273 protein-coding genes and 2 pseudogenes (2 of these 275 only partly in view) are annotated in these 230686 nt (G+C 37.5%); 209 read left to right on the forward strand and 66 right to left on the reverse strand.

Annotated features, from left to right (window positions below):
• Positions 1-1313, forward strand: partial view of a multicopper oxidase domain-containing protein gene (locus MKX57_RS08975; RefSeq protein WP_115648613.1) — the 3' portion only. It extends 169 nt beyond the left edge of the window; only the last 1313 of its 1482 coding nucleotides appear in the window; its start codon lies off the left edge, out of view; it ends in the stop codon at positions 1311-1313.
• Positions 1314-1365: 52 nt separating this feature from the next.
• On the opposite strand, the gene nhaC is transcribed toward MKX57_RS08975, so the two are convergent.
• Positions 1366-2748 (reverse strand): Na+/H+ antiporter NhaC, encoded by a 1383-nt coding sequence (gene nhaC / locus MKX57_RS08980; RefSeq protein WP_008175805.1) that lies wholly within the window; start codon positions 2746-2748, stop codon positions 1366-1368.
• Positions 2749-3292: 544 nt separating this feature from the next.
• Between nhaC and MKX57_RS08985 the strand changes: the two genes are divergently transcribed.
• The 7 genes from MKX57_RS08985 to MKX57_RS09015 all read left to right on the forward strand — a co-directional run bounded on the left by MKX57_RS08985 (position 3293) and on the right by MKX57_RS09015 (position 9947).
• Positions 3293-3913, forward strand: a complete 621-nt coding sequence (locus tag MKX57_RS08985; RefSeq protein WP_008175806.1) for a DUF47 family protein — start codon at positions 3293-3295, stop codon at positions 3911-3913.
• Positions 3914-3928: 15 nt separating this feature from the next.
• On the forward strand, positions 3929-4945 hold the full coding sequence (locus MKX57_RS08990) for an inorganic phosphate transporter (protein WP_008175807.1): 1017 nt from the start codon (positions 3929-3931) through the stop codon (positions 4943-4945).
• A 271-nt stretch (positions 4946-5216) separates the two neighbouring features.
• Complete coding sequence (locus MKX57_RS08995) at positions 5217-5915, forward strand: response regulator transcription factor (protein WP_043990012.1); 699 nt, start codon at positions 5217-5219, stop codon at positions 5913-5915.
• Entirely contained in the window at positions 5912-7363 is a 1452-nt protein-coding gene (locus MKX57_RS09000) for a HAMP domain-containing sensor histidine kinase (RefSeq protein WP_090003145.1), read from the forward strand. Before MKX57_RS08995 ends, MKX57_RS09000 begins: the two co-directional genes overlap by 4 nt.
• Positions 7360-8430 carry a hypothetical protein gene (locus MKX57_RS09005; RefSeq protein WP_239354482.1) on the forward strand — a complete coding sequence of 357 codons (1071 nt, stop codon included), beginning with the start codon at positions 7360-7362 and terminating at the stop codon, positions 8428-8430. The genes MKX57_RS09000 and MKX57_RS09005 overlap by 4 nt, the downstream gene beginning before the upstream one ends.
• A gap of 9 nt (positions 8431-8439) precedes the next feature.
• Positions 8440-8661, forward strand: a complete 222-nt coding sequence (locus MKX57_RS09010) for a hypothetical protein (protein ID WP_043990014.1) — start codon at positions 8440-8442, stop codon at positions 8659-8661.
• A gap of 386 nt (positions 8662-9047) precedes the next feature.
• On the forward strand, positions 9048-9947 hold the full coding sequence (locus MKX57_RS09015; protein ID WP_342550919.1) for a chromosome condensation regulator: 900 nt from the start codon (positions 9048-9050) through the stop codon (positions 9945-9947).
• Positions 9948-10003: 56 nt separating this feature from the next.
• On the opposite strand, the gene MKX57_RS09020 is transcribed toward MKX57_RS09015, so the two are convergent.
• Together MKX57_RS09020 and MKX57_RS09025 are read right to left on the reverse strand one after the other, a co-directional pair.
• Positions 10004-10357, reverse strand: a complete 354-nt coding sequence (locus tag MKX57_RS09020) for a DUF4260 domain-containing protein (RefSeq protein ID WP_008175814.1) — start codon at positions 10355-10357, stop codon at positions 10004-10006.
• A complete protein-coding gene (locus tag MKX57_RS09025; protein ID WP_043990015.1) occupies positions 10344-10784 on the reverse strand; it encodes a MerR family transcriptional regulator in 441 nt (146 codons plus the stop codon). Before MKX57_RS09025 ends, MKX57_RS09020 begins: the two co-directional genes overlap by 14 nt.
• A gap of 114 nt (positions 10785-10898) precedes the next feature.
• Here MKX57_RS09025 and MKX57_RS09030 point away from each other — a divergent pair, with 114 nt between their 5' ends.
• The 3 genes from MKX57_RS09030 (at position 10899) to MKX57_RS09040 (ending at position 14270) form a co-directional block, all read left to right on the forward strand.
• Entirely contained in the window at positions 10899-11405 is a 507-nt protein-coding gene (locus MKX57_RS09030; RefSeq protein ID WP_089984866.1) for a sigma-70 family RNA polymerase sigma factor, read from the forward strand.
• On the forward strand, positions 11398-12588 hold the full coding sequence (locus tag MKX57_RS09035) for a hypothetical protein (RefSeq protein ID WP_239354483.1): 1191 nt from the start codon (positions 11398-11400) through the stop codon (positions 12586-12588). The genes MKX57_RS09030 and MKX57_RS09035 overlap by 8 nt, the downstream gene beginning before the upstream one ends.
• Before the next feature lie 233 nt (positions 12589-12821).
• The gene (locus tag MKX57_RS09040; RefSeq protein ID WP_342550920.1) at positions 12822-14270 is read left to right on the forward strand and encodes a GGDEF domain-containing protein; all 1449 of its coding nucleotides are present in this window, start codon (positions 12822-12824) and stop codon (positions 14268-14270) included.
• 47 nt (positions 14271-14317) lie between these two features.
• Here MKX57_RS09040 and MKX57_RS09045 read toward each other — a convergent pair whose 3' ends face one another.
• Positions 14318-14872, reverse strand: a complete 555-nt coding sequence (locus MKX57_RS09045) for a GNAT family N-acetyltransferase (protein WP_089984862.1) — start codon at positions 14870-14872, stop codon at positions 14318-14320.
• A 166-nt stretch (positions 14873-15038) separates the two neighbouring features.
• Between MKX57_RS09045 and MKX57_RS09050 the strand changes: the two genes are divergently transcribed.
• The 9 genes from MKX57_RS09050 to MKX57_RS09090 all read left to right on the forward strand — a co-directional run bounded on the left by MKX57_RS09050 (position 15039) and on the right by MKX57_RS09090 (position 23276).
• Positions 15039-15509: a DUF2975 domain-containing protein gene (locus tag MKX57_RS09050; RefSeq protein ID WP_008175822.1), complete on the forward strand. Its 471-nt coding sequence runs from the start codon at positions 15039-15041 to the stop codon at positions 15507-15509.
• 10 nt (positions 15510-15519) lie between these two features.
• On the forward strand, positions 15520-15732 hold the full coding sequence (locus tag MKX57_RS09055) for a helix-turn-helix transcriptional regulator (protein ID WP_008175824.1): 213 nt from the start codon (positions 15520-15522) through the stop codon (positions 15730-15732).
• Between the two features lie 201 nt (positions 15733-15933).
• Positions 15934-16581: a TetR/AcrR family transcriptional regulator gene (locus MKX57_RS09060; protein ID WP_008175826.1), complete on the forward strand. Its 648-nt coding sequence runs from the start codon at positions 15934-15936 to the stop codon at positions 16579-16581.
• 38 nt (positions 16582-16619) lie between these two features.
• On the forward strand, positions 16620-18938 hold the full coding sequence (locus MKX57_RS09065; protein WP_342532620.1) for an FtsX-like permease family protein: 2319 nt from the start codon (positions 16620-16622) through the stop codon (positions 18936-18938).
• 3 nt (positions 18939-18941) lie between these two features.
• Positions 18942-19700: an ABC transporter ATP-binding protein gene (locus MKX57_RS09070; RefSeq protein ID WP_089984858.1), complete on the forward strand. Its 759-nt coding sequence runs from the start codon at positions 18942-18944 to the stop codon at positions 19698-19700.
• A 124-nt stretch (positions 19701-19824) separates the two neighbouring features.
• Positions 19825-20343, forward strand: a complete 519-nt coding sequence (locus MKX57_RS09075) for a sigma-70 family RNA polymerase sigma factor (protein WP_043990017.1) — start codon at positions 19825-19827, stop codon at positions 20341-20343.
• The gene (locus MKX57_RS09080) at positions 20330-20992 is read left to right on the forward strand and encodes a TIGR04104 family putative zinc finger protein (protein ID WP_008175832.1); all 663 of its coding nucleotides are present in this window, start codon (positions 20330-20332) and stop codon (positions 20990-20992) included. The genes MKX57_RS09075 and MKX57_RS09080 overlap by 14 nt, the downstream gene beginning before the upstream one ends.
• A gap of 148 nt (positions 20993-21140) precedes the next feature.
• Positions 21141-21692 carry a biotin transporter BioY gene (locus MKX57_RS09085; RefSeq protein ID WP_008175833.1) on the forward strand — a complete coding sequence of 184 codons (552 nt, stop codon included), beginning with the start codon at positions 21141-21143 and terminating at the stop codon, positions 21690-21692.
• An 18-nt stretch (positions 21693-21710) separates the two neighbouring features.
• Complete coding sequence (locus MKX57_RS09090) at positions 21711-23276, forward strand: amidohydrolase (RefSeq protein WP_089984856.1); 1566 nt, start codon at positions 21711-21713, stop codon at positions 23274-23276.
• Positions 23277-23303: 27 nt separating this feature from the next.
• Here MKX57_RS09090 and MKX57_RS09095 read toward each other — a convergent pair whose 3' ends face one another.
• Positions 23304-23513 (reverse strand): hypothetical protein, encoded by a 210-nt coding sequence (locus MKX57_RS09095; protein WP_089984854.1) that lies wholly within the window; start codon positions 23511-23513, stop codon positions 23304-23306.
• 221 nt (positions 23514-23734) lie between these two features.
• Here MKX57_RS09095 and MKX57_RS09100 point away from each other — a divergent pair, with 221 nt between their 5' ends.
• The 7 genes from MKX57_RS09100 (at position 23735) to MKX57_RS09130 (ending at position 30124) form a co-directional block, all read left to right on the forward strand.
• Positions 23735-25507: a glycerophosphodiester phosphodiesterase gene (locus tag MKX57_RS09100; protein WP_008175836.1), complete on the forward strand. Its 1773-nt coding sequence runs from the start codon at positions 23735-23737 to the stop codon at positions 25505-25507.
• Between the two features lie 118 nt (positions 25508-25625).
• On the forward strand, positions 25626-26576 hold the full coding sequence (locus MKX57_RS09105; protein WP_342550921.1) for a copper amine oxidase N-terminal domain-containing protein: 951 nt from the start codon (positions 25626-25628) through the stop codon (positions 26574-26576).
• 109 nt (positions 26577-26685) lie between these two features.
• Positions 26686-27219 carry a cysteine hydrolase family protein gene (locus MKX57_RS09110; RefSeq protein ID WP_008175838.1) on the forward strand — a complete coding sequence of 178 codons (534 nt, stop codon included), beginning with the start codon at positions 26686-26688 and terminating at the stop codon, positions 27217-27219.
• Positions 27209-27754 (forward strand): GNAT family N-acetyltransferase, encoded by a 546-nt coding sequence (locus MKX57_RS09115; RefSeq protein WP_089984850.1) that lies wholly within the window; start codon positions 27209-27211, stop codon positions 27752-27754. The genes MKX57_RS09110 and MKX57_RS09115 overlap by 11 nt, the downstream gene beginning before the upstream one ends.
• Before the next feature lie 22 nt (positions 27755-27776).
• Positions 27777-28658, forward strand: a complete 882-nt coding sequence (locus MKX57_RS09120) for a DMT family transporter (protein WP_107921867.1) — start codon at positions 27777-27779, stop codon at positions 28656-28658.
• A 633-nt stretch (positions 28659-29291) separates the two neighbouring features.
• Positions 29292-29501: a hypothetical protein gene (locus tag MKX57_RS09125; protein WP_342550922.1), complete on the forward strand. Its 210-nt coding sequence runs from the start codon at positions 29292-29294 to the stop codon at positions 29499-29501.
• An 86-nt stretch (positions 29502-29587) separates the two neighbouring features.
• Complete coding sequence (locus MKX57_RS09130; protein ID WP_008175843.1) at positions 29588-30124, forward strand: GNAT family protein; 537 nt, start codon at positions 29588-29590, stop codon at positions 30122-30124.
• A 71-nt stretch (positions 30125-30195) separates the two neighbouring features.
• On the opposite strand, the gene fumC is transcribed toward MKX57_RS09130, so the two are convergent.
• Both fumC and MKX57_RS09140 read right to left on the reverse strand, forming a co-directional pair.
• Positions 30196-31587, reverse strand: coding sequence for a class II fumarate hydratase (fumC, locus tag MKX57_RS09135; RefSeq protein ID WP_008175844.1), 1392 nt, complete (start codon positions 31585-31587; stop codon positions 30196-30198).
• A 275-nt stretch (positions 31588-31862) separates the two neighbouring features.
• Positions 31863-32078, reverse strand: coding sequence for a hypothetical protein (locus MKX57_RS09140; protein ID WP_008175845.1), 216 nt, complete (start codon positions 32076-32078; stop codon positions 31863-31865).
• A 524-nt stretch (positions 32079-32602) separates the two neighbouring features.
• Between MKX57_RS09140 and MKX57_RS09145 the strand changes: the two genes are divergently transcribed.
• The 4 genes from MKX57_RS09145 (at position 32603) to MKX57_RS09160 (ending at position 36579) form a co-directional block, all read left to right on the forward strand.
• Positions 32603-33331 carry an AAA family ATPase gene (locus MKX57_RS09145; RefSeq protein WP_107921869.1) on the forward strand — a complete coding sequence of 243 codons (729 nt, stop codon included), beginning with the start codon at positions 32603-32605 and terminating at the stop codon, positions 33329-33331.
• Positions 33328-34551: a GNAT family N-acetyltransferase gene (locus tag MKX57_RS09150; RefSeq protein ID WP_008175849.1), complete on the forward strand. Its 1224-nt coding sequence runs from the start codon at positions 33328-33330 to the stop codon at positions 34549-34551. The genes MKX57_RS09145 and MKX57_RS09150 overlap by 4 nt, the downstream gene beginning before the upstream one ends.
• Positions 34552-34688: 137 nt before the next feature.
• Positions 34689-34856 carry a hypothetical protein gene (locus MKX57_RS09155; RefSeq protein ID WP_176489570.1) on the forward strand — a complete coding sequence of 56 codons (168 nt, stop codon included), beginning with the start codon at positions 34689-34691 and terminating at the stop codon, positions 34854-34856.
• Positions 34857-35367: 511 nt separating this feature from the next.
• Positions 35368-36579, forward strand: a complete 1212-nt coding sequence (locus MKX57_RS09160) for an MFS transporter (protein ID WP_096364218.1) — start codon at positions 35368-35370, stop codon at positions 36577-36579.
• Positions 36580-36653: 74 nt separating this feature from the next.
• Here MKX57_RS09160 and MKX57_RS09165 read toward each other — a convergent pair whose 3' ends face one another.
• Positions 36654-38036 (reverse strand): PLP-dependent aminotransferase family protein, encoded by a 1383-nt coding sequence (locus tag MKX57_RS09165; RefSeq protein ID WP_342550923.1) that lies wholly within the window; start codon positions 38034-38036, stop codon positions 36654-36656.
• A 111-nt stretch (positions 38037-38147) separates the two neighbouring features.
• Here MKX57_RS09165 and MKX57_RS09170 point away from each other — a divergent pair, with 111 nt between their 5' ends.
• The gene (locus tag MKX57_RS09170; RefSeq protein WP_342550924.1) at positions 38148-38588 is read left to right on the forward strand and encodes a GNAT family N-acetyltransferase; all 441 of its coding nucleotides are present in this window, start codon (positions 38148-38150) and stop codon (positions 38586-38588) included.
• Positions 38589-38687: 99 nt separating this feature from the next.
• On the opposite strand, the gene MKX57_RS09175 is transcribed toward MKX57_RS09170, so the two are convergent.
• The gene (locus MKX57_RS09175; RefSeq protein WP_171365392.1) at positions 38688-39371 is read right to left on the reverse strand and encodes a class I SAM-dependent methyltransferase; all 684 of its coding nucleotides are present in this window, start codon (positions 39369-39371) and stop codon (positions 38688-38690) included.
• Between the two features lie 229 nt (positions 39372-39600).
• Here MKX57_RS09175 and MKX57_RS09180 point away from each other — a divergent pair, with 229 nt between their 5' ends.
• The 5 genes from MKX57_RS09180 to MKX57_RS09200 all read left to right on the forward strand — a co-directional run bounded on the left by MKX57_RS09180 (position 39601) and on the right by MKX57_RS09200 (position 41927).
• Entirely contained in the window at positions 39601-40200 is a 600-nt protein-coding gene (locus MKX57_RS09180) for a CPBP family intramembrane glutamic endopeptidase (protein WP_171365391.1), read from the forward strand.
• 71 nt (positions 40201-40271) lie between these two features.
• Positions 40272-40457 carry a hypothetical protein gene (locus tag MKX57_RS09185; protein WP_008175871.1) on the forward strand — a complete coding sequence of 62 codons (186 nt, stop codon included), beginning with the start codon at positions 40272-40274 and terminating at the stop codon, positions 40455-40457.
• Positions 40450-40617, forward strand: a complete 168-nt coding sequence (locus MKX57_RS09190) for a hypothetical protein (RefSeq protein WP_008175876.1) — start codon at positions 40450-40452, stop codon at positions 40615-40617. Before MKX57_RS09185 ends, MKX57_RS09190 begins: the two co-directional genes overlap by 8 nt.
• Before the next feature lie 8 nt (positions 40618-40625).
• Complete coding sequence (locus MKX57_RS09195; protein WP_008175878.1) at positions 40626-41258, forward strand: hypothetical protein; 633 nt, start codon at positions 40626-40628, stop codon at positions 41256-41258.
• A 360-nt stretch (positions 41259-41618) separates the two neighbouring features.
• Positions 41619-41927, forward strand: coding sequence for an RNHCP domain-containing protein (locus tag MKX57_RS09200; protein WP_043990023.1), 309 nt, complete (start codon positions 41619-41621; stop codon positions 41925-41927).
• A gap of 52 nt (positions 41928-41979) precedes the next feature.
• On the opposite strand, the gene MKX57_RS09205 is transcribed toward MKX57_RS09200, so the two are convergent.
• Entirely contained in the window at positions 41980-42477 is a 498-nt protein-coding gene (locus MKX57_RS09205; RefSeq protein ID WP_008175881.1) for a hypothetical protein, read from the reverse strand.
• A 92-nt stretch (positions 42478-42569) separates the two neighbouring features.
• On the opposite strand from MKX57_RS09205, the gene MKX57_RS09210 reads away from it, so the two are divergent.
• Both MKX57_RS09210 and MKX57_RS09215 read left to right on the forward strand, forming a co-directional pair.
• A complete protein-coding gene (locus tag MKX57_RS09210; protein ID WP_008175882.1) occupies positions 42570-43310 on the forward strand; it encodes a sulfite exporter TauE/SafE family protein in 741 nt (246 codons plus the stop codon).
• 12 nt (positions 43311-43322) lie between these two features.
• The gene (locus MKX57_RS09215) at positions 43323-44279 is read left to right on the forward strand and encodes a PD-(D/E)XK nuclease family protein (protein ID WP_342550925.1); all 957 of its coding nucleotides are present in this window, start codon (positions 43323-43325) and stop codon (positions 44277-44279) included.
• Between the two features lie 15 nt (positions 44280-44294).
• On the opposite strand, the gene MKX57_RS09220 is transcribed toward MKX57_RS09215, so the two are convergent.
• From MKX57_RS09220 to MKX57_RS09230, 3 genes are all read right to left on the reverse strand, one after another.
• Entirely contained in the window at positions 44295-45473 is a 1179-nt protein-coding gene (locus MKX57_RS09220) for a site-specific integrase (RefSeq protein ID WP_342550926.1), read from the reverse strand.
• Positions 45474-45593: 120 nt separating this feature from the next.
• Positions 45594-46088 (reverse strand): ImmA/IrrE family metallo-endopeptidase, encoded by a 495-nt coding sequence (locus tag MKX57_RS09225; protein ID WP_342550927.1) that lies wholly within the window; start codon positions 46086-46088, stop codon positions 45594-45596.
• 3 nt (positions 46089-46091) lie between these two features.
• Positions 46092-46430: a helix-turn-helix transcriptional regulator gene (locus tag MKX57_RS09230; protein ID WP_342550928.1), complete on the reverse strand. Its 339-nt coding sequence runs from the start codon at positions 46428-46430 to the stop codon at positions 46092-46094.
• Between the two features lie 343 nt (positions 46431-46773).
• Here MKX57_RS09230 and MKX57_RS09235 point away from each other — a divergent pair, with 343 nt between their 5' ends.
• The 10 genes from MKX57_RS09235 (at position 46774) to ssb (ending at position 50553) form a co-directional block, all read left to right on the forward strand.
• Positions 46774-46959, forward strand: coding sequence for a helix-turn-helix transcriptional regulator (locus tag MKX57_RS09235; RefSeq protein ID WP_342551116.1), 186 nt, complete (start codon positions 46774-46776; stop codon positions 46957-46959).
• A 34-nt stretch (positions 46960-46993) separates the two neighbouring features.
• Positions 46994-47179: a helix-turn-helix domain-containing protein gene (locus tag MKX57_RS09240; RefSeq protein ID WP_342550929.1), complete on the forward strand. Its 186-nt coding sequence runs from the start codon at positions 46994-46996 to the stop codon at positions 47177-47179.
• A gap of 127 nt (positions 47180-47306) precedes the next feature.
• Positions 47307-47789 carry a hypothetical protein gene (locus MKX57_RS09245; protein ID WP_342550930.1) on the forward strand — a complete coding sequence of 161 codons (483 nt, stop codon included), beginning with the start codon at positions 47307-47309 and terminating at the stop codon, positions 47787-47789.
• A gap of 125 nt (positions 47790-47914) precedes the next feature.
• The gene (locus MKX57_RS09250; RefSeq protein ID WP_342550931.1) at positions 47915-48232 is read left to right on the forward strand and encodes a hypothetical protein; all 318 of its coding nucleotides are present in this window, start codon (positions 47915-47917) and stop codon (positions 48230-48232) included.
• Positions 48229-48498 carry an AbrB/MazE/SpoVT family DNA-binding domain-containing protein gene (locus tag MKX57_RS09255; RefSeq protein ID WP_342550932.1) on the forward strand — a complete coding sequence of 90 codons (270 nt, stop codon included), beginning with the start codon at positions 48229-48231 and terminating at the stop codon, positions 48496-48498. Before MKX57_RS09250 ends, MKX57_RS09255 begins: the two co-directional genes overlap by 4 nt.
• An 8-nt stretch (positions 48499-48506) precedes the next feature.
• Positions 48507-48680: a hypothetical protein gene (locus MKX57_RS09260; RefSeq protein ID WP_342550933.1), complete on the forward strand. Its 174-nt coding sequence runs from the start codon at positions 48507-48509 to the stop codon at positions 48678-48680.
• A 2-nt stretch (positions 48681-48682) separates the two neighbouring features.
• On the forward strand, positions 48683-49156 hold the full coding sequence (locus MKX57_RS09265) for a siphovirus Gp157 family protein (protein WP_342550934.1): 474 nt from the start codon (positions 48683-48685) through the stop codon (positions 49154-49156).
• Between the two features lie 12 nt (positions 49157-49168).
• On the forward strand, positions 49169-49501 hold the full coding sequence (locus MKX57_RS09270; protein ID WP_342550935.1) for a hypothetical protein: 333 nt from the start codon (positions 49169-49171) through the stop codon (positions 49499-49501).
• A gap of 12 nt (positions 49502-49513) precedes the next feature.
• Complete coding sequence (locus tag MKX57_RS09275) at positions 49514-50155, forward strand: ERF family protein (protein WP_342550936.1); 642 nt, start codon at positions 49514-49516, stop codon at positions 50153-50155.
• Complete coding sequence (ssb, locus tag MKX57_RS09280) at positions 50152-50553, forward strand: single-stranded DNA-binding protein (protein WP_342550937.1); 402 nt, start codon at positions 50152-50154, stop codon at positions 50551-50553. Before MKX57_RS09275 ends, ssb begins: the two co-directional genes overlap by 4 nt.
• A 117-nt stretch (positions 50554-50670) precedes the next feature.
• On the opposite strand, the gene MKX57_RS09285 is transcribed toward ssb, so the two are convergent.
• The gene (locus tag MKX57_RS09285; protein ID WP_342550938.1) at positions 50671-51447 is read right to left on the reverse strand and encodes a DUF4393 domain-containing protein; all 777 of its coding nucleotides are present in this window, start codon (positions 51445-51447) and stop codon (positions 50671-50673) included.
• Positions 51448-51578: 131 nt separating this feature from the next.
• On the opposite strand from MKX57_RS09285, the gene MKX57_RS09290 reads away from it, so the two are divergent.
• From MKX57_RS09290 to MKX57_RS09305, 4 genes are all read left to right on the forward strand, one after another.
• The gene (locus MKX57_RS09290; protein WP_342550939.1) at positions 51579-53885 is read left to right on the forward strand and encodes a phage/plasmid primase, P4 family; all 2307 of its coding nucleotides are present in this window, start codon (positions 51579-51581) and stop codon (positions 53883-53885) included.
• A gap of 252 nt (positions 53886-54137) precedes the next feature.
• Positions 54138-54566, forward strand: coding sequence for a hypothetical protein (locus MKX57_RS09295; protein ID WP_342550940.1), 429 nt, complete (start codon positions 54138-54140; stop codon positions 54564-54566).
• 116 nt (positions 54567-54682) lie between these two features.
• Positions 54683-54967 (forward strand): hypothetical protein, encoded by a 285-nt coding sequence (locus MKX57_RS09300; RefSeq protein ID WP_342550941.1) that lies wholly within the window; start codon positions 54683-54685, stop codon positions 54965-54967.
• Positions 54964-55503, forward strand: coding sequence for an ERCC4 domain-containing protein (locus MKX57_RS09305; protein ID WP_342550942.1), 540 nt, complete (start codon positions 54964-54966; stop codon positions 55501-55503). Before MKX57_RS09300 ends, MKX57_RS09305 begins: the two co-directional genes overlap by 4 nt.
• 42 nt (positions 55504-55545) lie before the next feature.
• Here the strand turns inward: MKX57_RS09305 and MKX57_RS09310 are convergent, their stop codons facing one another.
• Positions 55546-56262 carry a hypothetical protein gene (locus tag MKX57_RS09310; protein ID WP_342550943.1) on the reverse strand — a complete coding sequence of 239 codons (717 nt, stop codon included), beginning with the start codon at positions 56260-56262 and terminating at the stop codon, positions 55546-55548.
• Between the two features lie 102 nt (positions 56263-56364).
• Here MKX57_RS09310 and MKX57_RS09315 point away from each other — a divergent pair, with 102 nt between their 5' ends.
• From MKX57_RS09315 to MKX57_RS09470, 32 genes are all read left to right on the forward strand, one after another.
• Positions 56365-56781: a transcriptional regulator gene (locus tag MKX57_RS09315; protein ID WP_342550944.1), complete on the forward strand. Its 417-nt coding sequence runs from the start codon at positions 56365-56367 to the stop codon at positions 56779-56781.
• Positions 56782-56826: 45 nt separating this feature from the next.
• Entirely contained in the window at positions 56827-57174 is a 348-nt protein-coding gene (locus tag MKX57_RS09320) for a hypothetical protein (protein ID WP_342550945.1), read from the forward strand.
• A gap of 245 nt (positions 57175-57419) precedes the next feature.
• Positions 57420-57692, forward strand: coding sequence for a hypothetical protein (locus tag MKX57_RS09325; RefSeq protein WP_342550946.1), 273 nt, complete (start codon positions 57420-57422; stop codon positions 57690-57692).
• Positions 57693-57799: 107 nt separating this feature from the next.
• Positions 57800-58096: a 4-fold beta flower protein gene (locus MKX57_RS09330; protein ID WP_291754865.1), complete on the forward strand. Its 297-nt coding sequence runs from the start codon at positions 57800-57802 to the stop codon at positions 58094-58096.
• A gap of 121 nt (positions 58097-58217) precedes the next feature.
• On the forward strand, positions 58218-58418 hold the full coding sequence (locus MKX57_RS09335) for a hypothetical protein (RefSeq protein ID WP_342550947.1): 201 nt from the start codon (positions 58218-58220) through the stop codon (positions 58416-58418).
• 21 nt (positions 58419-58439) lie between these two features.
• A complete protein-coding gene (locus MKX57_RS09340; protein WP_342550948.1) occupies positions 58440-58625 on the forward strand; it encodes a hypothetical protein in 186 nt (61 codons plus the stop codon).
• A 242-nt stretch (positions 58626-58867) separates the two neighbouring features.
• Positions 58868-59431 (forward strand): hypothetical protein, encoded by a 564-nt coding sequence (locus MKX57_RS09345; RefSeq protein WP_342550949.1) that lies wholly within the window; start codon positions 58868-58870, stop codon positions 59429-59431.
• A 308-nt stretch (positions 59432-59739) separates the two neighbouring features.
• The gene (locus MKX57_RS09350) at positions 59740-60120 is read left to right on the forward strand and encodes an HNH endonuclease (RefSeq protein ID WP_342550950.1); all 381 of its coding nucleotides are present in this window, start codon (positions 59740-59742) and stop codon (positions 60118-60120) included.
• 129 nt (positions 60121-60249) lie between these two features.
• Entirely contained in the window at positions 60250-60768 is a 519-nt protein-coding gene (locus tag MKX57_RS09355) for a phage terminase small subunit P27 family (protein WP_342550951.1), read from the forward strand.
• Positions 60765-62468, forward strand: a complete 1704-nt coding sequence (locus MKX57_RS09360; protein WP_096364445.1) for a terminase TerL endonuclease subunit — start codon at positions 60765-60767, stop codon at positions 62466-62468. The genes MKX57_RS09355 and MKX57_RS09360 overlap by 4 nt, the downstream gene beginning before the upstream one ends.
• Before the next feature lie 51 nt (positions 62469-62519).
• A complete protein-coding gene (locus MKX57_RS09365; protein WP_090001346.1) occupies positions 62520-63725 on the forward strand; it encodes a phage portal protein in 1206 nt (401 codons plus the stop codon).
• Positions 63718-64467, forward strand: a complete 750-nt coding sequence (locus tag MKX57_RS09370; RefSeq protein WP_342550952.1) for a head maturation protease, ClpP-related — start codon at positions 63718-63720, stop codon at positions 64465-64467. The genes MKX57_RS09365 and MKX57_RS09370 overlap by 8 nt, the downstream gene beginning before the upstream one ends.
• A gap of 71 nt (positions 64468-64538) precedes the next feature.
• Entirely contained in the window at positions 64539-65726 is a 1188-nt protein-coding gene (locus MKX57_RS09375; protein ID WP_342551117.1) for a phage major capsid protein, read from the forward strand.
• Positions 65727-65768: 42 nt separating this feature from the next.
• Positions 65769-66008 (forward strand): hypothetical protein, encoded by a 240-nt coding sequence (locus MKX57_RS09380; protein WP_342550953.1) that lies wholly within the window; start codon positions 65769-65771, stop codon positions 66006-66008.
• The gene (locus MKX57_RS09385) at positions 66008-66340 is read left to right on the forward strand and encodes a head-tail connector protein (RefSeq protein ID WP_342550954.1); all 333 of its coding nucleotides are present in this window, start codon (positions 66008-66010) and stop codon (positions 66338-66340) included. Before MKX57_RS09380 ends, MKX57_RS09385 begins: the two co-directional genes overlap by 1 nt.
• Complete coding sequence (locus MKX57_RS09390) at positions 66318-66653, forward strand: phage head closure protein (RefSeq protein ID WP_342550955.1); 336 nt, start codon at positions 66318-66320, stop codon at positions 66651-66653. Before MKX57_RS09385 ends, MKX57_RS09390 begins: the two co-directional genes overlap by 23 nt.
• Positions 66654-67073 (forward strand): HK97-gp10 family putative phage morphogenesis protein, encoded by a 420-nt coding sequence (locus MKX57_RS09395; RefSeq protein ID WP_342550956.1) that lies wholly within the window; start codon positions 66654-66656, stop codon positions 67071-67073.
• Positions 67070-67414, forward strand: coding sequence for a hypothetical protein (locus tag MKX57_RS09400; protein WP_342550957.1), 345 nt, complete (start codon positions 67070-67072; stop codon positions 67412-67414). Before MKX57_RS09395 ends, MKX57_RS09400 begins: the two co-directional genes overlap by 4 nt.
• A gap of 19 nt (positions 67415-67433) precedes the next feature.
• A complete protein-coding gene (locus MKX57_RS09405; RefSeq protein WP_342550958.1) occupies positions 67434-68018 on the forward strand; it encodes a major tail protein in 585 nt (194 codons plus the stop codon).
• A 72-nt stretch (positions 68019-68090) separates the two neighbouring features.
• On the forward strand, positions 68091-68399 hold the full coding sequence (locus tag MKX57_RS09410) for a hypothetical protein (RefSeq protein WP_241604946.1): 309 nt from the start codon (positions 68091-68093) through the stop codon (positions 68397-68399).
• 203 nt (positions 68400-68602) lie between these two features.
• Entirely contained in the window at positions 68603-73309 is a 4707-nt protein-coding gene (locus MKX57_RS09415) for a phage tail tape measure protein (RefSeq protein WP_342550959.1), read from the forward strand.
• A gap of 11 nt (positions 73310-73320) precedes the next feature.
• Positions 73321-74211 (forward strand): phage tail family protein, encoded by an 891-nt coding sequence (locus tag MKX57_RS09420; RefSeq protein WP_342550960.1) that lies wholly within the window; start codon positions 73321-73323, stop codon positions 74209-74211.
• Between the two features lie 2 nt (positions 74212-74213).
• Positions 74214-75326 carry a siphovirus ReqiPepy6 Gp37-like family protein gene (locus MKX57_RS09425; protein WP_342550961.1) on the forward strand — a complete coding sequence of 371 codons (1113 nt, stop codon included), beginning with the start codon at positions 74214-74216 and terminating at the stop codon, positions 75324-75326.
• Entirely contained in the window at positions 75326-77110 is a 1785-nt protein-coding gene (locus MKX57_RS09430) for a glycine-rich domain-containing protein (RefSeq protein ID WP_342550962.1), read from the forward strand. The genes MKX57_RS09425 and MKX57_RS09430 overlap by 1 nt, the downstream gene beginning before the upstream one ends.
• Positions 77111-77131: 21 nt before the next feature.
• Positions 77132-77470, forward strand: coding sequence for a hypothetical protein (locus MKX57_RS09435; protein ID WP_342550963.1), 339 nt, complete (start codon positions 77132-77134; stop codon positions 77468-77470).
• Complete coding sequence (locus tag MKX57_RS09440) at positions 77470-77580, forward strand: CD1375 family protein (RefSeq protein WP_008174510.1); 111 nt, start codon at positions 77470-77472, stop codon at positions 77578-77580. The genes MKX57_RS09435 and MKX57_RS09440 overlap by 1 nt, the downstream gene beginning before the upstream one ends.
• A gap of 101 nt (positions 77581-77681) precedes the next feature.
• Positions 77682-78026, forward strand: a complete 345-nt coding sequence (locus MKX57_RS09445; protein WP_342550964.1) for a hypothetical protein — start codon at positions 77682-77684, stop codon at positions 78024-78026.
• A gap of 123 nt (positions 78027-78149) precedes the next feature.
• A complete protein-coding gene (locus MKX57_RS09450) occupies positions 78150-78449 on the forward strand; it encodes a hypothetical protein (protein WP_342550965.1) in 300 nt (99 codons plus the stop codon).
• Positions 78439-78699, forward strand: coding sequence for a phage holin (locus MKX57_RS09455; RefSeq protein WP_089987110.1), 261 nt, complete (start codon positions 78439-78441; stop codon positions 78697-78699). The genes MKX57_RS09450 and MKX57_RS09455 overlap by 11 nt, the downstream gene beginning before the upstream one ends.
• Complete coding sequence (locus tag MKX57_RS09460) at positions 78696-79364, forward strand: M15 family metallopeptidase (RefSeq protein ID WP_342550966.1); 669 nt, start codon at positions 78696-78698, stop codon at positions 79362-79364. The genes MKX57_RS09455 and MKX57_RS09460 overlap by 4 nt, the downstream gene beginning before the upstream one ends.
• A 134-nt stretch (positions 79365-79498) precedes the next feature.
• The gene (locus MKX57_RS09465) at positions 79499-80530 is read left to right on the forward strand and encodes an Ig-like domain-containing protein (RefSeq protein ID WP_342550967.1); all 1032 of its coding nucleotides are present in this window, start codon (positions 79499-79501) and stop codon (positions 80528-80530) included.
• 183 nt (positions 80531-80713) lie between these two features.
• Positions 80714-81058, forward strand: a complete 345-nt coding sequence (locus MKX57_RS09470) for an aconitate hydratase (RefSeq protein WP_342550968.1) — start codon at positions 80714-80716, stop codon at positions 81056-81058.
• Between the two features lie 95 nt (positions 81059-81153).
• Here the strand turns inward: MKX57_RS09470 and MKX57_RS09475 are convergent, their stop codons facing one another.
• From MKX57_RS09475 to MKX57_RS09495, 5 genes are all read right to left on the reverse strand, one after another.
• Positions 81154-81303: a hypothetical protein gene (locus tag MKX57_RS09475; RefSeq protein WP_342550969.1), complete on the reverse strand. Its 150-nt coding sequence runs from the start codon at positions 81301-81303 to the stop codon at positions 81154-81156.
• A 211-nt stretch (positions 81304-81514) separates the two neighbouring features.
• Positions 81515-82351 (reverse strand): polysaccharide deacetylase family protein, encoded by an 837-nt coding sequence (locus MKX57_RS09480; RefSeq protein ID WP_342550970.1) that lies wholly within the window; start codon positions 82349-82351, stop codon positions 81515-81517.
• Between the two features lie 117 nt (positions 82352-82468).
• Entirely contained in the window at positions 82469-83539 is a 1071-nt protein-coding gene (locus MKX57_RS09485; RefSeq protein ID WP_342550971.1) for an Ig-like domain-containing protein, read from the reverse strand.
• A gap of 137 nt (positions 83540-83676) precedes the next feature.
• Entirely contained in the window at positions 83677-84423 is a 747-nt protein-coding gene (locus MKX57_RS09490) for a hypothetical protein (protein WP_342550972.1), read from the reverse strand.
• Positions 84424-84497: 74 nt separating this feature from the next.
• The gene (locus MKX57_RS09495) at positions 84498-84719 is read right to left on the reverse strand and encodes a helix-turn-helix transcriptional regulator (RefSeq protein ID WP_342550973.1); all 222 of its coding nucleotides are present in this window, start codon (positions 84717-84719) and stop codon (positions 84498-84500) included.
• 186 nt (positions 84720-84905) lie between these two features.
• Between MKX57_RS09495 and MKX57_RS09500 the strand changes: the two genes are divergently transcribed.
• The 11 genes from MKX57_RS09500 (at position 84906) to MKX57_RS09550 (ending at position 93557) form a co-directional block, all read left to right on the forward strand.
• The gene (locus MKX57_RS09500; RefSeq protein WP_342550974.1) at positions 84906-85790 is read left to right on the forward strand and encodes a helix-turn-helix domain-containing protein; all 885 of its coding nucleotides are present in this window, start codon (positions 84906-84908) and stop codon (positions 85788-85790) included.
• 14 nt (positions 85791-85804) lie between these two features.
• The gene (locus MKX57_RS09505; RefSeq protein ID WP_342550975.1) at positions 85805-85966 is read left to right on the forward strand and encodes a hypothetical protein; all 162 of its coding nucleotides are present in this window, start codon (positions 85805-85807) and stop codon (positions 85964-85966) included.
• A 183-nt stretch (positions 85967-86149) separates the two neighbouring features.
• Positions 86150-87445 (forward strand): FtsK/SpoIIIE domain-containing protein, encoded by a 1296-nt coding sequence (locus MKX57_RS09510; protein WP_342550976.1) that lies wholly within the window; start codon positions 86150-86152, stop codon positions 87443-87445.
• 4 nt (positions 87446-87449) lie between these two features.
• Entirely contained in the window at positions 87450-87986 is a 537-nt protein-coding gene (locus MKX57_RS09515) for a replication-relaxation family protein (protein ID WP_342550977.1), read from the forward strand.
• The gene (locus tag MKX57_RS09520; RefSeq protein WP_342550978.1) at positions 87987-88526 is read left to right on the forward strand and encodes a hypothetical protein; all 540 of its coding nucleotides are present in this window, start codon (positions 87987-87989) and stop codon (positions 88524-88526) included. It begins immediately after the preceding gene.
• Between the two features lie 106 nt (positions 88527-88632).
• Positions 88633-89352: a hypothetical protein gene (locus tag MKX57_RS09525; RefSeq protein ID WP_342550979.1), complete on the forward strand. Its 720-nt coding sequence runs from the start codon at positions 88633-88635 to the stop codon at positions 89350-89352.
• A gap of 381 nt (positions 89353-89733) precedes the next feature.
• Positions 89734-90387, forward strand: a complete 654-nt coding sequence (locus MKX57_RS09530; RefSeq protein WP_089984831.1) for a hypothetical protein — start codon at positions 89734-89736, stop codon at positions 90385-90387.
• 594 nt (positions 90388-90981) lie between these two features.
• Positions 90982-91113: a hypothetical protein gene (locus tag MKX57_RS09535; protein WP_255250286.1), complete on the forward strand. Its 132-nt coding sequence runs from the start codon at positions 90982-90984 to the stop codon at positions 91111-91113.
• 138 nt (positions 91114-91251) lie between these two features.
• Positions 91252-91407, forward strand: coding sequence for a hypothetical protein (locus MKX57_RS09540; RefSeq protein ID WP_164908678.1), 156 nt, complete (start codon positions 91252-91254; stop codon positions 91405-91407).
• A 215-nt stretch (positions 91408-91622) separates the two neighbouring features.
• On the forward strand, positions 91623-92786 hold the full coding sequence (locus tag MKX57_RS09545; RefSeq protein ID WP_089984829.1) for an MFS transporter: 1164 nt from the start codon (positions 91623-91625) through the stop codon (positions 92784-92786).
• A gap of 111 nt (positions 92787-92897) precedes the next feature.
• On the forward strand, positions 92898-93557 hold the full coding sequence (locus MKX57_RS09550; RefSeq protein WP_043990052.1) for an MBL fold metallo-hydrolase: 660 nt from the start codon (positions 92898-92900) through the stop codon (positions 93555-93557).
• Positions 93558-93593: 36 nt separating this feature from the next.
• On the opposite strand, the gene MKX57_RS09555 is transcribed toward MKX57_RS09550, so the two are convergent.
• Positions 93594-94760, reverse strand: a complete 1167-nt coding sequence (locus MKX57_RS09555; protein ID WP_107921875.1) for a Ger(x)C family spore germination protein — start codon at positions 94758-94760, stop codon at positions 93594-93596.
• A gap of 137 nt (positions 94761-94897) precedes the next feature.
• On the reverse strand, positions 94898-95143 hold the full coding sequence (locus MKX57_RS09560; RefSeq protein ID WP_342550980.1) for a YkuS family protein: 246 nt from the start codon (positions 95141-95143) through the stop codon (positions 94898-94900).
• 320 nt (positions 95144-95463) lie between these two features.
• Here MKX57_RS09560 and MKX57_RS09565 point away from each other — a divergent pair, with 320 nt between their 5' ends.
• Positions 95464-95655: a transmembrane Fragile-X-F protein gene (locus MKX57_RS09565; protein WP_089984824.1), complete on the forward strand. Its 192-nt coding sequence runs from the start codon at positions 95464-95466 to the stop codon at positions 95653-95655.
• A gap of 55 nt (positions 95656-95710) precedes the next feature.
• Here the strand turns inward: MKX57_RS09565 and MKX57_RS09570 are convergent, their stop codons facing one another.
• Positions 95711-96286, reverse strand: coding sequence for a TIGR00730 family Rossman fold protein (locus MKX57_RS09570; RefSeq protein WP_107921876.1), 576 nt, complete (start codon positions 96284-96286; stop codon positions 95711-95713).
• Between the two features lie 80 nt (positions 96287-96366).
• On the opposite strand from MKX57_RS09570, the gene MKX57_RS09575 reads away from it, so the two are divergent.
• Positions 96367-96684, forward strand: a complete 318-nt coding sequence (locus MKX57_RS09575) for a MazG-like family protein (protein ID WP_089984818.1) — start codon at positions 96367-96369, stop codon at positions 96682-96684.
• Between the two features lie 78 nt (positions 96685-96762).
• Positions 96763-97158 (forward strand): GNAT family N-acetyltransferase, encoded by a 396-nt coding sequence (locus tag MKX57_RS09580; protein ID WP_342551118.1) that lies wholly within the window; start codon positions 96763-96765, stop codon positions 97156-97158.
• A 16-nt stretch (positions 97159-97174) separates the two neighbouring features.
• Here MKX57_RS09580 and MKX57_RS09585 read toward each other — a convergent pair whose 3' ends face one another.
• Positions 97175-97627, reverse strand: a complete 453-nt coding sequence (locus tag MKX57_RS09585) for an NUDIX domain-containing protein (RefSeq protein WP_342550981.1) — start codon at positions 97625-97627, stop codon at positions 97175-97177.
• Between the two features lie 96 nt (positions 97628-97723).
• Between MKX57_RS09585 and MKX57_RS09590 the strand changes: the two genes are divergently transcribed.
• Positions 97724-98221, forward strand: coding sequence for a hypothetical protein (locus tag MKX57_RS09590; protein ID WP_008175908.1), 498 nt, complete (start codon positions 97724-97726; stop codon positions 98219-98221).
• Between the two features lie 70 nt (positions 98222-98291).
• Here MKX57_RS09590 and MKX57_RS09595 read toward each other — a convergent pair whose 3' ends face one another.
• Positions 98292-99464: a multidrug effflux MFS transporter gene (locus MKX57_RS09595; RefSeq protein WP_342551119.1), complete on the reverse strand. Its 1173-nt coding sequence runs from the start codon at positions 99462-99464 to the stop codon at positions 98292-98294.
• Between the two features lie 369 nt (positions 99465-99833).
• Between MKX57_RS09595 and MKX57_RS09600 the strand changes: the two genes are divergently transcribed.
• From MKX57_RS09600 to MKX57_RS09635, 8 genes are all read left to right on the forward strand, one after another.
• Positions 99834-100373: a GNAT family protein gene (locus MKX57_RS09600; protein ID WP_171366063.1), complete on the forward strand. Its 540-nt coding sequence runs from the start codon at positions 99834-99836 to the stop codon at positions 100371-100373.
• A gap of 129 nt (positions 100374-100502) precedes the next feature.
• Positions 100503-100733 carry a hypothetical protein gene (locus MKX57_RS09605; protein WP_141395395.1) on the forward strand — a complete coding sequence of 77 codons (231 nt, stop codon included), beginning with the start codon at positions 100503-100505 and terminating at the stop codon, positions 100731-100733.
• 786 nt (positions 100734-101519) lie between these two features.
• Positions 101520-102356 carry a DUF2268 domain-containing putative Zn-dependent protease gene (locus MKX57_RS09610; protein WP_342550982.1) on the forward strand — a complete coding sequence of 279 codons (837 nt, stop codon included), beginning with the start codon at positions 101520-101522 and terminating at the stop codon, positions 102354-102356.
• Between the two features lie 231 nt (positions 102357-102587).
• A complete protein-coding gene (locus MKX57_RS09615; protein ID WP_090003164.1) occupies positions 102588-103121 on the forward strand; it encodes a helicase in 534 nt (177 codons plus the stop codon).
• Between the two features lie 16 nt (positions 103122-103137).
• A complete protein-coding gene (locus tag MKX57_RS09620; protein WP_139150586.1) occupies positions 103138-103635 on the forward strand; it encodes a GNAT family N-acetyltransferase in 498 nt (165 codons plus the stop codon).
• A 301-nt stretch (positions 103636-103936) separates the two neighbouring features.
• A complete protein-coding gene (locus MKX57_RS09625; protein ID WP_008175955.1) occupies positions 103937-104878 on the forward strand; it encodes a rhodanese-related sulfurtransferase in 942 nt (313 codons plus the stop codon).
• A 284-nt stretch (positions 104879-105162) separates the two neighbouring features.
• A complete protein-coding gene (locus MKX57_RS09630; RefSeq protein ID WP_089984799.1) occupies positions 105163-106056 on the forward strand; it encodes an SDR family oxidoreductase in 894 nt (297 codons plus the stop codon).
• Between the two features lie 1157 nt (positions 106057-107213).
• The gene (locus MKX57_RS09635; protein WP_089984797.1) at positions 107214-107633 is read left to right on the forward strand and encodes a YxiJ family protein; all 420 of its coding nucleotides are present in this window, start codon (positions 107214-107216) and stop codon (positions 107631-107633) included.
• Positions 107634-107744: 111 nt separating this feature from the next.
• Here the strand turns inward: MKX57_RS09635 and MKX57_RS09640 are convergent, their stop codons facing one another.
• Positions 107745-108140 carry a hypothetical protein gene (locus MKX57_RS09640; protein WP_008175965.1) on the reverse strand — a complete coding sequence of 132 codons (396 nt, stop codon included), beginning with the start codon at positions 108138-108140 and terminating at the stop codon, positions 107745-107747.
• 190 nt (positions 108141-108330) lie between these two features.
• On the opposite strand from MKX57_RS09640, the gene nagZ reads away from it, so the two are divergent.
• The 6 genes from nagZ (at position 108331) to MKX57_RS09670 (ending at position 114230) form a co-directional block, all read left to right on the forward strand.
• Positions 108331-110031 (forward strand): beta-N-acetylhexosaminidase, encoded by a 1701-nt coding sequence (nagZ, locus tag MKX57_RS09645; protein WP_089984795.1) that lies wholly within the window; start codon positions 108331-108333, stop codon positions 110029-110031.
• Positions 110032-110097: 66 nt separating this feature from the next.
• Positions 110098-111534: a helix-turn-helix domain-containing protein gene (locus tag MKX57_RS09650; protein ID WP_237068771.1), complete on the forward strand. Its 1437-nt coding sequence runs from the start codon at positions 110098-110100 to the stop codon at positions 111532-111534.
• Between the two features lie 201 nt (positions 111535-111735).
• Positions 111736-112443 (forward strand): purine-nucleoside phosphorylase, encoded by a 708-nt coding sequence (deoD, locus tag MKX57_RS09655; protein WP_008175971.1) that lies wholly within the window; start codon positions 111736-111738, stop codon positions 112441-112443.
• On the forward strand, positions 112443-112583 hold the full coding sequence (locus MKX57_RS09660) for a hypothetical protein (RefSeq protein WP_164908691.1): 141 nt from the start codon (positions 112443-112445) through the stop codon (positions 112581-112583). The genes deoD and MKX57_RS09660 overlap by 1 nt, the downstream gene beginning before the upstream one ends.
• Before the next feature lie 66 nt (positions 112584-112649).
• Positions 112650-113831, forward strand: a complete 1182-nt coding sequence (locus tag MKX57_RS09665) for a NupC/NupG family nucleoside CNT transporter (RefSeq protein ID WP_342550983.1) — start codon at positions 112650-112652, stop codon at positions 113829-113831.
• Positions 113832-114044: 213 nt separating this feature from the next.
• Positions 114045-114230: a hypothetical protein gene (locus MKX57_RS09670; RefSeq protein WP_008175977.1), complete on the forward strand. Its 186-nt coding sequence runs from the start codon at positions 114045-114047 to the stop codon at positions 114228-114230.
• 67 nt (positions 114231-114297) lie between these two features.
• On the opposite strand, the gene MKX57_RS09675 is transcribed toward MKX57_RS09670, so the two are convergent.
• On the reverse strand, positions 114298-116475 hold the full coding sequence (locus MKX57_RS09675) for a DNA topoisomerase III (protein ID WP_008175979.1): 2178 nt from the start codon (positions 116473-116475) through the stop codon (positions 114298-114300).
• Positions 116476-116766: 291 nt separating this feature from the next.
• Here MKX57_RS09675 and MKX57_RS09680 point away from each other — a divergent pair, with 291 nt between their 5' ends.
• The 3 genes and pseudogenes from MKX57_RS09680 to MKX57_RS09690 form a co-directional block, all read left to right on the forward strand.
• A complete protein-coding gene (locus MKX57_RS09680; RefSeq protein WP_008175981.1) occupies positions 116767-117246 on the forward strand; it encodes an RNA polymerase sigma factor in 480 nt (159 codons plus the stop codon).
• 107 nt (positions 117247-117353) lie between these two features.
• Complete coding sequence (locus MKX57_RS09685; protein ID WP_342550984.1) at positions 117354-117764, forward strand: hypothetical protein; 411 nt, start codon at positions 117354-117356, stop codon at positions 117762-117764.
• Positions 117765-117786: 22 nt separating this feature from the next.
• Positions 117787-117906 (forward strand): annotated as a pseudogene (locus MKX57_RS09690) (hypothetical protein); the annotation flags it as partial.
• A 64-nt stretch (positions 117907-117970) separates the two neighbouring features.
• Here the strand turns inward: MKX57_RS09690 and MKX57_RS09695 are convergent.
• Positions 117971-118585, reverse strand: coding sequence for a TetR/AcrR family transcriptional regulator (locus MKX57_RS09695; RefSeq protein WP_008175985.1), 615 nt, complete (start codon positions 118583-118585; stop codon positions 117971-117973).
• Between the two features lie 380 nt (positions 118586-118965).
• On the opposite strand from MKX57_RS09695, the gene MKX57_RS09700 reads away from it, so the two are divergent.
• The 13 genes from MKX57_RS09700 (at position 118966) to MKX57_RS09760 (ending at position 128991) form a co-directional block, all read left to right on the forward strand.
• Entirely contained in the window at positions 118966-119718 is a 753-nt protein-coding gene (locus tag MKX57_RS09700; RefSeq protein ID WP_008175990.1) for a glucose 1-dehydrogenase, read from the forward strand.
• 528 nt (positions 119719-120246) lie between these two features.
• The gene (locus MKX57_RS09705) at positions 120247-121605 is read left to right on the forward strand and encodes an aspartate kinase (protein ID WP_089984789.1); all 1359 of its coding nucleotides are present in this window, start codon (positions 120247-120249) and stop codon (positions 121603-121605) included.
• 104 nt (positions 121606-121709) lie between these two features.
• The gene (locus tag MKX57_RS09710) at positions 121710-121892 is read left to right on the forward strand and encodes a hypothetical protein (RefSeq protein WP_025115645.1); all 183 of its coding nucleotides are present in this window, start codon (positions 121710-121712) and stop codon (positions 121890-121892) included.
• 205 nt (positions 121893-122097) lie between these two features.
• Positions 122098-122781 (forward strand): adenosylcobinamide amidohydrolase, encoded by a 684-nt coding sequence (locus MKX57_RS09715; RefSeq protein WP_089984787.1) that lies wholly within the window; start codon positions 122098-122100, stop codon positions 122779-122781.
• The gene (cbiB, locus tag MKX57_RS09720; protein WP_089984785.1) at positions 122778-123734 is read left to right on the forward strand and encodes an adenosylcobinamide-phosphate synthase CbiB; all 957 of its coding nucleotides are present in this window, start codon (positions 122778-122780) and stop codon (positions 123732-123734) included. The genes MKX57_RS09715 and cbiB overlap by 4 nt, the downstream gene beginning before the upstream one ends.
• Positions 123721-124815: a threonine-phosphate decarboxylase gene (locus tag MKX57_RS09725; protein ID WP_107921891.1), complete on the forward strand. Its 1095-nt coding sequence runs from the start codon at positions 123721-123723 to the stop codon at positions 124813-124815. The genes cbiB and MKX57_RS09725 overlap by 14 nt, the downstream gene beginning before the upstream one ends.
• Positions 124812-125420 (forward strand): histidine phosphatase family protein, encoded by a 609-nt coding sequence (locus MKX57_RS09730; RefSeq protein WP_008179843.1) that lies wholly within the window; start codon positions 124812-124814, stop codon positions 125418-125420. Before MKX57_RS09725 ends, MKX57_RS09730 begins: the two co-directional genes overlap by 4 nt.
• A gap of 12 nt (positions 125421-125432) precedes the next feature.
• Positions 125433-126008 (forward strand): bifunctional adenosylcobinamide kinase/adenosylcobinamide-phosphate guanylyltransferase, encoded by a 576-nt coding sequence (locus MKX57_RS09735; protein WP_008179842.1) that lies wholly within the window; start codon positions 125433-125435, stop codon positions 126006-126008.
• Between the two features lie 20 nt (positions 126009-126028).
• A complete protein-coding gene (gene cobS / locus MKX57_RS09740) occupies positions 126029-126805 on the forward strand; it encodes an adenosylcobinamide-GDP ribazoletransferase (RefSeq protein WP_089985163.1) in 777 nt (258 codons plus the stop codon).
• A complete protein-coding gene (locus MKX57_RS09745; RefSeq protein ID WP_107921893.1) occupies positions 126778-127374 on the forward strand; it encodes a histidine phosphatase family protein in 597 nt (198 codons plus the stop codon). The genes cobS and MKX57_RS09745 overlap by 28 nt, the downstream gene beginning before the upstream one ends.
• On the forward strand, positions 127326-127718 hold the full coding sequence (locus tag MKX57_RS09750) for a bifunctional adenosylcobinamide kinase/adenosylcobinamide-phosphate guanylyltransferase (RefSeq protein ID WP_043990657.1): 393 nt from the start codon (positions 127326-127328) through the stop codon (positions 127716-127718). Before MKX57_RS09745 ends, MKX57_RS09750 begins: the two co-directional genes overlap by 49 nt.
• Positions 127719-127750: 32 nt before the next feature.
• The gene (locus tag MKX57_RS09755; RefSeq protein WP_089984778.1) at positions 127751-128242 is read left to right on the forward strand and encodes an ECF transporter S component; all 492 of its coding nucleotides are present in this window, start codon (positions 127751-127753) and stop codon (positions 128240-128242) included.
• Positions 128242-128991 carry a hypothetical protein gene (locus tag MKX57_RS09760; protein WP_237068773.1) on the forward strand — a complete coding sequence of 250 codons (750 nt, stop codon included), beginning with the start codon at positions 128242-128244 and terminating at the stop codon, positions 128989-128991. Before MKX57_RS09755 ends, MKX57_RS09760 begins: the two co-directional genes overlap by 1 nt.
• 122 nt (positions 128992-129113) lie before the next feature.
• Here the strand turns inward: MKX57_RS09760 and MKX57_RS09765 are convergent.
• Positions 129114-129354 (reverse strand): annotated as a pseudogene (locus MKX57_RS09765) (transposase); the annotation flags it as partial.
• A gap of 357 nt (positions 129355-129711) precedes the next feature.
• Here MKX57_RS09765 and MKX57_RS09770 point away from each other — a divergent pair.
• The 6 genes from MKX57_RS09770 to MKX57_RS09795 all read left to right on the forward strand — a co-directional run bounded on the left by MKX57_RS09770 (position 129712) and on the right by MKX57_RS09795 (position 136514).
• Complete coding sequence (locus tag MKX57_RS09770; protein ID WP_342550985.1) at positions 129712-131445, forward strand: ABC transporter ATP-binding protein; 1734 nt, start codon at positions 129712-129714, stop codon at positions 131443-131445.
• Positions 131442-133253: an ABC transporter ATP-binding protein gene (locus tag MKX57_RS09775; protein WP_342550986.1), complete on the forward strand. Its 1812-nt coding sequence runs from the start codon at positions 131442-131444 to the stop codon at positions 133251-133253. Before MKX57_RS09770 ends, MKX57_RS09775 begins: the two co-directional genes overlap by 4 nt.
• A 48-nt stretch (positions 133254-133301) precedes the next feature.
• Positions 133302-133724 carry a DUF1801 domain-containing protein gene (locus tag MKX57_RS09780; protein ID WP_089984774.1) on the forward strand — a complete coding sequence of 141 codons (423 nt, stop codon included), beginning with the start codon at positions 133302-133304 and terminating at the stop codon, positions 133722-133724.
• Between the two features lie 147 nt (positions 133725-133871).
• Positions 133872-134855 (forward strand): alpha/beta hydrolase, encoded by a 984-nt coding sequence (locus MKX57_RS09785; protein WP_342550987.1) that lies wholly within the window; start codon positions 133872-133874, stop codon positions 134853-134855.
• Position 134856: 1 nt separating this feature from the next.
• Positions 134857-135528: a response regulator transcription factor gene (locus MKX57_RS09790; RefSeq protein WP_008179829.1), complete on the forward strand. Its 672-nt coding sequence runs from the start codon at positions 134857-134859 to the stop codon at positions 135526-135528.
• Positions 135525-136514, forward strand: a complete 990-nt coding sequence (locus tag MKX57_RS09795; RefSeq protein ID WP_342550988.1) for a HAMP domain-containing sensor histidine kinase — start codon at positions 135525-135527, stop codon at positions 136512-136514. The genes MKX57_RS09790 and MKX57_RS09795 overlap by 4 nt, the downstream gene beginning before the upstream one ends.
• A 33-nt stretch (positions 136515-136547) precedes the next feature.
• Here MKX57_RS09795 and MKX57_RS09800 read toward each other — a convergent pair whose 3' ends face one another.
• Together MKX57_RS09800 and MKX57_RS09805 are read right to left on the reverse strand one after the other, a co-directional pair.
• On the reverse strand, positions 136548-137417 hold the full coding sequence (locus tag MKX57_RS09800) for a DMT family transporter (RefSeq protein WP_090003178.1): 870 nt from the start codon (positions 137415-137417) through the stop codon (positions 136548-136550).
• Between the two features lie 99 nt (positions 137418-137516).
• Entirely contained in the window at positions 137517-138389 is an 873-nt protein-coding gene (locus MKX57_RS09805; RefSeq protein ID WP_090003189.1) for a LysR family transcriptional regulator, read from the reverse strand.
• A 140-nt stretch (positions 138390-138529) separates the two neighbouring features.
• Between MKX57_RS09805 and MKX57_RS09810 the strand changes: the two genes are divergently transcribed.
• The 13 genes from MKX57_RS09810 (at position 138530) to MKX57_RS09870 (ending at position 150285) form a co-directional block, all read left to right on the forward strand.
• Positions 138530-139735 (forward strand): MFS transporter, encoded by a 1206-nt coding sequence (locus MKX57_RS09810; protein ID WP_089984764.1) that lies wholly within the window; start codon positions 138530-138532, stop codon positions 139733-139735.
• A 29-nt stretch (positions 139736-139764) separates the two neighbouring features.
• The gene (locus MKX57_RS09815; RefSeq protein WP_171366075.1) at positions 139765-140148 is read left to right on the forward strand and encodes an SRPBCC domain-containing protein; all 384 of its coding nucleotides are present in this window, start codon (positions 139765-139767) and stop codon (positions 140146-140148) included.
• Between the two features lie 109 nt (positions 140149-140257).
• Positions 140258-140974: a toast rack family protein gene (locus MKX57_RS09820; RefSeq protein WP_096364254.1), complete on the forward strand. Its 717-nt coding sequence runs from the start codon at positions 140258-140260 to the stop codon at positions 140972-140974.
• A 201-nt stretch (positions 140975-141175) separates the two neighbouring features.
• Complete coding sequence (locus MKX57_RS09825) at positions 141176-141700, forward strand: hypothetical protein (RefSeq protein WP_342550989.1); 525 nt, start codon at positions 141176-141178, stop codon at positions 141698-141700.
• A 108-nt stretch (positions 141701-141808) separates the two neighbouring features.
• On the forward strand, positions 141809-142567 hold the full coding sequence (locus MKX57_RS09830; protein ID WP_342550990.1) for an alpha/beta hydrolase: 759 nt from the start codon (positions 141809-141811) through the stop codon (positions 142565-142567).
• A 177-nt stretch (positions 142568-142744) separates the two neighbouring features.
• Complete coding sequence (locus MKX57_RS09835) at positions 142745-143686, forward strand: VOC family protein (RefSeq protein WP_239355048.1); 942 nt, start codon at positions 142745-142747, stop codon at positions 143684-143686.
• 28 nt (positions 143687-143714) lie between these two features.
• On the forward strand, positions 143715-143921 hold the full coding sequence (locus tag MKX57_RS09840; RefSeq protein WP_237068774.1) for a (4Fe-4S)-binding protein: 207 nt from the start codon (positions 143715-143717) through the stop codon (positions 143919-143921).
• A 15-nt stretch (positions 143922-143936) separates the two neighbouring features.
• A complete protein-coding gene (locus MKX57_RS09845) occupies positions 143937-144206 on the forward strand; it encodes a GNAT family N-acetyltransferase (RefSeq protein ID WP_089984755.1) in 270 nt (89 codons plus the stop codon).
• A gap of 354 nt (positions 144207-144560) precedes the next feature.
• The gene (locus tag MKX57_RS09850; RefSeq protein ID WP_089984752.1) at positions 144561-144998 is read left to right on the forward strand and encodes a hypothetical protein; all 438 of its coding nucleotides are present in this window, start codon (positions 144561-144563) and stop codon (positions 144996-144998) included.
• Positions 144999-145158: 160 nt separating this feature from the next.
• Positions 145159-146841, forward strand: a complete 1683-nt coding sequence (locus MKX57_RS09855) for a methyl-accepting chemotaxis protein (protein WP_342550991.1) — start codon at positions 145159-145161, stop codon at positions 146839-146841.
• 73 nt (positions 146842-146914) lie between these two features.
• On the forward strand, positions 146915-147847 hold the full coding sequence (locus tag MKX57_RS09860) for a hypothetical protein (protein ID WP_342550992.1): 933 nt from the start codon (positions 146915-146917) through the stop codon (positions 147845-147847).
• A 234-nt stretch (positions 147848-148081) separates the two neighbouring features.
• On the forward strand, positions 148082-149641 hold the full coding sequence (locus MKX57_RS09865) for a right-handed parallel beta-helix repeat-containing protein (RefSeq protein ID WP_342550993.1): 1560 nt from the start codon (positions 148082-148084) through the stop codon (positions 149639-149641).
• Between the two features lie 452 nt (positions 149642-150093).
• Entirely contained in the window at positions 150094-150285 is a 192-nt protein-coding gene (locus tag MKX57_RS09870) for a hypothetical protein (protein WP_008179801.1), read from the forward strand.
• Positions 150286-150355: 70 nt separating this feature from the next.
• Here MKX57_RS09870 and aac(6') read toward each other — a convergent pair whose 3' ends face one another.
• Positions 150356-150790, reverse strand: a complete 435-nt coding sequence (gene aac(6'), locus MKX57_RS09875) for an aminoglycoside 6'-N-acetyltransferase (protein WP_008179797.1) — start codon at positions 150788-150790, stop codon at positions 150356-150358.
• Between the two features lie 166 nt (positions 150791-150956).
• Between aac(6') and MKX57_RS09880 the strand changes: the two genes are divergently transcribed.
• The 3 genes from MKX57_RS09880 to MKX57_RS09890 are packed head-to-tail and all read left to right on the forward strand — an operon-like array spanning position 150957 to position 152826.
• The gene (locus tag MKX57_RS09880; RefSeq protein WP_342550994.1) at positions 150957-151553 is read left to right on the forward strand and encodes a class I SAM-dependent methyltransferase; all 597 of its coding nucleotides are present in this window, start codon (positions 150957-150959) and stop codon (positions 151551-151553) included.
• Positions 151554-151577: 24 nt separating this feature from the next.
• Entirely contained in the window at positions 151578-152153 is a 576-nt protein-coding gene (locus MKX57_RS09885) for a DNA-3-methyladenine glycosylase I (protein WP_043990651.1), read from the forward strand.
• Complete coding sequence (locus MKX57_RS09890) at positions 152143-152826, forward strand: DUF1963 domain-containing protein (protein WP_090001699.1); 684 nt, start codon at positions 152143-152145, stop codon at positions 152824-152826. The genes MKX57_RS09885 and MKX57_RS09890 overlap by 11 nt, the downstream gene beginning before the upstream one ends.
• Before the next feature lie 5 nt (positions 152827-152831).
• Here MKX57_RS09890 and MKX57_RS09895 read toward each other — a convergent pair whose 3' ends face one another.
• Entirely contained in the window at positions 152832-153128 is a 297-nt protein-coding gene (locus MKX57_RS09895) for a hypothetical protein (protein ID WP_008179789.1), read from the reverse strand.
• 75 nt (positions 153129-153203) lie between these two features.
• Between MKX57_RS09895 and MKX57_RS09900 the strand changes: the two genes are divergently transcribed.
• Both MKX57_RS09900 and MKX57_RS09905 read left to right on the forward strand, forming a co-directional pair.
• Complete coding sequence (locus MKX57_RS09900; protein ID WP_043990650.1) at positions 153204-153404, forward strand: hypothetical protein; 201 nt, start codon at positions 153204-153206, stop codon at positions 153402-153404.
• A 161-nt stretch (positions 153405-153565) separates the two neighbouring features.
• On the forward strand, positions 153566-153865 hold the full coding sequence (locus MKX57_RS09905) for a hypothetical protein (RefSeq protein ID WP_342550995.1): 300 nt from the start codon (positions 153566-153568) through the stop codon (positions 153863-153865).
• Positions 153866-153954: 89 nt separating this feature from the next.
• Here MKX57_RS09905 and MKX57_RS09910 read toward each other — a convergent pair whose 3' ends face one another.
• Positions 153955-154323: a hypothetical protein gene (locus MKX57_RS09910; RefSeq protein ID WP_089984729.1), complete on the reverse strand. Its 369-nt coding sequence runs from the start codon at positions 154321-154323 to the stop codon at positions 153955-153957.
• A 200-nt stretch (positions 154324-154523) separates the two neighbouring features.
• Between MKX57_RS09910 and MKX57_RS09915 the strand changes: the two genes are divergently transcribed.
• From MKX57_RS09915 to MKX57_RS09940, 6 genes are all read left to right on the forward strand, one after another.
• A complete protein-coding gene (locus tag MKX57_RS09915) occupies positions 154524-154910 on the forward strand; it encodes a hypothetical protein (RefSeq protein WP_089984727.1) in 387 nt (128 codons plus the stop codon).
• Between the two features lie 80 nt (positions 154911-154990).
• Positions 154991-155611 carry an SDR family oxidoreductase gene (locus tag MKX57_RS09920; RefSeq protein ID WP_342550996.1) on the forward strand — a complete coding sequence of 207 codons (621 nt, stop codon included), beginning with the start codon at positions 154991-154993 and terminating at the stop codon, positions 155609-155611.
• Between the two features lie 15 nt (positions 155612-155626).
• Positions 155627-155797, forward strand: coding sequence for a hypothetical protein (locus tag MKX57_RS09925; protein WP_164908692.1), 171 nt, complete (start codon positions 155627-155629; stop codon positions 155795-155797).
• Positions 155798-155953: 156 nt separating this feature from the next.
• A complete protein-coding gene (locus MKX57_RS09930) occupies positions 155954-156109 on the forward strand; it encodes a hypothetical protein (RefSeq protein ID WP_008179775.1) in 156 nt (51 codons plus the stop codon).
• 426 nt (positions 156110-156535) lie between these two features.
• Positions 156536-157369: a GNAT family N-acetyltransferase gene (locus tag MKX57_RS09935; RefSeq protein WP_089984723.1), complete on the forward strand. Its 834-nt coding sequence runs from the start codon at positions 156536-156538 to the stop codon at positions 157367-157369.
• A gap of 273 nt (positions 157370-157642) precedes the next feature.
• Complete coding sequence (locus MKX57_RS09940; RefSeq protein WP_175445522.1) at positions 157643-158179, forward strand: CueP family metal-binding protein; 537 nt, start codon at positions 157643-157645, stop codon at positions 158177-158179.
• Positions 158180-158305: 126 nt separating this feature from the next.
• Here MKX57_RS09940 and MKX57_RS09945 read toward each other — a convergent pair.
• Both MKX57_RS09945 and MKX57_RS09950 read right to left on the reverse strand, forming a co-directional pair.
• A protein-coding gene (locus tag MKX57_RS09945; RefSeq protein ID WP_164908693.1) for an IS3 family transposase occupies positions 158306-159450 on the reverse strand; the annotation gives its coding sequence in 2 pieces (ribosomal slippage) (positions 158306-159171 and positions 159171-159450; 1146 coding nt in all).
• Positions 159451-159728: 278 nt separating this feature from the next.
• On the reverse strand, positions 159729-160064 hold the full coding sequence (locus MKX57_RS09950; protein WP_089984717.1) for a helix-turn-helix transcriptional regulator: 336 nt from the start codon (positions 160062-160064) through the stop codon (positions 159729-159731).
• Positions 160065-160482: 418 nt separating this feature from the next.
• Here MKX57_RS09950 and MKX57_RS09955 point away from each other — a divergent pair, with 418 nt between their 5' ends.
• Positions 160483-161097, forward strand: a complete 615-nt coding sequence (locus MKX57_RS09955; RefSeq protein WP_089984715.1) for a hypothetical protein — start codon at positions 160483-160485, stop codon at positions 161095-161097.
• A gap of 22 nt (positions 161098-161119) precedes the next feature.
• Positions 161120-161632 (forward strand): hypothetical protein, encoded by a 513-nt coding sequence (locus MKX57_RS09960; protein ID WP_139150934.1) that lies wholly within the window; start codon positions 161120-161122, stop codon positions 161630-161632.
• Positions 161633-163633: 2001 nt separating this feature from the next.
• Here MKX57_RS09960 and MKX57_RS09965 read toward each other — a convergent pair.
• A complete protein-coding gene (locus MKX57_RS09965; protein ID WP_036125393.1) occupies positions 163634-163834 on the reverse strand; it encodes a hypothetical protein in 201 nt (66 codons plus the stop codon).
• Between the two features lie 147 nt (positions 163835-163981).
• On the opposite strand from MKX57_RS09965, the gene MKX57_RS09970 reads away from it, so the two are divergent.
• The 4 genes from MKX57_RS09970 to MKX57_RS09985 all read left to right on the forward strand — a co-directional run bounded on the left by MKX57_RS09970 (position 163982) and on the right by MKX57_RS09985 (position 166851).
• Positions 163982-164329 (forward strand): hypothetical protein, encoded by a 348-nt coding sequence (locus MKX57_RS09970; RefSeq protein WP_342550997.1) that lies wholly within the window; start codon positions 163982-163984, stop codon positions 164327-164329.
• Positions 164313-164951, forward strand: a complete 639-nt coding sequence (locus MKX57_RS09975; RefSeq protein WP_089984711.1) for an O-methyltransferase — start codon at positions 164313-164315, stop codon at positions 164949-164951. Before MKX57_RS09970 ends, MKX57_RS09975 begins: the two co-directional genes overlap by 17 nt.
• Positions 164952-165011: 60 nt before the next feature.
• Positions 165012-165569, forward strand: coding sequence for an isochorismatase family protein (locus MKX57_RS09980; RefSeq protein ID WP_090001687.1), 558 nt, complete (start codon positions 165012-165014; stop codon positions 165567-165569).
• 409 nt (positions 165570-165978) lie between these two features.
• The gene (locus MKX57_RS09985; protein ID WP_342550998.1) at positions 165979-166851 is read left to right on the forward strand and encodes an AraC family transcriptional regulator; all 873 of its coding nucleotides are present in this window, start codon (positions 165979-165981) and stop codon (positions 166849-166851) included.
• A gap of 11 nt (positions 166852-166862) precedes the next feature.
• Here MKX57_RS09985 and csaA read toward each other — a convergent pair whose 3' ends face one another.
• The 3 genes from csaA to MKX57_RS10000 form a co-directional block, all read right to left on the reverse strand.
• Entirely contained in the window at positions 166863-167195 is a 333-nt protein-coding gene (gene csaA, locus MKX57_RS09990) for a chaperone CsaA (RefSeq protein WP_008179754.1), read from the reverse strand.
• 99 nt (positions 167196-167294) lie between these two features.
• Entirely contained in the window at positions 167295-167471 is a 177-nt protein-coding gene (locus MKX57_RS09995; protein WP_008179752.1) for a hypothetical protein, read from the reverse strand.
• Positions 167472-167585: 114 nt separating this feature from the next.
• A complete protein-coding gene (locus tag MKX57_RS10000) occupies positions 167586-168302 on the reverse strand; it encodes a hypothetical protein (protein ID WP_089984706.1) in 717 nt (238 codons plus the stop codon).
• 298 nt (positions 168303-168600) lie between these two features.
• Here MKX57_RS10000 and MKX57_RS10005 point away from each other — a divergent pair, with 298 nt between their 5' ends.
• From MKX57_RS10005 to MKX57_RS10025, 5 genes are all read left to right on the forward strand, one after another.
• Positions 168601-168885, forward strand: coding sequence for a DUF5316 domain-containing protein (locus MKX57_RS10005; RefSeq protein WP_239355053.1), 285 nt, complete (start codon positions 168601-168603; stop codon positions 168883-168885).
• Positions 168886-168910: 25 nt separating this feature from the next.
• Positions 168911-169126 (forward strand): hypothetical protein, encoded by a 216-nt coding sequence (locus MKX57_RS10010; RefSeq protein WP_237068775.1) that lies wholly within the window; start codon positions 168911-168913, stop codon positions 169124-169126.
• A 106-nt stretch (positions 169127-169232) separates the two neighbouring features.
• Entirely contained in the window at positions 169233-169541 is a 309-nt protein-coding gene (locus MKX57_RS10015) for a hypothetical protein (RefSeq protein ID WP_008179743.1), read from the forward strand.
• A gap of 108 nt (positions 169542-169649) precedes the next feature.
• Positions 169650-170069, forward strand: a complete 420-nt coding sequence (locus tag MKX57_RS10020) for a hypothetical protein (protein ID WP_008179741.1) — start codon at positions 169650-169652, stop codon at positions 170067-170069.
• A gap of 198 nt (positions 170070-170267) precedes the next feature.
• Positions 170268-171080: a DnaD domain protein gene (locus MKX57_RS10025; RefSeq protein WP_089984704.1), complete on the forward strand. Its 813-nt coding sequence runs from the start codon at positions 170268-170270 to the stop codon at positions 171078-171080.
• A 5-nt stretch (positions 171081-171085) separates the two neighbouring features.
• Here MKX57_RS10025 and MKX57_RS10030 read toward each other — a convergent pair whose 3' ends face one another.
• The gene (locus MKX57_RS10030) at positions 171086-171994 is read right to left on the reverse strand and encodes a phosphotransferase (protein WP_008179737.1); all 909 of its coding nucleotides are present in this window, start codon (positions 171992-171994) and stop codon (positions 171086-171088) included.
• Positions 171995-172382: 388 nt separating this feature from the next.
• Between MKX57_RS10030 and MKX57_RS10035 the strand changes: the two genes are divergently transcribed.
• Both MKX57_RS10035 and MKX57_RS10040 read left to right on the forward strand, forming a co-directional pair.
• Entirely contained in the window at positions 172383-173162 is a 780-nt protein-coding gene (locus MKX57_RS10035) for an N-acetylmuramoyl-L-alanine amidase (RefSeq protein ID WP_008179735.1), read from the forward strand.
• A 109-nt stretch (positions 173163-173271) separates the two neighbouring features.
• The gene (locus MKX57_RS10040; RefSeq protein WP_008179733.1) at positions 173272-173556 is read left to right on the forward strand and encodes a hypothetical protein; all 285 of its coding nucleotides are present in this window, start codon (positions 173272-173274) and stop codon (positions 173554-173556) included.
• Between the two features lie 42 nt (positions 173557-173598).
• Here MKX57_RS10040 and MKX57_RS10045 read toward each other — a convergent pair whose 3' ends face one another.
• The 3 genes from MKX57_RS10045 to MKX57_RS10055 form a co-directional block, all read right to left on the reverse strand.
• Complete coding sequence (locus MKX57_RS10045; protein WP_089984699.1) at positions 173599-174201, reverse strand: copper amine oxidase N-terminal domain-containing protein; 603 nt, start codon at positions 174199-174201, stop codon at positions 173599-173601.
• A gap of 292 nt (positions 174202-174493) precedes the next feature.
• Positions 174494-175201 (reverse strand): DNA alkylation repair protein, encoded by a 708-nt coding sequence (locus MKX57_RS10050; protein WP_008175150.1) that lies wholly within the window; start codon positions 175199-175201, stop codon positions 174494-174496.
• 163 nt (positions 175202-175364) lie between these two features.
• A complete protein-coding gene (locus MKX57_RS10055) occupies positions 175365-175985 on the reverse strand; it encodes a hypothetical protein (RefSeq protein WP_008175149.1) in 621 nt (206 codons plus the stop codon).
• A gap of 225 nt (positions 175986-176210) precedes the next feature.
• Between MKX57_RS10055 and MKX57_RS10060 the strand changes: the two genes are divergently transcribed.
• The 3 genes from MKX57_RS10060 to MKX57_RS10070 all read left to right on the forward strand — a co-directional run bounded on the left by MKX57_RS10060 (position 176211) and on the right by MKX57_RS10070 (position 177544).
• Complete coding sequence (locus MKX57_RS10060) at positions 176211-176540, forward strand: general stress protein (protein ID WP_107921905.1); 330 nt, start codon at positions 176211-176213, stop codon at positions 176538-176540.
• A gap of 191 nt (positions 176541-176731) precedes the next feature.
• Positions 176732-177289: a hypothetical protein gene (locus tag MKX57_RS10065; protein ID WP_008175146.1), complete on the forward strand. Its 558-nt coding sequence runs from the start codon at positions 176732-176734 to the stop codon at positions 177287-177289.
• A gap of 72 nt (positions 177290-177361) precedes the next feature.
• Positions 177362-177544, forward strand: coding sequence for a hypothetical protein (locus MKX57_RS10070; RefSeq protein ID WP_230584799.1), 183 nt, complete (start codon positions 177362-177364; stop codon positions 177542-177544).
• Between the two features lie 536 nt (positions 177545-178080).
• On the opposite strand, the gene MKX57_RS10075 is transcribed toward MKX57_RS10070, so the two are convergent.
• The gene (locus MKX57_RS10075) at positions 178081-178578 is read right to left on the reverse strand and encodes a hypothetical protein (RefSeq protein WP_008175141.1); all 498 of its coding nucleotides are present in this window, start codon (positions 178576-178578) and stop codon (positions 178081-178083) included.
• Between the two features lie 416 nt (positions 178579-178994).
• Between MKX57_RS10075 and MKX57_RS10080 the strand changes: the two genes are divergently transcribed.
• The 3 genes from MKX57_RS10080 to MKX57_RS10090 all read left to right on the forward strand — a co-directional run bounded on the left by MKX57_RS10080 (position 178995) and on the right by MKX57_RS10090 (position 180871).
• Positions 178995-180032, forward strand: a complete 1038-nt coding sequence (locus MKX57_RS10080) for a low specificity L-threonine aldolase (RefSeq protein ID WP_043989882.1) — start codon at positions 178995-178997, stop codon at positions 180030-180032.
• Positions 180033-180126: 94 nt separating this feature from the next.
• A complete protein-coding gene (locus MKX57_RS10085; protein WP_008175139.1) occupies positions 180127-180675 on the forward strand; it encodes a DUF1697 domain-containing protein in 549 nt (182 codons plus the stop codon).
• The gene (locus MKX57_RS10090) at positions 180665-180871 is read left to right on the forward strand and encodes a hypothetical protein (protein WP_171364765.1); all 207 of its coding nucleotides are present in this window, start codon (positions 180665-180667) and stop codon (positions 180869-180871) included. Before MKX57_RS10085 ends, MKX57_RS10090 begins: the two co-directional genes overlap by 11 nt.
• Positions 180872-181178: 307 nt before the next feature.
• Here the strand turns inward: MKX57_RS10090 and MKX57_RS10095 are convergent, their stop codons facing one another.
• Positions 181179-181379: a hypothetical protein gene (locus MKX57_RS10095; RefSeq protein WP_008175136.1), complete on the reverse strand. Its 201-nt coding sequence runs from the start codon at positions 181377-181379 to the stop codon at positions 181179-181181.
• 164 nt (positions 181380-181543) lie between these two features.
• On the opposite strand from MKX57_RS10095, the gene MKX57_RS10100 reads away from it, so the two are divergent.
• The gene (locus tag MKX57_RS10100) at positions 181544-182347 is read left to right on the forward strand and encodes an SDR family NAD(P)-dependent oxidoreductase (RefSeq protein WP_008175135.1); all 804 of its coding nucleotides are present in this window, start codon (positions 181544-181546) and stop codon (positions 182345-182347) included.
• Between the two features lie 66 nt (positions 182348-182413).
• Here MKX57_RS10100 and MKX57_RS10105 read toward each other — a convergent pair whose 3' ends face one another.
• The 3 genes from MKX57_RS10105 to MKX57_RS10115 form a co-directional block, all read right to left on the reverse strand.
• Positions 182414-182917, reverse strand: a complete 504-nt coding sequence (locus MKX57_RS10105; RefSeq protein ID WP_107921908.1) for a DinB family protein — start codon at positions 182915-182917, stop codon at positions 182414-182416.
• Positions 182918-183323: 406 nt separating this feature from the next.
• Positions 183324-184196, reverse strand: coding sequence for a DMT family transporter (locus MKX57_RS10110; RefSeq protein WP_342550999.1), 873 nt, complete (start codon positions 184194-184196; stop codon positions 183324-183326).
• Between the two features lie 540 nt (positions 184197-184736).
• Positions 184737-185696, reverse strand: coding sequence for a bile acid:sodium symporter (locus MKX57_RS10115; protein ID WP_008175130.1), 960 nt, complete (start codon positions 185694-185696; stop codon positions 184737-184739).
• Positions 185697-186033: 337 nt separating this feature from the next.
• On the opposite strand from MKX57_RS10115, the gene MKX57_RS10120 reads away from it, so the two are divergent.
• Positions 186034-186462 carry a HEAT repeat domain-containing protein gene (locus MKX57_RS10120; RefSeq protein WP_008175129.1) on the forward strand — a complete coding sequence of 143 codons (429 nt, stop codon included), beginning with the start codon at positions 186034-186036 and terminating at the stop codon, positions 186460-186462.
• A gap of 81 nt (positions 186463-186543) precedes the next feature.
• Here MKX57_RS10120 and MKX57_RS10125 read toward each other — a convergent pair whose 3' ends face one another.
• The 5 genes from MKX57_RS10125 to MKX57_RS10145 form a co-directional block, all read right to left on the reverse strand.
• Positions 186544-186774, reverse strand: a complete 231-nt coding sequence (locus MKX57_RS10125; protein ID WP_043989880.1) for a hypothetical protein — start codon at positions 186772-186774, stop codon at positions 186544-186546.
• A 233-nt stretch (positions 186775-187007) separates the two neighbouring features.
• A complete protein-coding gene (locus tag MKX57_RS10130) occupies positions 187008-187637 on the reverse strand; it encodes a LysE family translocator (protein WP_008175125.1) in 630 nt (209 codons plus the stop codon).
• Between the two features lie 113 nt (positions 187638-187750).
• Positions 187751-187942, reverse strand: a complete 192-nt coding sequence (locus tag MKX57_RS10135; RefSeq protein WP_008175124.1) for a hypothetical protein — start codon at positions 187940-187942, stop codon at positions 187751-187753.
• Positions 187943-188048: 106 nt separating this feature from the next.
• Positions 188049-188357 (reverse strand): hypothetical protein, encoded by a 309-nt coding sequence (locus tag MKX57_RS10140; RefSeq protein ID WP_089984686.1) that lies wholly within the window; start codon positions 188355-188357, stop codon positions 188049-188051.
• A 296-nt stretch (positions 188358-188653) separates the two neighbouring features.
• Positions 188654-189106 carry a CBO0543 family protein gene (locus MKX57_RS10145; RefSeq protein ID WP_008175121.1) on the reverse strand — a complete coding sequence of 151 codons (453 nt, stop codon included), beginning with the start codon at positions 189104-189106 and terminating at the stop codon, positions 188654-188656.
• Between the two features lie 149 nt (positions 189107-189255).
• Between MKX57_RS10145 and MKX57_RS10150 the strand changes: the two genes are divergently transcribed.
• The 3 genes from MKX57_RS10150 (at position 189256) to MKX57_RS10160 (ending at position 192029) form a co-directional block, all read left to right on the forward strand.
• Positions 189256-189510, forward strand: coding sequence for a hypothetical protein (locus MKX57_RS10150; protein WP_008175120.1), 255 nt, complete (start codon positions 189256-189258; stop codon positions 189508-189510).
• Positions 189511-189812: 302 nt separating this feature from the next.
• Entirely contained in the window at positions 189813-191585 is a 1773-nt protein-coding gene (locus MKX57_RS10155; protein WP_008175118.1) for an oleate hydratase, read from the forward strand.
• 57 nt (positions 191586-191642) lie between these two features.
• Complete coding sequence (locus tag MKX57_RS10160; protein WP_008175117.1) at positions 191643-192029, forward strand: hypothetical protein; 387 nt, start codon at positions 191643-191645, stop codon at positions 192027-192029.
• A gap of 105 nt (positions 192030-192134) precedes the next feature.
• Here the strand turns inward: MKX57_RS10160 and MKX57_RS10165 are convergent, their stop codons facing one another.
• Positions 192135-192596 (reverse strand): GNAT family N-acetyltransferase, encoded by a 462-nt coding sequence (locus MKX57_RS10165; RefSeq protein ID WP_008175116.1) that lies wholly within the window; start codon positions 192594-192596, stop codon positions 192135-192137.
• A 78-nt stretch (positions 192597-192674) separates the two neighbouring features.
• On the opposite strand from MKX57_RS10165, the gene MKX57_RS10170 reads away from it, so the two are divergent.
• Together MKX57_RS10170 and MKX57_RS10175 are read left to right on the forward strand one after the other, a co-directional pair.
• Positions 192675-193073: a pyrimidine dimer DNA glycosylase/endonuclease V gene (locus tag MKX57_RS10170; RefSeq protein ID WP_008175115.1), complete on the forward strand. Its 399-nt coding sequence runs from the start codon at positions 192675-192677 to the stop codon at positions 193071-193073.
• Positions 193074-193089: 16 nt separating this feature from the next.
• On the forward strand, positions 193090-193710 hold the full coding sequence (locus tag MKX57_RS10175) for an HAD family hydrolase (protein WP_107921911.1): 621 nt from the start codon (positions 193090-193092) through the stop codon (positions 193708-193710).
• 37 nt (positions 193711-193747) lie between these two features.
• Here the strand turns inward: MKX57_RS10175 and MKX57_RS10180 are convergent, their stop codons facing one another.
• From MKX57_RS10180 to MKX57_RS10190, 3 genes are all read right to left on the reverse strand, one after another.
• Positions 193748-194218, reverse strand: a complete 471-nt coding sequence (locus tag MKX57_RS10180; RefSeq protein ID WP_090001681.1) for a DinB family protein — start codon at positions 194216-194218, stop codon at positions 193748-193750.
• 200 nt (positions 194219-194418) lie between these two features.
• A complete protein-coding gene (locus tag MKX57_RS10185) occupies positions 194419-194646 on the reverse strand; it encodes a hypothetical protein (RefSeq protein WP_342551000.1) in 228 nt (75 codons plus the stop codon).
• 493 nt (positions 194647-195139) lie between these two features.
• Positions 195140-195304, reverse strand: coding sequence for a YjcZ family sporulation protein (locus tag MKX57_RS10190; RefSeq protein WP_008175107.1), 165 nt, complete (start codon positions 195302-195304; stop codon positions 195140-195142).
• A 387-nt stretch (positions 195305-195691) separates the two neighbouring features.
• Between MKX57_RS10190 and MKX57_RS10195 the strand changes: the two genes are divergently transcribed.
• Positions 195692-198910, forward strand: a complete 3219-nt coding sequence (locus MKX57_RS10195) for a collagenase (RefSeq protein WP_090001677.1) — start codon at positions 195692-195694, stop codon at positions 198908-198910.
• 180 nt (positions 198911-199090) lie between these two features.
• On the opposite strand, the gene MKX57_RS10200 is transcribed toward MKX57_RS10195, so the two are convergent.
• Both MKX57_RS10200 and MKX57_RS10205 read right to left on the reverse strand, forming a co-directional pair.
• On the reverse strand, positions 199091-199885 hold the full coding sequence (locus MKX57_RS10200) for an SDR family oxidoreductase (protein WP_342551001.1): 795 nt from the start codon (positions 199883-199885) through the stop codon (positions 199091-199093).
• 30 nt (positions 199886-199915) lie between these two features.
• A complete protein-coding gene (locus MKX57_RS10205) occupies positions 199916-200899 on the reverse strand; it encodes an AraC family transcriptional regulator ligand-binding domain-containing protein (RefSeq protein ID WP_342551120.1) in 984 nt (327 codons plus the stop codon).
• A 439-nt stretch (positions 200900-201338) separates the two neighbouring features.
• Here MKX57_RS10205 and MKX57_RS10210 point away from each other — a divergent pair, with 439 nt between their 5' ends.
• The 5 genes from MKX57_RS10210 (at position 201339) to MKX57_RS10230 (ending at position 204648) form a co-directional block, all read left to right on the forward strand.
• Positions 201339-202769 (forward strand): hypothetical protein, encoded by a 1431-nt coding sequence (locus tag MKX57_RS10210; protein WP_342532789.1) that lies wholly within the window; start codon positions 201339-201341, stop codon positions 202767-202769.
• Positions 202770-202860: 91 nt separating this feature from the next.
• Positions 202861-203163, forward strand: coding sequence for an RNA polymerase alpha subunit C-terminal domain-containing protein (locus MKX57_RS10215; protein ID WP_043989877.1), 303 nt, complete (start codon positions 202861-202863; stop codon positions 203161-203163).
• A 1-nt stretch (position 203164) separates the two neighbouring features.
• A complete protein-coding gene (locus tag MKX57_RS10220) occupies positions 203165-203725 on the forward strand; it encodes a DUF4256 domain-containing protein (protein ID WP_089984672.1) in 561 nt (186 codons plus the stop codon).
• A gap of 303 nt (positions 203726-204028) precedes the next feature.
• A complete protein-coding gene (locus tag MKX57_RS10225) occupies positions 204029-204229 on the forward strand; it encodes a cold-shock protein (protein WP_008175097.1) in 201 nt (66 codons plus the stop codon).
• 191 nt (positions 204230-204420) lie between these two features.
• Positions 204421-204648 (forward strand): hypothetical protein, encoded by a 228-nt coding sequence (locus tag MKX57_RS10230; RefSeq protein ID WP_043989875.1) that lies wholly within the window; start codon positions 204421-204423, stop codon positions 204646-204648.
• A gap of 200 nt (positions 204649-204848) precedes the next feature.
• On the opposite strand, the gene MKX57_RS10235 is transcribed toward MKX57_RS10230, so the two are convergent.
• On the reverse strand, positions 204849-204971 hold the full coding sequence (locus MKX57_RS10235; protein WP_080709324.1) for a YjcZ family sporulation protein: 123 nt from the start codon (positions 204969-204971) through the stop codon (positions 204849-204851).
• 1221 nt (positions 204972-206192) lie between these two features.
• Between MKX57_RS10235 and MKX57_RS10240 the strand changes: the two genes are divergently transcribed.
• Positions 206193-206375, forward strand: a complete 183-nt coding sequence (locus tag MKX57_RS10240; RefSeq protein WP_043989873.1) for a hypothetical protein — start codon at positions 206193-206195, stop codon at positions 206373-206375.
• A 217-nt stretch (positions 206376-206592) separates the two neighbouring features.
• Here the strand turns inward: MKX57_RS10240 and MKX57_RS10245 are convergent, their stop codons facing one another.
• Positions 206593-207120: a GNAT family protein gene (locus MKX57_RS10245; protein WP_090001672.1), complete on the reverse strand. Its 528-nt coding sequence runs from the start codon at positions 207118-207120 to the stop codon at positions 206593-206595.
• Positions 207121-207378: 258 nt separating this feature from the next.
• On the opposite strand from MKX57_RS10245, the gene MKX57_RS10250 reads away from it, so the two are divergent.
• From MKX57_RS10250 to MKX57_RS10275, 6 genes are all read left to right on the forward strand, one after another.
• The gene (locus MKX57_RS10250) at positions 207379-207810 is read left to right on the forward strand and encodes a BrxA/BrxB family bacilliredoxin (RefSeq protein ID WP_036125483.1); all 432 of its coding nucleotides are present in this window, start codon (positions 207379-207381) and stop codon (positions 207808-207810) included.
• Positions 207798-208586: a class I SAM-dependent methyltransferase gene (locus MKX57_RS10255; RefSeq protein WP_089984670.1), complete on the forward strand. Its 789-nt coding sequence runs from the start codon at positions 207798-207800 to the stop codon at positions 208584-208586. The genes MKX57_RS10250 and MKX57_RS10255 overlap by 13 nt, the downstream gene beginning before the upstream one ends.
• Before the next feature lie 64 nt (positions 208587-208650).
• Entirely contained in the window at positions 208651-209211 is a 561-nt protein-coding gene (locus MKX57_RS10260) for a hypothetical protein (RefSeq protein WP_342551002.1), read from the forward strand.
• Positions 209212-209783: 572 nt separating this feature from the next.
• Complete coding sequence (locus tag MKX57_RS10265; protein WP_089984666.1) at positions 209784-210575, forward strand: nucleotidyl transferase AbiEii/AbiGii toxin family protein; 792 nt, start codon at positions 209784-209786, stop codon at positions 210573-210575.
• A 586-nt stretch (positions 210576-211161) separates the two neighbouring features.
• Positions 211162-214599 (forward strand): immunoglobulin-like domain-containing protein, encoded by a 3438-nt coding sequence (locus MKX57_RS10270; protein ID WP_342551003.1) that lies wholly within the window; start codon positions 211162-211164, stop codon positions 214597-214599.
• 380 nt (positions 214600-214979) lie between these two features.
• A complete protein-coding gene (locus tag MKX57_RS10275) occupies positions 214980-215522 on the forward strand; it encodes a histidine phosphatase family protein (RefSeq protein WP_090001721.1) in 543 nt (180 codons plus the stop codon).
• 152 nt (positions 215523-215674) lie between these two features.
• On the opposite strand, the gene MKX57_RS10280 is transcribed toward MKX57_RS10275, so the two are convergent.
• Positions 215675-216307: a Crp/Fnr family transcriptional regulator gene (locus MKX57_RS10280; RefSeq protein ID WP_090001665.1), complete on the reverse strand. Its 633-nt coding sequence runs from the start codon at positions 216305-216307 to the stop codon at positions 215675-215677.
• A 93-nt stretch (positions 216308-216400) separates the two neighbouring features.
• Here MKX57_RS10280 and MKX57_RS10285 point away from each other — a divergent pair, with 93 nt between their 5' ends.
• The 9 genes from MKX57_RS10285 (at position 216401) to MKX57_RS10325 (ending at position 225541) form a co-directional block, all read left to right on the forward strand.
• Positions 216401-217354: a nucleoside hydrolase gene (locus MKX57_RS10285; protein WP_171364776.1), complete on the forward strand. Its 954-nt coding sequence runs from the start codon at positions 216401-216403 to the stop codon at positions 217352-217354.
• A gap of 17 nt (positions 217355-217371) precedes the next feature.
• Entirely contained in the window at positions 217372-218256 is an 885-nt protein-coding gene (locus MKX57_RS10290) for a ribokinase (RefSeq protein ID WP_342551004.1), read from the forward strand.
• A gap of 288 nt (positions 218257-218544) precedes the next feature.
• Positions 218545-219093, forward strand: coding sequence for an XRE family transcriptional regulator (locus tag MKX57_RS10295; RefSeq protein WP_008175072.1), 549 nt, complete (start codon positions 218545-218547; stop codon positions 219091-219093).
• Positions 219094-219231: 138 nt separating this feature from the next.
• Positions 219232-220488 (forward strand): hydroxymethylglutaryl-CoA reductase, degradative, encoded by a 1257-nt coding sequence (locus MKX57_RS10300; protein ID WP_342551005.1) that lies wholly within the window; start codon positions 219232-219234, stop codon positions 220486-220488.
• Positions 220481-220930 (forward strand): hypothetical protein, encoded by a 450-nt coding sequence (locus tag MKX57_RS10305; protein ID WP_237068776.1) that lies wholly within the window; start codon positions 220481-220483, stop codon positions 220928-220930. Before MKX57_RS10300 ends, MKX57_RS10305 begins: the two co-directional genes overlap by 8 nt.
• Positions 220927-222282 (forward strand): tripartite tricarboxylate transporter permease, encoded by a 1356-nt coding sequence (locus MKX57_RS10310; protein ID WP_008175065.1) that lies wholly within the window; start codon positions 220927-220929, stop codon positions 222280-222282. Before MKX57_RS10305 ends, MKX57_RS10310 begins: the two co-directional genes overlap by 4 nt.
• A gap of 19 nt (positions 222283-222301) precedes the next feature.
• Positions 222302-223198 carry a hydroxymethylglutaryl-CoA lyase gene (locus tag MKX57_RS10315; protein ID WP_089984658.1) on the forward strand — a complete coding sequence of 299 codons (897 nt, stop codon included), beginning with the start codon at positions 222302-222304 and terminating at the stop codon, positions 223196-223198.
• 272 nt (positions 223199-223470) lie between these two features.
• Positions 223471-224049 (forward strand): TetR/AcrR family transcriptional regulator, encoded by a 579-nt coding sequence (locus tag MKX57_RS10320; protein WP_008175062.1) that lies wholly within the window; start codon positions 223471-223473, stop codon positions 224047-224049.
• Positions 224050-224119: 70 nt separating this feature from the next.
• Positions 224120-225541, forward strand: a complete 1422-nt coding sequence (locus MKX57_RS10325; protein WP_090001661.1) for an MDR family MFS transporter — start codon at positions 224120-224122, stop codon at positions 225539-225541.
• A gap of 494 nt (positions 225542-226035) precedes the next feature.
• Here the strand turns inward: MKX57_RS10325 and MKX57_RS10330 are convergent, their stop codons facing one another.
• Positions 226036-226932, reverse strand: coding sequence for a DMT family transporter (locus MKX57_RS10330; protein WP_089984654.1), 897 nt, complete (start codon positions 226930-226932; stop codon positions 226036-226038).
• 105 nt (positions 226933-227037) lie between these two features.
• On the opposite strand from MKX57_RS10330, the gene MKX57_RS10335 reads away from it, so the two are divergent.
• Positions 227038-227913 (forward strand): LysR family transcriptional regulator, encoded by an 876-nt coding sequence (locus MKX57_RS10335; protein WP_139150584.1) that lies wholly within the window; start codon positions 227038-227040, stop codon positions 227911-227913.
• Between the two features lie 1089 nt (positions 227914-229002).
• On the opposite strand, the gene MKX57_RS10340 is transcribed toward MKX57_RS10335, so the two are convergent.
• On the reverse strand, positions 229003-230106 hold the full coding sequence (locus tag MKX57_RS10340) for a hypothetical protein (RefSeq protein WP_089984649.1): 1104 nt from the start codon (positions 230104-230106) through the stop codon (positions 229003-229005).
• Positions 230103-230686 carry the end of a HAMP domain-containing sensor histidine kinase gene (locus MKX57_RS10345; RefSeq protein ID WP_008175053.1) on the reverse strand. It continues 874 nt past the right edge of the window, so only the last 584 of its 1458 coding nucleotides appear in the window; its start codon lies beyond the right edge, outside the window — the gene reads right to left on this strand; its stop codon occupies positions 230103-230105. Before MKX57_RS10345 ends, MKX57_RS10340 begins: the two co-directional genes overlap by 4 nt.

The following is a 230686-nucleotide window of genomic DNA, read 5'->3' on the forward strand; positions in this document are numbered from 1 at the left end:
CTCCCTCTACAGGAGAAAATGAGCTGGCTATACCTCCATTACTAGAACCAGATGGAAAAAATCCAGCTCACTATTCAATTGTGGCACAAGAAGGGACAACAGAGTTTTATCAAGGTGTCCAAACAGAGACCTATGGCTATAATGGTTCCTTTTTAGGGCCAGTGATTCGAATCCAATCGGGACAAACTGTACAATTTACAACTACGAATGAAATGAGTAAAGAGACAACATTCCATTGGCATGGTTTAGAAATACCGGGTGAGGGGGATGGTGGCCCACATGAACAAATAGAGCCTGGTCAATCGAAGAAGCTAACTTTTCCTATCCGCCAGCAAGCAGCTACTTTGTGGTTTCACCCTCATCCAGAAGGACAAACGGCTGAGCAGGTATATAAAGGACTAGCTGGGCTCATTTATGTGGAGGATGAAAATTCACAGCGTTTAGGATTACCTCAACAATATGGCGTAAATGATATTCCGTTAATTTTTCAGGACCGCCAATTTGATGATCAACAACAATTAAATTATCAACAGTTCAAAAATAATGATGGGACAATTGGTGATACATTGCTTATTAATGGTACACTCAATCCGAAGCTCCATGTACGCCGAGAGCCTGTTCGCCTTCGATTGGTGAACGGCTCCAATGCCCGGAATTTCACCTTTATGCTAAGTACGAATGAGGAATTTCAACAAATCGCCACAGATGGAGGATTTCTAAATAGCCCTGTTCCACTAAATAAACTGACCTTAACACCAGGTGAACGTGCTGAAATTATCATCGATTTTTCCAAGCTAAGTACTTCCATTGATTTATCATTGATAAATGAAGAAGGTGTAGTCCTGTTACCGTTTACGATCACAAATGAACGCACTACTCCACAGAAGATGCAGGATGTATTTAATCAATTCTCTACAACTAGTGAAGAACAACAATTACCTGTATCTAAACGTTTAGAGCTATTTGGTATGGGGACGATGGTAACGATTAATGGCAAGCAATTTGATCGTACTAGAATTGATTTTGTACAACAACAGGGAGTGACAGAAATTTGGGAAATTTACAATAAACCCGATATGATGGGCGGCATGACTCATCCGTTTCATTTACACGGTACGCAATTTAAAATTGTATCCATTAATGGTCAGGCGCCACCGCTTAATGAACAGGGCTGGAAAGATACGGTGTCCATTGAACCAGATGAAACAGTTAAATTGGCAGTGAAGTTTCTAGATAAGGGTATCTATATGTTCCATTGTCATTTACTAGAGCATGAAGATAATGGCATGATGGGACAAGTGAAGGTAGAATAGAAACTTTTTGAAACATAGAAAAGGTAGCTGATCAACAATCAGCTACCTTTTATTATTGCTCAAGCTTAGTTAATGTTTTGCCGCTCCAACCAAAAAGTACAGTTAGAATTGGCCCAAGTAAACAGAAGAAGGTGAATGGTAGGTAATCCAGTGTGGAAATTCCAAGGACACTTGTGATGAAAATACCACAAACACTCCAAGGTACAAGTGGATTGACAACCGTTCCAGCATCCTCCATGACACGAGATAAGTTTTTAGGTGCTAGCCCAACCTTCGCAAATTGAGCTTTAAATGCTTCACCTGTTAACAGGATAGATAAATACTGCTCACCGATTAATGTATTAACTCCAATGCCGGTAAGAGCGGCGCCTGTAATAACGGAACCAGCACTTTTAAATAAGCTTTCAACCTTAGCTAAAATACTTTGTATAATACCAAGTGTGAACAAAAGACCACCCATTGTTAAGGCCAGTAAGACAAGAGCAATTGTAGCTAGCATACTATTCATGCCCCCGCGTGTCAGTAAGGCATCTACTTCCTTATTACCAGAGTGAGAGACATAGCCATCAAATAAAACTTTGAAGACGTCTGAAGCTGGTAGGGGATCTAGTGTATAAGATAGACCTACACCGAGAATAGAAACAACGGCTAATGTAATAACGGCAGGAGCTTTATAAAAAGTCATCATAACGAGGACGACAATTGGTAATAATGTATACCAATGAATAAGTCCTGTAGTTAATAATCCTTCTTTAAATTGCTCCACCGTGTCAAAAGATGTTGCTTCGCCTGTTGGCGATAAAATAGCGTATAGTACGAATGAGATCAGGAAAGCAGGGATTGTTGTCCAGCCCATATTTTTAATATGTTCAAATAAATCTACACCGACTGTTCCTGAGGCAAGATTGGTTGTATCGGATAATGGTGACATTTTATCACCAAAAAAAGCACCAGAAACAATTGCACCAGCTGTTATGGTTAATGAAATGTCCATGGCACCTGCGATACCCATAAATGCCACACCGACAGTTGCTACTGTTGTTAACGAACTACCAACAGAAATACCAACGATGCTACAAATTAAAAAAACAATGGCAAAGAAAAAGTTTGGTGAAACAGTTAAAAAACCATAATAGATGAGCGTAGGGATTGTTCCACCCATAATCCAGCTCGAAATTAAAATACCAATAAAGAAAAAGATGAAAACAGCGCCCAATCCAGCACTAGCACCCGCAATCATTCCACCCTCTAAATCGCGAAAGGGGACTTTTTTTAGTAATCCATAGGCTAGTAAAAAAGAAATAACTAAAAAAATCGGAATATGGGGTGTTGCTTTTAAATACCCAATACTAAAAGACATTGTGGCAATAATTAAAAGTATAACGAAGCTTGCCTCCATAAATCGAGGGTTGCTTTTAGCTTCTATTCGAAACATATGAAACCTCCTAATAAATACTTCTTCGCTTCAATGCGGTGAAGCCCAAAAGTATTATAGCACGCTAATATTTTTTGTCAATTGACAGAAAATTGCAGAATTCCTTCAAGTCAATGCTCTTAGGTTGGTGTCCTTACTTTTATGTATAAGCAGGAACAAGGACGAGCATAACAAATAGGAAAGGTGACATGTTTCGACATCTATAGGTAAAAAATAGCAGAGGATATACTTATTTCGAATGTAAATAACGTTTACAATTCCTTAACATTTCATGTGGTAAATAAATAGGGAGAAAAAAGATTATTTCAAGTATTTTTATAAAAATAACAGAAAAAACGGTCATATTTAAAGAAAAAATAGTGATTTTTATTATTTGATTTCCAACGTTTTCAACTTGGAAACCAGCCTAAAAATAAATGTGGCAAATTTTATATTACAGTTTTGTAAAATCAACATAGAAGTGTTTAAAATTTTGTAGAATTGTGTAAATGTTTTGTTATGATGATTCAGAAATTGATAATTTTTATTTTACAGGAGGAACAAGATGTTCAACTCAAACAAGCAAGATCCATTTTTTCAGTCATTATTAAAAATCGCTAAAAATGTGAATGAGGGAATTTATTATGCTCATAATGCCCATATTCAAGATATAGATGCGTTAAAAGAAATTGCCGATACAATGAAAGATTATGAAACAAGCGGTGATAAATTAATTCATGAGCTTATCGTAATGCTTAATAAATCATTTATGACACCAATCGAGCGAGAAGATATTTTAGCTTTAGCCAATAAATTAGACGATGTAATTGATGGAATGGAAGGCTGTATTGCCCACTTCAATATGTACAATTTAACAGAAGTAACGGAGCCAATGCGTCAATTCCTAACATATATTGCGAAGAGCACTGATGAGATGGTACAAGCCATGGAGCTATTAAATAATAAAAAGCTTGTAGAGATGCGTAAACATGCGATTCAAATTAAAGATAATGAACGTGAATGTGATGAAATCTTCCGTTCCTCTATGAAACAGTTATTTATTCAAGAAAAAGATCCAATGCGCCTCATTGTTTTCAAGGATATTTATGAGCAATTCGAGGATATTGCTGATAGCTGCCAAACAGTGGCAAACACAATTGAAACAATAATTATGCGTAACGCATAAGATGGAGTGTAACAAATGGATACAATCTTACTAATTACCATATTAGTCGTTATATTCGCATTAGTGTTCGACTTTATAAACGGCTTCCATGATACAGCGAACGCTATTGCAACGTCTGTATCAACCCGTGCATTAAAACCACGTACAGCGGTTTACATGGCTGCGGTTATGAACTTCGTCGGAGCTATTACATTTGTTGGGGTAGCCAAAGCTTTAACAAAAGATATTGTGGACCCGTTTACCTTAAATGCCTATGATGGCGATATCACAGGTTCTGTTGTTATATTAGCAGCTCTATTATCTGCCATTACATGGAATTTACTTACGTGGTATTTTGGAATTCCATCAAGTTCTTCCCATACATTAATTGGGTCTGTAGCAGGTGCCGCGATTGCAGCAGCTGGATTCAGTATTCTAAACTATGCTGGATTTATAAAAATCTTACAAGCACTGATTTTCTCACCTCTACTAGCGTTCGCCGCTGGTTTCCTAATGATGACCATATTAAAGGTCATCTTTAAAGATATGAATTTATACCGTACAAATAAAGGCTTCCGTACCATGCAAATCGGAACAGCGGCCTTACAATCATTTACACACGGAACGAACGATGCCCAAAAAGCGATGGGTATTATCACACTCGCTTTAATCGCAGGTGGATTACACACAGGCGACGATATTCCTTTCTGGGTACGTTTTGCAGCAGCAACAGCAATGGGTCTAGGTACCTCTGTAGGTGGTTATAAAATCATCAAAACAGTGGGTGGCAAAATCATGAAAATTCGCCCAGTGAATGGAGTTGCAGCTGACTTAGCTTCGGCTTCTATCATCTTTGGCGCGACATTAATTCACTTACCAGTATCCACAACACATGTTATTTCTTCTTCTATCATGGGTGTAGGAACAGCACACCGTGTCAAAGGCGTTAAATGGGGAATGGCCCGTAAAATCGTCACAACATGGGTCATCACTATGCCAATCTCAGCAGTAATGGCAGCATTAATTTACTATTTTTTAAGTTTATTTTTCTAGTTCAATCCGAAGAATGCACAATCACTGTGCATTCTTTTTTTGTTTGGGATGAAGTGGGGCGGAGTGACGGATAGAACGAGCAAAGAGACGGATAGCGAGGGCAAAGAGACGGATAGCGCGGCCAAAGTAACGGATAATTCCTCAGAGAAGAAATGGAAAACCCCAATCATTTGTGCAAAATGGGGATTCGTTCTATGTTAAATATAAAGAAAGTGTAAAGTTCGGAGAAAATCGTTTTTTCCGTAGTAAGGTTAGTGCAGGAGGAGAATGGATGAAGGTCAAGTTATTACTGATTGAGGATGATGCAGCTATTGGTCGCATTGTCAAAGATACAATGGAGCAAGAGGGCTATCTTGTAACATGGGCCACTACGGGTCTTGAAGGGCTGGCAGATTTTCAGGAGCAACCATTTGATTTAGTGTTGGTGGATTGGATGCTACCAGAAATGGATGGTCTCACGGTTTGTCAAAATATACGTTGGGAAAGCGATGTCCCCATCCTTATGATGAGTGCTCGTAAGGAAGAAGCGGATAAGGTGGAGGGCTTACAAGGAGCGGATGATTATATCGCAAAACCGTTTAGTTTAGAGGAATTAAAGGCTCGTGTGGCATCGCATCTTAGACGCTGGAGACGCTATAACAAGCAAGAAGAAGTAGAAGAGCAAACTGCCTATGCAAATGGATTAATCATTGATTGGCAACGAGAAATAGTGAGCATTAACCAGCAAGAAATAGCATTAACTCAAAAGGAATTTGCTCTTGTCAAGCTACTCGCAAAAAATCCGAGCCAAACCTTTACGAAGAAGGAACTGTATCAGTATATTTGGCAGCAAGCAACTTTAGAGGACACTCATACTGTCACAGTACATATAAAGGCACTAAGAGAGAAGCTTAATGATTCGGTGAGACATCCATATTTTATTCAAACTGTGTGGGGCAGGGGTTATCGTTTTATTGGTGAACCGTTATGAAAATTAAATCTTGGTTACTTATCACTTTTTTTATTGTCATGGTGTTGCCTATATCTGGTGCTTATAGTCTATATGTGTGGATAAATGCTTATTATCAAGATAAAAATGTTGCGGAATACTTTGACAAGTGGACAGAGCTAAATCAGGTAAAAGCGATCGTTGACAATCCAGCACTATATCAAAAAAATGCAAATTTAGAAGAGATAGAAGAGCTGACCAATGGGCAATTGGCGATTACACTTTACACCAAGTCAGGTTTTGTCTTATATTCCTCAAACCCTTTACAATCAGGCTATGTATGGAAAGAGCGTATATTTAAAGGTTTATATGATTTACAACAATCATACAACGCCTTTACCTACAAGGAGCCAGTATATCACAATGGGGACTTGTTGGGCATCTATGAAATTCAATTAATAAGAACTGATTGGGTAAAAGGTGTAGAGAAGCGTTCATGGCTTGTCATTATAGGCTCTATCTTGCTATTTTTAGTGATTTATATAGGGGTCATTTTGTTGCTTAATCGGAAACTTAATCGACCATTACGAGAACTGATGCATCAAATGCGAAATTTTGCCAAAGGTGAGCATATAGAATCCAATTTAAGTACAAGAAAAGATGAGATTGGTTCACTCGCCCAAACATTTGTGGCGATGCAACATGAAATTGAAAATACCCGGGTTTCCTTAAAAGTAGAACAACAGCAAAAAGAGATGATGATTGCAAGTATCTCCCACGATTTAAAAACGCCTCTTACCGCTATTCAAGCCTATGCGGAATCCTTACTAAACAATGACTTATCACAACAGCAGCAAGAAGAATATCAGCAGGTCATCATCACGAAGGCCGATCGAATGAAGCATATGCTAGAAGATTTATTGATGTTTACATTACTCCAATCAACGAGCTATGAATTAGAGCTGGTAGACGTTGATGGGGAAGAGTTTTTTGAGATGGCTTTGTCGGACTATGAACCGTTATGTGAGGAACAAGGTTTTACATTAGATGTATTCTGTGATGTAGATGGGCTGTATGCTGTGCATCCTAAACAATTTCAGCGTGTGATTGATAACTTATTGAGCAATGCATGGCGCTATGGTGAGATCGGCACATCTATTGGTTTAGCGGCGGTTAAAGCTGGAAGTTTTCCGGAATGGGGGTTTGATTTCCTGAAGCCAGCCCTAACGAAGCAAGAGGGTATGTATATGATCGTGCAAAATAGCGGGCAGGGCTTGCCACAAAAGGACATTGTAAAGTTATTCGAGCCCATGTATCAAGCGGATCATGCAAGATCAAAGGCTGGAGAACGGGGCACGGGACTTGGCTTAAATATTACGAAACAAATTATTGAAAAACATGGTGGTACAGTAGAGCTGCTTTCTAGTGAGAATATTGGAACAGCTGTTGTCTGCTGGCTCCCACCTAATAAAGGAGTAGACGAACTATGAGTTGGAAAAATTCATGCCGAGCAGCAGGCTTAATCGCTGTCATGACATTTAGTTTAGTAGGCTGTAATACCGAGGCATCGTATTCACCCCAGGAAATTATTGAGCAGACGCTCCAAGAATCGAAGCAACCGCTTACCTACTATGGCGAATATACGTTAGATATGGGAGAGCTAGGTGGCAAAGCTCAGGTAAAAGAATGGGTCAAGGATAAGTATAGACGTATAGAAATGAAAGGTGACAATGATGAACATGTCATCACGGTCAAAACTGACTCTGAGCTGATAAGCTATGATGTCACGGAAAATACAGCTTTTAAAATGGCGTATCCACAAGGCGAACTTGACGGGCTACGATCGCCTAGGGAAGAGGTACAGCTTGTTTTTAATTTGGTGAAAGATACTCATGAGATTAAGATAGCAGGCGAAGAGAAGGTCGCTGGGAGAGACACATATAAAATTGTCGCAAAAACTAAAAAAACCGAATCACTATTTGGGGATATAGAAGCATGGATTGACAAAAAAACATGGCTGATGTTAAAAATGAAGTCAGATAATGCAGGTAATCAAATAATCACTGAATACTCAAAAATAATTGTTGATGAAAAAATAGATGATCAACAATTTATACTTGATCTACCAGAGGATGTAACGATCCAAGAAATTAGCGGTGAAGATACTTCAGAATTAATTTCATTGGACGAAGCAAAGCAACAACTAGAAAAGTTTTTAATGGTTATGCAAGAAAATGGCCTTTCTATAGATAAAATTTCAATGGTTAAAGGATTAGAGGATCGACCAGAATATTCCTTTGACTTTGGATTAGATGGGCAGCCAGCTTTTTTCATCACTATTTTTAAAGCGGATGAGAGTATGAGTGAAATTGGTCCCATCTTAAATGAAAAAGAGATGGATATTCGAGGACAAAAAGGAACGGTTATGGATGATAAAAATTTCCGCTCGATTGCTTGGCAAGAAAACGGCTACCAGTATAGTATCGTTGGCGAAAATCCAGAGTTAACGATTGAGGATCTTGTAAGCTATGCACAACAAATGGAATTTGTTCAATGAGGTGATGCTATGAAAAGGGCACAGGGGTTGAAGAGTCTTGCATTGTTTTTATTTACTACTATTTTTTTATACGGGGTAGGCGATACCTATCAAGTTTCTTGGCTACAATTTCATTTTACGGGCCGATATGATGAAGTCGGTTTTTATTTCAGCTTTACTTCACTTATTCCGATATTGATTGGATTATTGATGGTAGGGCTTTATGAATCACTTTTAAAACGATTAATATAAAAAGTTTAGAAGCAGGATCTCGGTTGAGGATCCTGCTTTTTATAGTACGATTACGTTATCTATTACAATATTTAAGTAAAAAGGTTTTTAAAAGGAAGTTTTATCGTAGATTACATTTATTCATGGTCATGCTCAAGTGATTGCCCTTTTTTATGGTTCTTTACTTCTATTTTATGTTAACGTTTTTATCTAAAAAAGGAAAATGAGGAAAACTAAATGGGCTGCAGTGATAAGTTTAGCACTCGCATGGATTGTTCCAGCTCTTTATAATGTGATTATGTTTTGTGATAAGTGATAATAGAAATATACGCGTACAAATGATGGGTCAATGATTATTCATTTTACATAATAAACAATCGAATTACATATACACTTGGAGGTGAAATATGGATTTTATGGCATCGAACGAAGCAGTGCTAAAGGTGAAAAGGTGGCCGAAAGATACGATTACGGCGGGGTGCCGCCATTCGGTTGGGCTTAGAGAGGATGGGACTGTGGTGGCTACAGGTGATAATCGATATGGTCAATGTCAGGTAAGCGGCTGGCGGGATATTGTAGCGGTTAGGGCTGGTAATGTTCATATGGCGAGGAACACGGGGAACACGCATACAATTGGTCTTCGCGTGAATGGAACGGTGGTAGCGGTCGGCTGGAATAAGCATGATCAGTGTAATGTCAGTGACTGGCGCAATATTGTGGCAGTGGCTGCGGGTTGGTGCCATACCATTGGGCTTACAGCAGATGGGACTGTGGTGGCAGTGGGGAAAAATAAGGAGGGGGAATGCAATATAAGTGGTTGGAGGGATATGGTAGCGGTCGCGGCAGGTGACTGGCATACAATCGGTCTTCGTGCTAATGGAACGGTAGTGGCAGTGGGGAATAATCGATATCGTCAATGCGATGTCAACGACTGGAGTCATATTGTGGAGGTCTCTGCAGGCTATCTACATACAATTGGTCTACAGCGGGATGGCAGGGTGATAGCTGTAGGCTCGAATAAACATGAACAATGTGAAGTTATGGACTGGCAAGGTATTGTGGCAATTGCAGCGGGTAGTTATCATACCATTGGGCTTAAGGCTGACGGGACGGTGATGGCTGCAGGCTCGAATAAGCATGGCCAATGTCAAGTGAGTGGCTGGCGAGATATTGTGGCGATTGCGGCGGGATGCGCTCATACACTTGGCCTTCAATCTGACGGTACTGTGGTTGTAGTCGGTGAAAATGAGTATGGCCAATGTGATGTAAACGGTTGGCAGGACATTCAAGTAAATGAACATGTATAGATCCCTTAAGGAGCGTGGATACCCAAGCTCCTATTTTTAATACTTCATTTTGTTCATTATGCTATCTGCTGTAAATGTGTTTTCGTAAAGGCTTCATCATATTTTAAGCCATAACCGAGTGCTCGATCTAAGAAAATATGTGCCAGCCAAATCAAGGCAACCATCAGTAGTGTTGGGATGGAGAGCGTATAGCCAATTACGAGAAGGATAGCGGGTATGAAGAAGCTATGCCCCGTATTATAGCAAAGGGCACCCATTTTTGAATTGATTATATAACCGGCCATCGTTATATCAGGCAGCAATAAAAATAAAATAAATGATAGCCATGAAAAATCTAAGTGCGCATAGAAAAAGACCGTCAAGATAAAGGCGATGACATATTCTAGAGAGATAATTTTACGTAGTTTCATTGTAACCACGACCTTCCTGTAAATTTTGGTACATATCTTCAATAAGTGAATTAATTTTTTCTTGATTGTTTTTAAATTGTCCATCAGCCATTAATATTTTAGTTAGCTGTAGCGATTGTCGTGCATGCTGATAAAAGTGCATGAGCTGTTCAATATGGGCAATCTTTGCAGAAAATAGTTGTACCGTTTCTTCATTACACTCTGTGGATATAGGTTTTTTTTCGAGTGTCAGTAAATAGTTGATTTCTTGTAAGGTAAAGCCGAGCTGGCGTAGGACGAGAATAAATTTCATGGTCTGTTCACATGTGCCATCATACACACGGTAACCATTGTTTAATTTCTGTGGATGTAAGAGTCCTTCTTTTTCGTAATAACGGACTGTATCGGTGGATAATTGAAACTTCTCGGCAAATTGTTTAATTTTCATATGAGCACCTCCTACAATCATCCTAACATTGGAGTATGCTCCAAGGTCAATACACTTTTAGAAAAAATTTGAAACGGAGATTCATTGGGAATCGTTTATTGTGTAAGAGGGTAGGTGGGTGGCATACTTGAACAAATCATTGATGAACATGGAGAGCATTTATTGCGTCTCGCTTATTTTTACGTAAAGAACCGGCAAACGGCGGAGGATATTGTACAGGAGGTTTTTATTAAATTCTCTCAGTGTAATTATGAGGAACGTGGGCAGCTACGCGCTTTCTTATCCACTTTAACGATTAATCAAAGCAAGGATTATTTAAAAAGCTGGCATTATAAAAAACTACTTGTACAAGAAAAAGTATTTCCTATGAAGTGGAATAAACAGCGTGATGAGCTAGTCGTGGCGGAGGAGCGATCCTCTGTGGGAGCGGCAATATTAAAGCTATCACTTCTGTATCGAGAGCCGATTGTTCTTTATTATTTTGAAGAAATGAAAATACATGACATTGCCCGATTATTAGGGGTTTCAGATAATACGGTGAAAACAAGGCTGAGACGGGCAAGAGAGGCATTAAGGTCCTATCTAAAACAGGACGAATGGGAGGTGCTAAAGGATGAATAAAGTACACAAAGAATTGGTGAAAGTAACGGGGGATATGACGAGTAGCAAAGAACGTGTTAAACAACATGTGCTACATTCTAAGAATTCCAACAAGAAGCCTTATCGATTCACACTTTTATCGGTCGTGCTCACCCTATGTGTGGCAGGTTTTATATTGGTACAGCTGTTAGGGAAGGAAACGACCCAGACGACTATATGGTTTCATGAAACACAGCTAGATCATTTTGAGCGTATAACACAAATGATGTGGCCCAATCAAAACAAGGAATATTATAAAGAAGAGGCTTATCGTTCGTATGAGAAGCTTGTTGCCGCATATTTTTTTGCAGAGTCATTAGGAATTACCTATACGAAGGATGAACTTGAGACGGAGAGGAAAAACTTCGTTGAGCAAATGGAAATGCTACAGCAATCACCTAAAAATAAAGCCTTTTTTCGAGGTGTAGAACCGAGTAAATATGTGGATGTTTATATGGAACCTCTCCTGCCAATGTATACAGCTAGAACGAAGCTCTACGCGATGTATAAGGAAAAATATCCAACTTTTTATGCCTATAAAGGCGTAGCAGATATTGAGGCTATTCGGTATTTCCAAATGAATTTTGCTGAACAGGCGACGGCCTTTCAAAAGGAAAATAACATCGTGAACCCTTCTAGTACATCTGGCACCTCTTTAGTGGGAACCGTTGCAAAGGTTGAGTCAAATGCCTTTTTATTTATCGAGGGTATTATTCCAAAAGATTTCGATCATATGACAGAAGAACAGCTGGAGGAAAAGTATGAGCAAGCTGACTGGTACCCTGTATTAGCCGATTTTCCTGTAGAACAAGGGGACTATATTACCCTTCATTCGACTGAAACGGGTAGCATAGAGGAAAATGGGGTTGTCAGGAAATATGGCTTATTAAACGATGTGGAGGTATTAGAGCCTGATGTCACTGTAGAGCTAAATCTGCAAAATGAACAAGAAGTAGCTGAATTCTTGCAGGATATGCCCTGGCAGATGGCTGACTATATGCGAAGGCCCCCTGATTACTCCCTTCAGGTGGAAGGGGTGCGTATTGAAATATGGAAAGGCTATGGAGGTTCACTTTACCTCCAAAAGATAGGGAGTGGAGAAATCAAATTAAGCTCCGAAAAGGCCAAGAAATTAAAAGAATTATTAGGTATAGAAGAATCTTAACAAGTCTCTGTGAAAGAGGCTTGTTTTTTGTTAGCGAGAAAATTATAGTGAAAGTACTATGTTAAATTTACCATTAAAATATAAAATTAGAAACATAGGATAATATACACAATAATTTGTTTGTCTAGTATTAATTGCTTAATTTTGTAAAAATAAATGAGTCCAAAGAATTGTAATATTTTATTCATGCAGGTAGTATTAAAGAAGTAAGGTTGAAGATAAGGGGGAGCGGTATGAACGTACAAGAATTTGAAGAATTATGGATTACGCTCAATGAATTATATAACGCGGATCGTTTTTTAGAATATATAGAAATAAGTAGTGCCGCAATCGAAAGTGCCATTAAGCTTGGAATGTATGATAAGGCAATCCTTTTATTACGCTATAGCTGTGCCAGTTATTTTCAAACAGGTGATTTACAGCTATCGATTAGTGTACTTGAACAATATCGTGAGCTAACTTTTCAACATGGCAATGATATTGACCTCATTCAGTATTATAATATAGCCGCGATTTATTGGGGGACATTTGGTCACTTAAAGAAATCTGAAGAGCTGATGCTAAAGGGCTTAAAAATTGCTGAATCTATTCAACATGTGGAGAGCTTGGGGAAAATTTATAATAATCTAAGCGATTTGGAAATATCGATGGGCAATTATCGTACAGCCAAGGAATTCGCCTTAAAAAGTCTTTATTACTCGAATGCGTTTGAAGTGCAGCATAAAGAGCCTTATACAGGAATTATGTATCCAAAAACAAACCTAGCCGTATCACATATATGGCTGGATGAGTTTGATGAGGCCAATGTACTATTACAAGAACTACTAGCCACGATTCATAACCCGCCCTATTCAAAAGTACAATTAGAGGTTTTCAATGCCTATGCCATTCTCTGTGAACGACAGGGACGTGTAAGTGAAGCTATTGATTTATATCAAAAGACTAAACATTATGCTTTGCAAAACAATGATCTGTCTTTGCTTCAAATTATCTATAATTCATTAGTGAAGCTTATAGAGGATCAGGGCAATAAAATTGTTTTATGTGCTGTTCAGAAAGAATATATTAATATTTTGTTAGAAATTCAACGTGAAAATTACTCTCATGTATTATTTGAAATGGAGTATAACGATCATAAGAAGCAATTTGAAAAAAATGCTTATTTCGATCCGCTGACGAATATTTACAATCGACGCTATTTTGATGAAAATGCAAAGAGGATGCTCGAAAAAGCAGCTGAAGGTAATCAGCAATTAGCGTTAATGATGGTGGATTTAGACCATTTTAAAGAAATTAATGATATGAATGGTCATCTATTTGGAGACGATGCATTAACGAATACCGCCAAAACATTGCAAGATTATTTTCAACCCTTTGAATCGATTGTCGCACGTTTTGGTGGAGATGAGTTTATAATCCTCAGTCAAGTAAAAGAGGGAGAAACGGTGCAAACATTGGCCGACAATCTTTATCAAACCTTAACGGCTTTGTCACTTACGGTGAATGGTGAAACAGTTCAATTGGAATTTAGTATTGGTGTTAGTACTAATGATTTTGGCAAGATAAAGATAGTGGAAGAGCTTATCCAACATGCGGATGAAGCGCTTTACAAGTCCAAGCGTAATGGACGCAACCAAATTACACACTATAACCATTATTGTGATGTGGGAAATGGTATTTAAAGAGTAAGAGGCATAACTTTATAAGTAGGTGCCTCTTTCATGTACGTTTACAAGCTATGGTAAGGATTAATAATGCCGTAAAATATGATATCCTCAAAAGTACCGTTTTTAAAAACATGATCCTTTAACGTTCCCTCATACTGCATGCCACACTTCTCCATGATTTTGCCAGAGGCAGGATTGGAAAGAAAATACTGCGCATAAACACGATGATACTGTTTTTCCTTACAAGCAAATTCAATGATGGCACAGGCAGCTTCTGTTCCATAGCCATTTCCCCAATACGGCTCACCAATCCAATAAGCCATTTCTCCATTTTGGTGTTGCTGACGATTCGACAGTCCAATGGCCCCATATAATTGCCCACTTTGTTTGTCCGTTATGGCAAATTCATAGAGCTGCTCTTGCTCAAAATTTTGTTGATGATTGGAAATCCATGACAATGCACAGTCTAAGGTATAGGGATAAGGTAAATTTAACGTGCTTTTATATAGAGCAAAATTATTACACAATGCACTTACTTCAGGTGCATCCGCTTCTGTGAATAGTCGGAGCATAAGACGCTCTGTTTCTATTGTTTTTTTTGCAGCTTGGTAATTCATTGAAATACCCCCTTCAACAATGATAAAAACGATTATAGCACAATAAAAAGAAAAATAAACCAAATAATGGATATTATTAATACCATGAAATTAGATAAAAATTTATTGAAAAACGATAAATTATATGGTAAATTGAACAGGATATTAAATAAAAGAGGTGCGTAATATGAAACGGGAAACACTCTTTTTAAAGATTGCTGTTTTTCTAATGGGGTTGCCGGTTTTTGCCTTATGTATATGGGTGGTGCCACGTGTTGCTTTAGATACAGCTCAGCATTCACCGGTCTTAACAATTACTGCATTACTTGGCGTCTATGCAACGGCAATTGCTTATTTTGTTGCTCTATATACGACGATCAAGCTGCTAAGCTATATTGATCAAAACATTGCATTTTCAGAGTTATCAGTGAAAGCTTTAATTAAAATTAAATATTGTGCAATTGTCATTAGTAGTGTTTACGTGGTTGGCATGCCACTGATATACTATGCTGCGGAAGTAGACGATGCCCCAGGTCTTATACTTATTGGAATGGTCATTATTGGTGCTTCTTTTGTAGTTGCAGTTTTTGCTGCTGTTCTTCAAAAGCTTCTAAAAAATGCCATCGATATCAAATCAGAAAATGATTTAACGGTTTGAGGTGAATACTATGGCGATGATTATCAATATTGATGTCATGTTGGCAAAACGGAAAATGAGTGTAACAGAACTTTCAGAGAAGGTTGGCATAACGATGGCGAATCTTTCTATATTGAAAAATGGTAAGGCGAAAGCGATTCGCTTTTCAACGTTAGAGGCGATTTGTGAGGCGTTAGAATGTCAGCCAGGGGATATTTTAGAATATAAAAGGAACGAAGAATAAAGACTGTAGGTAAAAGCCGTCGAGCACGCTCGATGGCTTTTGTCGTTTTTTCTTGGCGGGTCATCCGTATTTAATTGGAACGAGGTAGCTTTTTTTATTGAAAAAAGACTGTAGAAAATATTGCCATATGGAATATAGTTGTGCTACGATAAAGCTAAGATAATTCGACAGTCAGTCGGTCGATTATAAGGGGTTGTTAAGATGAGGGAAATGAAAAAGGCAGAAGAACGCAGAAATGAAATTTTAGATGCAGCAGATGAACTGTTTACGCAGAAGGGATTTGATGGCACTAGCACAAATAATATTCTTGAAAAAGTAGGAATTGCACGCGGTACTCTTTATTATCATTTTAAATCCAAGGAAGATATTATGGATGCCCTCATCGAACGTTATACGGAAACGATGTTAACGAGGGCAAGGGCAGTGGCACGGGATAGTAGCATTGCGGTGAATGAGCGCATATTGAGGGCTGTGATGGCATTAAATATGCAGAATGAAAATGGTCAGGAAATTATGGACCATATTCATAAGCCGCAAAATGCATTAATGCATCGAAAAATACAGCAGGTGGTCATGAATCATGTACCGCCATTATTGACGAGTATCATCCGTGAGGGTATTGAACAAGGGATTTATCATACACCCTACCCATACGAATGCATGGAGATGATTGTCGCATATACAAATACCGTTTTTGATGATGATTTGGTGTTGTTGTCAGATGAAGAGCGGGCTGCTCGTGTCCCAGCATTTATCTTCAATGTGGAGCGAATGCTTGGCGTGGAAAGCGGTAGTTTGTTGTACATGATGAAAATGTTTGGTCATGAAGGGGAAGACGGGACGAAATAATTGTACTTAGGGTCTTAAAACTGACAAAGGGGTGACCTATGTATTTCAAAATTGTACGGAATGATATAGCGAATAGTAAGCTGATTACATGTTTGACAACACTGTTTGTAGCAGGTGCGGCTATGCTTGTTACGCTTTCGGCCGTTCTTATTGTTCATTTATCAACTTCTATTGATACATTATTAAAGCAAGCGGAAACACCACATTTTCTACAGATGCATTCGGGTACTATCGATCAAGCGCATCTCATTGACTTTGCCGAGCGAAATGAGCTGGTGGATGAATTTCAGATCAACGAATTTCTCAATGTAGATGGTACCAAGATCAACATTGCAGGCAACACACTTGCACAAAATGTTCAGGACAATGGGCTGACTACGCAAAGTGAGAAGTTTGATTTTTTACTAGACCTTGATGGCCATGTAATTGAAGCGGATAACGGAGACATTTATGTACCTGTAGGCTATATGAAGGACGGCACAGCCAAGCTAGGTGATACAGTGATGGTCCATAATAAGCCATTTACGGTTGCAGGTTTTTTACGGGATTCGCAAATGAATTCCATGTTAGCATCATCCAAGCGATTCCTCGTGAGTGAAGAGGATTATGCAGCGATTCAGGCAGCCGGCACTATTGAATATTTAATAGAGTTTCGTTTGAAAGATTTGGCTGATTTAAGAAGCTTTGAAGAGGACTATCATCGTGCACATTTAGAAGCGAACGGACCAACGATTACATGGCCGCTCTTCAAAATGCTAAATGCCATATCGGATGGTTTGATGATCGCTGTTATTTTATTAATCAGCGTACTCGTGGTGGTCATTGCATTTATGTGTATCCGTTTTACATTGCTAACTAAAATGGAAGAGGATTATCGTGAAATCGGTGTAATGAAGGCCATTGGTATACGTGTTTCAGATATTCAGAAAATGTATTTTGCAAAATATGGTGTAATAGCGGCAATTGGCTGTGTGCTTGGCTTTATACTTTCCTTTATGGTGAGGGATATTCTTTTAGCCAATATCCGCCTATATATGGGGGATACAGCCAATACATCATTGGTCTGGCTATTCACCATTATCGGTCTGGTGCTAGTATTTGCTTCTATCCTAATTTATGTACAATTAATGTTGAAACAGTTTCGCAAGCTTTCGGCTGTTCAGGCTATCCGATTTGGCGTGATACAAAGTAAAGCAAAACATGGGAAGTGGCTAAATATTAGCTCCAATAAAAGCCTTCCAATCAATCTCTTTTTAGGCGTGAAGGATGTGCTTTCCCGTAAAGGTTTATATGCCACAATGCTCACTGTCTTCATAGTAGCAACTTTTATTATCATTGTGCCTCAAAATTTATACCATACCATTTCCTCCAAAAATTTTATTACGTATATGGGGATTGGCAATAGCGACATCCGCATCGATATTTCACAAGGCAGTCAACATGTTCAGGATGTAACAACTGTGGTCAAAACGCTAGAGCGTGATCAAGATATTACAGATTATACGGTTTTGACGACGAAAAAGTTTACAACCATTACAAATAATGGGGTGGAAGAAAGTCTAAAAATTGAGTTGGGCGACCATACCGTTTTCCCAGTAGAATATGCGCAAGGGAGTGCGCCGAGAGCTCAGGATGAAATAGCACTTTCTGTTCTTAATGCGGAGGAGCTTCAAAAAAAAGTGGGCGATACCATTTTACTTATCATCCAAGGTGAAACGAAAACCCTAACCGTAAGTGGCATCTATTCGGATATTACAAATGGTGGAAAAACAGCGAAGGCAGCATTCTCTGATGATTCCACAGAAAGTATGTGGAATGTCTTCTATGGTTCGCTATCGAAACAATCGGAAGTCGAAAAAAAGGTTGCAGAGTATACAGATAGCTTCCATTTTGCCAAGGTTTCAGGCATTGATGAATATATTTATCAAACATTTGGAACGACCATCAGCTCTATGAAGCAAGTATCGAGTGCGGCACTTATAGTAGCTCTCTTTATGTGTGTGCTGGTGACACTGTTGTTTATGAAAATGCTGATCGCAAAGGATCGATCTCCCATCGCTATCTTGAAATCGATTGGCTTTACAAACGTCGATATTTCCATACAATATGCGGCACGATCAGTTGTTGTCTTAATACTGGCTATTTTTGTGGGGACATTGCTCGCCAACACATTAGGGGAAATTCTGACGACCACGGTCATTGCATCCTTTGGTGCAGCTTCATTTAATTTTATAATTAATCCACTAGCTGCCTATGTTTTTTGCCCATTAGCCCTCCTATGCGTCGTACTTCTAGCAACGCTTATTGGGACTGTTAAGGCGGGACAATTAAAAATAATGGATTATATAAAGGAGTAGAACATGAAAAAACTTGTGACTGGTGAACAAATAGTCAAGTCATTTCAGGTCGGAACAGAACGACATGAGGTTTTAAAGGCTGTATCCATCGATTTATATGAAGGCGAGTTCGTTTCTATTATGGGTCCCTCAGGTTGCGGCAAATCAACCTTACTGTATGCTCTTAGTGGTATGGATAGCATTGATCATGGTCGGGTTTCTTTTGATGGAGTTGATGTAGCAACACTCCATGACAAGGAGCTAGCCGAGCTCCGCCGAACGCGAATGGGCTTTGTGTTTCAACAGCCAACCTTTCTTAAAAGCTTAAATATCCTTGATAATATAGTATTACCCGCAGTACGTGATCAGCGAAAAAATGTGGATGCATTAACGGAAAAAGCACAAAGCATCATGAAAAAAGTAGGGATTGCAGACTTAGCAAAGCGTGATATTACGCAGGTTTCAGGTGGCCAGCTTCAGCGGGCAGGCATTTGCCGTGCTTTAATTAGTAGTCCATCGATGATTTTTGGTGATGAACCAACAGGCGCATTGAATTCAACGTCTGCTCAGGAAATTATGGATATTCTAGCCTCTATCAATCAAGAAGGTACAACGGTTATGCTTGTGACACATGATCCGAAAATAGCTGCACGAACGGAGCGTATTCTCTTTATGAGTGATGGTTCTATCATCAGTGAATTGCGTTTACCACCATTCATCGGTAAAGATTTGAATGATCGAATGGCAAAAGTTGCAACGACGATGCGAGAAATTGGTATTTAATAGATGAATTCAAAAAATCCGCAACGACTTGGCAGTAGCCGTTGCGGATTTTTTATTTTTTTTAGAAAAAATGAATCGCTTTTGCAATAGCGTCCGTCAGTAGTATAGAAAGTAGGTGAGAGCAATGATGGATATTGAACAAGTGATCGAGGAGCATGGGGATTACTTACTAAAGGTCGCCTATTTATATGTGAAGAATAAAGCGACAGCGGAAGATATTGTGCAGGATGTGTTCATCGCTTTTTATCAAAAGCAGGAGCAGTTTCGCCGGCAAGCATCATTGCGTACATATTTAGTAAAAATGACAGTCAATCGGAGCCATGATTATTTACGGAGCTGGAAAAGTAAACGCCTGACATTATTTGAAAAGATTACGGGCCGCACAACGGCGATTACACCAGAGAAGGAAGTGCTCGAGAAGTCGGTCAAACAAGAGCTGACAGAGGCGTTATTTACGTTATCGGTCGCTTATCGTGAGGTTCTAATTTTGTATTATTTTGAGGAGATGACAACTGTAGAGATTGCACAGCTTGTCCGATGCCCAGAAGCGACAATTCGTACAAGGCTACAACGAGCGCGTAAACAGCTGGCAACAGCAATCGGTGACTTTGATTGGGAGGTGCTACGTCATGAATCAATTTAAAGAAGAGCTATTAAAGGAACTACAAGATATAAAATTCTCTGAGAAGCGTAAACAATTAATCGCAGAAAAGGCTAGACGGAAAGGAAAGCATAAAGTAGGTAATCAATGGACGTACCGCGTCGTACTAGCAACCTTTACTGTATTGGTCATTAGTTTTAGTTATCTTTTGTCAGAGCAGAAGGAACAGCGCTCCACAGGTCACCAAGCAGCAACTATACAGTCCGATGCCTGGAGCTGGTGGACAATATTCAATTCTGATTATGTTCGAGGAATTTTGTTGTTGGGCTTTTTTATCGGTGCTGCTTATATTGTCAAGCGTGTATTACTAAAAAAAGGATATGGACTTCCTATTTGTATAGAATGCGGGGAGAGCTGGTCTGAAAAGGAGGCACGCAAATTGTATCGCAAAAATGGAGAAATTGTGTGCCCTCATTGTGGACAAAAACAGTATCGTACGAAAAAATCCATGCAATTAGGGGGCATGCTTTCAATGCCGATACCACTATTCATTATGTTGCAACATGTGTTCCACAACTACTTCATCGGTTTTATTTTCTTTCTAGTAGGGGTGCTGATTTTTCTTTATCAAGTCGTGCCATATGTCTTTAAGCTACAAGACAAGGATTCTATGAATGAACCTTTATGGTAATAATAATAGCGAAGAGAAATTGCGATAGTTATCTAGCAATTTCTTTTTTTTACACCAAAATACATTGACAAGCGTTTTCATTTGCTTTATCTTTGTGTTAACTTATTTTTATTATTAGTTAACGTATAGCAAAGGGAGGCTTTTTACATTGAAAAAAGGAAGTACATATCAATATGTGTTAGCGGCATTTGGAGCAGCGATTATTGCTGTTTTGGCACAGGTGACCATTCCACTACCTCTAATTCCAATTACAGGACAAACTTTAGCAGTCGGCATTGTCGTGACTATTTTAGGGACAAGATTAGGAACATTATCTGTTCTATTATATATTTTACTAGGAGCAGCTGGTTTACCAGTGTTTAGTGGAATGTCTGGAGGTCTAGGGATTTTAGTTGGTCCGACAGGGGGATATATTGTAGGATTCCTTGCCACAGCGATTATTATGGGCTTATACTTAGATAAATTTGGTATTACATTTACCCAAGCGATTATTGCAAATATCATCGGCATGATTATTACGTTATCATTTGGTACGGTATGGTTAAAAATCGTAGCAGATTATACATGGACAGCAGCCTTCTTGGGTGGTACTGCACCATTTATAGTAGTAGGGATTGTCAAAGCGGTAATGGCGGCATGGATTGGTGTGATTGTCCGTCGCCGCTTAGAAAGAGCACATTTAATTGAAGCAATAGCATAGGACATAGGGGGAATTGTTTTGGCAACATTATGGACAGGTGGAAAGATTTACACGATGGCTCAGGTTGGTGAAACAGTAGAAGCAGTCCTTGAAGAAGATGGGAAAATTGTGGCGACAGGCTCAGTGGAGAGCTTGTCGCCATTAGCTACTTCTACTCGACATTTACAAGGCAATGTCATGTATCCAGGTTTTGTAGATAGTCATTTACATATTATTGGCTACGGGGAAAAATTAAAGCATATTGATGTATCGGCTATTACGAGTAAAGAGGCGTTACTTGAAAAGCTTCAAGAGCGTATGTCCAAGGCATCCCCCAAAGAATGGGTCATAGCGATTGGATTAAATGAAAACCAATTTGAAGAGCCCATTTTCCCAACTTTAGCAGAGCTGGATGCGCTTGGTGAAGCCTATTTAATCATCAAGCGTAGCTGTCATCATTTAATTTTAGCTAATTCTAAGGCACTTGCTTTTGCAGGGATTACCAATGCTACACCTTCACCAGAGGGGGGGATCGTTGAAAAAATAGATGGTCAGCTCACGGGCGTATTAAAGGATGCGGCTTTATATTTAGTGGTCAATCAGATGCCCCATATTACACCTGCATATATAGAGGATGCTTTAGTGAAAGCGGTGGCCTCATTACAAGCATATGGTTTAGTGGGAGGTCATTCGGAAGATTTAAGCTATTACGGACCGCCAAGCCAACCCATTCAAGCCTACCGTAAAATAGTGGAATCTCAGCAATCTTTCAAAGTTCATTTATTGCAGCATCATACCGTATTTAAGGAGGTAGAAAAGTTGGATACTACTTCCTCGCCTTTCTTGGAGTTCGGTGCCATGAAAATCTTTATTGATGGTGCCTTTGGCGGAAGAACGGCAGCACTACGTCAACCATACAATGATGATCCAGACAATACAGGAATGCTTATTCATACGACAGAGCAATTAACGAAGTATGTGCAGCTAGCTCGTCAATATGGACAAACTGTCGCCGTCCATGCAATCGGAGATTTAGCCATCGAACTGATTTTAGATGTTTTTACGGCATATCCACCACAGGCTGGTCAGCTTGATCGGGTAATCCATTGTAGCTTGGTCGATGAGGGCATATTAACTAAACTAGCTGAATTGCCTGTTGCTATCGATATGCAGCCGCAATTTGTACAGGGGGAGTATGACGCCGAGCTATTAAAGCTTGGAGAGGAGCGCGCTCAAGGCTTACATCCTTTAAAGTCACTTCTTGACCGTGGACTTGTGGTGGCTGGTGGTAGTGACGCGCCGATTGAAGTACCGAATCCATTAATCGGAATCTATGCTGCTGTCACAAGATGTAATGTGGGAGAAAAACATGATGGCTATAATCCTAAGGAGAAAATTTCTCGTTTCGAAGCGGTCCATTTGTATACAGGGGGAGCGGCTGAAATCATTGGACAGCAGCACAGTCGTGGTAAAATTGCAGAAGGCTATACAGCCGATTTTACGATTTTAAAAGAGGATATTTTCACTGTGGCTATAGAGCAACTACCTCACATTGAAGTATTTTGTACTGTGGTAGATGGTAAGATTGTATATGAAAATCGCTGAAGGGTAACCTTGCAGCGATTTTTTTAGTTATTTCCTATTTGTAAAATTATTTACTTGGTGTTCTAAGCTTGTCACTCGTTTTGTTAAGTCCTCTACTTGCTGTTGCATGGTTGGTGGAGGAGGCACAGGTATTGTTGCTTTCATTTTTTTGATCATACGAATCATGCCGAAAAAGATAGCTAAAAACAGGCATAGAAGAACCGTTGTACTAATCATATCGCCAATGTCGAATTTCATGTTTGCGCTCCTTTCGCTACGGGGTATCTAGTTATATACAGGATAGCTTCGAGAAAAGTTTCAAGAAAATGGAGAACGTCACGATAAATACACAAATCTTTTCTCTCCAAGCTGCATAGGATACTTGAACATATTGCTATTTTATTGCTTTGAGTACTGTGCCGTGGCGGTCAAAACATACGTTAGAAGAGAGCGATTTTAACTGTAACAGGGGTGATTATGTGCACAAGGCAGGACAAGTAATGCGACAGGCTGTTTATAATATTTATATATATCGATTTGACTATGTACAGGTTTTCGCATTAATTAGAATCTTTCAGTTTTTATTAATGATCCCTGTAAGCTCTACGATGTTAAAGCTCATGCTCAGAGTAACAGGATATACACATATTACCGAGCAAAATTGGCAAAGCTTTGTGGCCCATCCCTTTGTCATTATGATGATTTGTCTATTAATCTTGTTGTTCTTATTATTTGTTTATTATGAAATGGGCTTTTTATTTTTAATGGCCTTTCATCAACAAAGAGGAATGCGCTATCGATTTTTTTCTATATGGCAGCAACTGAATCGTAAGGTTGTTTATTTTTTTAGTGTCCAAGTACTATTTTTAATCGTCTATCTTGCTCTATTAATGCCACTCGCTTCTTTCATGCTACCACTCACCTTAACCCAATCCATCTCACTTCCACATTTTTTAACAGAAGAAATCATGAGTAGTCGAACAGGTAGGTTAGCATATACCGCAGTGGCAAGTATTTTAGTAATGATCGGCATTCGGAGTATTTTAACGTTACCTATTTTTACGATCCAGCCAAACATTTCTATTTTACGTTCATTCAAGCAAAGCTGGCGATTTTCCAAAAGAGGTTTATTGGAGCTTTTAGCCTTATTGGTCATGCTTTTAACAGGGCATCTATTCGTCATGCTCAGTATAACGGTAATTAGCACGGTTCCACTTTATTTAATGGAACGCTTGCTACCAAATGCCGCATTGGTGACAGCGGGGTTAACGCTCGCCTTTTTAGAAATGGTCTTTGTGGTGCTCTTTAGTTTATTACAGGCTATGTTTTCACAAGTCATGGTTGCCATTACTTACAATACACCGGTTATAGGGAAAATCAACAAATCGGGTAAGCATAGGAAACGACGTTATAAACCTTTACTGCTCATTAGCTTTGTTGTGTTTGTAGTATTAAGTATGATCAATATCAATTCTTTAGAGAAAAGTGTCTATGCACCCGATACAAAAATTATTGCCCATCGAGGCTATGTGGCTGGCAATGTTGAAAATACGATTAGCGGGCTAGTGAGCGCGGCTAATGCCGGTGCAGACCTCATTGAAATTGATATTCAGCAAACAGTGGATGGTGAATTTGTCGTATTCCATGACCGTACATTGCGGCGATTGGCAGGTAAAAACGGGGTCATTGCTAATATGACCTTAAGTGAATTAAAAACGTTAACGATTCATCAAAATGGCTATAGTGATAAAATTGCCTCTTTAGAGGATTGTATCGAAATTGCTAAAGCTTTAGATGTTGCGTTACTCATTGAGTTAAAGGTACATGGCAAGGAAACGGAAGATGTGTTACCCAAATTAGTGGAAAAGCTACGAAAATACAAGGTCCTGGATTCGTATTATGTGCAATCTACAGATGGACAGAAAATGACCCAATTAAAAAAATTAGTACCGAATCTAAGAGTGGGTATTGTCTACGCGCTTAATATCGGTCCAATGGAAGAAGGTGTGGATTTCATTGCCTTAGAGGAGTCATGGGTAACAGAGCAGCTTATTGAGGAGCTGAAGCAGAACCCGATGGATTTATTCGTGTGGACGCTGAATGATGACCGTTCGTTACAAACCTTTATCGAGAAAAATGTGAGCGGCGTCATTACCGATCATCCTGATGTTGCCCACGATTTAAGGACAAAACAAAGCGAACATCAATACTTCTTGCAACGCATCCTAAACCGATTGAAATTTATATTTTAATAAGGAATGTGATACCTGTATAATGACTGCTTTCAAAAAAATTTGGTCATATTGTAACCTTTTTCATATGAGGACGACTACTTCTATGAATTCGTGAAATGAAGGAGATGCTTTTTGTATGAAAATGAAGAAGGTCGTACCATTTGCTATGACAGCATTATTAGTAGGGAGCGCAATGGGCGTTCCAACTGCATCAGCGAGCGAGGTTGAGGCTGTTGTGAATACTTCAGAAACTAACGAGCAACAAGCTCAGCCAGTTTTTGTTAAAGTAACTGGAAAAGTTGAAAACGTTGATGTCCGTGACAACGCAACCTACTATACGGTGGTAGAAGGTGAACAGACGAATATTGTGGTTGTCGATAAAGATTCATTAGTATTCGACAATATGGGGAAAGAAGTGAAGCTTCAAAAAGGGGATAAGGTGTCAGCTTACTCTTATGCGAAAAAGCCTATGCTTGCTATTTATCCACCACAGTATAACCCAGAAGTAATTATTGTAGAAAAAGATAATATGGGCAGTGTGGAAGTCGATTACTTCGATAAAAACTTAATCGATACTGACAATTATTTGAAATTAAATGTGGGGGAAGATACAAAAATTGAAAGTGTTTCTGGCAAAGAGCTAAAAGCTAGTGATTTAGAAGAGCAGCACTTAGTAGTGTTCTATACAATCGCAACAATGAGTATTCCTGCCCAAACACCACCTTCAAAGGTTATCGTGTTAGATAATATTGAGAAGGAAGAGCCAGTTGAAGTGGACCCAGTGCCAACGCCTGAACCAACACCAGATAATGGACCCATTGAAGAGATTATTCAAAAAGATTTTTATGAAGTAGAAGGGACAAAAATGGTTCCTCTACGATTAATCGTAGAAAAGCTTGGCTTTGAAGTAGAAGTAACGCCTAAAGGTGCAATTATTTCTAAAGGTGCTGTTTCCTACACAATTACTCGTGGTCAAAAAGAATATGGCTATAATAAAGCGATTCGCCAATTTGACGTAGCACCTGCTTTATTAGAGAGTGGTAAAACATATGTGCCGGTTGAGTTTGTTGAAGAATTAATGAAATAAAGAGGTTGAAGTATCTAGCAAATCGCTAGGTACTTCTTTTTTTATATTTTCTTCCAATAAAAAATTCAGTACAATAATTAAGAAAAAGTCGCAAATAAAGGAGAATCCTATGAAACAAGCTCTAATCATTATCGATATACAAGAAGCCTTCTTTTTAGACAGCCAACAGAATCTATGGAATGACGAAATGGTCATCAACAATATTAATTCGTTAATTGCATGGGCGCGCCACAATGAAGTACCTATTATTTTTATTCAGCATACTGATGCCGAGGATGTAGACTTCGCTTACGGTCAGCCTGGATGGGAGCTATATCATGGTCTTCATCAACAAGCGGAGGATAAGGTGATTCAAAAACCAACATGGGATGCCTTTTTTCAAACTGAGCTTGCCCAATACTTGCAGGAGCAACATATTGAGCAATTAATATTTGCTGGTGCACAAACGGAGTTTTGCCTTGATACAACGATTCGTAGTGCTTTCAGTCATGGCTATCATCACAATATTTTAGTGGAGGATGCCCACAGTACATTATCTAATGATGTTCTTGCAGCACCACAAATCATTCAGCACCATGAATGTATCTGGCACAATCGATTTGTACGAATTCAGCCAGTTGCGGAGTTCCAGCATGCTGATTAACAAAAAAAACTATCAATATAAAGAGTTGTGCTATACGGTCCGTTGTGCCGAACCGGACGATGCCCAAGCCTTGTCAGATTTACGTTTACAATTAGATGGTGAAACGGAAAACTTTGACCGAGCACAAGGGGAGGGGTTCATTGATCGAGTAGGATTCGAGCAGCTCATTTCCAATGACCTAGCAAGCCCTAAAAATCTATGTTTAGTAGCAGTCGTTGGTGATCAACTTGTAGGATACTCAAGATGTGAGGGTTCTACATTGATAAGGCTTGCCCATAAGGTTATTTTTGGTGTCGGTGTCAGGAAGGATTTTTGGGGCTATGGCATTGGTAAAGCCCTGATGCAAGTATCGATCGACTGGGCAGATGCTAATGGTATTCAGAAAATGGCATTAGAAGTGTTAGAATCCAATGATAAGGCCGTTCAGCTCTATCAAAAATGTGGCTTTGAGGTAGAAGGTATTTTAAAACATGATAAGCGCCTCTCAGATGGACAATACTATCACACTATCATGATGGGCAGATGGAAGGTATAGGGAAGTTGAAGGAATTTACAGTATGACGAATTTTATGTATATATTTTGTTTAATCGTTTGGGGTCTTAACTTTATTGCTGTAAAAATACAAGGGACCCCCGTTAGTTTAGAATTATCGTTAACCTATCGTTTAGTCATAACAGCTCTATTATTTTTAATACTTGCATGGTTCATGAAACCACAGGGGAAACCACAAAAGCAGGATATTCCTTTTATCATTGTTTTTGGAGTTTGTAATTTTGCATTCAGTTATTTATGTTTGTATTACGCGACGATGCTCAGCTCAGCAGCCATGGTCACGTTAATTTTTTCATTAAAAGTGATATTAACGCCTATTGCTTTACGAATTTTTCTGAAAGAGCCGTTACATCGCCGTGTTCTTCTTGGCGGTATTTTAGGCGTTATGGGAGTGGGTGTATTAATCTATCCAACTTTACATAGTTTCTCAGGATTCGCTGATTTCAAAGGGATTCTGATTGCGTTTTTAGGAACACTATTGACAGCAATCGGTGATGCTAGTTCTGCCAGAAATGCGAAGCGCCAAATTGACCCGATATATGCCAATGCGATTGGTTTTGCTGTAGGTAGTGTGGTCATGTGTGGAATTGTTTGGATGGAAGGACAAAAAATGATGATTCCGACATCCATTACGTATCTATCGGCATTGCTGTATTTAACAGTTATTGCCTCGTTTCTGGCCTGGCTATTTTATTTAAAGCTAGTCGAAAGGATTGGAGGAGCCAAAAGTGGCTATATGGTCGCATTATTTCCTGTTATTGGCGGCATTGCCTCTGTTTTGATTGGTGAATCTACAGTAAGCATTTATTTGATCGTGGGCTGTCTATCCAGTTGTATCGGAGCGGCGATTGCCTTAGGGTTTAAAATTAAGCCTATTTTACGATGAACGAAAACCCTTATCTTTTCATAAACTAGATAAGAACGTTTGAAAAGGGTGAGGGAGTTGGCATTCGTTCCGAGAAGCAGAGAAAAAGATCAGGATCATTGGGATATCGATCGTTGGGAAAATGATGGTGGCAGCAGTATAGGGGGAAAGGGGAGGCATATTTGTCTCCCTAAAAATAGTTGAAACCTTTTTCATCTCTGTTCGTATGAATTAGTAGAAACAGATTAGATTTGAAAAGGGAGAACTGAAATTTTTGAGCCATTGAACAAAACGATTACTTTTAATTATTTACTTGATTGTTATTGCGGATGCGTATTACACAACATTGTATATGGAACCCAAAACACCACCGCAACATCAAACGATCAAAGCAACGGCTATTACCGTGAACATATTACGGTAGCAAGCCAAATAAAAAGAAACGGACAACTCGTCGTTTCAAACCGATGACCATTCAGCCATTTCAAAAGAAAATACTGGACGAAATGGTCATGTTCATAAAGAGTTTAGTCGTACGTCCATCAATACTTATATTTTTACGATATCAACAGCTTCGTTGCTGACGCCCTGTCCACTGACAGGGTTTTTTTATGATAAGCATCAAAATGGCATGAACCAAGGGGGGAAAAGGACATGACGAAAATTTATTTGATGACCATTACTAAAGGAAATGATGAGCAGGATTACGAGCAACAGATGAACGAAAAAATATTTGAGAGAAAGTCAGACCTAAAAGAGTATTTAAACAAAGAAGGCTATTTGAAAGAATCCATCTATCAATATGTGAAAATAACGGAAGAGTCTATATTTGTTGCTGAAATTCAAAAAATTAAACTTAAATAATAGTGTTACTAAAAAATAAATGAAGCAATTTTCGCTCTATTCATATAAAATATGGAAGATATAACATACTTGAAAGAGGTGGCCACATGTTCCCTACTTTAAATACTGATCGATTAGTATTACGAGAAATTACAGAAAATGACGCACAAGCTATTTTAAATTGCTTTTCTAACCCTGACGTATTACGTCATTACGGTCAAAATCCATTAACTAGTTTAGAGCAAGTTAAACAAATCATTAATCGCTTTTCAAAAAACTATGAGGAACAACAAGGTATTAAATGGGGGATAGAACTAAAGGGGAGAGAAGGCCTAATAGGTACTATTGGATTTCAAGAATGGTCAACAGAGCATAAGAAAGCTGAAATCAGTTATGCCCTTTTCCCTGACAGCTGGGGAAAAGGCTATGCACGAGAGGCATTGGACCAAGTGATTTCGTTTGGCTTTCAAGAGATGGCGTTATTGCGGATAGGAGCCATCGTTTTCACAGAAAATGATGCTTCTAACAAGCTATTAACAAAAGTAGGCTTCGAAAAAGAAGGCTTACTAAAGAAATATATGCATCAAAATAATGTGCCATATGATACATATATTTATTCTCTAATCAATATTGAAAAATCATAATCAACGTTCATGAAAAATAAAAGGATTGGGGACATAACCCCAATCCTTTTACCTATTTTGTTACACTTAAATCATTTCACGTTCGGATAAATCATTGTAGCTGGATCTACATATTCATCGAATTGTTCTTCTGTAAGCAGACCACTTGCGATAGCTGCTGCTTTTAACGTCGTGCCTTCTTTATGAGCTTTTTTCGCAATTTTTGCTGCGTTTTCATAGCCGATATATGGATTTAATGCTGTTACAAGCATTAATGAGTTTTGTAAGTTATGATCAAGCACTTCTTTATTTGGCTCAATGCCAATTGCACAATGGTCATTAAATGATTTCATTGTATCTGCTAATAGGCGAGTTGATTGTAAGAAGTTATAAATAATTACTGGCTTAAAGACGTTTAGTTCAAAATTCCCTTGAGATGCTGCGAAAGCAATCGTCGCGTCATTACCTACTACTTGTGTAACTACCATTGTCATCGCTTCACTTTGGGTAGGGTTTACTTTACCAGGCATGATAGAAGAGCCTGGTTCATTTTCTGGAATTGTGATTTCACCAATCCCTGAGCGAGGCCCACTTGCAAGCCAACGAACGTCATTAGCAATTTTCATTAAATCAGCCGCTAAAGCTTTAAGAGCACCATGCGCAACAACGGCTTCATCATGGCTTGTTAAGGCATGGAATTTATTCGCAGCAGAGGTGAATGGTTTACCTGTTAGCTCACTAATTTCCGCTGCAACACGATCCCCAAATTCTGGGTGAGCATTGATACCAGTACCAACCGCTGTTCCACCAATCGCAAGCTCTTTCATATAGTCGATATTTTGAAGAATCATGTGCTCTGATTTTGCCAGCATGGCTGCCCAGCCACTAATTTCCTGACCTAATGTAAGAGGTGTTGCATCCTGTAAATGCGTACGGCCAATTTTTATAATATCTTTAAATTGAGCTGCTTTGTCTTCCAAAGTCGATTTTAATAAACGAAGTCGTGGTAATAAGTAATCTTCCACTTTTAAAACTGCCGCAATATGCAATGCAGTAGGGAATGTATCATTCGAGCTTTGTGATTTATTGACATCATCATTTGGATGAATGCGGTCTGCCTCGCCAGCATCCTGTAATAGTTGGTTCGCACGGTGTGCAATGACCTCATTAACGTTCATGTTTGATTGTGTACCACTACCAGTTTGCCAAACAACTAATGGGAATTGATCGTCCCATTGTCCATTTAAAACTTCATCTGCAGCCTGTACGATTGCATTCGCTTTAATAGCTGAAAGCTTATCTAGTTTGTTGTTCGCGATTGCTGCACTTTTCTTTAAAATAGCCATGGCCTGCACAAGCTCAATTGGCATATGTTCCGTACCAATTTGGAAATTTTCTTTACTGCGCTGTGTTTGCGCACCCCAAATTTTATCAGCAGGTACTTTAATTTCACCCATAGTGTCTTTTTCAATACGATAATCCATGTCAAACAGCTCCTTTAGTATGTAAAAATCCTCCATATATACAGATAAAAACGGATACTCTTAGTCTGATGTAAGAATATCCGTTTGATACATGCTTATTCAAAAAAGAGGGGGATTCTGAAATAAGCAATTTGGAGAAAAGAAATAATCTATTGATAATGATAATTGTTATCAATTAAAATGTCAACCAATTTCTTTGAAGAAATAATGAGGTGAGAATAATTCGCAATAGTAGTATGAATATTCCCGAATTTGGTGGAAATAAACGTTATGGATTATCTCTTTTTCTTTCCTAAATCTTTAAGAGGTTGCTTTTTAGGGATTTTTTCAAAAATAATCTTCACATGATAGTGGTTGTCGTCAATTTGAAGCACTTCCGTTACTTTGGCTTTACGCCCTTTAATTCGAATATCCTCTTCGATGGCAGGGAGCTTGACGAGCAATTGGCTTAAGACGGACGTTTTATTTTCATAATAATGGGTAACAAACATTGTTCTTCACCTTCTAACATTTGATTGTTACTCAATTTATGAGGGGAGCCTAGTTTATAGAACTTTTATGGGTGGAAATAGGTGCACGGAGAAAAATTGTTACTCAAACAGCATGTAAGGACCTTGCCTGCAAGAATGCTGATGTTTTTGGGCATAATCATAGAACTCCTTTGAATATTGCTGGGAAATTACACTCTTCACAATTGAAAAATATCATTCATACGAAAATCGTGCTGCCACATAATTTTATGAAAATCAAAAATATGACATAATTTTACGGAATAAAATTGCAACTTTCGACATGTTTTTTATTTATTTCTCGGGAAATATCTATTACACAATGGTGGTATTGAGTGGGACTACTAGCACTCGATTTTACACTACTCCTGCTGTGAACTTTCATTGAAAAAATAATGACTTTATGATTTGTTTGACTATTCTTAATTCTTTTTCGTAAAAGAGGTAGTGCGATGACGTTTCAGCAGAGGAGTTGTTCGTTATAATAAGAGAAAGGAGGAAATGAAATGTATTTAAAATCATGTAAAGTGCTACAGGACACTATTCCTAATAAACAAATGTATCCTTTTAATATCCCGAGCTTGCAGGATTTACAGGAGTTGGAGTTTCCGACAAATGTGACATTCTTCGTTGGGGAAAATGGTTCGGGAAAATCAACATTACTGGAAGCTATTGCAGATCGGTGCGATTTTAATACGGCAGGTGGTGGCCGCCAAAATCTGTATGAAGTACATAAGGCAGAATCTTCACTGGGTGAATATATCCGTTTGTCGTGGATGCCGAAAATTTCAAATGGTTTTTTTCTTCGATCCGAAACATTTTATCAATTTGCCAGTCATATTGATTTGATAGAAGATCCAAGGAGATATAACGCTTTTGGTGGAAAATCTCTACATCACCAATCCCATGGGGAGTCTTTTCTTGCTTTATTTATGAATCGCTTTAAAGGTAAAGCCATTTATTTATTGGATGAGCCTGAGGCAGCATTGTCTCCAACAAGGCAGTTAAGCTTGTTAAAAATTATGAAGGACCTTGAGCATGAGGCACAATTTATTATTGCTACACATTCGCCTATTTTACTCGGTTATCCAAATGCAACGATTTATAGCTTTGACAATGGAGAAATTGAAACGATCCGCTATAAGGATTCCATTCATTACATTGTCACCAAGCGGTTTTTAGATGCACCACAAACAATTTTAAGTGAGTTATTTGATGAGGAGAGGGAATCATGAATCAACGAAAAGGCTTAGTCATGCGAGAAATTCGATTGGATGAAATGGCACAATCCATTGATTTATTGAATTATGTCTTTCAAATGTCGATGTCTATTCATAAGGACCGTCGTTTTGTGAATGCAAAAAGTAGACAATTTAATGAGGGACATGCTATCGGATGGTTTGATGGCTCACATTTAGTATCGCAAATTTTAAGTTTGCCTTTTGAGGTCAATGTCCATGGGAAGATTTATGAAATGGGGGGGATTACAGCAGTTGGCACCTACCCAGAGTATTCGGGCCATGGCTTGATGGAAAGCTTGATTATTGAAAGCCTACAAAGTATGCGCAACGAGGGACAATGTATATCCTATTTATTCCCATATTCAATTCCTTATTACCGAAAAAAAGGATGGGAAATTATGAGTGATATCGTAGAATTTCAGGTGAAGGATACACAGCTTCCGCATTATTCCGGACTCAATGGGAAAATTCGGCGTGTTGATCCGAAACATCAGGATGTTGTGGATATCTACGCCCGATATGCCGAAAAAACACATGGTGTAATGGTGCGAAATAGTATTGCATGGAATGAGAAATTTCAGGAGGATTTCTGGGAAGAGAAATTCATTGACAGTGATGTTAACCTTCAGGCTGCCGTCTACTACGATGAAGGAGATGTGGCGCAGGGCTACATGTTTTATCGTATTATGGAGGAAAATTATTATATTGATGAAATCGTCTATTTACAGGAAGAAGCACGTAAAGGGTTATGGAATTTTGTCTCTGCCCATAGTTCCATGATTTATAATGTCTATGGGAAAACGACAGGTAATGAAGCTGTAGCATTTCTATTAGAGGATAGTGAGATTATTCAAAAGGTCTCTCCTTATTTTATGGCGAGAATTGTTGATGTTAAAGAGTTTTTATTACGCTATCCATTTGTCAGTCAAAACTTTGAGCTTCAGCTAGCCGTAACGGATCGGATTGTCGCTTGGAATAATGGTACATTCATCATCAAAATGGTGGATGGTAAGCTGTCTGTCCAAAAGGTGAGCGAGACATTAAATGATAATGCTGTCCATTTAACGGTGCAAACCTTGGCCACTATGCTGCTAGGCTATAAACGCCCAAGGTATTTAGAGAAAATTGAACGGTTACAGGGACGTGCGGAGGAAATTGCCTTACTAGAGGACGTATTACCCGTAGGCATACCGACATTCATTGATTATTTCTAAGCGCGTGGAAACAGTTTTGGAGCTGAACTAATTTTTACATTAGTTCAGCTTTTAATGATCATCAAGACACTGCATATTTGAACAAGGGAGTAACTTTATATACATAGACAAACATGGATATAGAAGGGGGAATAGAAATGGATTTATTAGTCGGGAATAGAGCTAGGGGTTGGGCTTTATGGAAGGCTTTAATCACCTACGACTATCATAAGCTATCAAACAAAGCAATTGCAGATGAACAATGGAATATTATAAACGTCATCATGGTTGATCACCTCAAAAGTTTACTTTTTATCAATAGATGAATAAGGAGCATGTAGAAGTTGATTGGAACGAAGGGCGGCGACTCCTGCGGGAAAAGCGGGAAAGTCGAGATCCTGGACTGAGCGCAGCGAGGGAAGCAGCTTGACCCCGCCCGCGGAAAGCGTCCGCCCGTAGTGGAAATCAACGGCTTTACTTTATTTCATTGTAAAAGAAAAAAGACTATAGACAAACTCAAAATTCATCGAGTTTGTCTATAGTCTGAGAGCTGTTTAGACAGCTCTTTTTTTTATTTTGAACAATGAATCGGCTTAGCTTAAGAAGGATTAGTTATGGAATAAACTTAGGGTATGGTAATAATTTACTGTGGATGTGTAATATTAAAACAAACAATGCTATAATTCAATTAAATTTGTATGGATGATAAAAAACTTGTGATAAATCGATATCCCCCAGATTTATCCGCTAGATGAAAGGAGTCAAAGTTTAATGAATAGTCCAATCTAATATTCCCCGATGAAGCCAAAATTCGAATGTAATATCGGGGGATATAAAATGAAATTGAATAGAAATTTTTCTTTATTACTATTAGGTCAATCACTCGCTAATATAGGCGATGTATTATATATAGTCAGTGTTATAAGTACGATTTTTTTGTTGACGGATTCTGCAATTTCAGCATCGTTTGTGCCATTTACGATTGCTTCCTCTATGTTCATATCCAGTATGCTGACACCTCTTTTAGTGGAGAAACTAAATCTTAAATGGTTACTTGCTGGGTCACAAATCGCAAAAACCATTTTACTCTTTATTCTAGGGTTTCTGGTAATGGGATTATCAGCAGCTAATTATTATTTTATCTTTTTAATAATAGGGTTGATTGCTTTTTTTGATGGATGTGCAAATCCAATAAGACAGACATTGACTCCACACTACGTTAAACCTGAACAGCTACTTCAAGCTAATGGAATTTCCGAAACTATTACGCAGGTCATTCAAGCAGGTATGTGGTTCGTAGGAAGTTCATTATTACTGATTATGAGCTCTCAGCAACTGATTTGGTTAGTTGGATGTCTATTTGTATTGGCAAGTCTATTACTTAGCCTTTTAGAAAATGTAAACAGCCATGAATCGACGGAGACAAAAGGGAAACTAGAAAAGATGAAAGAGGGTTGGCAAACTTTATCAAATACGCCAGTTTTAAAAAGGATTGCTTGGATAGAATTTTTAGATACCATCGCTGCAACAGTTTGGATAGCCGCTATTTTATATGTGTTTGTCAACGACGCGTTGAACGTTGATGAAAAGTGGTGGGGCTTTATTAATGGAGCCAACTTTTTAGGTCTGATTTTAGGAAGTGCTTATTGTATAAAATTTTCTTCTGTTGTAGAAAAGAAAATAGGAACCTATATTTTTGTCGGCTCCTTTGCAAGTTTCATATTTACAATAGTATTTAGCATAAATAGCATTCCGATGATTTCCTTACTTTTATCATTTTGTGTAGGGCTTTTTGGACAAATTAAACAAATTCCTCAACAAACTGTAATACAAACCAGTGTATCAAAAGAACAGTTGTCAACTGTTTATACCTCATTAGGTGCTATCGGAACTGGAATTTTCGGCATTGGCTCTCTCGTTATGGGGGTAATTGCAGATTTAGTAGGAATTAGAATGGTTTTCGTGATTTCGGGGCTATTACTGGCGACAGTCAGTGTAATCGCACACAAAAATAAGCAATTGTTTGTTAGAAATGTTTTGAAACCATAAAATTAAAGAAGAAGTAGGACCATCCATTTTGATGGTCCTTTTTTATTGAACACAATGTACGAACTTGGTGTTATTTATGAGGACCATGCTTTTTTAAGTAATTGGACACCTAATTTAATTTCTTCCATTGTTAATGTGCTAAAGCCTAGCTGTAGCATCGGTTCTATACGGGCTTGATGGAGAAAAAACGGGCTGGTTGGATAAACTTTTACCCCGTGTGACTCGGCTTGTTGGATTAGCTGTTGTTCCGAGAGGGATGACTTTATTTTCACCAAAATATAGAGTCCTGATTGTTCACCTAAAACCGTGATTTGCTCCCCAAATTGTTGTTGTAGCTCCTGCACAAGGCAATGCATTTTTTGTTTATAGGTTAGGCGCATTCTTTTAATATGGCGGGTCCATTCGCCTTGGGCCATAAAATGAGCCATTGTGCGTTGATGTAGGGTGGATGCATTTTGTTCAAAATGAGCAAATTTTTCTTTATAAGGCTGCATAAGGGCATCTGGTAACACCATATAGCTTATTCGTATGCCTGGTAAAAAGGATTTCGAAAATGTGCCTAAATAAATGACCCGAGAGGGATCGATAGAGGCAAGAGCAGGGAATGGCTGTTGTGTATAACGAAATTCACCATCATAATCATCCTCAAGAATATAGCCATTCACTTTTTGAGCCCATCGTATTAGTGCTTGCCGCTGTTGAATGTTCATGGAGGCACCATATGGAAAATGGTGTGATGGTGTGACATACAATAGCCGTGAGCGACAAGTTGTTAAAATATCAAGCTGTGCACCTGCTTCGAAAACAGGTAAGGCCTCAATGTCAAAGTTATGTAATTGAAATGCCTCTCGAGCCCCATCATAGCCTGGGTCCTCCAGCAATATGCTGGGGAAATTTTCCTTCAATAAAAACCCAAGATACAGAAGCATTTGCTGTGTACTACTCCCAATAATGATATTTTCATTATTGGTATATAGGCCTCTTGCCTGCAGTAAATATTGGGCAAGCTGCTCTTTTAGCATAGGTTCTCCAAACAGTTCACCATATTGATAGCAAGTGGAATCCTGTAAAACCTGATTGGCGATTTGACGCCACGTCTTGATGGGAAAGTGCTGTTGATCGACAGCCCCTGCTTTGAAGTTTACAAGGAATGCTGTAGTATCCTTTAGTGGCTTCGATCGAATGGGCTGTGGCTGCTCTTGAAAGAAAACTTGCTCCAGCGCATTCACAAAATACCCTTTCCGACCTTCACCACGAATGTACCCCTCAGCTACAAGCTGATCATAGGCCGTTAAGGTCGTATTGCGGCTCACCTGCAATGTTTCTGCCAGCTTCCGAATAGAAGGCAGAGAATCATTTTTTTGCAATGTGCCCTCCATAATGAGGGTTTTCATTTGCTGATAGATTTGTTTATATTTGGCCTCTTTGTCGGTTAATAAAAAGATGAAATCGTCCATAACGCACCTCTTCGACATGTTGAAATGTTTGATACTGTCTCTTTTGAAATGTCAGATAATCTACTACCATCATACTAGAATGACAAATAAATTGAAATGGGGGAGTGGAATATGAATATTTGTACTGTGACACAGGCAACAATTGGGGAAGTGGTCCCGTTATTTAATGCCTATCGTGAGTTTTATGGACAAGCGACTGATTTAATACAAGCCGAGCTGTTTATCCAAGAACGTGTGGAAAAGGAGCAATCCATTATGTTTCTCGCATATTTAGATGGGGAAGCAGTAGGCTTTGCGCAGTTATTTCCTATCTTTTCATCCGTAGCTATGAAAAGGGCGTTTATTTTAAATGATTTATTTGTGGCTGGGCATGCCAGAAAACAAGGGGTGGCCAAAGCATTAATCGATCAATGCTACGTCTATTGCCAGCAGGAGAACGCTCGTTACATGATGCTCGAAACAGCAAGGGACAATGTCAATGCACAAAAGCTCTATGAAAAAGTAGGGATGACCATAGATGATCATGTTTATTATTACAGTATTTATTGGTGAAAAACAGGGCTGTAGTTTTTATAAGCCTTTATTTGTATGAAATCTATAATCCACCTGTTGAAAGACCCCCCATTTGAGCTAAATGGCGGGGTCTTACGGTTAGGCGTGACTCATCCAGCCAGCAAAAAGACCTGAACTGAAAAAGCGCGTAATCTGCTTAAATCCAGCCTCCTTCAATAATTCTTGAATGTCTTGATCGGATAGGAAAGAGATATTCATAATGACTTGTCCCATATCTTCAACTTTTGCTTTTTTATATCCTGCCTCTAAAAAGAAGCTTTGCCAGATTTTAATGCGATCTTGCAGTTCGTCACTATTACGATCACCGTAGGCACAAGCAAGGACAAAAGGTTTGCCAGGCTTTAATTGCTCATGAATGTTGTGCAGTAAGTTAAGTTTTTGCTGTCTATCTTCCATAAAATGCAGCACAAGGATACAGCTAGCCGCATCATAGGTTAATGGAGAGGAGGGCAAGGTATCAATGGTTCCTTGGAGAAGCTGAACTCGGCTTTCAATAGCTAATTGCTGTGCTTTATACTGAGCAATTTGCAGCATCTCTTCAGACGGGTCTATACCTGTAAATGTCCAGCTTGGATTAGAGGGTCCCCATGCGGACAGCTCATTACCGCCCCCAGCTCCTACAACTAGCAGGGAAGTTTCTTGCTCACCTAAATGAGCTCGGAAATAGGCTTGTGTCATGGCGAACAGAGTGTCATAAGCTGGTACAGAGATACGAGTACTTTGTTCATAAATGCGAGCCTTCTCTAATAAATGTGTCTTCATAGTCATTACCTCCAATGTATATTGCGTATATTAAAGACCTTGTTTGTCTGTAATTGAGTATATATTAAATTTAACCGAAGCACAATAATGAAATCTTACCCTATTATAATTAAAGTAAAACGATTAATACTTAATTTAAAGGATTAATAATTTAACGATTATCATTAAATTGTCATTGAATTTAATAGGTCTTTCTTCTACACTTAACGTAATGAATAGGGGGAGAAATATGATTAATGCAATTGTGCAAGTGGTGTTATTTTCAGTCATACCGTTTGTTTGGTGGAGTTTTACAGCTAAAAAGAAACAACTATTCCTCGAATGGTTAGGATTTCATAGGCCAGTTATTGTCGATAAGGGGAAATATGCCATGTTTTATATGCTTGCTATTGTCGTATTAGTGGTGCCTAATTTCGCTCTCGTCTTTTTTTACATGGATGGTTCCATATTAGCGTCCAATCAATTTACTGGTCTTGGCTTAGCGGGGGTCATACCCGCTCTTCTGTATGCTATGATTCAGACCGGCTTATCAGAAGAGATTTTGTTCCGTGGCTTTTTACTGAAAAGGCTGGCAAAGTCATTTGGTTTCCAGGTCGGAAATTTGCTACAAAGCCTCGTTTTTGGCTGTATCCATGGGGCTATGTTATGGACGGTATTACCATTTCCAATCATCTTGTTAGTTGTACTATCTACGGGGCTAGCAGGCTATGTGATGGGATGGATGAATGAGCGAGTTAGCGGGGGCTCCATCATGACGAGCTGGAGTATTCATAGTTTGACTAATTTAATGACTGCTTGCTTATCCATGTTTCAAATTCTATCTTTTTGACTTATTTGCATTTCTTTGCCGTCACTTGCATAATAGGGCAGAGAAGATTTTTCTTGAAGGGAAGTGCAAACATGACAGAATGGCCAAAGGGAGTAGCCAAACCTGCAATTCGTGCATTACAGGCAGCAGGCTATACACAATTGAAACAGCTGGAAAACGTTGACCTTTCCACTTTAGCTCATTTACATGGAATGGGACCAAAAGCGCTTGCTGCGATTGAGGCGGCATTAAAGGAAAGTAGGGAGCCTCGTGAATAAGCTGACATTATTTTTACTGGCAATGGTGGTCTATTATATAGTCGTTGTTTTCCTCATCAGTAAGCTTTTTATCATTCCAATCATGAAAGTAATGGCACTTGTCTTCTTTATAGGAGCGGGTTTCATCTTTTCACGTAAAATGCGCAGGAAATTGCAGTAGGAGGCATTATGAAAATTGTTCAATTAACAGTCATTTATTTAGCCATTATTTTGCTGGCTATGGTGCTATCTTTATCAGGTGTTCGGCTATCCTTTTCACTCGGTATAATTGCAGTGTTCGTGGTAGCTATTATTTACCGTCATGTACATATTTTATATCGATCAAACAATATGGAACTTGTAGATAAATGGGTGAAGCGCCGTCAAAAAGAACCAATATTTGCGGCTCTCTATGCATCCGCTTATGGGACGGTAGATGAACAGATTCGTGCTATCGATGTCATCATCCACCATTATAAGCAACCAGCCATCAAATATAATTATCTATTTACGAAAGCAATTATGGAGAAAAATCTTGGAGCGGCAAAGGCTGCTGCCCAGCAAATTAACAAGGAGCCATTGTCAAGCTATGCCCTATGCTATATTGCAGCGATGGAAGGTCGAACGGCTGCTATGAGAAGCGACAAGCTGACACAGCCTTGGATGCAACCCGCTGTAGAGGCGGTATACGCCCATAGTCAAAAAAATCAAGAATTATTTCGCCAATGGGCTGATGCTAGCATCGAACAAGCGCGTGGTGTACAAAAGTATGGTTTAATACATAATTTTAGACAAATGGAAAGAGAATTGGATCGTGAATAACTATTTGGTTTACTAAACAAAACATGAAACTTATGAGGAGTCGTTCATTTGAAGGTAAATAGATTTCCTACAATTGTTCATAAGGGGACGAATGCCTAAGTTAGTGATGATCAATGAGCACCGACTAGTGGAAGGTGGAGAGATCCGTCTTACAGTGATTGATACAATTTCCTAAAGTCAATCGTGGTTCGGATAAAGAGATGAAATAGGCTCTTTTGAAGGTGGAATTAGAAGTAATCGTTTTGTAGAGCAAAACGGTGAATGGGTTAAATCATGATCAAAGCCTAATACTATTTATATAGAAAAACAAAACGGAACCCTTTCTCCAAAGATGAAAAATTCGTCTTGGAGGAAGAACAATTGAGTAGAAAAACTAAAAATACAGCATTTCATTGTGAACAATGTGGGTTAGACGTGACACCATTAAACAATGGCAGTTTCCGCAATCATTGCCCACATTGTTTATATTCAAAGCAACTAGATATTGTACCTGGTGATAGAGCCAATCCATGTAAAGGGTTAATGAAACCTATTACTATTGATTATTCATCTAAAAAAGGGTATCAACTTGTACATCAATGTACAAAATGTGGTCACCAGTCACGCAATAAAGTAGCCGTGGATTGCACACAAGAGGATCAACTTATTCTATTTATGCAATCTATATAGTCGTTTCATGTTTGTAAGACGTATTAAAGAGCAACTCTTTAATACGTCTTTTTTAACGCTTTTTATTCAATAAAATGCCTCGTACGATCCCCATACTGAAAATACCACAGAGCAAGAAAAGAAAAAGATATGCATGCCATTGTTGTAAAATGCGAACGCGTCCCAATGCAATCGTAAGGTCGTTGAAAAGGGAGTAAGTAAAGTACAGTAAAATACTATTTTTTATGAGACAAAATGTCATGATGCCATTTTGACGCTGGCTATGGGACAGCGGCGGTTTATTTTTTCTCATCATAGGATAGGCTGCTTTCATCTCTAAATAGTGTAAAAGTAAAAATAGCATGAGTGCGATAAATGGTAAATAAAAAATAGCAATTTTTGGCCCAAACTGTGCATGGTCACTTGTAAAGCTTTGTAAAACGGGAATCGTTGCAGGAAGCTTTCGATATTGAATTAGTGTAGCTGTGAAGCCAGCTAAAAAAATGGTGGCCACGATGACCGTCAGCTGGTGACAAAAGCGTGGTGTTGGTGTTTTTTGTTGTGTCTGCATCCTTGCCCCTCATTTCCATCATCATTCAAAATTACAATCTGTTATACTGTATCATAGAATGATTGCTTTTGTGAGAGAGAAAGAAGGATATGATGGAATACTTGTTATTTTTATTCATTGGCATCATTGGGAATGTCATTGGAACGTTAGTGGGTGGCGGTGGTTTAATCACCTTGCCAACGATGATGTTAATGGGGGTGCCTGTCCATTCAGCAATTGGGGCTAATAAAGTATCCAATATGGTAAGTGCATTTTCGAGCTTTTATACGATTTATAAACGTAAGGAATTAGCATGGTCAGAAATGAGACCGGTCTTATTGGTATCCCTAATTGGTGGAACATTGGGTGGACTTTTTGCTTCATTTATGAGTAGTCAAGCATTGACGTTTATTGCCATCATTTTACTAGGATTTGCGTTAATGATGTCCTTTATGGGTGGGGCAGATTTTGGCGATAAGGAACTCTTTATTATGAATCGAAAAAATGGTCCAATCCTCCTTGGAGTTGGTTTTTATGATGGTATGTTTGGGCCTGGCAGTAGTACACTAGCCCTTTATACATATGCGCATGAGAAAATATCTTATATTAAAGCAGTAGGACTCTCAAGGGTAGGGGTATTCGCCATGTGCTCAGGAGCAGCGATTACCTATATTGCTACGGGGAAAATTGAATGGCCACTGACATTGATTTTAATGGTAGGGTCTACGATTGGTGCGCAAATTGGTATTGTTTTAGCAAGAAAGGTGAACGCAAATCAAGTCAAACTGCTACTTCGTATTGTAACCATTGTTCTGATTGTACAGCTTGTCTATGATTTTATCCAGCAGCTATAGGAGGCGATTGTCGTGTTTGAAATTACACCGTACCCTACGTTTTCATGGTCATTATCACGTCATAAAACGCTAACAAGCTGTGCCCGTAAATATGGCTATGAATATTATTTTTCCCATAACGGATGGCTAAGCTACAATGTGGAGCCTTATCATCAACTTGTGTATCGTTTAAAAAAACTTCAACCCATGCCTATTTTATTTGGGCAAATTGTTCACCGTTTTATTGAACAGGCTATTAATGATTATTTACAAACAGGGAAGCCTCCCACATTAGAGGAGCTGATTCATTGGGCTCGAGGACAGCTGAATGCGGCTTTTATTGATTCTACTCGCCATCTTGAATCATGGAGGCAAAAACCAAATAAATACTATATGATGCAGGAAATTTACTATACTGGCAAACTTCCTACCGATCTAGTACAGGACTATAAAGAACGAATTAAGCTTGTTTTTGAGCATTTTTTGAGGAGTGAAACATTTCAACAAATTACGTCACAAAGAGGCTCTTTGCGAATTGGAGAGCCCGAACAGTTTCGCTCAATGAAAATCAATGATATCCAAGTGTTCGTTGTAATGGATTTTCATTACTTTAATGAACTAACAGATAAATGGGTAATTGTGGACTGGAAGACGGGGGGCGAGTCAGATGATGATCGCCAGCAATTAGCCCTCTATGCCTATTATGTCCAGCAAAAATATCGGGTGCCACTTGAGCAAATCGAGGTCTATAATGAATATTTACTAACCGGAAAACGGAAGAAATATAGCTTCACCGATTTCGATATGGAAAATATTTTACATACATTTCAGTATAGTGTGTTAGAAATGAAAAAGTATCAAGCTGATATTTTTTCTAACGAGCCTGTGGACTTGGAAGATTTCGAACAAACACAAGAAAAATGGCATTGTCGTGGATGTAATTTTAGAGAATTATGTGCGCAAAAGTATGACGAAAAATCGAGCAAGTGACCAAAAAGTGACCAATTAATTTAAATCATCGAAATGGTCGCTTGCTTCATTTTTATCCTTTTTGGTTAAATGACTATATGTGTTAATTGTCATTTTTATATCAGAGTGGCCTAATTGCTCCTGTATGATCTTAAAATTTACATTCCGACTGACCATAAATGAGGCATATGAATGTCGTAAAGCATGAAAATTCAACTTTGGTAAACTATACTTTTCAATAATTCTTCTCCAAGCAAGATCTATAGCAGCAGGTTTTGATGGATAACCATCTGATTTTGTAAAGATTAAATTTAAGGGAGTACCATCATCATCTTTTATCGGATTCCAAGCGTCACCCATTTTATTTTTTAGTTCCAAATAGTCGTCAACAAATAACTTTAGTTCACGAATTAAACTCTTTGGGACGTTAACTAATCGAGGCTTTTTGTTTTTTGGAGGTAAAATTTTTAGTTCTCTATTTTCAATATCAAATTGAAGGGTTTTATCTATATAGATAGTATTATTTTCAAAATCAAAAGATTCCACACATAATCCTGCTACTTCTGCTAGTCGTAGTCCGACCATTGCTGCCAACTTAATCTGGAGCTTGTGTTTAGGATTTACGTTTTCTAATACTCTAAAAAGATGTTTTAACTGTTCTTCATCGTAAAATTCTAAGTCCTTCTTTTTGGGTTCCAAACGAGGAGATTTAATGTTGTCCATAGGATTATCTTTAATTAATTTCCATTCAATCGCTTTAGAGAAGATGCTTTTTAAAACAGTATATTGTCCTTTTGCTACACTAGGACATCTTTCTCTCCATCTTTTCAGACATTCCACTAGATGTAGAGTTTTGATGTTAGAAAGTTTATAGTCACCTAAATCCTCTATAATACCGTTATTCAAGCTCACTTTGTAAGTATCTCGTGTTTTAAAAGACAACTCAGCTTTAACATACAAATTCATCCATTGATCAATAAAATCTACAAATTTAATATTTTCAACTTTTTTTAATTTTTCATCTTCTTTATTTGATACTTCAATTTCGAAATCTGTAATAGCTTTCTTTATTGCACGATCAGACATGGATTTCATACGTATGGTTTTAGTATATCTAAGTCTTTCGCCTGTATCTTCATCATACCCATGCTCAACAGTAACTTTTATTCGAGGTTCTCCTTTCTTGGTAGGTGGTAAAACTGTATAACTTGCCATAATTATTCTCCTTTCTTAAATCTTATAATTGCTGTGAAACTTAAATAATAACCACCACCTTTAAAGAATGTATGTTCTATTCAGAGGTAAAAAAATTATATAAAAAAAGTTTAAGTAATGTTATGTTCCATATTTTAATTTTGGTGTTTCAATCCAATCAAACATTTCAATAACCCCTAATGGTTCGAAACAAATAGTGAAATTATCAATTGATACACATAATCCATATTTGTTTTTATACCAATCAAGAGCATCATCTAAAAAGTCTTCTGTAACATTAAGAAAGTCAGCAAATTCATAACGATTAACGATATGTAATTTATGAGCTTGAATTATTTTAGAAAGGGGGATAAGCCTTTCATATGCCCAACCACGTGCTTTTAATTCTTGTTTTCGATTCTCTATACTACTTTGATCGAAAATATCACCAGCAGTAGTATGGTGATGTCCAATTTCTTCAGCAAGCACACAGCATTTTTCAATGATGGAAGGTAACAATTTGTTAATCCAGATTACATTGTCGCCATAAAGGCCTTTATTTTTCATACGATCTTTCTCGTAAACTTCAATATCTAAATTGTCACATTCCATTAATAAAGCATCATATAAGTGCATGGGTTATTCCCCCTTATTTTTACGCGCCTCTCGTCTCATTGCTACAAAGCGTTTAAATTCTTCGATCTCTTCTAATTCTTCCTCTGTCCATTCATCACCATCATGGTGAGCAGCGAAAGTTTGTATAGTATCTTCTGGAAGATTTTTTTGATCTGTACGACCAAGTAAGTAATCTATAGATACACCAAAGAATTCTGCCACTTTTTGAATTTTATCTAAACTAGGTGTAATTCTCTTCCATTGATAGATTGTATTATTCGGAATTTCTAGTTCTTCCTCTAAGCGTTTGACAGTAATTCCTCTACTTTTACAAAGTTCTTTAACACGTTCTAACGTTGTCATATCAATGTTTCCTTTCACATGTCCAACTCTACTAATAAATATATTAGATATTTCCGTTGACAACTAATATATAATTTAGTAAAGTGTACATAAGCTATTTTATTAGCTAAAAAAGAGTACAAAAAAGACTACCTTTGTATAAACATTTTGACGTTGGGGAACGGAACAAATGTATTGTTACAGGCTTTTCTAAAGTCTTATTTAGCTATGTCTATATACTAATAAATATATTAGTTTGTGTCAATGAAATCAGTTAATAAATTAGCTTAAATATTTTCCAATTCAGTAATGCGCTGTGATACCGAGCCAATGACGGTATTAGTATCAAATGAAGTGAGGTGTCATTATGTCAGAAGATTTAGGACTACAAGTTCGATCAGAGTTGTTTAAACGTAAGATGAGCCAAAAGCATTTGGCTGAATTGGTGGGTATTTCAAATGCTTACCTATCAGACATTATTCGTGGTCGTAAAGATGGTCCGAAGGCTCAAGAGCACATTAAGCATATTCGTAAGATTTTAGATATTTAATAGATCTGCAACAAAGATTGGAGGGTGTATTGAGATGCGAAAAGTAAGAGGAGTCAAAGAATTAGACAAATATCTTAAATTGAATAACTGTCCAATGTCAGAAGCAACTCTATACAGATTAGTAAAACGTAAGGAAATACCGTTTAATCGTCCAGCACCAAGAGTTTTACTTTTCGATCTAGACGATATTGATTCGTGGTTAGGTGGTGATAGAAAATGAAAATCAAAGTAGCCGAGTGGTTAGCATTACCAGTTGAGCAACGTTTAGCTTTAATCAGCAATGCGATTAATAAAGCTGTAGCAGTACGTCAGAAGTAAATCTATCAAACTATTTGGAGGTTATCAGAATGAAAGCAGTATTAAATATAAAAGGTACAAAATTGTCAGTATTAGCAATTCATTACCGAACAACAGGGGAGCCTTCCACAGTTTATGCAATGGATGAAAATGGCCGTGAATCACTTTTTGTCGAGAAGATTCAAAGTCAATATGATACACGCCCTCATGTCGCTGTTGATAGCTTGAGTGAGTTATTGGAATATCCAGAGCTTGAAGCAAGGATTGTGGAGGAACGGAGCAATCTTATTGAGCAATTAGAGGAAATGCAAAAAGCTGAAGGAGAACGCTTGAGGGACTTTGCTCAAGACGCAATGAAAAGCTCTCCAGTACTACCATTTGACAATCATCTATCGAGCAAACAAAGAGAATATCAACTAATGGAGCAAAGGGTATTAGGCATCATCGACACTATTGAAGAAGTAAAAGCATTTCAAGAGGGGTGTTTAATAAATACCGATGATGAAGCAATTGAAACGCAAAGCAGTCATTGAACAGCTACAGAAGTTCGGTGTTACCAAAGTCGAAGGACAACCGCTGGAAGATGCCTTATACACATCGTTGCTAAAGACATTGGCGCTAAAACGAGCAGCTGATAATTGAGGGAGGACGATTAAAAATGGATTCATTAAAAATGTTAGAGCACTACAAAAATACTGGCAACAGAGTTGATGAAGTTTTGTTTCATACAGTCACTAAAGAATTAGGTCACTTACGTAAAGTCATCGACCAAAAGAATTTTTCAATCGATTTAATTGGTGATCAGAAATTAGAAGCGCAAAAAGAAAATAGATGCTTACGTGAAGCACTTGAGTATTACGCTGACACTAAACATTATGAACCATATTGTATTCCAGTGGGGGATTATGCATCTGATGTAACAGAAGATAATGGTGAAATTGCTCGTCAAGCATTACAAGGAGGAAAAATCAAATGAAATCAACAGGTATGGTTAGAAAAATTGATGAGTTAGGTCGTGTGGTTATCCCAAAAGAGTTAAGACGAACTTTAGGGATTGATAATCAAGATCCATTAGAAATCTTTATTGATGGGGACCAAATCATTTTAAAGAAGTACAAGCCTAATATGGCATGCGCAGTTACTGGTGAGGTATCAGACAACAATCTTGTTCTACTAGGTGGCAAATTGGTTCTAAGTCTAAATGAAGCTAAAAAGCTTGTCACTGAAATTGAGTCGAAGTAGGTAATTCCATGCGTATAGGCCACACACACGCTGATGTGTACGACCGTGAATCAGATTACTGGCAAGACATAGAGGATGCACAGAATGCCCAAATTGAGGCACAAAAAAACTCGTCAAAGGGTGCAACCAATGGCGAGCAAGATAAATTATATGACAAGGACATTCTAACACAGGGGGACTAACAATGGCTAGTCTTTATCAATTAAACAATGCCTATGCCCAGCTTCAACAAATGATTGAGGATGGACAAGAAGGTTTAGAAGATACATTAGATTCTATTACCGATGCTGTGGAAGAAAAGCTTGAAGCTTATGCAATGGTTATCAAAAACATTGAGTCAGATGTGGAAGGCATTAAATCGGAGGAAAAGAGATTAGCTGAACGTAGAAAGGTCATGGAAAATGGAGTCGTTCGAATGAAACAAGCGATTGCTGAAACACTTCAAAATAGTGGGCAAGACAAAGTAAAAACAGAGAAATTTACATTTAGTTGGCGTAAATCATCTAAGGTTGAAGTTTCAAATATTGATAGCCTTCCACAACAATATGTGAAGGTGGAACGTACTATCAGCCGTGCTGAACTAGCAAAAGCACTAAAAGCAGGTGAGCAAATAGAAGGTGCTCAATTAATTGAAAATCAATTGTTAAGTATTCGATAGGAGGAAACTCACTTGAAAAAATTACTCAATCAAAAAGAACAACATTATGCTGATACACGCGAAGAGGCTGAGGAAATTGTAATAGCTGCTAAAGAAAATGAAGCACTTATTATGAATAAAATCAGCGAGAAGTACAACAAGTACGGCCAGTATTTCCTTGTTGATTTAACGTATCAATACGGCACTCCTAAAGAGGTCATGGAAGGTAAGCCAGATGATGATTCGCCAGATGGTCAATTAACAATTGATGAAGTGGATCCTGAAGAAGAGTTACCGGAATTCGAAGATCCATTTGCAGATGTAGAAGTGAAGAACGAAGCAACTGAAGAAAATGGACCATTTTAATGGGATAGGAGTGTGGATGTCATAAACAAATCAGAATCAATTGCAGAGTTAGCCAAGGCTCTATCCCTCTTTCAAGGAGAGGTTAAGCAACCTTTAAAAGATAAAGCTAATCCATTTTTTAAATCCAAGTACGTTCCATTGGAAAACGTTGTGGAAGCCATCACTGAAATAGCACCAAAACACGGATTATCTTTTATTCAATATCCGATTAATCAAGATAATAAAGTTGGTGTAGTAACAATTTTAATGCATTCAAGTGGTGAATTCATCCAAATGGAACCTATATTTACAACTCCAGCTAAAAATGATGCGCAAGCTACTGGATCAGTAATTACTTATTTAAAACGATATAGTCTTTCGGCAGTATTTGGCATTACATCAGATGAAGATGATGACGGTAATAGTGCATCCACAATTGATAATAAACAAAAGCCATCTAATAATGGCGGTGTTGAAAAGTTAAGCGCCGCGCAGTTAAAAATGATTACTGGCAAAGTTGCAGAGTTATCAAAAATTAATAACGAGTCTCCGAATATCACCTACAAAAACGCTACAAAAGAATTAGGTATTAATAAAATATCGAATCAATTGACAAAACAAGAAGCTATGAAGTTGATAGATTATCTAACTTCTAAAACAGGAGGATCACAATGAATACAATTAATTTAATTGGACGTTTAACAAAAGATCCAGATTTAAGATACAGTCCAAACGGTGTTGCTATTTGCACATTTACACTGGCTGTAAATCGTGATTTTACTAATCAAAACGGTGAACGTGAAGCAGATTTTATACAGTGCAAAGCGTTTAAAAAGACTGCTGAAAATCTAGCAAACTACCAACAAAAAGGGAGTCAAGTGGGTGTGGTTGGTCGCTTGCAAACAGGTAGTTATGAAAAGGATGGGCAACGAGTATACACTACTGATGTTATGGTAGATCGTGTAGAGTTCCTAGGTAGTAAGGCGGTACAAAGTAATCAAGGAAGTAATGGAGATCCATTTGCTAACAGCAAAGGACCGATCGAAGTATCAGAAGATGAAATTCCATTTTAAAAACTTAATAGAGAGGTCTGTTTTAGGCGGACTTCTCTTTTTATACTCATTTTCTCGAGGCGTAATCAAAATTACAACACCTTAGACGTTATAGGACTAAGGTGCAGAGGTTGAAGATTATATGCAAACTCTTAAGAAGCTTTCTCCAAAGGGAGTAGGTTCTAATACTCCTTTTATTATCTTTATTTCACGGCTTTGTGGTTCGTACAATTTAAGCATAGCTTTATAGAATGTAGTTTGTTCAAAGAAATCATATTTCTGTTGATCTTTTAAGTAATACCGAGTATTTGTTCTGATAAGGTTTAATCTTTCTAAATTAGAGATTTCAATAGAGTATTCATCGCCAGATACTAAGTCGTCAAGAAACCCCTGAAATATCACTTGGCCTAAATCAAAAAAAGACCCTTTACTACTTGCAATTTCATAACGAACGATTGGTAATTCAAGTTCTTCATTGAAAAGCTTCAAAATTTTAGCTTCTGTTGGTGAAATTTGCTTTATTATCTCAACAAAAGAATGGTGTGTAAATTCTGATTTTGTTTTATCAAATGATGCAGAAATTACTTCTGCAAACATTTCTCGTAGCACATCTTCTTCAATATAAAAGCGAGCTGCATCTAAAGCAGGACCTACGATACTCATTTTAGGTTCTTGCAAATTTTCAGCAGGAATAGATTCAATCTTTTCAATAATTGAGTTTTTGTAATTATCTAAGTCAACCTGGTGCTTAAATCGAAGTTTATCAGCTGTTAGACCTAGTCTACCAAAAGTTAAATACCATATATCATCGAAAGTTTTTTTAGGTTCTTTAGATTTTTTTGCAACATCTACTACTTCGGTTGTTACTCTTGAAATTGCACTAGTTGTTATTGGATCCAGATTAATTTCCCCCAAATTTTAATATTTTGCAAATGAGCATTAAATAAAATTATACCAAAATTTATTTAAATATGAATATCTTGTTAGGAAAGTTGAGGGCATCCCATGAAAAAACTTTACGATTTTTATAGAGGGGAGATGGGAACGTGTACTGGGCAATACCAGAAGAACTTAAGAAACTAAAACAGTGGTGTTGCTTTAAGCTACAACCACGTGAAGATAAAATGACAAAAATTCCAGTGAGTGCTTATGATGGCTCACTAGCAAAGAGCAATGATGAAAATACTTGGTCAGATTTTGAAACAGCATTAGAGGCTATCGAAAAATTTAATTTAGATGGTTTAGGATTTTTCTTCAAAGCACCTTACTTCGGAATTGATATTGATGGTGTTAAAGAAGAAATCGAAAGATTTCATAAGGATGATCATGACAATAATATCGTTTCAGAATTTATCGACATGATGTGTAGCTATAGCGAAATCTCAGTTAGTGGAACAGGGATTCACATTATTGCAAAAGGTGAATTACCAGAGGGAGCCCGTAGACGAGGGAATATTGAAATGTACGATAGTGGTCGTTTCTTTGTTATGACTGGTAATCAAATAGGGGTTTATACCCGTGTGGAAGACGATGAGTTCAACAAAATTAATTACCTTCACAATAAATATCTGCATAAGCCGAAAGTTCCAGAAAGTCGGAATGAAACAAATGCTTCATATGGTACGAAGTTCACTGAAGATGAACTTATAAACATCGCAACTAAAAGTAAAATCGGTGGTCGTTTTCAAGTATTTATGAATGGTGGTTGGGAGCAATTCTACAACTCGCAATCTGAAGCAGATATGTCATTCTGTAATGATTTAGCCTTTTGGACAAATTGTGATTACACAATGATGGATAGCATTTTCCGTCGTTCATCACTTATGCGTGATAAATGGGATAGGGAACAGAATTCCTCCACATATGGAGATGAGACATTAAGAAAGGCAATTACAGATTGTACAAATACGTTTGACCCAGAGCCACGAAAAGATGGAGAATCAGATGTTTTTTCACTAGAAGGAAATACAAAAAAAGTTGAACGAAAATATTACAGTTTTGATGATACAGGAAATGCGCAGCGTTTAAGAGACGCATATGGTGATCACATTCGTTATTCATACATCCGCAAAAATTGGTACTACTATGACGGGAAGATATGGCAGATTGACCAAGAAGGCATGATTAAAATGTTGGTTGATAAAACAGTCGAAAAAATGAAAAACGAAGCGCTCTTTATTCCAGAGGGAGTAGATGAGGAAGAGGTCCGAAACAACTTTATAAAACATATTAAAGCAACTCGAAGCAGCAAAGGCAAAACAAATATGTTGAAAGAAACTGAGCATTTAACATCAGTTAAACCTTCACAGTTTGATAGCGATATTGATTTGTTCAATGTACAGAATGGTTATCTAGATTTGAAAACATCTACATTGATGGAGCACGATAAATCAAAGTATTTCACGAAGATTTCGAATGTGGAATTTACGGACAAGATTGGTTGCTCTTTATGGCTTGAGTTTTTGGATCAAATATTTGATGGAGACAAAGCTTTAATTGATTACATGCAGCGAGCTGTAGGTTACTCGCTATCAGGAAGCACCCAGGAACAAATGATGTTCATTTTGTATGGTAATGGCCGTAATGGTAAATCAGTTTTCTTAGACATCATAACTGAAATGTTCGGAAGTTATGCAACGAATATTCAACCACAGACAATCATGGTTAAACAGCAGTCTAGTGGGGCAAATAGTGATATTGCTAGATTGGCCGGAGCAAGATTAGTTACTACTACAGAGCCTAATGAGGGCGTGCGATTAGATGAAGGGCTAGTTAAACAGTTAACTGGTGGTGATAAGGTTACGGCTCGTTTTCTTTATGAAAATGAATTTGATTTTGAACCACAATTCAAACTGTGGATGGCCACAAACCATAAGCCTATTATCCGCGGTACTGATGATGGAATATGGAGACGTCTTGCAATCATTCCATTCACCGTTCAAATTCCTGAAAATAAAATTGATTACAACTTAACTAATAAGTTGAAACGTGAAATTACTGCAATTTTAAATTGGGCTGTTGAAGGATATTTAAAATGGCAAAAGGATGGTTTAAAAGAACCTGAAATTATTAAACAACAGCGTCAAGAGTATCGCGTTGAAATGGATAGTATCGAGTGCTTCATTGAGGAATGTTGTATAAAAGCTCCTCAATTTCGAGTGCCAGCTAAAACTCTTTTCAATGAATATAAAAATTGGGCAAGCGACAACGGTCAGTATATGATGTCGAGCACAAAATTTGGTCGTGAAATGGGAAAAAAATTTAACAAAATCAAAACAAATGGCACAATGCACTATGCAGGTGTACGACTTTTGGAAAAGTATGACACTGGTTTCTTCAAAACTGATGACTAGAGGGAGAGTTTAGGGAAGGTTTAGGGATAGTTTGAAACTCAACCCTCCCTGAATTAGAAAGTGGCTCAAACCCTTATTTAATAATACTTTTTTTATGATTTTGATTCTATCTTAAGGATAAAAGGGATAGTAGGGATAGTTTTTATAGTAAAGTAGGTAATTTATTTTAAAAATAAATATATAGAGAAGTTTATGAAAAATGGGTTCAAACCCTCCCAACTGTCCCTAAAGGTATTTTCGAGGTGAAATGTCATGATCCAGATCTTGAAAGTTTTAAGTGAGATATGGAAATCTGGTGCAGGAATTATTGTTTTGCCAGATGGTTCACTTAAATTAGAAAACTATCAATTAGTACCAAATGAAATATTAAAAGCAGCTGAACAGATTTTTCCGGAAATCGAAAAATGGTTCAAATCATGGGAATGTGCCAGTGGGATTGATCAAACAATGCAAAAGATGGTGTATCAATCCTGTGGATGGCAATCCAATCCGAAATTGAATGAATGGATATGCTCAGAAATTGAAGCATTAATGTTATTTATCGAATGGCAAGAAACATTGGCCAAAAACGGATGGAACGATATCTACGAAGATTATCGACAATATGAAAATGATGCTTCGAATGTCATGAAGAAAAAATTGCATGAAAGTGCTGTTTTATATGCTAATCAAAATAGGTGATTTACAGCCTCTCTAACGAGACTTAGAGGTTAGATTAGGTGATAAAATATATCTAACTCATAAATAGAACATCTGTGCGATGCTTGTAACAAGTAAAAACAAGGAGGTTAAGGCGAATGAAAAAGGAAGCGTGGGTATTCCGTTTGAAAGATGAATTTAATGATAATGATGTCCCTCAATATTTCGCAGAGGACGAAGATGTTGAGATAACAGAAGATTTAAACGAGGCGAATATTATTTTCGACAAAAATGCAGCTGAAGATTGGATGAAAAATTGGGAAAAAGCCATTTTTGAGAAATATGGTGAAGATGCTATTTGCAATGCTGGCTATACACACATGATTAAACATTTCGAGTGGGTAGAGGTGGAAGTTGAAGAATTAGAAGGTGATTCCAAATGATTCACTACCATTACACAGAAACTGAGATTAACAACATCTTAAAAACTATGAACATTGTTGTAGATACTCGTGAACAAGTAAACGATCATATTCTAAAATACTTACAAAAAAATAACGTCCCTATAAAGAAGAAAAAATTGGATTATGGCGATTATTCAGCAATGATTCCAAAAAATGAGGAGTTAGGTATACCTCGTGATATCTATTTAAATAGTGTCATTGAACGTAAAAATTCTGTTGATGAAATAACAGGGAATTTACAAAAAGATACGCAAACAGCTTTCGAAAATGAACTGATTCGTTCACAGCAAGGAAGATTCGTATTACTTGTAGAGGACCTAGAATTTTGGACAAAGGTCATAAAAGGCGATTATAGAAGTAATTATGAACCAAAAGCATTGTACGGCAGATTATTATCATTCCAAGCTAAATACAATTTTGAAATTGTTCCAATAAATAAAAACGAAATGGGAAATCGAATTTACTATCGATTCTATTACCAAATGAAGAACTATCTAAAGAGAGGGGCGTTTTGAATACAATGAATAAAAAGGGAAACGATTTGTCGTCTCCCAAAATTATTTAAGTAGTAAACCAAAGATTGGACCTAGTAAATCTTTAAATGCAACACCTGTTGATAACAGAGAGTTAAGTTTATCTATAATATTGAAAAGGCCTTTGATATTTTCATCTTTGTTGTTAATAAGGATTTCATTATTTCTGAAGACAGCTCCAATTGTTTGATCGAATGCATCTTGAATTCCTTCGTAGCCAGATATTTTATAATTCTGTAAAGATGCTTTTATTAAAGTTAGATTTTTAAGAAGTAGTTTTTTCACTTCCTCAGGTAAAGGTGAAACCAGAACGCCTTCTATTAAATTATCAACGTCTTTAATTATTTCATTAATTGCAGGTTCATCAATGGGTTTATCATTAAATTCATTTCTGTAGTTAATCGATTCGGCAATATAATAAAATGCTGTCAGTGTTTCAGCACTTAAATGAGATCTAAAAGAAGACATTTGGCCACCAAAATCAATTGAACCAAGTGCATTTTCTATATTAGTAATGAATTTTATATTTCTTTCAGTATTTAATTTATTGTCTTGTGAAATGTATGATTTCGTGTCTAATAAGAGATTGAGCATTGAGCTGTATGTAATCATAAGAGCAGGAGTGTCATTTTCATCAATATCAAATACTATAGACCAAATATAATTAAAACTGGAGTAGTCTTTTGAAATATCAAATGCTTGTTCTAAAAGTGAATGCAATTTTAAAGCTGGGTTTTCCATTTCTAATCACCAATTTCCTTTTTATAAAAACTATACCAAATAATGCTGTTTTATAGAAGGGTAAATCAAAAATATTAATAGAGTACAAGGTAGGTGCTGCACATGCCTACGTTATCGCGTAGTGATATACAGACAATCGAGAGATATTGGATTGAGCTGGAGCAAAATAGGAAGAAACTAAAGTATCGTGAATGGGAACTGTTGCATCCACATAATGAAGGTTTCGAAATGGTTGGAGGTCGTAGTAATACGATTTCTGACACGACAGCTAAGAAAGCAATGCTTCTAACCAATGACGACTATTACCAAAACTTAAAACGCATCATAAAGACTGTGGAAGACCTATATAACGAGTTAGACGATGATATGCGTACTATTGTAGATATGCGTTACTGGGATACAGATGGCTGTTACGAGTGGGAAGATATAGCCGATAAGTTGTATATCTCACGTCACAAAGTATTGCGTAAACGTAACATCTTAATAGACAAAACGGCAGGAAGGATTGGTTGGGTTTAATAATTAGTTTATACTATTTGTAGAAATAATTGGAAGGTGAAATATGTGAAAAAAGTTTGGGTATCCCATAAGGGTACAATCGAAAGTATAAAAACAAAAAAGAAAAATATGAAGCTATCTGCAAATTATCCTAGACCAAATAATTTTTTTACAAGACAACTATTGGAGGATTCTCGTAAAGTAGTTTGGCTAAAGAGAGGAAAAGTTAGCGTGATTGATCCACTCATTACAGGTATGCATGGGGAGAATGCTAAAGCGTGGGTTGAATTTCAAATTGATAAGAAATTATTACGTATGCCTAACAGATTTAAATTTTTCATGTTTTTTCAAAGGGTAGTACCACACGACATTGAAATTCCTGAGGATGCAATTTTTCATATTCCAGAAGAGTGAACTTCTTAACACTAGGGAAGTTCGCAAAAAAACAGTGTAAATTGATATTATCAAGTTTTATCAAAAGCGTACGGAAATGCGCTAACAAAAATAAGCATTACAAAATAAACACGTTCGCTTGTACGTGTATGTCGGAAACAAGCAATTGAGACTACTAAATCGGTAGTCTTTTTTTATATCATATTTATATTATTGGCACTACCTTCCATTTGAATTAATATAAAGTGGAAGGAGGTGAGTGATAAATGAGTGATGTAATAACAATAGAAAAAGATAAAGTAGAAACTAGAAAAGAACTAAGAAAAAACGCATTATTAAGACTCTACAATTTTTACTTTGAAAAAAATGGAAGTTCTACTCGGGTTGCTTTTGAAGACACTGAAGAAGGTGTTGAAGATAAATTGGCATACTTTTACTTAGCTGACTTAGGTTTAATTACTGTTAGAGGTCAAGGGTTAAAATTTGATGCTAAAATCACAGCCCATGGGATTAATAGAGTAGAAAGTGAAATTGAATAAAGAACATACAGTCACATCTAACAAGGTGTGGCTTTTTATTAGAGTAATTATTAGACACGCATGTTCGCATTTTCTTATAATGGATATATAAAGGAGAGTGTTGTTCTATGGATTGGTTATATACATGGGGTGGAGAAAGTTTTGGGTACAAAGATGGAGATAATCTTTGGACACATGACGGAAAACATGTTGGTAAATTCTATGGGAATGAAATTTATGGGCAAAGCGGAAATTACCTAGGGGAAATTAATGACGGTAAGTTGATTACTAAAAAAGGTAAGACATCTACACGTTCAAGTTTTAATCCATATATGAGTAGAGTTGGATATGTAAATCGTGTGAACCAGGTAGGTCGAGTAATGTATAGCGGATATGAGGATTTTCCTGCAGCAAAAACGTTATAATATAGTTAATTTTAAAAGAGTCACATCTAACTAGGTGTGGCTTTTTATTATGCTTCATATTTCTAATAGTGACATATGATTCCATTCGCACTATGATTAGTGTGGAGAGGAGGCGTATCTGATGAAAAATTATATATTCGATATTCATTTTAATAACGGAACTATAAAACAACATATAGTTACTGCAAATAAAGCTGATGAAGCTTTAGATAATTTATGGCAATACTTCCAGAATGATTGGAAGAGAATAGAATCTAATTTAACCGAAAATGAATTTAAGACATTAAGTAGAATTCCTAGGGTACAAATTACTTATAAATAAAATATTCTATGGGAGGTGAGAATGTTGTATTTGATTGAATACACTATATTAAGTGAAAGAAAAACATCTACTGTGATATTGGATTTAGAAAATGAACCTGAATATTACGATACACCTGAAGGATCTCAGATATTAAGAAAGAAAATTTCAAGTGCTGAAAATTTAGAACTTAATAGTTTCTCTATAGGAGATATTACAACAGTATAAAATCAAGTCGTACTCATTTGAGTGCGGCTTTTTATTATGCCATGAAGTCAGATGGATGTATCGAATGGACTTTGCAAGTAGAACTATGAATTGTGGAGGGCGAGTGAATGGCAATCTTTATATCACTATTATCTGGTTCGTTAGGTTTATGCATTGGGATAATAAGCACCAATATATTTTACACAATAGGATTACGTAAGGTTAGAAATGAATACAACTTTGTTAAGAAAGAGGGATGAACAATGATAGTTCTTATGTGTTATGAAGATAATAATCACTTATTTAAAGTGAGAAATAATTGTGTTGATGGAATTAGTTGTCCTATTTGTAAAGGTCCTGTTAGGACCACTCAAGTAGATAAAAGAGACCTTGAAAAAATTCCGTTTCACGATGAATCAAAACAATATCAGCACAAAGCAGAGTGCTTATCATGTGGTCACAACGAAACGATATTCCATACTAAAAAGGAATACCAAGAAGTGAGTGTATGTCCTAAGTGTAAAGGTGCATTGGTAGACGTATGGAAGTTACGCAAGTATCAGAACAGCGAGAACATCCTAAATAAAAAGCCAAGTAAATCATTATCCATTTCAGTAGATATGGACACGGACAAAATGCAATTAAAGTTACGAGCAATTGCAAAGCATGTTGGAGCGTTGGCTGATGAGTTTGATGCGATTGATAATGCAGATATTGAAAAGCAAAAGGAGTTTACAGTATCAATTGGCACTTTAAATAATAAAAACGCTGAGGATATTGCAAATGGTTTGAAGCGTTTATCAACACGATTTGAAGGCATTGAATAACATGGAACCAATCTACGCTAAGTGCAACAAGTCATGTGGTCATAGGTTCTACGTTGAACACTTCAAGATAGACAAACTAAATAACAAAGTCCAAAAGACATACTTCACCTGTCCTAACTGTGGACGTGAGTATGTCTGTTTTTATACAGACGAATCAACACGTAAGCTACAGGCAAAAATGCGTGAGCTACACCGCAAGATGAAGTGGGCTGATGCTCATAAGCTAGACCAGCTAAAGCAGGACGAGGCACAGTTAAAGGACACCATAGCACAGGCCATGGCGAGGGTTAAGCAAGAGGTAGAGCAGCATGAATAGTAAACCTTTACGACCATGCAACAAACCCGAATGTCCAAACCTAACACATAATGGATATTGCGAACAACATAAGACAACCAAGGCAGACAACAACCGGTACTATGACAAGTACAATCGTAACAAGAAACATGATCAGTTTTACCATTCATCTTCTTGGAATAAATGCCGTGACTACATCAAGATTCGCGACAACGGATTGTGCCAGTATTGCCTAAATGAAAAGCGAATCACAGTCGGGGTTCTTGTCGACCACATTGTGCCACTAACTGCTGACTGGTCCAAGCGATTAGATGAAAACAATTTACAATTGCTTTGTCAATCTTGTCACAACAAGAAGACGACCGAGGATGTGCAGAAGTACGGTAAGAAATAGGGTATCCCCCCTCCATTCGTTTCCCATACGGCAGGGAGCCCTACACCGGCTGACCGATTTCCTCGCAGAAAAACCCGTTTTTGAATATTTTTTCTGGAAAGCTAAGGAAAATGAAAGTGAGGTGATAGTATGGCAGGTCGAAATAAGCAGCCATTGCAAGTGATTCTAGGGAATGGACGTTCTAAACATTTAACCAAGGATGATATAAAAAAGCGTCAAAAACATGAAGAAAAGATGCGTGGACCCTCTGAAAACATTGAAATTCCATCGTATTTAACAGCAGCACAAAAGAAGGAATTTGCAGAGATTGCTGAAAAGCTTGTAGCGCTTGAGATTTTCAGCGAGCTTGATGTTGATTCTCTAGCGAGGTATCTGGACTCTAAGCATCAGTACTTACAACTGGTGAAGGACATACGAAAAATCAAACCAACAGAGACAGTTGAGCAGGAAAACGGCAAGAAAATTACGATTGCTAATGAGAATTATCCAAAGTTGCAACGAACCAAAAATACATTGTTTAATGAATGTCGTTCTGCAGCTGCTGATCTTGGACTTACTATTACATCTCGTTTGAAATTAGTCATTCCTTCTCCTTCAACTGTGGAAGGCAAAACCGAGGCCCAGAAGCGATTTGGTGATAGATTATGAATTGGGTTTTAGAACGGGTCTTTAACTACTGTGATGATATTCTAAGTGGGGAAATTAAGGCTAGTATTAAACACAAATGGGCGGTTCAACGCTTTATAAAAGATTATGAGGATTGTCAAAATGATGACAGTCCTTTTTATTTTGATGAAGAAGTGGCCGAGGATTTCTATTGGTGGGCCAATGAGTTTGAACACGTTGAAGGTGTATTAGCTGGTGAAAAGGTTCTACTTAATGACTTTCAACTCTTTATATCTGTAAATATCTTCTGTTTCAAAAAGAAGCGGAACGGAGCTCGACGTTTCCGTAAGGTTTACATTCAGCTTGCTCGTAAAAATGCTAAGTCTCAGTTTCTAGCGATAGTTGGTTCATACATCGCTTTCCTTGGAGATGAGAAACAGCGTATGTATATTGCTGGATGGCAGAAAGATCAATCAGATGAAGTGTATATTGCTGTTCGAGATGGGATAAATTCCAGTGAGCTGTTGGATGGTAGGTGGAAAGAAGCGTATGGCAAAATTGAAGTCTTCAACAATGGGTCCGTCATCGTTCCGTTATCCCGTGAAACACGTAAAACGGGGGATGGTAAGAATCCATCAGTAGGAATTGTGGATGAGTACCACAATCATCTAACATCTGAAATTTACGATGTTTTATTATCAGGTATGGTTGCTCGTAAAGAACCACTAATGTTTGTTATCACCACAGCGGGGTTTGATTTAAGTAGGCCATGTTTTGTTGAATACGAATATGTTTCACGCATATTGAATCCTGATGATGATACAGAGAACGATGATTACTTTGGTATCATTTGCGAGCTTGATCCAGGGGATGACATAAAGGATGAAAGTAATTGGATTAAAGCAAACCCTATAGTAGCTACTTATGAAGAAGGTTTAGCATCCATTCGATCAGATTTAAAAACAGCGCTTGATGTTCCTGAAAAAATGAGGTCGTTCTTAACAAAGACTATGAATATATGGGTGGACATGAAAGAAGGGGGCTACATTCCTGCGAATAAGTGGAAGGCAGGTCAAATAGAAGCCTTTGAGGTGAGTGGCCGTGATGTTTATATAGGAGTCGATTTATCAAAGAAGATTGACTTAACCTCAGTGGGCTATGTTTTCCCTACAGATTATGGTTACCACGTTGGACAACACTCATTTATGCCTGAAGATGCGTTAGCAGAGCGGAGAGCTAAAGATAAGGTGCCATATGATGTGTGGATTGAAGAAGGTTGGATGGATGTTACACCAGGTGCCGTAGTTGACTATAGCTTTGTAGAACAATGGATTTTAGATTTCATCAATAACAATGAATTGAATGTAATTCTATTTTGTTACGATCCATACGGAGCCACACAGTTTGCTCAAAATATGGCTAACTATGGGTTAACCATTGTGGAGGTCCGTCAAGGGTTCCCTACATTATCTGAGCCAACAAAAGAGTTCAGAGATTATGTATATCAGAACAATGAACAACAAAAAAGAATCACTCATGTTGGTGATAAAGTACTGGCTTGGGCTGTTGGGAACGCTATTGCTGAAATGGCAGCCAATGAAAGTATTAAACTATCAAAATCAAAGTCCAGAGAACGAATTGACCCTATTGCAGCAGTAATTACAGCATTTGTACAAGCAAGATTTTCAACAAATGAAAGTGGAGAAGGTAATATCAGCTTTATTTCTATTCATGACTTATAAGGGGGAGGTGAGAAATTGAGATTATGGCAACGTATCAAAACAACAGCATACATGGCATATGCAGGGGCTACTACAGGTTGGAAGGGTTCAACATGGGATTTTAGCAATTGGTTTGGACGAACCTTTTGGGGCATTGATAACAGCCAATTAGCAACTAATGAAACGATTTTCAGTGTTATTAGTCGACTGGCTAACACTATGTCTGCATTACCTATAAAGCTGCATCAACATTACAATGTGATTCAAAATGATGTTTCAGATGTGCTTATAAATGAGCCAAATCAAAATATGAGTAGCTTTGATTTTATTAACGCTTTAGAAGTTAGTAGGAACGAAACAGGAAATGGATATGCAGTCATATTACGTGATATTAGGATGCGGCCAGTGGAGTTATTACCACTTGATCCGAATTGCGTGACTGAGTTTATTAATCGTGATGATAGTTCGTTGTGGTATGAAATTCGCGGTGATAATAAAAATATGTATGTCCACAACAGCGACATGATTCATGTTAAGCATATCCGAGGGCCAGCACGTTTGCGTGGCCTTAACCCTTTAAAGGTTTTGGCCAATACAATTAAATACGATAAGGCTGTTCAAGAGTTCTCTCTTTCTGAAATGGAGAAAAAAGAATCTTTCACATTGAGCTATGCATCAAATGTTGATGAAGAAAAAAGGAATCGAATTATTGGTGACTTTAGAAGGTTTTACTCTGAAAATGGGGGTATTCTATTTAAAGAACCAGGTGTTGAAATTGATCCAATCAAAAAACAATACTTTGCATCCGATACGTTGGCATCAGAGCGAATTACACGCTCAAGGGTAGCCAACGTTTTTAATGTACCGGTTTCATTTTTAAATGATTCCGAGGGTGGCACTCTAGGGTCGAACGAGCAACAAATGATTCAATTTACAAATATGAATCTATTGCCAACTGTTCGCCAGTATGAACATGAGTTTAACCGAAAATTGTTAACCAAAGCAGATAGACAAGCAGGCATGTATTTTAAATTTAATTTAGGTGGACTTCTTAGAGGTGATACTGCTACTCGCGCATCGTTTTATCAAATGGGCATTCGAAATGGGTGGTTTAAACAAAATGAAGTAAGAGGTTTTGAAGATTTGCCACCAGATGATTCAGAATACGCAAACAAGCTATGGATTTCTGGTGATCTTTATCCTATCGATATGGATCCGACATTGAGGAAGTCCACTGCTGCTGCATCAACTGTGGAAGGAGGTGGGAAAGGTGAATAAAAAACAGAAGGAAAAGTTCTTTAACATGAAGTTATCTGCAGATGGTAACTCCGCGGATATTTTTATTTATGGTGAAATTACTAAATGGGCTTGGGAAGAACTAGGCGAGGTTTCATCAATCACTTTCAAAAATGAACTAGATGCATTGGGGGATGATGTACAAACAATTAACTTATACATTAATAGCCCAGGCGGAAGTGTCTTTGAAGGATTAGCGATTGGTACCATGTTAAAACGTCATAAAGCAAAAGTAATTGCTCACGTTGATGCTTTAGCAGCTTCTATTGCATCTGTAATTGCTATGTTTGCTGATGAAATAAGAATGGCATCGAATAGTCTATTGATGATTCATAATGCTTGGACTTGGGCGAGTGGTAATGCAGAGCAACTTCGTAAAGCAGCCGATGACATCGAACGTATTAATGAGTCAGTTATCCAATCTTATTTAGATAAAGCAGGAGATAAACTAAATACAGAAACTTTAAAGTCTCTTTTAGATGCTGAAACATGGTTATCTGCTGAAGAGGCTTTTAATTATGGGCTTTGTGATGCAATCGATAATTTCAACGAGGCAGCCGCATGTATTGAAGAAAAGTTAATTAAACAATACAAAAATGTCCCTCAACAACTTTTACAGCCAGAGCCATCCACACCAGTAATGAGTGTGGAAGAAAAAACTTTACGTGAAAAAATTATTGCAGATTCAAAGGCGAATCTAACTTATTTAGAAACTATTCTTTAATTACTGGGAGGAAATTTTATATGAAAACTCAAACGAAAAAACTTTTAATTTCTTTGGAAAACAAAAACTCTATGAAAATGTTAATGCCACTGAACATTCAAATGTTCTCAGGTGACCAAAATCTTTACGAATTAAAGCAATCACTGATGATGATTGGCCAACAATTAAAAAAAGCAGAAGGCGAAGTTACTGCAAAGGCTTCTGACCCAACATCAAATCCAGAAGATATTAAAGCCGCTCAAAAGTCACGTGATGATTTACAATTACGCTTTGATGTAATTAAGCAACAACACGATCAAGTAGATAAAGAAGTTAAAGCTAAAATTGATGCTAACAAAGGTGTAAATGCCATCGATAACCCACAACAAAAAGTTATTGCTGCCAAAGCATCATTAGTCCGTTCTACTATGCGTGGAAAAGCGATTGATGCAGATATTCGTGCAGCACTTGGCGATGATGTAGCTTCTGGTGGTGGTAAATTCTTACCTAAAACTGTTTCACAAGATGTCATCTTAGCACCTTTAGCTAAAAATCCATTGCGCGGAAATTCTGCAGTAACACAAATTACGAATCTAGAATTGCCACGTCTATCTTTCACGTTAGATGACGATGACTTCATCGCTGATATGGCTACTGCAAAAGAATTAAAAGCAAAAGGTGATACAGTAGCATTCACACGTAACAAGTTCAAAGTATTTGCAGGGGTTTCTGAAACAGTAATTAATGGTTCAGATGCAGATTTAGTTGGACATGTGGAAAATGCACTTAAATCCGGTGTAGCTGCAAAGGAAAAGAAAGTGGCATTTACAACAACGCCAAAAAGTGGCGAAGAACACATGAGCTTCTATTCTGCAGAAAACGGCATTATTAAAGTGACTGGTGCAGATACTTACACAGCTATTCGTAAAGCTATTGCTGATTTACATGAAGATTACCGTGAAAACGCACAAATTATTATGTCGTACGCTGATTACTCTGACATCATTGAAAAATTAGCGAATGGGAATGCTACACTATACACTGCACAACCTGAACAAGTATTAGGTAAACCTGTTATTTTTGCTGATGCAGCTACAAAACCAATCGTTGGCGATCTATCATACTCACACTTTAACTATGATATTGGTGAAACTTTCGAACGCGATAAAGATATTAAAACTGGTATTGAGCAATTTGTTGTTACAGCTTACTTTGACCACCGAATCAAATTAGCATCTGCTTTCCGTATCGCAGATGTAGTTCCAGCTCCTGGAGATTAATAGAATTAGAAATTCTTAGTTTATAGAAAGAAGGTGAATCAAATGAGCCAATACAAAGTAATTAATCGTTTTCAAGAAAATAACCATGCAGGCCATGTTTACGAAGTAGGAGATACTTATCCAGCCGATGGTAAAAAGCTTGTTAAAGCACGTGCGGAGGCTTTGACGGAAGTCCATGAAGAATATGGGGTAGCATTCCTAAAAGCTGTTGAAGAGCCTAAGAAAGCTCCTACAAAGCAAGCGCCTAAACTGCCTTCCACAGATGAAAAGAGTGATGCTTAATGCAATTACTGGATGAGCTTAAAGAATATTTACGGATTGATGGGAATGACGAGGATCGTTCCCTTTCTACTATTCTGCAATCATCCATTTTTTATTTGGAGAATGCAGGGGTTAAACAGCCAGACGATTATTATTTGATTGTGGAGGACAAAGATGTTTTTGCCTTACATCGTTTAGCTATTATGACGCTCGCTACACACTTTTATGAGAATCGTATAGCTATTACGCCTTCCACAATTAAAACAGCTCAACAACCTATCCCATACGGCTTACAGTCGATAATTTTACAGATAAAGTGGGTGGATCCTGATGAACTATCGCAACAACAATAACGCAGGTCGTATGAACAAGCGCGCTACATTCTTAAATCCACCAGGTACGATAACTAATGGATGGCCAAGTGATGAATGGACTAAACAAGTAACGGTATGGGCGGAATTGAAGACTGCAAAAGGTTACAGATTATTTAGTTCTGATGCTACACAATGGCAAGGGAAATGTGTTATCGGCATTCGATACCGTAAGGATATTACAGAAGCTATGCGGGTTGAAGTAGCTGGCAAAACATACGAAATGGATTCGCCACCTGTGAATGATAATGGAGATAATCAGTGGCTCACAATCTTTTTAAAAGAGGTGGTTTAGATGAATTTTGAAATACAAGGTATGGACGCTTTGATGCAAAATCTAATGAATTTGCCATTAGAAGAGGATGAAGAAAATAAAGCACTTAATGCAGGAGCAAAAGTAGTCAAAGAAGCTGTTGAAAAAGAAGTGCCTGTTGGGAAATCAAAAAATAAGAAAAATAAATTGAAAAGTAACATTAAAATAAAAAGGGCAAAAGATGGTGAAGCCAAGGTACACACAGGTAAAGCCTACCACGGCCATATCTTAGAAGGTGGGCGGAGTGCTGGAAGTAAATATGTTACGAAAAAGGGTAAACGCCAGAAAGTAACATGGGGACCGATTGCACCAAATCCATTCTTTACACGAGGATTTGAGTTTAGTAAACCAGGTGCATTAAATGCTATTGCGGATGAAATAAAGAAGGCGAAAAATCTATGATTGATATTTCTGCACACATCACAGATACTTTGTCACCACTTAAATTAGATGTATTTTTTAACAGTGTTCCAACTGGGGCAACTATACCAAATCAATACATTACATTCTTAGAAATCAATGCAAAGCCAGCACTTGAAGCATCAGATCAAGAATACGAGACTGAACGACTAATTCAAATCAACGTTTGGTCGAAACCCAATTACTATCAACTTGTGGAGGACATCAAGCGATTGATGGAGTCGGCTGGCTATGAACGAACATTTGAATATGATGCACCAAAACAAGAAGGCGATTCCCACTTTAACAAAGTGTTGCGATTCGTCTTTTTTGATGAATATTAAATAATAGGAGGTCATGAAAATGACAGCTACAACGGTAAATGAAAAACCACAAAAAATTAGTTTGAAACGGATCCATTATGCATTAATGACTGATGAACAAACAGAAACATGGGGAGATGTTAAAACATTAACAATGCCAATCTCTTTAACTCTTACACCTAACTTCTCTGAAGCATCATTAGATGCCGGGGACCGTGTGGTGGACCAAGAGGCACAAATGGATTCTATTACAATTGCAGGCGAGACTGCTGATTTACCAACAGAGGTATTAGTTGATTGGTATGGTCACAAGAAATCTGCTGAAGGTGGTATTATCACCAACTCAAATGATTCACCAAATGCTATTGCAATTGGCTTTGAATCAGGATCTAAACTTGTGTGGTTCTTCAAAGCAAAATTAAAGCCAGGAGAGGAATCCAACGCTACTCGTAAAAAAGGTGAAACAAACTACAAAGTATATCCGTTCGCTGGTGAAGCTTTACCTTTAATTGATGGTATCATCAAACATACTGTAGATACGCGTGATTCGGGTGTAACAGCTACTCCTGAAACGTTCTTCTCTACTGTAACAAAACCTACTGAACCAACAGTACCAACACCTTAAACAGAAGTCCTTTTATAGGGCTTCTTTTCTTTTAACTAAATTAAAGTGACTAACGAAAAGGATGGATGAAATATGCAAATCAAATTACGAATTGATGGACAAGAAAAAACATTTACTAATGATTTTGTGAAGGCGCGTGTTTTCCGTAATGCCCTGAAAATGAATGAAAAAATGCGTGAAGAAGGCGCACAAGTTTCTGCGGAAACTTTTGACGGAATGATTGGATTTGTTGTAAATGTTTTTGATAATCAATTCACTGTGGATGACGTATGGGACGGCTTAGAGGCAGGGGTATTACAAGACGAAATTATGCGTGTATTCAACAGTGTACTTAATATCGGAGGTCTGCAGACGGCCTCCACAACAACTGAGGGAAAGTAAGTGGCCTAACAGCCTACCAAAATATAAAAAAATTCTATCGTGAGTTATTAAAAGAAGGATACAAACTTCATGAAATCGATGAAATGGATATTCATTTTTGGTTTGAATTATCCAATGATGTTGATGAGGAAATAGAAGAAGTCACAGCTGATGATATTGATTGGCTGTGATTTTTATTTTGGCCAAGAAGGCGGTGAGAATATATGGCAAGCATAGGAAGTTTAGAAGTCAGCCTTAGCTTAAATGCATCCAACTTTAACGGTACTGTAGCACAGGTAAATCGAAACATGAGAGCTATGGGGAGTGAGTTACAGGCTATTAGAGCAAGGGGCTCACAGTATGAAAATTCATTAACTGGTCTTTCTCAGAAACAGAATGTACTATCAAGATCATTTGATGCCGCATCGATTAAGCTACAAGAACAGCGACGTAGATATGATGAATTAGTAGCTAGTGGTACCGCATCATCAGCTCAAATTGAACGACAAGCTAATGCGGTTAACCAGGCACAAACCCAATACAATCGTTTAGATCGTGAATTAAGTGAAGTTACAGAACAATTACGTATACAGTCATCTCAGTGGACACAAGTCGGCCAACGAATGCAAGAAGTCGGCAGTAAACTATCTGCTGTAGGCGATGGGATGATGAATGTCGGTAAGAAATTATCCATGTATGTTACAGCACCAATTGCTGCTATGGGCGCTGGTGCCTTTAAAGCAGCGGTGGACTTCGAATCAGCTTTTGCGGGAGTTCGAAAAACTGTGGATGCAACAGAATCAGAATTCCAATATTTTTCTGATGAAATTCGCAACATGTCTAAAGATATTCCAGCTGCTGCTACAGAGATTGCAAAGGTAGCTGAAGCTGCGGGTCAATTAGGTATTAAAAACGATGCGATATTAGGTTTCACAAGAACAATGACTGATATGGGTGTTGCTACAAATATGTCTGCTGATGAAGCAGCGACTGCACTTGCGCGGTTTGCAAACATCACAAAGATGTCTCAACAAGACTTTGACAAATTAGGTTCTACAGTTGTAGGACTTGGGAACAATTTCGCGACAACTGAATCTGAGATCATAGAAATGTCTTTACGTCTAGCAGGAGCTGGTGCACAAATTGGTATGTCCGAAGCTGACATTCTAGGTCTTGCTACCGCATTATCTTCAGTTGGTATTCAAGCTGAGATGGGTGGTTCAGCTTTATCACGTGTAATGGTACGGATGCAGGTAGCTGCTTCAACAGGTCTTGGACAAATGGATGAACTGACAAAAAAGACAGGTATGTCTTTACGAGAATTGCAAATGCTTGCGGCTAATAACAGCATGGATTTCACGTCTTTAGCTGACTCATTAGGTATGACCAACAAGGAAATGAAAAACATTGTTAATGCGGGGCTTGATTTAGAAAACTTCGCAAAAGTTGCTGGAATGACGAGCAAGCAGTTTAAAGAGATGTTTGAAAAGGATGCCGTTGGTGCAATTGGTTCATTTGTAAATGGCTTAGGCAATGCAGAGCAAGCGGGCGAATCAGCCATCAACATGTTACAAGAGATGGGGATCACCGAGATTCTCCTCCGTGACTCATTACTACGTGCAGGGAATGCAAATGAGCTTTTTGCTGAATCAATTGACGTTGCTAACAAAGCTTGGGGTGAAAATGTAGCTTTAGCAAACGAAGCTGAACAACGATACAAAACAACTGAATCGCAACTAATTATCCTGAAAAATAAACTAGTCGACTTAGGTATTACCCTTGGTAATATACTAATTCCTTTTGTACTAAAAATGGTTGAATTAGTTGAACCATGGATTGAGAAGTTTGCTAGTTTATCTGAAAAAACTCAAAAGACCATTCTTATTCTAGGTGGATTAGCCGCAGCCATTGGTCCTGTACTTATTGTTGGCGGTGCATTAATTTCAAGTATCGGCACAATTATCAGTGCAGTCGGCGGACTATCCATGGCTATTGGTGTTGCAGGTGGAGCAACAACAGCATTTGGTGCAACATTATCGCTAATTACAGGACCTATTGGTTGGGCGATAGGCGCTATCGCTTTATTAACGGCTGGCGGAATTGCTCTATATAAAAACTGGGACACAATTGTTGAAAAGAACCCTCAATTATTAGCTTCATTTGCTGCCCTTGCTCCCCCAGTTGTATTAGTTGTTGGTGCAATTAAGACAATGCAAGATGCAATGAGCCCTGCAATAGAACAAGCTGATTTGTTTGGTGAAGGCGTCTCAGAAGCTACTCAAAAGGCATTGGGAGGTTACTTAGAGCTGTCAGATGGAGTCTCGAAAACATTATCTGAAGTTTATATTACTTCCACAAGAATGACTGAAGAAATAGCATCTGGTATGGCAGAACAATATGCTGAAATGAATAAAAAGATTGTGGAGGGCATGAAAGCCAGACATCAAGAGGAACTATCTGAATTAGAGAATTTCTTTATGAATTCATCAGCTCTTTCTTCAGCAGAAGAAGAAAAAATATTAGCAAATCGTCAAGCTCGCAATGAAAAAGAAATTGAACAGCAAAATTATATGCATCAACGTATAAATGAAATATATGCAAATGCAGCTGCTGAAAATAGAGAAATAACAGAGCGTGAAAATGAAATTATCAATAATTACAATGAGATGATGAAAGAAAACGCTGTGAGAGTTTTTAGTGAAAGCGAATTAGAACAAAAAGTCATCCTGGAACGAATGAAAGAAAATGCATCAATAGCATCTGCTGAACAAGCAGCAGAAGTAGTGAAAAATGCAATTAAGCAAAAGGGTGAAGTTTTAAAAGAAGCTAACGAAACCTACAACGAAAAGTATAAACTTATTATAAAAATGCGTGATGAAACAGGAGGAATTACAGCTGAAGAAGCTGATAGAATGATAGCAGAGGCTACTAAAGCAAAAGATCAGACCATCGCCATTGCTGAAGAACAACATGGCAAAATAATAGAAACAGCACAAAAACAAGCGGACGAACATGTAGATAAAGTAAATTGGGAAACCGGGGAAATACTTTCAAAGTGGGATATGATGAAAATTTCTGTCGGTAGAAAAGCCAGAGAAATAATCGAAGATACAAAAAATAAATGGGAACAAGCTAAGAAGGATACAGCAGAAAATTGGGAAGCAATAAAATCGTGGCCTGGTAAAAAACTTGACGAAATGAAAACGGCCGTTGATTCCAAAATGACAGAAGTAAAAACGAAAATTACTACAAAATGGAATGAAGCAGAAAATTTCTTGAAAAAAGTGAACTTAGTCCAAATCGGTAAAGACATTATAAACGGTCTAGCAAAGGGTATTGGCGATATGAAAGATGCGGTAAAAAAGAAAATAGAAGATATAGCCAAATCAATACCTGAATGGGCAAAGAAAATTTTGGATATTCGTTCTCCGTCACGTGTCATGAGGCAAATTGGTTTATGGACAGGTGAAGGTTTAGTAATTGGGTTAAACGAATCAAGTCCTAAAGTCAATCAGGCCATGTCTAATATAGGAGATGGTATTCTTGCAGTTTCTAAAAATTATCAAAAAGAATACACAAATTTGATCGATGAATTTAATCGAAAAAATGAAGATAAAAATGATAAGACTTTAGAAAAAATCTACAAAATCAGAAACAATGCTGCCAAAAAGAAACGTGCTTTAACTCAAAAAGAACTACAAGATATTGCTTTATTAGAAGCTTCATATAAAGACAACAAGCTTAAGGCTGACCAAGATTTCAATAAAAAGTATAAATCACTTGTTGAAAAGTCTGAGAAGGAATATCTAGAAGTCATCAAAAACTATATTGCTGATAAAAAGTCCTTAGATGAAATGTCCTTAATTGAAGAAGCAGCTATATGGGAACAATCAATAGAGTTATTTGCAGAAGGTTCGAAAGAACGTATCTCAGCTCAAAAGGAATATCAAAAATCTGTAGATGCGATTAACAAAGAACTGGTCGCAATTAATAAAGATTATCAGGGACAAATGCAAAAAATCAATGATGATTTGATTAAACAGGAAAATGACCTGACTAAAGCATATCAAGATGAATTTAATAAACGCCAATCTTCCTTAATGTCATTCGCTGGACTGTTTGATGAATTCAAAGTTGAAGTTAAAAACAGTGGTACTGAATTACTTAGTAATTTACAGTCACAGGTTGACGGTTTTAAACAGTGGCAAGATGAGTTTGCAAAGCTTGCATCACGAAACATAGATGCTGATTTGTTGGCAGAATTAAGTGACTTAGGGGTTAAGGCTCTTCCAGAACTAATGGCCCTTAATCAACTGACAGATGAACAATTAACGCAATATAGTGCACTGTATCAAGAAAAAGCAGCATTAGCGAGAGAACAAACTGAAGCTGAATTAGTAGGTATGAAAGAAGATACTGACAAGCAGATTCTTGCTTTACGTGAAGCTGCTGTAAAACAGCTAAATATTTTAAAAGCTGAATGGGGCTATAAAATTAAAGAGCTCACAAGCACTACAGCAACCGAACTATCATCCCTACAACAAATTGGGGCAGATGCTGGACAAGGGCTTCTAAACGGTTTAGCAAGCATGGAAGGACCATTGATTTCAAAAGCCAGACAAATTGCTAACTCTATTTCAAGCACTATACAACAAGCATTAGACATCCACAGTCCTTCACGTGTGATGCGAGGTTTTGGTGTAAACATTGGCCAAGGATTAGTGTTAGGGATGGATGACATGGTGAACAAGGTTGCAGATGCTTCAAGACGATTAGCCTCATCTGTGGAGGACAATGCACCACTTTCTAGTGGTAACAGGGGCAATGTTGATAACTCAAAACACTTTAAACCATCCGTGGTCATCCACACTAATGATAGTGGAGCTCGCGAGATGGAGCGTACATTACGTCGTATGCAGTTTGCATTTTAGGAGGTGACGATTTGTTAATTAAAGACATGACGATTACTAATAATCGTGGCGACTCGATAGTTTCTGGTCGTCACTTTTTTATTCGTGACGATTTTGCAATTAGTGGATTAGGTGCAAATGTGAATATGTCTGAGACTACTTCTGATGGAGCTCATTATCAATCGACAACTCTTTCTACACGTGATGTAGATGTACCTTTTTATATAAAAAAGACAAACGTAGAGCATTGGTGGATTGAGGAAAAGAGGCAAGATATTTATCGCGTTTGTAATCCGAAATTTAATCCGATGAGAATTGATTTTTCAACGCATTCAGGAGATCAGTTCTATGTAAATGCCAATTTAAGTGCAGCACCATTATTCAATCAAGGTAGGGCAAATGATAACAGTAGGTGGGTTACAGGTTTACTCCAATTTATATCAAGTGATCCGTTTATTTATGAGGCAGCATCGCGAAAAATAGATATAGCCCTTTGGGAATCAAACTTAGAATTTCCTTTGGAAGTTGTAGAGGAAGGCATTGAAATCGGGTATCGTAATCCCTCTTTGATTGTGAATGTATTGAATGAAGGTAGTGAATCATCTGGCATGTCTATACGATTTTTGGCACTATCACAGGTGGTAAACCCAAAGCTGCTTAATGTAACTACCTATGAAGCATTTAATCTAAAGTACACAATGCTTGCTGGTGATGTAATTGAGGTTTCCACTTACAAAGGAAAGCGTTCCATCACTTTGATTAGAAATAATGTAAAGACCAGTATCTTTAATGCTTTTGACTTTGGTACTTCCAAGTTTCTTCAATTGGAACCCGGAGATAATTTACTCCGATATGATGCAACTAGTGGTTTAGATTTTCTTGAAGTGTCCATTGAATTCACTCCTAAAAGGATAGGTGTATAACAATGAAGGAACTGTATGTATTTAATTTAAACATTGAGCTTATCGGAGAAATCAGTGAATACAAAGAGCTTCAAATTGAACGCAATTATGATAAGGTAAGTCAGCTTATCTTACGCATTGCAAGCTCATCAGAAGTCATTGAACTATTAAAGCATGACAACATTTTAACAACACAAGATGATGTTAATTATGGCTTTATCATTGAGCATTTTGATTATACGGACGAGTCAGAAACAGAAATAGAAATTCATGCTTATTCACTTAATTACATGTTGTCTTGGAGATCGATTGATGTTCAACAACGATATGACGGCAATGTGGAAGACCTAATCAAGTTTTTCATAAGAACAAATGCCATTTCTCCAAGTAATCCGAATAGAGTAATCCCAAATTTAAGACTGGCACCAAATAAGGGGATAAACATTAATGATGAGTCGACAAAAACAGGTGGAGAAGTAATAGGCCATTTATTCGAAATATGTAACAAACATGAGATGAGTATTGATATATTGCTTAATCATCAGGATAAGAAATTTGATGTTGTTACCTGGCAAGGTGTCGACCGCAGCACTCAACAGGTGGTAAATCCACATGTCATCTTTAGTAAAGAGTTCGACAATATCATTAACCAAAAGTACATTCATAATAAAGTGGATTATCGAACGACTGCTATAGTGGCAGGCGAGGGTGAAGGTACTGAACGAAAGCAAGTCGTTACTAATGACAATCTAAGTGGATATAACCGTCGCGAATTATATGTAGATGCGCGGGATTTGCAGAGTGAATATACAGATGACAACGACAACCAAAAAACGATGACTCCAGCAGAATATGAAGATGCACTTAAAATACGCGGTGAGGAAAAATTATCTGAGTTCCAAATTATCGAAACGTTTGAAAGTGAAGTTGATATGTATAGTCAATTTACGTACAACGTTGATTATAAGCTTGGTGATCGAGTAAGTGTACGAAATGACGAGATACAACGCGTTTTACATCCACGTGTTATTTCAGCCACTTTAACAAGCAATAAGGAAGGAATAACACTTAGTATTAACTTTGGCAGCAATATCCCAACTATCTACGAAAAGATAAAAAAGAAGGTGAATAAGTAATGACGATATATAGTGGTATTTTCAACAGTGTCAACGGTGATCGTAAATACAATGCATGGTGGTTTGCGAAATATTTCGCTACCTTTATAGGTAATGGTGTTTTTCCAAATCCATCCTCAAACCTTCAAGTAGCTGCATATCAGAATATGAAAGTAGTCGTTAAACCAGGAAGTGGCTGGATTGACGGCTATTTTATTTTTAGTGATGGAGATCATGTGTTGTCATTAGATGTTGCAGATGGTGTTTTAAAGCGTATTGACCGAGTTGTCATGCGTCTTAATCATTTAACTAGGAAAATAGAAATCGTAGTCAAAAAAGGTACATTTGCAAGTAGTCCAGTTGCACCAACACTACAACGTGATACAGATGCATATGAGCTAGCCTTAGCGGATGTTTTGATTAATAATGGTGTTACTCAAATTACGCAGGCAAATATCACTGACCAACGATTAAATAGTACTCTTTGTGGCATCGTCCATGGCACAGTCAATCAAGTTGATACAACTACAATTTTCAATCAATATCAAGCTTGGTTTAATGATATTAAAGGTAGTGTTGCTGGCGAATTAGACATTTGGCAAGATGCTCAAGAACAAGAATTTATAACTTGGTTTGAATCCATTAAAGATATTCTAGAGGGTGATGTTGCTGGTAATTTAGCATCTAGAATAGCCGTTTTAGAACAACAAATGACTACAGTTAACACTAAAATTGATTCCCATTCTGACGACCTTGTATTTCACAACTCTTATGGGTCATCATCTTTTAGTAGCAACGCAATTGCGGTTACGTTAAATCCAGCTCCTGCAAGTTATAAAGCAGGAATGACTGTTAGAGTCCAAGTTGGCAATGGAGTGGTTAATACTGGACCATGTACTTTAAATATTAATGGTTTAGGAGCAAAACCGGTACGTAAGAATGGAAACTCAGATTTGCAAGTTGGGGAATTTAAAGGTCCTGCTGTCTATACACTTGTTTATGATGGTGCAATTTTTTTCTTACAGGGTGAAGGGGGAGGGACAACTGTCGAAAATAAGGTAGTTGAATATACAACACCAGGCTCTCATACCTTCACCGTTCCTGCTGGGGTTAGTAGATTGTTAACATATTGCTGGGGTGCTGGCGGAGGGGGTGGCGGAGGCCACGGCACTGAGTCTAGACCTGGAGGTGGTGGCGGTGCTGGGGGATTCATACTTAAATATGTAAGAGTAAAACCAGGAGATTTCGTAACAATAATGGTCGGTCGTGGTGGTGCTGGCGGAGGAACTCAATGGCCTGGCACTAGAGGGACGGAAAGTACTTTATCAGTAAATGGTACAATTCACGCTAGAGCATTCGGAGGCGGTGGCGGAATGAGTGGTGGTGCATATGGATGGGGAGGACAAGGAGGAAGCCCAATGCAACAAGGAGCAGACTCTTGGAATAGTGGGTCTAACATTCACGGTAAGTTCGAAGGTCCATGGGGTTCACCACTCGACTGGCTACAAGGATTCTCAGGAGGTGCTGGCTCTGTAAGTACACACAGTGGTATAGGGGGTGGCGGAGGCGGAGCACCAAGTGATCTTATAGCAGGTAAAGGTGCAAACTATGACTCCGGTGGTTTCGGTGGAGACCCATACATCAACTACTACGGAGGACGTGGTGGATATGCAGGAAACCCGAATGGTAATACGATGGCACAACAAGGTTATGCTCCCGGTGGAGGGGGCGGAGGCGGTGCTGGTTATGGTGTAGCGGTTAAAGGAGCTGATGGCGCTCACGGTAAAGTAGTTGTAGTATGGTAATTAAAAAAGGAGGGTGAAAAAATGATTATTATTGAAAGTAATACAGAGCAAACAAAAGTTAAAGTATTAAGCGTATTTTCATTGGGAGAAATTGCAGTTGAGTATGATATGAGCACTTTACCACAACCTGAAAACATACCAGGTAAAACGTACGAAATGTTCTACGACAAGGAAACACAAAAGATATTCTATGAATATACGGATATTCCTAAAACACCGCTAGAATTATTGCAAGAAGAAACCAAAGCATTAAAATTAGCGATAGCTGAATCAGCAGAGGCACAACAACAAGACAAAATAGAAAATCAATTAGCTATTGCGGAAGTGGCGGAATTAATAGCATCTAAGGAGGTTTTATAATGGCTAAATTGTATTGGGATTTAATTAAAATGAACTTGCGAACAGTTGACCAAGTGCCGTTATTGTGGCGAGAAGCCGTTCAAGCATTACTCGATAACGAAAACAAGTAGACGCAGCATTAAGCTAGCGTTATTTTTATTGTCTAAATAAGAAGGAAATCATTACCTTTTGTCGAAATGAGTGATAGTAGACGAAACAGAGGAGGAAGAACATGGAAGATAGTTTAATGGATGTATTACAAAATTATAATGAGCAGCGTATTTCGGGAGACATAGTCCATATTGAAGGTATAAAAAATGGAAAAGTTGTTTTCGAAGGAAATTACCAAATATACGGTTCAATCGAAACTAATTATAGTAGATTGTTTATATACTGGCCAAAAGATGGTGTTTTGCCTGCTGAATATCAAGATCATTACGGCATAGGCTACAATAGATATCCAGTAGACTTTGAGTATTTTGAACAAGAAGATAAACTTTATTTATCAGGGAAATATCATGATGAACCATATGAAATAGTCATTCAATTACCTATAAAAAGATATTCCAAGAGTTAAATATATAATAAATATAAAATAAAGTAGCCTTCCACAGATAATTGTGGAGGGCTATTTTTATACAACAAGACCTAAGCAATGCACTGTGCCGAGCGGTGCTATTTTTATTTGTGAGGTGTTGACATGGACAGTCAAACAGTAGCTTTAATCGGAATTTTATGTACAGTATTAGGGTCTTTTATTGGAGTACTTACTTACAACCGTAATCGAGACAAGGATGTGAAAAACGATGCATCGGATTCAGCTGTAATACGCACGAAATTAGACAATATAAACGCTGGGGTAGAATCGATTAGGATTGATATTAAAGCACAAGAAATGCGTGTTACAGGGTTATCAGAGCGCGTGATTCGTGTAGAGGAATCAAGTAAACAAGCACATAAACGTATAGATAAAATGGAGGGAATTGCACATGAAAATTAACTGGAAAGTACGTTTACAACATAAACAATTTTGGGTGTCATTAATCGCATTATTACTAGTGCTCGCTAATCAAACAGCGGGCATTTTTAATGTCGATATTACGATTTACAATGCACAAATCACAGCCATTTCAGAGACTGTATTAAGCATTTTAGGTTTACTTGGTATTATTATCGACCCGACTACAAAAGGTACCTCAGACAGTGAGCAAGCATTGAATTATGACAAGCCAAAGGGTGATGTGAAATGACAAGCGTTACAACAACTTGCCGAGATATTTCGGAACTATTACCAGCTGCACAAACAGCCTGTCGATTGTTATTCCAAGAGTGCTTTAAAGCAGGTATTAAGAACGTCTTTATTACTGAAACATATCGCTCACAAGAACGACAGAAGTACCTTTATGCACAAGGACGAACTAGACCAGGGCAGATTGTTACTTGGACACTAGATAGTAACCATAAGTCACGATTAGCTTGGGATATTGCTGTTGGTCCTCCACAGGCTTTATATGATGTGGCAACCCTAAGTCGAGTAGGCGCTATTGCGCGTAAGCTAGGCATTAAATGGGGTGGAGATTGGACAGATAATATTGATCGTCCTCACTTTGAAGTTAAGCCAAATTGGATTATGCCAAAAGGGTACAAAATTGAAGGACAAGTAATTATTCCAACTAATAGCAAATACCAAGTGCAATTAACTGTGGAAGGCAATATGACTAAACCAATAGCAAAGGATGATGATAAAATGTTATTCACTAATGAAACAACTAAAGCTGCAGTCCGTGATTACATTAAACAATCAGTGGATAAAAAGAAAATTGATAAGTTGTGGCTTGAGAAATTCGACCAAGGTACGATGACAAGTGGTGATTTTGAAGGGTTGAAAATCATTATTGCTCAGCGTATTAATTAAAAGTATTAACCCCTGCATTTGTTATATGAAGAAATATATGTTGAAATATGTAATAAAATGAATAATAATTAAGTCGATTATATTATTTTTAAAATAGGATAATTAATCTATTAATATCACTTTGGAGGATTATTATGAAAAAGATTTTAATGATTATATCAGCAGCTATAGCTATATTTTTCAGTTTCTCACTACTAGATATTGAGGGAAACAAAGTTAAAGCAGCTACTATTGGAGAACAATTAAAGGAACCGGAGATTGGTTGGAAAAGATATGACGATACTCATCAAGCTATTATAAAAACGGGATACTCAACTGCGAATCCGGGCGATTATTATAACGGTAGCTATTCTTATACACCCGCAAATGATAAACCTGTATTATTTGATTTCACAGGAGATAAAGTTCGAATTATCGTGCGTAAATGGAACACAAGTAATTATTACGCTGAAAAAGTAGAATTGGTAATAGATGGAGAAGTAAAACAAACATTTTCTATACATGGACCAACACAAAATCAGACGTTAATAGCTGAAGTAATAGGTTTAGAAAATAAAAGACATAAGGCAATAATCCGTGTAGCAGAAGGGTATACGAAAGGTATAAATTTAGATGCAATAGACCTTGATGCTAATGGTACACTTATTCACCCAGACACAGAAGTGGTTGCTGAATCATTAAAACTAAACAAAGAAACACTGGAACTAACAATAGGTTCTAGTGAAACTTTAGTAGCAACAATTGAACCAGAGAATGCAATAAACAAAAACGTTATATGGACAAGCAGCGATTCAGAGATTGCTTCAGTGGATGATAATGGCAATGTAATAGGGAAGAAAGCTGGTAAAGTAACGATAACTGCCACGACTACAGATGGAAGTAACTTAACAGCAACAGCCGAGGTTACTGTAAAAGAAGATGGAACAGGAGAAATTGGCACTAGAGCAATTTTAAGACTTACTATGACAAATAAAGATATTCATGAGTATGATTTATCTTTATCAGAAATTGATCAGTTTATGAATTGGTTAGATGGTCGTGAAGTGGGACAAGGAAAACCGTACTATAAATTTAAATTAAATGTAACGACTGGAAATATTATTTCAAGAACAGAGTATATTATGTATGACAAAATTGTTAGCTTTACTGTTGATAATTATAAGTAATAGTATTTTGCAGTTAGTCTTTTATAGAATTTAATTTTGATATGGTTTATTCAAACACATAACAGGTGCTCATTATTTATTGAGTGCCTGTTTTTTTATTTCCACATATTAATGCTTGTCAAAACAGAAACATTTGTTCTAAAATAATACAAACAAACGTTCTTATCGAGGGGATGAAGTTGTATGCTGAAACCTGAACAAAGGAGACTATTTCATAAATTTTTAATTCTAGAAATGGCAGTTCAATCATTGCAACGTGACTTCCCTGTAATTGAAAATTTGAAAATGAGTAAAGTTTATTTACCAATCCTCGAAAGGTTACTAAATGACATAACCCAAGATTATTACAATTCAAAAAGGTTATTGGCTAAAGACAAGATAAGATTAGTAAAGGTAGAAAAGATAGACGAATATTTTAGTGATGTGCATATAGCTACAGCTGGTAATGATGTGGTACTCAGATATGCTAATATGGCTCTTAAAACGCAGGTAGAAAAATTATTAATCAGTCACCAAAATAAAGACTAGGCGCTCAATTGAAAGTGAGTACCTGGTCAATTTTACATTATACGATTTATATTTTGATTGAAGTTCCTTAGCTGACTCATCAATAGATTTGTCATTTAAACACCTTCAATATAAGCATTTACAGTTTTATCTTTAGCTTCTTTTTGTTCACTAGCTGGAGCTAATTCTTTAGATTCAGCCTTGTCCTCACTACATGCAGTTAATAATAAAATAGACAACCCTACTATATAAAACATGTTTTTCATTTTATAATCTCCTTTAGTATTATCTTCTTGTTATGTTTAACATTAATAATACTTAATTTACTTGTGAATGAAGCATGTCCTGATTATATAAAGAACATGAAAGTTATTTTAAAACCATCTGATTATTAATGAAAGTTTATAATAAAACCAGGACCTCATTTTTGAGTGCCTGGTTAGTAACTGCTGAAAATAAAACTAAAAACACCTAAAACTAACTATTTTTTATTTTCTCTAATAATTCAATTCCTGTATCATTTCCATTTACTGTTATCCTACTTAATGTAAAAGGATTATCATCTTTTACAATGCTTTTATTATTAATAACAAAACCCAATTTAAAACCGGCTGCTTCAGCTAATTTTATTGCTTCATTGGAAACAATACCAAAGGGATAACTAATAGCGATAGGCTCATATCCTAATTTTGCTTTTATTACTTCTTTGGATCGAATAAAATCACTTATTACTCGTTCTTCATACATTTTCTTTGTTTCTAAGGTTCCTTTTATATAGCTAGGTCCATAAACGGCTCCAGATAATTTTCCATTCCCTAAAACTAATTTATTGTGTGAATTCCAAGTATGGCTTTGAATTGTAAAAGTATCTCTCATTTCTCTTAATTGCTCCCAAGTCATTTTAGGAATTTCATTAGTGTTAGATTTGATTTCATTATTTTCAAGGATTTGACTGACGATAACGAAAATTTCTGCGTGCATGTTATATTTCTTTAAAATCGGATAAGCTAATTCATAATTACTTAAATACCCATCATCAAAAGTTATTAACACTGGATTTTGTGGCAACAATTTATTTTCATTTAAGTAATCAAATAATTGTTGTATAGATATGGAATTGTAGCCTGCTTCTTTAAGGGTTTTAATTTGATTTTCAAAATTATCAGGTGAAATGACTACATTATTATTAAGGCTTTTCTTTAGATGGTGGTACATTAAAATGGGGATTTTGTCATTTCCAGATCCAAAAGCTATGGATGAATTAGAGAAAATTATGGAACACATAAGAATCAAAAATACAATAGGCCTCTTCATATGCACACCCCCTTTATCACAAGTTTTATTATTCTATTTTGGACATATGTAATGTAATTATGTTTGGTTTTAAAAACCAGGCGCTCAATTGAAAGTGAGTACCTGGTCCTTTTTTGTTTAATATTCTCTTACTTCAAATGAAGCGATTTTATCATGAACAATATATTCCGTTACTTTTTTATAAGGAGATATTGTTTTAGAAAATTTGAATGTTGATGTACCTTGTGCACTTTCAAACCAATTTAAGTAGTTGTTTAAAACGGTATTTGTAACATCATATTCTTTTGTTATGCCGTTCACCATTGTGATACTTAGAATAGCATTTGAAGATTCATTACTTGGTTTTTTAACAATTACTGTACTAGTTGCCGTAATATCAGTGCCTTCAATTTTCGCAGTAATAATTACTTCTCCTTCATGAAGGGCCGTAACATTACCATCCTGATCTACAGTGGCAATTGATTCGTCACTACTTGTCCAAATTACTTTAGCTGTATCTGGAGTAACTGAAGCTGTTAATTTATCTTGGCTACCTTCCAAAAGTTCTAATGAATTTCTATCTAATGAAATAGATTCACTAGAGTCTATGTTAGTTAAATCTCCATCTATATCTATAGCATCGATTTCAAATCGTACAGTTTTGTCAAATCCAACTTTTGATGTTTTATCATCCGCATAAATGAAAACGGAATGTTGCTTATCATTCAATCCAGTTTTTTCATATACTAATGTCTGCTTAGTGGCAGCACCAGTTTGATTAAAACGCTCAGTTACTCCATCTATTTCTATAACAATATTAGATGAGCGGTACACAGAATCTTTAAGAGATATCAATCTAATTTTCGTACCAGTAAAATTAAATTTAACTCCATTTAATTCATTATCATATGGATATTTTAACTTATAAGAAGAATATCCAGAGTTATAAAATAAACTATTTTGATTTCTTTCTACATTACCTAGATATTCAATTTTAAGATTTGAATCATCATATCGCTTCCAACCGATTTCAGGTTTTAAAAGTCGATCTCCTACTACAGCGCTATTTTCAGGTGTATTATTTAAATTAGTTACCCCTTCTTCATAATCAATTACTTCTGCTGCCGATGCACTTTCAACATTAAAGCTAACTAGTACTAGCAGCATTAACGCTAAATAAATCAAACTTTTCTTAAAAAAATTTACCACTTATGTATCCTCCTTTAAATTAACAAGGCTATTATAAATAGCCTATAAAAACAACTTTAACCATTCTGGTACTTATTTACCATGATAATAATCGGTTATTTTTGATAATTAAAAAGCCACTCATTTGAGTGACTAATTTATTGTAATTCACCATTTACGCTAATTTGAGTAGCATTCATAGCTCCAGTCATTCCGACTACATTACTTACACCTAAATCTGATGCTGCATATCCATCACCAGATAATGGTCCTGATGCTTCTACAGTATCACCTATGTTCACATCAATTTCATATGGAGGGAAAACAGGGAGTACATAACCTTGATCATTCTTAATTAATAATGCATCTTCCATATCCCTGAATAATCCTTCTAGTGATTTAACACCAACTACTTCACCTTTGAAATAATACTCCATACCTTTAAATTTCAATTCGGTTTTATCATAAAGCATTGCTCCAGGCTTTGCAGGATTTAATTCGGCATTTTTTTCACCTTTTGTCAAAGTATTAGGTTTACTTTGCTCCGTTTTGGGTTTTGTTTCTTCTTTTTGATTATCTTTTGTTGCTTGTGGTTGCTTCTGTGAGTTTTCAGTATTAACAGTTTGTTCTTTGTTCACTGTATCATCTGATGTATTTGTGGAGCTTTCTTCTTCTGATTTTGCTACTGTTTCTAATACATCAATTTTCTCCTCTTTAGGCACTTCGAACGTGAACAAAAAACCTGTAAAAGAAACGATCATTACTACTAGGGAAGCACCTGCAAACATTAATTGCTTCTTGCCTTTTAATTTGTTTTTTCTGCCAAAATGAATAAGCGCAATTAATACAAAAATTAAAATAGCTATTGCACTTAGCCCAGACAATATAAAAAATAAAGTATCCATTTAATCGTTCATCCTCCTTACATCCATTTTAGGTAACTATATGGAAAATGTATATAAAAAACAGACAACCTAAGTTAGTTATCTGTTTTTGCGAATTGTATTATTTCTGATATATCCTCAATGTTTAGGGCATCAGCTATTTTTTCTAGTGCATTCTTATTTATACGGATTGTTTTATCATTAACTAATTCACTTATGGTACGAGGATTTAAACCTGTAATCTCCACAAGTTTTTTTTGATCCCAACCTCGTTTTTTCAACAGTTCTCCAAGATTAGATTTTAATTCAGCGCCCATTATTCACCAACTCTCATGTTATTTTGTTATTTTTATTATAAACCATAATTTACTTAAAAGAAATTAAATGTTGACATTTTACTTAAACGAAATTATCATTTACTTAATCGAAATTATTCGAGCTCGCATTTATATTTTTTTAAATGTCGATTTCTTTTAAGTAAATTGCAGTGAGGTGAAAAACAAATGGCATTCGAATACCTAGCACAATACATAACATTCGATTCAGTAGGAGATATGGATAAGAGTGTGGAGGACCACATGGCTGTTCACTATTACGACTTAACAGAATCAGAAAGAGCAATCATTTACAAACTTGCATCACACAGCTTAGAACACACTGGAGTATGCCACTTAAAAGCGAGTACTATTGCTGCAGCATTAGAGATAAGCACAAAGACAGTTTATCGATCAATGAAGAAATTAGTGGAGTTAGGCATCATCGAAAAAGTACCAAGTACTAAATTAAACGGCATTAAAGGGGCTAGCATTTATCGTATTTTACCTTATGTCCCATCGAGCGTGTCCCAACGAGGTACAGTCGATGAAGCTAGTAATGACGTGGTTTGCCGTCCACAATCTGAAAACCAACCATCTAGTTCTTTTTATCTTTCTTCTTTTAAAACAAGCAATTTACAAGAAGTATATGAATCAGTACATGCTGAAAAAGCAGCTCGTAAGGAATACATGAATGAATATCAGGTGATGCTATTTGATTTCATGAATAGCTTGCCACTAGCTGACAACTTGAAAGATGAATTACACAAGGTTGTATTGGCTACACAGGTTCAAAATGTACCTGACTTTATAAAAGCTAAGAACGTGCTATTTAAAATTGCCATGGATATTAAAGAAGGTACTTTAACTGTAACAAGTACATTAAGAGCCGTGTTCATAGGTGCTTATAAAAAGGCTATAGGACGTTCGAAAGTGAAGCCTGACAAATCTTCATCTATAGAAGAAACACCTGTTAAAGAACGTCCAGTGCCTTTCTATAATTGGTTAACAGAACGTGATAGCTGTCCACAATCAAATACAAGACCACCAATCGATAACTGGTTGTTGTGGTAAAAGGGGATGAAGATATGAGTCATTTTGAATATATGGAGCAGCAAGGTCAATTAACGATTTATGATTTACTGAATCAATATGAAGAAATGAAATTCAAAAAGGCATCTACAAATGGTAAAAAGACTGTTGATAAGAAAGTTAAAGAACCTCGTAAAGTGGGGTATATTGTTCGGTGATTTTTATGCCCACTTGTATACCCGATACTGTGCCTGATTGAATGCCATGTGAGTATTGAAGTGGGCACATATGAAATTCAGTTTTACCAATGGTTTGGACTGTATTTAAGGATGCCCAATACAAGCAACTCTTACTATGTAAGAGAACCGTGACGCTGATGAAATTAAAGAAGGGATGAAAGTGTGCTGTTTGAAATATTAACAACTTCGTTAATGGGTGGAATTGCATTAAAAGCTTTCTCAAAGAGTAGGGGAATGTCCTCTAATGATAGTGGGAAGATCCAGCGCATTATGTCATTGTCTGGTTTAAATGTTCGTGATGGCAAAGATACATTAACCACTCAACTCGTTAAGAAAAAACAGTATGAATGGGGATGGGAATACAAATTCAGGATCCCCCTTGGACGTTCGTTCACTGATTATGAAGTCAAGCAGCATGTCTTTGAGGATGGGCTGAATAATCGTAGAAAGAATATTACCTTTAATGATTTACGACAACTGGATTTAAACAGAGACCTTCTTCTGCAACTTCAACAATTGTGGAAGGCAAAGCTGACGGAGCAAAAAGAAATTGAACTGTCTTATGATGGTCTATTAATCGTGCGAGTGTACGACAAACCATTAGCGAAGGAAGTGCCATATACATCAGGCAAAGGTTGGTGTGTACCTGTAGGCGTTACTAGGGCAATGAATGAGTCTAAGTATCATGACTTTGAAATGGTGCCACATGTAGTTTTAGGTGGTGCGACTCGATACGGCAAAAGTAACTTCATCAATTCAACTATTTGCAGTCTGGTGCATTGTGAACCAGAGCACACAAACCTTTATCTAATTGATTTAAAAGGTGGAGTGGAACTGTGCGACTATGAAAATATTAAACAAACGATTTCCATTGCCTACGAACCACATGATGCCCTCCACACATTACAGTTGGCATATGACCAAATGCGGCATATACAACGTGAATTAAAGCGCAGAGGAAAGAAGAATGTACAAGAGGCTGGCATAAAGGAACGTTACTTTGTTGTTATTGATGAGGTAGGCGAATTGAATGCAGCAGAGGCAGTGACGAAAGAAGAGAAACGCTTAAAGCTAGAGTGCCAGACTCTTATGTCGCAAATAGCAAGGCTAGGTGCCGGACTTGGTTTCAGGCTAGTTGTAGCCACGCAGTATCCAGTAGGTGATGTTATACCAAGGCAGGTTAAGCAAAATGCAGATGCCAAGCTATGTTTTAGAGTGCAATCAGCTGTTGCTTCAAGGGTTGTACTGGATACAGAGGGAGCAGAGACATTACCAATGGTCAAAGGCCGCGCAATTTACCAAACGGCTGATAAAAGAGAAATACTTCAAACACCACTAATCACACCACAAATTATCCACGATACTATCCAACCTCATATTGTTGCGAAAGGGGAGTGCGTTGAAGAAACAGCTATCCAACCGAGACGAACAGATACTGTTACTTTTGAAGAAGTTTGATTTTATGACGCGTGATCAACTTAGCCGATATTTCAATTTAGGAAAGAAGCGAAATACAAATAGGGTCCTCCACAATTTATCTAGTTACTTATCAGCTATTCGGGACGGCTACGAAACGATTTATTACCTCAACAATTTAGGCCGCCTTTATGTTGATTGTGACAAGATACGCAAAAAAGGTGGCCATGTACAACATACCATCATGCGCAATGAGTTCTGGCTATTTTATAAGTATCCTATGGATTGGAAGAATGAAGTCAAAATATCGGATGGCGCCACTTCAATCATTGTGGATGGCATGTTTTCACGTAATGGATTTCAACACTTTTTAGAAGTCGATAATCTTCAAACGATGAAAGAAAACAGGGAGAAAATTAAACGCTATAAGGAGCTCATGCCAAGCGTTGTGAAGCAATTAGGTTATTACCCAACACTTGTATGGCTAACAACAACAGAATTGCGTAGGCAGCAGCTAGAAGCATCCTGTGGAGGGCTAAAGTGCAAGGTGTACACAATAAATGAAATAAGAGGGGGAATATAGATGTTTAAAAAGCGTTTTAGAACTGAGGTTGTACCTGCTAATGAATATACAGATTATAGTGATCGATTCGAAGGTGATGAAAAGTATGCAACATTAAGGCATGTAGCACTGGCTGCATCAGTTCCTACATTAACAGCCATTGGCACAGGATTACTCATGTTCAACAAATTCAATAACACTTATTCCTCCACAGCTATACCTGTAAGCGCACCAGTACAACAAGCAATAGAACCTGTCTCAGCACAAATACCATCCACACTATCCACAATCCCTGTTAATACAATAGCTCAACCAACTGGAATCATTGCTGAAAAGTCATTAGAAATACTAGCAACTGCATTAGATCCAGTTGTACAGATATTAGTAGCGATTAGTTTTCCTATCGCTTCGGTGATCATGGTTGGTGCATGTTTCTTCTTCATGCTTGGTAATTCTGAAAAAGCGTGGTCAATGATTATGAATGCAGGGTTGGGTTATGTATTGATAAACCTCAGTCCATTATTCTTACAAATCTTAAAGCAAATTGGTGATGCGATTTAAAAAATAGAATAATCACTAGTTAAAATCAGATTCAGATACTCCATATAATGGAAAGTGTGTGGTATCATATGCAGGGTGTGAAATATAAAAGAAAGAGGGATATAAGATGGTAGTTGAATTAGAACAATATGAAAAAAGAATAATAGTTTTTATAGACATATTAGGTTTTCGTGAACATATCAAAAAGACAATAGAAGATAAAGTGAGTTTTACGAACTTGAAAGATGCGTTAAACTACATTTCTCAAATAGGGTCAGTTATTAATAATGAACTTTATGAAGAACACGATAAAGAAATTACTGTATTTTCTGATTCAATAGTAATTTCATATCCTGTAGCTAATCCTAACAATGTATTTTCTTTATTAATGGACGTAGTTTATATTCAGTTAGATATGATATGTAGAGGAATATTGCTACGTGGAGGAATTGCTACTGGAGAGCTCTGCCATAAGAATACTATAGTGTATGGTCCTGCAATGGTTGAAGCTTATGAATTAGAAAGTAAATCAGCTATATATCCGAGAGTTATTATTAGTAAAGATGTTTTTACTATTATTTCCAAAATTAATAATAGTACTGATTTAGAAATAGTAAATAGTTTAATAAAGAGAGATCGTGATGGACAATGGTATGTAGATTTTTTAAATCAAGGTCATGAATTTCCTCCTGATGAATTTTTATTTGCTCTAAATAAAGCTAAAAAACTGATAGAAAATGAAATTAACAAAAATAAAGCAAGATCAAATGTACAGATGAAATACGAATGGTTAAAAAGTTACTTTAATGAGGTTGTAGGAGAGCAGTCTAATTTATTTATATCTTAACTGTTAGTTTGAATTGTATATAAAAGACCACTCCGTGATGGGTGGTCTTAATTAATTATTCATAAAAACAAGCGACTTCGAGTGACTAAAAAGTGACCAAAAAGTGACCCAAAATGACTTTTAGTAACAGTTGGTGATTAATAATGAAAATACAATGATTGAAAATCGTTAATAAATAGAGCTTTTGATTTTCACTGAAACTTTATGAAAGTTATAGTTAAGTATCAAGCTGATATTTTTTCTAACGAGCCTGTGGACTTGGAAGATTTCGAACAAACACAAGAAAAATGGCATTGTCGTGGATGTAATTTTAGAGAATTATGTGCGCAAAAGTAGAAATGGAGCATCGCCTATTTGCTTTTCTACTAGAGGAGGGAGAATATGATAAGAAATAAAGGGGCGCTTGTTACGTCCATCATCCTTTTAGGAATTTGTATGTGTTTATTTTTCCCATTTCCTAACTATCAAATGGTGAATGCACGAGTTTCCTTTATGTCGTTCCCAATCCTCACTGATGAGGGCTATGTGCTGCTTGGGTTACTTGGTTCAGCTCTCTTTATCCTTGCTTTGATTTTTCTTGTCAAGGGTCTGAAAAAATTTCACCTCCTATCAATGGGTGTAGTGCTAATCACCTTTGCCTTATTACCCATTCTTCTGATGACCATCTATCAAGAGACATTCGCTCGTGGCATTATGGCGATTTCTTATACTGAGAATGGCGAATGCCAATTTGATGTAGTAAGCAAAGATGTATTACAAGGAGAATGTCATCTTGAATTACAAAATCGAAGTAATGAAGCGGTGTCATTTGAGCTAGAGTTTTTAGATGATCATTTAACGGATAACGGACAGCGTATCGCGTCTCTGATGAATGTAGCTGGCCCTTATTATGTGAAGATTGAGCCTAATCGTAAAAAGTTCATTCATATAAAGGAATTACTTGATTTATCTGACGTGCCCAATCATATTCAAGGAGGCGGTTCGTCGTTTATACATATTAAAATAATCGACGGGGAGACTGCACGAATTTTATAAAAAGGTATTCAAGAAGGAGAGCTTTAAAACAGTTGAAGTGAAGGTAGTAGCTTATGAGTTGCATTCGCAGCTCTTTTTTTATTGAACTTCTGAGCCGTTTAGTTGCATAAGATATGAAATGTTTTATGTTAAAATAATGGAAGAAAAAACCAGAAGGGGTGAAGTAATTGTGTTGATAAAATATTTGAGTATGATTTCATTGTTATTATTTTCTTTGTTCATGGTCTTTGCTTTTATTACCCCCATTGTAGTGAATGGAACCTCTGAAATAGGGGATATTGTGGTCATTTCTAGCTGCTCTTTTTAGTCAAAAGGGGAAGCTAAGAATATTGGCTTTAATTGTTTCCTTGATTCCAGTGCTTTTGCTAGTAGGGTTCATGTTACTTCCGCTATTTTACTTACTAGAGTAATGAAAGGGTATATTCCTTTTATTCAGTCGAGATACAGGTTGCTTTTTCTTATTCAAATGAAAGTACTAGGTATAAAGATGTCTCTATTTTTTCCTCTAGTATAAAATCTAGTTATTAAACATATATAAGATAAGCAGCCAATAGAGTGTACAATACCTTTTAAGAATCATAAAGGGGGATGAAAATGGATAAACAATTAACCATGTTTGAACTTTTGATAACTCCTATGAAAAAAACGCCAGATGATCGTATGAAAAGTGTTGAAAAGCAAAACGTAGTGGCACCACGTAAGGTAGGGTATATTGTACACAGATAAAGGACAATTCACCTAACTTCACATGATAAGGTTGTATCAAGTAGCCCTAAAAGAATGTGAGAGCGGAAAACTGAATTTGCTTTTTTGATTATTTTGTATTAAATTATATTGTATTGATATTTCGAGAGGAGGCAAAAAGTGATGGAAACTGTTTTCAGAATGGCTGCAATTGAAGTTAAAACATTTTTACAATTAGCTGATTTCAATTCAACGGGACCAGTCTGTCGTTTTTTAGAAAAACTTCATATAGAATTCAGCAACCGAAAGCTTTTTGCCTGTGTATTTAATAGATAAAGAAGATCCTTTATGATTGTTCTTTTTAAATACTGTATACATGTTATGACGCCGGTTAGCTGGCGTCTTTTTGTGTTGTTAAAGAAGAATTATTAAAAATAAAGCTTTTGAAAGGGTGAGACGATTGCTTAAAAAGTTAAGGCAATTTAGGAATGTTTCAGTGTGCCAAGCGCTTCTAATTTAAAAAAGATTAATTAGAAGCGAGGAATTTTAACATGCAAAAACAAAGAATTTTTACTTCAGCATTTCTTTTTTTATTTATTAGTAACTTTTTAACTTTTATAGGATTTGAAATGTTACTACCTATTTTACCAGCCTATTTAATTAGCATACATGCTTCTCCTTTTCAGGTAGGGTTGGTTACTACAGTATTTACAATAGGGGCTATTATCATTAGACCTTTTGTAGGCTATTATTTAGTCGATAACAATAGAAAAGGTTTAGCAATTGGTGCGGGGGTTATGTTATTAATGATTACAATTATGTATCCCTTTTTGAGCACAATCTGGCTCTTCCTACTATTACGGTTTTTCCATGGAGTAACATGGGGAGTGTCAACAACTGCGAATAGTACAATGGCGGTGGATTTAATTCCAAAAACAAGATTAGGTGAAGGGATAGGCTATTTTTCTATTTCAACAACAGTGGGAGCTATCATTGCCCCTAGCTTAGGCATCCTAATCTATCATTCTTTTTCTTTCCAACTATTAATCTATTCTTCCGTCATTCTTTGCCTTTTGGCAGTGATAGCTCTTCAATTTGTTTATTCTGCTGAACCGGTTAAACATGAGAAGCAGCCATTTCGATTTATAGAAGCGATTTTCGAACGAGAAGTATGGTTTCAAGCATTACTGACTGTTATGACAACGCTTGGCTTTGGTGCAATTATTACCTTCCTTGTGCTATATGGCGAACAAAGAGGGTTAGATCAAATTTTTTTATTTTTCCTAATCAATGCGATGGTTTCCACTTTACTACGTCCATTTACAGGAAAATGGTTTGATAAAACGGGGCCGTGGTCGATTATCATTGTGTCAGCAGTGCTAGGTTTTTTATCATTGATTGTGTTATCCTACGCGACAAATAATGGGATGCTTATTATCGCAGCTATCCTATTCGGAGCGGGCTATGGAACCGTTATGCCTTGTTTACAAACATGGACAGTTCAAAAAGTAAGTGAGGCAAAAAGTGGTGCAGCGAATGCCACATTTCTTTCTAGTTTTGATATTGGAGTTGGCATTAGCGCATTCACCTTAGGGCTTTTAGCTGAATGGATTAGTTTAGAGATGATTTTCCGTGTTGTTAGTATAAGCTTTCTTCTTGTTGCTCTGTTTGTTTATAAAGATGCTAAGAGAACGAGAAAAAATAATCATATGTAGCCAATAAAATTTTAAGTCCATGATAGGGATGGCAGGAAATTTTAGGCTGAAAGCAGAAACTAAAAGAGGATCACCATTATCTTTTCATGTTTGGCAAAGGGGGCAAATGCTATAGAAATATCAAAAGGTGTAAAGGTACTGAAACTGAGCTATCAAGGATTCATTATTCATCCAACGCTTTTGTGGGATCAAGATATGGCTGTGTTAATAGACACAGGTTTTCCTGGACAAATGGAGGAATTGCGAGAGGCGATGGCACAGGTTGGTGTTTCTTTGGACCAGCTAAGTGCGGTCATTCTCACGCATCAGGATGTGGATCATATTGGGTGCTTGCCGGAATTAATACAGACATGTGGACAGCATATACGAGTATATGCGCATGCACTGGAGCAACCGTATATTCAAGGGGAGCTACCATTATTAAAAGATGCGCATTTAGAAAATCCACCAAAGGGAAGAGTGGATGTGACCTTGAGTGATGGTGAAGAATTGCCTTTTTGCGGAGGCATTCAAATCATCCATACACCTGGACATACGCCAGGCCATCTCAGTCTTTATTTGACACAAAGCAAAATATTAATTGCCGGTGACTCCCTATACAGTGTAGAAGGCCATATTGCGGGTATCCATGAACCGTCTGTATTAGATTTAGCGGAAGCTCAGGAGTCTTTACAGAAATACCTAGACCTCGATATCGAAACGGTTGTATGCTATCACGGAGGAATAAGTAGAGGAGCTGTCCTTGATCAGCTTCATCAAGTATTATCATAAACAAGAGACCACTCCTAATAGGGGTGGTCGTTTTTATTATTCGGTAATTGTTTCTTCAAATGATTTTCGCCCAGGGCTTACTTTGTTAATATGAATATCGATTTTACTAATGGAATCCTTGGTTAAAGGGATTTTGCCATCCTTCTGTATGTTTTTCCATACCTTTACATTATCGCGATAGAGATATTCTGACAATCGATAGACATCCGCATCCATGTTTAAACCTTCCTGGAACGTAGCCATAATTTCCTTTTTGACTTCACTTTCTACTTTTTTTCTGACCTGGCTCGCTGTCACTTTTCCTTTAAAGCCATTCAAAATGGTGTTAAATTTTAAATACACTTCAAATTTTACTTGATTGTTTTCAACAATTGGTTTGACATTGACATCTAATTTTTTAATATCAACAGTTAAGTAGTCGCGCTCCTCCGTATTGTTTAATTTGATCGTGATTTCTCCTTGCTTCGTTTCATTATTCATCCATTCAATTCCTCGTGCTGTATTGCCTTTAATAAAGCCTTTAAAGGTGTTCTTTGACAGGATACCGACACCTGCAAAAACAGTTTCAGTGCGAGATTCCTTGGCTGTTTCCCAGTCTTGATTGATGGAAATGAATGGGACCTTCATTTCATGATTCGGCTCATTTAAACCAATGACTAGCTGTCTCAAGTTCACCGGCTCTACAAATGATTCTTGTCTCGAAGTATTTTTAGGATTACTCAGCTTGGTCGCAGTCGGTGATTTTTCAAGAATAGGAGATACTAATAAAACTTCCTCGATGGGGTCTTGTGTACAATAGACCCAAATATGATATCTTGTTTCTCGAAAGCGTAGAAACGTGTCGATAATGGGAATAGCATGCTCACTTTCCATCGCTTTTTCTGAGAAAAGGAGATAGGTCATATGTCCCCAAAAGACTTCTTGGTCCATTGAACGATACAATTTATAGATTGCTTCTTCAATTGTTTTTCCTGTAGCTTTCCCGACTTCAGTTGGTGCAGCTTGTGGATTCGATTGTTCTGTTTTTGCTACATTGGCAAAGTTCATAAGTTGGATGTACGCTATATATTCATTATCCTTATAATCAACACCAACACCTTGCACATAATACATCCGTTGGGGTTCTGTTACATCCCAACAGCCTGACATGAGGAGTGTAGTTGTAAGCATTAAAATTACAAGCATGATATTTTTTTGGCTCATATATCTCCCTACTTTTTAAAGTTCCTATTATTTATTTTGTACAACTATTAGGTGTATTATAAGTAGATATTATAAGTATGTAAGGAGAACCAATAAGAAAGTGCTGCTCGCCATATTTTCGCGACAGCACTTCATGATTAATGAAAATATTTTTCGACACGTTGAACGACGTCGTTAGCTGAAAGCCCATTCGCATCAATGACAGGACCTTCTATAACTGGGTCACTAATCCCCATGACGTCTCTGTCCTGACCCGTAATGATGCAGGCATCACATTTTTTGGCATCCTCTTCATTGCTAAGCTGGATGACTTCATAGCCTTTCGCTTTTAAAGCCTCTTCAATATTAGATAATGATTCTTCAACACCAATAATTCTCGACATAATTTGTCCACCTCCTACAAGTAATGTGCCATTTCATGTTGCGCATTATTCATATTATTTTTTTGAAGGTGGCTAATGACTGAAAAAGTAAAAAACCATTCTAAAGAGAAATCCTCTCTTCATAATGGTTGCTAATGATTCGTCTGTTAACAATTCAACATCTTTAAGCTTCGGATGGAAAAGCAAATTCTGCTTTTATTAAAGGTGCAAACTCACTTTTTGCAGAAATAGGATACATTGAACTTTCTACTGTTGTATGATTTACCTTTATTATTTCCCTATACGTAGGTACATAGTCTACAGACAAAGGTGGTGAAGAGATGGGCATTGTAGAAGTATTAACTGTTGTTTTGGTCCTATTAAAGCTAACGGATATTATTGCTTGGTCATGGTGGCTTGTTTTACTACCAGCCATATTATCATTTAGCTTGTATATAATCATAATTGTGGTGAAGCTCATCATGGTATTGGTAGCTGTACTTGTGGTAAAAAAACGAGATGCGACGAGATAAAAAGAAGCGGTGGTAAGATCAGTCGAGTATGACTATGACTAACCTTACCAACTGATTATTTGCTTAGCTCGTAGGTTTTTATAGCTGGAGGAACAAAGCTTTGACATTTATCTAAAAGCGCTACCGCATCTGCGTCAACGATTAATGCTTCTCGAAATTGTGCTTTTAAAAATTGTTCCTGTTGCATATGATCAAAAAATGAAATTAATAAATCGAAATACTGTTCAATATTGAAAATGGCACAAGGTTTTTGGATGAGGCCGATTTGATTCCAAGTAAACACTTCGAAAAATTCCTCTAATGTACCAGGACCACCAGGTAGGGCAATAAAGCCATCTGCTAGTTCCATCATTTTACTTTTGCGTTCATGCATCGTATTGACAACGATCAGTTCTGTTAACTGCTGATGCGCAATTTCACGCGCCTCTAACAAGGTTGGAATCACGCCAATAACTTTTCCACCTTCTTGTAGCACAGTATCGGCTACTGTTGCCATAATGCCAACGCTTGCCCCACCATAAATAAGGGTAATTTGACGTTTGGCTAGCTCTTTCCCAAGTTGAATTGCGCCTTCACGATAGGCGTCTGAAGCGCCGATACTAGATCCGCAAAATACTGCGATACTGTTCATTATTGATTCCTCCATATCTGATGAGATTCTTTTATAGTATAATTTAATTTGAATAGGAAAGAAATGGAGGAAGAGCAAAAATGGAATTAAATGAGTTCCAACATTGGGTGAAGGACTACTATGAAAGCCGTGGGTGGTCAGAGCTCAACATATTTACACGAATTGGCTTTTTAGCAGAAGAAACAGGCGAGGTTGCTAGAGCTATACGAGCATTAGAAATTGGCCGAGATCGACCTGATGAAATAACACAATCCTATGAGGAAAATAAGCAAGAGCTTATGGAAGAGCTAGGTGATGTTATAGGGAATATTATTGTCATTGCCAATCAATATGATATACCACTTGAGGAAATTTTCGTGGCGCATCAAAACAAACTTTTGAAGCGTTATCAGGATTAGGAGGAACCCCATATCGATACGCATATTTCAATTTTATATGAACAGCATGATGATTTTGCGATTTTTTTAAGTGAAAAAATTCGTAGCTTTAATAACGAACATTCTTTTCACCATCGAGAAAGTAGGAAGAAGGGAGCCGTTCGTCCTCTCCATTTGATCGTTACTGATCAACACCAGCAATGGGTTGGGGGTTTGACCGCAGAAGTGTATTGGGGATGGATGGAAATACATAAATTTTGGTTTCAAGAAGCATATCGAGGAAAAGGCTTGGGCAGTAAATTACTGGCACAAGCAGAAATAGCTGCACAGGAAATGGGCGCTAACAAGGCGTTGCTTACCACCTATTCGTTCCAAGCTCGTACGTTTTATGAGGAAAGAGGCTATCAAATGGTGGGAGAAATAAAAGATTATCCGCCTGGCAGTAGCTATTATACGATGGTAAAACCATTTGAGGCTGAAGAAGGCTGTCTATAAAAATAGGCAGCCTTTGCTAATTGATATCACCTAAATAAATAGTTGTTTCTAGCCCTTGCACATATCGCTGAAGTTGTGGAATTAATGCTTTCGGATAAAGTTGGAACTCATGGAGCTTTGCCACTGAGACCCATTCAGTCCCAATTTGGTGACTATCTGGATTAGAGGGTTGGTGCAATTGTTCATGGAGCTGACATAGAAAATAATACTCTACTTGATGAACATCTGCGTCAAAGGCAGCATGCTCATGATTTTTTCCAATATATTCGCGGATAAAAAGAAGTTTTCCAATATGGACAGAAGCACCAATTTCCTCAAGGCATTCTCGTTGAAGTGTCGCATGAAATGTTTCACCATGCTCCTGTCCGCCTCCAGGACAAATATAAAAATATTCCTCTGTAATTTTATTTTTGATCAGCAATATTTCACCATCCACGAGGATGATGGCTTTGACAGAGTTTCTTATCATAGGAACCTCCCTAGGTTTGTTAATTTTTTATGATTATGACTAAAACGCTTCATGAATGTCTACCTTAATAAAAAGGGGAGATGAAGCGTGTATTCAATGTCCAATTTTAAAATACTTGTTGAAAAACAGACTGAAATTGATACAATTTATCAAAATTGTGATGATTTAATCCAATCAACGGTCACGCCGAAACTAGATGCTGAGGTCGATCAGTTTCTACAGCTCATTGAACAACATTTGACAGAGCAAGGCTTTAACATTACACAAACTTCTACAGGCCTAGTTGCCCATTTTCAAAAGGCGGTCATTAATGTCGATAAACATTCTAAGCATTTGGAACAATGCTTTTTTATCAATTTAAATAGCTACGCAGAGGATCAGGTGTCAATTGTGTTAGACATCTCACCTATTATGCTGCCTAAAATTTCAAATCAGCTAGATGGCTATACGGATATTATTGAGCAAATGACGGATAAGCTAAAGCAAGCTAAAAGTCTGGAGAAAGCCTGTACGAATCCTAAATTCCTTTATAAAACACAAAGTAATAAAGTGTTTCAATCCGCACAGGAAGTGGTCGAACACTATTTTCAATAAAAGAAGAAGCCACCCTCAGCAAACAGGGTGGCATTTTTGTTTAATTAGATAAGATGCCCGCTAGCATCCATTATCGAATATATTTTTTTGCACTAAACCACATCATGATCGTTAACACCAAGAAATAAAGAGGCATCGTCAGCAAGGATTCATTGTGAAGCAAACTCATACCAGATGTGATTACACTGACAAGCAAGTAATAGCCGAGACTAAAGATGGCACCTGCTGTCCCAATGACGTCCTGAAAGTCTACCAATGCTAGACTTAAACAATTAGGAAGGGCAATGCCCGAGCCTAACAGCAAGATAAAAATGGTAACCATGATGCTCATGGCTAGCATACTAATAGGCAATGGTAAAGTACAGACAATCATTAAAAGGAAAGCGCCCATCAACATCACGGAACAACCTATATAAATAATTTGTTGAGGTGGATGCGTGGCGATAAGTCGCTTAGAGATCATCGCTCCTAAAATCGAGGCCAATGCTACGATGATGCCAAGAAATCCATAGAGTCCAGGCGTCATCTGAAAGTGACCAATGAAAATAAAAGGTGCCTCCGCATAATAGCTAAATAGCACACCGTTAATGCCCCCGATGAGCAAACCATAGACAAGAACGGTCGGCGAAGCAAAAATGCGTTTGAGGACTGGCCAAATCGCTATTCTTTGCCTAGTAGCTGGTTGCGTTGTTTCAGGTAGTCTGGCATAGGCATAGATGAACAACCCTATACTCATGACCACAAGGACAAAAAATACTGCCCGAAAGCCGAGTGCTTGATCCACCCAGCCCCCAATTAAAGGTCCTACCGCAGGAGTAAACGCAATGACTGCGGAAATTTGTGCGAACATACCATGTCGTTTATTACCGGTTACACTTTCGCGCAAAATGGTTTGCGTAATAATAGAGCCAGTAGCAGCACCGAATGCTTGAATAAAACGACTGATGATTAGAATGGAGATAGTGTCCGCATAAAAACATAATGCGCTCCCTACTCCATAAAAAACTAAACCGCCTAACATGGCAGGTCTACGACCAATAATATCAGAAATCCATCCCCAGCAAAAAACACCTAATGCAAATCCAATAAAATAGATGCTTAAGGTTAATTGGACAGAGCTATTGGATACACCAAGTGCATCTGCAATGTCCGGTAGAGATGGTGTATAAATGGTTTCACTAATTTGTGGGAACGCCACAAGAACAATCATTAACAATAAAGATGGTACTGCCTGTTTTTTCAACATATTGCCCTCCTACAAGCAAATTCTACTTTGTTCGTTACAAGTAGAAAGCGTAGCTAGGGAACCGGCGGGACCATTATTAGAATACGTTCATAAGATAGCATGTTGAAATCACCTTTATATGCTTTAAGTAGGAGTGCATAGTCAGCTTTCTATTATAAACTATTTTATAATTTTTATATAGTAATAATTGCTATTTCTATTAAAATTTAAGAGAAATAACTTGTACAGAAAATGGAAATTTCATAAGATGGAATAAATATGTTTTCTCCAATAGGTAGATGAAATGGGAAAGCACATCATGACCAGTGAGCAAGACGCCATTATGCTTGATGGTTAAGGATAAGAAATGATGAAGGGGGAAGACCGATGTTTCCAATGTTAGAAACGGACCGACTTAAGTTAAGAGAACTGACGCAGGCTGATGTAGCTGCAATTTTTCATTGCCTTTCAAATGAGGAGGTCACACGCTATTATGGGCAGGAACCTTTTATAGAAAAACAACAGGCTGAACAGTTAATCAAGCATTTTGACAAAAACTACGAGGAAAAAAGAGGTATACGGTGGGGTATTGAGCTTAAAGAAACAGGAGAGGTCATGGGTACGATTGGCTATCATTTATGGTCTGCTCCCCATAAACGAGCGGAAATCGGCTATGAAATCCATCCAGATTACTGGCGTAAGGGGTACACAAAAGAAGCAATCCAGCAAGTAATCAACTATGGCTTTGAACACATGAATTTACAACGTATTGGAGCTGTCGTGTATGTAGAAAATGAAGCATCCAATCAGCTACTGCTAAAGCTAGGGTTTCAGCAAGAGGGAATTCTAAGAGACTATATGGTGCAAAAGGAAAAGGCATATGATACGTTTATCTATTCTTTGTTAAAAAAAGAACAGCCACAATAACTTCAATTAAATTAGAATCAGTGAGAAATCGAAAGAAAAGTTTGTTCATCTATTGGATGTTTCATGGAATACAAATGAATACTTCAAATAGGGATTGATATGTAACGATTTTTGGGGGTGATGCTAAAAATGTTTGATACAATCGTAGTCCTTATTTTAGCGATGCCATTATATGGGGTATTAATTTGGAGCTATTTCTACCCTCAAGAAAGCTTATTATGGGGAAAGCGATGGATGTACAAAGAAGAACCACAAATAGCAGATGGTGCTATTCGTTATATAAAAGTGGCATCTTTCATCAGTATTATCGGATTGACGCTAGTTTTCATTATTTTAATACTAACTCAATTTAGAAGGTGATTCTTCGTTGGGATTGTGATGTGGATGAATAGGTTTGTAGAGGTAGCAATAATTGATAATAAAGAGTTTATAAAGAATGTCAAAAGGCTACAACTCTCAACAATCGGGTGCTTTCCTTGAATAAGGAAAGTGTTTTTTATAAAGGGCCAGATTATTGAATAACATTTTTTATGACACGTACCAAACGACGCTTTGGGCATATAAGGGATTACAATGTTCGTATGATCTTCTTCAATTAATTAGGCATTTCAATTGAAATGTAACTTTATTCTATTTTTAAGAATTGTGAAAGCTGTAAGCCCAGCAATAAATATTTTTTTATAATTAGTCATTGTCAATTTTCCCTTTTATTAATGTACCTCCCAAAAATAGTTACATAATTCTATTTACAATATAATTTTACTCATTTTTTACAAGTATAGTAAATGTAAATTCCTGTTTTGAAACTATTATTATTTTTCTCAGAGTTGTTACTTTTGATAGCTAACGAATTATTCCTAAGACAGCCAAGCAACTCCCTTGTTCCAAAAATTATTTGTCTGTCATCTATGCCAATACTAATTATCGAATTGTTTCATTTTGATATAGATAGCCGAATTATAATCTCTATGGAGATTTTAAATAACAATAAAGTTGTTTATTCAACAAACGGGCCAGATTATGGAGTAACACCATAAAAATATCTGGATATTTATGTTAAAATTTAGGTAAAATTATGAAAGAATATACTTAAACTAAAGAGCCAGTTTAGTTTAAAAAAGAGATATTTTAATTGGGGGTTATTCTTTGAACAATATTGAGCTTATAAATTTAATTCCGAAATTCTTAGACTTTTACGAGAGAGCAAACCTTGAATGGTTGGACGATGAAGAACGATGGAAGATATGGAAAAAGCATTACAATTTTGCGGCTGTACCTCCAGGTGATGAAGGACAAAAGATTGCTAAATCCTTATTCTATGGGGCTTGGGAAAAATATAAAAAGAACATAAACTACATTGAAAATTGGAAAGAAAACCTAACAAAGGTTGAAAATTGTTTAAAAGAAGTAAAGACTTTATTAGGTTATGATAAGCCAATTAACTTAGTATTAATTTATTTTGTAGGTGGATTTGAAAATAACGCCTTTGTAGCGCCATATGACCAAGATCGATTGGCTCTGTGTATCCCAATTGAATGTGGAGACTCCGATATAACACTTTCTCACGAACTTACTCACGTTGTTCATTCTAAGACTGCAAACTTAACACCTAACTGGGAGAGAACCATTGCTTCAACAATTTTGCAAGAAGGATTGGCGACACAAGTAAGTAAGTTTATTGTCCCTGGTAAACCAGATGAAAAGTATATCGAACATAAGCAAGAATGGTTCAATTCTTGTAAATTGGTGAGGGAAGAAATTATAAAAGGAATTGTTCCATATTTAGATGATTCTTCTTCTGAAATTATTACAAAATTTACATTTGGCACTGGAACTACTAATCACGACAGGGAAGTATACTTTGTTGGCTGGGAGATAGTAACAGCTTTATTAGAACAAGGAGTCACATTTAAGGAGATTGCAAGTGTCCAAGAAGAAGAAATCCCAAATTATTTACGTGGGTGTTATTCTCTATTGAACTAACGAGGGCTTTAGTTGAATAACGATCTTCAACAATCGGGCGCAATTCTGCAACAAGAACTGTGCTTTTCTTCATACCGATTAGACTGTATATAAAAGATTCCGTGAACAAATATACTTAAGCTATAACAGCAGAGGAAAAGGATTTGAACGTCAATGGTAGCTTTTATTCATTTTCCATTATATGTATAATTAGGGTGTGTTATTTTTTTTATTATGTTAGGAGGGATACAAATGGGCATTTATCCTGATTGCCCTGTTATTGTTAAATCAATAGAAATTGGTGGACTAACAAAATGGCAGCTTATTCAAAAGTTACAAGAACATTCAATCTCGATGAATCATTATGGTGAGCAATTATTATCTGATGATCAATTTATTACTTCTGAAACAAAGTACAGCCTAAATACTGTTGAACTGGCTGTTAGGAATCTTGGTTTTCCTGATGGAGCTACTATGCCTCAGCTTATAAAACAAGCGAATAAACTTGGTTTGGAATTATGTCCACTTGAGGTTGGACCTTACGTAAGACTTGAATATTTAGACCAAGCTGAGGGAGATTTAGGGAATTCTCTACAACAACATCAAGCTCCTTCTGGATCCATCACAATAGCATCAGAGATAATACGTGATGATGATGATTTTCCTAAAGGATTTTACCTTAGAAAAATTGCCGGCGTACTATGGCTACGTGGTTATGTTGCTGACGACTTGCATATTTGGAATCCTGATGATCAATTTATCTTTAGGAAAACAGAGAAAATGTAAAGAAGGGGAAATAAGAATGATTGAATTACGAAAAATAACCGGTGAAAACATAGAAGAAGTCATAGCACTTGAGGTTGAAGAAAAACAGAAGGACTTTTTAGAAACTACGAATCTCAAAAGTTTTGCAGATGCTCATATGTTGAATACAGACGGGATACCAGCGACTCCCGTTGCCATTTATCTCGATGAAGTTGTGGTTGGGTTTATGATGTATATTTATGATACGTTAGATCATGAATCATTTGAAAATGAAGATTATTACGGAAAGAAGAGCTATTTTATATGGCATATGATGATTGACAAAAGGTATCAAAGGAAAGGATATGGCAAACTTGCCTTTGAAAAAATGTTGATGGAAATTGAACAGATGCCATATGGGGAAGCGAAGTATGTAACTCTCTTTTATCATACAAGCAATGCCAAAGCTAAAACATTATATGCTTCCTTTGGCTTTGTAGATACAGGCATCATTCAGGATCACTCGATGTTGGCGATAAAGCATTTAGAAAAGTAAATAACCTTAGCTTACTGAAAGTAATGAGGCTTCTCGACTCCTCACCAAATTTAATAGTTATACCCCAATCGGATGCTTTGAAATAAGAAAGCATCTTTTCTTTATGAAGCAGGCTAGATTGTGCAATAACACTTCTTGATAAAAAGGTTCGCTGACCAATTCACAAATTTATTAACAATATTTATAACTATTTCAGTCTAATTACCGATAGCATTTTAAGTGATTTTCCTTTATTGTTAATAGGTCGTAAAAGACACTATCAGGAATATCCTGCAAATATTGAAATGATAGGTGGAAAACAATGAATTATCAAGTTTTATTATATTACCATTACACAAAGATTGAAGATCCAGCTGTGTTTTCAGCAACGCACTTAGAAATGTGTAAAGAGATCGGTTTAAAAGGTCGTATTTTAGTAGCCAATGAAGGCATTAACGGTACTGTTTCAGGTACGATTGAGCAAACAGAGCAATACATGGCAAACATGCAAGCTGACCCATTATTTGAAGGTATTGTCTTCAAAATTGATGCGGCGGATGATCATGCCTTCAAAAAAATGCACGTACGCCCTCGACCTGAGTTAGTAAACTTAGGCTTAGAAGAAGACGTAAACCCGCATGAATTAACAGGTCGCTACCTGTCACCAGAACAATTCCTTGCAGAAATGCAGGATGAAAATACAGTCGTATTAGATGTGCGTAACACATATGAATTCGATGTCGGCCATTTTCGTGGTGCGATTCGACCAGATGTAAAAAACTTCCGGGATACACCGGAATGGGTACGTGAGAACCGCGAGTTATTCGAAGGGAAAAATGTGTTAACATATTGCACGGGTGGCATTCGTTGTGAGAAGTTTTCAGGTTGGATGAAACGTGAAGGCTTTGGTGATGTCGGTCAATTACATGGCGGTGTTGCAACATACGGAAAAGACCCTGTTGCGAAAGGCCAATTATGGGACGGACAAATGTATGTATTTGATGAGCGCTTAACGGTGCCCATCAATCAAGTAGAGCATGTGATTATCGGTCGGGATCATTATGACGGAGAGCCTTGTGAACGTTACATTAACTGTGCAAATCCTGAATGTAACAAACAAATTATCGCATCTGAAGAAAATGAAGCCAAGCATTTAGGTGGCTGTACAATTGAATGTACAAAGCATGAGCGCAACCGCTACATCGTGCGTCATAATTTAACAGAAGAACAAGTAGCCCAAACGATTGAGGCGTTACAAGTTTAAGTATGAACAGCTAGTTAAACATACAAAACAATATTAAATATCTTTCCCTCTACTAACTATATAGAGGGACTTAAAACACTCAGTGTAAGTGTTCGAACTATCCATTTCAAAATCGGACTAGTTTGCTCGCTTACATGGGGTGTTTTTTCTTTTGTAGGAAAAGAGTAAATGACTGTAGCTGTTTAGAGTAAATGATCACAGGGTATTCAAAAAATGTAACCGCATTTAATTAGTGCAAGCTCACAAAGTGTTTTTAAAATAATTAATATAGGAGATGATTGATAATGGCAAACCCACATCTAACCGACCCACGTAAGAAATATCATACGGGAAAATTCCCAGATCAAGAACAGAACACTCCAGCGCTACAGAATGAAATGAGCCCCAAACCTGACTGTGGAGAAGAATCATATAAAGGATACAATCGTCTGGAAGGGCGCAATGCCTTAATTACCGGAGGCGATTCTGGGATTGGTCGTGCCGCTGCTATTGCCTACGCACGCGAAGGGGCGAATGTGGCCATTCAATTCTTCCCGGGCGAAGAGGAAGATGCCAACGAAGTCAAAACATTAATTGAAAAAGAAGGCAGAAAAGCACTACTGCTACCATATGATTTACGGGAAGATGGTACTGCGACAGAGATTGTTACAAAAACAGTGGAAGCCTTTGGTGGATTGGACCTGCTGGTATTAAATGCTGCGCAACAAATCGCACAGCCATCTCTAAGTGACCTAACAATCAACCAAGTGCAAGACACTTTCAAAGTAAACATCATCAGCATGTTCGAGACCGTCAAAGCTGCTGAAGAGCATCTGAAGCCAGGAAGTGCAATTATTACCACCACATCAGTTCAATCTTTCGATCCATCCTCATCTCTCATGGATTATGCCGCTACAAAAGGTGCGATAAGCAACTTTATGGTATCCCTGTCCTCGTACTTTGCTTCTAAAGGTGTCCGTGTCAATGGTGTCGCACCTGGCCCGATTTGGACGCCGCTTCAGTTGGATAACGGGAAATTAGAAGGAGAAATACCTGAGTTTGGTCAAAATACTCCTCTCGGCCGTGCGGGACAGCCAGTAGAGCTTGCACCCGTTTATGTTCTTCTGGCCTCGGATGAAGGAAGCTATATCACCGGTCAGATATATGGGGTGACAGGCGGCAAGCCAATAGATTTGTAAGCTTGGGTATGTGATAAATAGACTCCCTCGAAATCAGTGATGTTTCTTAGACTACTACTTTAATAGGGCAAGGGAACGGATATTAGTTAGTAAACAAATAGAGCTAAGATATCCCAACTCGACAATGAATATTTGTATGGAATAATGTAGGAGGTAACAGTAGCTATCGTTATCAGGGAGGATCATAATAATCCTGCAAAATGAACTTTCTAAAGCTATTTAGAGTAGTACCATGAATTTAAACTTCGTCTCTTCTATAAGGCGGAGTTTTTATTTTTTTTGAATGGATAATTTACTTATAATTGGAACTTATACTCATTTTGACCGTATTAGAGTAAACGGACTATGTCAGTTAGAAGAGCTACATATAAAAAAGGAGAAAATGAAATGAATATTTATTTAGTACTATTACCAATGGTTAGTATGTTGATAGGTTTGTATTTAGTTTGTTTGGGACTCTGGGAATTAAGAGTTGGCATAGATAGGAAAAGATTTATAACCTTCTCATTTACAGGGCTATTTTTGATTTTTATATTACCGAATATGTTTAGTTTTTTAAATGTAATGGTTAATAACTTCTAATAAATATCTATTAGCGAATTGATTTATGGGGGCTTTACTTCCATATGGAGTAGAGTTTTTTCTACTAAAAGTAGCGGAGCAGGATAGTTGGACAAACCCAACGTTCAAAAGGCTTATTCTTTATATTTGAAAGGTTTCATTTAAATCATCGGGTTGCATTTTCTCATTCAATATCAGATGAAATTAAGGAATTAGAAGCCCAGTTACTTGAAATGCGGGCGAGATGTACTTTATTAACTGTGTCACCAGAGAATTTAGAGCAAAGAATAATATGTAGAAGAAATCCTCATGAATGGGAGGGGAAAACCTCAAAAGAAATGAAATTGGCATGTGAATTATTATTAGAACAACAACCAGCGTATAGGAGTCAAGCAGCAAATTCAATCATTCCTACAATTGAAATAAATACTGATAATAAAGATTGGGAATCCTACGCAAAACAAATTTACTTATTTAACGAATTGCTGCTTTAGTGCGGCAAGCATTTCAAGAACCTTCCCAAAAGAAGCTTAAGAACGTTTGTGCTTTGACTAAAAAATAAATTTGTTAAATGACACACTTATAGGGGCCGAAATATGGATAATATAATAAAAAAACTAGCTGAATTGGAAAATGAATTAAAAAAGCCATTTCCTACTAAGGATATTAATAAAATATGTGAGGATTATCGAACAGAATTTTTGAATTTACCTGATGTGGTAGATTTCTATGAAGATTTTCGTTACTACTGTGTGAACATATCAGGAACGTTAAGTTATGTTTTAGGCGATGTAATAAATCAAATTCCAGAGGGACAAATTGATATGCTATATAAGTCTTTTTTTGAATACTATAATCAATATGAATTTTTGGAAGGCCAAATAGCAAACTATCATCATTTTTTTCAAGAATATAAAACCCATGAACAAACGAGAAAATGGTTATTACAACTGTTGTCAAATAACCACTATCCATTTAAACGACAGAATCTATACACAAAAATAAATTTGAAATGAACTTGAAAATTTTTGTTATAGTTAGCCCATTCTGGATTATGTTTTCTGACGCAAGATCCACCGATATATGATAAACACCCTCATAGTTGTAATTATGAGGGTATTCGCTAATTATTTGACCAATGCTAGTAAAAACTGGTCTCGATCCGTTTCTTCCTGCATTTTACTATCTACTAACATCGCACCTGATTGAACTTTTGTCCTGTCATTGTCCACAAGGAATTGCATATTGACCTTTGTAACTTTATTATCAATGGAGCAATCTCCTTCGAACTCGACTACATCCTGTCTTTTCTGTGTTTCAAAATAAACCCAATACGGATTTTCGCAGGCAGCAGCAAAGCCATTTTCTAATGTTTTTGTACTATTTTCATAAGAATAGTTTTTTACATATGTAATATATTCATTGTCTGTAATATCCTTTTGTGGACCATAGAAGTACCAAAACACCCCTAAAATACCGATGGGTACAATCCACAATATATTCCTTTTACTTAATTTCCCCATACCTTGCCTCCCCCTTTATGAGAATATTTTAACATCTTCCTCCGCATTTTTGCTAGCTTACGATAATATTTTCTAAAGAGAGAGTTGTTTCTGTTGATTTCACATATTTTGAATTCATTCGTTAGATATGATAACGTTAGCTGGTAGAATGATATGCTACTACTAATGGTTGGATTGAGGAGGTTTTTTCATGCATAAAAGAAGACGTGGCTTTCTCGTATTTCTTGTGCTGATTTTAATGGGTTTGCTCTTTTTTATCGGTATGAAGATGAGACCAGCCACACAAACGACTAGAAATTCGGAGTCACCCCCAGTCCAAGAGCATAGCGATACTGCTACTGAGGGCGGCGATACCGGAAATCTTGACGTAGTCATTCAGGAAATTGTCAACCTAGCGGGAGAAGGGAAAGTACCTGATGTGCCATTTACCGCAGGGGAATCAGATAGTCGTACGGTTCATCAGCAATGGGGGGACCCTCAGCAAGTAATGGAGACCGCTAATGCACAATACGAAGATTTTCTTCAACAAGAGATAACGATTGGCTTTCAACGTACAAAAGCTTTCGATATCCGTTCGTTTAAAGCAAATATAAGGAATATTCATTTAGCAGATATTAAAAATAAGTTAGGCGAGCCGGATGAGGTCCGCTATTATCAGGATACAAAGACCGATCAAATTATTTTGGTGTATCAAGTGAACGCCAACTATCAACTAAAGTGGATTTTGCCAAAGCCGACTGACAATGAGGCCAATCCTGCTGTTCATCACATCTCTGTCTATACAGAAATAACGGATGAGATAGCAGAGACGATCAACCAGATGACATTGGATGAAAAGCTTGGTCAAATGATGTTTGCGGGTGTTTCAGGCACATCCCTTCAGCAAGAGACTAAAAGTTTGATTCGTGATTACAAGATTGGAGGATTGATTCTTTATGCCAATAATCTTGAAACACCACAGCAAACGGTCTCACTGATGAATGATTTGATGACAGCGAATGGGACTAATCGACTGCCACTATTCTTGGGAACTGACCAAGAAGGGGGGAAAGTAGTCAGGTTACCGGGGCCGTTAAAAAATTTCCCGACGAACCAAAAGATTGGGCAAATCAATCAACCACAATTCTCCTATGAGATTGGAAAATTGTTAGGGGAACAATTAAAGGCATTTGGCTTCAACCTAGACTTTGCCCCTGTCATGGATGTGAACAGCAATCCGAACAATCCGATTATTGGGGATCGTTCGTTTTCTAATAAGCCTGATATCGTTAGTCAATTAGGTATTCAGACCATGCAAGGTTTAGAAAGTCAGCAGGTGATTCCGGTCATCAAGCATTTCCCTGGTCATGGTGATACATCAGTAGATTCTCACTTAGAGCTTCCTAAAGTGTCGAAAAGTCTTGACGATTTAAATAAGCTGGAGCTTATTCCATTTAAAGCGGCCATTGATAAGGGTGTTGATGTGGTGATGGTCGGCCATATTTTATTACCTAAAATCGATCAACAATTCCCTTCATCGATGTCGAAGGAAATTATTACTGGGCTATTAAGAAATCAGCTTGGCTTTGATGGGGTTGTAATGACCGACGATATGACGATGAAAGCCATTACGAATCATTTTAGTATCGGGCAAGCTGCTGTAGATTCTGTGAAGGCGGGAAATGATATTATTTTAATTGCCCATGAATTCGCCAATGTCACAACGGCCATAGATGCATTGAAGGCAGCCGTAAAGAACGGAAAAATCTCAGAGCAGCAAATTAATGACAGTGTCCGTCGAATCATTCAGCTGAAAGAAAAATATCAGCTTGTGAATCATCCGGTATCAGCAGTGGATCTGAAGAAGCTCAATGCTCGTATGGACCAATTATTAAATACGTATATGAAATAAAAGAGAAAGGGATATACATATCGATATGTATGTCCTTTTTTGTGAATGATAGAGAAGGGTGAAGGCATGGATAAGGAATTCAAATTAGCTAGCCAATTATTAACTTTGCTAGATGCTGAGCAAAGATGGTTTACCTTAGCAGAGGTTGAACAAAGTTTACATATTTCTGATAAAACGATACGAAAGTTAGTGGAGGAGATTAGTTCGCAATTGCCATCAACGATGACCATTGAAGTGTCTAGAGGAAAGGGCATTTTTCTACAACGTGATGGGCGCAGTACAACGGTTAGTGAAGTGATTGCCAGCATGTTCAGGCAAACAACCTTTTATCAACTTATGGATGTATTGTTTACAAATGAGGATCACTGCTCAATGGAGGAGCTTGCGGAAGCCATGTTTATGAGCACTTCCTCTTTGAAGAAATTGATTATGCAATTAAATAATGATGATTTAAAGCCATATCAATTACGAATTTCATACTCGACGCCAGCAGTAAAGGGAAATGAATTGAATATCCGCTATTTTTATTGGAAATTTTATGGGGATGCTTACGAGTTTACGGGGTGGCCATTTACGAATAGTGACTTTGATGTTATTCATCAATTAATCACAACTATAGAGAATGAAAAAAATATTGTTTATTTCATCAATTCCAAAAGGAAATTATCCTTTTTAGTAGCAATTGTTCTGGAACGAATAAAAAAAGAGAACTACGTAAAAATGAATGACGGTCATTACCTGTGGGAAAAAGGTATTTTCTATGGGCCCGTAAAAAAACTTGCGAAGACACTGGAAGAAAGATTTTCAATGGAATTGCCAAATAATGAATTGTTTTTCCTGCAAGCGCTATTTAGTCTAAGCCAATATCATTATTATGAAGGGTCAGAGATGACACCACAGAAAGAAATCGAATTATACAAGAATAGAGAAGAAGATCAAATGGGCCAGCAGCTATTAGCTTTATTGGCAGAGGCTTACCCGAATTTAAATAGGAATGAGCGATTTATTTTGGAAGTATATGAGTTCCTTGACAAGCTTTTAATCGATAATGCCATTCCTGAATGGATGATGATTTCAAAAAGTAATTTAACCGCGTATGTTCACCATGAGTGTCAGCAAATTTATCAAGATATGGAGACGTGTCTGCACAAGTGGCAATTAATCTATCCTTCTGTTCGATATAATGACTATCATCTAACAAAATTAACATTACTTGTTCGTTCTGGCCTTAATTATAAAAGTAAAAGTGCTTTTTTGGTCATTGGTGAGGAGTTTTCAATCCGCCATTATATAGCGAATCTAATAAAAAATGAAATAGGGGATCAACTGATTATTAATACGTCCATTTTGAAAGGACTTACTGACGAAATGGTCCAGCAGCAACAGATTGATTTTGTTATTAGTAATTTCCCTGTTGACCTAAAGACTGTGCCAGTTGTCATTATTTCAACGATTCCTTCCAAAAGAGATTTAGATAACATACGGAAAGAATTACTTCAGTAATTTGGTCAAATATTTTCCGTACACAACGTAATAATCTGGTCTAGTTGATCATCGTAAAAAAATCTTATACTCATAGTAGTTTCTGGACGGATTCCTTTTAAGAGGAGTCGGTTTGGAAATAGCTATGGGTATTTTTTGATGGTAAATGAAAACGGTTACCTAATGGATTGTAGATAAATTTTATGACTTGGAGGAATAGAAATGAGTAGGCATTTAAGTGCAAAAAAGGGAGAAATAGCTGAAAGGGTATTACTTCCTGGTGATCCTTTACGTGCAAGGTTTGTAGCGGAACATTTTTTAGAAAATGCATTTTGCTATAACGAAGTAAGAGGGATGTATGGCTACACGGGGATGTACAAAGGTGTGCCGATATCTGTTCAAGGGACAGGGATGGGCAATCCGTCGATGAGTATTTATGGTACTGAACTGGTAAACGATTATGGCGTGAAGCAAATGATTCGTATCGGCACATGTGGTGCGATGCAAAAGGAAATTAATATCCGTGATATCATCCTCGCCCAAGCAGTATCCTCAGACAGTAATTTGACGGAGAAAATTTTCTTAGGCAATAATTATGCGCCTACAGCAGATTTTTCTTTATTAATGAAGGCGTATCAGCAGGCACAAGGTAAAAAAGGAAATGTCTTTGTAGGCAATATATATAACTCGGATGAATTTTATCGTGAAACATTAGACAGGCTTCACAAGTTTATGGAATTCGGTGTGCTAGGGGTAGAAATGGAGAGCACAGCGCTCTATACGCTAGCTGCTAAATATGGGGTAAAGGCATTATCCATTTTGACGGTAGGGAGTCAATTACTCACAAATGAATGCTTAACACATGAGGAAAGCGAAAAGTCCTTTTATGAAATGGTGGACGTTGCTTTGACTACCATTATCGATGAATAGTGCCGTGTAAATGGGTAGAAGGACAGCAAGAAAGTGATGAATGTCATTTTGTCTGGATAGCAGTGGAGGGTATTGAAAATGGTAGCTCCATTGCTATGGTAGATTTAGCTAATTTAACGCCCGAAAAACGTCTAGGCTGATCCAGTGGACAAGCTAGGATTCGTTAAATGTTGATGGTACACGTGGAAAGTTACGGAGGGGAATAGATGCATTATTTAATTTCTATAGTAGGTTTACTGTTAGTTTTATTTTTAGCATGGGTTGCGAGTAATAATAAGAAAAAGATTAAGTATCGTCCAATCATTGTGATGATTGTCATCCAGCTTATACTAGGATTTCTTCTGATTAAAACAAGTATCGGAGAATTATTAATTAAAGGATTTGCTGATAGTTTTGCCAAATTACTAGACTATGCAAACGAAGGGACCAATTTTGTATTCGGTGGGATAGCTAATGAAGGAGCGCATACTTTTTTCCTGTATGTGTTAATGCCCATTGTTTTTATGTCCGCAATAATCGGAATATTGCAACATTATAAAATCCTTCCGTTTATTATCAAGTATATTGGTCTAGTACTAAGTAAAATAAATGGAATGGGAAAACTAGAATCTTATAATGCGGTCGCTGCAGCTATAGTAGGACAAAATGAAGTATTCATCTCGGTGAAAAACCAAATTGGATTTTTACCGAAGCACCGTCTCTATACATTATGTGCTTCTGCGATGTCAACTGTATCGATGTCAATTGTTGGTTCCTATATGACGATGCTAGAGCCCAAGTATGTAGTCGCCGCCTTATTATTAAACTTATTCGGTGGTTTTATTGTCGCCTCTATCATTAACCCGTATGAAGTGAAGGCGGAGGAAGATATAATCGAAGTGCAAGAAGGGGAAAAGCAAACATTTTTTGAAATGCTAGGCGAATACATTATGGATGGTTTTAAAGTAGCCATTATAGTTGGCGTTATGTTAGTAGGCTTCGTTGGGTTAATTGCCCTTATTAATGGTCTGTTTAATGGCATATTCGGCATCTCGTTCCAAGGTATCTTAGGGTATGTTTTTGCGCCAATTGCCTTTCTTATGGGTGTACCTTGGCATGAAGCGGTTAATGCGGGTAGTATTATGGCGACAAAGCTTGTGGCCAATGAATTTGTTGCTATGCTGGACTTCGTTAAAATCCAAGATAGCTTTAGTGAACGTACGGCAGCCATTGTATCTGTATTCCTTATATCCTTTGCAAACTTTGGCTCCATTGGGACTATCGTAGGTGCCGTAAAAGGGCTACATGAAAAGCAAGGCAATGTGGTTGCGCGCTTTGGTTTAAAATTGCTCTATGGCGCTTCACTAGTCAGTGTTTTATCGGCAATCATTATCGGTATTGTATTTTGATCGATTAACTATAAAAATAATGAAGGCTCTAAGACGAGACACACCTTGATAGTTTACCTATTAAGGTGTTTTTATGATGGCGGTGTACGATTGAACATAGAAGTATTTAATACTTAATGAATATGTAAGGAATGAGAAAGAAAAAAGTGATGATTGACAGCTACAATGAAAATAGATTGAAAGATTGGTGAGAAGATAAGGAGGCTATAGGAAATGGGCATGATGATAGGGATTATTACAGGTGCAATAATAGGGGTTGTTTTATTATGTATCAGCTTCATATTATTTTGGATAGGGAAGAGAAAGCAAGAAGAAAACCGATATGCAATATGGGTGATGGTTGCAGGTTTATTAGCGTTAATTACTTCTGGGAGCAATGCTTTAAACTATTTCTTATGAGGAAGTGGGACCAAAAGGGCGGTATCTATGTATCGCCCTTTGATGTGTACCACCTAAAATGCCCTAATTATTGAGGGAATTTAAAATGTACCTTATGTTCTTTTTCATCCCAAATAAGATGCGCATTGAAGGTTTTTTGTCCCTTTTTAAACCCTTTGATCATGTCTGTTTCACCAGTGGCAAGTAGCTTTCTTACATTTGTCTGTGAAATGGTTTTACTGAGAATTTTCTTTGAAACTGAGAATTTACAGTTGGCAGTTTTATAGTTTGAACAGCCGTAAAAAGTACCATGATCTAGGATAGAGCCATCGCAAAGAATACACTTTCCGACAACAGTTTTTTCTTTTTTATATTTCTTTTGATAAGGATTATTGGCACTGATTTTGTCGACTTCCTTTTGATCGAATGCCCATACTTTTTCACGTTCATGCGCATCTGTAATCAATTTATAGGTGAGCTTTTTTACTTGCTCCATAAATGCTTGAGGAGAAGCATGTCCTTCACCAATTTCAGATAGTCGCTGCTCCCATTTTGCGGTCATCGAGGGTGATGTCAGTAGGCTGTTTTCACCTAATGCTTCAATTAATAACATACCTTTAGATGTAGCAAATACTTGGTTTTTCTTTATTTCAATATAGTTTCTGTCTTTGAGTGTACCAATAATGCCGGCTCGTGTTGCTTCAGTTCCTAATCCTTCCGTTTTAGATAAAACCTTTTCTAACTCAGCATCATCTAGGTGTTTACCGGCTGTTTTCATTAATGTAATTAAATGACCTTCTGTATATCTATTAGGTGGCTGTGTTGCCCCTTTTTTAACGGTAGCTTGAGCCACAGTCCCGAGCTCATTTTCATGAAGAAGCGGAAGCATTTCTTCTTCCTCTTGAGATGCATTTTCTTTAGATAGATAAATGACTTTACGCCAACCCTCCTCAATTTGCTCCTTCCCCTTCGAAATGAACTCAGCTCGTTTATCGACAAGCGAATGAATCGTTGTGTACGCAAAAATGGCATAGTTATAATGTGCTGCAATGACTTGTCTCGCTACTAAATCGTAAATCTTTTCTTCTTCCATGCTTAGCTTAGCCAGGTTAGGTATTTGATCTGTCACAATGATCGCATGGTGGTCCGTAACCTTCTTCTCATTGACATATCTTTTGTTATTCATAATTGAATTTGTTGGGGGAGGAAGAAGGTTTTTATATTTATCTATTTTGCTCAAATTGTTTAATATAGTTGGTAGTGTTTTGGCTTCTTCACTTGTTAAAAATTGCGAATCTGATCTTGGGTATGAAACTAAACCTTTTACATAAAGCTTTTGTAAAATATCAAGAGTTTTTTGTGGCGAAAACTTATAAGACTTATTTGCTGTAGCCTGTAACGCGGACAAATTAAATAACAGAGGCGGTGCGTATTCCTTCGTCTCTTTATTTATTTTCGTTATTTCTACATTTTTATGTAGACAGAAATTAGCAATGGCTATCGCTTGTTTTTCCTCCGATACTCTTGACATATTATTTTTATGCCATTTTGCTTTTAGCATTTTACCTGCGAAATGAAAGACTGCTTCGACTTCCCAAAAAGGTTCTGATTTGAAATTCGCGATTTCATGTTCCCTATGAACAATTAACGCAAGGGTTGGGGTCTGAACTCTGCCAATGGAAAAGACATCTTTGACACCGTTTTTCTTAAGTAGGACCGTATATAATCTCGACGTATTCATGCCAATTAACCAATCTGCGCAGGAACGACTTAATGCTTCGTAATAAATATCCTTCGTTTTCGCTTCGGGCAGTAAATTTGAGAAGCCATTTTTGACCGAGTTTTCCGTTAAGGACGATATCCATAATCGTTTCATCGGTTTGTTTACACCACATACCCTTAAAATGGTACGAATGATTAATTCTCCTTCACGCCCGGCGTCTCCACCGATTATAATTTCTTGAATGTCTGGTCTTTTAACTAGATTTTTTATGATAGTAAATTGTTTATACTTAGATTTAGAAACTTTATATTCAAATCGATCGGGAATAATGGGTAATGTTTCTAATTTCCACTTTTTCCATGTTGGATCATATTCTTCTGGTGTTTTTAATTCACATAAATGCCCAATTGCCCAAGTAATAATGGCTCCATTGGGAAAATATGAGTTGGCTTTGACTTCAAAGTATCCTGTCTTTTTAGTAAAAGAAAAGGGAGCAGCTAACTTGGCAGCCTGATCTGGTTTTTCTGCAATTACTATTTTCATCTATCATTCTCCTGTAACTAATCATTCCAACTCTTGTCATATCATTATAAATTAATATTCAGTATAACGGTTATACCAAACATTTTGTCGATCTATTTGATATTTATTATGAAATCCTTCCTGAGATGGTGATGAAATCTGTTATGAAAATTTAAGGAGAGGGGGATTTATTTTCCCTTCTTTTTTCGTTTTGGACTGTCACCAATAATTCATACCAGTAAAAAAATGGCCTATTGCACGAATTTTAAAAGATGAATCGTATTATGAAAAGAAGGAGGCTCGATAGGAAATATGAAAAAGTTTGCTGGCTTATGTGTTCAAGAGATTGTTCAAACATATAGTGACACCTTAATCCGTATTGCTGTGCATCAGACAAAAAATATGTCTGAGGCGGAGGATATTGTCCAAGAGGTTTATATGACTCTTATGAAACAGAAAAAGCCCTTCGATCATGAAGATCATTTAAAGGCTTGGCTCATCAAAGTAACTTTCAATAAATGTAAGGATTACTTTAAGTCTGCCCGTGTGAAGAAGACGGTACCAATTACCGAAGAAATGTCCTTTATCGCCAAAGAGGAGCAAATGGTGCTTACGGAAATTTTTGAGCTGAATCCAAAAGAGAGAGTCATTGTTTATTTACATTATTATGAAGGCTATACAACTGCAGAAATCGCCAATCTATTAGGAATGAACGTCAACACGATTGGCTCAAAGCTAAGACGGGCACGAATGAAATTGAAAATCATATTAGAAGAAGGGAGTACGGTCTGATGAATGCTTATAAAAACGTGATGAAGCAGATTCATGCTTCCGAAGAATTTAAGATAAAGATGGAAAACGAGATGATGGAATTTCAACAAAAAGAAAAGAGGGTCTTTATGAAAAAAGTACGAATAAGTGTGGGAAGTTTAGTTGCCTGTGCAGTAATAGCGGTAGTCGCTTCTTTAGTCAATGTAAACAATGACACAACAATCGATTTAACAGATAGAATTATGGTGGATCATTCAGCTCCTGCGGCAAGTGCAGTAGTCAATATCGAAGGAGTGATCACAGAAGTTGGAGAAGATGGACTGAGCTTTACGTTGGATAACGGCATGAAAGTAGTCGTTACAGATAAGACGAAATTGGGGATAGATGGTCCAACCGCACCCCCTAAGGAAGAACAATTTTTTGAGCCGACATTTAGAGTAGGTAATCTAATAGGCGGTTTCACGGAAGATAAGACTACAGAGCCAGTAACGGCGGCTGTCATTTATACGAACTGGAATTTTGAGAAACCTATCCGCTGAGGTACAGCCAAAATAACCCCATATGACAGCATTTACGTACTTCCACAACCCGTATTTTGCTGAAAGATGGAGCAACAGTGACCATCAAGCATTATTTGAACAGGTATGGTCCGTTGTTTGTAAATCTCCATCCAATGCATAAGACATGTACAGGCAAAAAAATACGTAGTGAACCAATAAAGCTGGCATATAGGAAATGCCAGCTTTTAAGATTGCTGAAAGGGGTTATCCAAGTAGGGTCCTTTAATGGTAATACGCATTAACTGAGTCGCCATAAATTTTGGCGTATAGGGCATATCATTTTCTAACCACCAGACGATCACCTCAAGAAAGGCAGCGGCATAAAAACGGATAGCCATCTCACGCGGTACGGTTAATTTTTGATCATCAGGCTCCATCAATTGAATACCACTTGATACAAAATCGATAATTATCTTTTTTAAGCCTGCAGAAAAATAAGGGATATCTTTTTCTGTGAGGTAGACTTTGTAAAGCTTACTATTCAGCGCAATTTGTTCAAACAAATGCATAAATGTCTCATGAGGCTGATCATAATGAGGCAATAAATCAAAATCTCTCTTCTCTTCAAACGTTGGGTGAATACTTCCTACTAATTCATGTAAGATTTCCTCAGAGCTCTGGTACAGTAAATCTAATTTGTCACGGTAATGTAAATAGAAAGTGGCACGGTTCAAGGTTGCCCGTTGAGTAATATCTTGCACAGTAATCTTCTCATAGCCTTGTTCATCTATTAACTCCACTAATGCATCTCTTAATAGTTGGCGCGTTCTTATGACACGAGGGTCCATCTTTTTCGACATTTTTAAGCTCCTTGTATTAAATTTATCGTTTACACAACATAGTAGCCTTACATGTTGTCAATACATCAATTCATGCTCTTATGTTGTTTGCCCTTTTTGAACAGACAGTTATAATTATATTAACGACACGGTGTCGATAATACAACTAGTTGTTAATGTTTTCACGAATTATTCATTTATTTGATTCAGCAATTTTATATCAAACATACGGAGATGTCCCTTTTCTATGGGGGAGGATGTATGCTTGTGATGCTCTTTTTAGAGGGTGTTCAAACATCTGCTGAAGCAAAATGAAGCCTCTAGCTTCTGTAGCGGATTGAAAACATCTGGTGACATTTGCTCGGAGGAAATGGATTGATAATAGAAAGGGAGTTTTATAGATGGGACGTTTAAATGGGAAAGTAGCGATTATTACGGGAGCAGCGATGGGCATGGGAGCTTCTGAGGCAAAGCTATTTGCACAAGAAGGGGCAAAGGTGATTGCAACAGATGTGCAAATCGAGCCATTGAATAACTTAGTGAAAGAAATTAAAGAAAATGGTGGAGATATTATTGGTCTTTCACATAATGTAACGTCTGAGGACGAGTGGAAAGCAGTAATTGCAGAGGCAGTGAAGGCATATGGTAAAGTCGATGTACTAGTCAACAATGCAGGAATTTCATCACCAAAAACGATTGCCAACATGGAAATGGACGAATGGAATAAAGTGATGGACATTAACTTAAATGGCTGTATCATTGGTATGAAATATGTGATTCCAGAAATGCAAAAGGCTGGTGGCGGATCTATTGTCAATATTTCTTCCATTGGTGGAATCGTGGGAATGGCAGGGACAAGTCCTTATACAGCAGCAAAAGGAGCACTTCGGGTGTTATCTAAATCGGCTGCGGTAGAGTATGGGAAAGATCATATTCGTGTAAATTCTGTTCACCCAGGCATCATCGTTACGCCTATGACAGCGCCAACGATGGAAGAAGGGGGCGCTTTACCTTTCTACAAAACCTATACACAGCTACCGTACTTTGGTTCACCAGAGGACGTAGCCTATGGAGTAGTCTTCCTTGCCTCTGACGAATCACGCTTTATGACAGGCGCAGAATTAGTCATTGACGGCGGCTGGACGGCAATTTAAACGAAAATAGCTTGGAAAAACTAGGTTTCACTAATTACATGTGATCCTAGTTTTTTTGCATGTGAGGGAGAGATGGATAAAATCATCCACAGTTCAAGCATACTCGTCATGAAGTTTTACATACTGGCAAAAAAGTGATGTAGCTATTTTCTAGAAAAAAACCTGTCCAGAAGCATTCGTCCTCCTACTCAAAACCCTCCTTTCGCCTGCAAATTAGCACAAACACCGAGGATGTTTGTGCATATCATAGTGGGGAGTAAGCGTTTTCCTCTTTATATAGAAGAAAGTCAAAACGGAAAATTTCACGAATCTGTGAATATCACGAAAAAAAATTCATAAAAACCTTAACTATTTCATACGAAATCCGTATAATAAATCAAACAGTACGAAAATTGTCCATATTTCTCAGTAAATTGCGCGAATTTTTTAAATTGTATTGACGTAGGAATCGATAATTTGTACACTGTGTACAGTCAATTGTTTTTTGGAGGAATACAATTAATTTGAAAAAGTTAGGATTTGATAGATATGATCGTGTGTAAATTTGGTGGAACATCTGTAGCAAACGCAGAACAAATTCAAAAAGTAGCAAATATTGTGAAATCTAATCCGGCACGTAAAATCGTTGCCGTTTCAGCACCAGGTAAACGATCTGGTGACGATATAAAAGTAACCGATCTATTAATACAATTAGCAACTGCCGCGTTACAACATGAAGATACCGAAGACAAATTGCATATTGTAGTCGATCGTTTTCGAGCAATTGCAGATGGTTTAGGGTTAGATGATGCCATTTGTGACGTGATTGCGGAAGATTTACGTGAACGTGTACAAGGTGACAAAACAAACGTGGAATTATTCATTGATAGCATTAAAGCAGCAGGTGAAGATAATAACGCCAAGCTTATTGCCGCTTATTTTAATGCAATTGGAATGCCCGCACGCTATGTAAGTCCTAAGGATGGATTAGTGGTCAATGATTTACCTGAACGAACATTTGCTTTACCCGAAGCGTATGCTAATTTAGCCCCTTTAAAACACACAAAAGAAATTATTGTGTTCCCAGGGTTCTTCGGTTACACTAAAGCGGGCGTATTGCGGACATTTGACCGCGGAGGCTCTGATATTACTGGCTCCATTTTAGCAGCAGCTGTTGAAGCGGAGTTATATGAAAACTTTACGGATGTGGATTGTGTGTTCTCCGCGAATCCGAAGGTTGTCAATGATCCAGTGGAAATTAAAGAAATTACGTATCGCGAAATGCGCGAATTATCATATGCAGGCTTTTCAGTGTTCCATGATGAAGCATTAATGCCTGTCTACAAGATTGGGGTGCCCGTTAACATAAAAAATACAAATAATCCATCAGCCCCAGGTACTCGTATCGTACCAAGTCGTCCTGCAACAGGTCGTCCCGTTACAGGTATCTCGGCAGACAGTGGTTTTTCAACTTTATATGTCTCTAAATATTTGATGAATCGTGAAGTAGGCTTTGGAAGAAAGCTACTACAAATTTTAGAAGATGAAAATATTTCTTATGAACACACACCTTCTGGCTTAGACGATATTTCAGTCATTATGCGTTCGAATCAGATATCACCTGATAATGAAGAGCGTATTATTAGTCGAGTGAAAGAAGAGCTACATGCTGAATATGTAGAAATGCGTCATGGTTTTTCGATGATCGTGATTGTTGGTGAAGGTATGCGCCATAACACAGGTTTAGCTGCGCGTGCTGCTACAGCGATTTCAAGAACCGGCGCAAACATTGAAATGATCAATCAAGGCTCTTCTGAAGTAAGTCTCGTTTTTGGAGTACTTCAGGAATTTGAAAACCGCATTTTACAGGCGTTATATGAAGAATTTTTTGCCCATGCGAAAGCTTAATGACAAAATTATCACTAATCCAAGGGTTCCATACTTGGATTAGTGTTTTCTTTTTGCTAAGAATACGGTAAAATCGAGGGCGTACATAGTTGGGAGGGTTTTTCGTGAAGAATTTAACGATTGGTATGCTTTTTTCGGTTGTTGGGATACTTTTTGTCTGTTTAACGATTATGGATATTTTACCGTCATCGACAAAAACAATGAAAGTAGTTTACATAGCTATTGGTTGGGTCTTTATCATCATTGGCTCCGTAATCCGCTTTAAAAATCTTAAACAAAAGCAGTAACAACACGTCAAAATGGAATTGTGGCAACAGGCAAACTTATGATACAATTTCAAAGAAAATAAATAATTTGAGTATTATGAAGTTGTTATTCTGTACAAACGTTCAGAAGGTTCAAATTTTAATAAAGAATCGACAGTACAAATTCTTCTTTGTAAGAATTTGTTTTTTTATGTTCATAATCTATTTATCGTCAGGAGGCGATTGAATGCCCATACTTTCAAAGGATCATATTCAAATTTCTGACCAATATGTAGCACTTCAAGCGGTTTCACCTATGAAGGTTGTATCTTCTGCTATGCATAATCCAGGCTTTGGTTATTTTACTCATCTGATGAATCGGACTGTGCCCATTACGTATGATGATCGACAGCCACATCGTGATTTACAGCATTTTTTGCAGGCGCATGATTTTCCAGTCGATAACACAGTGGCGATGATGACGGCAGTCCAAGCCAAATTTGCGACCATTCGTGATTTTACATATGAAGGTATTCATCTAGTCATTATGATTACTGCGGGTCTAGGCAATGCCGTAGATATTACACGTGCTTTTCATCGTGCGGAGCAATACCATGCAGGAACGATTAATACATGGGTGCTTATTAACGGGAGATTGTCTGATGAAGCGTTATTTCAGGCTATGATTTCGACAACGGAGGCGAAGGTGAAGGCGTTAGCGGATGAAGGTATAACTGATCCTACAACAGGCACGCAAGCAACCGGAACATCCACTGATAGCTTACTCATTGCTGCTACAGAAGAAGGGGACTACCATCAATATGCCGGTCCTATCACAATGCTAGGCAAGGTCATTGGCTACGGTGTCTATGAAACGATGCGTGAGGCTATTCGTAAATACAAAAAGGATAAAGAGGAGAAGGCGTTATGATTGCCATAGTGATTGCCTGTATCATAGGAATTATATTCGATATTTTAGTAGGAGACCCTCCGAAGCTTCCGCATCCTGTGCGATGGATTGGCAAGCTGATTCAATCACAAACAGCTTTATGGAATCAAGGCAAATGGCGGAAACTGCGTGGTATGGTGATGGCACTTGCCGTTGTAGGGACAACGATGTTTGTGGTCACACTTATTTTACTACTCAGCTATCAGGTAAGCTTGATTTTTGGCGTTTTAGTCGAAGGGCTTCTAATAGGTATTGGGCTTGCACAACGTAGCTTAAAGGAGGCGGCACTGGCAGTTTATGAGCCCCTTGTAAAAGGTGATTTTGCGGAAGCGCGCGTCAAGTTATCATGGATTGTTGGGCGTGATACAGAAAAGCTGGGGGAAGATGAGATTGTGCGTGGTGTAGTAGAGACCGTTTCAGAAAATACAAGTGATGGAGTGACCGCCCCACTATTTTATGCCTTTTTATTTGGTGCTATCGGTTTATGGGGCTACAAGGCTGTCAATACGTTAGATTCCATGGTCGGCTATAAAAATGAAACATACAAAGATTTTGGCATGTTTTCTGCCAAACTTGATGATGTCCTGAATTTTATTCCAAGTCGTATTACGGGCTTTCTTATCGTGCTAGGTACAAAAAATGAAACGAGTTACTCATTTGGACAGCGATTAAAGCGTTGGGCGCAAGACGCTAAAAAGCATCCTAGTCCAAATAGTGGTTATTTAGAGGCCGCAACAGCAGTGCAGCTTGGCGTCCAACTAGGAGGGAAAAATACTTATCAAGGCGTTGTTTCGCATCGGGCGATTATGGGAGAAAAATTAGTTCCGTTAACAAAGGAACATATACTGGCATCTATTATTCATATGCGTATTGCCATGGTGCTCTTTACGCTTGTCATGTTAGCAGTGGAGGTGTTCATTTATGCTATTACCTAATCACGGAGCAAATCCGCAAAATGTTTATCAGCAATTAGGTTTAACGATGCCTGAAGAGGTATATGATTTTAGTGAAAATGTCAATGCGGCAGGACCACCATCCTTTGTCGAGGCACGTTGGCGTACATTTTACCCGCTCATTCAACGCTATCCAGATCCAGATGGAGAGCCTTTTCTATCAAAGGTTGCTGCTTTTCATCAAGTGGCGAAGGATATGGTTTTACTAGGCAACGGGGCGTCAGAGCTCTTTAGTGTTATTGCGAGACGTTATGCGCAAAAGCGCGTTATTGTCGTCCATCCTACTTTTTCAGAATATGAGCGAACATTGCTAGCCGCAGGAGCTATTATTATTCCGGTTTTGGTGACGGACTTTATCCAATACACATTGCCAATGGAACGACTTAAACAAGAAATGGTGGAAGCGGATGCACTTTATATTTGTACACCGAATAATCCAACAGGTGTATTGCCCAAAAAGGAAGTTTTACTAGCGTTATTAGAGCATGGTCGTGCTGTCAAATGTGAGCTTGTCATCGATGAAGCCTTTATGGATTGGGTCGATGAGGCGAATTCTCTCATGCATGAAAGTATGGAAAATTCACATGTCCTCGTTGTGCGTTCGATGACTAAAATGTACGCAATACCTGGCTTACGTCTTGGCTATTTAGTTGCTCATGCCTCTATTGTCAGTGAGCTAAAGGACATGCTGCCCCATTGGAATTTAAATGCCTTTGCACTGGTCATTGGTGCAGGCTGTTTGGATGAGCAGCAATATAGTCAGCAGGCAATTGCCTATGCGACAACGCAAAGAGAGCAGTTGCATCGTTATTTACAAGAAAACGGCTGTGTTGTCACTAATAGTGTGACGAATTACGTGTGCTTTTCCTTGCCAAAGGAACAGCAGTCGGATGCCTTTTTTACGTATTGTTTAGCACAGGGAGTTGTCCTGCGTCATACGAAAAACTTTAAAGGATTACAGGGCGAATGGTTTCGTATTGGGATTAAAGATATTGCGGCCATGACGTATTTACATAATTGTCTGCAGGCGTGGTTTAACGCAAATAAGGGGAGAGAAAAGTGACAACTTTTTATCTAGTAAGACATGGGGAAACACAATGGAATCAGGAGCAAAGACTACAAGGATGGTTGGACTCTCCGTTAACGGACAATGGTAGGGAAGCGGCTGCTAAATTACAGCAGCAACTACAGTTAATCCCATTTGCGGCAGCTTATTGTAGTTCAAGTGGTCGTGCGAAGGAGACGATGGATATTCTGACGGCTCATCGCCAATTACCGGTTTACTATGAGGATAATTTACGGGAAATTTTTTTAGGGAATTGGCAAGGTAAGCGAATTGAGGACATTTTGATGACAAATGGGCTTGATTATGAATTGTATACGAAATACCCTGCGCAATTTATCGCAACCCATACGGAAAGTTTTGGCGCTGTCACAGAAAGAGCGATGTATACGTTGAAAAAAATAGCGGAGCAACATCGTGATGAGCCTATTTTGATCGTTTCCCATGCGGTGACGATTAAATGCATGATTAATGCTATTTTACAACGCAATATTAGTGAGCTTTGGACAGCTCCTTATATTCATGGGACAAGTGTCACCGTGATTGAACGTCAGGGACAGCAGTGGGTAATCCAAGAGATAGGTACTCTACATCATTTACAATAGGAGGTATTACGAATGCCCCTCATTTTTATTACTGGTGGTGTGCGTAGTGGCAAATCTCATTTTGCAGAACAAGCCGCCATACAGCACTTCCAAGCACAGCCTAATATAGAAAAACGTTTAATATATATAGCTTCTGGTATTGCTTTGGATGATGAAATGGAGAAGCGAATTGATCGTCATCAAGCTGATCGACTAGCCCAGCCAATAAAATGGTTAACAGTGGAGGCCCCTTATGACATCGCACCCGTATTTGAGACACTCAAGGATGGGGATGTAGTGCTATGGGATTGCGTCACTACTTGGCTGACGAATGCTTTTTATGAAGGTTATGATTGTGGAGCACCCTGTGTAACGAAGCCTGGCTGTTTAGCATCTAAGCTTCGAACTGTTAAACAGGCCATTCAATCCCTGCAAACGAAGAACGTGACATTATTAGTGGTGTCGAATGAGCTGTTTGATGAGCCACCTTATCAGAACGAAGAGGTGGAGCTGTATCGAAGAACATTAGGACAGCTCCACCAATGGTTCGTAGCGTCGGCCCAAGAGGCGTATGAAATGAATTATGGTATCGTAAAGAGATGGAAATAATCGAGAAGGAAGGCAAGACGATGAAAAGTTTTTGGCATAGCCTGCTGTTGGCATTTCAATTTTTTACGGTTTTGCCCGTACATAAGGAATTACCTTTAACAAGGTCAACGATTACAGGGATGTTTGCTTGCTTGCCATGGCTAGGGGCATTGATGGGCACAACTGTAGCCGGAGTTCTTTACTGCCTTACACAATGGACGGCTAGTAGCGAGGTCATGCTTGCCTTTATCGTTATCGGGCTGTTTGCTTTATGGACAGGCGGTTTACATTTGGATGGCTTTATTGATATGGGAGATGCATATTTTTCTTATCGCGATCGGGACAAACGACTTGAGATTTTAGATGATCCTCGGGTTGGTGCTTTCGGAGTGCTATCAATACTTTTTTTGTTATTTGGGAAATTTGTCGTTTTACATGAGCTTTTTGTGCAAAATAAATTTGCACTATGGATGGTCGTATTCATTCCTTTTTTAACAAGGGTCGGCATGAGCTTTTATTTTATGTCACTTAACTGTTCAAAGGAAAAAGGCCTTGCCTATTTCTTTCAGTCGCATATCAACGTGAAATTATTAAAAATAATGATGCTACTGTCTCTTTTATTGGTCATGCCGGTTGTGCTGATCATCACAAAGTTCTCGATGCTACCAATACTATTAGTGATCGTTTTAGCATTTGCGCTCGTTATTTTTCGACAATTTACATTGCGTAATTTTGGCGGTGTCTCGGGTGATCTACTAGGTGCATCGATTGAAGGGGTGGAGGTTGTTCTATGGGTGACATTGTTACTGTGTGCTTAATGCGGCATGCGCCCACAAAGGCCAATTTAGAAAAGCGTTATTTGGGGTGGACGGACGCACCATTAGCTGATATCTCCAAGCTCTCTGTAGTGGATGCAGGTGTCGAAAAGGTATATGGCAGCGATTTACAACGCTGTCGAGTCACAGCCGCCCATTATTTTCCGAATGCTAGCTATGAAGCAGATGAACGGTTTCGTGAATCCAATTTTGGTGAATTTGAGGGAAAAACCTATGAGGAGTTAAAGAAGGATGCTCGTTACCGTGCATGGTTGGATGACCCTATTCATTCGCCACCGCCACAAGGCGAGGCTTTTGATGATTTTGTGGCAAGAGTGGTAGAAGGCTTCAACCATTTACCAAAGAATGAGGATTGCTATGTTTTAGTCGTTCATGGCGGGGTGATTCGTGCCTTACTCGTTGCCTATGCGCCAATAGAGCAGCCGTTTTGGTCATACCAAGTGCCACATGATCATCAATTTAATTTAACATTTACTAGAAAGGCTTGGGAGGAGGGAGCTAGATGCATGTTTTTATCGGAGGCGCCTATAGCGGAAAAACCGATTATGTAATGCGTTTATATGAACAACACGAGGTGGTACTTATCGATGGCGAACTACCGGATGTTGCACCAGCCTGTGAAATCCTAGTCATTCAACATATGGAGAAATGGCTTATGACACAAAACCTTGAGGAAGATGAGCTGGTCGTACAATCCGCCCTCACTAAGTTATCAGCCCTTGCCCAACATTGTTCGCTGGCACTTATTGTGACAGATATGGGCCGCGGTGTTGTACCGATGGAAAAACAAGCACGTTTATTACGTGATACATGTGGCCGCCTATACCAAGCATTATTTGCTGAAGCGGAGCAAGTTGTGCGTATTTGGTACGGGATTGGCGAGCAACTCAAGTGAGGTCAACATACTAACGGAAAAGAGGAAATGCAATGGATCGACAAAAATTAATGAAATGGATACTAACGGCTATGGTAGCGGCCATTTGTGCTGTAGGAGCCGCCATTAAAGTACCCGCTTTTATTTCAACGGCAGCTCTTGATTCAGCACCTGCCTTTTTAGGTGTGGTCTTTTTATCGCCATTATTAGCTGGGGTAGCTGGTCTCATTGGTCATTTTATTAGCGCATTAACTGCTGGCTTCCCACTTGGCCCACTCCATGTAATTATTGCTATAGAAATGTTTATCGTTGTCTGGATTTTTGGGGTCATGCATAAAAAAGGCATGCATGTATGGAAATGGCCAGTTGCCCTCATATTAAACGGCATCGTAGCACCACTGCCATTTTATTTTATTATCAGTCCTGCCTTTTTCTGGGGTGCTTTAGCGAGTATTTTCATAGCAACCGCTATTAATTTAATGATTGTCGCGGTAGTCATGCCCATTCTGTCAAAAGTTTTTGTGCGTAAGGCAGGTCGAGTTTAGTGAGAAATGCTATGAAAGTGGGCGGATTAATTGCGACAATGGATAATGCGGCAGCCATCGGGGAAAAGCCACAAGATATTGTGCCGGCATCCGATCAATTGACAGCCTATATGACAGCTCGTGTGACATTTCTAGAACAGCTGGCTGCACAGGCACTTCCTGTTCAAATTCTACTTGCTAATTTTTCAGGGGATGCGGCATGGTCACGCTATGAAAGTGGCATTCAGCAAGTGTTCGAGGAAACGGGACTATCCTGTCCAGCTATTGCTGGTAGTTCGGAATCCAATATGCCAACATTACAGTCAGGTCTAGCAATTACTATGCTTGGGGAAATACAACAGCGAAAAGCATGGGACCCTGAACAGCTTAGTTGGTACACATACGGCTTACCACTTGTTGGCGAGGAACTATTAGCACAGCCTGATGATGTGGCGCAGTTGCAACCTGTTTATCAGGCATGGCTGGCGGAAATCGTTCAGCAAGTGTGGCCTGTCGGATCAAAGGGACTTCAAGGTGAATGTGTGCGCCTTTTTGGCGAGCAAGTAGTGGAGTGTTCTCATCATATGACCAAATCAGCCGGACCAAGTACAGTTATTTTACTTGGTGTTCATCCCGAGAAAGAGCAGTTGGCCCACCAATTTTTCCAAAGAAATTTTGAAAAACTACGGATAAGCCCATGCAATAGGGTATGTTTAGAGCAAAAAGACTGCCTTGAAAATAATCCAACGAGCGGTACAAGAATCATTTAAAGCGACCTCCATGAATAGACGAGGGCACTGAAAAACTTATGTTTTCATAAAAGCGAACTTTTTCAAATAAAAATAAGGCATTTCTTGTTCAATTTTGAACAGGAAGTGCCTTATTTCTGTCTCACTGGATCTTCTGTTGCCATATCCAAGAAATAGTTGAATGACATATCATACTTTGAGCGCTCTACTAGGTCGACGTCTGATACATCATTCATCACTTTTAATAATAAGTACTTAAACATGCGAATTGGAGGAATGGCATTACGTCCATTGGTTTCCTGATTTGAAATCATTGGGGCACCACCTACATATTCATTCTTTTATTATAAAGGAAAGTGTGACTAAAATAATAGAATGATACATTGCGTTGTTTAGAGAAGCATCGCTCGACTCCTGCGGGAAAGCGAGACAGACGAGACCCCGCACGAAGCGAAGCGTAGGAGGAGACTCGGCGCTCGCCCGCGGAAAGCGAGCGGAATGCTTCGGAAAACAACAGTAGAGTCACAGTGCCAAATGAAAAAAAGATATGGACTTTTTCAGTGCCCTTTGTATAGGCATGGGGGTTTTTTATTTGGATGGATGTCAGCCATAAGCTCGACGATATCTCCTCAATTAGTTAAATCTCAAATATTACGAGTCTCGAAAAAATAGTGCCAAATGGGAATAGTTTTCAGTTATAATGAGGAACGAATGGGATTTAAATAGAACGGAGACGAATGTATGCAGGCAATAAAACAGTTAGGGCAGTATTTGGAGCCCTATAAATTTTTCACCTTAATAGCGCCTCTTCTCATGGTGCTGGAGGTGACAATGGATTTAATTCAGCCGACGATTATGCAGCATATGATTGATACAGGGATTGCCAATGGGGATCATGCTTATGTGCTAAGCATGTTTGTATGGATGCTAGCAAGTGCGGTGATTGGGCTTGTTGGTGGGATTGGCTGCTCTTATTACAGCTCGAAGGCAGCGATTCATTTTGCTTCGGATGTTCGACAGGCTCTCTATGAGAAAATGATGACTTATTCAGCTAAGGAGCGGGATGACTTTACGACAGGTAAGTTAATTACTATTTTAACGAGTGATGTGGAAAGTATTCAACGCGCGTTTATGATGACACTACGTATTTTTGTGCGTGGGCCGCTACTCTTTATCGGGGCAGTCATTATCGTCTTTGTAACCGCACGGGAGCTTTTTTCAATACTTCTTATCATTGTGCCGATTTTGATTGTGGCTATGTATTTTTTCACGAAGTATTCGGGGCTGCTCTATCGTCGCGTCCAAGAGGCTATTGATGCAGTGAATACGAAGCTACAGGAAAATTTAGCGGGTATCCGTGTCGTTAAAGCCTTTCGCCGTGAAACCCAACAGGTATCCCAATTTGGTGAGCTGAATGATGGGCTGACAAAACGCTTCATCACTGCAGAACAAATTATAGGGGTGCTTGTGCCATTTACGATGTTCGTGATTAACCTAGGGATAGTTGCGGCGCTTTGGCTTGGAGCTATTAAGGTTGAGGCAGGGACATTAAAGGTTGGGGTTATTCTCGCATTTATTAACTACTTAACCATTATCTTAAATGGTTTAATGTCTTCTAGTATGGTGCTGATGCAAATTGCGCGTGCATTGCCTTCGGGAGAACGAATTGTGGATGTCTTAAACAAGGACATTGCCGTTAAGGAAGCAGAACATGCATGGACAGATGCTATAAAAGGAGCTATTGAATTTGATCATGTAAGTTATCGTTATTATGAAACGGCGGAGGATGTTCTTAAAAACATTTCGTTTTCTGTGAAGCCAGGGCAGACAGTAGGCATCATTGGAAAAACGGGTAGCGGTAAATCAACACTTGTAAAGCTATTACCTCGCCTTTTCGATCCAACAGGTGGCGCCATTTACTTGGATGGCAAACCGCTTTCAACGTACTCTTTAGCCACGTTACGGGACCATATCGGATTTACCTCACAAAAGGCCTTATTGTTTTCTGGAGCGATTGAAAAAAATATTCGCCTTGGTAATGAACACGCAACGGCAGAGGAAATACAACAGGCATTGGACGCTGCCTGTGCTAGTGAATTTGTGGAGCGGCTTGATAAGGGCTTAGCACATGAGCTGTCACAGGGGGCTACAAATCTCTCTGGTGGGCAAAAGCAACGCTTGGCTTTAAGTCGGGCATTCGTTCGAAAGCCAGCTATTCTCGTGCTGGATGACACGACCTCAGCCCTTGATAGTGCGTCAGAAAAACATGTGCAGCAGGCCATTGCCGCCCATTATCAAGACACGACGACATTGATGGTAGCTTCGAAAATTGCCTCGATACAGCAGGCAGATGTCATTCTTGTCCTAGAGGATGGCGAGCTTGTTGGGCAAGGAACCCATCAACAGCTACTTCAAAACAATGTACATTACCAAGCAATTTACGCGTCACAGCAAAAGGCTGGTGAAGAAGGATGAGTCAAAACCAACCAAAGCAAATGAATTTTGGACGTGGACCTCGTATGGGAGGGCCAGCTGAAAAGGCGAAAAATCAAAAGGCAACACTGACAAGAGTTTGGCACTATGTCAAACAGCAAAAAATAGGGCTGTATTTTTCCATCATCTTGGTCATCGCTTCTACGTTTTTAAGCTTAGCGGGGCCTTATATGATAGGCCATATCATTGACGATTACATTATGAAAAAAGATATTGACGGGACAATACGACTAGGAATCCTATTAGCCGTGATTTTTACGGTAGCGTCTATTCTGACCTGGCTGCAAACCTATGTCATGATTCATGTGGCGATGAAAACGATTCGGACGTTGCGTCTGGAACTGTTTCAAAAACTACAAACGCTCACATTAAGATTTTTTGATCAGCGTGCGCTCGGGGATTTAATGAGTCGTGTCACTAACGATATCGATAATTTAAATACAGCGCTTGCTCAAAGTGTGACGCAAATTGTATCGTCCATCTTAACAGTCGTTGGTGTTAGTATTGCCATGTTCACATTAAGCTGGCCATTAGCGATTGTGACCTTGATCATTATTCCGCTAATTGTTTTCACTACTAAGCAAATTATTAAACGCAGCAGTAAAAATTATGCGGCTCGTCAACGAGATCTTGGTAAGCTGAATGGCTATATTGAGGAAATGATTACAGGTGCAGAGGTACTCACGCTTTTTGGCAAGGAACAGCAATCCATCGACACGTTCCATCAGCAAAATGAAAACTTGCGAAACTCCGCACAACGCGCAGAGATTACGTCAGGTTTATTAGGACCTATCAATAACTTTATGAATAACCTTGGCCTAGCGATAGTCATCGGGACAGGAGCTCTTTTAGCAGTAAAAGGTTTAGTGACGGTTGGTATTATCGCTGCATTTGTCACCTATACACGGCAATTTTTCCGCCCGCTCAATCAATTATCTAATCTGTTAAACACCTTTCAGTCTGCCATTGCAGGAGCAGAGCGTGTATTTGAAATAATAGATGAACCGTCAGAGGTAGCTGATCTACCACAGGCTATTGAGGCACCTTCCTTAAAAGGCGACGTCGTTTTCAAGCAAGTATCGTTTAGCTATGAGCAAGGGAAGCCAGTTCTTCAAAACATAAACTTCCAGGCAAAGGCAGGGGAAACGATAGCTCTTGTTGGTCCTACTGGCTCAGGGAAAACAACCATTATTAATTTACTAACACGGTTTTATGACGTGGATCAGGGTGAAATTTTAATTGATGGGCACCATATTGAACAGTATAAAATGTCTACAATTCGCCAACGGGTAGGTGTGGTTTTACAGGATACCTATTTGTTCTCTGGCACTATTCGGGAAAACATTCGCTTTGGTAAGCTGGATGCGACCGATGCAGAGGTTGTGGAAGCGGCAAAAATTGCGAATGCCCATCATTTTATAAAATATTTACCTGCACAATACGATACGCCGGTTCAAGCGGGTGGTGCTAATTTAAGTCAGGGACAACGACAGCTCATTGCTATTGCTCGTGCCATTTTGGAGAACGCGGATATTTTAATTTTAGATGAAGCGACTTCCAGTGTGGATACGCAAACGGAAGTTGATATTCAAAAAGGCTTACAGCATTTAATGCAAGGTCGTACTAGCTTTGTTATCGCCCATCGTTTGAAAACCATCGAGAATGCAGACCAAATACTCGTTATACAACAGGGTGAAATTATTGAACAAGGCAATCATCAAGAGCTGATGGAACAACAAGGGATGTATCGTCAACTCCAACAAAAACTTTTGTTAGAGCAGGCGGAATAGGGAATAATAGGAATGAACAATCCGATTTTGTGAAGGCGAGGGATACACATGTATGAATTAAAGACGAAAGAAACCGATGCAAGTGTCATTGAATTTATTGAAAGTGTGGATCATCCAAAAAAGCGGGAAGATGCCTATCGACTATTGGACATTTTTACAGAGGTCTCAGGCTATGAGGCAAAAATGTGGGGTCCTAGTATTATTGGGTTTGGTCATTATCATTACAAATATCAAACGGGCCATGAAGGCGATGCTCCACTTGTCGGATTCTCCCCTCGCAAGGCAAAAATTAGTTTATACTTTGCACCAGGTGATAGTGAGCGAGAACAGCTATTACAGCAATTTGGGAAACACACAACAGGGAAAGCCTGTGTTTATATTAATAAACTGGCTGATGTCGAGGAAGATATTTTAAAGGCTCTAATTCAACAGTCTATCGTCTTTTTACAGAAAACCTATCCAAATGAATGACTCTAAAAATGCTGCCACATGATGTAGGCAGCTTTTTTTGTTCATTGACAAGCATCTCAACGCATCTTGTAAACATTTCTTCGAAAATTAATTAGTTATTAATTTTTCACATGTATCCTTACAAGTATCAACGGAGAGGAGAGGCGTATGAAAAAAATCATAAAGAAAATGTTTATTTATTTGGGGGTCATCGTAACGCTCGGCATTGTAGCGGTCAGTATGTACCACTATCGTATGGTCCAAAAAGAGGAGGCCGTTTTACGCAATAATGGCATGATGGTAAACGTTCATGGTCAACGCATGAATGTCTATCAGGAGGGGGATGGGGAGGATACATATGTTTTTATGGCAGGATCAGGCATTGCGGCTCCTGTTTATGAGCTAAAGGGGCTTTATAGTAAGTTTTCGCAGCACCATCAAATTGCAGTAGTGGACCGCGCAGGCTATGGCTTTAGTGAGATCGCCCATGATGAACGAGATATTGATACCATCCTTATGCAAACAAGGGAGGCACTTCTGGCAAGTGGGCTTCAGCCACCCTATATTCTTGTCCCTCATTCTATTTCAGGACTTGAAGCGATTTACTGGGCACAAAAATACCCAGAAGAAGTAAAGGGAATTATCGCTCTAGATATTGGCCTGCCTAGTCAGTATGTAAAGCATAAGATGGGTACCTTCGATAGATGGATGGTGAAGGGGATGAGTCTAGCTACTAAGGTAGGTTTACACCGCCTAGTACCCTCACAGGTGTATAATCCGCAAGTTATGAACATGTCCTTTTTAACGACGGAGGAAAAGGAAATCTATCAGGCGTTGTCCTTTAAGCAATTTTTTAATGAAGATATGAAAAATGAGCTGTTACACGTCTATGAAAATAGTTTACAATCAGAACAGCTTTCATTGCCGCAAGACATTCCCATTTTAATAGTTGATGCTATTGCGAAGGAGAATGTACATTCAAAATATACAGCGCAAAATCGTCAGGATTACGCAGACTTCGCGAAGCAATTCACCCATGCAGAAGTGAAAGAGGTCAGTGGCACTCATAGTATATATCTTTATCAACCCGAGGAAATCTATCAACTAGCGATAGAGTTTATGAAAACGAATGCTGATGAGAGAGGTCGTTAACATGAAAGGATTTAGAATTTTAATTGTAGAAGATGATCCCATGATTGGTGATTTACTTCAAAAGATAATGCAACGAGAAGGCTATGAAGCCATATGGAAAACAGATGGCCGAGATATAATGAGGCTCATTCAGGAAGTAGATTTAGTCATTATGGATATTATGCTACCAGGAGAGGATGGCTATCAATTAAGCAAAAACATTAAACAATTAGGCTTAAATATACCCATCATTTTTCTATCAGCTCGTAGTGATATTGAAAGCAAGCTAGAAGGTTTAACAGTTGGAGAAGACTATTTGACAAAGCCGTTTGATCCACGAGAGCTATTGTTAAGAATCCAAAAAATGCTAGTGCAACAATATGGAACGTTTACGCAAATACAGCATTTATTCATTGACGGAGAGCATCGTAAAGTATTTCATCACCATCTTCAAAACGAAATTTCATTGACGGCTATAGAACGAAAAATTTTCTTTTATTTATTTGACAACCGTGACAGAGTTTTAACAAAGGACCACTTTTTTGATTATTTATGGCCGTTAGATGATCGCAACCATAATATTCTCAATGTCTACATGAAGAAGATTCGGACAAAGCTGGACGATTCAACAGGCATTATTTTACAAAATATATATGGAGAGGGGTATCGTCTAAATACCCATATAAAGAAATGACATTAAAAACTAAATATAGAACACTCTTGTTGGTAGCGATTGGGAGTGTGCCCATCGTATTATTAGGTATTAGTGTGTTCATGTCCATACTATATGACAAGGCTTTTAAAACGAAAAATAATGGCATCCCGTTCCATGAATCCTTTGCATATCCTGTTATGCTGCTTGCCTTTGTGCTGTCTTTAGGGATTCTTGCCTTACTATTTTCCACATCCATCCATTCATTATTGACTAGAATTACAATGCTCAATCAAACAATACGGGAACTAGCGAGTAATGAACGGATACCCGATACGTTAACGGTAAGCAGCGAGGATGAAATAGGGCAATTAATTCAATCGGTGAATCTTTTAATTGAGCGCACGACTTATCGGGAATTAGAGTTAGCTCAACAGCAGGAGCTCCAAAAAGAGCTGCTTCAAAAATTAAGACATGATATCCATACACCACTGACAGCGATACGTTTGCAATTGTTTTATTTAGAAGATCAACTACAAGAGCAACCAAAATTGGTGGAATCATTAAATGCACAAATTCACTATATCGCGAATTTAACGAATGAATTGCAATACCAGTCTTTTGATACGAGCGATAATGCCTTTGTCGTTCAGGAGGAAGTTCATCTAGCGTTTCTATTAGAAACGATGATCAAGAAATGGAGTTATTTATACCACATGCAAAATATTGCACTCCATTTTCATCCAATAGATGCAGAGGTAATTTGGACAAGTAATGAATTATGGTTACAACGTTTATTTGATAATGTCTTTCAAAATACATTAAAGCATGCCCAAGCATCTAAACTAGTGGTGACGATTAAAGAGGGAGAGGTATGGATGTGTGATGACGGCATCGGCTTTGATTCAGATATCGAACATAGTGGACTTGGACTGAAAATTATCCACGATATTGCTAGAACAATAAATATGGAAGCCTCTTTACAATCCAGCAAGGATGGTACGACCTTTCGCTTTACTCAGCCATAAAAAAACAACGGCATTTTTAGCCGTTGTTTTTTATTATACCGATTTACGTTGTTGGAGTAAAAAGAGGGCAAGTCCTAGTAAAATGACCATTATGCCAATCCCTTGTTGAACGGAAATCATTTCATCTAAAATAAAATAAGCTAAAATACATGTGCCAATTGTTTCTCCTAAAATACTCATAGAGATGACGGTTGTACTTAACCATTTTAATAGCCAATTAAAGATCGTTTGCCCAAAAATGGTTGCAATCACAGCTAGTCCTAATAGGGACCACCATGTGGACGCGGGATAGTCGAAAAACGATTCCTGCATAAAGAGGGCGTAAATGGCTAAGAAGATTGAGCTACTGCCATATCCGATAATCGAATAGGTAATAAGTGATAAATCCTTCCGTACAGATTGCCCAATAAAAAAGTAGGCTGTAATAATGCCTGCTGCGATAAACGCCAGAATATCGCCATAAAGAGCCTGTCCACTAATTTGAAAATCCTGCCAGCCGATAATGAAACAGCCGATGATCGCTACCAAACAGCCAACAATAGCCCCTTTGGAAAAGCGCTCTTTAAATAAAAAATAGCTACCTATTAAAGAGAATAACGGCTGTAGCGTGACGATAACCGTTGAACTGGCCACGGATGTGTAGTTTAATGATTCGAACCATAAAACATAATGACAGGACAGAAATAGACCTGATAAAATGCCCAGTCCCCACTGTTTTTTAGACAGGTTAGCTAGCTCTTGTCGTAGTCCCTTTTGTGCTAATAAAAAGGGAAGGAGCACGAGCATTGCAAAAAATAGTCGATAAAAAGCCGTAATAGCCGGCGGGGCATCCGCAAGCTTAACAAAAATAGCTGATGTAGATAAAGCAAATACTGCCAAAAACAATGAGATGTAATAAAACATGATGTACTCCTATGTATTTAATAATATCAAACCTATTATAGTGCAGCTTGCGTGAATAATATAGGCTTTTTAAAATATTCGCATAAAGAGCAACCTGAGCTAATGATCACCCTGCTCATTCCTTTCAAGCAAGGATTCTATTACTTGCTTTAATTGCAGTATAGAAGACTGCTTATGGTTTTCCTTTTTATAAATAAAGACAGTCTCGATGACCTTGTTAAGTGTCTCCATTTCATAAAAATGCAGGTCAGGACAAGGGTAGAGTGCCAGTAACTTCGTATTTAACACTGCCAATGTATGCTCGATTTCTAGAAAATCAAGAATACTACTTACGGATTTAATTTCCTTCATTGTAAAAGGGACTTTCTTGTGAGTAAGCCATTCGGCTAATGCCTTCGAATACATACAGCCCTTACTTAAAACTAGGAGTGTCACAGGTGTTTGCCTGTCAAAATCGATGACATGTGCAGGGCTCGAGATGACTTCAAATGTTTCGGTTGTCATTAAATCATAGTGTAAATCGGCATAATGCTTTATTGGATTACTCGTTAATGCACAGTCTAATTCCGCCAGATGGACTTTGTGATTTAACGATGTACTCGATTCGACCGTGAAATCCACATCGATAGGACTATGACTAGTTTGTAGCGCATTCATGATAGACGCACCATATATTTTAATTGTCGTATGGGAGGTTCCAAATTGAATATGGGCTTGCGTGAATCCTACGGTATGTAAAAATGCCTCATATTGTTGGGCAACCTGCTTTAAAAATTGTAAATAGTGGTCACCTACCTCTGTTAGCTTTAAGCCCTGAGGTGTTCGTTTAAAGACTTCCTGTCCAATTTCACTTTCCATCTTCTTTACCTTCGAAGTTAAGGCCGACTGTGTATAGTTGGTGATTTCGGCTGATTTACTTAAATTTTGCCTTTCTAAAAGCTCAATTTTGATGGCAATTTCTTCAATGTTCATGTTATTCGTCACACACCTATTAAATTTTTTGATAGCCGCTATCATTTTCCTCCATTTTACGTAAGCAAGCTGTCAACGTAAACTCAAGATATCTAAATGTACCGTATAAATAGTGCGGTATATAGCTCTGGAGGGTTTATATGCATACATATTATAAATGGATCATTTTACTGGTGGCTACGCTTTCGCAAACAGCTTCCACCTTTGTCACATACGGGATGGGGCCAGTTGCTTCCTTTTATCAAATGGAATGGCACTTAACGTCATTCCAAACAGGATTAATTGTTTCTGCCGTGAATATTGGACCGATATTCTCGATGCTTTTCTTTGGCTATCTCATGGATAAAAAGGGAGAAAAACAAATTATTGGATGGGGCTCTATTTTTCTTGGCCTCTGTACGTTCCTCTTAATTCCTGTGAATCATTATACGACATTGCTAGTCGTATTAATAGTTGTTGGCTTTTGGTACGGTAGTGCTCAAACGGGAGGTAGTACGGCCATCGTGAAATGGTTTCCAGACAAGCATCGGGGTTTAGCGATCGGAATTCGCCAAACAGGTATTCCAATCGGTGGGGCTCTCGCTTCCTTCATTCTTACCTATTTATATCATCACTCCCATCTGACGGCTGTGCATGGGGCACAAGGTTTCGTAGCAATCGGTGGCGGTTTACTATTTTTATTGATGTATCAGGAGCCAAAACAGCAAAATACGGCAGCAGCACCAATACCGTTTAAAGAAAAGATGAAGGCTATTAAAGACAATCGAGCACTCTATCCGATTTTTTTTGTGGGCATTGTGATGATGTCCTTACAGATGATCCTCATCGCCCATTTGATGAGTTATTTACATCAGGAAGGCGGCTATTCTTTAACAGCAGCAGGGAAGTATTTGAGTTTGGTCTTGCTTGGAGGGATGGTAGGAAGAATTGCTCTTGCTTGGCTGAGTGACCGATACTTTGCTCAGAAGCGCGAGCACTTACTAATAATCGTTATGCTTGCCACATTTGTGATGGTCGCTTGTATGCCTGTTGTTTTACATGCTAATAGCTTAATGATGTTATTTTGTGGTGTAATGGGCTTTTTCGCACTAGGCTGGTATTCCTTATATATAGCCAGTGTAACGGAGCAGTCTGATCCTCAATCTGTGGGACTGACTGTTAGTGCGGCTTTAACGATCAATCAATTCTTTATTGTTTTAGCTCCGTCTATCTACGGTTTACTCGTTACCATTCTTTCAAGTCATCAAATGGCCTTGGATATAGTAGCAATGATGGTCATTGTAGGAGCATTTTATTTATCGAGAACAACCAATCGTAGCTTCTCTTCTGAAAGTTCGGTAAAATAATGAAAAAATAGGAAATGAGGGTGTTGCGGATGAGTAGTTCAATTTGGATTCAGGCGGCAGTTGAAAATGTGTGGCAAGCGATAACAGAGGAGCAATCCCTTTCACAATGGTATGCGCCAGGCTCTACTTGGGACATTCCTAAACTGGCTGAAGGGGAAATGATGACCTTTACTTTAATGCCTAATGACCATAATCAGCTAGCAGATCCACTGCCAATGCAGTTAACGATCCAGCAGGTCCAAAAACATGAGATTTTTTCATTTTACTTGGAAGTTCCAGAAACGGTAATCGCGATGTCTTTAGCAGAACAGGACAACGGCACAACGGTTAGCTTCAATATGCAGGGCTATGATGCGTCCCTTGCTAATTTAAAAGCATTGCTAGAGGGTGAGGATCTTCCACGCCAATCGTAGCTACTACGTCTCAGGTCTTAGATAAATTTCAAACGCAGGGTCGTATTTTCTATTATCCACTCCTATATAATGAAATTATTGGTAGAATATATAGCGGGAGGAAATTAAATTGAAAAAATTAGTTGGATTAGGTGTCGTGATGGGCACATCAGTATTCGTCTTGTCGGGGTGCTTTTCGTTTATGCCAAACAAAATGCAAGAAGAAACCATCTTAGTAGAAAAGGATAAAGCGAAGACGCTAGAAGTAGATATTGATTTAGGTGTCGGCGAAATGAATCTAACTGGTGGTGCCAAGGAGTGGGTTGAGGGCAAGGTGGACTATAATATTAAAAAGCTAGCCCCCCAAGTTACCTATGATGTAAGCGGCGATACAGGAGAAGTTGAAATTAAACATAAAGGCTCGACGAAGCTGGGCATCTCCAATATTAAAAACACATGGGCAATCCAATTAAATGATGATATTCCGATGGATTTGACGGTAGAAACAGGTGCTTCCTTAGCCAATCTTGATTTACAGGGACTGCAGCTAGAAAAACTAGATATAGAAGCGGGTGTCGGTGATCTCACAGTCAATTTAGGCGGGGATTGGAAAAAAAGCTTTAAAGCGAATATTGAAACTGGGGTAGGTCAAACGACGATTATTGTACCTTCAAAGGTTGGTGTCAAATTAACAACCGAAAAGGGCATAGGTTCATCCAATATCGAGGGTCTCATTTCAAAGGGCCAAGGTGTCTATGTCAATGAAGCATATGATAAGGCAGATGTTGTGCTGGACATCAAATCAGAAATCGGCGTTGGAGACATTACATTTAAATTAGATAAATAAAGAAAATGTGGGAGGCTACTAGTAAAGAAGTAGTCTCCTTTTTGTATGTAAAAAAATGATGCTAAGCATTTGCACATTAAGCTTGTAAGCGTGAGTAAGACAAATTTATGATATCGCACCATCTGGCGTTTACATTCTTTGAATTGGGCGCATATTTTATGTTAGTTTAAAGGAAGCAATTGTTTTGAAGGAGCGAGTCGTTTGAAAACCTATACATATAAACAGCCAATGGAAATAGATTCTACCGAGGTGGTCTCTATTTTAAATGAATCAGGAGAGAAATCATCAACGGTTCAACGTGTTTATTCGAATGCTCTTAAAAAAGCATTCGATAAGACGATGGATTTTCGTTATTTTGTTCGTTTTGACGTCCATGATCATGCTGGCCAACCTTTATTTACTTGTAAAAAAGTATCTCGTCGTGGTCGCGTGCATTTTCGAGGCAAGGATTTAGTGACAGGGAAAGACTATATGATTGCCTATGATGGCTGGCAAATTATGATTCCTGATTTACTTATAACAGATGGAGAGCAGCAAATTAAGCTCAGCAAAGAAATGGAAGACTGGTCGATCTTTACATGGAATGAGGAGCCGATAGCGCGTTGGCAAGCGACTTTTTGCGAAACTCATTTTGACATTACACTAGAAATTGAAGACAACAGTCCTATACAGCATGAGGCCTTTTTTATTGCGATTGGACAGGCTGTATTATTTGTGGGAGCGTAACAGCAATAAAAATTTGGCATTATATGTCGCTGTGGTCAGTGGCATATGTAATTCGATTATGCTATAAATACAACAAGAAGGTAGCCTTAAATATGGCTACCTTCTATTATGATGAACGTGAAGAAAGGTTCTGATATGGTGCTAACTATTTTACCGGCTAAAGAAATATACTTGAAAGGGAATGAGCATGCAATATTGCTTTTACATTCCTTTACAAGCCATACAAGAGATATGAAGAAAGTGGCGACGAAGCTCCACGAAGAGGGCTATACCTGTTATGTACCTCTTTATAGAGGACACGGTCATAAGCCAGAACCGTTATTACAGTACAAAGTTGAGGACTGGTGGCAAGATGTGGTGAAGGGGCACCAATTTTTGCTGAATGAAGGCTATCAAAAAATTTCCGTTATTGGCTTATCCATTGGTGGTATTTTTACATTAAAGCTTGCCCAATTAGAAAAGCTAGAGCAAATCATTGTGTTATCGGTACCAATTGATAAGGAACCAGCACAGCTAAAACAAAGAATCATTGACTACGCTTATAATTTTAAACATATCGAGGGTAAATCAGAGCAGCAAATTACACATGAAATGAAGCCGTTTAACGATATGCCATTGGACGCGATGATTGGATTTCAGCGATTTATTAAAGAAACGATGCAACAGCTTGAGAAGATCACGATGCCAATTGCTATTTTCTACGGCAAAAGAGACGAGGACTTATACGAGCATAGTGCCGACACTATTTATCAGCGAGTTCATTCTATGCAGAAGCTTAAAAGAGGCTTTGAAAACTCCAAGCATTTAATGACATTAGGTCGGGAGCAAGATGAAATCCTTCAGGAAATCATGCAATTTTTAAAGTGAAGAACTGACGATCAAAGGGTATTGACTACCTATAAAAAATCGTGTTATCATTATCTCGAATTAGAGATATATTAATTCGAGATAATGATTTCGTCATAGTTCTTAAGACAAACACAAGCATGTTTTCGCAGTTGAACAAGTCTTCTTTTAAAAGCATAGCGGATAGGAGAATATTCGATGTTAAAGATCACAGGACACCATCATATTTCAATGATTACGAAAAATGCTCATGAAAATCATCAGTTTTACCATCATATTTTAGGACTTCGCCGCGTGAAAAAGACAGTTAACCAAGATGATCCCAGTATGTATCATTTATTTTACGGTGATTTGACAGGTAGTCCTGGTACAGGCTTAACATTTTTTGAATTAGCGCACGCCGGGCGTACACATCGCGGCACTGATGCGATTACAAGAATTGGTTTACTCATTCCTTCTTTCGACAGCTTAATGTACTGGGAAAATCGATTGGATGAATTTCAGATTGAGCACAGCGAGATCACAACATATGGTGACACGGATGCGATCTATTTTGAGGACCCAGACGGTCTACGTCTAGTGTTATTAAATAATCAGGACAAGCCTATTCCACAAGAATGGACAAAGTGGCAAGATTCATCCGTAGAGATGGCTCATCAAATTTTAGGAATGGGCCCAGTGGAATTAACTGTAAGCTCTTTAGAGAATGCTGCGAAAACCATCGTACAATTATTTGGCTACAAAGAACGATCAAAAACTGAAACTGAAGCTGTTTTTCAAGTGGAGGAAGACCAATTGCAAGGACAGATTATCATTGTCGAGCAAGAGGGTCCTAAAGAAAAACCAGGAAGAGGTAGTGTTCACCATTTAGCTATCCGCGTGAACGATAAGGAAGAGCTTGAGCAATGGGAACAGCGAATAAAAGACTTTGGTTTTCCTATTATAAAAAAAGCGGATCGATACTATTTTTCAAGTATTTATATGAAAGAAACACACGGCATAATAGTTGAACTAGCGACAGATGGACCAGGCTTTACCGTGGATACGGCTGTGGAGGATTTAGGAACACGTTTAGATTTACCACCATTTTTAGAAGAACGGCGGCAGGAAATTGAAGAAAAATTAACACCAATAGAATAATAATCTTACAATGAGGGACGTGTTAGGTATGGGGTACCGTGAATATAGAGGAGAAGAGATAACCGTTTATTTCGATAAGGACATGTGTCAACATGCGGCTGAATGTGTAAAGGGCTTGCCAGAGGTGTTTAATGTCAAAGCAAAGCCATGGATCGCACCAGATGAAGCAGCGGCCAAACATGTAGCAGAAGTTATCAATCGATGTCCAAGTGGCGCATTAAAATACAAAATTTAAAAGGAGCATTATGCCATGGAAATTAAACAAGGTAACCAATCATTTTATATCGGAAACGAGGAAAATAGTGAGGCAGAGGTGCATTTCGTTCGTGTAGGGGAAAGTCGAATCATTCTCGATCATACACATGTAGGCGAGCATCTAAGAGGTCAAAATATTGGACAGCAATTAGTTAAAGCGGCTGTTGCCTATGCGAAAAAAGAAAAGTTACTAGTTATCCCATTATGTCCCTTCGCAAAAGCTGAGTTTGAAAAGCATCCTGAATACCAAGAAGTAGTAGGCTAAAATTATGTAGATGCACCCCAGCAAACCGGGGTGCGTTTTTATTTTTAATTAAACTAACAATCACTATCAATAAAATAAACATCAACATTAAAAATTGAAGATTTGACAAATCCTCACCTCACTTTTGTTGTATGTTAATTATACACAATATATACATTTATTTACTATCTAGCTACTTGCCAAGTAAAACAACCAATCTATCGCAAAGAAATACCGCTTTCTATTATATCTTGCTTATCACATTCACTTTACGATTGCTATTTTGAGTAAATTAATTAATTTGAACGATTTGGAAGGAATAGGACTAGTTAAAATAGAAGGTCCATAGAGTGACAAACATGAAGGAGTGATTGGATGCGATTAACAAAAGGAATTACTGGTTTTGATGCTGACCATTTAATCGAACAAGATGTGCGCATGTTTCAATCGATGGTGTACCATTTAGCAACAAGTGAACAGCGAGCGAAAGTACGACATTTTATCGATCGACCGCATTTTGTCTATATGCAAGCACTAGTGGAAATAGATGGGGAAATGGTGACCATTCTTCACCATCGCTGGATGCCGTATATTGCCTTTGCAAAATTGGATGAAGAGCTTAGCTTTGCCTTTTTATCGAGACCACAGCTACACAAATATTTTCCAATGCGAAAATGTTTGGAAGCAGCAACGCTAAATACGTTACTGGAAAAAGACCGAGCCTTGCATAGTTTATCTGCTATGGAGTGGAAGAACATTGCCTATTTCAAAAGTGAAACTATTGGTGACGTCATGTTTCATGCTTGGGATTGATTAGGGCAAATTACTCATGATGGAAGATGCTATAAAATACACAAAATTGACCAAGTTATTTCTGGAAATATAGCAAAAATTCCTAAAGCCACCAATCTTTCTTTGAAAATGGTAGATTACTTTTTATGGAATAGATTCGGAAAATAAGGGGTTTTTGCACATGTCATTCAAAACGATTAGTAGAAGAATTGTTTTTTCCTTTAGCATTGTTATTACGATCATGGCGTTATATATCGTGTACAACTATTTTGCTATTAAGCAAAGTAACCATGCAACAGAACAAATTGTTGAGCAAGAATTACAGCTATTAACGACAGATTACGAACAAGCGCAAACCATCGATGTAAGAATAGCTGCTGCTAGAGGCTATGTATTGTCTGGCGATGAAAAGTATAAAGCTATTTTTCAAGATAATGTAGCGCGTGCAGCGAGCAACGAAAAACAACGATTAGCCATGACAAGCTCTGAAGATTTCAGCAAACTTGCAGAAATGGCGAAGGAATGGAATCGCTATATTGAACAACAAGTATTTGCTGTTTATGATCAAGGTAATGCGGAGCTCGCGATTCAAAACATCACAAAAATGGATGCAACAGCCACAACCATTCGTGAAGGCTATGAAGGTTTAGCAGAGCAACGCAAGCAAGCGATCAATGAGGTAGGCGCTGACATGATAGTTGCTGGGGAGAATAAGCAGCTTATTGGCATCGTCGTAGGTATACTCATTTTTGTCATAGCGATTATTGTTGAGCTATTGAGTGCCCGCGGTATATCAAGACCTATTATGACATTAACGGAGCGAATGCAACGAATGACGAATGGGGATTTAAGCGGTCCTCCTTTAAAAATTCAATCGAAAGACGAAGTGGGCCAGCTAATGGAGGCAACCAATACGATGGCGGATATTTTGAATCGCTTATTGAAGCATATTCAAACGGTATCGAATGACGTAGCGGCCCATAGTGAGGAGCTATTGCAATCAACATCAGAAGTAAAGACGGGGACAGACCAAATCGCCCATACGATGACAGAAATTGCAAGTGGGACGGATGAGCTAGCCAGCCACACGACAGATGTTGCGACTTCCATGAATGACTTTGCAGGAAAAGTAACCTCTGTTCATCAAAGCAATAAAGACGTTCAGCACTATTCTCAGGATGTTATAGTTTTAACAAGGGAGGGACGGGACTTAATGTCCTCCTCTACTAAGCAGATGGGAGCCATTCAAGATATTGTGAAGGATGCAGTAGATCAGGTTGATGGATTAAGCAAGCAAACACAAGAAATCTCAAAGCTTGTCACGGTCATTCAAACCATTGCGGCACAAACAAATTTACTAGCATTGAACGCAGCAATTGAAGCAGCCAGAGCGGGGGAACAAGGCAAAGGATTTGCCGTAGTGGCCAATGAGGTCCGAAAATTAGCCAAGCAAGTGTCATATTCTGTGGAAGATATTACAGGTATCGTCCGTAACATTCAGGATGGTTCCAATAGAGTGACCGCTTCTCTTGAGCAGGGCTATAGTGAAGTGGAGAAAGGGGCATTGCAAATTACAACGACCAATGTAACGTTCCATCATATTGCCGACGCAATTGAGGCCATTGCTACAAATATTGAGGGGATGTCCTCTGGGCTAGATGATGTCGTTCACAATACTGTCACGATTAATAAGTCCATAGATGAAATGGCAGCTATTTCTGAGCAGTCAGCGGCAGGCATACAGGAGACCTCTGCCACAATTGAACAATCCGCTAGCTCTATGGAAGAAATTAAACATAGTGCTGAGCATCTAGCAGAGATGGCCGAGCAATTAAATAGTTTAATACGCCGATTTAAACTGTAACGATTTGACCCGTTAATTTCAAACTTCCATCACATTTACGCTGTATACTAATGTATTGGAAGGTGGAATCATTTTGAGAAAATATTTACTTTTATTACTAATGAGTACTTTATTCATGGCACCTGCTGCCTACGCCCATACGATGGATAAAAGTACACTATTTACGGATGTCCCTGAAACAACTTCAACTATTAAGGACATAATGGTGTTACATAGTATTGGGCTCCTTGGGTATAATGGCAAAGATATGGCCTTAAACCCAACTGACAACTTATCACGCAAAGATTTTGCAAGCTGGGTAGGTGGCTTCTTTGGACTTGAAGGAGCAACAGTGGATGAATTAGCACAAGCAGCACAAAAAGAAGAATACATTTCTTCTTTAGAGGGCGACCTTACATACAAGGAAATAAATACAGCACTTTTTCATCATAAACTTGAAGTAGAGAACCCAGATGCGACAATGACGAAAGAGGAGTATATTACCTTCTTAACGGAACACCTAGATGTTGATATGGGCGGTCATACGCTTCTTCAAATGGGTGGCTTTGCCGAAGGTCCAACTGGCACTATTGAAGATGTCGTGACAGGTGATGAAACGGGCATTATCATCAACGGTAAAACGTATATGCTGTCAGGACACCCTCGCATTTTTGCAGAATCAACGGATGCTAAAAGCTGGGTAGGTCAACAGCTAGAACGATCTATTTTTACGACAGCTGGAGATCACCATCATGGACATGATGACAATCAAGAAGGACATGGTGATCATGGAGACGGCCATGATGCACCGGCATCCAATACAGCCACACTTCAATATGTGCAAATCAGCTCTGCTCAGGTAGCAGCAGATGACACGAAAGAAGTACAGTCTTCGAATGCCACACCAAGAGAAGAGCAGCAAACTGATGAAACAACATCATCTAACTCAAGCACAGTGTGGATCATTGCTATCCTAGTCGTGCTCGCGGCTATTTTTGCCTTTGTTTTTGTGAAAAGAAAAAAATAATTGAGAGTAATAAGAACCAACAAAGATGGAATCATCCTTTGTTGGTTTTTTTTTGATTCACCTCATATACGTATACATGGAGGCGTGTCAGGACGGCCATGAACCGTCATAAAATCTTCATTCCTCACAAACGAATACATGCATAATCCAGTAATTTTACACAAAATTGAATAACCACAAGCCTGTTCGGTATATAAATAGGATACGATCATTTTTAGGCTGAGGAGTGTGTAAATGGCAACGCTTGTAGTAAAGAGAAGTATTATGCATCGGTACCAAAGCATTGGGCAGGCAATTGAAGAGGCTATGCCTGGGGATATGATAGAAATTCGAGATGGTATTTATGAGGAGAGCTTGGATATTTCCAAGCGGCTGACATTGTATGGAGTTGGCAATGTTACAATTAAAGGTGGTGTTTTTATTCGCTACCAGACCCATGTAGATATGCGTAATTTACGTTTTCGCCAAGGGCAGGGACTTTATGTAAAAGGAGATTTACAGTTAGAAAATTGTATTATTGAGGAGCAATTGATTCGCACGCAGATTATGGTAAGCTATGGTAGTTTGCTGATGAAAAATTGTGCTGTGCTTGCTACACCGCTCAATCATTTTGGTCTACGTGTTGCTAATGGTTCCAGTGTTATTCTCGTTGATACAACACTTGAGCATCATGTGAAAGCTCAAATTATTGCGCAAAACTGTGAGATGACATTAAGCAATTGTCTGCTGCTCGAAGGGAAGAAACATGGTATTTTTGCGATTCGTCATGTGAAGATGGTCATGGAGGATTGTGAAGTTCATGGTCATGAAAAGGAGCAAATTGTAGCGGCGTCTAGTGAGCTGGCAATCACCAATTGCCTTATTCACCAAGGACAGGGGGTTGGTATACAGCTATTTGATGATACGATTTTACGTATGGATGGCTGTGAAATCAAGAATCATCATGACACGAATATGATCGTCCACCGTAGTGAGGTAATGGTATCTGATTCTATATTTTCAGATGGCCAAGGACTCGGGCTGTACCTGGGAGAAAAAACAGAAGCTCAATTCTACGATTGTCAGTTTAATCGTCATGTGAAAGCACAAATGCTGATAGAGAATAGCAAGGCAGAGTTTCGCAAATGTCATGTACGTAATGGAATGGCTGTTGGTATGACCATCGTAGATGAAGCTGATGTTTCGATGACCGAATGTCAAATCCTAAACCATCAGCAATTTCATATCATTGTGGATGCAAGTGGGCTACAGCTCCATCAAACGACTATTCAATTTGGGCAATCAGGTGGTATTTATGGCAATGATCATGCCAAAATTATGCTTCACCATACAAACATTCGAGAGCTGGAAAAGCAACATGTATATTTGAACAATGCCCGTTTGTTTACACAGCATTGTACGTTTGAACAAATGAAAGGCAACGGGATTACATGTATCGATGCCATTTTTGAAGTAGCCAACAGCCATTTCAAAGACTGTCAGGATAGCACGTATGCGATGATATGGTCTGATCGTTCAATGGGACGTATTGAACATTGTCAAGTAGGCGAAGCAGCACGCCCATTTTTAGCTTTGTCCAATCAATCTTTATTAGAAATACGTGATACAGATTTAAGTGCAGTGAAAGCTCCTGCGGTGGTACAGGAAAACAGTCAATTATATGTGCAAAAGCATGTTCAGACAACAACTTGGCATCAAGACACGACATCAAGAGTATCACAAATAGAGATGGTTCAAACAAATGAGGAGAACCATATAAAAATGCTGAAAAATGATATTAAAAAAATAATTTAATAACCGATTATACAACTAAGACAAGTAGTTTCAATTTTGAAATTACTTTTTTTGCGGTAGGCATCAGAAGGTTTCAACTTTATATTTATGGGTAAAGTAATATGTTTGGGTCAAAAACGATGAGATAAATAGGCAGCGAAAACTCTATTATTCGACAAACTGACTGATTATTTTTATAATGGTATAGACAACTTCTTTTCAATTACTGCAATTTTCCAAAAAAATAAGAAGTAAAATGGTATATTTTCTTGTAAATGTTATTTTTTGAATAATAAAGTTTGGAATTGATGTAAAAAAAATATTAAGAAATTTTAGATAATAGATTGATTAGTTTCGGTGAATTAGCCTATAATTAGTAAAAATGGTTCATATATAAGATGATTATATGTTATTTGTGAAGTGTGTTTAATTTGTTTAAAATAATAATAAAAAAGGAGTGGGGGTGATAAGAGATGTTTGGGCTGACAAAAGAGGAAATTCTTTTAAAGTTAGAGGAAATTGAATTAGCAGAGAAGCATAAAAGTGCGATTGCTGATATCTTACATCTAAACAATATGCGAATAGAACAACAGCTTGCATTATTGATCCATTTAATTATCGATGAGCGCGAACGTAATATTTCTAACCATACATATTTAAATTAACCTATATATATAGATGCAAAAAATCACAAGTGCAGGATTCGAAGCACTTGTGATTTTTTTATCACATTTTTTATAATTTTTTTGTAAAACAAATGATTCGATTCGCTTCCGTAAAACCAAGCTGTAAATGTACTTGTAAACTTTCGGTATTGTCCCATTCACAATCGCTTGCAAATTCTGAGCATCCCATATGCTTGGCCCATTGTTCACAATGTGCTACAAGCTGTCTAGCATAGCCTTGCTGTCGATAGTTATCCATGACGAATAATCCTTCTAAATAGCCGACTGGACTAGAGTCCGTACCCTCTACATAATCTGTTCTCAGCTGACATTGGGCAAAGCCAATCGCCTTGTCATGGTCGTAGGCTAAGAAAATGACTGCATGGTCATCCTTCAATAAATGTGTCATGCTTTCAGTAAATTCCTCTACTGTATGATTAGGCCACAGCAATAAAGCTAATGTGGCAGCTGCCAGGGCATCCTGTTGCTCTGCTTGTTGAATCATTCAAAGTCCCTCCATCCTATTCATTCGAAAACGAAACAAAAATCATTTTTGCACGTACAAACTAGTAAGAGTTTCTGTCGTTGATGTGCTTTCTATTATTATATACAGGGTATACATGTAAAAAAAGGATAAAATCCACATCGATTTTGATGAGAGGGGAACCGATATGTCATTATTACAATCGTTAATTGAACAGGCAAAAAATCCAAAAGGATGGATGGGTTCATGGACTCTACGTATCATGAATATCACTCATCGTGGCATGAATAGCTGGTTTATCCGGCAAGGTGCCATCAATGATGGGGACATTGTGTTAGATATTGGCTGTGGCGGAGGGAAAACACTCAGAAATTTATCGAAATTGAATCCCAATGGTATAATTTATGGGATCGATATTTCTGCACAGGCCGTAAAGGAATCCATCAAAATGAATGAAGCGAATGTCGCAAGTGGCAGTATGATTGTTAAGGAGGCAAGTGTGTCTCAAATACCATATGAGGACCAATTTTTTGATGCCATTACAGCTTTTCAAACCCATTATTTTTGGCCATCATTGGAACATGATGTTGGGGAAGTATGGAGGGTATTGAAAAATGGAGGAAAATTTATTGTCATCGCCGAGTACTACAAAATGAATTACCATATGGAAGCTTTCCAAACACCCGCAGCTATGAAAGAATTATTGAAACAAACCGGTTTCCAAACGGTATATATAAGTGAAAAAACAAGTAAAGGATGGCTATGTATTACGGCCATTAAATAATACATAAACGTGGGAGGTTATACGGTGAAAAGATGTTCATGGGTCAAGCTAGATCAGCCGTTATATGTAGATTACCATGATAAAGAATGGGGAGTACCCGTCTATGATGATCAGCATTTATTCGAGATGCTTTGTTTAGAGGGGGCACAGGCAGGACTTAGCTGGTGGACGATTTTACAAAAGCGAGAGGGCTATCGAGAGGCATTTGATCATTTCGATGCTAAAAAAATTATCCTTTATTCAGAGGACAAGCTTTTGGAATTACAGCAAGACACACGGATTGTGCGCAATAAATTAAAAATAGCTAGCGTTGTGACGAATGCGAAAGCATTTCTACAAATACAAGAAAAATATGACTCGTTTTCTGAATATATTTGGGGGTTTGTCGATCATCAACCAATCATAAATGAATGGCCATCTATGGCAGAGGTACCAGTGACAACAGATCGCAGTGATCGGATGAGTAAGCAATTGAAGAAGGACGGCTTTAAATTTGTGGGTAGTACGATTTGTTATTCATTTATGCAGGCTGTCGGTATGGTCAATGATCATATAACGGTTTGCTGCTGTCGACAACAGGGGCTTGCGCATGAGCATTAAACATATCCAATCTCAGCTAGCCAAGCAAGCGACAATATTCCAGACGGGTGGCTTCCGTCCAACCCATGAGCTTTTAGAAAGTTGGATTGGCTATGTTGGATGGTCTTTACTAGAGGAGGATCGACCTTCCGATTTTCAACCGCTCGCTACATTATTTTTGAAAGATTTGCCCTATGTACCTCAAGCTTTACAGCCGTTTCAATTGGTAACTCTATTTGTCCATGAGAATATTTTCGATCATCTTATGGAGGATGATTTGAGCATCTATTTTGAAATAAGAGCCTACACCACCTTAGAAAACCTAGTACAGCGGGACTGGCAGCACGACCGTATTCGAGCCTTTCCTCTGCAGGTAGAGCATATTCACAATGATTATCCAGTATGGGATGGCGGGGGTATTCCTGCACAAATAGAAGAGGACATACTAAGATTGGAGCATGAAGACGGCCTTAATTATTTTGAAGACATCCTTGAAGAGATGTATCCGCAACACAAAATTGGCGGCTACCCAACCTTTTGTCAAAGTGGCTATGATTTTGGTGAAGATACACCTTTTGTCTTCCAAATTGCCTCAGATGCCAAGGCACAACTGAATATTGTGGATAATGGCAATTTTTATTTCTTTTATAATCCAACAGCACAGACATGGCGCGTCTATTGTGATTTTTATTAATATCGTTAACGCTTAGCCCTAAAATGGATTGTAATATCGATCATGTATTGAATGAAAAATAAACCTAGATACGCGCCTGTCAGTAGAAAAATGGGATTTAGGAAAACAGCATGAATCGTTGTCATAAAGACCACATCCTCCAGAATAATCTGCGTTATAGAAGTAGCGGCAATATAGCCAAAAAGAATGGCAGACACGACACCTAATGCATTGAAAACAAGGCGCATTTTATCACTTTTTTGCTGAAGATAGACCATGAGAGCAGGTATGACAATGATGGTAACCATTATGAATACGTTCATCAACACACATCCTTTTTTCTCAGGATGCCCTTGTTAGCTGTTACATAAACCAAAGATATAGAGGAGGGGAATAAGGTGAGACGGCAAGAAGGGGAGATGAAAAAAGTAAAGAAGGTGAAGAAAATGGAGCACAAAACAGTCGTCAAGAATGGTATAGGCTTTGGTTCTGTTTTAGCGATCACAATTTCATGGAGTGTCCATCATTCCATCATATGGGCAATCATTCATGGCTGCTTTAGCTGGCTCTACGTTCTCTATTATGCATTTACTCGCTAAACTTTAAAGCATACCTATCAGCTAAGTATTTGTTTAATCCAAAAGTTTATGGGGTACAAACAAATTAACGTTCATAAATATTGACTAACAAGCATAAATAACAAAGTGCTCTTTTTCAAGAGAACAAACTTCAGTATGAACGTAGAAGAAAGGTTGATAGCATGACAGATCAAGTAACGGCATTAAGTAATGTGAATGGAAAAGCTACGGGAGTGGAAGGTATTTTACAAAATGTAGCATTTATTTTATCGACGTTTACGGTCTCTTGCCCGCAACGGGAATGGAGCATTCGGTCAGATATTCGTAAACTCTTCCAACGTATGAAAAAAATGAACACCAAACGTTTGATTGAGTGTATCCAGCGTTTTGAGCCGAGAGCAGTCGTAGTGGAAGTGGATTATTTGGGCGATGTGTACCGAGGCAAACTGGAGCCCATTGTCAAAGTAATTATTAATGAATAAGACTATAAATTCTGCCAGGATTTAACCTGGCAGAAGATCAAATAAATAGTCCGTTTACATATATCTGAAAATATCAATTCCAGAATTCTTTAAGCAATTGTGCTTCTTCGTATGACAATAATTTGTTGGCAATCTATGATAATCGGAGAAGCTCCTACATCTGCTACTTCTAAGAATGTAGCACAGCATGTTTTAGGATCTAGGCTAATGAAAAAGACATCAGCTAAGCTAAAACCACCTACTAACACGACGTCTACAAGTGTGCCAATAGGCAGGCATTTTAATTGATGGCAAATACAGCCTTTACATTCGTTTTTGGAACAGCAATCTTTCTCAGGGCATTTTTCATCTTTGTGTTCGCATTTACACGTATGCTTACATTTTTTCTCACAGCATTTTTTCGATTCCTCTTTTTGTTGACCCCAGTTCATATAATGATTAAATCTACAATCTTGCATCTTTTAATCTCCCTTATGGTTAATTTTTAGTATTGGTCGCGCAACCCTTACACATCTAATCTATGAACAAAACAAATAGAGTTCTTGGTAATTTGCCCTTTGAATAGAAAAATGGAAACTTTGTCGTACATAACTAACCGTTTTTAGGGGGTAATACTAGATTTCTGCCTGTTAATATGAAGGTGAAAGGGAGCGAGTGTATGAAGAGAATGCTACAAGGTTTCTTTTTACTGATGTTCGCTATAGTAGTGATATCATGGCTGATTGTAGAAAAACAGCCTTTACCAATAGCCGTAAGTTTCTCTCCTTCTCCGACCTATGCGGAAGAGTTTAGTGAAAAATTACAAGAGACTAATTTTACACAAAAGATCATACAAGCGGTACGAAAGGCAGGATATTCACCAGATAGTACGGTAGGCTATTTGGTAGATTCTCCTAACCATCAAATCATCACCATCCAATTACACGATGGTAATGAAATAGAAAAAAGCACAGAAAGTGAGATTCAAACGATTATCCATGAGCTGGCCAAAGAAGAGAATATGGGAGCATTTATAGTGAATGTTCAGCTATTAGAAACAAAATAAGGAAAGCGGGAGACACATATTGCATGTGTCTCTTTTGCATAGAGGGGGCATGTTATAATGGAATGAAGAGGTGAAGGTCTATGAAAATATTAGTTTTGGGTGCAACAGGACGTGTGGGAAGACAAATTGTTGAGTTCGCGTTAAAAGATCAACTCGAAGTAACGACATTTGTCCGTGATCCCCATAAATTACAGCTAGACAATAAGAACTTACATATCTTTCAGGGAAATGTCTTAAATAAGAAAGATCTCGAACAGGCTATGGTGAATGTGGATGTAGTAGTAAGTGCATTAAATACAGATGGGAATGATACTTTATCTACTAGTATTTCGCTCATACTTGAGGTGATGGAGCAACAAAAGATAAAGAGAATTATTACGATTGGCACTGCGGGTATTTTACAAAGTCGAGTGTCACCTACGATTCTTCGATATCAATCAACGGAATCCAAACGTAAATCTACGTTTGCTGCTAAGGAGCATCAGTACGTTTTTGAACAATTACGCGTTTCCAATGTCGATTGGACGATTGTTTGTCCAACCTATTTACCAGATGGATCATTTACAGGAACCTATCGAGTGGAGCGCAATTTTTTACCTGAAGGCGGTAGTGAAATATCAGTAGCCGATACAGCCTACTTTGCCTACCAACAAATCTTTAGCAAGGACTTCGTTAAAACGCGAGTAGGGATCGCCTATTAAAAGGAGAGTAGAAAAATGAGAATCATTCACACGCTCATTGGCCTGCTCATTACATTTTTTGGGCTTGCCCTGCTAAATACAACGATGGATACAGCCATTCGAAACAGGATGGTGAAAGTATATGGCATTATCCTTATGTCTATTGGGGTGTTCTATCTTAAAAAAACGGCAAAATTGGATAAGTAATAGCCTCGTTAAGGGATTGGTTCTTTCAATTGACTGGGTTTTAATAGGAATAGTGGATACTTATGCTTATAGGGTGAGAAAGTATTGGGAATTTTCCTTTTTATAGAAGGTTTGCTATACTTTATGTCGAATATATATCATTGAAGAGGTGATTGTATGGACAAAGAGATATCAAACAACTATCAATATCCTGAACACCTAGCCATTCAAGATGGAATCGAAAAGACAGAGTTATATGTCATAAAGATAACAAAGGAACAAGTGGATAGGTTGATTGAGGATATCGATCAAACATTAAAGGCGTCTACCTGACGTCTTTTTTATTCTGGGTTTGCATCATTCATAGTAAAGAATAGTCCTGCCCCGAAGTAATCAATACTGGAAAAGGTTCCCTCATTTATTGGTGAATCAAAACGTGCAGTTATTAGCTTTACTTCATAAAAAGTTATAAAATGGTAATAAATATTAAATAGTACATCCTAACTTTTAGAATGAAAAGAGTTAGAAGGACTTAATTTAAGGATTTTACCCTATATTTCTTTAGTACAGATAAAAAAATAAAATCAGTAGGCATAGGGGATTTTTCTAGGGAGAAGTAGACATTCACTCAAGTTAAAATGTACCATCGCTACGTCATTTCATAGCGCCTGTATAAAGCATTTTTTTCTTAAAAAAACTATAGGAATTTAAATACAAACAAATATTTTATCTAGATTATGAAAGGAGCTGAGCTGTTTTATGATTTATAAATTGGATAAAAGAGACTATTATAAAATAAAAAGGTTACTACAAACACCTGATCAGAAGAATGATTTAACATTAAATTCCATAATTAATGGTATGAACAGAGGGACAATTTATGTAGACAATCCGCAAGAACCCAATACAGCACTAATAGATGTAACAGGAATAAGCAGTATTTTTATTGGGAATGCGACTAATCAACAGTTTATTGATTCTTTACGTGATTTTCTTGATAATGAATTAAAAATGGATACTTATGAATCGTGTGGTGGAACCTGGTTTATTGCAGTCATAAAAGATGAGATATGGGAACAAGTATTAGAAAATGTTATTGATGATAAAGAATACGAACCAGATTATGAGCTGTATTATCAATTCAATCCTGAGGCTTTCGTTTCTTTAAAAGAGCAATACAAACCTTTACCGGATAATTATCTTATAAAAAAAATTGATACCGAAGTCATTAAGAACGATCCAGATGGGATTCTTTCTGAAGTAGTAGAAGAGGTTTGGTATTCAATTGAAGACTTTAATACTCATGGACTGGGATATTGTATCATAAGGGATAATAAAATAGTAAGTGCATGTTTTTCTTGCTGTGTACACGAGAATAAACATGAAATTAGTGTTGAAACATACGACGAGAAACACATGAATAAAGGATTAGCCACTTTAGTGTGTTCTGCATATTTAGATGATTGTATAAAAAATGGACTAATACCCCAATGGTCAACGATGGAAACAAACCTTGAATCTAAACGTTTAGCAAAAAAATTGGGCTTTGAATTTGAGTCAAAACTAAAAACATTGGAGTTTGAATGGAAATGATCATGAGATACTCTTTATAAACTATGAAAGGATTATAATATTAAATATTCAGAATTTTTTTCTGCTGTAACTTTGAAAAATCAATCATATATCAGCAACATTGTCACGTTTGTTTCATTGGAATGGATTTGAGTCTCCAATACTCAAATAAATAAAATCTGTTTGTCATTAATCTATTTTTCCTCTGCACAATTTCTTCTTATTTATAGTTTATAGTATAAGTCGTCAGCGTTTTACAAAGTAGAAAGAATGAGGAAATTAGAGGTGAATAAAATGAAATTAAAAGCTTTTGCTGTAACTTTGCTTACTACGATTGTCCTAGGTGCTTGCAATGGAGAGAGTACTAATGACGATAACCCTAGAAAAGAAGTGGAGATGCAAAATATTAAGGAGTTGGTGAATGAATATAGCGGGAACAAAACAAAAGACGAATCTGCTTCAATCACATCAAACCAGCTGATTGTAACTGATAAAGAAGGAATTGAGTCAGCATATGCTTTGCCAGAAGACGAATTTTTTGTTTCTGTAGCTCCTTACATAAATGAAACTCACCCTTGTACTAACCATAGCTTGACGGGTTGCCAAGGAGAGCTGGCTAATAAGGATATAGCTGTCTATATTGAAGACTCAAAAGGTAATGTGCTAGTGGACGAAACCATGAAAACTCTAGCAAATGGATTTATTGATTTATGGCTACCTCGTGACCAAACGTATAACATAAAAATGGAGCATAAAGGCAAAACGGTAGAATCGATATTTTCTACTTATGAAAGCGAGGGCACTTGCATTACAACAATGCAATTAAAATAGAAAAAAAGTAGGGTTGTCCAAAAAGTCAGTGAAAGCTGATTATTTGTGGCAGCCCTTTACTATTTATATTTTTAAAATTATAGGTTTAGATTTTGCATTTAAGTTGCATTGTTTGGTATGTCAACACTAAACTGCACAAAAATTATAAGGTCTGTTGCTTGAATTCCACTGGGGTAAATAGCCTAGTGTCCCGTGAATTCGAATGTTATTGAACCAATGAACATAATCATCAAGTTCAAGAGCGAGCTGTTCAAGAGTAGAGAAATGTGCTCCGTTAGCGAATTCGGTTTTAAATACCTTAAACATCGCCTCAGCCACGGCGTTATCATAAGGGCATCCCTTCATGCTCAGGGATCGCTGGATTCCAAATGTTTCTAGGGCTTTTGAAATGAGCTTATTATCAAACTCTTTTCCTCGGTCTGTATGAAACATTTGTATGTCGTTCAAGTTACCTCTAATACTTACTAGTGCTTGATAAACCAGCTCTGCTGTCTTATTTGCACCAGTACTACGGCCAATGATTTCACGATTGAAAAGGTCGACAAATAAGCATACATAATGCCATTTTGTTCCGACACGGACATATGTTAAATCACTCACGATGACAGCCAACGGCTCTTTTTGCTCAAATTGGCGCTGTAATTCATTTTTTATCGGCCCTTCATTACATGTTGAGTTATGCACCTTATACTGTGCTACTGTATAGTTTGATACTAGTCCAAGACCTTTCATTAAACGACCAATTCGACGACGTGATACGTGTTTTGGCTCTGGTAATTTACTTAGTTCTTTCTTGATTTTACGCGTACCATAATTATTACGGCTTTCTTTGAAAATACGAGCAATCTCTTTGGAAATCTCATTATCTTCAGTTTTTAGCGCACGTTTGCCACAAACTTCGGCATGATAGTAATACGTACTTTTCGGAATATTAAGGACGTCACACATTGCTGATACTGAATATTTGTGAGCGTTATTTCGAATCACATCTATTTTCGTCCCATGATCAGCGCTGCTTGCTTTAAAATATCATTCTCCATCAGTAAACGTTGATTTTCTTTGCGTAATCGAGCTAGTTCGTTATCTTCTTCAGAGGGATTATCTTTGGCAGCGAATGAACCGGTTTCTTGATGGTTTTTAATCCAACGGTCTAAAGCCGAAGGCGTTATATCGTACTCTCTGGCAATATCTGCACGGGATTTTCCATTTTCATAAAGTTTTACTAATTGCAATTTAAATTCAGATGTAAAAGTTCGACGTTGACGTGACATAGTAGCACGCTCCTTTAAGTTGGTAGTCTAAGTGTACTAGCCCTTATTTTTTATGTCCAACTTAGTGTAGCCGATTCAACCAAAAACCTACGAGGATAGGGGGTGTTGAGTGTGACGGGTTACAGCATCATACTCATAGTGTGACAACCAGAAAAAGGGTCTCTATTCAAATTAGAATCCTTATTTTATTTTGGTTGAAGAACTATGAATTATGTCAGTTATAACTAGCATCTTACCAAAAAACGATAGCCACTTGAATGTCCCCCTAATCTCGATAGCTACTGGACCTGCTCTTTTAATCCAAGATAATCATTGATGGCAAACAATAAATAATCCAATTCTCTCTTAGAGTGACGATTAGATAATTCACCTAGCAAGTTAACAGTTAATTGGCCTTCCGTTATTGTATCTGAATGAACCAATTCTTTTGTCGTGATCCCCATTATCTTGGCAAAGTGTTCAATGCGATCTGATTTTAAAGTACGTTCTCCTTTTAACATAAGTCCTACAAGTGATTTACTTACTCCTAATTGTTCAGCTAGCCATTGATATGATTTATCCTCAGCTTTCAACCATTTAATTACTTTGCTTATTACGATGTCGTTAGTTTTCATATCCTACTCTCCACCTATCTACAAATATCATATCATTCAATATTAAACATCCATAACATTTTTATTCAATCTATGCAACTAAATATTGCATCATTGAGAATTAAATATAAGTGGATAAGTTTATTAAAAAATCGGGTACTTTCTGAAATAAGGAAAGCGTCTTTCTTTATGGAAAGTTCTGAATTATAGAACAAAAACAATGCCCACAGAATTTTTAATCCAACTTTATTATAAATAATCATTCTTTTTTTAAACTACAATTTATATGGCTATACTAAGCTTGTTCAAATCTAGTAGGTTGTTAATAAAAATATATAAATTAATAATATATTATCTATCTTTAAGTATAATATAGTAATTTCCATCATATGTTAAATACTATAGCAATTAAAAGTAGTAAAAGTGAAGGTGGGTATCCGTGAAATATAAAATTATTCCAGGTCTTTTACTAATAATCTTACTATCAATTATCGGAGCATTAACAATAAGGGACAAACTATTTGCAACTGAACTAGAGAAAGGTTCTTATAAAGTGGATTCTTTTGAATCACTACCCAATAAGGAAATAACTTTATTAGAAGCATATGACATAGGGATGGACATAGCAAAAGAATACGATAAAAATTCGGAACTTATTTTTATGAATAGTGTGAATGATGGCAAAATAAATGGTTCAGATGGAAAAAAAGGAAATTGGCAAGGGTATATTACCTTACCTAACAAAAGACTAAGTATCATATTTGTTATCGAAAAGGGGAAACTGAAAAGTTACGATGTAATAGATAGTGATGAACAACTGCCTATTAAAGATGAAGATATAAAAGTAGATAGTAACGAGGTTGTAAAAAAAGCCATATCTGAATTTAAATTAGAACCAGGAAATGATAATTTTTTGAATGGTTATCATTTCCGTCTAATAAGAGATGAGAAAAATGTATTTTTGGGGGTGGGAGGTCAAAAAACAGGCAAGAGAGCAGAAATCTATTTCAATCCTAAAAACGGAGAGTATTTAGGAGGAATTGAAAAAAAATAAACCTTTACAGGAGGAATCAAATATGAAAAAGATTCCTATAATTTTAGGAATGTTATTTATTTTAGGAGCATCTATACTTTCAGAAAGTACTTTAGCAGCAACATATGTAAATCAATCAGTTACCGCATATGTAGCCGATCAGGGTAGTCTGACTTATCATGGTACTGTTCCAGTTATGTATAGTACTGCTGCAGTTCGCCCTAAAGTGTGTGGGAATGCATTATCGGGTACAAAATTTCCTGCTGGAACAATAATTACAACACAGGCCGGATTACCATTCCCTGACGCTCGTTTAAGAAGTACTTTCCAAGTTTACGATATGGGAGATGTTAAGTGTGTAAAAAATGTAACTCCTAATTGGTTTGATATCTTTTTTGGGACATCTGAAAATTATCAACATGCTATAAATTTTGGATTTAATACAGCGAGTTATAATACTAGTTCAACCTTATCAGCAGAAGATTTGAATTCGGAAGACATAAACAACACAGAAGAATTTATAAAAGAAGAAGAAAAAGAGGCTACAAATAATTAGTATTTGGTTGTTCTTAATGAAAAATTTTTGTTCGATAAGTGCATTATCAGCGAGTGTACCTTTACAGGACATACTCATGGTAATGCCTTTTCTTTTTAAGCTTATTGTTAACGACAAACTTTGTGTACACCGTACCTTGGCATTATGCAACGTTCAACCTTCAGGAATGTCCTATATACCGTATATGTAGCCTTGGAAAAAATAAAACTACAACATATTGAAAAAAATGTCCGATAGTGTAAAATTACACTTATGGGTGGTTTTCGTTATCAATATAATATGGGAGTATATATAAATTGAAGAGGTTTATTAAAAGTATTTTGTCTTTATTTCCAGTTCCTTTCTTATTTCATTTTTACGAATTTAATTGTCATCTTGCTAGGCAACAAGCTGATTTTTTGTTTCAGGTATTTCTAGTGTTCATAATTGTTGTAGGTATTTCATCGAGAAACATTAAATTGCCTTTGTTCATTGGCTTGAATTTTATTATGACCGTTATTTCTTTGATATTTGGCTATTTTTTCATAGATGATGATGGAGGTTGGTTTAAACCTTTTGGCAGAGATGCCGCCATTGTATTTGTTTCAATTATTTATATTCTAGGGCAATTAATTATAAGATTATTTAGCAGGCTAGTTCATACTAACAGCCGAAGTAATAAGTAAAGATGAAAAGAAAGGAAGTAATTCTCCTGGATAGATCTCTTTTTCAAAGGCTGCTAACAAAGTATTGTTTTTTTATTATATAAACTATTTAATTTAGCTAAATAATAAAGTATGTGAAAAAGTTACTTAAACTAAAGGAGAGCTTTAGTTTAAGTAGAAATATGCTTTTGATCTTTCACATTCGGGCCAAATCCTATAATAGGAGTTGTGTTTTTTTAGTAAACTCTCTTTAAAAGTGGTTTTGCATACTTGAAAGATTTTGTGCAGTAACAATGTATCAATTCGATATGTAAAAATAACCAACTAGTAGATAAATGAATATATATAAAACCGTTATATATAAATATATTGCTGTTGAGCCTTTATCATTTCTAGCTTGAAATAATACTACAATTGAAAGAATTACTACTAGTATAAAAGGGATTATTTGCCAGTTGTGAAAGCGAAATGGTTATAGGCTGCTTTATTATTTCAGTCATATTGCCTCCGAAAAAGAAAGAATTCAATTCATTTTATCAATATTTTAGTTAAGTGATACCAGTAAATTCTGGGAACCGAATATAGCCTTGCAAGGAGCAAAATAGTACTGAACAATTTGAACACATCATGCAATAGCTTATAGTCATATGAAGTAAGTTATATTCTAGGTAAAAGGATTCCTAAGTTTCTCTCAGACTTAGAGATAGACATCTAAGGGAAGCTTCTTTATCTATTATCAGACTGTATTTTGCTGTTCATTTAAAATTTTGAAGTATTGTGCCATACTAGAGAATTAATTTGAAATAAATAATCTGTTAATTTCTAAAATTCTAAATTGATGTATTTGTTGTATATATTTCTTTATTGCGTGCATGCTATAAAATGTTATTTGCAGGTGTATGGAAATCACAAAATTAATTTAGAAAGTAGTGGATTTCCTTTGAATTAAATAATTTCAAATCCTATATATTTTGCAAACGAATTACAAATAATTACAAAACTTAAGACAGGCAACAATAACAATATACTATGATGGAACTGCGGGAATACCTCCATAGATGTAGAAATAGGAGCAACTATTTTTTTTTACTCTAATTATTGAAAAATTAGTTAATCAAACAAACAACAACCAAATCTAAAATTTTTAGATATAACCACTAAAATTCTCCGCTTCCCATTCATGAATAGCATGCTGTTCTGTCTCCAACACCTTCTCCATATAAATGATAGTCGTTTCTATCTTTTTATGACCGAGGGATTTCATAATTCTATACATATATGGAAAGTATATTTTCCAGCTAGCCTTTTGTCCGAACGATAGTTAAAAATGACTGGAGTATCTATCTTATGTAAAACCTCAATCCTTTTGACATGAAAAGGAGTAGTTAAGGGCCAAATAATCACGAATGATTTTAGGATGTCCGCCATTTTCAAGACAAAGTTTACTCGCAATTTTAATTTCCTTCTGATTATAGTGAGATTGCGCACCAATTAAAAATATGCCTGACAGTATCAATAATGTGCCAATCGCCAAAACATATTTTATGACTCTTTTCAATACACGTACCTCCATTTCAAAAGTAATCGGTATCCCTAGTATATGTTGAACGATGAAAGCAATATGTTAATTGACTTATCGTATACACTTGTATACAATAACTTTAAATTAACGTATACGTTTGTATACAAAGGGAGTGTTTAATGAATGAGAGGTTCAGGTTTTAGAGAGCATATGAAGGAAGGTCATCATCGAGGTGGTCGTCACAGAGGAATGGAGGGAACGGCATCACGTGGAGCAAAAACGTTCCGAAGAGGGAGAGCCATTGCCTTTTTAGAAATGTTAAATGTGAAACGTGCAACGATTAAACAGCAATTAGAAAAGCCCGAGTTTCAATCCATTCAGCAAATTTTAGTAGGTGAGTTAAAGGCCATTGATATGGTGATCCAAGAATTTAGCCAGCTGTTTGATATACATGAAAGCGAAACAGTAGAAACTGCAGTTGATCATTCACAGATAGAAGAAGGAGATTCTGTGCATGAAAAAAGTGAATAACTATATTGATACGGTATTTGCCCAGCAGGACCCCATTCTTGAGAATGTCATAGCTTCCATTACGGAACAAGGTATGCCAGCCATTTCTGTTTCTCCTTCATCAGGAAAGCTATTGACGATGCTCGTATCGCTTACAGGGGCTCAGGATATTTTAGAAATCGGTGCATTAGGTGGTTATAGTGGCATCTGTCTAGCGAGAGGAATGGCAGATGAGGGCGCATTAACCTCACTAGAATTAGAGGAAAAATATGCACAGTTAGCTGCACAAAATCTTGCCAATGCAGGCTTTGCTGAACAAGTGACCTATCTCACTGGGCCTGCCCTTGAAAGCCTTGAAAAGCTTGTAGCTGATGGAAAACGCTTTGATTTTTTCTTTATTGACGCGGATAAGGAAAATTACGAGCATTATTTAGCATATTGTATAAAACTAGCAAATACTGATGCATTAATTGTCACGGATAATGTATTAGCAGCGGGTAGTGTTGCAGACCCAGAAGTGACACCAAAACGATATACAGCCATCATGAAGAAATTTAATCGTCTGGTGGCGAACCACCCACAATTGGAGTCAATTCTTTTACCCATTGGGGATGGCATAACCGTTTCTAAGGTAAAAAAATAATAAAGATTAGTCCTCCTTTATGGTAAAGTATGGTTAGTAACTGAAAAAGGAGAGATGCGTTTGAAACAAGCGTTAGTTGTGATTGATGCACAGCAAGAACTGATAGAAGGTAATCAGGAGGAACAAGCTGTTTATCGCAAAGAAGAATTACTAGAGACCATCAATAAGGTAATTAAAAAGGCTATCGAGGAAAATGTTCAAATTATTTTTGTTCGTGATCAAGATGTGGCTGGTGGAGAGGGAGATGGCTTTCAAGTACATAAAAAAATCCATGTTCCAATATCAGCTGTCTTTTTTGACAAACTCGCTACCAATGCATTCTACAAAACTGGGCTGCTGGAGTATTTAAAGGATCATGACGTGCAGCATTTGGTAATGATGGGGTGTAAAACCGAGCATTGTGTGGATACTGCCGTCAGATCAGCCACTGTTCACGGCTTCGATGTCACAGTTGTCGCTGATGGACATTCGACGAACGGCTCCAAGCATTTAGTACCAGAAGCCATGATCGCACATCATAATGACATATTACACGGTCATTACAATGTTGACCATTTCTCGCTGGTGCGTCATTCAGACGAAGACTTATTTGAACCTAGCCATTCAACCTACCGCTAACATAATAATGACCAAGAATTTTAGTTCTTGGTCATTTCTTATACGTTCTTGATGATCAAACTACTACATAGAAGACGTTATGATAGAGCAAAAGCTTGTCCAAAGGGATGGAGTTTTTTCAGAAATGGAAAGCAGTAACACATTTTTTGCTCCAAAAAATGGAATGCAAGCTATGCTTAATCCTTCTTATTCATAGGGCCACTGTGCGAGCAGTGACCCTAAGTATCAAGTCAGGAGGTGTAAGGCTAAAATTAGCTTTACACTATTATATGTATGTGAAAGTAACTTCGAAAGTTAGTTATCTGCCTGTTCGATAGATTATTTTTTTGAATGGCGACTAAATCGGGCACAATATGTCGGATGACTCAATTCTATTCTTGCTATTGTTGTGAAAAGGGAGGTTATTCAAGTGGATTCATGCACACGACTGAATGAAGCGATTGCCTATATTGAGGCCAATTTGACCAATGACATTGATATGAAGGAAGTGGCAAGTAGAGCGTATTGTTCTGAGTATCACTTTAAACGAATGTTTTCATTTCTCGCAGGCATCTCGCTCTCCGAATACATTCGTCGGAGACGTTTGACACTGGCCGCTCTTGAATTGTCGAACGCCTCTTTGAGAATCCTCGATATAGCAGTTATGTATGGTTATAGCTCAGCAGATGCTTTTACAAGAGCCTTTCAGCACTTACATGGGATTACACCTTCTGAGGCGAGGCAAACTGGCCAAACATTCAAAGCTTTTCCACGGATGACCTTCCAATTGACCATCCAAGGAGGAATTGAAATGAATTACCGACTCGAGCAAAAGGAAGCCTTTCGCATCGTTGGTTTGATGAAACGCGTACCGATTATTTTTCAGGGAGAAAATCCGGACATTGTGAAATTGGCGCAATCCCTAACAACCACAGATATTGAGCAACTTAATGTGGAGCCTAAGGGCATCATCCAAGCTTCTACAAATTTTTCAGAGGGGCGAATGGAGCAAAAGGGAGAACTCGATCATTATATTGGCGTGGCTACTACAGCAACAATCCCTGGGCGCTTTTGCCAACTTGCTGTCCCAGCGAATACATGGGCTGTCTTTACAGTGGTCGGACCTTTCCCGCAAACACTTCAGGAGACGTGGGGCCGCATTTATGCTGAGTGGTTTCCATCTTCCAGCTATGAACAGGTTGCTGGCCCTGAAATTGTCAGTCTTGCGAGCACCGATTTTTCATCACCAACCTTTACAAGTGAAATATGGATACCCATTCACAAAAAAGAGCCTCTTGCATAATGCATGGCTCTTTAATGTATTTTTGTTCCATTGGGTACATGCTGATCAGGTGTTAACAGGATGACGTCTCCCTCACCTGGCACTCCACCAATGACTAACACCTCTGACTTAAAACCGGCAACGCGGCGTGGGGGGAAATTAACAATTGCTACGACTTGCTTTCCGACCATTTCCTCTGGCGTATAACGTTTTGTAATTTGGGCGGAAGACTGTTTAATACCGAGCTCTTCACCAAAATCGATGTTCATTTTTATTGCTGGAACACGTGCTTTTGGTAGCTCCTGTGCTTCCAAGACCGTACCAACTCGTAGATCAAGCGCTGTAAAATCTTCAAATGTGGCCATTATTCAACTCTCCTTCATGTCAACTATATTATCATGCTAACATTATGTGGGAAATTATTCAAAATAAAAAAGAAGAGCACATAGAGTGCCCTTCTTTTCTTAACGACGATGCTCTACCAGGTCAATAGCTCCTAACACAATATGAGCTAAACCAAAGCCAAAAATGGTGTTGGCCACCATTTTATTAGAGCCATGCTTTTGCTTCATGGCATATCCTGCCGCTGTGACAGCCGACCCGAGAATAGTTGGGATTAAACCTTCACGAACATTATTCATAAAATTGATCCCTCCGTCGTATGATTCGGTATAAGTTTCATACCATACTTACTATGAACGTTTGCAGCGTATCCTATACGAATAAATAATAGGTTGAAAATATACGGCTGTCATTTATTGTTGAATAGGTGCTACTTTTATTTGATCGACCATAAATTCGTTCTTCGTATGATCGAATTTATAGGTAATGTGGAAATCAGCCACATTTATAGGAAAGACACTAGCCGCAAGGGTCAATTTTATCTTTTGATTTTCTAAATAGTAAATCGTTATCCCACCAAAACCTAGTTCATCCTGCTGTAATTCTAGCTCTGGATCGACATGATAGTCCAAGTGATATTCCTTGCCCAGTGCTTGGCCCGTAATCGTTAATGTTTCATGATCCTTTTTCACAACGTTTGACTCAATATGTTGAGCAACAATTTCCTCATAATGAGGGACCTTTATTTCTTGTAAGTCCTGATCTACTATATGAATATCATAATTATCTAGCCCAGTTCCTCTGCCAGTTTGAATGATGATAACAGCTTCTTCTTTGCCATCCTCCGTCATATCTATGTAAAACACTTGTGGCTCGGTTCCTGTATCACCAGGGTTGTTCCAATTAAAGTCCTTCACCTTCCCATTAATCTCTAGCTTTACGCTCTCTCCATTCTTATACAGTTTTACTTCTTTATGGTCAGAGGCCCCAATTAATGTGGCATCTATATGTGTTGGGCTGTGGGCTTCCTTCGAAATTCGTTCTTCTGTTGGATCATCTTTTTGATCTGATTGGCATCCTGAAAATATAACTGTACTTAACAATAGCAATGTACCAATTTCTTTTTTCAATCGTATCTACACCTTTCTTAATCTTTGTAAAATCTATGTCATTTATCACAAATAGCTGCAAGCAATAATGGGGAAGAAGCCGATATACATAAGCGAACTATTACTACAGAAATTTTTTCTCCCTCTACAAAGTGGGCTTAGTAGAAAACAACAAGACGACTTCGTACATTACAATAATTTACAAAATAAAGCAAATTCCTCTTTATATTATATAGTTGATGTAGTAAATATGAAAATTTTGGATTTATTGAAACGAAAATGAAGCCTCAATCGTATACTAAAGTAAAGGGGGGCGGAAATGAAATATGTAGGCATCGGAACAATATTGTCCATCCTAGGTGTAGTATTTTCAATCCTAATATGGGGTACAGAAAAAGCGCATTTACTTTCTGGATTGGTAGGTGGAATATTCATAATATTCACTCTGTTGGTGTCAGGTTCGATGGGGAGTGGGGATAGAATGCGGGCTAATTTTGCAACAGCAACAAAAGAAGATAGGGACGAACGCAATCATATGATGAATAATGCTTTATTGTTAGCATTACCAAATATTATTGTCGCTATCTTTGCGTATTATATGTGATCATACCAGCTCAATTGAAAGGATGATGTGTACCTTGGATAAAGAAAAAGATTATTATTCAGAAGCATCTAGATATACACTTGCAGTTGTTCTCTTCACACTCATCATTTGGGGCATCTATGATTGGCGAAACGCAACACCCAATGGTTTTCAATTTTTATTAATAAATGAAATTGTTATCACTCTTGGGATTACACGCTATATTTTGAAGAAACGAGATCAAAAAAGAAAGCGCTCTTAATAATCTTTACATAGATAATCAATAAAAGTGTCACATCTACCCTAGGTGTGGCTTTTTTTGTTGCATTTAATAAGTAAAAGTACATTTGCAATAGAGAGGTGGTACTATGCAATTAACAGATGGTACACGGACGTTTGAAACGGATATAATTGATGAAGCTGCTAGAAAAAAGGAACGTGATGAGCAGGAGCGGGAGATGCTTAATGCCTTTGCACGCTATGCATATCTTCGATACAAGCAAATACGGGATAAGGTCAATCCGCGTAAATGCAAATACATGTATATCCATCAAGTTCGCCAACAATTAACTTCACCCGCTAGACTGCAACGTGTTTGCAATCTTGTAGGCATGACGGATGAAGAAGTACTTTATATTGTAGAATTTGTCCGCAAGTATTTGAAATACGTCAAATAAAAGCCTCATCGTTGAATGGGGTTTTTTTACATAATTTCTAGGGAGAATTGTTTCTCAATACCCCACTCCATATAGTATGATGAACGTGGATAAAGGAGTGAAGCGATTTTGAGATTCATTAAATGGTTAGTTGTTTTTATTATTCTCATTGGTATAGTTGGCTATGGTGTATTACATTTTGGCACGAAATTTGCGTCCGAAAAAATTGTCAATACACTTTCAACAGAATTAGAGAATAGTGGACAAATGGAAGAAATAAAAAATACGATTGAAAATGATCCGGAGTTAAAAGCCTATATGGAAGAGGCGAAAACGGTTGATAGTAGTACGTTACCGTTTACATCAAAAGAAGATGCTACGAAAGTAATCATTCAAAAGGTTGGCATTACAGAGCTCAATGATATTCGTGTGAAATTACAAGATGGCTCCATGACAAAGGAAGAAGCATTGCAACAGGTAGAAGGAAAATTATCAGATGAAGAAATAGCTGCATTAAAAGTTATTATTTATAAAGAACTGTACGAATAAACAAGGCCGCAAAATGGGCAGTTAGCCTAGCAGAGGCACTTACTAAATGGTAAGTGTCTTTTTTGCTGTATATGTATGCAGAAGGCCATTCTCTGAAAACGACCACAAATTTTAGTGAATTAGAAAAATTGTCCCCTTTTACAGCATGCCCGTTTATATAGATAGTACAGAGATTAATTGTAGGGGAGAGGGGTAGCTATGATCTACAGAGTAGTAAAGAACGAAAATTTTGTCGTATTGGACAAGGGCTTTTTAAATGATGATCAATTAAGTTGGAAGGCAAAGGGTTTACTTGCCTATATGCTGTCATTACCAGATGATTGGGATTTTTGTCTGACTGATTTAGCGACACGTAGTAAATGCGGACGTGAAGCAACTGCTAGCATTATCAATGAACTGATTTTGGCAGGTTATCTTCAAAAGGTGCAGGAGCGAACAAAGGATGGGAAATTCAGCAAGGTGGAATTTGTCGTTTTTGAAGTATCAAAACGTGCTGCCCGGCCGTCAACGGGTTATCCGTCAACGGACGCACCACAAACGGAAAAGCCCACACAACTAAATAATAAATTACTAAATAACCAATTACTAAAAAATAAAGATGATGATCAACAATCACATACAGCCGACTACTTTTACGAACAACAAGGCTTTGGCTCACTGTCGGCGTATATAACGGCAAAAATTCATTCCTGGCTTACCATTTTTTCAGAGGAAATCGTCATTCATGCGATGAAGCTAGCTGTAGAACACAATGTATTGCGCTGGCGGTATGTTGAGAAGATATTGCGAAATTGGCATCATAAACAACTAAAGACCATGGCAGATATTGCTTCAGATCAAAGGCGCTTTCAGGCCAAGAAGATAAAAGTGACGGACATTCCAGCCAATAGACGTCAAGAGATTATTCCGCAGTGGTTTCATCATCGTCATGAAGAGGAACGGCCACAGCAGCCAACCATTAATTTTGAAGCAGAACGACAAAAAATATTAGCGCTGCTCGAAAGTGGTTAAACGTCCTAATTTTCGGCATACCATAAAGGCTTCACAGATGAAAAGTAAGCATGATCCTCCAAAATTAGCTGAATTCTGGCTAATGCATCGTCAAACGATTGCGGATCATATTGGCGTGTCCAAGCAATAGTTGCAATGACATTCATCGCGGCATATAAGGCATAAAGGCGCCAAAACTGATCATCTGGTGGCTGTGTGAAATACCCATTTATTTGCCCGACGCAATAGGGGACGCTATGCCGTCTACTAAACAGGGCTAGATTATAAAAATCATGATAGGGATCGCCGGCATCATAGCCATTGAAATCAATAACCCCATTGAAGCTGTTTTGGTGACAAATAATGTGACCAAGATGGTAATCATCATGAAGCAGCGTAATAGGACGTTGTCTTAATAGCGGCCAATGTTCTTCGATAAAGCTCAATAATTTAGCTTCTTGCGGAATTTGATAAGAATCCTGTTGATAGGCTTGTAAATAATTGGTAAATTTCTCTTTTTGTAACGTCTCCCATTGGACAGTTTTTGGAGCTTTCACCTGATGAATTTTTCTTAATTCTTTCCCAGCCGCAAGACCGAGATGGAACTGCTCTGTGTCCGAAAGGTGAGGAATGATTTCATCCGCAGGGGTGCCTATTAAATAGCTCATAACCATCGTTGAAAGATCGTTGTCAGGGAGGACCATATATTCAATGGCCTTATGTGTTTGAACTCCCTGTAGCTCTAAGTCCTGCAGCAAAGTAAACTCAATCCACCTTTTGTCGTGGTGTGCGAGATCGGATAGCCGTACAAAATAAGGTGTATCATCAACTGTTACAACATATTTGGTATCAGAGGAATAACCTTTGTCGATTTTATTAATAGCAGTGTAACCTTGTAAGCTAGTTAATCGATTCATGATATTTTCTACAACCATTTTATCTCTCTCCTTCCATCAGTTTAGAAGATACAAAATACTATATGGAGCTGTCCTTTGTCAATGTACCTGTTGAAGTGAAATGATCATTTATTCATCATTTTAAATAATAGTCATGAGCACAAATAACTAGAAAAAATGGTGTAGCTTGCATTTACTAGAATAAGTGAATGTTATTCTCTTCAATCATTCACGGTCATTAGCTTGACATGTGTAGCAGCAAAAAAGGTGAAATAGAGCAGTCACCCATTCAGCCCCATCAGTCAACCATGGCAAATAGTTAGAATATCGCACTATAACTAGTTGTTGATTCTCCCCTAAAATCGACATAACTAATGAATAACATGGTTGTCATTCGCAAAAAAATGATAGGAAAGGGTGGTGCATAATGAGTTATGTTATTGAAATGCAAATAATGTCAGGTTTACCGAATCAGCCGCTCACCGCCATCAAATACGTGGTAGCACATGAATCAGGTAACAGCACAAACACAGGTCCAAACGCATTAGAAAATGAAATTGCCTATATGAATAGAAATAAAGCCAATGCCTTCGTTTCTCACTGGGTAGGAGGAGGTGGACGCATTGTGCAAATAGCACCCGTTAACCGCGTCCAATATGGTTGTGGACCAAAAGGGAATCCGTATAGCTATGCTCAAGTAGAGCTAGCGCGGACTTCCGATAAGGAACAATTTAAAAAGGATTATGCGGCTTATATTTGGTTATTGCGCAAAATGGCTATAGAAGCAGGGGTACCAACTATTTTAGATGGTACTGGCAACGGCATTAAATCCCATCGATGGATTGCCGATAATTTGGGCGGCACCACACACAAAGATCCGTTTGCCTATTTAATGAGTATGGGTGTTACCGAAGCACAGTTCCAACAAGATATAAAAAATGGCCTGGAGGAGGAGTTAACCGTGTCACAATATAATGAGTTGAAGCAGGAAATAGAGGCTTTAAAAAGCTTATTAGCTACTAAAGCCAGTTTACAATCCGACCGAGAAGTAGGCGCATCTTACAAAGAAGCATGGGATTGGGCCATTCAAGAAGGTATTATCCGAGGAGATGGTAGTAAAAATATGAATCCAGCAGGCGTTCTCACGCGGGAGCAAATGGCTACTATGCTCAAACGATATTACGATAAATTTGTCGATAATAAATAACTATGCTATAATATAGAAAGGATAAAGTTCGTTGAAACAGCGTGCTTTATCTTTTTTTTAGATTTTTAGAACTTTTGTCGAAATAAATAGAAGAGAGGCGGGGGTTAGGATGTTAACAAAAATAAGAAAAGTAAAATTTGAGCAGGAACGAAAAAATCCGTTATATAACGTAGTCATGGAGTGTCCAGAGGGAAAGCAATTATATGTCAAATTTGATTATACTTATAAGACTAAAAACTTCTGGCCATTAGAAGTAAATTATAATAAGAAAAATTATGGTGCTAAACTGGCATGGTATACAAATGAAGTAGAAAATATGACAGTTGCTGCATTTTTAGAGAAAATTGCTAATAAAATTAATAAAAAATATCAGTTCGAGTTAAATCAACACTAAAAAAGCAGCATCCTTCAGGGGAAGCTGCTTTTTGCTTGTCCATTATTTTGTTGTAATATAGACCGTTAATTTGGCTTCATCAAATGTTACCTCTGCGCCAAGAGCTTGACTTACAAAACGTAAAGGTACCATTGTTGTTCCTTGATAAACTTCAGCAGGGTGACTAAGGTTAATGGTAGATGTCGTTCCATTTGCATCTACATAAGCAGTTTTGTTACCTACGCCGATGACAATTTTCTTGCTGTCCTTCGTCGCAGTTACTTTTTTAGTAGCACTATCATAAGAAACTGTTGCACCAAGTGCTTCAAAAATCGGTTTCATCGGTACCAATGTTGTGCCATTTTTCATGTAGGCGCTCGGCGTATAGCTTTGTTTTACATTATTCAAATAAACGGCTACTTTTGTCAATGCCGGTGCTTGTATTGCTGTTGTCGGCTGCGTATAGTTGCTTTGACCACCTGAGGAAGAACCACCGCCGCTATTCCCATTATGATAATGATAGCCTGTACAAAGACCTTTTGCCTTTGACTTATCAGAACAATTATGCCCACCATTGCTATCGAGACGCCCTGGATGCGCATCAGCAATCGAGGTAGTAGTGAAGAATAGTGTAACCATCGCTAAAAACAAGACCAGTTTTTTCATATTTATCCTCCTATTATCAAAATATGTAATTATTATACTATATAAAAGTAAAATTTGGAATGTTTTTATAGTAAATTAGTATTAAAAAACAACACAAAATGGAAGGTGCTAACAGATCAATTATTAGTGCCAACTTGATTTAAACGAAGTTAGTTCATTTTAACTTCTCTATTTTTTGTAAGAGGCGATGGAGGACAGCGGTAAAGATTCTAAAATAAATTTATCCATAATCCATTTTTTTATTTAAAAAAGCACTCATCCATATTGGATCAATGCCTTTTAGTATGATTCATTAACATCTTACATATTTCCGTTTAAAACCAAGCTTCCCTCGATCGAGTTCCTTTTGAATGTTTTCATACGCATTCAATGTCGTGCTTTTTTTATTGTCACGCTTCATTTCCACAGGACCAACTGCCTGCGCTGTTGCCACTGCCTTTTCGTGAAGGGGTACATAGGAAATCGCGACTGTGTAAAGAAAATTATTCATCGCAGATTTTGTTCGTTCGGGTGCAGTATGAATCGTATTATTCACAACATCTAGCATCCTCGCTAATTTGCCCTCAGAAAACTCGCTATCTTTGCGATTTCCTAAAAGCCAGCAATAGCAGCTCCAGCCCGCTGACATTTTCAGTTCCTCACCACTTGCAATCCATGCATCTGCTACCTCTTGTGCAATAGGGGATTCCGCTAAAGTGACTGCCACTACATAATCAGATAGCATATAAAAATAGGCAGAATCCATCCATCGATCAAAATCAGCCGCCGTCATCGTTTTTGGATCTGCAATGATACCCGCAAAGTACATTGCATCATAGTTGCCAGTAGCATAAAGCTCATCTGCTAAAGCCTGATCGATTTTAATTTTTTTAGCAATCGGCTTCATCGCTCCAGTTGCCACGCCAAAAACCGGCTCATGTGCCCCATTCGACATATACATTTTCTTCGTACGTTCTTTGCCTAGCTTCTCCAGCTCCTGCATGACCATTTCTGCATTCATAGAAGCACTTCCTTTTTATCTAATTTCAACGCCATCCCTTATTATCCTATATGGAATGTCCTTTTGTCATGGTTGAACTAGTTTGTCTGGAGAAGGAGATGCTGCTTATGCTTTCCGTGCGATTAGAATAAAAAATACCCTATTCAAATATAGTTGAATGGATTTAAAGCCTATTCCAAATAAACATAAATTGTGCTGCATCCGCTTCAAGAGCTAGTTGGTGATACTCGGTCGATTCATCCTCAGAAATTAAGCGACCTTTTTGAACATTTAAAATGGCATGCTTAACAGAATCGGGATGTTCAACGGAATAGTGGGAATCCTTTAGAAGTGTCAGGGCAGATCGACATTTATGCTTATCAATGCGTTCATTTTTTCCTTTGAAATATAATTTTATAAGGTAGGGGATGTCATCGATGATTAAACCAAGCTCTGGGTTTGAACGCACGATTAAGTCACCACAAACCCAATTAGATTTACCTGGTTCAAACCACTGCACATTTTTGTTTTTAAAAAATTTTAAATAAGCTTTAATCGCTTCTTGATAATTTTTCTGCCGAGCAGGGAGGGCATTGTCTATAATATCGAGAAGGTAGGAGTCATTAAAATGATGCTCATGGTATTTTTTTAACCCCTCGCGTAACGCTTTCCAATAATCCTTAATTGGATGATAATCACCCTGATATTTAATATCTTTCACAAACTTCGTCTTGGCGGCACTTCCCTTCATTGTGAAGTCCGTAAATTGTGTTAAGCCAATAGATGGCTTTGTCAAAATCGTCATTTTCACATCACCCTTCCTTCAAAAAATTACAATGTTATAGATTAGTATTATATTGGAATGGCTAAATTTATATGCTTGCTCAAAGCCTGATGAGCGCTAGCATTGAGAGGTTCTACAACTATAGAAAAATCATTGTTTTGAAAAAGGATGTTTAGATAGGATGGAGCTGGGAATATAAATAGCGAGCTAGTCAATAGCTCAAAAAATAATTAGGAGGAATAGAAAATGGCTAACAAGCAAAACAATCGCAACAGAAACAACAATGAAAACATGACTGTCGAAGAAGCGGGACGTAAAGGCGGAGAAGCTACCTCCAAAAATCATGATCGTGATTTTTATGAAGAAATAGGACGTAAGGGCGGCGAGGCTACGTCTAAAAATCATGGACATGAATTTTATCAAGAGATTGGTCAAAAGGGTGGAGAAGCTACAGCTGACAACCACGGCGAGGAATTTTATGAAGAAATAGGTCGCAAAGGCGGCGAGGCTCGCAGCAAACAGCGTAGTACCAACACCAACAGTAACCAAAATCGCCGAAGTAACAATAATCGCTAATTACGTTAAATAAAATAAAACCCTTCACACACGAGGCGTTTGTAGTTTTTACTACAAGCGCCTTTTTTTGTTGAGCATTTCCTCTATATGTACAGGATGAATTGGTTGAATTTATATGATTTGTAGTATATATTTAATCCGCTTCTATTATAGTTACATGAGAATGTTTGCAGAGGAAATGAGGACGGTTCATGACAAAACAACTTAAAGAGAAAGAACTATATGAAATCATCAACTCCGTTGTGCAGGCTGTTGGCATGACGATGACCATAAAGCAGGACCACTCAGGCGTAAATATGAGTTATAACTTTATTGGGGATTATGTGGGCTTTGATGCTGAACGTTTAATTGAGGCAAAGAATGAGTTGCAATATCCACCATCACTAGAAGTGTATGTAAAAACAATGACCTTACATGAACTGGGTCATGCGGTGGATCGTGAAGCATTACAATCCTCGCTTCCACGTACTATCGAAATTTTTACAATGAAAAAACAACATAGCTTACAGGAAATTTATCTTCATGAGCATCTGTTATCTATGTTGCTGGAAGAACATGACATGAATATTCAATTTGAGCAAACAGCATGGGAAAATGCTTGGGCTCTCAATTGTAAACATCACTTCGTATGTGATAAGGAATTTGATTATATAAGGCAACATAGCCTAGCGACCTATAAAAAAATATATGAGCAAGATTTACAGGCATATCACCATCTTTTGAACCAGCCAGTACCTCAATTAGCATAGCTACAAATGATTATTTCATACCTTTCCAAGAATGAGATCAAACCAATTAGGGCAATGTAATACTACTTGGAGGTGATCATTTTGACAAAGGGCAAGCAATATAAACGTCAGTCAGAGTTGGCGGAATTAGCGACAGATTTAAGTCCAGATGATTTAGATGTGCGTGAAGATAATGCGTTAACAAAAGAACAAAAGAAAAATTCAAACGATACTCATTGTTCGAACGAATCATCATCACGTAAATCTCAATCATAATTCACACACCACAATCCATTCGATTGTGGTATTATTTTTGTCCGTCATTTCACCATAAATAGACGAAAGCCAGAGAAGTTGAACTAAATCGTCACATAAAATAATAGAGAGCCATTCATTCAGAATGGTTCCTAAAACGACCTTTCCTCTTAAGAGGTAATGGGGAATTTTACATATGTTAAGAACTATCATTTTTTTATCAACGCAATGTTATAATCTTTATAATGGAAGAGGGGGGTGTGGTAAAAATGGAATTTTTTATTATATTTATTGGCATCATCGTAGTCGTCAGCATCATCAGTAATGTTAGCAAAAAATCTAACGAATCCAATGAGCAAATACATGAACTACATTCAACAAACGATTTACATGGGCATCATGCACATACTACTATTCAGGAGAACCATCATTGTGCTGACAATAGTTCAACAACTCCTGATTCGTCATGCGGTCCTTCAGGGGACTGATCAATGAGTTGAATGGAAGAGCATTAAAAAAGCCTAATGATACACAAATATCATTAGGCAAATTCATATTTATAATTGATGTGCTTGAATGGACTGTCTTTGGTGTAGTTTTTTCATCGCAAGTCGAGCAATAGGCTGTGCTAATAAAAGTTCAATCCAAAAGGCCACAGCAAAATTCCTTGGCCAAATGTGAAGAAATTGTTGAAAAGGCTCTAAGCTAATTTGCTTGGTGCCTACCCAAGGACCAATGATTGATAAAAAAATAGACAATACCGTTACATTTAATAATGTATCCAATAGCACGCGTGCATTGAACCCATCTGTTGGGCCTATTATAACAGACATTATTTTTCCAACTAAGGGACCCGCAACAGCTCTCACTAATAAAATGACAATGACCCACATAATAGGAATAATTTTTAGTGTCTCCATATATACAGCTATACTGAAACCTCGCTCTAGCCCAACAATAATGGGTGCAATGGTATTGACAGAAATAACTGAAATAATCAATAAAAATAAAATACCCTCTTTTGCGTTTTGTGGTAGCCGATCTTCTTTGTACATACTTATCCTCTCCATTTTCAATATTTTCAGATGGCAGAGATTTGTGAAACAAGTCGGCTTGTACACTATGCGTGAGGGCAATATTTGATATAAATTCGCCCCATTACTGCGCATTGATACAATAAGTATACCAGTTAGTTTACAGTTAAACAAATAGAAATTATGAATAAAATGATGATATAGAGGTGGAATGAGCATAGCGAATATACAGCAATATGTTAAGCTGAGAGCGATTGTCCTGAACTACTTCTTATTATCTATGCCCGTAGTTTTTCCTTGTGGTTGAATGTGGATCAACTTTCTGTTAGCAGCCTCCAAAGCTAAATAATTCCTTCCGACTAACTAACCATAGATTATTACCATCATAAGGTTGTAAAATAAGGGATAGATACAGAGAGAATTTGGAGGGAAAAGATATGATACGATTTGAAAATGATTATGCAGAAGGTGCCCATCCGCAAATTTTGCAAAAATTAGTGGAAACCAATGAAGAGCAATCACCAGGTTATGGGATGGATGAGCATTCTGAAAAAGCTAGAGCGTATATCAAAAAAGCGATAGCGGCTGAGCAGGCAGACGTTCATTTTTTAGTTGGTGGCACGCAGACGAATACAACTGTAATCGCCTCCATCCTACGTCCTCATCAAGGCGTTATTGCTGCAACTACAGGCCATATTGCTGTCCATGAGACGGGGGCAATTGAAGCGACCGGTCATAAAGTGCTTACTTTGCCTAGTGATGATGGCAAACTAACAGCCGCACAGGTTAAAGCATGCTATGACGCACACTGGCAAGACAGCACACATGAACATATGGTACAGCCGGGCTTAGTGTACATATCTCATCCAACAGAAAATGGAACAACATATAGTAAAGCTGAATTAACCGCATTAAGTAAAGTTTGCAGGGATTGTGGATTGCCATTGTTTCTAGATGGCGCTCGTTTAGGCTATGGTTTAGTAGCACAGGATAATGATTTATCTTTAGCAGATATCGCTCAGCTTTGCGATGTATTTTATATAGGTGGTACAAAAATGGGGGCATTATTTGGCGAAGCGGTCGTAATCGTGAATCCTGCCTATCAACGAGATTTTCGCTATATGATCAAACAAAGAGGTGGGCTACTGGCAAAAGGTAGATTACTAGGTCTTCAGTTTGAAACATTATTGGAGAACCATCTTTATTTGGATATTGCCCAACATGCGGTAGAGATGGCCATGCTCATTCAACAGGCATTTATCAATAAAGGCTTTGCATTACGCTATGATTCGAAAACCAATCAGCAATTCCCAATTTTGCCGAATGATTTACTAAAGACATTAGGCGAAAAATATTCATTCTCCGTTTGGGAAACATTCGATGAAACACATACAGTTGTTCGCTTTTGTACAAGCTGGGCGACAAAAAAAGAAAATGTGGAGCGTTTAATAAAGGACATTGAGCGTTTAGCATAAGGATTAAACTGCACTTGGACTCCCAAGGTGCAGTTTTTCCCTATTATTCCATAATTATGGCTATAATGAGAGTAGAGAAAGGTGGGAGTGTAGGATGAACTACGTAGCATTACTAAGAGGGATTAATGTAGGTGGACATAATAAAATAAAAATGGCTGACTTAAGGGAAGCTCTTATACCGCTAGGATTGCAAAACATTCGTACCTATATTCAAAGTGGAAATATCCTTTTTGAATCGACCGAATTAGAGGAAGTTTTGCAGAAGCAAATTCATGAAACAATCCAAATGAATTTTGAAATGACAAGTACAGTCATCATTAGAACCGCTGAGGAACTTCAGCATATCGTCGACAATTGCCCATTTTCTCAGCAAGACATCGCTGAAGCAAGTGCCACAGCAGTTGGGGAAAGCCTACATGTTGCCTTTTTACCTGCTACCCCAACAGAAGAAAATCGTCGTAAGTACTTATCATATGAAAATGATCAAGAGCGTTGCGTCATCATTGGCAGAGAGGTTTATCTTTTATTTCACAAGAGCATCCGCAACGCCAAACTTAGCCAACAATTGCCCAAGCTCGAGATGCCCGCAACGGTTCGTAATTGGAAAACTATCATGAAGCTTACGTCAATGTTTGAATCATGAAACGGGCTCAATTAAGTTATTTCATTTATCCAATTACCTACTTTATCGTAAGAACGATCAATCAATGGAGGAAACAAGCATCTATTACATGGGGCGAAAACGTGACAATGATGATAATTACGATGGTCATCATATATCTCTTTATTTTGCTGTGGAATTGGTCGAAAAAGCCGTACCAATGGGGGAAGAAAAATAATAAGGAAACATAAAAACGGGAGCAATTTTCACTTCTTTTGAAAGGATGCTCTCGTTTTATTTTTTTAGTTGTGTTAATAAATAAGTAAACGATCATATAAAAAAGCTGTAGCGAGGTTATTCGCTACAGCCAAGAATTGGTTGACCCTTTGAGGTTTTCCAATGTATTATAGCATAATTAATTATTTCTTGCATAGAAAGGGGGAGGATTGAAGTGTTTGCATTGTCACACGCCATCAATCTTCCACCATTAACTATCTATCGAGGAGGCATATACCTCGTTATTTATCTTTCGCATACTCGCTATCTTACTTAAATTTCTCCGGCTTAGCTACTTTAATGGATGCAGCTTCCCCACACTTTGTGCAAAACGTTAAAATAAGTGGAGATCCAGTAGCCATAATTGAACCGAACGGCCGTATATTTCCTTCACTCGTGAAACTGCCAATTTGTCCTGAGGCAAAGGCATCGTTTCCACATGCTTTACAATTCATTTTATTATTTTCCATATAAACACCTCTTTATGTAATATATGTAAATATAACATAAAAAAAGATGGCGCAGGTAATCAATGAGCTAGTCTTTTTAGTTTAAAAATAAATAGTTTAATGTTAAACTATTAACCGAAAAGAAGGAGTGGGTTGCTCTTTTTTGTTATAAGGAGGAATTAAATATGAATCGTGTACAAAATAAAGTAGCATTAGTAACAGGTGGCGCATCAGGAATTGGTTTATCAGCAGCAACCTTATTAGCCAAGGAAGGCGCAAAAGTGGTTATTGCTGATTTCAATATAGAGGGTGCTCAAGAAGCAGCACATTCTTTAGTGAAAGAAGGTTACGAGGCTTCAGCGATTTTCCTTGATGCAGGGGATGCTTCTTCAATTGAAGCGGCAGTGAACTTCACGGTGGAACAATACGGTACATTAACCGTATTGTTTAACAATGTTGGTTTAACAAACTTGCAGAAGGATTTAGATGTTGTGAATATCGACTTAGATGAATGGGATCGTTTAGTCAATGTGAATTTAAAATCCATTTTACTTGGAAGTCGTTTTGCGATTCCACATATGCAAAAGGCAGGTGGGGGCTCCATAATTAACACAGCTTCCATGGCTGCATTCGCTAGTGACCAAATCCGAACAGCCTATGGTGCTACAAAGGCAGGAGTGGTAAATATGACTAAAAACATTGCCACTCAATATGGGAAAGATAAAATTCGCTGTAATGCGGTCGCACCAGGTCTCATTTTAACACCAGCAGCAAAAAATAATATGCCAGATGAAATGCTAGCGATCTATTCTAAATTTAATGCCCTACCATACCATGGTGAAGCAGATGATATCGGTCACGCAGTGGTATTTTTAGCCTCGGACGAATCAAAATTTATGACAGGTCAAACAATGCAAATTGAAGGTGGCCATTATTTAGCAAACCCAACCATTGCAGACACAAATAATTGGTTAGCTACTCTTAAATAAGCTCTCAAAAAAGAGGTTGTCCTTCAATGGGCAACCTCACTTTGAATGTTGTTTGTCTAGCTTCAATTACATTTTGGGGGTTTGCAACCCGAACTGTGCCCATTCCTCTTTGGCAGGACCGTAAATGCCTGGAACAGGTAAGCCGGCTTGTCGCATGAGCACAGTCATTTGTCCACGATGATGACTTTGATGTTGCAATAAAAATAATAAAAGAGAGCCGTTAGGGATGGATTGACCAATAAATTCAATCATTTCATTCATGGTCTGGTCTGTCCATTGTGTTTTTACTGCTTCAATAAAGGAATTACTCGCTTGATGATAACTATCTGCAATCAATTGAGCTGAAGTGGGAACAGGATAATCCTCTGCTGGTGCCTCGAAGGTTAGATCGGTATTGACGGAAATAATTCGAATAGCTGTGACAGTATGCCAAGCGATACGTCCTAAAGTCCAATGTTCAGCCGTTATTGCTTGATGAAGCGATTCATCGGTAAGCTGGTGGAGTAAATTTTGCGTAGCAGTAGCTTCAAATGTCCAAGATTGTAAAAAATGCTCTACTGTTTGAAACATAAAATAACCCTCCTAAAATGAAGTCTTCCACCTAATTATATAGTTTTTAAGGTTGAAACATTTTATTTTTTCATCTATTTTGTTCCCAATAGAAAAGCAAAATAAAGTACGGCATAAACAGAAAGTGCGGTGGAAGTAACGATATACATTGTCCATTCACCAATCGTCAGTTTTCTTTTCCATTTTGTTAATTTAAGATGTCTGCAATACACCATACTAGAAATAAGTATAACTAGAAATGATAGTTCCTTTATGGATTCTAAAAGGGTAATCAAATCATCAGCTCCTTTAAACTGTTGCAATATATGAGGCGAGCTGTAGGAACATGACTACACACAACGGCATAACCGCCAGTAGCTGGATTTAAAAAAGTGCGCCTCTATACAAGATAGAAACGCACATTCTTTTACTCTTCTCGAATGACCATAAATACACCGCTAAAAATGAAAAGCGAGCCCAACCAAAATGAAAGACCAATCGTCTCCCCTAAAAGGAGCCAGCCTAAAAATGTACCAACAACGGGCTGAAAGAAGAAAAATAAGCCCCCACTAGAAGCATTCATTAGTTGAAGCCCTTTATTCCACAATAAAAAACCACCAGCAGTTGAAACAATACCTAAATAGAGCAAGCCACCTGAAATTGTTGGCTGCACAACAATGGATAAATTCATCTCTTTTAACCTTGGAATGACAAATGGCGTCAATAGGATGACGGCAATGAAGGAAGAATAGGTTGTCACCACAATTTGAGAGTAATGACTTGGAACTTTTTTTACTAGAACAGACATCAATGCCCATGTTAAGGCAGCGAGCAATAAGTAGAGTCCACCTAATTGTTGGGTACTATCAATTCCGCCATGGCCTACAATGACACCGACACCAATCGTTGCTAGGATAATAGACAAGCATTTTTTTAAGGTTATGTCTTCCTTCAAAATGACACGTGCAAAGACAACCATAATAGCAGGTGTTGTAGCCGTAATAATTGCACCCATTTGTGCAGTGGAAAGCATGGTACCTATTTCTTGAGTAACAATCGAAATCGTATTGCCTATGAGACCGACAAGAAAAATAAGGAGCCAATCCTTTTTGGCGATTTTCCAAGATTGTTTCGTTATAATGCCAATCAAACCAAGTGCCAAGACGGCAATTACATAACGAATCCAAACAAGCTCTAACGGTGGCACGACCTCCACCACAACTTTGACAACTACATACATAGCGCCCCAAATGCTCGCCGCAAGCGATAAAAAGAAGGCGCCGATTAGTTTATTTCTCATGTTTTTTCCTCCGTTTTCATAGTTACCTATGTCCTTAACGGAGAAAAAGTGCTTCTACCGTTAAGGAAGAAGAAGTGCTGGAACGTCCTGTTCAAATAATGGAGCATACATCATCTAGATCACACCATCCTATTCATATATTTTTATCAGTATAAAGGAAAAGTCTATAATTTCATAGAAGCTATTCCAATTGAGTAGCTACGCTAATTTCGAGCTGTTCTAAATAACGATACAATACTAAAAACAGACCCTATGAATCCACAAACGAAGAATATATAAGCTACCAGTAGGGACATAGCTTCCAAGTGATCGGTAAAGATTTTATAGGCTCCTACTAAAAATAATGCTAAGCCACTAATGAAACAAATGAAATTCCTATTTTTAACAGTCATAACATCCTCCCTAAACATTAGATTGGCGAATGAAGCTCGATACACGATAAAAAACAATAAAGGAGGAGTAGCATCAATAAAACTAAAATAGCTCCTATCCCATAAACAGAAATAACAGGGATCATGACTTTTTTCATGAAAACCCCACCTAATGTGAAACTTGATTGTCAGCCATCACAGCGGTTCTTTTTATCACCATTTTACTAAAGATTGAAGCAAGCACTTGTTGAAATAACATCCCAAACACGACAGGCATTGCTACTTTACCTGGGAAGTATGTTGTGGCCACAATGACCCCGACGGCAATATTTCTCATCCCTCCAGTATAGACAAAGGTAGCCATATGTGAATAGTCTTTTAGCAGATAACGACCAATGATAAAGGCGAAAACATAGCCTGAAACAGCAAGCAGAAACACTAATAATATAACGAATAATAGGTGTAGATTAAAATCTTTCAAGTATGGGGCAATCGCACTGCTATTAATTAAAATAACGGCAAATAAACATAGCTTTGAAAAAGGCGCAAGCTTCTTTCCAATTTTTTTTGGTATTTCTCCCTTTGACCATTCATTTACCAATATACCTACAATCGTCGGTAAGACAATCATTAAGAGTAAGCTAAGTATAAGCGATAGAACGTCTAGTTCAATTTTTTCACCCGACACCAAGAAGAGAATGAAAGGGAGAATAAATGGAGAAAGTAGCGTATCGATTAAAATGATCGATAAGCCTAGCGGTAAGTTTCCTTTGCAAATATTGATCCAAATAACACTTGTAACGCCTGTTGGAAGTGCAACCGCTAAAACAAATCCGACCGTTAACAAATGGTCGTCAAAGATAACAGTAGATAAGAAATACGCCCATAACGGCATGAATAGGTGAAGAAAAATAATGGAGAAGATAATAAGTCCGGGATGCTTCACAAAGATTTTTACATCTTTAAATTTCATATGTAAGCTTCCTGAAAATGTCATGAATGCAAATAGCCATGATACGAGGAATAATAAGCTTTGTCCTATGCTTTCTAATAATACACCTAAAATTAAACTTAATGGTGTCAAGATCGCAATGTATTTTTGGAGAAATACATTTAATTTTTCTAACATCAAAAGACCTTCTTTTTCATCTGATTTTATAACTTTATGTTAATAATAACAAGAAGAATAGGGGGATAGGTAAATAAAAAAGCAGAAGGTCCGATAGCACTCGGTCAAATGAAAACGAGCGCTAATCCTTATTACAGAATCTCGCCCGATTAGGGGAGATGATTAGTATATTTCTTGTTTAACGATTGCACCCTATAATACGGTTCACCTTAATGTAGCTTTCTGTATGTGTCCTTACTAACGAATTATCGCTATTTTCACCAAGACAACGTATAATAAGTGAAGCAGAAGAAAAAGAAATCATTTTTCCTCTAGTTAAAAAAAGAGGTGCAATTATTTGAAACAGTTTGAAACAGCATTACCTGAGCAGTATGAAACATTAAAAAAACAGGCCAATTATACATCTAGCTGGCGAGAGCGTTTAGATGCAGTCGAAAAGTTATCGGCTTATCAACATGACAATATCATAGATTTATTAATAAATCGTATGCAGCATGATACTGTCTACAAGGTGCAGGTAGCAGCATATGAAGCACTTGCGGCGCTTGGCGAGGACGTAGAGAAGCCATCTCCTGCACGTTTTGATATTATCAAAGGAACAGATAAAATTTTCCTGCGTGTTAAAAAGAGCTTGCCGAAGGACCATACAGTGGCAGACTTTGCGGATAAACTAAAACGTATGCGTTTAGATGTCTTTGATGCGTATGAAGGCGACAAAGGTGAACAATTTATGAACTGGTTAGAGGAACGTTGGGCAAAACTGTAATCTGTAGTATTGCGATTTATGAAGGAAAGTCATTCTCTCCGCTTGTAGAGAGAATGGCTTTTTCTTATCTTACGCTGCGGTTCATCTAAAATGATTATGAAGACACCAAACAACAAGAAACATACTCACTATCCCCCAAGCAGTGGAACTCCATATCCACCAAATGACGGAATTAGCTTTTAACGAATTTTCCTCGTTTTCCCTATTTGCTTTTATAAAAGTGACCTTACTTTCCATCCCTTTTTTCATAGAAGTGAGAACTACAAATCCAATTATTATGAAACCAATAGTTATCCAAAGTAATAGGTCCAATTTTACACTCCCTTTGAAAATTTTTCTTAAAAGAATGTTCTTCAACAATCTAGCCTGATTGTAGAAGAAAAGATTCTGCCTATCAACACAGAATTTTTAAGTAAACTTTATAAATTTCAATTTTCTTGTCTCATGTGCATCATTTCTTTTGATATTTGTCTAAATTATAGTCGAACAGCCCCTTCAAAATGAAAGGAGCTGTTCGTGGGGGGGCATAGTTGTGAAATTCTGTATTAGTGTGGAGCTTTTGTTTGCAGTAATTGGAAGCCCATATAAATAAATAGTATTCCTGTCGCCTTATTTAGAAGGCGTCCAAACTTTTGATTGCCTCGTAATTTTGTCGTCATATACGAGGAGAAGTACGCAACAACTAAACACCAGACAAGTCCAGTTGCTGTAAAAGTAAGGCCTAAAAGGAGGAATGGAATGGGCCCAGATGCGTGAACATCAATAAATTGCGGGAGAAACGCAATGAAAAATAAGGAAACCTTTGGATTCGTCAAACTTGTAAATAGGCCCTGTATATAAATTTTTCTTAAGTTTAGTGTCCCTGTAGATGCCTCAAAATCGATCGTTGACTGATCGCGTATCATCTTTATCCCTAAATAAGCAAGGTATATAACACCCATTACCTTAATGATTGTAAATAATACAATTGATTTTGTCAGGATGAGTGATAGACCAAAAGAAACCAATAACGTATGAATTAGGGAGCCAGTAATAATTCCAAAAACAGAATATACACCCGCTCTTTTCCCTTGGGCAATACTTCGCCCAATAATATACATTGTGTCTGCACCAGGAACTAGATTTAATAAAATCCCTGTTAATAAAAACATTTCATAATTAATAATACCAAACATGTCAGCACCTCTTTCTCTCTATTTTAGGGTGCCCTTATTGATAATAAAGGAAATGACTTAAAAATAAAAGGATTTATTGATGTGAAAATTTACCTGAAAGTCTAACGGATTTATCAAATATTGACTTGTTTTTTATCAGTTTCCTTTGTAAAAGGAATCCGTACAATCCCGACGATCAATAAAATATTGCCTGTCCATCTTAACCATAAATAATAGGGATGATCCTTTAACAGAAACAGTGAGGTAAGGATAATAATCATCCCAATCCCAATGAGCAGCTTTATATAAACGGGTATTTTTGACATGCACCCACCTCCTTTTATAAAAACTATTTGAATGTTAGAAAAGTCGAGAGGGAAAATCATACTAAATACGTAGTAGCCCATAACAGAGTTACTACATGTTTCGGTTTTATACTTTATTTCGTTTAAAAATAAGAATGAGGATATTTAATAGAATCGTACTTACTAATAAGAATAGGACAGCCAGTACGGAACTTCTTGTAATATCCATAAGGGCACTCCAATCCTCAATCTTCACAAGATAGAAATTGTAAAATAATTGGAAACTAATCGAAATAGCACAAGCACTTAGACTTAATATGCTTATCGTTAATCTATAATGTTGGATTTGTTTCGAAGTAGCTGAAAGACTAGCAATGGGTAACAATATGGCTATTAATCCAAGGACTAGGCTTCCCACATTTAGCATACTCATCATGGAACAGTTCCTCCTTTATAATTTGAAAACGAAAATAGGGAGGGTAATGTTTCAATATATGGTAAATTTTATGTTTACTAAATCTTCCTAATAACTTATGTAAGCCCTATTAAACATATGAAGGGTCACTTTGGTTAGAAGTGACCCTAAGTAACAAATCAGGAGGTTGTTAAACTAGTTTAGCTTAACTACTACTATATATATGATGAGTTCACTTAGTATATCTAGTTGATTGCCTCTTCAGTAGAAATTAAAACTATATTGAAGAAAAATTATTTTTTTAAGCATAAAAATAGTTATTGGAGAACGCGTATTTTCAGTAAAAATCTATAATATCCATACAAAAATAAATAAGGGAGCAAATAGGAGAAAAAGGTAAAATAAATATTCCATCCGTTTTGGTAGATGACCCTATCAAAGAAAACAAATATCCCTTCTAAAAAAGTGGTGAGCAAAGTCATTAATAGAAGAACCAAAAAAGGTTTGTTCACTTTTTTTATGAAATAGATACAGTAGCAGGATAAGACAGGATATATGCCTACATCAAAAGGTAGTGCAGCGAAACTTTTTTGTTGGGGAAAAGGTAGCACCTCCCAAAAATCGAAATAAAAGCCGAGAGCATTCATGAGATAAGCCACGACGCTAAAAAATGGAGCCACTAAAAAAAGCAATATTTTATCTTTTTTGTATAGATGCATGAGACAAATCGTCCAAGGAATTAGAAAAACTAAAAATAAATGTAAAATCATCTTTTACCCTTTCATTACTACCTAATCTAATATTTATTAGTATTACTGCAGAACCGTAGAAACATACAGATGTTGGTGATGTGGTATATAACAAGACGTGAAAAATATTTTATTGATGTGGACAATAAAGAGGGCGGGAGTTGAACAAAGTGAGTGGAATTGATAAACGAAATCGATTAAGCGAGGAGCCATTTACGTATCAAATTACCAAAAAAGGGACTGTCGCTATTTATTACGAGGGGAAACAAATTAAAGTGGTTAAGGAAAAAGAGGCAGAGCATCTTTTAGCAAAAATCCATGAAGCGGAACAACAGACAATAGAAGTTCAATTATTATTAGCGAAAATGACAGGTAATTTTAAAAGAGGTAATGAAAAATTTGGTAAACGTAAAAGGAAGTTTTAGCTATGGAGAATCAAAATTTATGTGACAAATAATTTTTCGATATAATATTTATGCAATTTTCACATCCAATTATTGTATTTTATTTTCCTTTTCAAGGCATTGATCTAGGCGCTGATCGTGATTTTTTATACTTCATCATCCACTTATAAAAATACAAACGATTGTTATGTCCAATTATAGGGGACTTCGAATGGAGTGCTTTCTTCTGAATTTGAATATTTTGTTAATCATTCGCTCGTTTTACCATTTCTGTGGTAATTCATGTTATTCTATATTAGAATAATAAATATGGAGGCGGTAATATGTATTACAGCAATGGTAACTATGAAGCTTTCGCACGTCCTAAAAAACCGGAGGGAGTAGATGGAAAATCTGCTTATCTCATTGGTTCGGGCCTAGCCTCGCTGTCAGCAGCATGTTTTTTAATTCGTGATGGCCAAATGAAAGGTGAGAACATTCATATTCTGGAAGAGCTAGATATTTCAGGAGGCAGTCTTGATGGCATACTTAATCCGACGAGAGGATTTATTATTCGCGGTGGTCGAGAAATGGAAGATCATTTTGAATGCTTATGGGATTTATTCCGTTCCATTCCTTCCTTAGAGGTAGACAATGCTTCTGTGTTAGATGAATTTTATTGGTTAAACAAAGAGGACCCCAATTATTCAAAATGTCGTTTAATAAAAGATAGAGGTCAAAGACTTGAAGATGATGGCAAGTTTACTTTATCGGATCAGTCATCTGAGGAAATGATTAAATTATTCTTTACACCTGAGGAAAAGTTAGAGGATAAAAAAATTACAGATGTTTTCTCAGAGGAATTTTTTGAATCGAACTTTTGGCTGTATTGGTCCACTATGTTTGCGTTTGAAAAATGGCATTCTGCAATGGAAATGCGCCGTTATATTATGCGTTTCATTCACCATATTGGTGGATTACCAGATCTATCAGCATTGAAATTTACAAAATATAACCAATATGAATCGTTAGTGCTACCGATGATAAAATATTTAGAAGGTCATGATGTTGATTTTCAATATAATACGGTAGTAGAGAATGTTTTGGTCGATAAAGTGGGCGACAAAAAAGTAGCTCATACATTAGTTTTAAGAAAAAATGGTGTGAAAGAGAATATTGAGCTAACAGAAAATGAATTGGTATTTGTGACAAATGGTAGTATTACGGAGAGTACAACATACGGGGATAATTATACCCCAGCCCCTGTCAATAAAGAATTAGGTGGAAGCTGGTCACTGTGGAAAAACATCGCTGCCCAAGATACTGACTTTGGACGACCAGAAAAGTTCTGTGATAATCTTCCAAAAGAAAGCTGGTTTGTTTCCGCCACTCTAACGACTTTAGACGATCGTGTGGCTCCTTATATTGAAAAAATTAGTAAAAGGGACCCGTATGCAGGCAAAGTAGTAACAGGAGGTATTGTCACAGCTACAGATTCTAATTGGATGCTAAGCTATACGTTAAACCGACAACCTCATTTTAAACATCAACCAAAAGACCAATTAGTCGTTTGGATTTATGGTTTACTATCAAATAAACCAGGTGATTTTATTAAAAAAAGCATTACCGAATGTTCAGGTATTGAGATAGCACAAGAGTGGTTGTACCATATGGGTGTACCGGTTGATGAAATTCCAGACATCGCACAAAATTCTTGTAACACGATTCCATGCTATATGCCTTACATCACCTCTTATTTCATGCCAAGAGCCATGGGGGATCGTCCATTAGTTGTGCCAGAAGGGTCTGCTAATTTAGCCTTCATTGGCAACTTTAGTGAAACTGTAAGAGATACCGTTTTTACTACTGAATATTCAGTAAGAACTGCGATGGAGGCAGTCTATCAATTATTAAATATTGATCGTGGAGTTCCAGAAGTATTCGCATCTTCTTTTGATGTTCGCACATTATTAGCTTCAACTGCTCGCTTATTAGATGGCAAAAAATTAACAGATATTGATGCGCCATTTATTTTAAAACAAATTGGTAAATTAGGAATTCACAAAACAAAAGATACAATTATTTATGACTTACTGAAAGAAAGTGAATTAATATAGACAAGTGATATTGGCTGAAGTCAGCTCCGAAAATACGTATTGGGATAAAAAGCTCGGATGGCTAGTTCCTATTCAGAGGAAAATAGGTTCGTTGTTTATGCACAACCACTGTTTTATCGAGATGGCTATAAGCTTCTAGATGAAGCGATTAACAAAGTGAAAAATTTGTCGAATGTTGCTCAAAAAAGACAATACTTACAGCCGTACTTTACTGATGAAATGATTAATTTAATTATTATGAGAAATGTAACCTATACAGATTTGTCTCCATATACAACAAGTTATAATTATTATTATCCAAAAGAAACAAATATGTATATCTATCGTAGCGAGAGTTTACCTAATCAATCTAAGTACGTTTCTCAGCAGATTTTAATCACGAAGAGAAATAATCAATGGGTAATAGGTTCTTTGAGCGAAAATATGTATGAGCCGATGCCATAAAACGAAATAAACATCAAAAAAGTCGCCCTTTCGTATAGGCGACTTTTTGATTATATGCATCAGAAGGGCTGTGTGCAAGTTTTTCATTGCTTGAGAGAGAGTTCTCTACAACTCAAAGCGCATCGTATGGTTCATATCCTGAAACCCAAGTTTTTCATATAAAGCGATAGCTCCTTTATTTCCAGACAGAACGTTCAACTCCAAATAATCCAATTTGCGAGTATCAGCCCATTTTTTCGCTTCTAGCAGTAGGGCCGTTCCGATTCCTTTACTTTGATATCGCTTTCCAACAATGACATCAATAATAAAAGCGTATTTGTATTCAACCATGCATGTATAACGAGGGGTCGTCATTTCCTTTAGTAATAAAAACCCTACGATTTCTTGATCTTTTTCAGCGATTAAAATATCGGAATCATCCTCGATAATTGTAAAACGAATAAAATTAACATCTTGTTTAGTAGGTCTGATATATTTAGGTTGTAGAATGGACATTTCTAAAAAGAGCTCTTGGTATAACACCTCTATTTGTGGAATGGCATCAAGTGTGGCAATTTTTATTTCCATAGTAATATACCTCCGTTTGTGTTTTACTAATATGGAATATTTTACATGATTGGATGAATAATAGAAAGGGGAGAGAGTATGAGATTATGGCATGTAGATTTAATAGCCTTCCTACCAAAAGGGCAGCTACTTTCTCAATGGCGAGAATTAAACAGTATATTTGCCAAGGAAGATAAGCATATACTCATTAATTATATATACGAATATCCTAAAGACGACTTGTTTATTTATACGGAAATGGTCATTGCTGAAATGAAGAAGCGTGGCTATCAAATTAGAACATTTGAAAAGATGAATAAATACTTTGAGGCGTTGGGGGCAGTCGAGGCAAAAACACCTTTCAAGCAGCATCATAATAGGGAATATCTTGACATTTGTTTTTATAATTTAAAAGAGAAGTATATACGTGGTCAGAAAGATTATGATGAGGACAAGTACCATCAATTATGTATGTTTGTAAACAGCAATCATGTATAGGGAAGGCGGAATGGTCATGCTACAGGCGATTATTTTTGATGTAGATGGGACAATTTTGGATACAGAACAAGCGATTTTACAGTCGCTGCAAAGGACATTGCGTGAGGAAACAGAAAAAGAGTATGCTTTGGATGAATTACGGTTTGCCTTAGGTATTCCAGGGAAGGACACATTACGACAGCTAAACGTTGATGATCTAGAGACGGTTCATCAAAAATGGTCTGCAGCTGTACTTGATTTTTCACAGGAGGTTTCGGTCTTTTCCAATATGGAAGCAGTCATCCAATCTTTAGCAAGTAAACCATTACAGCTCGGCATTGTTACATCGAAAACAAGACAAGAAGTAACAGATGAGTTTGATCCTTTTAAGTTAAGTAATTATTTCACGCAAATTATTAGTGCCAGTGATACGGTGCAACATAAACCTCACCCAGAGCCTCTTATAACCTGTCTGGAATTATTGCAAGTAGCCCCTGAAGACGCTATTTATATTGGGGATTCGATATATGATCTGCAATGTGCAAAACAAGCAGGAGTGAAATTTGCCCTTGCCCTGTGGGGGGCCAAAACGACTAAGGGGTATGAAGAGGCAGATTATGTTTTACAGGAACCAACGGATATTTTAACCATCATTTAGAAAAAAGGTGTATCTACTAGTGATACACCTTTCATCATTAATCCCAAATTTTCGGAATCATTACGTTCGCTGATCGTAAATAATCCAATAATTGCCCCGTATGAACTGACTCATGGTAGGCAACCCTCAGCAACATATCTCCCAAATCTCTTATGTATCCTACATCTGAGCGGTCAATTTGAATACTTGTTAAATCCTCATTCGCGAATGATTGAACCGTTTCCATAAATTCAAGTCGATAAGGCTCTGCTAATAATAGTTCTGCTTCAACAGTGGTGTAAGGCTGGTTTTCAAATGGGGATTCATAATTAGCTAGACTACCTTTATTTTTTATTGCCTGGTAGTAATAATGTTCACTTTCAAGCACATGTCGTATCATCTCGATGCAAGACATTGCCTCAGGATCGGGCTTCCAAAGTAACTTTTCTTGAGGGATAGATGTCCATAGCTTAATACTACGTCTACGCACCTCCTCGAAATTTAATACAAGTAGATCAATTGCGTTCATATTCTTCCTCCATTCGCAAGTATAATAAAATTATACACGAATATACGTTCTGTTGGAAGTTATTTCTACCACCTAGAGGCCGATTTTTCAATTGTTTATGTAAAAAATCTATAAATTTGGCTTGCGCTCTTTTTTCTTCATCATCTGATTGACTCATTTATTATGTTGAAGGTATTTTCTGACGTGACGATTGGCGATTGTTAAAATAATCTGTGGTACCGATCACCTTGGTCTATTTCCTCAAACCAATCATTCTGTCGTAGTCTTTCCATTTTGCGATCGATTTTTGTTGTATGTAAAGTGGTAGAACCATTCAATGCATTTGCTAAAAAAGCTAACATGGCTTCACAACCAATCATATGGAAAACTGTTAAACGAATGGAATGGAATTGCCTATTCAATGACCGAAAAGTGGGAGGGGCACTCATGGAGAGTACCCCATAGTAACAAATCAGGAGATGCCTTGTTAAACGCTTTTCGCTTAACATTACTATTTATATGATAAGATAACTTGGTTTTATAGACCTTCGTAACGATCCCACCATAAAAAACAGATTTAGATAAATGAAAAAAATTAAACCAGGCACCGATTATTTAGGCGTGCCTGGTTTTTTGTATGAATAAGGGTGAAACTGTTTATGTAATAAGTGGGTGCCTATAAAAACACTGCTGACACCGATAATTCTTACTACTACATTTTGGAGAAATTGCTTGTCGTCTACCGTGATTACGATGAACAAGAGACCCATCGTTAGTAATGCAGAGCCAATGCCCCCTTTTATTATTCTCATAAAGATGTTCGGTTTATCATGCTGCAAAAAAACGAATCGCTCCTTTCTGAAAAGCAAAAGGATCACTAGGCTGGTTTAAGTGACCCTTTCATTATATTGAAGGGATTTTTTTAGGTGCTAAAGGGATGTATTAGTATCCACCACTCATAAAACTAGCGCCAACGATAATTAAAAGAATGAAAAGAACAACGATTAATACAAAAGCTGAACCGTTGTAGCTGCCGCCATTGTCGCCGCCATAATAACAACCGCCGTTGTTCATATTACCTACATTTCCGCCGTATCCGTATCCCATTGAAAATCCCTCCTTTCTACAACCTATAATATGCGGAGGGGAGGGAAGAGAAATGGTATTTACCCTATACTAGCTTATTTATTTTCAAGAATATCATAAATAGAGGGAAATTTCTTTGTTTGTCTAGTGAGACAAAAGGAAAAGAGGGGTATTCTCACTCCTTGTATGGTCGCTCCTTTCTAAAAAGAATCCGCATCTCGGGTTCTTTTTTTAATAAGGGAACGATCTAAATGTGTCTTAGTGTTCAAAATATGGAAGAAAATATTTCTAAATATAACATTTAATGTTGATTTTTTTACATAATATGTTATTTTAATATAGGTAATATAGTACAAAATAATAACTATATTGCCAAAAAAACTACATAGGACTATAGGAGGATATAAAATGAAGAAAAAATTTACATTCAATCAGTTGTTAATTGGGGTTAGTACAATGGCCATTTCGTTAGGTGGATTACAGGCGGAAGCATCGGCAGCAGAAAAAACGCCGTATAATGTATTACAAATGAAACCCATTGGCATAGAAATGTCGAAAGATGAAATGGTGCATTCGACAATGGCTGAAGAAACATTATCCTATGAAGAACGTTTAGAAATGGGAGATTTTTCACAACGTCCAGCACCAATTATGGAACAGATGGATACACAGCAATTGCAGGAGCAGTACTCGATGGCAGAGCTTAATAATATGAGCAATCGTGAGCTCATCCATACGCTTGGCAGTATCCGTTGGTACCAAATTACAGACTTATTCCAATTCAATGATGACACAAAAGCTTTTTATCAAAATGAAGAGCGCATGCAAGTAATCATCAATGAATTAGGTAATAGAGGAAGTTCGTTTACGAAGGATGATTCAAAGGGGATCGAAACATTTGTTGAGGTACTGCGTTCTGCTTTTTATGTAGCGTTTTATAATAATGAACTAGGTTATTTAAATGAGAGAAGTTTCCAAGATAAGTGTTTACCAGCATTAAATGAAATAGCCAAAAATCCAAACTTTAAACTTGGTACAGATGAGCAAGATAAAGTTGTATCTGCCTATGGAAAATTAATAGGTAATGCTTCTAGTGATGTGGAAACCGTTCAACATGCTACGAACATTTTAAAACAATATAATGAAAATCTTTCTACCTATGAAAGTGAGAATTCAAAAGGACAAGCTATTTACGATATAATACACGGCATTGATTATGATTTGCAGTCTTATTTATATGACACTCGTAAAGAGGCCAATACAACGATGTGGTATGGGAAGATTGATAGCTTCATAGAGGAAGTTAATAACATTGCCCTAATACATAATGTGACGGATAGCAATAGTTGGTTAATTAATAATGGCATTTATTATGCAGGGCGTTTAGGGCAGTTCCATAGCAATCCGAATAAGGGTTTAGAAGTCGTTACACAAGCGATGCAGATGTATCCCTATTTAAGTGAAGCTTATTTTGTGGCAGTAGAGCAAATTACGACAAATTATGGTGGACGTGACTTAAACGGAAATACGGTTGATTTACAAAAAGTACGTGAAGAAGGAAAAAAACAGTATCTACCGAAAACATATACATTTGATGATGGATCAATTGTATTCAAAACGGGAGATCAAGTAACGGAAGATAAAATTCAAAGATTATACTGGGCTGCAAAAGAGGTAAAGGCACAATATCATCGTGTAATCGGGAATGATCAAGCACTAGAGCCGGGTAATGCTGACGATATCTTAACCGTTGTCATTTATAACTCTCCCGATCAGTACCGATTAAACCGACAATTGTACGGATATGAAACAAATAATGGTGGTATTTATATTGAAGAGACTGGAACATTCTTTACATATGAACGTACACCTGAGCAAAGTATTTATAGCTTAGAAGAGCTGTTCCGTCATGAATATACGCACTTTTTACAAGGTAGATTTGAGGTGCCTGGTCTATTCGGGACGGGTGATATGTATCAAAATGAGCGACTAACATGGTTCCAGGAAGGGAATGCAGAATTTTTTGCAGGGTCAACACGTACAAATGACGTTGTGCCTCGTAAGAGCATTATTAGTGGATTGTCACATGATCCATCACAACGCTATACAGCTGAACAAACAATGTTTGCGACATATGGTTCCTGGGATTTTTACAATTATTCATTTGCTTTACAGTCTTATATGTATACTCATCAATTCGATATGTTTGATAGAATTCAAGATTTAATTCGCGCGAACGATGTGAAAAATTATGATGCCTATCGTGACACTTTAAGTAAAGATTCACAGCTGAATATGGAATATCAAGCGTATATGCAGCAATTGATCGATAACCAAGAAACATACGAAGTACCACAAGTAGCAGAGGATTATTTAATGCCGCATGAACCAAAAGCGTTAAACGAAGTACAGCAAGAAATTGTCGATATTGCACATGTGAAAGATGCAAATATGACGAAACACCAGTCTCAATTTTTTAATACGTTTACACTCGAGGGAACATATGTAGGTAGTGCAACACAGGGTGAATCTCAAGATTGGAAAACGATGAGTAAGCAAGTAAACCAAATGCTGGAGCAACTGTCTCAAAAAGAGTGGAGCGGCTATAAAACAATGACTGCGTACTTTGTCAACTATCGTGTAAATGCGGCAAACCAGTTCGAGTATGATGTAGTCTTCCACGGTGTTTCCACTGATGACGGAGAAACGCAAGCACCAATTGTACAGGTAAATGGTCCATATACTGGCATGATCAATGAAAAAATTCAATTTAACAGTGATGGGTCAAAGGATACGGATGGAGAAATAGTTTCTTATCTTTGGGATTTTGGTGATGGTGCAACAAGTGAAGCAGCAAATCCTACTCATGTATACGAAAATGAAGGAACTTACAAAGTGACGTTAACCGTGAAAAATAATAAGGGACAAGAAAGTAAAGGGCAAACAACTGCCACTGTACAGAAAGGAGGACAAACAGGGCAAGAACATGCGATGACCATTCCATTTAATAAACCAATAAAAGGTAGTTTGATAGAAAACGATACAAATGTCTATCAATTTGACATTACATCGCTAGAAGAAATAGATATTTCTGTCGTAAATGAAAATCAAATTGGCATGACATGGGTGCTTTATCATGAATCTGATAAGGAAAACTATGTAGCGTATGGACAGGAAGATGGACAGACAATAAAAGGTAAGTACAATGCGAAACCAGGAAAGTACTATTTATACGTTTATAAGTTTGATGATGAAAATGGAACATATACCGTTCAAGTACAAAATAGTACAAAAACGGAGATAGAACCAAACAATCGTCCAGAAGAAGCCACTATGCTTCCATTTCATACACCACTAAGCGGTAGTTTAATGGAGGATGATCATACGGATGTATACGAATTCAATGTTACATCTCCTAAAGAAATAGATATATCTGTTTTAAATGAAAACCAAATTGGCATGACATGGGTGCTTTATCATGAATCAGATAGCCAAAATTATGCGTCTTTTGGACAGGAAGACGGAAACATGATAAACGGTAAATTGAATGCAAAGCCTGGAAAGTATTATTTATATGTTTATAAATTTGAAAATGAGAACGGAACATATACCGTTCATGTACAGTAATGAATTGATAGAAGGCAAATAACAGTATAGAAATATGCTGGCCAAACGGTTGACAAAGCCATCGAGAGTTCACACTCTTGATGGCTTTTATAGCATAAGTTAAAGGGCGGCGACACATAAGGTAGGCAGCTCGACTCGCCGTAGTGGTGACATCGGCTATACGTTTTTGAGCTCTACATATTAAAAGATAGTCGGTACCATACCTCCATCCATACGAATCGGAGAGCCTTTAAAGGCGGAAGCATAGGGACTACAAATAAAGGTAGTGATTCTCCCGATTTCAATGGGTTTGATAAACCTTTGTATTTCCGATTGAGGGAGGTTTGTAGTCATAAATTTGTGCTCTTTCTCGGTAAAGCTCATCTCTTGATTAGTATACATACTATCAATGATTGCATACACATTCTCAGAAAGTGTTGGGCCAGGCATAATTGTATTGACGGTAACCTCTGTTCCTTTTGTTAATTGAGATAGGCTTTTTGACAAAGAGAGGAGCATCGTTTTTGTCATACAATATTGAGGCATTTGCCCAGAAGGCATAATGGCCTCTTCACTCGCGATAAAAATAATGCGGCCGAACTCATTTTCTAGCATTGTAGGTAAGTAAAATTTACATAAACCATTAGCCGCCATAACATTCGTACGGAAGTATTTTTCCCATATCTCATCGTCAACATCTTCATAGGACATCATTTCATAAATACCCATATTGTTCACGAGTATATCTATATGGGGATACTTTTCGAATAAAGCTTCTCTTTGCTGGGTATCTGCAAGATCGGCTGTGGCATTTTGAGGAGACGTAGATGGGTAAGCTGACTTTATTTCATTTAAAATGCGTTCTACCTCATTATAATTTCGCCCATTAATGAGTACATGAACACCTTCCTTGGCTAGCTCAAAAGCAATGGCGTTCCCTATACCTCTCGTTGATCCAGTAACTAAAGCTGTTTTATTGTTCAATCCCATATCCATACGCTATTTCTCCTTTATTATTATAGTAATTTAAACATTTCTTTCTATATGTTTAGTACGCCAATTTGCTGGTGTATCACCTTCCCAAAGGCGGAAGGCGCGGTAGAACGAGTTTTGATCTTCATAGCCAATTAAGAAGGCAACCTCTTTAATATCAAGAGTGGGGTCTGCTAAATATACCTGTGCCTGCTCATGTCTTACTTCAGTTAACAGATGCTTAAAGCTCGTACATTCGTCTGAAAGCCGACGCTGTAAAGTACGGTCGCTCATCCCTAACTCGCTGGCAACCGTCTGAATGTCTGGGCGTCCTCCCATTAAGCTGCGTTTCATCATCCACTTGACCGTCTCGGTAAGCGTATGGCTTTGTTGGTGCTCGCTCAACGATTGATCTAGAAGCGGAGTCAGCATCTCTAATAGCTCCAAATTATATGAAGAGAAGGGGTGGTCTAAATCCTCTCGATGTAACGTCAACCGGTTCCATTTTGTACCTATCTGGATACAACAACCGAAATAGGCTTCAAGCGTTTGTATATCACCCATTGAATGTGAAAATTCAACGCATTTTGCTGTCAAGGGACTATCCGTTCCTCGCCGTCCAAGCTCAAGAAGAAATGCCAGTGTGATGCCAACAAGCATCGGCGGACCCGACTGCTCCCTATCTGACCATTGCAGCTCGATTGTACAATTCTCTCCCTCCTCAGTAATACGGAGGCTCTCAGGCGGGCACAATTGTTTGTAGCGTGCCATTCTCTTGAGAGCATCAGAGAAATCACGAGCATGGTAAGCTGCCAAGACTGTTGGTGGGTAATGATTGCTATCAAAGCTAGTTGCCAGTTGGATGATTCCTTTAGCCATATCGTCAATGTGATCGGCATATGCCTGCCAAATCGCGTAATATTGTGCTAGCGAAACAGTTGGTTCAGTCATCAAAGTGATAGGTAATTGTGTTTTTCGGATGACATCGTGGGGGGCTATCCCTAATTGACGGAGCCCCTCCCAAAATCCTAACGGCATTTTAATACGAGTAGAGGTATGTAACGTCAATGTATCAGGCTCCTTTATTCATTTATTGTCTTTAAGAAGGTGCGTTTAAACGGAACAGTATATATAGTATCTTTTTCATCACGCCATGTAACTAGCAAACACTGACTACCAACTTGCAAATGGCGCCAAATTTTTTTGAATGACAAGGGTGGCATTACTTTTCGAAAATAACCGGTACATATATAGAAGAATCAGAAGGAATTTAATTGTCATCAATTTATTTTGCTACTAGGAACGGATATACATTGTGTACCATAATAATTTCTTTTTTATAAACATCCTTTTTTTCTTAAAGTGTTTAAGTAAAATCAAAATTTTATTAGGTACAGCTTAGCAATATTGGTATAAAGTTGTAAATATAGGAAATTGATATAGATATTATTAAGGTATTGAAAGGTTGTAGCTTTAAATGAAAAAAAGTTATTTATTATTATTATTTTTAGTTGTACTGATGTATGGATGTTCTAACGGAGTAAAGGAGACACCTACTGCTAAAGTTGAGGATGCTGAAAAAATAGTAACAAACGATCAAGAGAGGCAAGTGGTCAATCGTCAATTATACGAAAAACTATCTGAAGCAGTTGAAACATTAGGTTATACATATGACATGCATACTTTTGCAGAAAATGAGCATGATAGAGGAGTTTTATATGCGGAATTAGTCGATTTTGATAATGATGGTGTTAACGAGGTTTATACATTCATGAAAGGAATTGACTACCCATTATCCGCCTATCCTCATCGTAATAAAGATAATTACATACAAGAAATTTGGACGGGAAATGCTAATGGAGAAGATGCGCTGCTATCTTTTTCAAGTGAAATTGATAAATTAGTATATTCCGCTTGTGACATGAATGTTTCTTTAGTAAAGGGGAAGGATGGTCGTACTTTCCTTAAAATGTTTTCCTATCAAATGAGTCAAGGTATTGCTAATAACAACATATGGGTTTACGCAAAGGACCCCAAAAAATCAGAGATGGAATTAGTAGCGTCCGGTAATTTCGGTCATAATAATGAAGGCGATCTATTTTATACATTAAATGATGAGGAAACAGATCGAATGACGTTCGAAGAAGAGTTTGCACGATATGATGGAGAAGAACGTCCCATACTGATTAGTAATTTTGCTGAGAAAAATTACGGTTTTGGTGCTTCAAGTCCAGCCACTATTGTTGGAAAAACCCTTGCAACTCTTTCGCCGAGTGTAAATAATATTGTGGGCAAAGATGAATTACTTGAGAAGGATAAAAAGAAAGAAATTGTTGATGCATTAGATGAATTTAGTAGTATGAGACGCATTAATCATCATGATCCGCAAATCGTTATGTCTTTAGTGTTAGACGTTGTCCAGAAGTACAATATTGATCATGAGTATTCGGAAAATGGCGAAATGGTTTTCGATGGAGCTATCGTTCAAGCGAAATATAAAGAAGCATTCGGTGTTGAACTTGCTATAGATAGTATGAATTTTCCATCGAGAGATAGCCAAGACATTGTAACCTATGAGTTAGGTAAGTTTTATATCTATCCAACTGGCTTTTATTTCGATTCCATTCATCGTAATTATCAGGATGTCTATAAAGTATCAAATGATGTATATTATGTAACATTTCTTGACTCTGAATTTAATAGCTTAGATTATTCCTTAACAAAAGATGTGACGGTCACTTCTGAGGAAATGTTTAAGAAGGACATTGCAAGTTGGCCAATGGATGCTCGGGTATGGCTAAAGCCAGATATACAAAGATATGCGGTGGTTAAATATGTGGATGGAGAACCAAAAGTTCAATATATGGGCGTACAAAATTTAACAGATAATCAATTACAAACGTTTTAAATCGAACAAGTTTTGATACAGTTCTTCTTATCATTCCGACAAGTGAATTATGATACTATAAACTAATAGCATGTATGTTGGAGGGATGATAGTGAAAGCAGAAAAACGTTTAAGGTTTTGCGAAAAAGGACATCGTTTTTACAAAAGCACAGATTGTCCAAGCTGCCCGACCTGCGATAAAGAAAATAAGCCTACGAGTGGTTTCCTTTCAAAACTGAGTTCTCCTGCAAGAAATGCTTTAATTCACGAGGGGATTGATACCTTGCATGAACTATCCAAATACACCGAAAAAGATGTATTAAAAATTCATGGAATTGGACCAGCGTCAATCCCTATGATGAGAGCTTTATTGGAAGAAGAGGGACTATCATTTAAGCGTGAGGGAGAAAACTAAAATGACAAATAAAGAACTATCAGTTGAACAACGCGAGGAACTATTGCAAACATTGCAAGCTCGATTTGAGAAAAATATGAATCGCCACGAAGGCCTTCAGTGGACAAATATACAGGCTAAGCTGGAAGCGAATGTAGACAAACTGTGGTCGCTCCATGAAATGGAAGCAACTGGCGGAGAACCGGATGTCGTTCACTATCATCCAAATTCGGATGAATATATGTTTTATGATTGTTCGGCAGAAAGTCCAAAAGGTCGCAGAAGTGTTTGTTATGACCGAGAGGCATGGGAAGCAAGAAAAAATCATAAACCCGAAACGACCGCAATGGATATGGCAGCAGAAATGGGGATTGAGCTTTTAACGGAAGAACAATATCGAGAGTTACAGCAACTAGGTAAATTCGATTTAAAAACGTCAAGCTGGATTCAAACCCCTGAAAAAATCCGTAAACTGGGCGGGGCTATCTTCTGTGATCGTCGCTACGACACAATCTTCCTCTATCATAATGGGGCAGATTCTTATTATGCAGCTAGAGGTTTTCGAGGATCACTAAAGGTTTAAGTGGAAAATAATCATGAAAAAACAATTTTCTCTAGGTAATCAATTGACTTGATTACCTGAGTTTTTTTAGAAATACACGCAAACATATAACGAGCCAAGTAATTGTTTTTGGTTTTTTTTACTTAGTACTAGACAAATGTGATTTTTTATTATACAATGATATTAATAAAATCGGTGCTAAAGAAACAATGAATTCACATATTACAAAGAGTAATCGTGTTTTTTTGATACTTTTTGCAATATGTGAATTTTTTCTTTAACGATGTAAGATTTTATTTAATACAATTAATGGAGGTCATTTAAATGACACAAGGTACAGTAAAATGGTTTAACTCAGAAAAAGGTTTTGGATTCATCGAAGTAGAAGGCGGACAAGACGTTTTCGCACACTTCTCAGCTATCCAAGGTGAAGGTTTCAAATCACTTGAAGAAGGCCAAAAAGTAGAATTCACAATCGAAGATGGTCAACGTGGACCACAAGCTGCAAACATCGTAAAACTTTAATATTTGCATGCTTTCAATACCCATTATCGGGTAATAATAAAACCAGGCGCTCATTTATAATGAGTACCTGGTTTTTTTCTATGGATTACATAAGAACCCTTCAATGGCATGGGGTTTTATTACATTTATATTTTTTTGATTACTTCCACACTATTTATCCCATGATAAAGATAGATGGGGGGTGTTGGTTCATGGATTATGAATATACAGTGAAGTTCCACTTTAACGAAAATCGCGAAGAAGAATATAAAATTAAAACTAATATTGGACAAGAAACTTTTACAGAAGAAGTTTTTAATGGGTTCAACGAGAAACCATGGTATACCTTTACGGAAACAGAACATTTTAAATCGATATTAATAAATACGAAAGACGTTTATAAGGTATCCATCGTGCAACAGACTATACAATTTGATTAATTTTATGTCGAAGGCCACATCCCATGTCGGAGTGGCCTTTTATCATGGCGTTTAGTTTAGTAGTGGGGCAGAAAAAAATAAAAGAGTCACCGGAAAGTGACTCATAAAATAGATAGGTGTATGGATTATTGTTATTACCAGTATTGGAGGATTTATTGTTTTCACGGGACGGATTAATAGGCTGATCCCTATTAAAGATATTAATATGAATTATACAGGAAAGCAGCTCCAACGATTATGAGAAGTATGAATAGAACAACGAGAAGTGCAAACCCTGTACCATTCCCGTAGCCTCCACCGTTACCACCATAGTATCCAGACATAATGATAAACCTCCTTTCGATAATTTATAATATGTATGCCTAACCAGATGATTAGCGATAAATGTCATAGGACACATCAGAAAAAAATTAAAAGTTTAATTCATGAAGGAGAAATTGCAATGGATCCAAAGGGAAACAGATGATTTTTTGAATTATGAAGAGGAAGGGTGTGGGTATTTTTAACGGAGACTAAGTGATTAACATACATTTGTAAGCTGTATGAAAAATCGACGATCAAAAAATGCAAGCGCACGAGCACCTGCTTTGGATAGGGACTACATCCATTTGGACCATCATTACATATTCATTTTTCGCCTTTTTTCTTTTCTTGCATAATAGGTTCTAAGGATGGCATTAAATACAGAAGTGGAAATGATTATATACCACGGAGCCCCAATCTCCCTTGTCGTAATCCGATCATAAATTCCCCAAACCATTACAGTAGCCAATAAAAACACAGCCGTATATCTTTCTGATTTTGGATAAATTTTATACTTTTTATAGTCATGCTCACTAATGATTAACCACCTCTTTCATTTTTTATGGGACTATATTCTATTTGGGGAACCACTAAAATACAAGCTGATGAAGAATGCCAAAAGGAAGCATATGGCTTTTATTTAACCTAATAATGGAATATTAAGTGATTATAAGTATACTATAGAATGTGCCGTAAATAATCAATGGGGGCGATGAAACGGTGTCTAAACTGGGATATAACGTTTTATCTCCAAGATTCTATATGTGCGTAAGGTGGCAGTTACATAATTACGCCAGAAGCCAGACAAGTCAGCATCATTTAAAAGAATTCAAGCCCACCTATTAAAGATATATTTTTCACGAAATTGAAATGGGGCATAATGAATTTTCGGTACGATCAGGTATGGCGAAAAATTTTTATAGCATGCTTAAATCGGATGTCGGACGTTTGTTATGAACAACTCAATGTCTGATTTTTCCACTCATACGTGGAATCTGTATCCAAATTTATAGTGAGAAATACATCTAGCTGACGTAGATTGAGCCGTGCTTAGTTTAAACTTTATTTATCTCTTAAAGAATGAAGATGTTTGATAGGAAAGGTACGGAAACCACCTTTGTCATTATGGTGGAAAAGAGTGGATAGCTGAAATCGAAGGGGCTGTGAAACGAAAATAACTAGAAGTGGGTCATGGATTTATTCATGTTTTATTATATCTGATTGACATAAGGAGGATTTAAATGAAAAGTTTAGCAGGGACACTATCATTATGTTTTTCATTTACGTTATTCATCTATTTGTTTGGCATAAAAATGGAGCATTCCGTCAAATATGATGCAGGACTCTTTTTCCTCCCCATTATTTTACTAGGGCTTTCACTCTTTTTCTTTATTTCAGATTACAAAATAAATAGTAAAAGTTAAGGGAGGAGGGTCAATGTATTTGCTTAGGGGATGACACTATACTATTCAGTAAAGCGTTAATTGGATGAAGACTTCGAAGCTCAAAGCTGAATAAACTTTTTTAGTAAGCATCCTCTTATGATAATTTGGATGCTTGTTAATATGTATCTAACTGGAGGGCTAAACAATAGTAAAGGGTAAAGTATGAGCCCTCCGTTAGCACAGTAAATAACTAATTCTATTTCTTCAAATCAGAGGCTAACATGCCGTACACAATGCTATCGGTCCATTCATTTTTATTCCAAAAATCTTGTGTGAAATGGGCTTCTTTTCTCATGCCTATTCGTTCACATAATTTTTGTGAAGCAATATTCCGTGCATCCAGCTTAGCTTGTAGACGATGTACGTTAAAAACATCAAATAATTGAACTACTAAACTACTTACTGCTTCGGTTGCCAAACCTTTCCCAGCCACTTCATTAGAAAAGCTATATCCAATTTCAACAGTGTCTTTCATATCTGTATACCATACAGACAAATCACCAATGACTTTATTCTTATAGACAACTGCCAGACTTAACATTGACTCTTGAGAGAGTAAATCATTCGCTAGTTTCTTATTGAATTTTTCCTCCATATTTTCATGAGTCCATTGATTATGTAATAGGAACTTACAAGTATCTTCATTATTATAAATAGCAAATACATCCTGTAAATCGGTATTCTTAAAAGGTCTAATCATTAATCTTTCTGTTGTGAATTCCAAGTTAGTTCGCCTCCCTTTCATTCATTCTACAAAATTAACTAAAAACATACAATGTTCAGGTGCTTAATAGAAAACCTTACATACTAGTGAAAAAATTGACCCTGTGCCTTGCGATGTTTACTGAAAGTTTGAGGGTGGGCTCATATAATTAAATATGCTCCTCTCGTTACACCAAAATCGAAAAAGCATGTCTTTGTACATTCACACAAAACCTTGCTATAATAAGGTTTGCGAATACATATGAAAGAGGGTAAAAGCATGAACGCTTATGATGAATATATGAAGCAGGTTGTGAAACCGATGCGTGAGGAGCTAGTGGGAGCTGGGTTTACGGAGCTGACGACGGCTGATGCGGTAAATGAATTTATGGCAGAGACGAAGGGGACTTCGTTAGTAGTCATTAACTCGGTGTGTGGCTGTGCGGCAGGGCTTGCTCGTCCAGCAGCGCGTGAGGCGATTGCGGCAGTGAAGCCGGATCATCTTGTGACAGTGTTTGCGGGGCAGGACCCAGAGGCGACTGCAGCGATGCGCGGTTATTTTGATGAAGTACCACCAAGCTCACCTTCCATGGCGATTTTAAAGGATGGAGAATTGGCTTACTTTATTCCACGTGAACAAATTGAAGGCTTCCCTGTGGAGCAAATTGTTTCCCATTTAACTGGCGTGTTAGAACAAACATGCGAGCAATAAATACGATTGTAACAACAGCGGGCAGACCAGACGATGAATCGATGGCGCTCGCTGCTTTTGCGTGTCAAACATTAGGGGCTGCATTTGAGCCGAGGAAAAAGCGCTCTGTTCGGAAGATGTCACAGGCGTTTCAGGCAAATATTATAGTGGCGGGGAAAAATCGCTATGATTATTATGCTTTTGGGGCAGAGGAGCCGTTTTTCTTCCATCCTAATTCTGCAGCATTTCGCTTAAAACGGATTGCTCGAGGTGAGGCAGAGCCATTTTTAGAAGCCGCACAGCTACAGCTAGGAGATACAGTGCTGGATTGTACGCTTGGACTAGCGGCCGATGCGATGTTAGCCGCTTATACTGTTGGGGAAAAGGGGCGCATTGTAGGCCTAGAAGCAAATCCAAATGTCGCCTTTATTGTCGGGCAGGGAATGCAAAATTATGATACAACAGAGCTACCGTTAACGGCTTGTATGCGACAAATTAAGGTCGTTCAGTCCGAGGCAGTTCGTTATTTAAAAACATTGCCAGCGAATGCGTTTGATGTCGTTTATATGGATCCAATGTTCGAGGAAACTATTGAAGAGTCCAATAATTTCGAGGCATTGCGCTTAGCGGGTGAGCATGTTACTTTAACCGATGAATGGGTGCAAGAAGCGAAGAGGGTCGCGAAAAAGCGTGTAGTGCTGAAGGCTCATTTTCGATCAGAATGGTTTACGAAGTATCATTTTCAGCAATATGAGCGAGTGACAGCTAAGTTTCATTATGGTGTTCTCGAAGTGTAGGGGCTTGTTTTAAGACAAGCCTCTATTTAATTATAGGGAAATAATAAGGAGGCTCCAAATCTATATGACGAATAGCGAAATTAGAACCCCTTTTGAACTAGATTTATTAGCCAAAGCACAATCATTGAAAGCTACAAAACCTCCGAGTCCGTGGGAGCATGAAACGATCATTCCTGCCAATGGTGTACTAGCCTGTGGATGGGATCAAGATGAAAATATCATCCTCATAAGTGGGTCAGGCTACAGTATTACTGAACCGATAACGGGTCTTTGCCTTCATCGTGAACGAGATGCGGAATGGACGGAGGACTGTATCAGTGAGGACCGCTTAACCTTTCATTCTCCATTATTAAAGAAATCTACCTCCATTTTTGGCTTGGAAGCGGGGGATGGGATACATGTGACATTAGATGGCTGGCAGGTTGAAGTCATTTACCCATGGTGGCCACGGGCAACAGTAGTCCTCGATTATCTATTTACACCCCGTTATAGCTATTTAAGTAATGCTACAGCTATTGATATACAGCGTTTGGATGGTGCTATAAAATGTGGATTTTCTCCTTCTGGTAAACATTTAATGATGATGGGATCAGGTGGTGCCTTAATCTATTCGAGAAAAGAATGACATTCCATTTGGTAACTCTATTTATTTTTGAACGATAATTTGGTTGGTGTTTGAGAGATTTTATAATTAGTGCTTTACATTTTTAATGTAGAGTGCTATAATTAAAGATGTGCTATTTTAGGTGGCATATTTCAGTAATCTGGCATTCTGCTTTTTGTTTTTGTAGATACTTATTCACACTGGCGCATGCTTTGGGGCTGCAAGGACGCAAAAGATGGTAGGGTTTGCGTTGCTTAAGTTAGAGAGCACACAGTGGAATTTTACCGCGGTGATGAAACAACTATTGTTTCAAGATAATATTCCCCAGATGATTGGGTTGAGACTTTTACAATTTACGAAAATGTTACCTATAAATACTAAAGGGGTAGTTTCGCATGAGCGAGGCTGCCCCTTGTCTAATTGTTGGACGCTGTCGCATGAGTTGCTGGTAGTTTTTTTGTTGCCAAAATTATGCTGGTATACATTACCGTTTACTATGCTAGTAAAATAAGTAATAATAAAAGCAAGAATTTTAGTAAAAGTCTAAATTCTATAGTTAAAAATCTGAAAAATCAAAAAGGTGAGGGAAGTTTATGGAGAAAATCAATACAATAACAGCAGATGTAATTACGCAATTAACAAAAATAGCAGAAATGAAGAAAGTAAGCATTGAGCAACTAGTAGCATTTTATTGTCAGGAAAGACTTCTCTACCGTTTATCAACATCATCCCATTATGATCAATTTTACATAGAAGGGGATCTTTTCTTCTTTACATTAGCTGAAGGAGTAGGGATGCCACCGAATGAACTAACACTCACAGCACGAAAAAGCGCGTATCAACACGACATAGTCCAACAGGCATTTACAGAAATTTGTTCGTTCGAAATACAGGAGGACGGCGTTCAATTTTTAGAAAATGACATCGAAAGTATAATAACGGATACGAGTATTCAATTAAAAATACCAGCAACATTGGACACAATCACTACATACATAGAAGTTAAAATAACCTTTATAGAAAATCGAATAGCACCAACGACCTATACTTTCCCGTCGATGCTAGACTTGAAGCCAGCGGAGCTCTCTACCTCTTCAGTCGAATTTGTAGTTGCCCAAGCCTTGCTTGACATTTTCCAATATCCCTCTATGACTTCAAAAATAGTAGAAGATATTGAGAGGGTATTACAAACACAAAACATAGAGGGTCGTAAATTACAGGCTTATCTTGAGGAATTGTCTGACCAACGTCACCTGACATGGGAGTCAACGCCTATACTAGAAAAAGGAATTGTTAAACAATTTTTCAACCCAATATATGAAGTCCTATTGGCAGATGAAGAGTTTTTTAAACAGTGGAATGGTACGGAGCAAGCTTGGCAATAACGATAGAAACCCTGCGAACAATAAAAAGTTCGCGGGGTTTTTCATAAAATGATTTCGTATAACTGGAAAAGGGAGATGATCAAAACGCATTTTGCTGGGGAGCAGTCGTTGCGCTATCTTATCGCTAGTTGTACAAAAGACGTCCATAGAGCACTTTCAATAAATTATGTGTAAAAATCATTAAAAAGAGCTTTTTGCCATGAGAAAATATATGAATCTGTACTAAGTCCCGCTTGAAAAACTACTATAGAAATATGATAATTTGTCGGTAGCATCAGGAAAAATTTCAGGTGCTACCTTTTTTATAGGTTCGCGGATGACTATTCTCGTAGGTTTCTTGTTTTGAGAGTAGTTGAAGTGGTCGTGTGAATGAAGCATTTTAGGGTTTTAAGTTACGGATTATTACTGACAGTCCGCTTTACATTAGATGCTATACAAAAATCTATTAATTTTGAATGTTAATTTGCTAATCATTAACATTATTCAGTATTACTCTTTTTTTTTCTATAGTATAGTGAAAATGTATGTATTTCTATAATGATACATAGAGAAAAGCGGCAAATCACGTAAAGGAGGGCGTTTATATTTGAAAAAAATAAGTAACATCTTCATGATTTTATTATTATTTAGTTTATCTTGGGTGGATATATCTGCCAATGCAAATGATACAAACGATGATGATTTTGTTGTGACACCTATTGATTCGGATGTCATGATAACTGACTATACAGGACAAGCGGAAGATATAGTCATTCCAGAAACAATTAATGGTCTTCGATCTGCATCGGCTGCTGATACGCTTGACCAAACATCCGGAGCGGGGGACCCGGGTGGAATCTTTCGAGCGCACGGAAAAGGTCAAAGCTTTACGGCAGGCTTGTCCGGTTATTTGAATAAAATTGATCTGTATATGGTAGATTACGGAAGCTCAGGTATTGTTTTTACACTTAGTATTTATGATGGTGAAAGTGTTTCCGGAGCTGCTTTGGCAACTGCGACATTTAGGAGCATTGATATCCCTTACAATCCAGGGGGCTGGGTGAGCGTATTTTTCGATCAGCCTACGCAGGTACAAGCGGGACAGCAATATACGATGCTGTTAACTTCCTCAATCGGCGATACGCCGCAAACGGCTTGGAAGGTTTATACTTCCAACGTATATGGAGGGGGACAAGCCTATACGGAAAACAATTGGACAAATTATGACTTCGGCTTTAACACCTATGTCGGACAATCACCAAGGGATTATACAACTACGCTCGCAGTGTCTCCTTTGAATGGTACATACGGCCAAACGGTAGTTATTTCGGCAATGCTGACAACACCTGATGGGCCTATCGTAGGAAAGAGAATTAATGTCTCCATTAATGGAAGTTCTTTAGGTTTTATTACAACCAATTCAGCAGGTATTGGTTCCGGCTCCTATTCACTTAGACAAGCTGCGGGAAGCTATGAATTGAAAGTATCGACAGAAGCTTCGTATCCTTACCCTGCGGCAGAACAGACAACAACACTTACGGTCAACAAAGCCCCGCTTACTGTAACGCCTAACAATGTGACTAGACAATATGGAACAACTAATAACAATTTCACACTGAACTATAACGGCCTGATGGCATGGGACACAGCTGCTTCGATCGGGCAACCAGTGTATTCGACAGCAGCTGTTACTTCAAGCCCAATCGGCATTTATAATATAACAGCCAGTGGTTTGGCATCAACGAAGTACACAATCACTTATTCGCCAGGAACTTTAACTGTAATACCAGCGTCTTTAACCGTCATGGTTGCCAATCAATCCCGGGCATATGGACAAAGCAATCCGTCTTTGAGTGGTTCAATTACTGGAATTGTGAATGGAGATGAAATTCTAGCGTCCTATTCGACAGCAGCAACCGAATCAAGCCCAGTGGGATCGTATACAATCATTCCGTCCTTAGCTGATCCCGAAGGCAAGCTGAATAATTACCAAGTTGTTATTGAGGAGGGAGTGCTAACAGTTAAGAAAGCTGAGCTTCATGTTGCATCGGATTCGATATCACGCTGGGCAGGTAAAGCAAATCCTCCATTCACTGGCAATCTTACAGGCGCAGTTGCCGATGACTCCATTACGGCAAAGTATGATTCACTAGCGAGGGAAGATAGCGCTGAAGGTGTTTATGATATTACTGCACAGCTTCTTGATCCATTGAACCGTTTATCCAATTACGAGGTTATAAAAGACTTAGGCCAGCTAACCGTTTATGCTGCTCCAAAGCCAGTGTTCGCCATAGGAGAAACGTCCAATGCAGTGAAGTCAAATGTTGGGTTACCAAGTGCAGATGATGCAGGGCGTCCGATTCGCTGGACGTCTTCGGACAACAGCTTACTTAATGCAACAACAGGAGCCGTGCAGCGGCCGGCTTACCCAGCTGGCGACTCAGCCATAACGCTAGAGGCAGAGGTTGATGCGAATCAGACAACTTATAAAATCCGATATAACCTAACGATTTTAGCTACCGATATGATGGATAAAGAGGCAGTGGCTCGAGACATAAAGCTACTTGCGATTGGTTACACAGCTGGTGATGACGAAAAGCACGTACGAAATCGGTTGAGTCTTCCAGCTACAGGGAAGAATGGTTCTTCCATTACATGGACTTCTAGTCGGGCAGAACTGATTAATCCTGCTGACGGTTCAGTTTCTCAGCCATCATCTGGAAACCAAACAGTTACCCTCACAGCTACGGTAACAAAAGGGCTGGAATCAGAGAGTCGACAGTTTCATTTGATTGTTTTAAGGAATAATACAAATGTTGAGGAGCCGAAAGAACCTATTAAAGAACCAATTAAGGAACCTACTAAGGAATCTGAACAGCTACAATCGGAATTTTACATTGATTTCATTGACCAAAATAATCAAAAGGAAAGAATCAATCTTACCCAGTCTCAAGTGAAATCTGGCTTTATTGAGCTCGATAAGAAGACAGCAAAGGGATATTTCGAGGTGAGCGGAGAAACGGCACACAAATTACTCAAGTTGAATCCTTCGTTTGCGATTCAAATAACAGCGGCTGGTGGGATAATGAAACTGCCTGTCTCTGAATTGATTGCTTCTGCAAAGAACCAATTTGTAGGGAAAAATAGCGATAAAATCAACTTTTCAATTTTCGTTGGAGAGACGGAAGCTCCAGTTAATTTATTAAATGATCTAAAATCTCGAGGTGCAAAATTATTGTCTGGCCCTATTCAATTTGAAATTATTATGAGTATTGGAGACGAAGCCGGTATTGCTATCAAACAATTAGGTAGTAAGGTTGAAAGACGCATTGTCGTTTCCGAGAACCCTACAGATACGATTGTAACGGTATGGAACGAGCAGCTTAAGCAACTGAAATATGTTCCGGTCCGTTATGAAAACATCGGAGGTCAAGTCTATGCGTTGCTTCCCGTCAGCAGTGATGGCTTGTACTTAAATATTGGTAACCAACAAACTTTTGCTGATATGAAAAGACATTGGGCCAAAAAAGAAGCGGAAAAGTTGGCTTCAATGCTTATCTTTGAAGGAAAAGGACAGGGAATCTTTGACCCGAATGCCCACTTAACGCGTGCGGAGACAGCAGCACTATTAGTCAGGGCAATAGGCATCCCAGAGCCGGCGCATCCTGCAGCATTATCTGATATTTCTGGTCAATGGTATGTAGAGGAGGTTTCCTCTGCAATAGAAGCCGGATTTGTGAATGGGTATGAGGACGGTAGTTTCCGACCGAATGAATATGTTTCAAGGGAAGAACTTGCGGTCATCCTTTCGAGAGTACTTGAATATGGTAGCAGCACTCCTTCAAATGCTTCTGTAAACTATTCGATATCTCTCAATGATTCAAAAGAAGTATCCAATTGGGCTACTGAGGCAGTGCAAAAAATCATTTCCAACGGTATTATGATAGGTGATAATGAAGGTGATTTTAAACCACATCAAACTGCAACCCGTGCTGAAATGGCAATAATAATGAACCGTCTTCTTAACAAGCTAGGATATATGTAAACACGCCGTTGGAGCGTCATTTAACAGTTGTCAATTATACTTAGTAAGACATTTGAACATAAGTAGATTTGGTTTAAAAGAGCATCATTCCTGAAAAAGAATGATGCTCTTTAATTTTGAATGAGAATATTTGAGTCTTATAGGCAACTCTTTTTTCTTTATCGAATTATCAGTGCAGGGTGATTGATTTGGTGTTAAATTACATTTCTTGAAACTCATTTCATCCAGATTCGTTCTATAAAATGGATCATAAAAAAGGATAAACCATATATTTTTGGGAATTTCATTGAAATACCTACTCTAATATATTGTTCCTGCTAAATAATACATGAGGTGAGTGATTAGTGGCATTTGTTAAGGGGAAAACGACGTTTATTTATATGGTGAGGCACGGTGAATCTCCGTATGAGGGAATTGACAGAACAAGAGGGTTAACTGTGAACGGCCAATTAAGTGCTCAAAGTATAGCTGATGTGTTAAGGGGTGAGGGAATTGATACTATAATATCCAGTCCATATACTCGGTCCATTTTAACTGTTGAGCCATTAGCTAAACAACTGAGTCAAGAAGTTATCGTTTGTGAAGAATTAAAAGAGCGAATTTTTTCATCAGAAGAAAAGCGATTACCTGATAATGAGTTATTTCCGCTATTAGAGAAATCCTTCTTGGACCCCAATTTAGCATTAGAGGGTGGAGAATCGAATAACGAGTGTCAAAAAAGAGCTGTTAAAGTTTTAAAAGAGCTATTAAATACCTATGAGGGGCAAAAAGTAGTAATAGGAACTCACGCATTAGTCATGACCTTGATGATGGGATACTATCATGAAGCGTACAATTTAGATTTTTTGCTACAAACAACCAAGCCCGATATATACAAAATGGAATTTAACCGACAGGAATTAGTAGGGGTGAAGAGGCTCTAAGAATGTAGTAAGGACGGTTAATACATGTTTCCTTAGGTAATGGACCAAATTAGATGAAGCAAAAAAAAGTCGGTATCCTGAGCGCACAGGAAACTGACTTTTTTATGTGCTGGAATAATCTACTGTTGCCAAATGAAAACAAATCGAAAACTTTATAAAAAATGTTTAAGGTGTTTTTCTAGTTCTTCTATTGAATGAATAGAGAATTTTTTATTTTTATAATGTATAAGGCCCTCATTGATGCACTGACTGATTGAACGATTTAAGCTTCTAATGGGGGCACAGACCTCTCTTGATAAAATTTGCTTTGTAAGATGACCTAAATCACCGATTTTATAATGATTATGTATGCTTAATAAAATACGGTCTTTAACAGTTAGTAATGATAATTTTGCTGTAGTATCTGAGCTTAATGTTAACTTGGAGGCAAGTTGTTTCACGATATAAACATTAAAATTAAAATCGATTTTCATCCATTCATACACCTTTGTTTTATGGATAGCTATCGTTTCACAATTTTGTTTCGCGATTACACCGAGTGTTTTCATCTTTTCATTAAAAATTTCTATTTCCCCAAAACAACTATATGCATCATAAATATAAAGCGACAGCATCGCTCCCTCATAGCTTTGTCTATACACTTCTGCCGTTCCTGTAGTTAGGATATAAAGATAATTATTTTGTTCATGTGGGTGAATGATAGGGCTGCCTTTTGTATGTTTTCTATAAATAAATTCTTTCTTAATAGGCGCTGGTGCATCATTCACAATAGCTTGAAAATCCATATATTCACCATCTTTTTAGTTTTGGTCATTTGACCTTTTTTCATTATAGATGGAATTATATAATCAGAGCAAATATGAATGGGAGGTCTTGTTATGAGGAAATTAATTATTGATACAGATACTGGAAGTGATGATGCAGTAGCCTTAATGATGGCATTAAAATCAACTAATCTAAAAGTAGAGGCGATCACCACTGTTTGTGGCAATGTCCCGATTGAATTAGCGACAAAAAATGCACTAATGACCATTGAGGTCGCGAATGGTCAAAAGCCACCGCTTTATGTTGGAGCAGCCAAGCCACTTATGCGGGATTTAGTTACAGCTGTGAATGTTCATGGTGAAGATGGAATGGGCGATTGTCATTTAATACATCCCACACTTTTGCCAGAAAGCAAGCATGCCGTCGATGCGATCCTTGAATTGATTGAAAATAACCCTGGTGAAATCGAAATTGTAACGATTGGTCCCGTTACAAATATTGCCCTTGCTATATTGAAAGCACCAGAGACAATGAAAAAGGTCAAGCATATTTACACAATGGGTACTTCTGGCTTTGGCCCTGGAAATACTACACCTGTTGCTGAATTTAATGTGTATGTAGATGCAGAGGCCTATAGTATTATGCTCAATTCTGGTATACCTACTACCATCATTGGATTTGATGTATGTTTAGGCGAAGCAGCATGGAATAAGGAAGATATGGATGTATTACTGGCAAGCGGTAAAGAAGAGGCTGTGTTCTCTGTTCAATGTAACCGTTCCTTGCTTGCGTATAATTTAGAAAGAAGTAATGAACATATTGTTGATTTACCAGATGCCGTTGCAATGGGTGTTGTATTATGGAATGAAATCGTTGTGGAGGACAAATTATGCTATTGCTATGTGTGTACGACAGAAGCTGCTGCCTATGGTCAAGTAATCTTAAATGACGGTAGTAAACTTGCCATTTCGGATGGATTTGCCGGGCACACGCCTAATGCCACAGTTTGTAAGACTATTGACAATGCATTATTCAAGAAACGTCTAATAGAATTATTGATAAGTTAATTGAATGGGGTGGGTAGATGAAATTTTTGAATTTCGGATCATTAAATATTGATAAGGTTTATACATTACCTCACTTTGTGAAAGAAGGTGAAACATTATCTTCGGACAGCTTTGAACAATATCCCGGTGGAAAAGGATTAAACCAATCCATAGCTCTTTCAAAATTGGGCGCTCAAGTGTTTCATGCAGGTAAAATTGGAAAAGATGGTCTATTTCTCAAACAAAAATTAACCGCAGAAGGAATTAATGTTGAGGGAATAGTTGAGGATGGTTTAATTACAGGGCATGCCATTATCCAAGTGACGCCGACAGGTGAGAATTGTATCTTCCTTTATGGTGGAGCGAATAAAGAAATAACGGTCGAACAAATTGATCAAGTGCTAGAGGACTTCAATGCGGATGATTTCCTCGTTCTTCAAAACGAAATAAACAGTCTAGATTATCTAATCAATGCGGCATATAGGAAGGGTTTAACCATTGCGTTAAATCCTTCTCCAATAAGTGATACGATGAAGGATTTAGACCTTTCGAAAATTGATTTTTTACTACTAAATGAGATCGAGGGACAAGCCATTAGTGGAGAAACATCACCTAACAAAATACTCGATCATTTACTATCAAACAATAGTAATTTAAAAATTGTGTTGACCTTAGGTACAAATGGCGTCGTGTATAGAGACAAAATTCAAGAACACAAGCAAGAAATCTATAAAGTCAAAGTGAAGGATACGACGGCAGCAGGGGATACTTTTTTAGGCTATTTCCTTAGTATGATTTCTCAAAAAGCAGACATTACATCCGCACTAAATATAGCCTCAAAGGCTGCTTCCCTTGCAGTATCTAGAAAAGGTTCCTCTTCCTCTATCCCGCTTTTGGCAGAGGTACTTGGTAAAGATGCCTAATAGATAGGAAAATTGCCGATATTTCATCATGGCTATGACTCCGTTCTTTTTGGGTTCTTTTTACAAACTTTTACGTTGTTTAGCTGATTCACAAAACAGGGCGCAATGCATGGACAGACTGCTAATAAATCTATCTCATAAAACATAGTAAAGGGTGTGTAGTGAACAACATTACACACCCTCATCATTTCAAGACCTCAAATAGCTACTTTCCGTATTTTCTATCCTACATTTAAAAATATAGTATAGTTATGTAAAAAGCCTAACTGATCGAAGGGACTGGAATGAATGAACTTACTAGAAGTTGGAGTAAAAATAAAGCAGATGCGAAAGAAAAATAAAATGTCTCAGGATGATTTAGCTTCGCAGATCAATTTAACGAAAAGTCATATTTCAAAAATAGAAAATGGCAAAGCGACACCAAGCCTGGTGACATTGTCCAAAATTGCGGAAATATTTGATGTGCCTATGGCTTGGTTTGTTATCCAGGATCAATTTGATGGCATTTCTATTGTTTCGAAAAAAGAGCGCAATGAGACGGTTGAAACGAATCAGCTCGGTTATCAATACGAGCTGTTAGCGAATAAGAGCTATATGAGCAATATCAATCCTTCAATTGTCACTGTACATAATGGGGCAGAAAATTTAGCCCTTTATACACATGAAAATGATGAATTCATTTACATCATTTCAGGTAGTATCATCTTGAAATACGATAATAAGTTTTACCATTTAGAAGAAGGTGACTCGGCGTATTTTTCAGGAAAAAAAGAACATATCTTTATTAACAACTCTTCGGAAAACTCAAAAGTATTAACAATTTATGTGGAGGATTAAATCTATCTTTTAAACGTAAATATGATCGAAAATACAATTTTCTTGTTTACAATACTATTCAGACAATTTACAATTGGTGTAATGCTATTCAACTTAGTTGAATTGTATTACACTTTTTATATTTTTGGGGGTATGGGGATGACTTCACGAATTAAAGGATTTTATTTACTTTCAGTGGAAGAGCGAGTTAAGTTAATCGCTGAAAAATCAAAGTTAACAAACGAGGAAGTTGAAGCTTTAAACAGTGGAATTTCATTAGAGATTGCAGATGCAATGGTTGAAAATGTTATTGGACACATTTCAATTCCTTTAGGGGTAGCAGCCAATTTTAAAGTAAATGGTAAAGAGGTATTTATTCCAATGGCTACGGAAGAACCGTCTGTGATTGCTGCAGCTAGTAATGCTGCACGTGCAGCATATGAGTTAGGCGGAATTTTTACTTCCAGCTCAGGAACAGTTATGCGCGGACAGATTCAAGTATTAAATATTGATGACCCTCATGCAGCAAGGGCGAAAATTTTTGAACATAAAGATGAAATCATCGAACACTGTAATGCAAAAGATCCGACGTTAGTAAAGCTGGGCGGCGGAGTAAAGGATGTAGAGGTGCACTTAATCGACACAGCAAAAGAAACAATGGTTGTTGTGCATTTAATCGTAGATACGAAGGATGCGATGGGGGCAAATGCTGTAAATACGATGGCAGAATCTGTGTCACCATTAATCGAACGGATTACAAATGGACGAGTTGTGCTCAGAATAATTTCAAATTTAGCAGATAAGCGTATTGTTCGTGCTCGTGGTGAATTCTCGATAGAAATGCTCGGGGGGATAGCGATCGCGAAAAATATTGTAAGTGCTTACGAATTTGCAGATTCTGATCCTTACCGTGCTGCTACACATAATAAAGGAGTTATGAATGGTATTACTGCTGCAGTATTAGCATCGGGTAACGATACACGTGCTGTTGAGGCAGGCGCTCATGCCTATGCTGCCCGTTCTGGCAGATATCGTTCTTTAACGACTTGGGAGCTGAATAAAGCAGGCAATCTTGTTGGTACATTGGAATTACCGTTAGCTGTTGGTATTGTGGGAGGGGCTACCAAGACTCATCCTGTTGCAAAAGCCGCGCTAAAAATTATGGATGTGCAATCTGCAGAGGAACTAGCCAGCTATATTGCCGCGGTAGGATTAGTAGAAAACCTAGCGAGCTTACGAGCACTTTCCGCAGAAGGTATTCAATCAGGTCATATGCGTCTGCATGCCAAAAACTTGGCTGTAATGGCTGGAGCAACAGGCGATATTATTGACCGTATTGTGCAGCAGGCAGTTGAAGAGAAAGATTTCCGTTATGATCGTGTTTTAGAGATTACAAATTCTCTGCGAGGTGAGTAACTTGGCGAATACTCCATATAATGAGCAAAAAAATGTAGATGAAAAAAAGTTTATCGAAATTCTAGGTGACACGGTTTCTGGTAATCAGTTAATCATTTCAATTATTTTAAGCGTTGCAGCCAGCTTTTTGGGCTATCAATTAGGCCAGTGGGTATTTCCGAAGTTTGCAGACCCTCAAATGATTAACTCCTACTCACTATTAACAGGAATTGCAGGTATTCTAATAGTTGTCGTTATCAATACCATTCTATTTAAACCAAAGCGTATTTTAGTAGAGGATGAAACATCTAGTCATTCTTTAAAGGAAGCGTTTGAAGATTTACAAATTGATATCGATGAGGAAATACGCTTAATTGAGGAAGACCCTGTGACAAAAAAAGAGCTCGAGGAATTTGGTATTCTTTCTAGCTTACAAGGCTTGAAGGGAGCGGATAAAAAATGAGTATATATTTAATTGCTCTGCTATTTGCTCTTCTAGGTGCAGCTATCTTCACTGTCATTGGTCTTATCTCAGGTACAGATGAAACTGCAATTATGGTACCCATTACATTGCTAGTTATTTTACTGGGAGCGCCTCCTGAAGGTGTGTTCGCATTCTTCATGGCGGGGGTGTTAGCTAAGCATTTAACACATGCTGTACCAACTGCGTTATTAGGTATTCCTGGTGACACAACGGCTGTACCGTTAATCGACCATGCAAATACATTACGCCGTTTAGGCATGCCGCATGTTGCACTACGTAAAATGATTTCAGGCGGTGTCATCGGTGCATTTATCGCCTTACCAACTGCCGTCCTATTAGGTCAGTTTTTAGGTCAATTTGCCGACTTCTTTAAATCTTCGTCAGGCATTATTTTTACACTTGCCGCTATTTTAATCGCGTTCTTTTCAAAAGGGAAATGGGCAAGTCTTTTAATCATTATTCCATTTGCGTTTTTCATTAAGGCTCTAGATAGCGTTAGCTTTGCAATGCTTGATAAACATTTAAGTATTACATTCTTTTTAGGGATCGCCATTGGGCCAATGTTTAGTAATATTCTAATGGCAGCATCTCCTGTTGCTAAAAATGATTTAACGCGCAGTAAGCAAAATCAATATAATCTTGCACCTGAAACGAAATCATGGAAAGGATATTTTCCGAATCCATTTAAAATTTTATCGAAAAGACAGACGATTTTCACGAGCATTACAACGTTTCTTTCTTCCTTAACATTTGTCTTTAGTCCTGTAGGGATGACGTCTTTAATGGGAGAAATTGTAGGCTCTCGCACAAAAGGTGCCTATAAAAAATCAACAACGAGTCTTACTGTCATGAATGGAGTAACGGAATCGACATATATCGCTGAAGCTATTATTCCATTAATTGCATTCGGTATTCCGTTAAGCCCAGTAGCACTTGGACCAGCATCACCTTTATTTAATGCACCACCGATTTTTACTGTGGATCCGGTAAACAACCTACACACATTAATGTCTTCATGGGACTTTTTCATTTTCGGGTTAATTGGTATTAGTGTGGCGGCTTTAATTGCTTATCCGTTTGCGATGAATTATGCACGTAAAGCGTCTGTATTAGTATTAAAATATATTAGCCAGGAAGCAATCGTAGCCATGTTCATAGGATTAGCATTCTTGCTTGCCTATAACGAGGCACAATTGTTAGGGGTAGTTCTAACATTTACAGTCGCAACGGTTGGTGGTTTATTAAATCGTATTTTAGGTGTAGGTGCCGGCGTGCAATTCATGGTATTCTACGCATCAAGCTGGATTATGCTGCAGCTATTCGGCATTTAGTTAAAGGAGGTGTATCTTTATGACTTTACCAAAAAAAGTGGAAATAAGAGAGGTCGGCCCGCGTGACGGCTTACAAAATGAGAATTTATTTATTCCTACTGATTTGAAAGTACAATGGATTAACTTAATCAGTGAAACAGGTGTCCGCCATATCGAAGTATCCTCGTTCGTTAGTCCAAAATGGATACCAGCCTTGGCCGATCATCATGAAGTGTTCGAGAAAATCACACGTAATGAAAAAATAACGTATGCAGCGCTTGTCCCTAACTTAAAAGGGATAGAAGGGGCCATTCAACAAAAAGTTGATGAAATTGCATTATTTATTTCTGCCTCTGAGGAGCATAATCAAAGTAATTTGAATGCTTCCATAGACCAATCTTTGCATAACCTAAAGGCTGTAGCTGAAGCAGCAAATCGTGAAGGTATAGCGTTAAGAGGCTATATTTCAACTGTATTTGGCAGTCCGTTTGGGGACGAGGTAAAAATTCAAACCGTCAAGAGAATAATTGATGCCTATATAGAAATGGGCGTTTCTGAGATTTCGCTGGGCGATACAATCGGTGTAGCAGACCCTGTACAGGTGAAGGCTATTTTAACAGAGCTGCTCACGCAATACGACAGTAATCTGTTTGCCCTTCATTTTCATGATACGTATGGCCGCGCTTTAGCCAATATATTTACTGCTCTTGAACTCGGAATCACTAAATACGACAGTGCTATTGGTGGCTTGGGTGGGTGCCCTTATGCCCCAGGTGCAAGCGGCAATGTCTCAACGAATGATTTAGTGAATTTCCTACATCGCTTAGGCATTCAAACAACTATTGATGAAGACAAATTATTTACCGCAACTCAATTTTTACAACAGGCAATGAACAGACAGCCTGATAGTAAAGTTTATAAAGTGCAAAGTAAATAGGAAAGAGAATATGGGAATCAATCAGCGCCCCCAATTGTTAGTTATATGCTAATAGTTGGGGGCGCTGTTTTTTAGGAAGAATCTAAAATACGAACATAACGACAAAGAAGCTATTTTGAACCATATTTACAGACAACCATTTTAAACTAAGCGTTCTAAATTTTGATAATCGTTTACGTAGTGAAAAAGTAAAGATTTTAGATTGACAACATAAAAAAATGTATTTACAATTATCTAGACCGTTCGTTATAATTTTGAAGGAGGCAAGATATATGTCTAGTAAAGAAACATCCCGAGAGAAAATCTTAGAAGCAGCAACCTTGCTTTTTCATTTGAAAGGTTATCACGCTACGGGGTTAAGTGAAATACTTAAAGAGAGCGGAGCGCCTAAAGGTTCGTTATATTATCATTTCCCTAATGGTAAGGAGCAATTAGCAATTGAAGCGATTAATTTATCTGCAAAGACGATTTCAACAGCTATCAAAGAAAATTTAGCCGTTTACGATGACCCAGTCGAAGCATTTCAATATCATATCGGAAATATTGCTGAACATTTTAGAGACATAGAACGCAAAACACAATTTAAAAACGTCCCACTCGGATTGCTCGCGATGGAAACCGTATTTGTCAATGAGAATCTACGACAGGCTTGTGAAGAAACCTTTACAATGTGGGAAAATCTTTATTACGATAAATTAAGAATAAGTGGCTATAACGAAGATCGCGCGTATTTAATTAGTGAAACAATTAGTGCCTTAATTGAAGGGGGCGTTACGTTATGTTTTACAAAAAAATCGTGTGAGCCATTACATCATGTTAACAAGATGATCCCTTTACTACTGTCCCAGTAAAAAGGGACTTATTCATCGTAAATTTATATAGACCGGTCTAATTATTGCTAGGGAAGAAAGGAAGTAATTTATGTCTTCATCCAATCAAGTTGTACCAGTACGTAGCCCTAAAGGTATGGCTTTTGTACTAATGTTTGCTGCATTTATCGGGCTATTTAGTGAGACGGCCTTGAATATGGCACTGACTAACATTATGTCAGATTTTAGTGTGTCAGCAGCGACTGCCCAGTGGCTTACGACGGGCTATCTATTAACAATTGGTATTCTCGTACCTGTTTCATCACTACTCATTCAATGGTTTACAACAAAACAACTAGTAGTCGGTTCGTTAATCTTCTCTATTGTAGGAACCATTTTAGCTGCAGCAGCACCTAGTTTTGCAGTTTTACTAGTTGGTCGTATCGTTCAAGCTCTTGGAACGGGAATTATTTTACCATTAATGATGAATGTAATTTTACTAATTTTTCCGATCTATAAACGTGGAGCTGTGATGGGATTAATGGGACTTGTCATTACAACAGCACCTGCAGTTGGTCCTGTTTTAGCTGGTCTTATTGTTGATTCGTTGAATTGGGCTTATATTTTCTGGATTAGTCTTATCTTTTATGTAGCTTTAGTAATTATCGGGCTTAAACAGATTGATAACGTATCAACTATTACAAAACCTGCGATTGATTTGTTTTCTGTCCTGTTATCCACGCTTGGATTTGGCGGTTTAATGTATAGTTTAAGTAATATTGCGGAGAAATCATTTAACTCTGTTTCGGTATATATGCCTTTTATTGTAGGTGCGGTATCCATTATATTATTTAGTATTCGTCAAATGAAAATGAAACAACCAATGATTAACTTGAGAGTGTTTAAATTTCCTATGTTTACATTAGGAACGCTGTTATTATTCAGCGGCATGCTCCTCATATTATCATCAGCCATTCTATTACCAATGTATCTTAAAGCATCTTTACTATTTAGTGCCACAGTAGCTGGGATGATTCTTTTACCTGGTAGTGCAATGAATGCTTTTTGTTCTCCTTTTGTAGGAAAGTTATTTGATAAATATGGCGCAAAGAAATTTTTGCCACTTGGGTATCTTTTAGCGGTTATTTCAAGCTTACTTTTTGTCTTTACGATTTCTGTAGATACACCAATTTGGCAAGTAATTTTGGCACATACCATCTTTTTCATCGGTGTTTCAATGATTATTATGCCTGCGCAAACAAATGGATTAAACCAATTACCACGCAAATTATATGGTGATGGAGCCGCAGTCATGAGTACATTACAACAAATTGCTGGTGGTATCGGAACAGCGTTGGCAATTACATTATTGGTAAATGGCCAAACATTGCATATGGAGAAATTTCCAAACGCTACACCAGGTGAATTAATGGCGGAAGGAACAAAGCATGCGTACATCTTTATCGTTGGCCTTTCAATCATCGGACTTATTTTATCATTCTTTGTGAAGCGAGTGCATGTGGAAAAAGATTAAGTAGTTTTTACAAAGCAAATTTAAAATTGTTTCCTAAATCAAAGCTTGGGCCGACACTAAAAAGTCACGGACGCTGGTATATCAACGTTTCGTGATTTTTCTAATGGACATTGTTTAAACAGTTTTTTATACAAAGGTATATAAACATAGCTACAATAATACTTTTCAAGATTTTGCTGAAAAAACTATATGCTATCTGAATAAAACGTGTATCAATAGTCAATCTATTTACGTAAATTTGCATTTTTAATCGTTCCTAAACTTTCAGGGGCATTAGGATCTACAATAATGGGGCGGATTGTGGAGCAACACAGGTAGAAAATAATCAAACTTTTTTATAAAAGCCTAACTTAAAACTGCTAAAGAAAAATCTCTTTTGATCAAACTTTTTTCAAAAGGGATTCTTCTTTTTTATTATTAAATAAGGGATTGTGCAAGTTGTTTTTGTTAACTTTATTTCAAAGCAATACCTCTTTATATTCTTAAAATGATATTTATGCTGATGAAACAGAAGTCTTCTCTTTAGGCTTTATATTAACAAGCACAATACTAAGTACGACTATGATCATTCCTACGAAAAGATTAATTGTAACTGCTTCATGTAGAAAGAAAGAACTCACTAAAATAGAGATAACAGGGATTAAAAAAGTATATGTTGATACTTTGCTTGCCTCCCCGGAACTAACTAATGTAAAGAAAGCAAGCCAACCAAATGCAATTACAAATATAGAAATAAATAATAAGGATAGAGTAAACTGTATGTTCCATGATATAGAAGACCAACTTTCCGTTCCCGTTCCTAACGCAAGTAGGAACAGTCCCCCAATTATAATATGAAGTGTAGTTAGCCAAGTTCCATCAACTTTTTGAGCTGTTCTTTTCATAAACACTGTACCGAACGCCCAACTAACAGCAGTACATAAAGCAAGAAGAACGCCGATAATCGAAATATGTCCTGCTAATCCTCCTAAACAAATGACACCCACACCTGCAAAACCTAAAATTAACCCAGCAAATTTAAGAAAATGCATGGATTCCCCAAGCCAAATCCATGAGAATATACCCATTAAAACTGGTTGGAGATAAACAATTGATGTAAAAAGTCCTGCAGGTAAGTAATTTAAACCAACTGTTTGTAGACCGTAAAATAAAATAATATTGAAGAATGCTGATACAAAGTAAATAGGCCATGTTTCTTTAAAACGAAGCATTTTATATCTTGGAATAGCAATTATAAGTAAGATAAGTCCCCCTATAAATAATCGCAGTCCAGAAAATAATAGGGGAGATGAATAATTTAAGGAAAATTTAGCCAGTGGCCAATGTATCCCCCATATGATGACTAGAAAAGTAAGAAGAAAAAAGTTTTTCACTTTTATATGGTTGTTCATTTAACATAACGCCTCCTTGGTATGATTACATCATTTATGATACTATACTTATATAGTATAAATAAAATCAATTATTTTAATAGGAGGTATAAGTATTTACTTATGATGACGATATCACAATTACAGGTGTTAGCTACAGCAATAGACACGGGGAGTTTTACAAAAGCAGCGCATACTTTACATATGACTCAGCCAGCTGTTAGTCATGCCATATTGAGTTTAGAAGCAGAATTAGGAGTTACCATACTGTTGAGGGATCGAAAAAAGGGATTAATTCTAACAGATGTAGGAGAACGTATATTATTCCATATTAAGGAAGTGTTGAATCATGTAGACAAAATTGAGCAGGAAGTAGCTGCGGAAAAGGGATTTGAGGTTGGAACTATACGAATTGGAAGCTTTTCGAGTGCTTCTAAGTTTTTGACTAAAATCATAAAGATTTTTCAACAAAAATATCCTTCTTTAAAGATTGTCATTTACGAAGGCACTTTAGATGAAATCGAAACATGGCTATCTACTAGAGTCATCGATGTAGGATTCATCACCCTTCCCAGAAAAGAGATGGATGTTATACCAATTGCCACGGACAAGATGGTTGTCGTTTTATCAAAGACTCACCCGTTGTCCGATAAAGAATTTATTCATATTAATGATTTGGATAATAAACCAATCATATTATGCGGAGGAGGATTTGAACTACCAATTATCAGTATATTTAAAAAGAGTAAAGTCAAGTTAAAGGCGGAATTTACTGTTTCCCATATAAATACAATGTTGGAGATGATCCAAGAAGGACTAGGAATAGCAATCGTTCATAAGCTTACCATAGTGCATTTACCAGATGACCTTTGCATAAAAAATTTAGAACCTAAATATAGCAGAGAAATTGCTCTAGCAGTACCCTCAATTAAAAAGGCTTCTATTTCAGTAAAGTTGTTAATTGATGAGATGCAAAATTTAGTTGAAACTTTTGATGAGTAAAGTCAATTATAAAGTTAGGGTACCGCCACATTGCTATCAAGCTATCAAAACAAAATACTCCCTAAAATGAAATAATACGCTATTCTTTCTGTAGAATCATTGGAAAGGATGAACCGACCTCCAATTGTTAGACAATAACTAACATTTAGGGGGCAGATTTTATATCGTTAAATTTACACTAGAAGATAAAAATTAATGTTATCGAATTTTATTTATTAGGAACGGAAACTTATGAAAGAATTGACGATCATAGCCGTCAATTCTTGCATCTCAACTAATGGAATAACGAGATTCTTTTTTCTTCTTTTAACTTTTTAAATTCTTCGTTCATAGCTTTAAAACAGTCGCAGAAGAAGCAGGGATAACAACAGCTATCCTTTACAACAAGTTACTATAAAACCTAAAGAGGGGACTTCCGTTTCAAAGGCTTTATTTTTAAATTAAAATATCATTTTATATGACGTGTATTGCAAGATAGCAGTTAGAAATTACCGAAAAATGCCTAAGGGGAAGGAGATTTTGGAAATGATTTGTGTCATTACAGGATTAGGAAGAAAGTTGTTTGCAGAACGGGCAAAGGAAGGATAATAAGCAAGTGAAAAAATACAATCATATTGTATGAGAAAAACCAAAAACTATGTTGCAATATCAATACTTAGTACGAGATTCCAACATTGATTGTTTTTTTGGTTCATTTGATATCATTTAGTTCTCTCTGGCATGAATCAAATGAACCTTTTTTAACATTTATAATTAATTTATTTTTCATCTTCAATTTTTAATTCAAAACAAGATTGATTGTTCTAATCTGTTTATTTGATTGTCCTCGTTTTGTTCCTACTACCATGTAAGAAATGTTTCTTCAAATTTTGTGGAAGTTCAACTATAAAGAATAGCCAATCATTTCACAATACTGAGTGTGAATAAGTCTCCCATACATATTTCTTACCTTAATTGTACAAAAAATAGGTTATGCAAAAAGTTTGATGAGTATACGATGATCATTGAAAATGTATATTCGGTATTAATAATTCATTAACCCTTTAAATTCTTCTACAGTTAAAGGTTTAGTATTTTTAATACATTTAACTAAAAATCAATAATAAATACTTGTTCTTCTGTTTGAAGAATTTGAGAAATTTTTCTACCTTGTAAAAGTAAGCTTTGATTATCAAGGCTCCAATAGAGTTCATAGGGTGTTAACCCTTGATAAATGGTTTCTACATTGAGTATATTTTTACCTTGAAATCTTCCTATATAAACATTATCTTCATCACTCAGAGAATAGGCGATTTTCTTTTGATCATTTGAAAATTCATATATACTTACTTTTTCTAATAAGATGGCAAGATCACCATTACGGCTATCATATTCGTATAATGTTTCATCTTTACCAAGGAATACAAATTGATAATTATTTAACCAAGTAGTTTTACTTCCATTTGTTTGATGTGTGTACTTAGTTTCTATTTTATTACTGTTTATCGTCACGAAAATAAGACTACTATCATTAGAAGGTTTAGATGGCGGAATTATAGTAAATAACAAATTTTTTCCATCATCTGAGATATTTACCCCTACGAAAGTTCCCTTATCTTTGAGTTCAACTAATTCGTATGTTTGAAGGCTGTTTAAAACTATATCAAATACACCAATAGTTGTTGGTTCATCAATCATTGAGCTAGAGCTAAGAAAACATAGAAATCTGCTGTTGTTAGACCAAGCTATATCTTGGAGGTAGATATTCTGGTTAGACTTAAGTGGTATCTCAATTTTTTCTTTTCCATCTTTTACAGAGATAAGCTTTAATGAAGGACCATATGATGACAATCTAGTTTGAGCAATCATTTTACCATCTGGTGACATATATAAGTTAAAAATGTTGTTATTCATTTTCTGCAAAACTTCAGGTTTTTCATATGGGGAAGATAATCGTTGTAGATGAGATAATCCCTCTTCTTTAAAGATTCCAATGACTGATTTATTATCAGACCAACCCAGTAATTTACTAGCCGGTGGAAGACGATAAATGGATTTAACTTTAAAAGATTTATTCATCTGATCCATGGGAGGCTGCTCCGAATTGTCTGAAATTATAATGGTTTCTGTACGCTTTCCTATATTACAACCTGTCATAATTAAGGTAAGGGAAAATAGTACGGCTGACCAATGTAACCAATGTTTTTTCTTCATAATAAATTTTCATCCTTCATGTATATCATTTCTACATATACTATGGTATTTTGATTTTCATTAAAGATACGTATAATCCCTTTATGATCCTCTACAATAGATTTTGCAATACTTAGACCTAATCCTACACTTCCTTCCTCTGCTTTTTCTTGATTTATTGAAAAAAAGGGTTGAAATAGGTTGGTGAATTGTTCCTGTTCAATGTGATTACTAGGATTCATGAATTTTAAAATTATTTTTTCTTTTACAAGTTCTGCACTAATATTTATTTGTGAAAAAGGTGAACTGTATTTTATAGCATTATCTAATAGGTTAATAAAAAGTTGGCGAATTCGATTGTCATCACCATAAACATACAAATCCTCTTGAATGTCGCTATTTATACTTTTTTTGTAACGTTCAGCTCGAAACGACATAGAATCACAAACATCTTTTAAAATTTCACTAGTATCTACTTTTTCGAATGGATATTCTCTCGTTGTGCCTTTAGATATTTCAAGAAGTTTAACTACCATATTGTGGAGTCTCCGACTTTCCTCAATAATGTGTTTCATACCTTTTTTAAAAAAACTTCTATCAG

This window comes from Lysinibacillus sp. FSL M8-0216 (assembly GCF_038595555.1).
In the GTDB taxonomy this organism is placed as follows: Bacteria; Bacillota; Bacilli; order Bacillales_A; family Planococcaceae; genus Lysinibacillus; species Lysinibacillus fusiformis.

Bases quoted from the DNA above. Each gene is read 5' to 3' on its own strand.
- MKX57_RS09360 (WP_096364445.1), top strand. From the start codon at position 60,765: ATGAATTGGGTTTTAGAACGGGTCTTTAACTACTGTGATGATATTCTA.
- MKX57_RS09855 (WP_342550991.1), top strand. From the start codon at position 145,159: ATGTCATTCAAAACGATTAGTAGAAGAATTGTTTTTTCCTTTAGCATT.
- MKX57_RS09635 (WP_089984797.1), top strand. From the start codon at position 107,214: ATGGATAATATAATAAAAAAACTAGCTGAATTGGAAAATGAATTAAAA.
- MKX57_RS09105 (WP_342550921.1), top strand. From the start codon at position 25,626: ATGAAAATGAAGAAGGTCGTACCATTTGCTATGACAGCATTATTAGTA.
- MKX57_RS09345 (WP_342550949.1), top strand. From the start codon at position 58,868: ATGATAGTTCTTATGTGTTATGAAGATAATAATCACTTATTTAAAGTG.
- MKX57_RS09155 (WP_176489570.1), top strand. From the start codon at position 34,689: ATGGATTTATTAGTCGGGAATAGAGCTAGGGGTTGGGCTTTATGGAAG.
- MKX57_RS09495 (WP_342550973.1), bottom strand. From the start codon at position 84,719: ATGGGCGCTGAATTAAAATCTAATCTTGGAGAACTGTTGAAAAAACGA.
- MKX57_RS09005 (WP_239354482.1), top strand. From the start codon at position 7,360: ATGAGTTGGAAAAATTCATGCCGAGCAGCAGGCTTAATCGCTGTCATG.
- MKX57_RS09670 (WP_008175977.1), top strand. From the start codon at position 114,045: ATGGGCATGATGATAGGGATTATTACAGGTGCAATAATAGGGGTTGTT.
- MKX57_RS09605 (WP_141395395.1), top strand. From the start codon at position 100,503: ATGTTTGATACAATCGTAGTCCTTATTTTAGCGATGCCATTATATGGG.
- MKX57_RS09995 (WP_008179752.1), bottom strand. From the start codon at position 167,471: ATGAATAATGTTCGTGAAGGTTTAATCCCAACTATTCTCGGGTCGGCT.
- MKX57_RS09245 (WP_342550930.1), top strand. From the start codon at position 47,307: ATGAAAGCAGTATTAAATATAAAAGGTACAAAATTGTCAGTATTAGCA.
- MKX57_RS09925 (WP_164908692.1), top strand. From the start codon at position 155,627: ATGAGAATCATTCACACGCTCATTGGCCTGCTCATTACATTTTTTGGG.
- ssb (WP_342550937.1), top strand. From the start codon at position 50,152: ATGAATACAATTAATTTAATTGGACGTTTAACAAAAGATCCAGATTTA.
- MKX57_RS09185 (WP_008175871.1), top strand. From the start codon at position 40,272: ATGACAGAATGGCCAAAGGGAGTAGCCAAACCTGCAATTCGTGCATTA.
- MKX57_RS09255 (WP_342550932.1), top strand. From the start codon at position 48,229: ATGAAATCAACAGGTATGGTTAGAAAAATTGATGAGTTAGGTCGTGTG.
- MKX57_RS09920 (WP_342550996.1), top strand. From the start codon at position 154,991: ATGAAAATATTAGTTTTGGGTGCAACAGGACGTGTGGGAAGACAAATT.
- MKX57_RS10195 (WP_090001677.1), top strand. From the start codon at position 195,692: ATGAAGAAAAAATTTACATTCAATCAGTTGTTAATTGGGGTTAGTACA.
- MKX57_RS10285 (WP_171364776.1), top strand. From the start codon at position 216,401: ATGAGGAAATTAATTATTGATACAGATACTGGAAGTGATGATGCAGTA.
- MKX57_RS09560 (WP_342550980.1), bottom strand. From the start codon at position 95,143: ATGTCGAGAATTATTGGTGTTGAAGAATCATTATCTAATATTGAAGAG.
- MKX57_RS09125 (WP_342550922.1), top strand. From the start codon at position 29,292: ATGACGAAAATTTATTTGATGACCATTACTAAAGGAAATGATGAGCAG.
- MKX57_RS09060 (WP_008175826.1), top strand. From the start codon at position 15,934: ATGAGGGAAATGAAAAAGGCAGAAGAACGCAGAAATGAAATTTTAGAT.
- MKX57_RS09350 (WP_342550950.1), top strand. From the start codon at position 59,740: ATGAATAGTAAACCTTTACGACCATGCAACAAACCCGAATGTCCAAAC.
- MKX57_RS09355 (WP_342550951.1), top strand. From the start codon at position 60,250: ATGGCAGGTCGAAATAAGCAGCCATTGCAAGTGATTCTAGGGAATGGA.
- MKX57_RS10205 (WP_342551120.1), bottom strand. From the start codon at position 200,899: ATGCCGTTAGGATTTTGGGAGGGGCTCCGTCAATTAGGGATAGCCCCC.
- MKX57_RS09035 (WP_239354483.1), top strand. From the start codon at position 11,398: ATGAATAAAGTACACAAAGAATTGGTGAAAGTAACGGGGGATATGACG.
- MKX57_RS09390 (WP_342550955.1), top strand. From the start codon at position 66,318: ATGAACTATCGCAACAACAATAACGCAGGTCGTATGAACAAGCGCGCT.
- MKX57_RS09445 (WP_342550964.1), top strand. From the start codon at position 77,682: ATGGAAGATAGTTTAATGGATGTATTACAAAATTATAATGAGCAGCGT.
- MKX57_RS09570 (WP_107921876.1), bottom strand. From the start codon at position 96,286: ATGAACAGTATCGCAGTATTTTGCGGATCTAGTATCGGCGCTTCAGAC.
- MKX57_RS09840 (WP_237068774.1), top strand. From the start codon at position 143,715: ATGGGGTACCGTGAATATAGAGGAGAAGAGATAACCGTTTATTTCGAT.
- MKX57_RS09575 (WP_089984818.1), top strand. From the start codon at position 96,367: ATGGAATTAAATGAGTTCCAACATTGGGTGAAGGACTACTATGAAAGC.
- MKX57_RS09325 (WP_342550946.1), top strand. From the start codon at position 57,420: ATGAGTGATGTAATAACAATAGAAAAAGATAAAGTAGAAACTAGAAAA.
- MKX57_RS09180 (WP_171365391.1), top strand. From the start codon at position 39,601: ATGATTAATGCAATTGTGCAAGTGGTGTTATTTTCAGTCATACCGTTT.
- MKX57_RS10170 (WP_008175115.1), top strand. From the start codon at position 192,675: ATGAGATTATGGCATGTAGATTTAATAGCCTTCCTACCAAAAGGGCAG.
- MKX57_RS10115 (WP_008175130.1), bottom strand. From the start codon at position 185,696: ATGTTAGAAAAATTAAATGTATTTCTCCAAAAATACATTGCGATCTTG.
- MKX57_RS09435 (WP_342550963.1), top strand. From the start codon at position 77,132: ATGATTATTATTGAAAGTAATACAGAGCAAACAAAAGTTAAAGTATTA.
- MKX57_RS09115 (WP_089984850.1), top strand. From the start codon at position 27,209: ATGCTGATTAACAAAAAAAACTATCAATATAAAGAGTTGTGCTATACG.
- MKX57_RS09250 (WP_342550931.1), top strand. From the start codon at position 47,915: ATGGATTCATTAAAAATGTTAGAGCACTACAAAAATACTGGCAACAGA.
- MKX57_RS09380 (WP_342550953.1), top strand. From the start codon at position 65,769: ATGAGCCAATACAAAGTAATTAATCGTTTTCAAGAAAATAACCATGCA.
- MKX57_RS09555 (WP_107921875.1), bottom strand. From the start codon at position 94,760: ATGAGCCAAAAAAATATCATGCTTGTAATTTTAATGCTTACAACTACA.
- MKX57_RS09845 (WP_089984755.1), top strand. From the start codon at position 143,937: ATGGAAATTAAACAAGGTAACCAATCATTTTATATCGGAAACGAGGAA.
- cbiB (WP_089984785.1), top strand. From the start codon at position 122,778: ATGATTGCCATAGTGATTGCCTGTATCATAGGAATTATATTCGATATT.
- MKX57_RS10025 (WP_089984704.1), top strand. From the start codon at position 170,268: ATGATCTACAGAGTAGTAAAGAACGAAAATTTTGTCGTATTGGACAAG.
- MKX57_RS09020 (WP_008175814.1), bottom strand. From the start codon at position 10,357: ATGAAACTACGTAAAATTATCTCTCTAGAATATGTCATCGCCTTTATC.
- MKX57_RS09665 (WP_342550983.1), top strand. From the start codon at position 112,650: ATGCATTATTTAATTTCTATAGTAGGTTTACTGTTAGTTTTATTTTTA.
- MKX57_RS09175 (WP_171365392.1), bottom strand. From the start codon at position 39,371: ATGAAGACACATTTATTAGAGAAGGCTCGCATTTATGAACAAAGTACT.
- MKX57_RS10220 (WP_089984672.1), top strand. From the start codon at position 203,165: ATGACAAATAAAGAACTATCAGTTGAACAACGCGAGGAACTATTGCAA.
- MKX57_RS09415 (WP_342550959.1), top strand. From the start codon at position 68,603: ATGGCAAGCATAGGAAGTTTAGAAGTCAGCCTTAGCTTAAATGCATCC.
- MKX57_RS09080 (WP_008175832.1), top strand. From the start codon at position 20,330: ATGAATCAATTTAAAGAAGAGCTATTAAAGGAACTACAAGATATAAAA.
- MKX57_RS09455 (WP_089987110.1), top strand. From the start codon at position 78,439: ATGAAAATTAACTGGAAAGTACGTTTACAACATAAACAATTTTGGGTG.
- MKX57_RS10100 (WP_008175135.1), top strand. From the start codon at position 181,544: ATGAATCGTGTACAAAATAAAGTAGCATTAGTAACAGGTGGCGCATCA.
- nhaC (WP_008175805.1), bottom strand. From the start codon at position 2,748: ATGTTTCGAATAGAAGCTAAAAGCAACCCTCGATTTATGGAGGCAAGC.
- MKX57_RS09725 (WP_107921891.1), top strand. From the start codon at position 123,721: ATGCTATTACCTAATCACGGAGCAAATCCGCAAAATGTTTATCAGCAA.
- MKX57_RS09775 (WP_342550986.1), top strand. From the start codon at position 131,442: ATGAGTCAAAACCAACCAAAGCAAATGAATTTTGGACGTGGACCTCGT.
- MKX57_RS09460 (WP_342550966.1), top strand. From the start codon at position 78,696: ATGACAAGCGTTACAACAACTTGCCGAGATATTTCGGAACTATTACCA.
- MKX57_RS10080 (WP_043989882.1), top strand. From the start codon at position 178,995: ATGATACGATTTGAAAATGATTATGCAGAAGGTGCCCATCCGCAAATT.
- MKX57_RS09750 (WP_043990657.1), top strand. From the start codon at position 127,326: ATGCATGTTTTTATCGGAGGCGCCTATAGCGGAAAAACCGATTATGTA.
- MKX57_RS09805 (WP_090003189.1), bottom strand. From the start codon at position 138,389: ATGAACATTGAAGAAATTGCCATCAAAATTGAGCTTTTAGAAAGGCAA.
- MKX57_RS10260 (WP_342551002.1), top strand. From the start codon at position 208,651: ATGACGAATAGCGAAATTAGAACCCCTTTTGAACTAGATTTATTAGCC.
- MKX57_RS09305 (WP_342550942.1), top strand. From the start codon at position 54,964: ATGATTCACTACCATTACACAGAAACTGAGATTAACAACATCTTAAAA.
- MKX57_RS10005 (WP_239355053.1), top strand. From the start codon at position 168,601: ATGAAATATGTAGGCATCGGAACAATATTGTCCATCCTAGGTGTAGTA.
- MKX57_RS10310 (WP_008175065.1), top strand. From the start codon at position 220,927: ATGAGTATATATTTAATTGCTCTGCTATTTGCTCTTCTAGGTGCAGCT.
- MKX57_RS10015 (WP_008179743.1), top strand. From the start codon at position 169,233: ATGCAATTAACAGATGGTACACGGACGTTTGAAACGGATATAATTGAT.
- MKX57_RS09600 (WP_171366063.1), top strand. From the start codon at position 99,834: ATGTTTCCAATGTTAGAAACGGACCGACTTAAGTTAAGAGAACTGACG.
- MKX57_RS09300 (WP_342550941.1), top strand. From the start codon at position 54,683: ATGAAAAAGGAAGCGTGGGTATTCCGTTTGAAAGATGAATTTAATGAT.
- MKX57_RS09170 (WP_342550924.1), top strand. From the start codon at position 38,148: ATGAATATTTGTACTGTGACACAGGCAACAATTGGGGAAGTGGTCCCG.
- MKX57_RS09120 (WP_107921867.1), top strand. From the start codon at position 27,777: ATGACGAATTTTATGTATATATTTTGTTTAATCGTTTGGGGTCTTAAC.
- MKX57_RS09310 (WP_342550943.1), bottom strand. From the start codon at position 56,262: ATGGAAAACCCAGCTTTAAAATTGCATTCACTTTTAGAACAAGCATTT.
- MKX57_RS09465 (WP_342550967.1), top strand. From the start codon at position 79,499: ATGAAAAAGATTTTAATGATTATATCAGCAGCTATAGCTATATTTTTC.
- MKX57_RS09260 (WP_342550933.1), top strand. From the start codon at position 48,507: ATGCGTATAGGCCACACACACGCTGATGTGTACGACCGTGAATCAGAT.
- MKX57_RS10185 (WP_342551000.1), bottom strand. From the start codon at position 194,646: ATGAGTGCCCCTCCCACTTTTCGGTCATTGAATAGGCAATTCCATTCC.
- MKX57_RS09870 (WP_008179801.1), top strand. From the start codon at position 150,094: ATGTTTGGGCTGACAAAAGAGGAAATTCTTTTAAAGTTAGAGGAAATT.
- MKX57_RS09545 (WP_089984829.1), top strand. From the start codon at position 91,623: ATGCAAAAACAAAGAATTTTTACTTCAGCATTTCTTTTTTTATTTATT.
- MKX57_RS09520 (WP_342550978.1), top strand. From the start codon at position 87,987: ATGTTTAAAAAGCGTTTTAGAACTGAGGTTGTACCTGCTAATGAATAT.
- MKX57_RS10230 (WP_043989875.1), top strand. From the start codon at position 204,421: ATGGATTATGAATATACAGTGAAGTTCCACTTTAACGAAAATCGCGAA.
- MKX57_RS10335 (WP_139150584.1), top strand. From the start codon at position 227,038: ATGACGATATCACAATTACAGGTGTTAGCTACAGCAATAGACACGGGG.
- nagZ (WP_089984795.1), top strand. From the start codon at position 108,331: ATGCATAAAAGAAGACGTGGCTTTCTCGTATTTCTTGTGCTGATTTTA.
- MKX57_RS10250 (WP_036125483.1), top strand. From the start codon at position 207,379: ATGAACGCTTATGATGAATATATGAAGCAGGTTGTGAAACCGATGCGT.
- MKX57_RS09220 (WP_342550926.1), bottom strand. From the start codon at position 45,473: ATGGCAAGTTATACAGTTTTACCACCTACCAAGAAAGGAGAACCTCGA.
- MKX57_RS09770 (WP_342550985.1), top strand. From the start codon at position 129,712: ATGCAGGCAATAAAACAGTTAGGGCAGTATTTGGAGCCCTATAAATTT.
- MKX57_RS10320 (WP_008175062.1), top strand. From the start codon at position 223,471: ATGTCTAGTAAAGAAACATCCCGAGAGAAAATCTTAGAAGCAGCAACC.
- MKX57_RS09040 (WP_342550920.1), top strand. From the start codon at position 12,822: ATGAACGTACAAGAATTTGAAGAATTATGGATTACGCTCAATGAATTA.
- MKX57_RS10265 (WP_089984666.1), top strand. From the start codon at position 209,784: ATGGAGAAAATCAATACAATAACAGCAGATGTAATTACGCAATTAACA.
- MKX57_RS09330 (WP_291754865.1), top strand. From the start codon at position 57,800: ATGGATTGGTTATATACATGGGGTGGAGAAAGTTTTGGGTACAAAGAT.
- MKX57_RS10050 (WP_008175150.1), bottom strand. From the start codon at position 175,201: ATGAATGCAGAAATGGTCATGCAGGAGCTGGAGAAGCTAGGCAAAGAA.
- MKX57_RS10255 (WP_089984670.1), top strand. From the start codon at position 207,798: ATGCGAGCAATAAATACGATTGTAACAACAGCGGGCAGACCAGACGAT.
- MKX57_RS10275 (WP_090001721.1), top strand. From the start codon at position 214,980: ATGGTGAGGCACGGTGAATCTCCGTATGAGGGAATTGACAGAACAAGA.
- MKX57_RS09535 (WP_255250286.1), top strand. From the start codon at position 90,982: ATGGATAAACAATTAACCATGTTTGAACTTTTGATAACTCCTATGAAA.
- MKX57_RS09800 (WP_090003178.1), bottom strand. From the start codon at position 137,417: ATGTTTTATTACATCTCATTGTTTTTGGCAGTATTTGCTTTATCTACA.
- MKX57_RS09165 (WP_342550923.1), bottom strand. From the start codon at position 38,036: ATGGACGATTTCATCTTTTTATTAACCGACAAAGAGGCCAAATATAAA.
- MKX57_RS10240 (WP_043989873.1), top strand. From the start codon at position 206,193: ATGAAAAGTTTAGCAGGGACACTATCATTATGTTTTTCATTTACGTTA.
- MKX57_RS10075 (WP_008175141.1), bottom strand. From the start codon at position 178,578: ATGTACAAAGAAGATCGGCTACCACAAAACGCAAAAGAGGGTATTTTA.
- fumC (WP_008175844.1), bottom strand. From the start codon at position 31,587: ATGGATTATCGTATTGAAAAAGACACTATGGGTGAAATTAAAGTACCT.
- MKX57_RS09880 (WP_342550994.1), top strand. From the start codon at position 150,957: ATGTCATTATTACAATCGTTAATTGAACAGGCAAAAAATCCAAAAGGA.
- MKX57_RS09915 (WP_089984727.1), top strand. From the start codon at position 154,524: ATGAAGAGAATGCTACAAGGTTTCTTTTTACTGATGTTCGCTATAGTA.
- MKX57_RS10300 (WP_342551005.1), top strand. From the start codon at position 219,232: ATGACTTCACGAATTAAAGGATTTTATTTACTTTCAGTGGAAGAGCGA.
- MKX57_RS09890 (WP_090001699.1), top strand. From the start codon at position 152,143: ATGAGCATTAAACATATCCAATCTCAGCTAGCCAAGCAAGCGACAATA.
- MKX57_RS09410 (WP_241604946.1), top strand. From the start codon at position 68,091: ATGCAAATCAAATTACGAATTGATGGACAAGAAAAAACATTTACTAAT.
- MKX57_RS09015 (WP_342550919.1), top strand. From the start codon at position 9,048: ATGGATTTTATGGCATCGAACGAAGCAGTGCTAAAGGTGAAAAGGTGG.
- MKX57_RS09960 (WP_139150934.1), top strand. From the start codon at position 161,120: ATGAAAAAGATTCCTATAATTTTAGGAATGTTATTTATTTTAGGAGCA.
- MKX57_RS09045 (WP_089984862.1), bottom strand. From the start codon at position 14,872: ATGAATTACCAAGCTGCAAAAAAAACAATAGAAACAGAGCGTCTTATG.
- MKX57_RS10140 (WP_089984686.1), bottom strand. From the start codon at position 188,357: ATGATGAGTATGCTAAATGTGGGAAGCCTAGTCCTTGGATTAATAGCC.
- MKX57_RS09010 (WP_043990014.1), top strand. From the start codon at position 8,440: ATGAAAAGGGCACAGGGGTTGAAGAGTCTTGCATTGTTTTTATTTACT.
- MKX57_RS10180 (WP_090001681.1), bottom strand. From the start codon at position 194,218: ATGAACGCAATTGATCTACTTGTATTAAATTTCGAGGAGGTGCGTAGA.
- MKX57_RS10330 (WP_089984654.1), bottom strand. From the start codon at position 226,932: ATGAACAACCATATAAAAGTGAAAAACTTTTTTCTTCTTACTTTTCTA.
- MKX57_RS09365 (WP_090001346.1), top strand. From the start codon at position 62,520: ATGGCATATGCAGGGGCTACTACAGGTTGGAAGGGTTCAACATGGGAT.
- MKX57_RS09830 (WP_342550990.1), top strand. From the start codon at position 141,809: ATGATGAACGTGAAGAAAGGTTCTGATATGGTGCTAACTATTTTACCG.
- MKX57_RS09405 (WP_342550958.1), top strand. From the start codon at position 67,434: ATGACAGCTACAACGGTAAATGAAAAACCACAAAAAATTAGTTTGAAA.
- MKX57_RS09130 (WP_008175843.1), top strand. From the start codon at position 29,588: ATGTTCCCTACTTTAAATACTGATCGATTAGTATTACGAGAAATTACA.
- MKX57_RS09160 (WP_096364218.1), top strand. From the start codon at position 35,368: ATGAAATTGAATAGAAATTTTTCTTTATTACTATTAGGTCAATCACTC.
- MKX57_RS09790 (WP_008179829.1), top strand. From the start codon at position 134,857: ATGAAAGGATTTAGAATTTTAATTGTAGAAGATGATCCCATGATTGGT.
- MKX57_RS09315 (WP_342550944.1), top strand. From the start codon at position 56,365: ATGCCTACGTTATCGCGTAGTGATATACAGACAATCGAGAGATATTGG.
- MKX57_RS09910 (WP_089984729.1), bottom strand. From the start codon at position 154,323: ATGCAAGATTGTAGATTTAATCATTATATGAACTGGGGTCAACAAAAA.
- MKX57_RS09930 (WP_008179775.1), top strand. From the start codon at position 155,954: ATGGACAAAGAGATATCAAACAACTATCAATATCCTGAACACCTAGCC.
- MKX57_RS09675 (WP_008175979.1), bottom strand. From the start codon at position 116,475: ATGAAAATAGTAATTGCAGAAAAACCAGATCAGGCTGCCAAGTTAGCT.
- MKX57_RS09630 (WP_089984799.1), top strand. From the start codon at position 105,163: ATGGCAAACCCACATCTAACCGACCCACGTAAGAAATATCATACGGGA.
- MKX57_RS09470 (WP_342550968.1), top strand. From the start codon at position 80,714: ATGCTGAAACCTGAACAAAGGAGACTATTTCATAAATTTTTAATTCTA.
- MKX57_RS09850 (WP_089984752.1), top strand. From the start codon at position 144,561: ATGCGATTAACAAAAGGAATTACTGGTTTTGATGCTGACCATTTAATC.
- MKX57_RS10155 (WP_008175118.1), top strand. From the start codon at position 189,813: ATGTATTACAGCAATGGTAACTATGAAGCTTTCGCACGTCCTAAAAAA.
- MKX57_RS09745 (WP_107921893.1), top strand. From the start codon at position 126,778: ATGGGTGACATTGTTACTGTGTGCTTAATGCGGCATGCGCCCACAAAG.
- MKX57_RS09075 (WP_043990017.1), top strand. From the start codon at position 19,825: ATGATGGATATTGAACAAGTGATCGAGGAGCATGGGGATTACTTACTA.
- MKX57_RS09480 (WP_342550970.1), bottom strand. From the start codon at position 82,351: ATGAAGAGGCCTATTGTATTTTTGATTCTTATGTGTTCCATAATTTTC.
- MKX57_RS09025 (WP_043990015.1), bottom strand. From the start codon at position 10,784: ATGAAAATTAAACAATTTGCCGAGAAGTTTCAATTATCCACCGATACA.
- MKX57_RS09530 (WP_089984831.1), top strand. From the start codon at position 89,734: ATGATAAGAAATAAAGGGGCGCTTGTTACGTCCATCATCCTTTTAGGA.
- MKX57_RS08985 (WP_008175806.1), top strand. From the start codon at position 3,293: ATGTTCAACTCAAACAAGCAAGATCCATTTTTTCAGTCATTATTAAAA.
- csaA (WP_008179754.1), bottom strand. From the start codon at position 167,195: ATGGCCACATTTGAAGATTTTACAGCGCTTGATCTACGAGTTGGTACG.
- MKX57_RS09475 (WP_342550969.1), bottom strand. From the start codon at position 81,303: ATGAAAAACATGTTTTATATAGTAGGGTTGTCTATTTTATTATTAACT.
- MKX57_RS09065 (WP_342532620.1), top strand. From the start codon at position 16,620: ATGTATTTCAAAATTGTACGGAATGATATAGCGAATAGTAAGCTGATT.
- MKX57_RS09865 (WP_342550993.1), top strand. From the start codon at position 148,082: ATGGCAACGCTTGTAGTAAAGAGAAGTATTATGCATCGGTACCAAAGC.
- MKX57_RS08990 (WP_008175807.1), top strand. From the start codon at position 3,929: ATGGATACAATCTTACTAATTACCATATTAGTCGTTATATTCGCATTA.
- MKX57_RS09210 (WP_008175882.1), top strand. From the start codon at position 42,570: ATGGAATACTTGTTATTTTTATTCATTGGCATCATTGGGAATGTCATT.
- MKX57_RS09680 (WP_008175981.1), top strand. From the start codon at position 116,767: ATGAAAAAGTTTGCTGGCTTATGTGTTCAAGAGATTGTTCAAACATAT.
- MKX57_RS10200 (WP_342551001.1), bottom strand. From the start codon at position 199,885: ATGGATATGGGATTGAACAATAAAACAGCTTTAGTTACTGGATCAACG.
- MKX57_RS09095 (WP_089984854.1), bottom strand. From the start codon at position 23,513: ATGAAATTCGACATTGGCGATATGATTAGTACAACGGTTCTTCTATGC.
- MKX57_RS09195 (WP_008175878.1), top strand. From the start codon at position 40,626: ATGAAAATTGTTCAATTAACAGTCATTTATTTAGCCATTATTTTGCTG.
- MKX57_RS09385 (WP_342550954.1), top strand. From the start codon at position 66,008: ATGCAATTACTGGATGAGCTTAAAGAATATTTACGGATTGATGGGAAT.
- MKX57_RS10165 (WP_008175116.1), bottom strand. From the start codon at position 192,596: ATGGAAATAAAAATTGCCACACTTGATGCCATTCCACAAATAGAGGTG.
- MKX57_RS10040 (WP_008179733.1), top strand. From the start codon at position 173,272: ATGTTAACAAAAATAAGAAAAGTAAAATTTGAGCAGGAACGAAAAAAT.
- MKX57_RS09705 (WP_089984789.1), top strand. From the start codon at position 120,247: ATGATCGTGTGTAAATTTGGTGGAACATCTGTAGCAAACGCAGAACAA.
- MKX57_RS09340 (WP_342550948.1), top strand. From the start codon at position 58,440: ATGTTGTATTTGATTGAATACACTATATTAAGTGAAAGAAAAACATCT.
- MKX57_RS09940 (WP_175445522.1), top strand. From the start codon at position 157,643: ATGAAATTAAAAGCTTTTGCTGTAACTTTGCTTACTACGATTGTCCTA.
- MKX57_RS09500 (WP_342550974.1), top strand. From the start codon at position 84,906: ATGGCATTCGAATACCTAGCACAATACATAACATTCGATTCAGTAGGA.
- MKX57_RS10095 (WP_008175136.1), bottom strand. From the start codon at position 181,379: ATGGAAAATAATAAAATGAATTGTAAAGCATGTGGAAACGATGCCTTT.
- MKX57_RS10060 (WP_107921905.1), top strand. From the start codon at position 176,211: ATGGCTAACAAGCAAAACAATCGCAACAGAAACAACAATGAAAACATG.
- MKX57_RS10235 (WP_080709324.1), bottom strand. From the start codon at position 204,971: ATGTCTGGATACTATGGTGGTAACGGTGGAGGCTACGGGAATGGTACA.
- MKX57_RS09970 (WP_342550997.1), top strand. From the start codon at position 163,982: ATGAGAGGTTCAGGTTTTAGAGAGCATATGAAGGAAGGTCATCATCGA.
- MKX57_RS09395 (WP_342550956.1), top strand. From the start codon at position 66,654: ATGAATTTTGAAATACAAGGTATGGACGCTTTGATGCAAAATCTAATG.
- MKX57_RS10190 (WP_008175107.1), bottom strand. From the start codon at position 195,304: ATGGGATACGGATACGGCGGAAATGTAGGTAATATGAACAACGGCGGT.
- MKX57_RS09230 (WP_342550928.1), bottom strand. From the start codon at position 46,430: ATGACAACGTTAGAACGTGTTAAAGAACTTTGTAAAAGTAGAGGAATT.
- MKX57_RS08995 (WP_043990012.1), top strand. From the start codon at position 5,217: ATGAAGGTCAAGTTATTACTGATTGAGGATGATGCAGCTATTGGTCGC.
- MKX57_RS10065 (WP_008175146.1), top strand. From the start codon at position 176,732: ATGACAAAACAACTTAAAGAGAAAGAACTATATGAAATCATCAACTCC.
- MKX57_RS10055 (WP_008175149.1), bottom strand. From the start codon at position 175,985: ATGACGATTTTGACAAAGCCATCTATTGGCTTAACACAATTTACGGAC.
- MKX57_RS09515 (WP_342550977.1), top strand. From the start codon at position 87,450: ATGACGCGTGATCAACTTAGCCGATATTTCAATTTAGGAAAGAAGCGA.
- MKX57_RS09735 (WP_008179842.1), top strand. From the start codon at position 125,433: ATGCCCCTCATTTTTATTACTGGTGGTGTGCGTAGTGGCAAATCTCAT.
- MKX57_RS10175 (WP_107921911.1), top strand. From the start codon at position 193,090: ATGCTACAGGCGATTATTTTTGATGTAGATGGGACAATTTTGGATACA.
- MKX57_RS09565 (WP_089984824.1), top strand. From the start codon at position 95,464: ATGGGCATTGTAGAAGTATTAACTGTTGTTTTGGTCCTATTAAAGCTA.
- MKX57_RS09815 (WP_171366075.1), top strand. From the start codon at position 139,765: ATGAGTAGTTCAATTTGGATTCAGGCGGCAGTTGAAAATGTGTGGCAA.
- MKX57_RS09810 (WP_089984764.1), top strand. From the start codon at position 138,530: ATGCATACATATTATAAATGGATCATTTTACTGGTGGCTACGCTTTCG.
- MKX57_RS09145 (WP_107921869.1), top strand. From the start codon at position 32,603: ATGTATTTAAAATCATGTAAAGTGCTACAGGACACTATTCCTAATAAA.
- cobS (WP_089985163.1), top strand. From the start codon at position 126,029: ATGAAAAGTTTTTGGCATAGCCTGCTGTTGGCATTTCAATTTTTTACG.
- MKX57_RS10315 (WP_089984658.1), top strand. From the start codon at position 222,302: ATGACTTTACCAAAAAAAGTGGAAATAAGAGAGGTCGGCCCGCGTGAC.
- MKX57_RS10130 (WP_008175125.1), bottom strand. From the start codon at position 187,637: ATGTTTGGTATTATTAATTATGAAATGTTTTTATTAACAGGGATTTTA.
- MKX57_RS09895 (WP_008179789.1), bottom strand. From the start codon at position 153,128: ATGAACGTATTCATAATGGTTACCATCATTGTCATACCTGCTCTCATG.
- MKX57_RS09050 (WP_008175822.1), top strand. From the start codon at position 15,039: ATGAAACGGGAAACACTCTTTTTAAAGATTGCTGTTTTTCTAATGGGG.
- MKX57_RS09700 (WP_008175990.1), top strand. From the start codon at position 118,966: ATGGGACGTTTAAATGGGAAAGTAGCGATTATTACGGGAGCAGCGATG.
- MKX57_RS09265 (WP_342550934.1), top strand. From the start codon at position 48,683: ATGGCTAGTCTTTATCAATTAAACAATGCCTATGCCCAGCTTCAACAA.
- MKX57_RS09650 (WP_237068771.1), top strand. From the start codon at position 110,098: ATGGATAAGGAATTCAAATTAGCTAGCCAATTATTAACTTTGCTAGAT.
- MKX57_RS09695 (WP_008175985.1), bottom strand. From the start codon at position 118,585: ATGTCGAAAAAGATGGACCCTCGTGTCATAAGAACGCGCCAACTATTA.
- MKX57_RS09150 (WP_008175849.1), top strand. From the start codon at position 33,328: ATGAATCAACGAAAAGGCTTAGTCATGCGAGAAATTCGATTGGATGAA.
- MKX57_RS09795 (WP_342550988.1), top strand. From the start codon at position 135,525: ATGACATTAAAAACTAAATATAGAACACTCTTGTTGGTAGCGATTGGG.
- MKX57_RS09525 (WP_342550979.1), top strand. From the start codon at position 88,633: ATGGTAGTTGAATTAGAACAATATGAAAAAAGAATAATAGTTTTTATA.
- MKX57_RS10160 (WP_008175117.1), top strand. From the start codon at position 191,643: ATGGCTAGTTCCTATTCAGAGGAAAATAGGTTCGTTGTTTATGCACAA.
- MKX57_RS10280 (WP_090001665.1), bottom strand. From the start codon at position 216,307: ATGGATTTTCAAGCTATTGTGAATGATGCACCAGCGCCTATTAAGAAA.
- MKX57_RS09505 (WP_342550975.1), top strand. From the start codon at position 85,805: ATGAGTCATTTTGAATATATGGAGCAGCAAGGTCAATTAACGATTTAT.
- MKX57_RS09585 (WP_342550981.1), bottom strand. From the start codon at position 97,627: ATGATAAGAAACTCTGTCAAAGCCATCATCCTCGTGGATGGTGAAATA.
- MKX57_RS10105 (WP_107921908.1), bottom strand. From the start codon at position 182,917: ATGTTTCAAACAGTAGAGCATTTTTTACAATCTTGGACATTTGAAGCT.
- MKX57_RS09295 (WP_342550940.1), top strand. From the start codon at position 54,138: ATGATCCAGATCTTGAAAGTTTTAAGTGAGATATGGAAATCTGGTGCA.
- MKX57_RS09400 (WP_342550957.1), top strand. From the start codon at position 67,070: ATGATTGATATTTCTGCACACATCACAGATACTTTGTCACCACTTAAA.
- MKX57_RS09950 (WP_089984717.1), bottom strand. From the start codon at position 160,064: ATGAAAACTAACGACATCGTAATAAGCAAAGTAATTAAATGGTTGAAA.
- deoD (WP_008175971.1), top strand. From the start codon at position 111,736: ATGAGTAGGCATTTAAGTGCAAAAAAGGGAGAAATAGCTGAAAGGGTA.
- MKX57_RS10110 (WP_342550999.1), bottom strand. From the start codon at position 184,196: ATGAGAAATAAACTAATCGGCGCCTTCTTTTTATCGCTTGCGGCGAGC.
- MKX57_RS10045 (WP_089984699.1), bottom strand. From the start codon at position 174,201: ATGAAAAAACTGGTCTTGTTTTTAGCGATGGTTACACTATTCTTCACT.
- MKX57_RS09440 (WP_008174510.1), top strand. From the start codon at position 77,470: ATGGCTAAATTGTATTGGGATTTAATTAAAATGAACTTGCGAACAGTT.
- MKX57_RS09205 (WP_008175881.1), bottom strand. From the start codon at position 42,477: ATGCAGACACAACAAAAAACACCAACACCACGCTTTTGTCACCAGCTG.
- MKX57_RS10225 (WP_008175097.1), top strand. From the start codon at position 204,029: ATGACACAAGGTACAGTAAAATGGTTTAACTCAGAAAAAGGTTTTGGA.
- MKX57_RS09425 (WP_342550961.1), top strand. From the start codon at position 74,214: ATGAAGGAACTGTATGTATTTAATTTAAACATTGAGCTTATCGGAGAA.
- MKX57_RS10145 (WP_008175121.1), bottom strand. From the start codon at position 189,106: ATGATTTTACATTTATTTTTAGTTTTTCTAATTCCTTGGACGATTTGT.
- MKX57_RS09055 (WP_008175824.1), top strand. From the start codon at position 15,520: ATGGCGATGATTATCAATATTGATGTCATGTTGGCAAAACGGAAAATG.
- MKX57_RS09450 (WP_342550965.1), top strand. From the start codon at position 78,150: ATGGACAGTCAAACAGTAGCTTTAATCGGAATTTTATGTACAGTATTA.
- MKX57_RS09615 (WP_090003164.1), top strand. From the start codon at position 102,588: ATGGGCATTTATCCTGATTGCCCTGTTATTGTTAAATCAATAGAAATT.
- MKX57_RS09110 (WP_008175838.1), top strand. From the start codon at position 26,686: ATGAAACAAGCTCTAATCATTATCGATATACAAGAAGCCTTCTTTTTA.
- MKX57_RS10210 (WP_342532789.1), top strand. From the start codon at position 201,339: ATGAAAAAAAGTTATTTATTATTATTATTTTTAGTTGTACTGATGTAT.
- MKX57_RS10295 (WP_008175072.1), top strand. From the start codon at position 218,545: ATGAACTTACTAGAAGTTGGAGTAAAAATAAAGCAGATGCGAAAGAAA.
- MKX57_RS10035 (WP_008179735.1), top strand. From the start codon at position 172,383: ATGAGTTATGTTATTGAAATGCAAATAATGTCAGGTTTACCGAATCAG.
- MKX57_RS09625 (WP_008175955.1), top strand. From the start codon at position 103,937: ATGAATTATCAAGTTTTATTATATTACCATTACACAAAGATTGAAGAT.
- MKX57_RS10325 (WP_090001661.1), top strand. From the start codon at position 224,120: ATGTCTTCATCCAATCAAGTTGTACCAGTACGTAGCCCTAAAGGTATG.
- MKX57_RS09490 (WP_342550972.1), bottom strand. From the start codon at position 84,423: ATGGATACTTTATTTTTTATATTGTCTGGGCTAAGTGCAATAGCTATT.
- MKX57_RS09835 (WP_239355048.1), top strand. From the start codon at position 142,745: ATGTTAAAGATCACAGGACACCATCATATTTCAATGATTACGAAAAAT.
- MKX57_RS09685 (WP_342550984.1), top strand. From the start codon at position 117,354: ATGAAAAAAGTACGAATAAGTGTGGGAAGTTTAGTTGCCTGTGCAGTA.
- MKX57_RS09335 (WP_342550947.1), top strand. From the start codon at position 58,218: ATGAAAAATTATATATTCGATATTCATTTTAATAACGGAACTATAAAA.
- MKX57_RS10340 (WP_089984649.1), bottom strand. From the start codon at position 230,106: ATGAAGAAAAAACATTGGTTACATTGGTCAGCCGTACTATTTTCCCTT.
- MKX57_RS09240 (WP_342550929.1), top strand. From the start codon at position 46,994: ATGCGAAAAGTAAGAGGAGTCAAAGAATTAGACAAATATCTTAAATTG.
- MKX57_RS09070 (WP_089984858.1), top strand. From the start codon at position 18,942: ATGAAAAAACTTGTGACTGGTGAACAAATAGTCAAGTCATTTCAGGTC.
- MKX57_RS10085 (WP_008175139.1), top strand. From the start codon at position 180,127: ATGAACTACGTAGCATTACTAAGAGGGATTAATGTAGGTGGACATAAT.
- MKX57_RS09000 (WP_090003145.1), top strand. From the start codon at position 5,912: ATGAAAATTAAATCTTGGTTACTTATCACTTTTTTTATTGTCATGGTG.
- MKX57_RS09780 (WP_089984774.1), top strand. From the start codon at position 133,302: ATGTATGAATTAAAGACGAAAGAAACCGATGCAAGTGTCATTGAATTT.
- MKX57_RS09785 (WP_342550987.1), top strand. From the start codon at position 133,872: ATGAAAAAAATCATAAAGAAAATGTTTATTTATTTGGGGGTCATCGTA.
- MKX57_RS09905 (WP_342550995.1), top strand. From the start codon at position 153,566: ATGACAGATCAAGTAACGGCATTAAGTAATGTGAATGGAAAAGCTACG.
- MKX57_RS10030 (WP_008179737.1), bottom strand. From the start codon at position 171,994: ATGGTTGTAGAAAATATCATGAATCGATTAACTAGCTTACAAGGTTAC.
- MKX57_RS09755 (WP_089984778.1), top strand. From the start codon at position 127,751: ATGGATCGACAAAAATTAATGAAATGGATACTAACGGCTATGGTAGCG.
- MKX57_RS10290 (WP_342551004.1), top strand. From the start codon at position 217,372: ATGAAATTTTTGAATTTCGGATCATTAAATATTGATAAGGTTTATACA.
- MKX57_RS09430 (WP_342550962.1), top strand. From the start codon at position 75,326: ATGACGATATATAGTGGTATTTTCAACAGTGTCAACGGTGATCGTAAA.
- MKX57_RS09935 (WP_089984723.1), top strand. From the start codon at position 156,536: ATGATTTATAAATTGGATAAAAGAGACTATTATAAAATAAAAAGGTTA.
- MKX57_RS09715 (WP_089984787.1), top strand. From the start codon at position 122,098: ATGCCCATACTTTCAAAGGATCATATTCAAATTTCTGACCAATATGTA.
- MKX57_RS09620 (WP_139150586.1), top strand. From the start codon at position 103,138: ATGATTGAATTACGAAAAATAACCGGTGAAAACATAGAAGAAGTCATA.
- MKX57_RS09640 (WP_008175965.1), bottom strand. From the start codon at position 108,140: ATGGGGAAATTAAGTAAAAGGAATATATTGTGGATTGTACCCATCGGT.
- MKX57_RS09975 (WP_089984711.1), top strand. From the start codon at position 164,313: ATGAAAAAAGTGAATAACTATATTGATACGGTATTTGCCCAGCAGGAC.
- MKX57_RS09225 (WP_342550927.1), bottom strand. From the start codon at position 46,088: ATGCACTTATATGATGCTTTATTAATGGAATGTGACAATTTAGATATT.
- MKX57_RS09375 (WP_342551117.1), top strand. From the start codon at position 64,539: ATGAAAATGTTAATGCCACTGAACATTCAAATGTTCTCAGGTGACCAA.
- MKX57_RS10010 (WP_237068775.1), top strand. From the start codon at position 168,911: ATGTGTACCTTGGATAAAGAAAAAGATTATTATTCAGAAGCATCTAGA.
- MKX57_RS10135 (WP_008175124.1), bottom strand. From the start codon at position 187,942: ATGTCAAAAATACCCGTTTATATAAAGCTGCTCATTGGGATTGGGATG.
- MKX57_RS09140 (WP_008175845.1), bottom strand. From the start codon at position 32,078: ATGTTTGTTACCCATTATTATGAAAATAAAACGTCCGTCTTAAGCCAA.
- MKX57_RS09590 (WP_008175908.1), top strand. From the start codon at position 97,724: ATGTCCAATTTTAAAATACTTGTTGAAAAACAGACTGAAATTGATACA.